General features: G+C 74.7%; 179 protein-coding genes, 2 tRNA genes, 2 pseudogenes and 1 riboswitch. Of the genes and pseudogenes, 124 read left to right on the top strand and 59 right to left on the bottom strand.

Translation table 11 applies throughout. From position 1 onward, the window contains the following. Positions 1 to 113 precede the first annotated feature (113 nt). Entirely contained in the window at positions 114 to 1,823 is a 1,710-nt protein-coding gene (locus tag AB2L28_RS19165; RefSeq protein ID WP_370720589.1) for an alpha/beta hydrolase, read from the bottom strand. Positions 1,824 to 1,970: 147 nt separating this feature from the next. Between AB2L28_RS19165 and AB2L28_RS19160 the strand changes: the two genes are divergently transcribed. Continuing rightward, complete coding sequence (locus AB2L28_RS19160) at positions 1,971 to 2,981, top strand: uroporphyrinogen decarboxylase/cobalamine-independent methonine synthase family protein (RefSeq protein WP_370720588.1); 1,011 nt, start codon at positions 1,971 to 1,973, stop codon at positions 2,979 to 2,981. Further along, positions 2,974 to 3,525 (top strand): GNAT family N-acetyltransferase, encoded by a 552-nt coding sequence (locus AB2L28_RS19155; protein ID WP_370720587.1) that lies wholly within the window; start codon positions 2,974 to 2,976, stop codon positions 3,523 to 3,525. Before AB2L28_RS19160 ends, AB2L28_RS19155 begins: the two co-directional genes overlap by 8 nt. A 12-nt stretch (positions 3,526 to 3,537) precedes the next feature. Here the strand turns inward: AB2L28_RS19155 and AB2L28_RS19150 are convergent, their stop codons facing one another. Continuing rightward, positions 3,538 to 4,764, bottom strand: a complete 1,227-nt coding sequence (locus AB2L28_RS19150; RefSeq protein WP_370720586.1) for an esterase-like activity of phytase family protein — start codon at positions 4,762 to 4,764, stop codon at positions 3,538 to 3,540. An 83-nt stretch (positions 4,765 to 4,847) separates the two neighbouring features. On the opposite strand from AB2L28_RS19150, the gene ligA reads away from it, so the two are divergent. Then, positions 4,848 to 6,986 (top strand): NAD-dependent DNA ligase LigA, encoded by a 2,139-nt coding sequence (ligA, locus tag AB2L28_RS19145; RefSeq protein ID WP_432526118.1) that lies wholly within the window; start codon positions 4,848 to 4,850, stop codon positions 6,984 to 6,986. Positions 6,987 to 6,992: 6 nt separating this feature from the next. On the opposite strand, the gene AB2L28_RS19140 is transcribed toward ligA, so the two are convergent. Next, complete coding sequence (locus AB2L28_RS19140; protein ID WP_370720584.1) at positions 6,993 to 7,502, bottom strand: hypothetical protein; 510 nt, start codon at positions 7,500 to 7,502, stop codon at positions 6,993 to 6,995. A gap of 132 nt (positions 7,503 to 7,634) precedes the next feature. On the opposite strand from AB2L28_RS19140, the gene gatC reads away from it, so the two are divergent. The 3 genes from gatC to gatB are packed head-to-tail and all read left to right on the top strand — an operon-like array spanning position 7,635 to position 10,989. Continuing rightward, entirely contained in the window at positions 7,635 to 7,934 is a 300-nt protein-coding gene (gene gatC / locus AB2L28_RS19135) for an Asp-tRNA(Asn)/Glu-tRNA(Gln) amidotransferase subunit GatC (protein ID WP_370720583.1), read from the top strand. Positions 7,935 to 7,936: 2 nt separating this feature from the next. Next, positions 7,937 to 9,475, top strand: a complete 1,539-nt coding sequence (gene gatA / locus AB2L28_RS19130) for an Asp-tRNA(Asn)/Glu-tRNA(Gln) amidotransferase subunit GatA (RefSeq protein WP_370720582.1) — start codon at positions 7,937 to 7,939, stop codon at positions 9,473 to 9,475. After that, the gene (gene gatB / locus AB2L28_RS19125) at positions 9,472 to 10,989 is read left to right on the top strand and encodes an Asp-tRNA(Asn)/Glu-tRNA(Gln) amidotransferase subunit GatB (protein WP_370720581.1); all 1,518 of its coding nucleotides are present in this window, start codon (positions 9,472 to 9,474) and stop codon (positions 10,987 to 10,989) included. The genes gatA and gatB overlap by 4 nt, the downstream gene beginning before the upstream one ends. Here gatB and bla read toward each other — a convergent pair. Next, the gene (gene bla, locus AB2L28_RS19120; RefSeq protein WP_370720580.1) at positions 10,982 to 11,887 is read right to left on the bottom strand and encodes a class A beta-lactamase; all 906 of its coding nucleotides are present in this window, start codon (positions 11,885 to 11,887) and stop codon (positions 10,982 to 10,984) included. The two genes, gatB and bla, sit on opposite strands and share 8 nt — an antisense overlap. 93 nt (positions 11,888 to 11,980) lie before the next feature. Here bla and AB2L28_RS19115 point away from each other — a divergent pair, with 93 nt between their 5' ends. Together AB2L28_RS19115 and AB2L28_RS19110 are read left to right on the top strand one after the other, a co-directional pair. Next, positions 11,981 to 12,847 (top strand): LysR family transcriptional regulator, encoded by an 867-nt coding sequence (locus tag AB2L28_RS19115; RefSeq protein ID WP_370720579.1) that lies wholly within the window; start codon positions 11,981 to 11,983, stop codon positions 12,845 to 12,847. Further along, positions 12,844 to 13,755 (top strand): serine hydrolase, encoded by a 912-nt coding sequence (locus AB2L28_RS19110; protein WP_370720578.1) that lies wholly within the window; start codon positions 12,844 to 12,846, stop codon positions 13,753 to 13,755. Before AB2L28_RS19115 ends, AB2L28_RS19110 begins: the two co-directional genes overlap by 4 nt. Here AB2L28_RS19110 and AB2L28_RS19105 read toward each other — a convergent pair. The 3 genes from AB2L28_RS19105 to AB2L28_RS19095 are packed head-to-tail and all read right to left on the bottom strand — an operon-like array spanning position 13,724 to position 16,141. Further along, entirely contained in the window at positions 13,724 to 14,326 is a 603-nt protein-coding gene (locus AB2L28_RS19105) for a DedA family protein (RefSeq protein ID WP_370720577.1), read from the bottom strand. The genes AB2L28_RS19110 and AB2L28_RS19105 overlap by 32 nt on opposite strands. Before the next feature lie 4 nt (positions 14,327 to 14,330). After that, positions 14,331 to 15,560, bottom strand: a complete 1,230-nt coding sequence (locus AB2L28_RS19100; protein ID WP_370720576.1) for an MFS transporter — start codon at positions 15,558 to 15,560, stop codon at positions 14,331 to 14,333. Then, positions 15,557 to 16,141, bottom strand: coding sequence for an ArsR/SmtB family transcription factor (locus AB2L28_RS19095; RefSeq protein WP_370720575.1), 585 nt, complete (start codon positions 16,139 to 16,141; stop codon positions 15,557 to 15,559). Before AB2L28_RS19095 ends, AB2L28_RS19100 begins: the two co-directional genes overlap by 4 nt. Positions 16,142 to 16,233: 92 nt before the next feature. Here AB2L28_RS19095 and pdxY point away from each other — a divergent pair, with 92 nt between their 5' ends. Next, positions 16,234 to 17,085: a pyridoxal kinase PdxY gene (gene pdxY / locus AB2L28_RS19090; RefSeq protein ID WP_370720574.1), complete on the top strand. Its 852-nt coding sequence runs from the start codon at positions 16,234 to 16,236 to the stop codon at positions 17,083 to 17,085. An 18-nt stretch (positions 17,086 to 17,103) separates the two neighbouring features. Here pdxY and AB2L28_RS19085 read toward each other — a convergent pair whose 3' ends face one another. Next, a complete protein-coding gene (locus AB2L28_RS19085) occupies positions 17,104 to 17,904 on the bottom strand; it encodes a sulfite exporter TauE/SafE family protein (RefSeq protein WP_370720573.1) in 801 nt (266 codons plus the stop codon). A 25-nt stretch (positions 17,905 to 17,929) separates the two neighbouring features. Further along, entirely contained in the window at positions 17,930 to 19,084 is a 1,155-nt protein-coding gene (locus AB2L28_RS19080) for a PQQ-dependent sugar dehydrogenase (RefSeq protein WP_370720572.1), read from the bottom strand. A 37-nt stretch (positions 19,085 to 19,121) separates the two neighbouring features. Between AB2L28_RS19080 and AB2L28_RS19075 the strand changes: the two genes are divergently transcribed. Next, a complete protein-coding gene (locus AB2L28_RS19075) occupies positions 19,122 to 20,042 on the top strand; it encodes a 2-hydroxyacid dehydrogenase (protein ID WP_370720571.1) in 921 nt (306 codons plus the stop codon). A gap of 50 nt (positions 20,043 to 20,092) precedes the next feature. Beyond that, positions 20,093 to 20,278 (top strand): hypothetical protein, encoded by a 186-nt coding sequence (locus AB2L28_RS19070; RefSeq protein WP_370720570.1) that lies wholly within the window; start codon positions 20,093 to 20,095, stop codon positions 20,276 to 20,278. 12 nt (positions 20,279 to 20,290) lie between these two features. Here the strand turns inward: AB2L28_RS19070 and AB2L28_RS19065 are convergent, their stop codons facing one another. Together AB2L28_RS19065 and AB2L28_RS19060 are read right to left on the bottom strand one after the other, a co-directional pair. After that, on the bottom strand, positions 20,291 to 21,220 hold the full coding sequence (locus tag AB2L28_RS19065) for a LacI family DNA-binding transcriptional regulator (RefSeq protein ID WP_370720569.1): 930 nt from the start codon (positions 21,218 to 21,220) through the stop codon (positions 20,291 to 20,293). Continuing rightward, entirely contained in the window at positions 21,217 to 23,199 is a 1,983-nt protein-coding gene (locus tag AB2L28_RS19060; protein WP_370720568.1) for an aldo/keto reductase, read from the bottom strand. The genes AB2L28_RS19065 and AB2L28_RS19060 overlap by 4 nt, the downstream gene beginning before the upstream one ends. 118 nt (positions 23,200 to 23,317) lie before the next feature. Between AB2L28_RS19060 and ilvD the strand changes: the two genes are divergently transcribed. From ilvD to ilvC, 4 genes are all read left to right on the top strand, one after another. Then, entirely contained in the window at positions 23,318 to 25,021 is a 1,704-nt protein-coding gene (gene ilvD / locus AB2L28_RS19055) for a dihydroxy-acid dehydratase (protein ID WP_370720567.1), read from the top strand. A 281-nt stretch (positions 25,022 to 25,302) separates the two neighbouring features. Continuing rightward, on the top strand, positions 25,303 to 27,138 hold the full coding sequence (locus AB2L28_RS19050; RefSeq protein WP_370720566.1) for an acetolactate synthase large subunit: 1,836 nt from the start codon (positions 25,303 to 25,305) through the stop codon (positions 27,136 to 27,138). Next, positions 27,138 to 27,650 carry an acetolactate synthase small subunit gene (gene ilvN / locus AB2L28_RS19045; RefSeq protein WP_370720565.1) on the top strand — a complete coding sequence of 171 codons (513 nt, stop codon included), beginning with the start codon at positions 27,138 to 27,140 and terminating at the stop codon, positions 27,648 to 27,650. The genes AB2L28_RS19050 and ilvN overlap by 1 nt, the downstream gene beginning before the upstream one ends. Positions 27,651 to 27,709: 59 nt before the next feature. Then, positions 27,710 to 28,738, top strand: a complete 1,029-nt coding sequence (ilvC, locus tag AB2L28_RS19040; protein ID WP_370720564.1) for a ketol-acid reductoisomerase — start codon at positions 27,710 to 27,712, stop codon at positions 28,736 to 28,738. A gap of 70 nt (positions 28,739 to 28,808) precedes the next feature. Here ilvC and AB2L28_RS19035 read toward each other — a convergent pair whose 3' ends face one another. Then, on the bottom strand, positions 28,809 to 29,414 hold the full coding sequence (locus tag AB2L28_RS19035; protein WP_370720563.1) for a flavodoxin family protein: 606 nt from the start codon (positions 29,412 to 29,414) through the stop codon (positions 28,809 to 28,811). 80 nt (positions 29,415 to 29,494) lie between these two features. Between AB2L28_RS19035 and AB2L28_RS19030 the strand changes: the two genes are divergently transcribed. Together AB2L28_RS19030 and AB2L28_RS19025 are read left to right on the top strand one after the other, a co-directional pair. After that, positions 29,495 to 29,914: a DUF3253 domain-containing protein gene (locus AB2L28_RS19030; protein ID WP_370720562.1), complete on the top strand. Its 420-nt coding sequence runs from the start codon at positions 29,495 to 29,497 to the stop codon at positions 29,912 to 29,914. Between the two features lie 35 nt (positions 29,915 to 29,949). Then, on the top strand, positions 29,950 to 30,072 hold the full coding sequence (locus tag AB2L28_RS19025) for a hypothetical protein (RefSeq protein ID WP_370720561.1): 123 nt from the start codon (positions 29,950 to 29,952) through the stop codon (positions 30,070 to 30,072). Between the two features lie 16 nt (positions 30,073 to 30,088). Here AB2L28_RS19025 and AB2L28_RS19020 read toward each other — a convergent pair whose 3' ends face one another. Further along, entirely contained in the window at positions 30,089 to 31,396 is a 1,308-nt protein-coding gene (locus AB2L28_RS19020) for an NtaA/DmoA family FMN-dependent monooxygenase (protein WP_370720560.1), read from the bottom strand. A 67-nt stretch (positions 31,397 to 31,463) separates the two neighbouring features. Next, a riboswitch (SAM riboswitch) is annotated at positions 31,464 to 31,570 on the top strand. A gap of 111 nt (positions 31,571 to 31,681) precedes the next feature. Between AB2L28_RS19020 and AB2L28_RS19015 the strand changes: the two genes are divergently transcribed. After that, a complete protein-coding gene (locus AB2L28_RS19015; protein WP_370720559.1) occupies positions 31,682 to 33,004 on the top strand; it encodes an O-acetylhomoserine aminocarboxypropyltransferase/cysteine synthase family protein in 1,323 nt (440 codons plus the stop codon). Further along, on the top strand, positions 33,004 to 34,314 hold the full coding sequence (locus tag AB2L28_RS19010; protein WP_370720558.1) for an LLM class flavin-dependent oxidoreductase: 1,311 nt from the start codon (positions 33,004 to 33,006) through the stop codon (positions 34,312 to 34,314). Before AB2L28_RS19015 ends, AB2L28_RS19010 begins: the two co-directional genes overlap by 1 nt. A gap of 4 nt (positions 34,315 to 34,318) precedes the next feature. Here AB2L28_RS19010 and AB2L28_RS19005 read toward each other — a convergent pair whose 3' ends face one another. The 7 genes from AB2L28_RS19005 to AB2L28_RS18975 all read right to left on the bottom strand — a co-directional run bounded on the left by AB2L28_RS19005 (position 34,319) and on the right by AB2L28_RS18975 (position 41,304). After that, positions 34,319 to 34,849, bottom strand: a complete 531-nt coding sequence (locus tag AB2L28_RS19005; protein ID WP_370720557.1) for an alpha/beta hydrolase — start codon at positions 34,847 to 34,849, stop codon at positions 34,319 to 34,321. Positions 34,850 to 34,855: 6 nt separating this feature from the next. Further along, a complete protein-coding gene (locus AB2L28_RS19000) occupies positions 34,856 to 35,161 on the bottom strand; it encodes an antibiotic biosynthesis monooxygenase family protein (RefSeq protein WP_370443094.1) in 306 nt (101 codons plus the stop codon). Positions 35,162 to 35,179: 18 nt separating this feature from the next. Continuing rightward, complete coding sequence (locus tag AB2L28_RS18995) at positions 35,180 to 37,708, bottom strand: ABC transporter permease (protein ID WP_370720556.1); 2,529 nt, start codon at positions 37,706 to 37,708, stop codon at positions 35,180 to 35,182. A gap of 3 nt (positions 37,709 to 37,711) precedes the next feature. Then, positions 37,712 to 38,485: an ABC transporter ATP-binding protein gene (locus tag AB2L28_RS18990; protein ID WP_370720555.1), complete on the bottom strand. Its 774-nt coding sequence runs from the start codon at positions 38,483 to 38,485 to the stop codon at positions 37,712 to 37,714. A 148-nt stretch (positions 38,486 to 38,633) separates the two neighbouring features. Continuing rightward, positions 38,634 to 39,296: a hypothetical protein gene (locus AB2L28_RS18985; RefSeq protein WP_370720554.1), complete on the bottom strand. Its 663-nt coding sequence runs from the start codon at positions 39,294 to 39,296 to the stop codon at positions 38,634 to 38,636. 90 nt (positions 39,297 to 39,386) lie between these two features. After that, positions 39,387 to 40,124 (bottom strand): response regulator transcription factor, encoded by a 738-nt coding sequence (locus AB2L28_RS18980; protein WP_370720553.1) that lies wholly within the window; start codon positions 40,122 to 40,124, stop codon positions 39,387 to 39,389. Next, positions 40,114 to 41,304 (bottom strand): sensor histidine kinase, encoded by a 1,191-nt coding sequence (locus AB2L28_RS18975; RefSeq protein WP_370720552.1) that lies wholly within the window; start codon positions 41,302 to 41,304, stop codon positions 40,114 to 40,116. Before AB2L28_RS18975 ends, AB2L28_RS18980 begins: the two co-directional genes overlap by 11 nt. Positions 41,305 to 41,413: 109 nt before the next feature. Here AB2L28_RS18975 and AB2L28_RS18970 point away from each other — a divergent pair, with 109 nt between their 5' ends. From AB2L28_RS18970 to AB2L28_RS18960, 3 genes are all read left to right on the top strand, one after another. After that, positions 41,414 to 42,463 carry a 3-isopropylmalate dehydrogenase gene (locus tag AB2L28_RS18970; protein ID WP_370720551.1) on the top strand — a complete coding sequence of 350 codons (1,050 nt, stop codon included), beginning with the start codon at positions 41,414 to 41,416 and terminating at the stop codon, positions 42,461 to 42,463. 64 nt (positions 42,464 to 42,527) lie between these two features. Further along, positions 42,528 to 43,643 (top strand): branched-chain amino acid aminotransferase, encoded by a 1,116-nt coding sequence (locus tag AB2L28_RS18965; RefSeq protein ID WP_370720550.1) that lies wholly within the window; start codon positions 42,528 to 42,530, stop codon positions 43,641 to 43,643. Positions 43,644 to 43,699: 56 nt separating this feature from the next. Then, positions 43,700 to 44,497 (top strand): fumarylacetoacetate hydrolase family protein, encoded by a 798-nt coding sequence (locus AB2L28_RS18960; RefSeq protein ID WP_370720549.1) that lies wholly within the window; start codon positions 43,700 to 43,702, stop codon positions 44,495 to 44,497. A 30-nt stretch (positions 44,498 to 44,527) separates the two neighbouring features. Here AB2L28_RS18960 and AB2L28_RS18955 read toward each other — a convergent pair whose 3' ends face one another. Beyond that, entirely contained in the window at positions 44,528 to 45,178 is a 651-nt protein-coding gene (locus tag AB2L28_RS18955) for a hypothetical protein (RefSeq protein WP_370720548.1), read from the bottom strand. Positions 45,179 to 45,360: 182 nt separating this feature from the next. Between AB2L28_RS18955 and gltX the strand changes: the two genes are divergently transcribed. The 3 genes from gltX (at position 45,361) to AB2L28_RS18940 (ending at position 47,163) form a co-directional block, all read left to right on the top strand. After that, entirely contained in the window at positions 45,361 to 46,875 is a 1,515-nt protein-coding gene (gltX, locus tag AB2L28_RS18950; RefSeq protein ID WP_370720547.1) for a glutamate--tRNA ligase, read from the top strand. Positions 46,876 to 46,999: 124 nt separating this feature from the next. Further along, a tRNA-Gln gene (locus tag AB2L28_RS18945) sits at positions 47,000 to 47,071 on the top strand. A gap of 19 nt (positions 47,072 to 47,090) precedes the next feature. After that, positions 47,091 to 47,163, top strand: a tRNA-Glu gene (locus AB2L28_RS18940). Positions 47,164 to 47,228: 65 nt separating this feature from the next. Here the strand turns inward: AB2L28_RS18940 and AB2L28_RS18935 are convergent. Then, positions 47,229 to 47,945: an IclR family transcriptional regulator gene (locus AB2L28_RS18935; RefSeq protein WP_370720546.1), complete on the bottom strand. Its 717-nt coding sequence runs from the start codon at positions 47,943 to 47,945 to the stop codon at positions 47,229 to 47,231. Between the two features lie 77 nt (positions 47,946 to 48,022). Here AB2L28_RS18935 and leuC point away from each other — a divergent pair, with 77 nt between their 5' ends. From leuC to AB2L28_RS18920, 3 genes are all read left to right on the top strand, one after another. Next, complete coding sequence (gene leuC, locus AB2L28_RS18930) at positions 48,023 to 49,468, top strand: 3-isopropylmalate dehydratase large subunit (RefSeq protein ID WP_370720545.1); 1,446 nt, start codon at positions 48,023 to 48,025, stop codon at positions 49,466 to 49,468. An 11-nt stretch (positions 49,469 to 49,479) separates the two neighbouring features. Continuing rightward, a complete protein-coding gene (gene leuD, locus AB2L28_RS18925) occupies positions 49,480 to 50,085 on the top strand; it encodes a 3-isopropylmalate dehydratase small subunit (protein ID WP_370720544.1) in 606 nt (201 codons plus the stop codon). A gap of 323 nt (positions 50,086 to 50,408) precedes the next feature. Continuing rightward, positions 50,409 to 50,951 (top strand): HU family DNA-binding protein, encoded by a 543-nt coding sequence (locus tag AB2L28_RS18920; RefSeq protein ID WP_370720543.1) that lies wholly within the window; start codon positions 50,409 to 50,411, stop codon positions 50,949 to 50,951. Between the two features lie 65 nt (positions 50,952 to 51,016). On the opposite strand, the gene AB2L28_RS18915 is transcribed toward AB2L28_RS18920, so the two are convergent. Further along, positions 51,017 to 52,567 (bottom strand): helix-turn-helix domain-containing protein, encoded by a 1,551-nt coding sequence (locus AB2L28_RS18915; protein WP_370720542.1) that lies wholly within the window; start codon positions 52,565 to 52,567, stop codon positions 51,017 to 51,019. Between the two features lie 104 nt (positions 52,568 to 52,671). Then, positions 52,672 to 53,874, bottom strand: a complete 1,203-nt coding sequence (locus AB2L28_RS18910; protein WP_370720541.1) for a trans-sulfuration enzyme family protein — start codon at positions 53,872 to 53,874, stop codon at positions 52,672 to 52,674. 38 nt (positions 53,875 to 53,912) lie between these two features. Here AB2L28_RS18910 and AB2L28_RS18905 point away from each other — a divergent pair, with 38 nt between their 5' ends. Further along, positions 53,913 to 55,049: a D-alanine--D-alanine ligase family protein gene (locus AB2L28_RS18905; protein ID WP_370720540.1), complete on the top strand. Its 1,137-nt coding sequence runs from the start codon at positions 53,913 to 53,915 to the stop codon at positions 55,047 to 55,049. A gap of 18 nt (positions 55,050 to 55,067) precedes the next feature. Here AB2L28_RS18905 and AB2L28_RS18900 read toward each other — a convergent pair whose 3' ends face one another. Beyond that, complete coding sequence (locus tag AB2L28_RS18900; RefSeq protein WP_370720539.1) at positions 55,068 to 55,583, bottom strand: DUF3515 family protein; 516 nt, start codon at positions 55,581 to 55,583, stop codon at positions 55,068 to 55,070. Between the two features lie 21 nt (positions 55,584 to 55,604). Between AB2L28_RS18900 and AB2L28_RS18895 the strand changes: the two genes are divergently transcribed. Then, on the top strand, positions 55,605 to 56,585 hold the full coding sequence (locus tag AB2L28_RS18895; protein ID WP_370720538.1) for a thiamine-phosphate kinase: 981 nt from the start codon (positions 55,605 to 55,607) through the stop codon (positions 56,583 to 56,585). A 77-nt stretch (positions 56,586 to 56,662) separates the two neighbouring features. On the opposite strand, the gene rpmB is transcribed toward AB2L28_RS18895, so the two are convergent. Beyond that, positions 56,663 to 56,848 carry a 50S ribosomal protein L28 gene (gene rpmB / locus AB2L28_RS18890; protein WP_370440170.1) on the bottom strand — a complete coding sequence of 62 codons (186 nt, stop codon included), beginning with the start codon at positions 56,846 to 56,848 and terminating at the stop codon, positions 56,663 to 56,665. Between the two features lie 179 nt (positions 56,849 to 57,027). On the opposite strand from rpmB, the gene AB2L28_RS18885 reads away from it, so the two are divergent. The 11 genes from AB2L28_RS18885 to AB2L28_RS18835 all read left to right on the top strand — a co-directional run bounded on the left by AB2L28_RS18885 (position 57,028) and on the right by AB2L28_RS18835 (position 67,799). Continuing rightward, positions 57,028 to 59,316 (top strand): ATP-dependent DNA helicase RecG, encoded by a 2,289-nt coding sequence (locus AB2L28_RS18885; RefSeq protein ID WP_370720537.1) that lies wholly within the window; start codon positions 57,028 to 57,030, stop codon positions 59,314 to 59,316. After that, positions 59,313 to 60,050 (top strand): ABC transporter ATP-binding protein, encoded by a 738-nt coding sequence (locus tag AB2L28_RS18880; RefSeq protein ID WP_370720536.1) that lies wholly within the window; start codon positions 59,313 to 59,315, stop codon positions 60,048 to 60,050. Before AB2L28_RS18885 ends, AB2L28_RS18880 begins: the two co-directional genes overlap by 4 nt. Then, complete coding sequence (locus AB2L28_RS18875) at positions 60,047 to 61,693, top strand: DUF6297 family protein (protein ID WP_370720535.1); 1,647 nt, start codon at positions 60,047 to 60,049, stop codon at positions 61,691 to 61,693. Before AB2L28_RS18880 ends, AB2L28_RS18875 begins: the two co-directional genes overlap by 4 nt. Beyond that, complete coding sequence (rsmD, locus tag AB2L28_RS18870; protein WP_370720534.1) at positions 61,690 to 62,268, top strand: 16S rRNA (guanine(966)-N(2))-methyltransferase RsmD; 579 nt, start codon at positions 61,690 to 61,692, stop codon at positions 62,266 to 62,268. Before AB2L28_RS18875 ends, rsmD begins: the two co-directional genes overlap by 4 nt. Further along, positions 62,265 to 62,789, top strand: coding sequence for a pantetheine-phosphate adenylyltransferase (gene coaD / locus AB2L28_RS18865; protein WP_370720533.1), 525 nt, complete (start codon positions 62,265 to 62,267; stop codon positions 62,787 to 62,789). The genes rsmD and coaD overlap by 4 nt, the downstream gene beginning before the upstream one ends. A 32-nt stretch (positions 62,790 to 62,821) precedes the next feature. Continuing rightward, a complete protein-coding gene (locus tag AB2L28_RS18860; protein WP_370720532.1) occupies positions 62,822 to 63,328 on the top strand; it encodes an ATP synthase subunit B family protein in 507 nt (168 codons plus the stop codon). Positions 63,329 to 63,464: 136 nt separating this feature from the next. Then, positions 63,465 to 64,058, top strand: coding sequence for a YceD family protein (locus tag AB2L28_RS18855; protein ID WP_370720531.1), 594 nt, complete (start codon positions 63,465 to 63,467; stop codon positions 64,056 to 64,058). Between the two features lie 2 nt (positions 64,059 to 64,060). Then, positions 64,061 to 64,264, top strand: a complete 204-nt coding sequence (gene rpmF, locus AB2L28_RS18850; protein WP_370720530.1) for a 50S ribosomal protein L32 — start codon at positions 64,061 to 64,063, stop codon at positions 64,262 to 64,264. Position 64,265: 1 nt separating this feature from the next. Continuing rightward, on the top strand, positions 64,266 to 65,015 hold the full coding sequence (rnc, locus tag AB2L28_RS18845; RefSeq protein WP_370720595.1) for a ribonuclease III: 750 nt from the start codon (positions 64,266 to 64,268) through the stop codon (positions 65,013 to 65,015). A 15-nt stretch (positions 65,016 to 65,030) separates the two neighbouring features. Next, positions 65,031 to 65,957, top strand: a complete 927-nt coding sequence (gene mutM / locus AB2L28_RS18840; protein WP_370720529.1) for a bifunctional DNA-formamidopyrimidine glycosylase/DNA-(apurinic or apyrimidinic site) lyase — start codon at positions 65,031 to 65,033, stop codon at positions 65,955 to 65,957. A gap of 270 nt (positions 65,958 to 66,227) precedes the next feature. After that, positions 66,228 to 67,799, top strand: coding sequence for an SLC13 family permease (locus AB2L28_RS18835; protein ID WP_370720528.1), 1,572 nt, complete (start codon positions 66,228 to 66,230; stop codon positions 67,797 to 67,799). 75 nt (positions 67,800 to 67,874) lie between these two features. On the opposite strand, the gene AB2L28_RS18830 is transcribed toward AB2L28_RS18835, so the two are convergent. The 3 genes from AB2L28_RS18830 to AB2L28_RS18820 are packed head-to-tail and all read right to left on the bottom strand — an operon-like array spanning position 67,875 to position 71,084. Next, on the bottom strand, positions 67,875 to 68,774 hold the full coding sequence (locus AB2L28_RS18830; RefSeq protein WP_370720527.1) for a carbohydrate ABC transporter permease: 900 nt from the start codon (positions 68,772 to 68,774) through the stop codon (positions 67,875 to 67,877). Positions 68,775 to 68,781: 7 nt separating this feature from the next. Continuing rightward, entirely contained in the window at positions 68,782 to 69,702 is a 921-nt protein-coding gene (locus AB2L28_RS18825) for a carbohydrate ABC transporter permease (protein ID WP_370720526.1), read from the bottom strand. Between the two features lie 20 nt (positions 69,703 to 69,722). Next, complete coding sequence (locus AB2L28_RS18820; RefSeq protein WP_370720525.1) at positions 69,723 to 71,084, bottom strand: extracellular solute-binding protein; 1,362 nt, start codon at positions 71,082 to 71,084, stop codon at positions 69,723 to 69,725. Between the two features lie 168 nt (positions 71,085 to 71,252). On the opposite strand from AB2L28_RS18820, the gene AB2L28_RS18815 reads away from it, so the two are divergent. Next, positions 71,253 to 72,524: an ROK family transcriptional regulator gene (locus tag AB2L28_RS18815; protein WP_370720524.1), complete on the top strand. Its 1,272-nt coding sequence runs from the start codon at positions 71,253 to 71,255 to the stop codon at positions 72,522 to 72,524. Between the two features lie 106 nt (positions 72,525 to 72,630). Beyond that, complete coding sequence (locus tag AB2L28_RS18810) at positions 72,631 to 74,097, top strand: NCS2 family permease (RefSeq protein WP_370720523.1); 1,467 nt, start codon at positions 72,631 to 72,633, stop codon at positions 74,095 to 74,097. A 21-nt stretch (positions 74,098 to 74,118) separates the two neighbouring features. Here AB2L28_RS18810 and AB2L28_RS18805 read toward each other — a convergent pair whose 3' ends face one another. Genes AB2L28_RS18805 through rhaI form a run of 4 tightly spaced genes read right to left on the bottom strand, consistent with a single transcriptional unit; the run spans position 74,119 to position 80,066 of the window. After that, a complete protein-coding gene (locus tag AB2L28_RS18805; protein ID WP_370720522.1) occupies positions 74,119 to 75,357 on the bottom strand; it encodes an alpha-hydroxy acid oxidase in 1,239 nt (412 codons plus the stop codon). Between the two features lie 7 nt (positions 75,358 to 75,364). Beyond that, a complete protein-coding gene (locus AB2L28_RS18800; protein ID WP_370720521.1) occupies positions 75,365 to 76,807 on the bottom strand; it encodes a rhamnulokinase in 1,443 nt (480 codons plus the stop codon). A gap of 8 nt (positions 76,808 to 76,815) precedes the next feature. After that, positions 76,816 to 78,873 (bottom strand): bifunctional aldolase/short-chain dehydrogenase, encoded by a 2,058-nt coding sequence (locus tag AB2L28_RS18795; protein WP_370720520.1) that lies wholly within the window; start codon positions 78,871 to 78,873, stop codon positions 76,816 to 76,818. Beyond that, complete coding sequence (gene rhaI, locus AB2L28_RS18790) at positions 78,870 to 80,066, bottom strand: L-rhamnose isomerase (RefSeq protein ID WP_370720519.1); 1,197 nt, start codon at positions 80,064 to 80,066, stop codon at positions 78,870 to 78,872. The genes AB2L28_RS18795 and rhaI overlap by 4 nt, the downstream gene beginning before the upstream one ends. A gap of 281 nt (positions 80,067 to 80,347) precedes the next feature. On the opposite strand from rhaI, the gene AB2L28_RS18785 reads away from it, so the two are divergent. The 6 genes from AB2L28_RS18785 to AB2L28_RS18760 all read left to right on the top strand — a co-directional run bounded on the left by AB2L28_RS18785 (position 80,348) and on the right by AB2L28_RS18760 (position 87,065). Further along, on the top strand, positions 80,348 to 81,685 hold the full coding sequence (locus AB2L28_RS18785; RefSeq protein ID WP_370720518.1) for an ABC transporter substrate-binding protein: 1,338 nt from the start codon (positions 80,348 to 80,350) through the stop codon (positions 81,683 to 81,685). Between the two features lie 127 nt (positions 81,686 to 81,812). Beyond that, a complete protein-coding gene (locus AB2L28_RS18780) occupies positions 81,813 to 82,694 on the top strand; it encodes a carbohydrate ABC transporter permease (RefSeq protein ID WP_370720517.1) in 882 nt (293 codons plus the stop codon). After that, complete coding sequence (locus AB2L28_RS18775) at positions 82,691 to 83,530, top strand: carbohydrate ABC transporter permease (RefSeq protein ID WP_370720516.1); 840 nt, start codon at positions 82,691 to 82,693, stop codon at positions 83,528 to 83,530. Before AB2L28_RS18780 ends, AB2L28_RS18775 begins: the two co-directional genes overlap by 4 nt. Before the next feature lie 47 nt (positions 83,531 to 83,577). Next, on the top strand, positions 83,578 to 85,833 hold the full coding sequence (locus AB2L28_RS18770) for a family 78 glycoside hydrolase catalytic domain (RefSeq protein ID WP_370720515.1): 2,256 nt from the start codon (positions 83,578 to 83,580) through the stop codon (positions 85,831 to 85,833). Positions 85,834 to 85,886: 53 nt separating this feature from the next. Next, positions 85,887 to 86,765, top strand: a complete 879-nt coding sequence (locus AB2L28_RS18765) for a M15 family metallopeptidase (RefSeq protein WP_370720514.1) — start codon at positions 85,887 to 85,889, stop codon at positions 86,763 to 86,765. A gap of 21 nt (positions 86,766 to 86,786) precedes the next feature. After that, positions 86,787 to 87,065 carry an acylphosphatase gene (locus AB2L28_RS18760; protein WP_370720513.1) on the top strand — a complete coding sequence of 93 codons (279 nt, stop codon included), beginning with the start codon at positions 86,787 to 86,789 and terminating at the stop codon, positions 87,063 to 87,065. Between the two features lie 8 nt (positions 87,066 to 87,073). Here AB2L28_RS18760 and AB2L28_RS18755 read toward each other — a convergent pair whose 3' ends face one another. After that, positions 87,074 to 88,414 (bottom strand): multidrug effflux MFS transporter, encoded by a 1,341-nt coding sequence (locus tag AB2L28_RS18755; protein WP_370720512.1) that lies wholly within the window; start codon positions 88,412 to 88,414, stop codon positions 87,074 to 87,076. 200 nt (positions 88,415 to 88,614) lie between these two features. On the opposite strand from AB2L28_RS18755, the gene smc reads away from it, so the two are divergent. From smc to AB2L28_RS18650, 21 genes are all read left to right on the top strand, one after another. Beyond that, entirely contained in the window at positions 88,615 to 92,232 is a 3,618-nt protein-coding gene (gene smc / locus AB2L28_RS18750) for a chromosome segregation protein SMC (protein WP_370720511.1), read from the top strand. A gap of 171 nt (positions 92,233 to 92,403) precedes the next feature. After that, a complete protein-coding gene (locus AB2L28_RS18745; RefSeq protein WP_370720510.1) occupies positions 92,404 to 92,667 on the top strand; it encodes a hypothetical protein in 264 nt (87 codons plus the stop codon). A gap of 52 nt (positions 92,668 to 92,719) precedes the next feature. Next, positions 92,720 to 93,904, top strand: a complete 1,185-nt coding sequence (ftsY, locus tag AB2L28_RS18740; protein ID WP_370720509.1) for a signal recognition particle-docking protein FtsY — start codon at positions 92,720 to 92,722, stop codon at positions 93,902 to 93,904. A 166-nt stretch (positions 93,905 to 94,070) separates the two neighbouring features. After that, on the top strand, positions 94,071 to 95,414 hold the full coding sequence (locus AB2L28_RS18735) for an ammonium transporter (protein WP_370720508.1): 1,344 nt from the start codon (positions 94,071 to 94,073) through the stop codon (positions 95,412 to 95,414). Continuing rightward, positions 95,411 to 95,749 carry a P-II family nitrogen regulator gene (locus AB2L28_RS18730; RefSeq protein ID WP_370720507.1) on the top strand — a complete coding sequence of 113 codons (339 nt, stop codon included), beginning with the start codon at positions 95,411 to 95,413 and terminating at the stop codon, positions 95,747 to 95,749. The genes AB2L28_RS18735 and AB2L28_RS18730 overlap by 4 nt, the downstream gene beginning before the upstream one ends. A 60-nt stretch (positions 95,750 to 95,809) precedes the next feature. Continuing rightward, positions 95,810 to 98,212, top strand: coding sequence for a [protein-PII] uridylyltransferase (locus AB2L28_RS18725; protein ID WP_370720594.1), 2,403 nt, complete (start codon positions 95,810 to 95,812; stop codon positions 98,210 to 98,212). 9 nt (positions 98,213 to 98,221) lie between these two features. Further along, positions 98,222 to 99,793 (top strand): signal recognition particle protein, encoded by a 1,572-nt coding sequence (gene ffh, locus AB2L28_RS18720; protein WP_370720506.1) that lies wholly within the window; start codon positions 98,222 to 98,224, stop codon positions 99,791 to 99,793. A gap of 7 nt (positions 99,794 to 99,800) precedes the next feature. Further along, positions 99,801 to 100,898 carry an amidohydrolase family protein gene (locus tag AB2L28_RS18715; RefSeq protein ID WP_370720505.1) on the top strand — a complete coding sequence of 366 codons (1,098 nt, stop codon included), beginning with the start codon at positions 99,801 to 99,803 and terminating at the stop codon, positions 100,896 to 100,898. Positions 100,899 to 101,025: 127 nt separating this feature from the next. Next, entirely contained in the window at positions 101,026 to 101,418 is a 393-nt protein-coding gene (gene rpsP / locus AB2L28_RS18710; RefSeq protein WP_370720504.1) for a 30S ribosomal protein S16, read from the top strand. A 4-nt stretch (positions 101,419 to 101,422) separates the two neighbouring features. Beyond that, positions 101,423 to 101,662, top strand: a complete 240-nt coding sequence (locus tag AB2L28_RS18705; RefSeq protein ID WP_370720503.1) for an RNA-binding protein — start codon at positions 101,423 to 101,425, stop codon at positions 101,660 to 101,662. 106 nt (positions 101,663 to 101,768) lie between these two features. After that, on the top strand, positions 101,769 to 102,290 hold the full coding sequence (gene rimM / locus AB2L28_RS18700) for a ribosome maturation factor RimM (RefSeq protein WP_370720502.1): 522 nt from the start codon (positions 101,769 to 101,771) through the stop codon (positions 102,288 to 102,290). Beyond that, positions 102,290 to 103,108 carry a tRNA (guanosine(37)-N1)-methyltransferase TrmD gene (gene trmD, locus AB2L28_RS18695; RefSeq protein WP_370720501.1) on the top strand — a complete coding sequence of 273 codons (819 nt, stop codon included), beginning with the start codon at positions 102,290 to 102,292 and terminating at the stop codon, positions 103,106 to 103,108. The genes rimM and trmD overlap by 1 nt, the downstream gene beginning before the upstream one ends. A 157-nt stretch (positions 103,109 to 103,265) precedes the next feature. Beyond that, positions 103,266 to 103,628, top strand: a complete 363-nt coding sequence (rplS, locus tag AB2L28_RS18690; protein ID WP_370720500.1) for a 50S ribosomal protein L19 — start codon at positions 103,266 to 103,268, stop codon at positions 103,626 to 103,628. Between the two features lie 136 nt (positions 103,629 to 103,764). Next, positions 103,765 to 104,454, top strand: coding sequence for a signal peptidase I (gene lepB / locus AB2L28_RS18685; RefSeq protein ID WP_370720499.1), 690 nt, complete (start codon positions 103,765 to 103,767; stop codon positions 104,452 to 104,454). Then, positions 104,451 to 105,191 carry a signal peptidase I gene (gene lepB, locus AB2L28_RS18680; RefSeq protein ID WP_370720498.1) on the top strand — a complete coding sequence of 247 codons (741 nt, stop codon included), beginning with the start codon at positions 104,451 to 104,453 and terminating at the stop codon, positions 105,189 to 105,191. The genes lepB (AB2L28_RS18685) and lepB (AB2L28_RS18680) overlap by 4 nt, the downstream gene beginning before the upstream one ends. Then, positions 105,188 to 105,994, top strand: a complete 807-nt coding sequence (rnhB, locus tag AB2L28_RS18675) for a ribonuclease HII (RefSeq protein WP_370720497.1) — start codon at positions 105,188 to 105,190, stop codon at positions 105,992 to 105,994. The genes lepB (AB2L28_RS18680) and rnhB overlap by 4 nt, the downstream gene beginning before the upstream one ends. Positions 105,995 to 106,001: 7 nt before the next feature. Next, a complete protein-coding gene (locus tag AB2L28_RS18670) occupies positions 106,002 to 106,328 on the top strand; it encodes a DUF2469 domain-containing protein (protein ID WP_370720496.1) in 327 nt (108 codons plus the stop codon). 260 nt (positions 106,329 to 106,588) lie between these two features. Continuing rightward, positions 106,589 to 106,957 (top strand): YraN family protein, encoded by a 369-nt coding sequence (locus AB2L28_RS18665; RefSeq protein ID WP_370720495.1) that lies wholly within the window; start codon positions 106,589 to 106,591, stop codon positions 106,955 to 106,957. Beyond that, positions 106,957 to 108,510: a YifB family Mg chelatase-like AAA ATPase gene (locus AB2L28_RS18660; RefSeq protein ID WP_370720494.1), complete on the top strand. Its 1,554-nt coding sequence runs from the start codon at positions 106,957 to 106,959 to the stop codon at positions 108,508 to 108,510. The genes AB2L28_RS18665 and AB2L28_RS18660 overlap by 1 nt, the downstream gene beginning before the upstream one ends. Next, the gene (gene dprA / locus AB2L28_RS18655; protein WP_370720493.1) at positions 108,507 to 109,676 is read left to right on the top strand and encodes a DNA-processing protein DprA; all 1,170 of its coding nucleotides are present in this window, start codon (positions 108,507 to 108,509) and stop codon (positions 109,674 to 109,676) included. The genes AB2L28_RS18660 and dprA overlap by 4 nt, the downstream gene beginning before the upstream one ends. Before the next feature lie 110 nt (positions 109,677 to 109,786). Then, positions 109,787 to 110,956 carry an RtcB family protein gene (locus AB2L28_RS18650; RefSeq protein WP_370720492.1) on the top strand — a complete coding sequence of 390 codons (1,170 nt, stop codon included), beginning with the start codon at positions 109,787 to 109,789 and terminating at the stop codon, positions 110,954 to 110,956. On the opposite strand, the gene AB2L28_RS18645 is transcribed toward AB2L28_RS18650, so the two are convergent. Continuing rightward, positions 110,943 to 111,296 carry a histone-like nucleoid-structuring protein Lsr2 gene (locus tag AB2L28_RS18645; protein ID WP_370720491.1) on the bottom strand — a complete coding sequence of 118 codons (354 nt, stop codon included), beginning with the start codon at positions 111,294 to 111,296 and terminating at the stop codon, positions 110,943 to 110,945. The genes AB2L28_RS18650 and AB2L28_RS18645 overlap by 14 nt on opposite strands. Before the next feature lie 90 nt (positions 111,297 to 111,386). Here AB2L28_RS18645 and AB2L28_RS18640 point away from each other — a divergent pair, with 90 nt between their 5' ends. Then, positions 111,387 to 112,358: a tyrosine-type recombinase/integrase gene (locus AB2L28_RS18640; RefSeq protein WP_370720490.1), complete on the top strand. Its 972-nt coding sequence runs from the start codon at positions 111,387 to 111,389 to the stop codon at positions 112,356 to 112,358. A gap of 21 nt (positions 112,359 to 112,379) precedes the next feature. Beyond that, positions 112,380 to 113,387 (top strand): RNA polymerase sigma factor WhiG, encoded by a 1,008-nt coding sequence (gene whiG, locus AB2L28_RS18635; RefSeq protein ID WP_370720489.1) that lies wholly within the window; start codon positions 112,380 to 112,382, stop codon positions 113,385 to 113,387. Positions 113,388 to 113,401: 14 nt separating this feature from the next. Here whiG and AB2L28_RS18630 read toward each other — a convergent pair whose 3' ends face one another. From AB2L28_RS18630 to AB2L28_RS18620, 3 genes are all read right to left on the bottom strand, one after another. After that, positions 113,402 to 113,950 (bottom strand): peptidoglycan DD-metalloendopeptidase family protein, encoded by a 549-nt coding sequence (locus AB2L28_RS18630; RefSeq protein ID WP_370720488.1) that lies wholly within the window; start codon positions 113,948 to 113,950, stop codon positions 113,402 to 113,404. 173 nt (positions 113,951 to 114,123) lie between these two features. Further along, on the bottom strand, positions 114,124 to 114,486 hold the full coding sequence (locus AB2L28_RS18625; protein WP_370720487.1) for a TraR/DksA family transcriptional regulator: 363 nt from the start codon (positions 114,484 to 114,486) through the stop codon (positions 114,124 to 114,126). Next, positions 114,483 to 115,709 (bottom strand): pyridoxal phosphate-dependent aminotransferase, encoded by a 1,227-nt coding sequence (locus tag AB2L28_RS18620; RefSeq protein WP_370720486.1) that lies wholly within the window; start codon positions 115,707 to 115,709, stop codon positions 114,483 to 114,485. Before AB2L28_RS18620 ends, AB2L28_RS18625 begins: the two co-directional genes overlap by 4 nt. Positions 115,710 to 115,944: 235 nt before the next feature. On the opposite strand from AB2L28_RS18620, the gene rpsB reads away from it, so the two are divergent. The 7 genes from rpsB to AB2L28_RS18585 all read left to right on the top strand — a co-directional run bounded on the left by rpsB (position 115,945) and on the right by AB2L28_RS18585 (position 122,058). Further along, complete coding sequence (gene rpsB / locus AB2L28_RS18615) at positions 115,945 to 116,850, top strand: 30S ribosomal protein S2 (protein ID WP_370720485.1); 906 nt, start codon at positions 115,945 to 115,947, stop codon at positions 116,848 to 116,850. Between the two features lie 113 nt (positions 116,851 to 116,963). Beyond that, positions 116,964 to 117,791 (top strand): translation elongation factor Ts, encoded by an 828-nt coding sequence (gene tsf, locus AB2L28_RS18610; protein WP_370720484.1) that lies wholly within the window; start codon positions 116,964 to 116,966, stop codon positions 117,789 to 117,791. 172 nt (positions 117,792 to 117,963) lie between these two features. After that, entirely contained in the window at positions 117,964 to 118,725 is a 762-nt protein-coding gene (gene pyrH / locus AB2L28_RS18605) for a UMP kinase (protein ID WP_370720483.1), read from the top strand. Between the two features lie 76 nt (positions 118,726 to 118,801). Further along, positions 118,802 to 119,359, top strand: a complete 558-nt coding sequence (gene frr / locus AB2L28_RS18600; protein ID WP_370720482.1) for a ribosome recycling factor — start codon at positions 118,802 to 118,804, stop codon at positions 119,357 to 119,359. Positions 119,360 to 119,367: 8 nt separating this feature from the next. Beyond that, on the top strand, positions 119,368 to 120,234 hold the full coding sequence (locus AB2L28_RS18595; protein WP_370720481.1) for a phosphatidate cytidylyltransferase: 867 nt from the start codon (positions 119,368 to 119,370) through the stop codon (positions 120,232 to 120,234). A 134-nt stretch (positions 120,235 to 120,368) separates the two neighbouring features. Continuing rightward, a complete protein-coding gene (gene rlmN, locus AB2L28_RS18590; RefSeq protein WP_370720593.1) occupies positions 120,369 to 121,472 on the top strand; it encodes a dual-specificity RNA methyltransferase RlmN in 1,104 nt (367 codons plus the stop codon). Between the two features lie 10 nt (positions 121,473 to 121,482). Beyond that, positions 121,483 to 122,058 carry a DivIVA domain-containing protein gene (locus AB2L28_RS18585; protein ID WP_370720480.1) on the top strand — a complete coding sequence of 192 codons (576 nt, stop codon included), beginning with the start codon at positions 121,483 to 121,485 and terminating at the stop codon, positions 122,056 to 122,058. A 7-nt stretch (positions 122,059 to 122,065) separates the two neighbouring features. On the opposite strand, the gene AB2L28_RS18580 is transcribed toward AB2L28_RS18585, so the two are convergent. Beyond that, on the bottom strand, positions 122,066 to 122,467 hold the full coding sequence (locus AB2L28_RS18580; RefSeq protein ID WP_370720479.1) for a pyridoxamine 5'-phosphate oxidase family protein: 402 nt from the start codon (positions 122,465 to 122,467) through the stop codon (positions 122,066 to 122,068). Positions 122,468 to 122,491: 24 nt separating this feature from the next. Then, positions 122,492 to 123,877 (bottom strand): PucR family transcriptional regulator ligand-binding domain-containing protein, encoded by a 1,386-nt coding sequence (locus AB2L28_RS18575; RefSeq protein WP_370720478.1) that lies wholly within the window; start codon positions 123,875 to 123,877, stop codon positions 122,492 to 122,494. 104 nt (positions 123,878 to 123,981) lie between these two features. Here AB2L28_RS18575 and gabT point away from each other — a divergent pair, with 104 nt between their 5' ends. Together gabT and AB2L28_RS18565 are read left to right on the top strand one after the other, a co-directional pair. Next, on the top strand, positions 123,982 to 125,364 hold the full coding sequence (gene gabT / locus AB2L28_RS18570) for a 4-aminobutyrate--2-oxoglutarate transaminase (protein ID WP_370720477.1): 1,383 nt from the start codon (positions 123,982 to 123,984) through the stop codon (positions 125,362 to 125,364). 36 nt (positions 125,365 to 125,400) lie between these two features. Further along, positions 125,401 to 126,885, top strand: coding sequence for an NAD-dependent succinate-semialdehyde dehydrogenase (locus tag AB2L28_RS18565; protein WP_370720476.1), 1,485 nt, complete (start codon positions 125,401 to 125,403; stop codon positions 126,883 to 126,885). Between the two features lie 63 nt (positions 126,886 to 126,948). Here AB2L28_RS18565 and AB2L28_RS18560 read toward each other — a convergent pair whose 3' ends face one another. Continuing rightward, positions 126,949 to 128,034 carry a trypsin-like serine peptidase gene (locus AB2L28_RS18560; RefSeq protein WP_370720475.1) on the bottom strand — a complete coding sequence of 362 codons (1,086 nt, stop codon included), beginning with the start codon at positions 128,032 to 128,034 and terminating at the stop codon, positions 126,949 to 126,951. A 120-nt stretch (positions 128,035 to 128,154) separates the two neighbouring features. Between AB2L28_RS18560 and dxr the strand changes: the two genes are divergently transcribed. From dxr to AB2L28_RS18535, 5 genes are all read left to right on the top strand, one after another. Further along, complete coding sequence (gene dxr / locus AB2L28_RS18555) at positions 128,155 to 129,411, top strand: 1-deoxy-D-xylulose-5-phosphate reductoisomerase (protein ID WP_370720474.1); 1,257 nt, start codon at positions 128,155 to 128,157, stop codon at positions 129,409 to 129,411. After that, positions 129,408 to 130,730, top strand: coding sequence for a M50 family metallopeptidase (locus AB2L28_RS18550; protein WP_370720473.1), 1,323 nt, complete (start codon positions 129,408 to 129,410; stop codon positions 130,728 to 130,730). Before dxr ends, AB2L28_RS18550 begins: the two co-directional genes overlap by 4 nt. 75 nt (positions 130,731 to 130,805) lie before the next feature. Then, positions 130,806 to 131,963, top strand: coding sequence for a flavodoxin-dependent (E)-4-hydroxy-3-methylbut-2-enyl-diphosphate synthase (gene ispG / locus AB2L28_RS18545; RefSeq protein WP_370720472.1), 1,158 nt, complete (start codon positions 130,806 to 130,808; stop codon positions 131,961 to 131,963). A gap of 58 nt (positions 131,964 to 132,021) precedes the next feature. Continuing rightward, a complete protein-coding gene (locus AB2L28_RS18540) occupies positions 132,022 to 132,909 on the top strand; it encodes a GNAT family N-acetyltransferase (RefSeq protein WP_370720471.1) in 888 nt (295 codons plus the stop codon). Positions 132,910 to 133,261: 352 nt separating this feature from the next. Further along, positions 133,262 to 135,022 (top strand): proline--tRNA ligase, encoded by a 1,761-nt coding sequence (locus AB2L28_RS18535; RefSeq protein ID WP_370720470.1) that lies wholly within the window; start codon positions 133,262 to 133,264, stop codon positions 135,020 to 135,022. On the opposite strand, the gene AB2L28_RS18530 is transcribed toward AB2L28_RS18535, so the two are convergent. Further along, a complete protein-coding gene (locus AB2L28_RS18530; protein WP_370720469.1) occupies positions 134,991 to 135,827 on the bottom strand; it encodes a TspO-related membrane protein in 837 nt (278 codons plus the stop codon). The genes AB2L28_RS18535 and AB2L28_RS18530 overlap by 32 nt on opposite strands. A gap of 193 nt (positions 135,828 to 136,020) precedes the next feature. Here AB2L28_RS18530 and AB2L28_RS18525 point away from each other — a divergent pair, with 193 nt between their 5' ends. Genes AB2L28_RS18525 through AB2L28_RS18500 form a run of 6 tightly spaced genes read left to right on the top strand, consistent with a single transcriptional unit; the run spans position 136,021 to position 143,924 of the window. Continuing rightward, positions 136,021 to 137,367 carry a purine-cytosine permease family protein gene (locus AB2L28_RS18525; RefSeq protein ID WP_370720468.1) on the top strand — a complete coding sequence of 449 codons (1,347 nt, stop codon included), beginning with the start codon at positions 136,021 to 136,023 and terminating at the stop codon, positions 137,365 to 137,367. 33 nt (positions 137,368 to 137,400) lie between these two features. Then, the gene (locus tag AB2L28_RS18520) at positions 137,401 to 138,978 is read left to right on the top strand and encodes a hydantoinase/oxoprolinase N-terminal domain-containing protein (RefSeq protein ID WP_370720467.1); all 1,578 of its coding nucleotides are present in this window, start codon (positions 137,401 to 137,403) and stop codon (positions 138,976 to 138,978) included. Continuing rightward, positions 138,971 to 140,101, top strand: coding sequence for an S-methyl thiohydantoin desulfurase family protein (locus AB2L28_RS18515; protein ID WP_370720466.1), 1,131 nt, complete (start codon positions 138,971 to 138,973; stop codon positions 140,099 to 140,101). The genes AB2L28_RS18520 and AB2L28_RS18515 overlap by 8 nt, the downstream gene beginning before the upstream one ends. Further along, positions 140,098 to 141,222, top strand: coding sequence for an S-methyl thiohydantoin desulfurase family protein (locus AB2L28_RS18510; protein ID WP_370720465.1), 1,125 nt, complete (start codon positions 140,098 to 140,100; stop codon positions 141,220 to 141,222). The genes AB2L28_RS18515 and AB2L28_RS18510 overlap by 4 nt, the downstream gene beginning before the upstream one ends. A 39-nt stretch (positions 141,223 to 141,261) precedes the next feature. Continuing rightward, on the top strand, positions 141,262 to 142,365 hold the full coding sequence (locus tag AB2L28_RS18505) for a DUF917 domain-containing protein (protein WP_370720464.1): 1,104 nt from the start codon (positions 141,262 to 141,264) through the stop codon (positions 142,363 to 142,365). Between the two features lie 8 nt (positions 142,366 to 142,373). Beyond that, the gene (locus tag AB2L28_RS18500; protein WP_370720463.1) at positions 142,374 to 143,924 is read left to right on the top strand and encodes a helix-turn-helix domain-containing protein; all 1,551 of its coding nucleotides are present in this window, start codon (positions 142,374 to 142,376) and stop codon (positions 143,922 to 143,924) included. A 3-nt stretch (positions 143,925 to 143,927) separates the two neighbouring features. Here AB2L28_RS18500 and AB2L28_RS18495 read toward each other — a convergent pair whose 3' ends face one another. After that, positions 143,928 to 144,824: an endonuclease/exonuclease/phosphatase family protein gene (locus AB2L28_RS18495; protein WP_370720462.1), complete on the bottom strand. Its 897-nt coding sequence runs from the start codon at positions 144,822 to 144,824 to the stop codon at positions 143,928 to 143,930. A gap of 38 nt (positions 144,825 to 144,862) precedes the next feature. Further along, positions 144,863 to 145,966, bottom strand: coding sequence for a DUF4439 domain-containing protein (locus AB2L28_RS18490; RefSeq protein WP_370720461.1), 1,104 nt, complete (start codon positions 145,964 to 145,966; stop codon positions 144,863 to 144,865). Between the two features lie 192 nt (positions 145,967 to 146,158). Here AB2L28_RS18490 and AB2L28_RS18485 point away from each other — a divergent pair, with 192 nt between their 5' ends. From AB2L28_RS18485 to truB, 9 genes and pseudogenes are all read left to right on the top strand, one after another. Beyond that, complete coding sequence (locus AB2L28_RS18485; protein ID WP_370720460.1) at positions 146,159 to 146,785, top strand: LSm family protein; 627 nt, start codon at positions 146,159 to 146,161, stop codon at positions 146,783 to 146,785. Beyond that, positions 146,782 to 147,783 carry a transcription termination factor NusA gene (gene nusA / locus AB2L28_RS18480; RefSeq protein ID WP_370720459.1) on the top strand — a complete coding sequence of 334 codons (1,002 nt, stop codon included), beginning with the start codon at positions 146,782 to 146,784 and terminating at the stop codon, positions 147,781 to 147,783. Before AB2L28_RS18485 ends, nusA begins: the two co-directional genes overlap by 4 nt. Before the next feature lie 86 nt (positions 147,784 to 147,869). Then, a complete protein-coding gene (locus AB2L28_RS18475) occupies positions 147,870 to 148,169 on the top strand; it encodes a YlxR family protein (protein ID WP_370720458.1) in 300 nt (99 codons plus the stop codon). Between the two features lie 91 nt (positions 148,170 to 148,260). Next, positions 148,261 to 148,356 (top strand): annotated as a pseudogene (locus tag AB2L28_RS18470) (translation initiation factor IF-2 N-terminal domain-containing protein); the annotation flags it as partial. Then, positions 148,339 to 151,338 (top strand): translation initiation factor IF-2, encoded by a 3,000-nt coding sequence (gene infB, locus AB2L28_RS18465; RefSeq protein WP_370720592.1) that lies wholly within the window; start codon positions 148,339 to 148,341, stop codon positions 151,336 to 151,338. The pseudogene AB2L28_RS18470 and the gene infB, both read left to right, overlap by 18 nt. A 34-nt stretch (positions 151,339 to 151,372) precedes the next feature. After that, positions 151,373 to 151,666 carry a DUF503 domain-containing protein gene (locus AB2L28_RS18460; RefSeq protein WP_370720457.1) on the top strand — a complete coding sequence of 98 codons (294 nt, stop codon included), beginning with the start codon at positions 151,373 to 151,375 and terminating at the stop codon, positions 151,664 to 151,666. A 44-nt stretch (positions 151,667 to 151,710) separates the two neighbouring features. Continuing rightward, complete coding sequence (gene rbfA / locus AB2L28_RS18455; protein ID WP_370720456.1) at positions 151,711 to 152,235, top strand: 30S ribosome-binding factor RbfA; 525 nt, start codon at positions 151,711 to 151,713, stop codon at positions 152,233 to 152,235. A gap of 23 nt (positions 152,236 to 152,258) precedes the next feature. Continuing rightward, on the top strand, positions 152,259 to 152,774 hold the full coding sequence (locus AB2L28_RS18450) for a DUF3592 domain-containing protein (RefSeq protein ID WP_370720455.1): 516 nt from the start codon (positions 152,259 to 152,261) through the stop codon (positions 152,772 to 152,774). A 94-nt stretch (positions 152,775 to 152,868) separates the two neighbouring features. Next, the gene (gene truB / locus AB2L28_RS18445) at positions 152,869 to 153,753 is read left to right on the top strand and encodes a tRNA pseudouridine(55) synthase TruB (RefSeq protein WP_370720454.1); all 885 of its coding nucleotides are present in this window, start codon (positions 152,869 to 152,871) and stop codon (positions 153,751 to 153,753) included. Between the two features lie 88 nt (positions 153,754 to 153,841). Here the strand turns inward: truB and AB2L28_RS18440 are convergent, their stop codons facing one another. From AB2L28_RS18440 to AB2L28_RS18430, 3 genes are all read right to left on the bottom strand, one after another. After that, positions 153,842 to 155,143 (bottom strand): dicarboxylate/amino acid:cation symporter, encoded by a 1,302-nt coding sequence (locus AB2L28_RS18440; RefSeq protein ID WP_370720453.1) that lies wholly within the window; start codon positions 155,141 to 155,143, stop codon positions 153,842 to 153,844. A 247-nt stretch (positions 155,144 to 155,390) separates the two neighbouring features. Then, on the bottom strand, positions 155,391 to 156,161 hold the full coding sequence (locus AB2L28_RS18435; protein ID WP_370720452.1) for an SDR family NAD(P)-dependent oxidoreductase: 771 nt from the start codon (positions 156,159 to 156,161) through the stop codon (positions 155,391 to 155,393). Between the two features lies 1 nt (position 156,162). Next, positions 156,163 to 157,212 carry an NAD(P)-dependent alcohol dehydrogenase gene (locus tag AB2L28_RS18430; RefSeq protein WP_370720451.1) on the bottom strand — a complete coding sequence of 350 codons (1,050 nt, stop codon included), beginning with the start codon at positions 157,210 to 157,212 and terminating at the stop codon, positions 156,163 to 156,165. A 90-nt stretch (positions 157,213 to 157,302) separates the two neighbouring features. Between AB2L28_RS18430 and AB2L28_RS18425 the strand changes: the two genes are divergently transcribed. The 3 genes from AB2L28_RS18425 to AB2L28_RS18415 all read left to right on the top strand — a co-directional run bounded on the left by AB2L28_RS18425 (position 157,303) and on the right by AB2L28_RS18415 (position 160,218). Next, the gene (locus tag AB2L28_RS18425) at positions 157,303 to 158,100 is read left to right on the top strand and encodes a phosphotransferase (protein ID WP_370720450.1); all 798 of its coding nucleotides are present in this window, start codon (positions 157,303 to 157,305) and stop codon (positions 158,098 to 158,100) included. Between the two features lie 64 nt (positions 158,101 to 158,164). Further along, positions 158,165 to 158,350 carry a hypothetical protein gene (locus AB2L28_RS18420; protein WP_370720449.1) on the top strand — a complete coding sequence of 62 codons (186 nt, stop codon included), beginning with the start codon at positions 158,165 to 158,167 and terminating at the stop codon, positions 158,348 to 158,350. Between the two features lie 8 nt (positions 158,351 to 158,358). Next, positions 158,359 to 160,218: a thioredoxin-like domain-containing protein gene (locus AB2L28_RS18415; protein ID WP_442490338.1), complete on the top strand. Its 1,860-nt coding sequence runs from the start codon at positions 158,359 to 158,361 to the stop codon at positions 160,216 to 160,218. Between the two features lie 12 nt (positions 160,219 to 160,230). On the opposite strand, the gene pgi is transcribed toward AB2L28_RS18415, so the two are convergent. Next, the gene (gene pgi / locus AB2L28_RS18410) at positions 160,231 to 161,949 is read right to left on the bottom strand and encodes a glucose-6-phosphate isomerase (protein ID WP_370720447.1); all 1,719 of its coding nucleotides are present in this window, start codon (positions 161,947 to 161,949) and stop codon (positions 160,231 to 160,233) included. A 133-nt stretch (positions 161,950 to 162,082) separates the two neighbouring features. Between pgi and AB2L28_RS18405 the strand changes: the two genes are divergently transcribed. The 6 genes from AB2L28_RS18405 to AB2L28_RS18380 all read left to right on the top strand — a co-directional run bounded on the left by AB2L28_RS18405 (position 162,083) and on the right by AB2L28_RS18380 (position 168,554). Beyond that, on the top strand, positions 162,083 to 163,048 hold the full coding sequence (locus AB2L28_RS18405; RefSeq protein WP_370720446.1) for a bifunctional riboflavin kinase/FAD synthetase: 966 nt from the start codon (positions 162,083 to 162,085) through the stop codon (positions 163,046 to 163,048). Between the two features lie 135 nt (positions 163,049 to 163,183). After that, positions 163,184 to 163,453, top strand: coding sequence for a 30S ribosomal protein S15 (gene rpsO / locus AB2L28_RS18400; protein ID WP_370440094.1), 270 nt, complete (start codon positions 163,184 to 163,186; stop codon positions 163,451 to 163,453). Between the two features lie 251 nt (positions 163,454 to 163,704). Then, positions 163,705 to 165,960 carry a polyribonucleotide nucleotidyltransferase gene (locus AB2L28_RS18395; RefSeq protein ID WP_370720445.1) on the top strand — a complete coding sequence of 752 codons (2,256 nt, stop codon included), beginning with the start codon at positions 163,705 to 163,707 and terminating at the stop codon, positions 165,958 to 165,960. Position 165,961: 1 nt separating this feature from the next. Further along, complete coding sequence (locus tag AB2L28_RS18390) at positions 165,962 to 167,335, top strand: M16 family metallopeptidase (protein ID WP_370720444.1); 1,374 nt, start codon at positions 165,962 to 165,964, stop codon at positions 167,333 to 167,335. After that, positions 167,332 to 168,087 (top strand): 4-hydroxy-tetrahydrodipicolinate reductase, encoded by a 756-nt coding sequence (dapB, locus tag AB2L28_RS18385; RefSeq protein WP_370720443.1) that lies wholly within the window; start codon positions 167,332 to 167,334, stop codon positions 168,085 to 168,087. Before AB2L28_RS18390 ends, dapB begins: the two co-directional genes overlap by 4 nt. Before the next feature lie 14 nt (positions 168,088 to 168,101). Next, complete coding sequence (locus tag AB2L28_RS18380) at positions 168,102 to 168,554, top strand: hypothetical protein (RefSeq protein WP_370720442.1); 453 nt, start codon at positions 168,102 to 168,104, stop codon at positions 168,552 to 168,554. A 311-nt stretch (positions 168,555 to 168,865) separates the two neighbouring features. Here the strand turns inward: AB2L28_RS18380 and AB2L28_RS18375 are convergent, their stop codons facing one another. The 3 genes from AB2L28_RS18375 to AB2L28_RS18365 form a co-directional block, all read right to left on the bottom strand. Next, entirely contained in the window at positions 168,866 to 171,220 is a 2,355-nt protein-coding gene (locus AB2L28_RS18375; RefSeq protein ID WP_370720441.1) for a glycoside hydrolase family 65 protein, read from the bottom strand. Then, a complete protein-coding gene (locus AB2L28_RS18370; protein ID WP_370720440.1) occupies positions 171,217 to 171,987 on the bottom strand; it encodes a beta-phosphoglucomutase family hydrolase in 771 nt (256 codons plus the stop codon). Before AB2L28_RS18370 ends, AB2L28_RS18375 begins: the two co-directional genes overlap by 4 nt. Positions 171,988 to 172,150: 163 nt before the next feature. Then, a complete protein-coding gene (locus AB2L28_RS18365; RefSeq protein WP_370720439.1) occupies positions 172,151 to 174,376 on the bottom strand; it encodes a putative bifunctional diguanylate cyclase/phosphodiesterase in 2,226 nt (741 codons plus the stop codon). Positions 174,377 to 174,610: 234 nt separating this feature from the next. Between AB2L28_RS18365 and AB2L28_RS18360 the strand changes: the two genes are divergently transcribed. After that, positions 174,611 to 175,519 (top strand): NADP-dependent oxidoreductase, encoded by a 909-nt coding sequence (locus tag AB2L28_RS18360; protein WP_370720438.1) that lies wholly within the window; start codon positions 174,611 to 174,613, stop codon positions 175,517 to 175,519. A gap of 70 nt (positions 175,520 to 175,589) precedes the next feature. Then, positions 175,590 to 176,288, top strand: coding sequence for an HAD-IA family hydrolase (locus tag AB2L28_RS18355; protein WP_370720437.1), 699 nt, complete (start codon positions 175,590 to 175,592; stop codon positions 176,286 to 176,288). Between the two features lie 308 nt (positions 176,289 to 176,596). On the opposite strand, the gene AB2L28_RS18350 is transcribed toward AB2L28_RS18355, so the two are convergent. Continuing rightward, the gene (locus AB2L28_RS18350) at positions 176,597 to 177,226 is read right to left on the bottom strand and encodes a YdhK family protein (protein WP_370720591.1); all 630 of its coding nucleotides are present in this window, start codon (positions 177,224 to 177,226) and stop codon (positions 176,597 to 176,599) included. A 626-nt stretch (positions 177,227 to 177,852) separates the two neighbouring features. On the opposite strand from AB2L28_RS18350, the gene dapA reads away from it, so the two are divergent. The 3 genes from dapA (at position 177,853) to AB2L28_RS18335 (ending at position 181,538) form a co-directional block, all read left to right on the top strand. After that, on the top strand, positions 177,853 to 178,770 hold the full coding sequence (gene dapA / locus AB2L28_RS18345) for a 4-hydroxy-tetrahydrodipicolinate synthase (RefSeq protein WP_370720436.1): 918 nt from the start codon (positions 177,853 to 177,855) through the stop codon (positions 178,768 to 178,770). 56 nt (positions 178,771 to 178,826) lie between these two features. Then, positions 178,827 to 180,512, top strand: coding sequence for a ribonuclease J (locus AB2L28_RS18340; protein WP_370720435.1), 1,686 nt, complete (start codon positions 178,827 to 178,829; stop codon positions 180,510 to 180,512). Between the two features lie 99 nt (positions 180,513 to 180,611). Then, positions 180,612 to 181,538, top strand: a complete 927-nt coding sequence (locus tag AB2L28_RS18335) for a hypothetical protein (protein WP_370720434.1) — start codon at positions 180,612 to 180,614, stop codon at positions 181,536 to 181,538. 10 nt (positions 181,539 to 181,548) lie between these two features. Here AB2L28_RS18335 and AB2L28_RS18330 read toward each other — a convergent pair whose 3' ends face one another. After that, positions 181,549 to 182,685, bottom strand: a complete 1,137-nt coding sequence (locus AB2L28_RS18330) for a heparan-alpha-glucosaminide N-acetyltransferase domain-containing protein (RefSeq protein WP_370720433.1) — start codon at positions 182,683 to 182,685, stop codon at positions 181,549 to 181,551. A gap of 393 nt (positions 182,686 to 183,078) precedes the next feature. On the opposite strand from AB2L28_RS18330, the gene AB2L28_RS18325 reads away from it, so the two are divergent. The 6 genes and pseudogenes from AB2L28_RS18325 to AB2L28_RS18300 all read left to right on the top strand — a co-directional run. Continuing rightward, positions 183,079 to 185,634 carry a DNA translocase FtsK gene (locus AB2L28_RS18325; protein WP_370720590.1) on the top strand — a complete coding sequence of 852 codons (2,556 nt, stop codon included), beginning with the start codon at positions 183,079 to 183,081 and terminating at the stop codon, positions 185,632 to 185,634. A gap of 115 nt (positions 185,635 to 185,749) precedes the next feature. Beyond that, complete coding sequence (locus AB2L28_RS18320; RefSeq protein WP_370720432.1) at positions 185,750 to 186,571, top strand: NYN domain-containing protein; 822 nt, start codon at positions 185,750 to 185,752, stop codon at positions 186,569 to 186,571. A 67-nt stretch (positions 186,572 to 186,638) separates the two neighbouring features. Further along, complete coding sequence (gene rimO / locus AB2L28_RS18315; RefSeq protein WP_370720431.1) at positions 186,639 to 188,105, top strand: 30S ribosomal protein S12 methylthiotransferase RimO; 1,467 nt, start codon at positions 186,639 to 186,641, stop codon at positions 188,103 to 188,105. Then, the gene (gene pgsA / locus AB2L28_RS18310) at positions 188,102 to 188,674 is read left to right on the top strand and encodes a CDP-diacylglycerol--glycerol-3-phosphate 3-phosphatidyltransferase (RefSeq protein ID WP_370720430.1); all 573 of its coding nucleotides are present in this window, start codon (positions 188,102 to 188,104) and stop codon (positions 188,672 to 188,674) included. Before rimO ends, pgsA begins: the two co-directional genes overlap by 4 nt. Further along, entirely contained in the window at positions 188,671 to 189,195 is a 525-nt protein-coding gene (locus tag AB2L28_RS18305; RefSeq protein WP_370720429.1) for a CinA family protein, read from the top strand. Before pgsA ends, AB2L28_RS18305 begins: the two co-directional genes overlap by 4 nt. A gap of 151 nt (positions 189,196 to 189,346) precedes the next feature. Further along, positions 189,347 to 189,593: pseudogene (locus tag AB2L28_RS18300) on the top strand (helix-turn-helix domain-containing protein); the annotation flags it as partial. 285 nt (positions 189,594 to 189,878) lie between these two features. On the opposite strand, the gene AB2L28_RS18295 reads toward AB2L28_RS18300, so the two are convergent. Together AB2L28_RS18295 and AB2L28_RS18290 are read right to left on the bottom strand one after the other, a co-directional pair. After that, positions 189,879 to 190,781, bottom strand: a complete 903-nt coding sequence (locus AB2L28_RS18295) for a DNA-formamidopyrimidine glycosylase family protein (protein ID WP_370720428.1) — start codon at positions 190,779 to 190,781, stop codon at positions 189,879 to 189,881. A gap of 3 nt (positions 190,782 to 190,784) precedes the next feature. Next, positions 190,785 to 195,503, bottom strand: a complete 4,719-nt coding sequence (locus AB2L28_RS18290) for an ATP-dependent helicase (RefSeq protein WP_370720427.1) — start codon at positions 195,501 to 195,503, stop codon at positions 190,785 to 190,787. Positions 195,504 to 195,580: 77 nt separating this feature from the next. On the opposite strand from AB2L28_RS18290, the gene AB2L28_RS18285 reads away from it, so the two are divergent. Next, positions 195,581 to 195,808 (top strand): DUF3046 domain-containing protein, encoded by a 228-nt coding sequence (locus AB2L28_RS18285; RefSeq protein WP_370720426.1) that lies wholly within the window; start codon positions 195,581 to 195,583, stop codon positions 195,806 to 195,808. A gap of 19 nt (positions 195,809 to 195,827) precedes the next feature. Here AB2L28_RS18285 and AB2L28_RS18280 read toward each other — a convergent pair whose 3' ends face one another. Continuing rightward, on the bottom strand, positions 195,828 to 196,343 hold the full coding sequence (locus AB2L28_RS18280) for a DinB family protein (protein ID WP_370720425.1): 516 nt from the start codon (positions 196,341 to 196,343) through the stop codon (positions 195,828 to 195,830). Next, on the bottom strand, positions 196,334 to 197,341 hold the full coding sequence (locus AB2L28_RS18275; RefSeq protein ID WP_370720424.1) for an SMP-30/gluconolactonase/LRE family protein: 1,008 nt from the start codon (positions 197,339 to 197,341) through the stop codon (positions 196,334 to 196,336). Before AB2L28_RS18275 ends, AB2L28_RS18280 begins: the two co-directional genes overlap by 10 nt. Positions 197,342 to 197,569: 228 nt before the next feature. On the opposite strand from AB2L28_RS18275, the gene AB2L28_RS18270 reads away from it, so the two are divergent. Continuing rightward, positions 197,570 to 198,256, top strand: coding sequence for a hypothetical protein (locus tag AB2L28_RS18270; protein WP_370720423.1), 687 nt, complete (start codon positions 197,570 to 197,572; stop codon positions 198,254 to 198,256). A gap of 122 nt (positions 198,257 to 198,378) precedes the next feature. Here AB2L28_RS18270 and AB2L28_RS18265 read toward each other — a convergent pair whose 3' ends face one another. Next, on the bottom strand, positions 198,379 to 198,876 hold the full coding sequence (locus AB2L28_RS18265) for a WapI family immunity protein (protein ID WP_370720422.1): 498 nt from the start codon (positions 198,874 to 198,876) through the stop codon (positions 198,379 to 198,381). 264 nt (positions 198,877 to 199,140) lie between these two features. Here AB2L28_RS18265 and AB2L28_RS18260 point away from each other — a divergent pair, with 264 nt between their 5' ends. Beyond that, entirely contained in the window at positions 199,141 to 199,818 is a 678-nt protein-coding gene (locus tag AB2L28_RS18260; protein WP_370720421.1) for a GAP family protein, read from the top strand. Between the two features lie 92 nt (positions 199,819 to 199,910). Here the strand turns inward: AB2L28_RS18260 and AB2L28_RS18255 are convergent, their stop codons facing one another. Continuing rightward, the gene (locus tag AB2L28_RS18255) at positions 199,911 to 200,318 is read right to left on the bottom strand and encodes a hypothetical protein (RefSeq protein WP_370720420.1); all 408 of its coding nucleotides are present in this window, start codon (positions 200,316 to 200,318) and stop codon (positions 199,911 to 199,913) included. Positions 200,319 to 200,495: the final 177 nt, after the last annotated feature.

Raw genomic sequence — 200,495 nt, 5'->3', positions numbered from 1 at the left:
GCTCCTCGTCGCCGACGTCGTCCCCCACGGCCAGGGCGGGTGGGCGGGCGGTGCTCACGGGGTCGACCTCACCGGGTCATCCTCACCCACTGCCGGACCCACGGCTCACGCCGTCACGACGCGGCTCCCGAGCGCGCCGCCCGCAGGACCTTCGCGACGACGCCCTCAGCCTGGGACCCGGCCACGGGCGGCAGGCCCACGCCCTCGCAGGTGACGTCCCCGTCGGGGACGGCGCCCTCGGTGAGGAACCGGTCCACCACGTCGTCCACGCACGGGTTGCCCGCCCCGTACAGGCCGTGGTCACCCTCGTCCTCGACCGTCACGAGCACGGAGGACCCGATCGCCCGGTGCGTCGCCAGCGCGCCCTCGTAGGCCGTGGCCGGGTCGCGGCGGGACTGGACGATGAGCAGCGGCGGCAGGTCGGCACCGTCCACGGTGGGCAGCACGAGGCCGTCGCGCTGCCAGTGGGCGCACACCTGCGAGGACTTCGCGTAGCCGACCAGCGGGTACCGCGAGCCCTGCTCGTTCCCGTAGGCGTTCCAGTACGCCTGGTCGGTGGTCCACGGGGAGTCGTTGCACGTGGTGGCGGCGAACGTCGCGGCCATCGACTCCACGGCCGGGGGCCGCCCGGCCGCGGGGGCGAGCTGGCGGACGAGGTCGGCCAGCCGACCGGACAGGGCGGCCGGCGCGTCGCCCGACCCGCCGGGGCCGCGGAACGCCTCGACGACCTGCAGACCGCTGAGGATCCACGCGAGCTGCGGGAACGAGGCCTTGCCGTACATGGCCTGCGTGGCCAGCGCGTCGAGCAGGTTGCCGTCCACGGTGAGCCCGGGGAGCTGCAGAGGTCGCGCGGCCAGACCGGCCCGGACCCGTTCGAACGTCGCCGCGACCTCCGGGCCCGTGGCGCCCAGCCCGAACGTCGCGTTCCCCGCCGCCGCCCACGGCGCGAAGTCGACGTCGAACCGGCGCTGGAAGGCCATGGGCTGGTAGGAGAAGACCTCCTGGTACCCCGCGGTCGCGTCGACGCTGGAGTCCAGCACGAAGCGGCCGACGCGGCCGGGCAGGTGGGTGGCGAACTGCGCGCCCAGCCAGGTGCCGCCGGAGTAGCCGACCCAGTCGATCGTCTCCCGGTCCAGGGCGTCGCGGACGAGGTCGATGTCGAAGACCGTCTGCTGGGTGTCCACGACGGGGGCGAGCGGGTCGTCCGCGCACGCCTCCGCGGCGCCCTGGACGATCTTCGCGGCGAGCGCGAGCGCCTCGGGGGACCGGTCGCGGGTGTCCGGCGGGGTCTGGCCCACGAAGGCCGACCCGCACGTCATCGCCGAGCTGGCCCCGGTGCCGCGCACGTCGAGCCCGATGACCTCGGTGCCGGCCAGGCCCGGCACGGCCGACCCCAGCGCCGCCAGCGACAGCCCGGCGCCGCCGGGACCGCCCGGGTTGGTGATGACCGTCCTGGCCGGCCGCGGGCCCTGCCGCGGCTCACGGCTGATGGTCACCTGCAACGGGTCCCCCGCCCCGGGGTCGTCCCAGTCCCGCGGGACGGCCACCTGCGCGCACTCCAGGCCGCTGGTCAGGCTGGCCAGCAGGCCCACCTGCTCGCGCGAGCAGGCGGCCCAGGCGAGCTGCTGGTCGCGGTAGCGCTCCGGGGTGCGGGCGAGGAAGTCGGCCTCCGCCGCGGCGACCGTCGCGGGCCGGGTGGTGCCGAGCGGTGCGGGCGCGGGGGCGGCGCCGGCGGGACCGGCGACGAGCAGCGGTCCGGCCAGGGCGAGCACCCCCGCGGTGGCGGTCCCGGCGCGGCGGACGGCTCGACGGCGGTGCTGCATGGCGGTGTGGCCTTCCCAGGAGTGAGCTGTGAGGTCCCCATCCACCCGCACCGGGACCCCCCGCGCCAACGGACGACGGTCGGGGTCCGGGTCCGACCTTCGGGGGATGCCGCGGGACGACCCGACCCGGCCGGGTAGCGTTCCGGCGTGCCAGGATCCGCCGCCGCCGTCGGCGCGCTGCCGGGGGAGGACCCCCGCGAAGCCGCCCGCACCGTCTTCGGGGAGCTCGGCGACCCGCCGCACGTCCCCCACCTCGCCCAACTGCCCGAGCGGGGCCCGGGCGCGGACCCGCTGGGCCGCACGGCGTCCCTCCTCGTGGACCTGCCCGTGGACCGCCAGCCCGCCGGCTGGCGCTTCGTCGACGCCCCCGGCCGGGACGCCGCCCGGGCCGACGCCTTCCTGCGCGCCGACCTCGACGAGCTCGCCGAGGCGGCCGACGGCTGGACGGGTCCGCTGGCGCTCGCGGTCGTCGGCCCGTGGTCGCTGCTCGCCGCGGTCGAGCTGAACCGCGGCGAGCGCAGCGTCTGCGACCCCGGCGCCCGCCGCGACGTCGTCGCCTCCCTGGCCGAGGGGTTGTCCCGGCACGTCGCCGACGTGCGTCGGCTTGTCCCGGGTGCGCAGGTGGTCGCCCACGTCGAGGAGCCGTCGCTGGCCGCGGTCCTGGCCGGGCGGCTGCCCACCCAGTCCGGCTACGGGACGCTGCGGGCCGTGGACCGCGCCGAGGTCCGCGACGGGTTGCGCGACGTCCTGACCGCCGTGCGCTCGGCGGGGGCCGACCCCGTCGTGCGGCTGGACCCGCGGGAGGCGCCCTGGTCGCTCGTGCGCGAGGCGGGGGCCGCCGGGGTGGCGCTGCCGGTGCGCGACCTCGGCCCCGCCGGGTGGGAGTCCGTCGCCGCGTGCGTGGAGGACGGGCTGCGCCTGTGGGCCGGCGCGCTGCCGGTACCCACCCGGACGGGGCTGCCCGTCCCCTCCGACGCCGCGGTCGTCGACGTGGTCCGCCAGCCCTGGCGGCGCGTCGGGCTGCCCGCCACCGCCCTGGCCGACGTCGTCCTCACCCCGGCCGCCGGGCTGGCCGACGCGCCCCCGGCGCTGGTGCGCGACCTGCTGACCCGGCTGCGTGCTGCGGCGGCCGCCCTCGAGGAGGCCTCCGGTGACTGACCTGGCGTTCCGCGAGGCGACCACCGACGACGTGGCGGCCGTGGTCGACCTCGTCGAGTCGGCCTACCGCGGCGAGAGCAGCCGCGCCGGCTGGACCACCGAGGCGGACCTGCTGCGGGGCAGGCGCACCGATGCGGCGGGCATCGCGGCCGTCGTCGCCGCCCCGGCCGCGGTGCTCCTGCTGGCCCACCGCGACGGCGTCCTCGTCGGCTGTTGCGAACTGCGCCGGACGGCGGACGGGACCGGTGCCCCGGCCTACTTCGGGACGTTCGCGGTGCGCCCGGACGCGCAGGGCGGTGGCATCGGGCGGGCACTGCTGACGCGGGCCGACGCCGAGGCCGTGACGCGCTGGGGGGCGAGCGCGCTGGAGATGACGGTCATCGCCCAGCGCGCCGACCTCATCGCCTGGTACGAACGGCTCGGGTTCCGCGGCACCGGTGAGCGCCGCCCGTTCCCCTACGGGGACGAGCGGTTCGGGATCCCGCAGCGGGACGACCTTGAGTTCGTCGTCCTGCGCCGCCCCACCGCGGGGACCGCCGGTTGACCGCTCGCCCGGTCAACGGGGTGACAGGTCCGCCTGCACCTCGATCGTGAGGAACTCGTCGTCCTCCGCGACGCCGGGGGTGCGGCCGGCCGAGAACGGGAAGTTGTTGTCGTTGCCGACGACGATGCGGTGCTCGCCGACGACGTCGACGCTCTCGATCGTGGTGAACGGGAACGTCACGAACCCCGAGTCCTCCGACAGTTCGCCTGCGACCCCGTCGGGGTCGGGGACGGCCATGAGGTTCACGAGCTGGGTCTTGCGCGGGTGACCGGTCGCGTCGGTGAGGCTGGTGTCGAGGAGGAAGACGGCCTTGAACACCGCGGTGGGGCCCTGGCCCCCGTCGCGTTCGAGGACGAGGAACCGGTGGTCGTCGAGCTGGGTCAGGTCGCCGATCGCGTTGCCGGGGGATTCGAGGCGGTAGGTGAACGCCTCGCCGCGGTAGCGGCCTTCGACGGTGTCGTACCGGAGCGCACGCAGGTCCTGGCGGTCGTCCCCGGCGACGGGCCCCTCGAGCAGCGGGAACAGGTAGCGGCCGTCAGTCGACTGCGCCATGCCCTCGAACCCCTTGCTGGACGCCAGGTTCGGCGTGGCCGTGCCCAGCTCGGGGTTGTCGGGGGACTGCACGCCGGGCAGCGGGACGGGAGCCTGGATCAACCGGCCCGCCGCGTCGGTGTGCAGCAGGTACGGGCCGAACTCCTCCCCGAACCAGAACGTCCCGTCCGGTGCCTGCCGGAAGCTCTCGGGGTCGAAGTCGGCGCCGGTGAGGCGCCGGTCGGCGCGCGTCAGCGGCCAGGGGACCTCGCCGAAGGGGTCGGACAGGGTGAACCCGCCGGGGGCGACCTGCAGCGTCCCGGTTCCCGGATCGACCAGCCGGTGGACGGCGAGGAGGAAGTCGGCGCTGTTCGCCTTCGTGCCGTAGCCGTTGTCCGACAGCACGAGGTAGGAGCCGTCGGGCTGGACGAGGTTGCCGGAGAAGCCCTGGACGGGCTGGGCGGGGAAGGGCACGGGGACGCCGTTCGCGCTCTCGATCCCGGCCCCGCTGGGCACGGGTTCGCCGAACGTCGCGGCGGGCAGGACCTGGCGGTCCACGAGACGGGTGCTCTGGGCGGGGAACGCGGGGTCGGGTGCGTGGCCGTCGGCGGCGGCTCCGGAGGAGGTGAGGGTGAGGACGGCCGCGGCGGCGAGGACGACGGGGACGGCGGGGACGACGAGGGCCCGGCGGGGGTGGGGGGTGGTCACACGGTGACCGTAGAGACCCTGAGCGTCGGCTGAGCGACGCCGCGGTGAACGCTCGTGGGCCTGTGTCGGACCCCCGCGGCAGGATGGGCACCGTGAGCGCAGAGAGCACGTCCCCGCCCGGCGGCACGCCCGGTGGCACCGTCCCGTCGTCGGCCCGGCACCGCTGGGAGGAGCTGGTGGCGCAGATCGAGGCCGCCCGCTTCGCGTACTACGTGCGGAACTCCTCCCCGCTCGGCGACGGGCAGTACGACGAGCTGGAGAGGGACCTGCGGTCGCTGGAGGAGGAGCACCCGCAGCTGCGGACGCCGGACTCTCCGACGCAGACGGTGGGCGGGACGTTCTCGACGGAGTTCACCGCCGTCGACCACCCCGAGCGGATGCTGAGCCTCGACAACGCCTTCACGCTCGACGAGTTGTCGGCCTGGGCCGGCCGCGTGGAGAAGGAGGTGGGGGAGGGCGCCCGGTACCTGTGCGAGCCGAAGATCGACGGTCTCGCCATCGACCTCGTGTACGAGCAGGGTCGCCTCGTGCGCGGGGTGACCCGCGGTGACGGGCGCACGGGCGAGGACGTGACGTTCAACGTGCGGACCATCGCGGACGTCCCGCACCGGCTCACGGGCGACGACGTGCCGGAGTTCCTCGAGGTCCGCGGTGAGGTGTTCTTCCTGCTGGAGGGTTTCGCCGGGATCAACGCCGGCCTGGTCGCCGCGGGGAAGCCGCCGTTCGCGAACCCCCGCAACGCGGCGGCGGGGTCGTTGCGGCAGAAGGACCCCCGCATCACGGCCACCCGTCCGCTGCGGATGCTCGTCCACGGCGTCGGTGCCCGCCGGGGGATGGAGAACGCCTCCCAGTTCGAGGCGTACGAGAAGCTCGCCGCGTGGGGCCTGCCGACGTCCCCGCGCGTGAAGGTCGTCGACACGCTGCCGGAGGTGGCCGAGTACATCTCGTACTACGGCGAGCACCGCCACGACGTCGAGCACGAGATCGACGGTGTCGTCGTCAAGGTCGACCAGGTCCCGCTGCAGCGCCGGCTGGGGTCGACGTCCCGCGCGCCGCGGTGGGCGATCGCGTTCAAGTACCCGCCGGAGGAGGTGACCACGACGCTGCTGGACGTGCAGGTGAACGTCGGCCGCACCGGCCGGGTCACGCCCTTCGCCGTGCTCGAACCCGTCAAGGTCGCGGGTTCGACCGTGAAGATGGCGACGCTGCACAACGCCGACGAGGTCAAGCGCAAGGGCGTGCTCATCGGTGACACCGTCGTGGTCCGCAAGGCCGGGGACGTCATCCCGGAGGTCCTGGGCCCGGTGGCCGAGTCGCGCACGGGCGGTGAGCGCGAGTTCGTCATGCCCACCGAGTGCCCCGAGTGCGGGACGACGCTGGCGCACCAGCGCGCCGACGACGTCGACATCCGCTGCCCGAACTCCCGGTCCTGCCCCGCGCAGCTGCGCGAGCGCGTCTTCCACGTCGCCGGCCGCGGCGCCTTCGACATCGAGGCCCTCGGTTACGAGGCGTCCACGGCGCTGCTGCAGGCCGGCGTCATCGAGGACGAGGGGGACCTGTTCACCCTCACCGAGGACGACCTGGCGCGGGTCCCGCTCTTCACGACGAAGGCCGGTGCCGTCTCGGCCAACGGTCGCCGGTTGCTGCAGAACCTGGCGGACCGGAAGTCGCAGCCGCTGTGGCGGGTCCTCGTCGGCCTGTCCATCCGGCACGTCGGCCCGACCGCGGCCCGCGCGCTGGCCGACCGGTTCGGGTCGATGGAGGCCATCGAGGCGGCGAGCGCCGAGGAGATCGCCTCCTCCGAGGGCGTCGGTCCGACGATCGCGGAGGCCGTCGTGGAGTGGCTGGCCGTCGACTGGCACCGCGAGGTGGTCCGCGAGTGGCGCGAGGCCGGCGTGCGGATGGCCGACGAGCGCGACGAGTCGACCCCCCGCACCCTGGAGGGGCTGACCGTCGTCGTCACCGGGTCGCTGACCGGGTACTCCCGCGACGAGGCGAAGGAGGCGATCCTCGCCCGCGGCGGGAAGGCGTCGGGCTCGGTGTCGAAGAAGACCGACTTCGTCGTCGTGGGGGAGGCCGCCGGGGCCAAGGCCGACAAGGCCGAGCAGCTGGGGCTGCGGATCCTCGACGAGGCGGGGTTCACGGCGCTGCTCGGGGGCGGCCCGGACGCGGTCGCGCCGCCCGCCGAGGGCGGGGACGAGGCGGACGGGGCGCAGGCCTGAGCTGCCCTACAGCGAGCCGCCCCGCGCATCACGACGTTCCCCGGGCAGGCGCGGGCTGCGCTTGCCGCGCTGGACGAGGTCGAGGAGTCCTGGCGTGAAGGGGACGCCGTGCTGGGCGGCCACGTCGGCCACGGCTCGCGCCGCGCGACGGGTCCCGCGGCGGCCGAAGAGGGCGAGCTGTGCGACCTGGGCCGGGGAGTTCGGGCCGGGCTCGTCGTAGGGGCCACCCCTGGTGCGCAGCACCGGACCACCGCCGAGCGCGGGCCACGACCCCGAGGACCAGGACACCTCCAGGACGTCGTCCCAGGCGAAGCGGTGCTCACCGTCGCGGTTCCGCACGACGAGCGCGTCCGGGGCCAGCACGACGACGTCGCCGCGGTGCCGCACTGCCGTCCACCCCACGGAGGAGACGGCGGCGACGCCCCAGAACAGCGCGTACGTGGCGAACGAGGTGTCCTCCCGGCGCCACCAGGCGAGAGCGCCGAGGACGGTGAGGACGACGACGGCCCGCAACACACCCCACCGCGTCCCACCCGCCCCCAGCGGCGCCACTGTGGCACGGGCCCGTCGCGGAGTGGGGCGGACGAGCCACGTCCGCGCGGGTGGGCCACACCGGGACCCCGGACCGGCGCAATAGACTCACCGATCGTGTCCGCCATCTCCCGAACCGAGGTCGAGCACCTCGCGCGCCTGGCGCGCATCGACATGTCCGACGAGGAGCTGGACCGCGTGGCGGGTCAGCTCGACGCGGTCCTCGATGCCGTCGCGGCCGTCGCGAAGGTCGCCACCGACGACGTGCCCGCCACCTCGCACCCCGTGCCCCTGACGAACGTGACCCGACCGGACGTCGTCCGCCCGGGCCTGAGCGCGCAGGAGGCGCTCGCGGGCGCCCCGGCGGCCGAGGACGGCCGGTTCCGCGTCCCGATGATCCTGGGGGAGGAGGCGTGAGCGTGAACGAGCTCGTCCAGTGGGACGCCACCCGCCTCGCCGAGGGCCTGCGCAGCGGGGTGGTCTCCGCCGAGGAGGTCACCCGCGCCCACCTCGACCGCATCGACGCCGTCGACGGCCCCACGTCCGGCGCGAACGAGTCCGGGGTGCACGCCTTCCTGCACGTCGACCACGAGGGCGCCCTCGCCCGGGCCCGGCAGATCGACGCCGACCGCGCCGCCGGGGCCGACCTCGGCCCGCTGGCGGGCATCCCCGTCGGCGTCAAGGACGTCCTGACGACGAAGGGCCTGCCGACCACGGCCGGTTCCCGGATGCTGCAGGGCTGGGTCCCGCCCTACGACGCCACCGTCGTGCGCGAGCTGCACGCCGCCGGTCTCGTCGTGCTCGGCAAGACCAACATGGACGAGTTCGCGATGGGCTCGACCACCGAGCACTCCGCCTACGGCGTCACCCGCAACCCGTGGGACGCGACCCGCATCCCGGGTGGTTCCGGCGGGGGGTCGGCGGCGGCGCTGGCGGCCTTCGAGGCGCCGCTGACCATCGGTTCGGACACGGGCGGGTCCATCCGCCAGCCCGCGGCCGTCACCGGCACCGTCGGCGTCAAGCCCACCTACGGCGCGGTCTCCCGCTACGGCCTCATCGCCCTGGCCAGCTCCCTGGACCAGGCCGGGCCCTGCGCCCGCACGGTGATGGACACGGCCCTGCTGCACGCGGTCATCGCCGGGCACGACCCGTACGACTCCACGTCGCTGCCCGACGCCGTCCCGGACGTCGTCGGTGCGGCCCGGCAGGGCGCGACGGGCGACCTCACCGGGGTGCGCGTCGGCGTCGTCACGGAGCTGTCGGGTGAGGGGTACGAACCCGGGGTCGTCGCCCGGTTCGAGGAGGCGCTCGCGGAGCTCCGCGCCGCCGGGGCCGAGGTCGTGGAGCTGAGCCTGCCGAACATCGTCCACGCGCTCGCCGCGTACTACCTCATCCTGCCGAGCGAGGCGTCGAGCAACCTCGCCAAGTTCGACGGGATGCGCTACGGCCTGCGGGTCGTGCCCGAGGGCGAGAACGTCACGGCCGAGACGGTCATGCGCGCCACCCGCGCCGCCGGGTTCGGCGACGAGGCCAAGCGGCGCATCGTCCTGGGCACCTACGCCCTGTCGGCGGGGTACTACGACGCCTACTACGGCAGCGCGCAGAAGGTCCGCACCCTGGTCCAGCGCGACTTCGCGGCGGCCTTCGCGGACGTGGACGTGCTGGTCTCCCCGACGGCGCCGACCGTGGCGTACCGGCTGGGGGAGAAGCTGGACGACCCGCTGGCCATGTACGCCGGCGACGTGGCGACGATCCCGGCGAACCTGGCGGGTATCCCGGGCATGTCGCTGCCGGCGGGCCTGTCCGACGGGCTCCCGGTGGGGTTGCAGGTCCTGGCCCCGCAGCGGGCCGACGACCGGTTGTACCGGGTCGGCGCGGCGCTGGAGGCGCGGCTGAACGACAAGTGGGGCGGGCCGTTGCTCGCGAAGGTCCCGACGTGGCAGGGGGTCTCGGCATGAGCGTCGAACTGGTCGACTACGACGAGGCGGTGGCGGAGTTCGACCCCGTCCTCGGCCTCGAGGTGCACGTCGAGCTGAACACGAAGACGAAGATGTTCTCCGGGGCGCCCACGGAGTTCGGCGCGGAGCCGAACACCCAGGTGGACCCGACGTCGCTGGGCCTGCCCGGCGCGATGCCGGTGCTGAACGCGAAGGCGCTGGAGTCGGCGATCCGCATCGGGCTGGCGCTGAACTGCTCCATCGCGGAGCACTGCCGGTTCGCCCGGAAGAACTACTTCTACCCGGACATGCCGAAGAACTTCCAGACGTCGCAGTACGACGAGCCCATCGCGTTCGACGGGTACCTCGACGTGGACGTCCCGGCGTCGGAGGACGGGTCGAAGCCGGCCTTCACGTACCGGGTGCTCATCGAACGCGCCCACATGGAGGAGGACACGGGCAAGTCCCTGCACGTCGGGGGGTCCACGGGTCGCATCCACGGGGCCGAGTTCTCCCTCGTCGACTACAACCGTGCGGGGATCCCGCTCATCGAGATCGTCACCCGGCCCCTGGTGGGCACCGGCGACCGTGCCCCGGACGTGGCGCGCGCCTACGTGGCGGCTCTGCGCGACCTGCTGCGGGCGCTCGACGTGTCGGACGTGAAGATGGAGCAGGGTTCGCTGCGCTGCGACGTCAACCTTTCGCTGCGGCCCTCGCCGGAGGCGGAGCTCGGCACCCGCTCGGAGACGAAGAACGTCAACTCGCTGCGCTCGGTCGAACGGGCCGTCCGGTACGAGGTGTCCCGGCACGCCGCCGTCCTGCGCTCGGGGGCGAAGGTCGTGCAGGAGACGCGGCACTGGCACGAGGACACCGGCCTGACGACGTCGGGCCGGGAGAAGTCCGACGCGGAGGACTACCGCTACTTCCCCGAACCCGACCTCGTGCCGATCGTCCCGGACCGGGCGTGGGTGGAGGAGCTGCGCGCCTCGCTGCCGGAGCCGCCCGCCCAGCGCCGCAAGCGGCTGCACGCCGAGTGGGGTTTCTCCGACCTGGAGTTCCGCGACCTCGTCAACGCCGGGGCGCTCGACGTCGTCGAGGCGACCGTGGCCGCGGGCGCCTCGCCCGCGGCGGCGCGCAAGTGGTGGTCCGGGGAGCTGGCCCGGCGCGCCAACGCCGACGGCGTGGAACTGGCGGACCTGCGCGTCACGCCGGCCGACGTGGCCGAGCTGGCCCAGCTCGTCGACGACGGCAAGCTCACCGACCGCCTGGCGCGGGAGGCCCTGGAGGGCGTCCTGGCCGGTGAGGGCACGGTGGCGCAGGTCGTCGAGGCCCGCGGCCTGATCGTCGTCCAGGACGACGGCGCGCTGAACGCCGCGGTCGAGAAGGTCATCGCCGCCAACCCCGACGTCGTGGAGAAGATCCGCGGCGGCAAGGCGCAGGCGGCCGGTGCCCTCATCGGCCAGGTCATGAAGGAGATGAAGGGCAAGGCGGACGCCGCGCGCATCCGCGAGCTCATCACCGAACGCGTCAGCTGAGCGCGTCGACGACGAGTCCGGTCGCCCGCGCCACGAGCGCGGGGTCGGACTCGTCGTCGAGGCCGGGCCGGTCGGAGAACACGACGACGACCCACGGGGCCCGGCCCCCGGAGGGCCAGACGACACCGACGTCGTTCTGGTTGCCGTACCGTCCCGCGTGGCCGGTCTTGTCGCCCACGACCCACCCGGCGGGGACCCCGGCGCGGATCTGCTCGTCCCCGGTGGTGTTCCCCCGCAGCCACCCGGTGAAGACGTCCCGGTCGCCCGGGTCCAGGGCCCCGCCCACGGCGTAGGCCCGCAGGCTGCCGGCGAACGCGCGCGGGGAACTGGTGTCGGCCACCTCTCCCGGCGCCCACCGGTTCAGCTCCGGCTCCTCCCGCTCGGACTCGGTGACGGTGTCCCCGAGCTCGCGCAGGTCCCCCTCGAAACCCGCCGGTCCGCCGAGCTGGTCGAGCAGGAGGTTCCCGGCGGTGTTGTCGCTCACGGTCACCGCGGCCTCGGCGACGTCGCCGAGCGTCATGGTCCCGCCGACGTGCTGCTCGGTGACGGGGGAGTAGGTGACGAGTTCGGTCACCGGGACCTGCGTGGTGAGGTCGGCACCGGAGTCCAGGACGGCCGCGGCCGCGAGCGCCTTGTAGGTGGAGGCGAACGCGAACCGTTCGTCGGCGCGGTGGGCCACGGTGCGCCCGCTGCCGGTGTCCACGGCGAAGACGCCCAGCCGGGCACCGAACTGCCGTTCGAGGGCGTCGAAGTCGGGGCTCGGGGCGGTGCTGGTCGCCGCCGCGGAGGAGGTGGTGGAGGTCGCCGGGGCGGGTGGCGCGGGTGCGGCGCACCCCGTCAGCAGGAGCGCGGCGGACACCGGGAGGGACAGGAGGGCGGCGGTCGACGCGGTTCTCACGGTCCCCACCTCAGCGCACCCCGGTCATGTCGTCCAAGCAGCCGTCCGTCCGATCCATGCCGGATGAGCATGGGTGCCGGGTACGGTCGTGCCGTGGACGTCGTCGCCGGGTGCCGCGCCTTCCTGGCCGTCGCGACGCGGGGCAGCTTCACGGCGGGTGCCGCGTCGGTCCGGATCCCGCAGTCGGTGGCCAGCCGTCGCGTGGCCGCCCTCGAGGCGCACCTCGGGGGCCGGCTGCTGGAGCGCTCGTCGCGGACGGTCGCGGTGACGAGCCTGGGCCGGGACCTCCTGCCCACGGCGCGTCGCCTCGTCGACCTGGCCGACACCCTCGTCGCGGACGCCGAGCGCGCGCGTCGCCGCCCCGTCCGGTGCGGGGTCCCGGACACGCTCGACCTGGCGGCGCTGGCGCGGTTCGCCGCCCGCACCGCTCACGTCGTGGACCCCGTGCCGTTGCCGCGGGCCCGCCGCGTCGAGGCGGTGCGCGACCGCGACCTGCCCGTGGCCCTCGTCCCGGTGCCGGCGGACGAGGCCGAGTGGACGACTCCCCTCGGCGTGGCGGCCCGGCCCGGGGTCGTGCGCGCCCACGCCGTCCGGTTGGCCACGCTCCGGCGTGGCCGGACCCGCGGGTCGGAGGCACCGCGCCGGTGCTGGCTGCTGCCCGAGGACGACGTCCCGCACGTGCGCGACGTGCTGGTGCGGGCCGCCGAAGCGGCCGGTCTGCAACCCGTTCAGGTGGGGGTGGCCCCGACCCCGGTCGCCGCTCTGGCCCGCGTGCTGGACGGTGACGACCTCGTCCTGGCCACCCGGGCGCAGGCCCGGGCGTGGGGGTTGGACTGGCGACCGCTGGCCGGCCCGGACCTCGTCCGCGGCCTCGCCGTGCTGGCCGGCCGGGACGAGGACGCCCGCCGCCTGCGCGCGCAGTTCGCGGGTGCGGTGGCCGACCTCTGCGAGGAGGCGTGAGGGCTCTCGACCAGGTGCGGCGCATCCTGGCCGACGCCGGCTTGCAGGCGGGGATCGTCGTGCGTGACCTCGACGACGGGGGCACCGCCGTCCTGGACCCCGCGCGGCAGTTCCCCTGCGCGTCGCTGGTCAAGGTTCCCCTCGCCCTCGCGACCCTCCTGCGCGTCCACCGCGGCGAGCTCGCGGCGGACCAGGTGGTCGTGGTGGAACCGCCCGCGGCGCGGTCCGACACCGGGCTCGGCAGGTTCCGCCACCCCGTGCGGATCGCGGTCGAGGACCTGCTCGAACTCGCCGTGACGGTCAGCGACAACGTCGCCGCCGACGCGTTGTTCGCCCTCACCCCGCCCGGGGCGGTGGACGCGGAACTGCGTGCCCTCGGCGTCCGGGGCGTGGCGGTGCGCCACCGCCTGGCCGACCTCGCCGACACCCCGGCGCTGCGCGTCGAGCGCCCCTACGGCCACCTCCTGGCGAGCCGGTCGGGAACCCCCGGCGACGGCCACGCCCTCGAGCAGTTCGACGTCGGCCGGGCCAACGCCGGCTCCGCCGAGGGTTTCGCCGACCTGCTCACCCACCTGTGGCGGCCCACCGCTGTGCCTGCGGCGGTCGCCGAGCGGGTGCGGGACCTGCTGGGTGGCAACGTCTTCGGTCAGCGGTTGGCCCCGGACCTGCGGACCGACGCCTCCCGCTGGTCGTCGAAGACGGGGACGCTCCTGACGTTGCGCCACGAGGCGGGGGTCCTCGAGCACGCCGACGGCACGACGATCGCGGTCGTGGTCCTCAGCGCCTCCACCGTGGCGGCCACCCACCAGCCCGAGGCGGAGGCCGCGCTCGGCCGGTGCGCCCGGGTCCTGCACGACGCGCTCCTCGACGAGGGGTTCAGCGCACCCGGCGGTGGACGACCCGGTTGAGCACGAGGTCGACGAGGAGACCCAGCACCAGGGCGATGACGATGCCCAGCGCGGCTCCGGCCAGCGGCGTCGACTCGATCCAGTGGCCCGCGAGGGAACCGATGGCCACCGAGTAGGCCGCCCACGTCAGCGCCGCGAGCGCGCTGAGCCCGACGAAGCGCGCGCGGGGGAACCGCACCGCCCCCGCGGTGAGGTTCACGGCGATGCGCCCGATCGGGACGTACCGGGCGGCGAGGATCGCGAAGGCCCCCCGCTTGTCGAGTTCCACGGCGGCCCGGGTGAAGGCCTTCTCCAGCCGCGGGTGACCGGCGATCCAGCGGCGCAGCGGGGAGTGCCGGCCCATCGTGTAGGTGAGGTTGTCGCCGAGGAACGCGCCGACGACGGCGCAGGCGAACAACGCCCACCGGTGCGGGTGCCCCGTGTCGGCCGCGATGGCCGACAGGCCGATGACGACCGACTCGCTCGGCAGCGGCGGGACGAAGGCGTCCAGGGCGGCGAGGGTGAGCACCGCGGCCAGCACCCACGGCGACCCCGCGTGCTCGGTGACGAGCGCGCCCAGGTGGTCGAACACCCGTTCACCCTGCCACGTCCACCTCCCGGTCCGCGTCCTGCCGGGCGGGACGGTCCATGTCCCCCCAGGACCGGCCCGCGAAGGGGGCGAGCGTGACCAGGAGGTACAGGACGCCCACGGTCCACAGCACCGGGACGACGCCGACCCGGTCCGCGCCCCAGCCGGCGAGCAGCGACCCCGCGGGCATCCCCGCCCACGCGCCCGCGGCGACGAGACCGGCGACGCGGGCGCGCATCCGCGGGGCCACCCGCTCCAGCTGCACGGCGCCGAGGACCGGGTTGATCGCCCCGGCGGCCAGGCCGCAGGCGAGGAAGACGACGACGGTGAGCTCGAGGGAGGGACCGGTGGCCAGCAGCAGGCAGCGCGGTGCACCGGCGAGCAGGAAGGAGAGCGCGAAGACGCGGCGACGGGACCAGCGCCGGGTGAGGCGGTGCGCCTGCAGGGCGCCGACCGCGGCGCCCGCGCCGAACACCGCGCTGACCCAGCCGAAGGCGGCCGGGTGGTGCCAGGTGTCGCGCGCCACGAGCGGCAGCAGGACGCTCAGGCCCGTGTCGAAGGCGTTGGTCGCCAGCACCAGGAGCACGACGGCGCGCAGGAGACCGTCCCGGCGGACGACGTCGAACCCCTCCCGCAGGCGGCGCAGGTAGGCCCCGGCGGGGCTCGGGGCGGTGGAGGTGTGGGGCACCGCGAGCAGGACGAGCGTCGCGCTCGCGGCGAAGGTCGCGGCGTCGAGCCAGAGCACGGGCAGCGCGCCGAGCCAGCCGACGAGGGCGGCCGTCGCGGCGACGCCCAGCAGCTGGGCCAGGCGCTCGGCCCCGTTGAGGGCCCCCGTCGCCTTCAGCAGCGGGACGCCGTCGGCCGCGCAGACCTCCGGCAGCATCGCGTGCCGCGCGGCCTGACCGGGGGCGTCGAGCAGGCCCGTCGCCACCAGCAGCAGGACGAGCCCCCAGAACGGCAGACCGACGGTGCCGGCCAGCAGCGGGACGGCGGCGATCGTCACGGCACCGACGACGTCGCCGGCGATGCTGGTGCGCCGGTAGCCGACGCGGTCGACGACCGTGCCGCCGAACACGCCGCCGACGACGACCGGCACGACCGCTGCGGCGGAGGCGATCCCGAGCTGCAGGCCGCTGCCGCCCGTGGCCAGGACGTGCAGCGGGACGGCCACCTGCGTCGCCGCGTTGCCCGCGGCGCTCGCGGTGTGGGCGACGACCAGCGCGCGCAGCGGTCTCACGGCCGGGGGAACAGGGCGTAGAGGGCGAGCACGGGGCGGGTCCCGGGCCGGTCGCGATCGGACCGCGCCAGCCACCGCGCCCACAGCTGCTCCACCTCCGCAGCCATCTCCGCGAGCTCGTCGGCGGTCAGGTCGAAGTACAGGTCACCGGAGGAGGCGGCCTCGGCCCACTCCGGCGGCAGGTCGTGCTCGGCGTCCAGGTACGCCTCGTGCGCGTCGGCCAGGCCCCGGACGAAGCTCTTGCGCAGGGCGGTCGAGGCCGCCGAGCGCTCGGGGTCGCTCGTGTCGAGGGGGGAGGGCGTGCGGGTGAGCGCGTGGACCGACCGCCACCACCGCTGCCGGCGGTCCGGCGCGTGCTCGGGGGCCTCGGCCGCCAGACCCACCTCCGCGAGCCGCGAGAGGTGGTAGCTGACCGACCCCGGGGCCTCGTCGACGGCCCGGCTGAGCGTCCCGACGCTGCACGGTCCGTGCACGCGCAGCTCGCCGAGGAGGCGCAGCCGCGTCGGGTGCGCGAGCACGCGCATCGTGGCCGGGTCGGTGAGCTCGACGGTCGGCAGGTCGGTGGGAGGGAAGTCGTCCACGACGTCGACGGTAGAACCACAAGAGGTCTTTCACAAGAGTTCTTGTGGAAGTCGGAGGGTGACCGGCGGCGGGGGCGCGTATCGTCCGGCGCGTGAAGGTGCTCTCCATCCAGTCCGCCGTCGCCCACGGCCACGTCGGCAACTCCGCCGCCGTCTTCCCGCTGCAGCGCATCGGGGTCGAGGTCGTCCCCGTCCACACCGTGAACTTCTCCAACCACACGGGGTACGGGGCCTGGCGGGGCCCGCTCATCGCCCCCTCGGACGTCGCCGACGTCCTCACCGGGGTCGAGGAGCGCGGCGTCTTCCCGCAGATCGACGTCGTGCTGTCCGGGTACCAGGGTGGCGTCGGGATCGGGGACGTCATCGTCGACGCCGTCCGCCGCGTGAAAGCGGCGAACCCCTCCGCCGTCTACGCCTGCGACCCGGTGATGGGCAACGCGAAGTCCGGCTGCTTCGTGGCGCCGGAGATCCCCGACCTGCTGCGCGACCGCGTCGTCCCCGTCGCCGACGTCATCACCCCGAACCAGTTCGAGCTCGGCTACCTCACCGGCACCGAACCCACCACGCTGGAGTCGACGCTCGCCTCGGTCGACGCCGCCCGCGCGATGGGCCCGTCCACCGTCCTGGTGACGAGCGTGGAACGACCCGACCGCGAGGAGGGCACCGTCGAGGTGCTCGTCGCCGACGACGCCGGCGCCTGGATCGTGCGCACGCCCATGCTGCCGTTCAAGGCGAACGGGTCCGGCGACGTGACCGCCGCCCTGTTCTCCGCCCACCACCGCAGCACCGGCGACGCGCGGGTCGCGCTGGAGCGCACGGTCTCCAGCGTGTTCGACCTCATCGAGGCGACCTACCGCTCCGGGGAGCGCGAACTGAAGCTCGTGGAGTCCCAGGAGGTCTACGCGAACCCGCGGATGCAGTTCACCGCCGAACGCGTGCGCTGAGCGAGCGGGGTTCGCGCCTCACCGCAGCAGGGGGGACAGGTTCTCCACCCACACGTCGTGGCCCACCTTCACGATGAGGGCGGCCACCACGACGAGGAACACGGTGCGGATGAACCGCGTCCCGCGCGCCACGGCCATGCGCGAACCCAGGTAGCTGCCGCTCATGTTCGACACCCCCAGGAGGACGCCCAGCCCCCACGCGACCGAGCCGTGCGGGACGAAGAACAGCAGGGCGCCCAGGTTCGTCGAGAAGTTCACGATCTTCGCCTTCGCGCTGGCCTGCAGGAAGTCGTACCCCAGCAGGCTCACCATGGCGATGACGAGGAACGTCCCGGTCCCCGGGCCCAGCACGCCGTCGTAGACCCCGATGGCGGCCCCCACCCCGATCGCCGCGCGGTAGTGGGCGTGCCCGGAGAACCGCAGCGACGTCGAACCCCCCAGGGCGGGCCGCAGGACGGTGATCGCCGCGACCGTGACGAGCGCGACCACGATGACGGGTTTGAACACCGCGACCGGCAGGGACGCCGCGATCGAGGCGCCGCCGAAACTCCCGACGAGCGCGACGGCCGCCATCGGCAGCGCCGTCCGCAGGTCCGGCCTGGCCCGGCGGTAGTACGTCAGGGCGCTCGTGCTGGTCCCGAAGATGGAACCCAGCTTGTTCGTGGCCAGGGCCTGCACCGGGGTCAGACCCGGGACGAGCAGGAGGGCGGGCAGTTGCAGCAACCCGCCCCCACCCACCACGGCGTCGATCCACCCCGCGGCGAACGCCGCGAGCAGGAGCAGCAGGAGGATCGGGACCGTCAGGTCGGCGGGGAACACGGCCCCATCCTGCCGCCCGGGGTCCCTACGACGACAACGGCACCGACACCAGCCGGTCGTCCCCGGGGCGGGGCTCCCCGCGGAACGTGTTCGACGTGAGGACCCACAGCGAACCGTCCGGCCCGACCTCCACGGCCCGCAACCGGCCCAGGGTCTCCTGCAGGTACGCGTCGGGCGTGCCGGTCGGGCCGTCGGGGTTCAGGGGGACCCGCCACAACCGCTGACCGCGCAGCGCGGCGACGTACACGGCGTCCGGGGTCACGACCAGACCGGAGGGCGAGGCCTCGTCGGTCCGCCACGTCTGCACCGGGGCGATGAACCTCCCGCCGCCGTCCCCGGGACCCTCGACCTCGGGCCAGCCGTAGTTCCCCCCGGGCCGGATGACGTTCAGCTCGTCCCACTCGTCCTGGCCGAACTCCGCCGCGATGAGGCGGCCGGTGGAGTCCCAGCCCAGCCCCTGCGGGTTGCGGTGCCCCAGGGACCACAGGGGCGACCCGGCCGTGGGGTTGTCCGCCGGCACCGACCCGTCGGGGTTCAGCCGCAGGACCTTCCCGCCGAGGGAGGCCGGGTCCTGCGCCGCGGGGCGGTTCTGCGCGTCCCCCGTGGCCACGTACAGCTTGCCGTCCGGGCCGAACGCGATCCGGCCGCCGTTGTGGGTGGAGTTCTTCGGGATGCCCGTCAGCACCGGCGTCGCCTCGACCAGGCGGTTCTGCGCCAGCGTGTACCGGACGACGCGGTTGTCCTCGCGCGCGGTCTGGTACAGGAACACGTGCTGGTCGGTCTCGAAGTCCGGCGACAGCGCGATGCCCAGCAGCCCGCCCTCACCACCGGGCACGACGTCCGGCACCCGGCCCTCGGGGCCCTCGGCCCCCAGGACGGTCGAGACGCCCGGACCGACCTGCACCACGCGCGCCTGGTCCCGCAGGGTGACCAGGGCCGTCCCGTCGGGCAGCACGGCCATGCCCCACGGCACGTCGAGGCCGGTGGTGACGTCCACCGGATCGCCGGGGAACCCGACGGCCGCGGCCACCGGGTCGGCCGGAGCCGGTGCCGACGACGTCGGGGAGGGAGCGACCGCCGTGGGGGTAGGGGTGCCGGACGGCTCCGCCGTGTCCGAGCAGCCGAGCAGGAGGGTCCCGACGAGGGCGGCCGGGACGAGGGCCGTGCGTCTGCGGGTCACCGGACCATCCTCACCCGGATGCCGCTAGCGTGCCCGCGTGAGCGAGCACGTCGTGGTGAGCGTCCCCTCCGAGTCGTGGGCCCGGGCCCTGGGCCCCCTCGACGGTGCCGAGGTCATCGTCTGGGACGGGACGGCACCCGCGCCCGACCCCGCGCCCGCGCTCGTCGTCCCGCCCTACGTCGCGACCCCGGACCTGTCGGCCCTGCCCGCCGGTGTTCGCGCCGTCCAGCTCCTGACCATCGGCCACGACGGGGTGCCCGAGCAGCTGCCGGCGGACGTGCTGCTGTGCAACGCCTCCGGGGTCCACGAGACCTCGACAGCCGAGCTCGCGGTGGGTCTGGCGATCACGTCGCTGCGCGGTCTGGACGACGACGTGCGGTCGATGGCGGCGGGGGAGTGGAAGCCGTCGCGCCGGACCTCCCTGGCCGACCGGCGCGTCCTCGTCGTCGGCTGGGGCGGGGTCGGCCGGGCCGTCGCCGCGCGGCTGGCGCCGTTCGAGTGCTCGGTCACCGCCGTCGGCACCCGAGCGCGCGTCCAGGACGGCGTCCAGGTCCACGCCGTCGAGGAGCTGCCCGACCTGCTGCCCGCGCACGACGTCGTCGTCCTCGCCTGCCCGCTCACCGACCGCACGCGGGGGCTGGTGGGCCCGGAGTTCCTCGCCGCGATGCCCCACGGCGGGCTGCTCGTCAACGTGGCCCGCGGCCCCGTCGTGGACACCGCCGCGCTCGTGGAGGCGCTGCGGGCCGGGCGGGTCAGCGCCGCGCTCGACGTCACCGACCCCGAACCGCTGCCGGCCGACCACGAGCTCTGGTCCCTGCCCGGGGTCCTCGTCACCCCGCACGTGGGCGGGAACTCCACGGCCTTCCGGCCGCGGATGGTCGCGCTGCTGCGCGAGCAGGTGGCGCGGCTGCACCGGGGGCAGGAGCTGCGCAACGTCGTGCCTCGACCCCTCCGGTAGCGGCTACCCTGGGAGGGTTTGCCCTCCCGCCCCGCGAGAACGGACGCCCCGTGGACGCCCCCCTGGACAAGCTCACCCTGCTGCAGGTCAGCCACCGCTACGACGTGGACGTGGCCACGCTGCACGCGCTCGTGGGTCGCGGCGCCCTGCCCGCCCCCACCTGGTCCGACGGGCGTCTCGGGTGGCACGAGGACGACGTGCGGACGCGGCTGCGGGCGCTCGCCCACCGCCGCTGACCCGGACCGGGGTCAGCTCGACTCGCGCGCGATGAACCGGTGGGGGACGACCCGCACCGGGTCGTCCGCCGATCCCTCCGACAGTTGCACGACGAGGTCGAGCGCGGCCCGCGCGACCTCGGCCAGGTCGATGGCCAGCGTCGACAGCCGCGGGGTGACGAACTCCCCGAGCGCCAGACCGTCGACCCCGACGACCCGCACGTCCTGCGGCACCCGGACGCCGTGCGCGTCGAGGTCCCGCAGGAGGCGGAAACCCCCGAGGTCGTTGAACGCGACGAGGGCGTCGGGCGCGCCGGGCGACAGGTCCGCCCACCCGGCGTCCCGGTCCACGACGACGGCGTCGACCCCCGCCGCGGCGAAGGCGTCGACGAACGCCGCACCGCGCGACGACCCGCCGGGCAGGTCCAGGACCAGCGGGCGCCGCGCACCGCGTCCCAGCAGGTGCCGCACGGCGTCGCCGGTGGCGGTGCGCCGCTCGAACTCGATGCGCCCGTGGCCGGGGTGGACCCGGGGCGGGTCGATCTCCACGACGGGCAGGTTGGGGGCGCCGGCCCCGGGGGGTTCCAGCGCGAGCCCGGTGAACCCGACGACGGCGTCCGCGGCGCCGACGAGGTCGGCCACCGACCCGGGTTCGGCCATGACGACGTTCCACCCGCGTACGGCGGCCAGCCGCAGGACGGTCGCGGCGAGGTCGGCGTAGTAGGGGTTCGTCAGGTCGCCGACGACGAGGCCGAGAGTGCGGGCCGAGGGTTTGACGAGGCCGCGCCCGAACCGCGACGGGTGGTAGTTCACCTCGCGCGCGGCGGCCAGGACGCGCTCACGCGTCGCGGGGCTGATCCCGGGCATGTCGTTGACCGCCCGGGTGACGGTCTGGCGGGAGACCCCGGCGGCGCGGGCGACGTCGACGATCGTCGCCCGCGCCGGTCCGGCGTTGCGGTTCACCCCTCGCGCAGGTCCAGCCAGGCCACCTGCTGCTCGTCGAGCTGCACGCCCAGGCCGGTCATCGACGAGCGCGCCTCGGCGATCGTGCGGGGGCCGAAGAGCGCGAACACCTGGAACGGCTGGGCCAGCACGAACGCCAGGGCGATGGCCGTGGCCGGGACGCCGAGTTCCCGGCCCAGCTTCTCGGCGCGGGCCTTGCGCTCGAAGTTCGCCTCCGAGTAGTAGCAGCGCACGAGTTCGGCGTCGCTGCGGTCCTCGGGGTTCGCGCGGGCGAAGAACCCGCGGGCCTGCGAGCTCCACGGCAGCAGGGCGATGTCGCGCTCGGACAGCCACTGCTTCGACGCCGGGTCGGTCACGTGGCGGCAGCCGGTCCACGGCACGTCGTACGCCTCGGCGAGGCCGAAGTGGTTGGACAGCACCGAGAACGGCCGCTTGCCGTGCTGGCGGGCGTACTCGTTGGCCTCGTCGACGCGCGCGGTCGACCAGTTCGAGCCGCCGTAGACCGTGATGCGACCGGCGGAGGCGTGCTCGTCGAGGACGTCGACGAACTCGCCGACGGGCACGTCCTCGTTGTCGCGGTGCATCATGTAGATGTCCGCGTGCTCGTGGCCCTGGCGCTCGAAGGACTCCAGGAGCTGGCGGGTCAGCGACTCGGGGTCGCAGTGGGGGGTGTGGCAGCCCTTGACGATGACGTTGAGGTCGCCGCGGTTGCCGCGGTTGGCCATCCACCGGCCGAGCAGCTTCTCGTACTTGCCCGAGCCGTACAGCCACGCCGTGTCGAACGTGTTCCCGCCGGCCTCGACGAACGCGTCGAAGATGGCCGAGGCGTGCGCGAGGTCGGGCTGGTTGTCGCAGCCCATGACCAGGCGGGAGACCTCGCGGTCCAGGCCCGGGATGCGGCCGTACTTCATGGCGGTGGGGACGCTGCGCCGCAGCGGCAGGCCCGAGACCGTGGGGATGTCCGCGGTGTCGGTCTCGAACGGGTAGCGCAGCCCGATCGCGGCGCGCCAGCGGTCCAGCACGGCGTTGACGGCGAGGGTGTCCTCGAGGGTGAACGCGGGGGTGCCGTCGCCGACGAGCGCCTTCGCCTCCAGGGCGTAGGCCTTGTTCTCGGGCAGGTCCGGGTCGAAGGCGAACTCCTCCGGTTCGGCGCCGGGCCGGGTCAGCACGACGCGCGTGTCGCCGAGGATCGTCCACGGGTCCGGCAGGTGGATCCGGCCGGCCGAGCCGTAGACGGTGATCGTCTGCGGGTCGGCCAGCGCGACGCCCGTGCGGACGGCGGCCGTGACACCGCCGGCGAACGTGAGGGACGCCGTCGCCCACTCGTCGACGCCGGTCTCGCCGACCGTGCCCTGCGCGGCGAACTCCTGCACCGCGGCGGGGCGGCCGAGCGCCGCGCTCGCGACGAGGTGCGCGGCGGAGACCGGGTAGCCGCCGACGTCGAGGATGCCGCCGCCGGCGAGGTCGGCGTCGTAGAGGCGCCCCTGCTTGGCCCCGGTCGCGAACGCGAAGCTGGCGTCGACGTGCTGCACGGTGCCGATGGCGCCGGAGCGCACGAGCTCGAGCAGCTTCTGCAGCTGGGGGTGGTGGGCGTACATGAACGCCTCCAGGACGCGGGCGCCGGAGGCGCGCGCCGCGTCGACGACGGCCATGACGCTGCCGGCGTTGGGGGCGAAGGGCTTCTCGCACAGCACGTGCTTGCCGGCCCGGACCGCGGCCAGGGTCAGCCGCGCGTGGGTGACGTGGACGGTGCTGACGTAGACGGCGTCGACGTCCTCGCGGGCCAGGACGGCGTCGTAGTCGCCGACGAAGGCGTCGGGGGCGAACTCCGCGGCGAAGGCGCGCGCGCGCTCCTGACCCCCCGGGGTGGGCGAGCCGCCGACCGCGACGAGCCGGGCGTCCGCGTGGGGCAGCTGGGAGGCGAACCGGTGGGCGATGCCACCGGGACCGAGCACGGCCCAGCGGGTGGGGGTCGACATCTGGCGCTCCTTCGAGCCGGGGAGGAAGCGTCGTGAACGTTCACGACGTGCGTGACGCTATCCCCGTCCCCGCGGTGCGGTCAACGCCCACCGCCCGTGCGGCGCCTACACTCCCGCCGTGAGCCCCGCTGATGAAGTCGACATCAAACCGCGCAGCCGGCAGGTCACCGACGGGCTGGAGGCGACCGCTTCGCGCGGCATGCTCCGCGCCGTCGGCATGGGGGACGAGGACTGGGACAAGCCCCAGATCGGCGTCGCCTCGAGCTGGAACGAGATCACGCCCTGCAACCTGTCCCTGGACCGCCTCGCCAAAGCGGTCAAGGACGGGGTGCACGCCGCCCGCGGGTACCCGCTGGAGTTCGGCACGATCTCCGTCTCCGACGGCATCTCCATGGGTCACCAGGGGATGCACTTCTCCCTCGTCTCGCGCGAGGTCATCGCCGACTCGGTCGAGACGGTCATGAGCGCCGAGCGCCTCGACGGGTCCGTCCTGCTGGCCGGGTGCGACAAGTCGCTGCCGGGCATGCTCATGGCCGCCGCGCGCCTGGACCTGGCGAGCGTCTTCCTCTACGCCGGGACGATCCTGCCCGGGCGCGCGAAGCTGTCCGACGGCAGCGAGCACGAGGTCACCCTCATCGACGCGTTCGAGGCCGTGGGGGCCTGCGCGCGCGGGCTCATGTCCCGCGAGGACGTCGGCGTCATCGAGCGCGCGATCTGCCCCGGCGAGGGCGCCTGCGGCGGCATGTACACCGCCAACACGATGGCCGCCGCGGCCGAGGCGCTCGGCATGTCGCTGCCCGGCAGCGCCGCCCCGCCGGCGACCGACCGCCGCCGCGACGGGTTCGCCCGCCGCTCGGGCGAGGCCGTCGTGAACCTGCTGAGCAAGGGCATCACGGCCCGGCAGATCCTCACCAAGGAGGCGTTCGAGAACGCCATCGCCGTCGTCATGGCCCTCGGCGGCTCGACCAACGCCGTCCTGCACCTGCTGGCCATCGCCTACGAGGCCGAGGTCGACCTCACGCTGGCCGACTTCGACCGCGTCGCGGGCAAGGTGCCGCACCTGGGCGACCTCAAGCCGTTCGGCCGGCACGTCATGGTCGACGTCGACCGCATCGGCGGGATCCCCGTCGTCATGCGCGCGCTGCTGGACGCCGGTCTGCTGCACGGGGACGCGCTGACGGTCACCGGGAAGACGATGGCCGAGAACCTCGCCGACATCGCGCCGCCGGACGTCGACGGCGTCGTGCTGCGGGCGCTGGACGACCCGATCCACCAGACCGGCGGCATCACCATCCTCACGGGCAACCTCGCCCCCGGCGGGGCCGTCGTGAAGAGCGCGGGGTTCGACTCCGACGTCTTCGAGGGCACCGCCCGCGTCTTCGAGCGCGAGCGCGCGGCCCTCGACGCCCTCGAGGACGGCACGATCTCGGCCGGCGACGTCGTGGTCATCCGCTACGAGGGCCCCAAGGGCGGGCCGGGCATGCGGGAGATGCTGGCGATCACCGGCGCGATCAAGGGCGCCGGGCTCGGCAAGGACGTCCTGCTGCTGACCGACGGCCGCTTCTCGGGCGGGACGACGGGGCTGTGCGTGGGGCACATCGCCCCCGAGGCCGTCGACGGCGGTCCGATCGCCCTGGTCCGCGACGGCGACCGCATCCGCCTGGACGTGGCCGGCAAGACGCTGGAGGTGCTCGTCGAGGACGAGGAGCTGGCGTCGCGCCGCGAGGGCTGGGCCCCGCTGCCCCCCGTCTTCACGCGCGGGGTCCTGGCCAAGTACGCCAAGCAGGTCCAGTCCGCCTCGGTCGGGGCGGTCTGCAGCTGATCCGCAGCCGACGCGTGCGAGGCCCGTTCTGAGACGGGTGTCCACGATGTGAGACGCGGCGCGCTGTCGGCTGACAGCGCGCCGCGGGACGGCTACCTTTCCACCCATGCGGTTCCTCGTAGCCATCGGACAGCGCGCCGGCTGAGTCAGTTCGGCCGAGCGCGCGACCCCTCACACGCCATCCCTGGCAGAGGGGTCTTTTTGCGTCCGGCGGACCGAACACGCCGGGCGTCCGGGAAGCACGACCACCGTGAACGGCACCGCCCGAGGAGGACACCGAGATGCCAGAGCAACTGCCCCTGGACCCCAAGCTCCCCGTCGCCCAGCTCACCGGCGCGCAGAGCCTCATCCGCTCCCTCGAGGCGGTAGGGGTCGAGGTCGTGTTCGGCTACCCCGGCGGCACGATCCTCCCGAGCTACGACCCGCTCATGGACTCCCCGCACGTCCAGCACATCCTCGTCCGCCACGAGCAGGGCGCCGGGCACGCGGCCGAGGGCTACGCGCAGGCGACCGGCAAGGTCGGCGTCTGCATGGCCACGTCCGGGCCGGGGGCCACCAACCTCGTGACGCCCATCGCCGACGCCTACATGGACTCGGTCCCGCTCGTCGCGATCACCGGTCAGGTCGGCACGAAGGCCATCGGCACCGACGCCTTCCAGGAGGCGGACATCACCGGGATCACCATCCCGATCACCAAGCACAACTACCTGGTGACCGACCCGGCCGACATCCCGCGCACCATCGCCGAGGCCTTCCACCTCGCCTCCACCGGCCGCCCCGGGCCCGTCCTCGTGGACATCCCCAAGTCGGTGCAGACCGCGACCACGTCCTACGCCTGGCCCGAGACGGTCGACATGCCCGGCTACCGGCCCGTGGTGCGCCCGCACAGCAAGCAGATCCGCGAGGCCGCGCGCCTCATCGCCGCCTCCGAGCGCCCCGTGCTCTACGTGGGCGGGGGCGTCGTCAAGGCCGAGGCGTCGGCCGAGCTGCGCGCCCTGGCCGACCTCACCGGCATCCCGGCCGTCACCACGCTGATGGCCCGCGGCGCCCTGCCCGACTCGCACCCGAACCACCTGGGCATGCCCGGCATGCACGGGACGGTCGCGGCCGTCACGGCCCTGCAGAAGGCCGACCTGCTCATCACGCTCGGGGCGCGGTTCGACGACCGCGTGACGGGGGAGCTGTCGAGCTTCGCCCCCGAGGCGAAGGTCGTCCACGCCGACATCGACCCGGCCGAGATCGGCAAGAACCGCGCGGTGGACGTCCCGATCGTGGGTGACGCCAAGCTCGTCATCGCCGAGCTGACCGCGGCCGTGGCCGCCGAGTTCGACAAGGGCCGGGCCGACCTGAGCGCGTGGCAGGACCTCACGCAGTCCTGGAAGGCGACCTTCCCGCTGGGCTACGCCGAGTCCGAGGACGGCACCCTCGCCCCCCAGCACGTCATCGAGCGCATCGGCGCGATCGCCGGCCCCGACGCCGTCTACGTGGCCGGCGTCGGGCAGCACCAGATGTGGTCGGCGCAGTTCGTCCGGTACGAGAACCCCCGCACGTGGATCAACTCCGGGGGCCTGGGGACCATGGGGTTCTCCGTGCCGGCCGCCATGGGTGCCAAGGTGGGCCGTCCGGACACCGTCGTGTGGGCCATCGACGGCGACGGCTGCTTCCAGATGACGAACCAGGAACTGGCGACGTGCACCCTCAACGGCATCCCGCTGAAGGTCGCGATCATCAACAACTCCTCCCTCGGCATGGTGCGGCAGTGGCAGACGCTCTTCTACTCCGAGCGCTACTCCAACACCGACCTGCACTCCGGTGACCACCACGGCACCCACGCCTCCCCGGTGCCGGACTTCGTCAAGCTCGCCGAGGCCTACGGCTGCGTCGGGTTGCGCTGCGACCGGCCCGAGGACGTCGACGCGACGATCGAGAAGGCCATGGCCATCGACGACGTCCCCGTCGTCATCGACTTCCGCGTCCACCGCGACGCCATGGTCTGGCCGATGGTCGAGGCCGGCGTGAGCAACGACGCCATCCAGTACGCCCGAGGGGTCTCGCCCCAGTGGGACCGCGAGGAGTCCGGCGACACCGTCTCCGGCCCCGAGAAGGTGATCTCCTGATGTCCCAGCACACCCTGTCCGTCCTGGTCGAGAACCGACCCGGTGTCCTGATGCGCGTCACGTCGCTGTTCGCGCGCAGGAACTTCAACATCCACTCCCTCACGGTCGGACCGACCGAGCGCGCCGAGATCTCCCGCATGACCATCGTCGTGGACGTGGAGCGGCAGCCGTTGGAGCAGGTGACGAAGCAGCTCAACAAGCTCGTCAACGTCCTGAAGATCGTCGAGCTCGAGGACGACGCCTCGGTCCAGCGCGAGCTGCTGCTCGTCAAGGTCCGGGCCGACGCCTCGGCGCGCGGGGAGGTGCTCGACACCGTGCAGCTCTTCCGCGCGCACGTCGTCGACGTCGCCCCCGACGCGGTGACGGTGGAGGCGACCGGGAGCCCGGACAAGCTGGCCGCGCTGCTGCGCGTGCTGGAACCGTTCGGCATCCGGGAACTGGTGCAGTCCGGTTCGGTGGCGCTCGCCCGTGGTGGGCGTGCGATCTCCGACCGCGCCCTGCGCTCCGCCTGACGCCTCCGGCACCGCGAGCACAACGCAACCGCACGAAGAAACCGAGGAGAGAACCCCACGTGGCCGAGATGTTCTACGACGACGACGCCGACCTGTCCAAGATCACCGGCAAGAAGGTGGCCGTCATCGGCTTCGGCAGCCAGGGCCACGCCCACGCGCTGTCCCTGCGCGACTCCGGTGTCGACGTCGTCGTCGGCCTCAAGGAGGGCTCCAAGAGCCGCGCGAAGGCGCAGGAGCAGGGCCTGGCCGTCGCCACCCCGTTCGAGGCCGCGCAGGCCGCCGACGTCATCATGGTCCTGGTGCCGGACCACCTGCAGCGCGGTCTGTACGCCGAGGCGATCGAGCCGAACCTCACCGCCGGCAAGGCGCTGTTCTTCAGCCACGGCTTCAACATCCGCTTCGGCTACATCAAGCCCCCGGCCGACGTCGACGTCGTCATGGTCGCCCCGAAGGGCCCGGGCCACCTCGTGCGCCGCGAGTACGTCGACGGCCGCGGCGTCCCCGTGATCGTCGCCGTCGAGCAGGACGCCTCCGGGAACGCCTGGGACCTGGCCCTGGCCTACGCCAAGGCGATCGGCGGCCTGCGCGCCGGCGGCATCAAGACGACCTTCACCGAAGAGACCGAGACCGACCTGTTCGGTGAGCAGGCCGTCCTGTGCGGTGGCGCCTCCGCGCTCGTCCAGACCGGTTTCGAGGTCCTCACCGAGGCCGGCTACCAGCCCGAGGTCGCCTACTTCGAGTGCCTGCACGAGCTGAAGCTCATCGTCGACCTCATGTACGAGGGCGGCATCGCCAAGCAGCGCTGGTCGGTCTCCGACACCGCCGAGTGGGGCGACTACGTCTCCGGCCCCCGTGTCATCGACGCGTCGGTGAAGGAGCGCATGAAGGACGTCCTGAAGGACATCCAGGACGGCACCTTCGCCAAGAACTTCATCGAGGACCAGGACGCCGGCGCCCCCAAGTTCAAGGAGCTGCGCGCGAAGTCCGAGCAGCACCCGATCGAGGCCACCGGCCGCGAGCTGCGCAAGCTCATGGCGTGGGTGAAGTCCGACGACAGCGACTACGTCGAGGGTTCCGCCGCGCGCTGACCCCCGGGACGGACGAACCCCCGCACCGCCAGGCGGTGCGGGGGTTCGTCCGTCCCGCGCGGTCCCGGGGTCAGCCCGCGAGCTTGCGGGTGATCCCGACGACGCGGTTGACGAGGTGGTCCAGGGCGGTGAACTCGGTGTCGCCGAGCGGGATGTCGTTGCCGCCGCCGGTGACGTGGCTGACGCCGTAGGGGTTGCCGTCGACGAACTTCGAGCCGTCGGTGTACCCGGGCGGCACGATGATCCCGCCGAAGTGGTAGATCGTGTTGTAGAGCGCCAGCAGCGTCGTCTCCTGGCCGCCGTGGGCGGTCTGGGACGCCGTGAACCCGGCGTAGACCTTGTCGGCGAGCTGGCCCTGGGCCCACTGCGGGCCGAGGGAGTCGATGAACGTCTTGAGCTGACCGGCGATGTTGCCGTACCGGGTGGGGGAGCCGAACAGGACGGCGTCGGCCCACACGACGTCGTCCGCCGTCACGGCCTGCGTGCCCTGAGCGGCCTCCGCCTCGACCTGCTGGGCGTCGGTGACCTCCTTCTCGCCGCCGGTGGTCTGGCGCTCGACCTGGCGCAGACGCACCTCGGCGCCGGCCTGCTCACCGGTGGCGGCCAGGCGCTCGGCCATCGAGCGCACCGTCCCGGTCGCGGAGTAGTACACGATCGCGAGCTTCACGTCGCTCACAGGGACCTCCCGTTTCGTTGAACGTGCAAAAGCATCCCCAACCTAACCCGGTCGCGTCGCGAGCGCACTGCGGGCGTGGCATGGTGACGACCGGCCGACGGGGAGGTGTCGTTCGAGTGAGCCGTCGCGGGGAACTGCCGACCAAGGACTGCGCCGTGTGCGGGCGCACCATCACGTGGCGCAAGAAGTGGGAGCGCGACTGGGACGGCGTGAAGCACTGCTCCGACGCCTGCCGCCGGAGGGCGAAGTCCTCCGGCGCCGTCGACGCCGCGCTCGAGGTGGCCCTGCGCCGCCTCCTGGCCGAACGCGGGAGGTCCGGGACGGTCGACCCCGAGGAGGCGGCCCGTGCGGTCGGCGGGGACGACTGGCGCGACCTGGGGGAGCCGGCGCGGTCCGCGGCGCGCCGGCTCGTGGCCGCCGGGGAGGCCGAGATCACCCAGGGCGGCCGCGTCGTCGACCCCTCCACCGCGAAGGGCCCGATCCGGGTGCGCCGGCGCTGAGGGGCGGGCGTGGCGTCGCCGGCACCCGCCCCACCGTGCGCGAGGACGTCGGCCGCGACGACGACGAGATCGAGGAGACCGTCACGCACGTCGCCGACCCGGACGACCTCGACCGGTTCGTCGAGGGGTGCCGGGGGTTCGCCGCGCTCGGCGCCTGAGGTTGGCGCCTGAGGTTCAGGACCAGCGGCTGCCAGGCACCGGCAGACCCAGGTTGCCCCGCAGCGTGGTCGCCGGGAGTTCGGGGGCGAGCACCCCGCGGCGCCGCAGGAGGGGCACGACCTGCTCGGCGAACTCCTCCACGCCCTGCGGGACGGAGGAGAACGCGAGGGTGAACCCGTCGGCCGCGCCCCGGGTGAACCGTTGCGTCATCCAGTCCGCAACCTCCTCGGGGGTCCCCGGCAGGAACCGGCGGCGCAGCATGGTCCGGTACAGCTCGCGCAACGTGAACCGGTCGCGGTCCAGCAGCTTGCGGATCCCCTCGAACACCGTCTGGACCTGGTTCGACCCGCCCGCGAAGTCGAAGCGGAACTCCTCGTCGAGAGGGCGGTCGGACAGGTCCACGCCGAGGTGGTGGGACAGCCAGTCCAGGCTGAGCCGGTCCGGGGTCAGGGCCTCGATCTCCTCGAGGCGTTCGTGCGCCTGCGCGGTGCTCGCGCCCAGGACGGGGGAGACGGCCGGCAGGACCAGCAGGTGCGAGCGGTCCCGCCCGGCCTGGACGGCCCGACGCTTGTAGTCCTCGTACAGCCGCTGCGCCCCGGGCAGGGGGGCCGACCCCGGCACGAACACCGCCTCGGCGTGCCGACCCGCCAGCCGGCGCCCGTCCTGCGAGGACCCGGCCTGGAACAGCACCGGTCGCCCCTGCGGTGGTCGCGGCAGGTTCAGCGGACCGCGGACGCGGAAGAACTCACCGGCGTGGTCCAGGACGTGCATCCCGGCGGGGTCGGCGTACCGGCCCGTCGCGACGTCCGGCGCCACCGCCCCGTCGTCCCAGCTGTCCCAGAGGCCGTGGACGACGTCGACGAACTCCGCGCCGCGCCGGTAGCGGGCCGCGTGGTCGAGGTTGCGGTCCAGGCCGAAGTTGCGGGCCTCCTCGTCGCTCGCGGACGTCACGAGGTTCCACCCGGCCCGTCCGGAGCTGAGGAAGTCGAGCGAACCGACCTGGCGGGCGGTGTGGAACGGCTCGTTGTACGTCGTCGACACCGTCGCCACCAGGCCGATGCGTTCGGTGCAGCGCGAGAGCGCACCCAGCAGGCCGAAGGGTTCGGGCCGCAGGTTCGCCACGTGCTCGACCCCGGAGGGGAACCGGTCCCACACGTAGAGCTCGTCCGCGTAGAACAGCGCGGCGAAACCGGCGGTCTCCGCCGTCCGCGCGAAGCGCTCGTAGTAGTCGACCGAGAGGTACTCGGCGGGACGTCCCCCGGGCAGGCGCCAGCTCGTGAGGTGCTCGCCGCCGGGGTAGAAGAGCATCGCGGTGAGGATCACGGGGCCGCACGCTACCCCGGCCGCGTGAAGCGCTTGACAGGTCAGGGTGCCGTGCCCTCCACTGGACGTGCCATCCAGAGCGGCCGAGAGACCTGGCTCGTCGACGCCGCAGCAACCGCCCCGCCGGGGTCGGTGCTCCCGCCAGGACCGATGGGAGAGGACCACCGATGGAGCACGCGCCGCTGACGCGACGTCTCGTGATCGACCTGCTGCGCAGCGCCGGGACGACCTGTCGGGCATAACCGCCCCGACACCTCACCCGTCCCGCCCCCGGAAGGCCCTGCGATGCCGCACGTCCCGAGCGCCCCCCTGTCCTTCGCCACCCGGCAGGTCCACGCCGGCAGCGAACCCGACCCCGTCACGGGCGCCCGCGTCACCCCCGTCCACCTCACAGCGGGGTTCGTCTTCGACGACTTCGAGCAGGCCCGGGCCCGCTTCGCCGGGGAGGACGACGGGTTCGTCTACACGCGGATGGGGAACCCGACGACGGCCGCCGTCGAGCGGCGGCTCGCCACCCTGGAGGGCGGGACCGACGCGCTGCTGCTCGGCACCGGGCAGGCCGCGCTCACGGTGGCCCTGCTCGGCATCCTCGGAGCCGGGGACCACCTGGTGGCCGCCGCGGACCTGTACGAGGGGTCCCGCGGGTTGTTCCTGGAGAACTTCGCGCGGCTGGGGATCTCCGTGGACTTCGCGGCCGGTCCCGAGGACTGGGAACGGCTGGTCCGCCCCACGACGCGCGCGTTCTTCGCCGAGTCGATCGCCAACCCCAAGAACGCGGTCCTCGACGTGCCCGCCGTCGCCGCCGTGGCCCACCGGCACGGCCTCCCCCTCGTCGTGGACAACACGTTCGCCACGCCGTACCTCCTGCGTCCGCTCGAGCACGGCGCCGACGTCGTCGTGCACTCCGCCAGCAAGTTCCTCGCCGGTCACGGCGCCGCGCTGGGCGGCGTCGTCGTCACGGGGCAGGGGTTCGACTGGTCGGGGTTCGAGCACCTCACCGCCCCCGCCGGCGTGCTCGCCGGCGTGAGCTGGGTCGACCGGTACGGTCCGCGGCGCGCCTACGTCGAGCACACCCGCGCCGTGGTGGCCTCCCGCCTGGGGCCGGCCATCTCGCCCTTCAACGCGTTCCTCGTGCAACAGGGCCTGGAGACGCTCTCGCTGCGGGTGGCCCGCCAGAGCGCGACGGCCGAGATCCTGGCCCGCTGGCTGCTGGAACGTCCCGAGGTCGTCTCCGTCGACCACGCCGCCCTGCCCGACCACCCCTCCCACGCCGTCGCGCAGCGCCTGCTGCCGCTCGGCACCGGGGCGGTCCTGTCCCTCACGCTCGCCGGCGGACGGGCTGCGGCGCAACGCTTCGTGGACGCCGTGCAGCTGTTCACGCGGATGACCCACGTCGGGGACGTGCGCTCGCTGGTCATCCACCCGGCCAGCACCACCCACGCCCACCGCACCGAGGCCGAACGGCTCGGGACGGGGATCTGGCCCGGTCTGCTGCGCCTGTCGATCGGCCTGGAGGAACCCGCCGACCTCGTCGCCGACCTCGAACGGGCCCTGGCCGCCACGCACGACCCCGCGCACGAGGGGTCCCTGGCGCAGGTGCGGTCCTGATGGGCCGGTTGCAGCACTTCGGGTACTTCTTCTCCCGCGGTTTCGGCCCGCAGGGCTGGGGCCGGGACTACCAGGCCTGGAACGACGACTGGACCCGGCCGGACCTGTACGCGCACGCGGTCCGAGACCTCGAACGGGCCGGGTTCGACCTCGTCGTGGTCGAGGACGCCGTCTCGCTGGGCAACCCCGCGACGCTGGACCTGCGGGTCCGCGCGGCCTACGGCGGGCCCAAGCACGACCCGCTGCTGCTCGCGCCCTACCTGTTCGCCGCGACGACCCACCTCGGGATCGTCCCCACGGTCAACGCGGGGATCACCCCGCCCTACCTCGCCGCCCGGCAGGCGGCGACGTTGCAGCACCTCTCGGGCGACCGGTTCGGGCTGAACCTCGTCACCGACGTGGGCAGCGCCCGCCACGTCGGGCGCGAACCCGTCGCCCACGACGTCGCGTACGACCGGGCGCAGGAGTGGATCGACGTCGTCCGCCGGTTGTGGCACAGCTGGGACGACGGCGCTCTCGTCGCCGATCCCGTCTCCGGCCGGTTCGCCGACGGCGCCCGCATCGACGCCTTCCAGCACCGCGGCGAGCACTTCGCGCTCGACGGCCCGCTCAACGCGCTGCCGTTCGCGGGCGGTGACCCGGTGCTCGTGTCCCCGGGGGGTTCCCCGCGCGGGGTGGCGTTCGCGGGGTCCCGCTCGGACGTCCAGCTCGCCCTGGCCCGCCTCGACGTCGCGGAGGTCCGCGCCCACCGCTCCCGGGTCCTCGCCGCCGCCGCGGCGGCCGGGCGCGGGGCCGACGACCTCCGGGTGCTGTTCGTGGTGAAACCCGAGCTGGTGAGCAGCCGGGAGGAGGCCGACCGGGTCGTCGCGGCGTCCCGCACCCCCTCCGAGGACGTCCTGCGCGAGGTGGCCCTGCACTGGTCCAGCGACCTCGAGACCGACCTCACGGTGCTCCCGCTGGACCGCCCGCTGGACCCGGCCGTGTTCGGCGACCACGTGTCCCGGGGGACCATCGCCGCACTGCGGGGTGGGACGCCCGACGCGCCGCTGCGCGAACTGCTGGCGCGCAAGGCCCGCAAGGGACGGCTCGCCGACCGCAGCGGTCTGGTCGGCACGGCCGAGGAGTTCGCCGACCTCGTCGAGGAGTTCGGCGAGGACGCCGACAACGACGGGTTCCTGCTGTCCGGTGACCTGCACCCCGTGACGCTGCACCGGTTCCTCGACGACCTCGTCCCGGTCCTGCGGCGGCGGGGCCTCCTGCGGAGCGGCTACGGCGGTGGAGGGTTGCGGGGCAACCTCTTCGAGTTCTGACGCCTCAGCCGGCGAGGAACCCCCGCACCCCGGTCCGCAGCCGCTGGAGCACCGCCGCCGTCCCGGCCGGGTCCCCCCGGTGCTCTAGCGAGTGGTCGGCCCCGTCGAACTCGAGGACCTCCCGGTCGCTCTCGTGCGCGAGGGTGCGGTTCCAGGACGGGTCGGCGGTGCCGCCCACGAGCAGGGTCCGCGGGTGGGACCGGGCCGCGGCCAGACCCACCTCGGGCCGGTCCAGCAGCGGCGTCAGCCAGATCCCGGCCAGACCCCGGTCGGCCACGACCGGCAACGCGAGGGTCGTGAGGGACTTCGCCACCACCAGGCGGGGGCGCAGGTCGTCGAGGAGGAGGCGGACCAGCGCGGGGACGTCCTCGGGGGGAGGCGGTCCCTCGGCCCAGGACAGCGACAGCACCCGGTGGTCGGCGGCGAGGAGCTCGTCGCGGACGGCCCGCAGGACGGGCTGGTCCACGTCGTAGCCGCGCCCCGGCAGCACCAGCGCAGGTGCCCCCGGAGCGCGTCCCTCCTCGAGGATGCGCACGGGTCCTCAGCTCGGGTCGGCGCCCAGCACGACCTCGAACTCCAGCAGCGAGGCGCCGGTGGCGACGGGCCGCTGCCGCTCACCCGCGTGGGCCTCCCGGGCGCCGCCGCCCGACCAGGCCTGGAACGCCTCCTCGGTCTCCCACTTCGTGTAGACGAAGTACCGGGTCTCCCCGGCCACGGGGCGCAGCAGCTCGAAGCCGAGGAACCCCGGTGTGCCCTCCACGGCCCCCATGCGGTGGGCGAACCGGCGTTCCAGCTCCGCCCCGGACCCCTCGGGAACCTCGATCGCGTTGATCTTCACGACAGCCATGGGGGCAGGATCCCAGGATCAGTCCGCGATCGCGGCCACCGGGGGTGTCCGCGCCGCCCGCCGGGCCGGCAGCACCGAGGCCAGGACCCCCGCGGCCGTCGCGACCACGACGATGCCGGCGACCTGCAGCCACGGGACGGTGAGCTGCACCGGGGTCTGGCGGACGAGGACCGACGCGGTGCCGGCCAGGCCGTACCCCGTCCCGAGGACGACGCCGAGGACGGCGGCGACCCCGGCCACGAGCAGCGCCTCCCAGGCCAGCAGCGCCCGCAGCTGGCGACGGGTCAGCCCGAGGGCCCGCAGCAGGCCGGACTCCTGCCGCCGCTCGAGCACCGACAGCGCGAGCGTGTTGCCGACCCCGATGAGGGCGATGAGGACCGCCACCGCGAGCAGCCCCGTGACGACGAGCAGCATCGTGGTGAGCACCTCGTCGAGGGAGTTGCGCACCGAGGCGATGCCGGCGACGTCGCTGCTCGGCAGGACCCGTGCCAGGGCCTCGGAGACGTCGTCGGTCGCCGCGGCCTGCTCGTCGGTGTCGCCGTCGAGGAGACGGACCCACGCGCCCGTCGGCGCGAGCGCCGGGTCGAGGCGGCGGGCGTCGGCGGTGGTCACGGTGGCGCCCGCCGAGGAGCGGACCGCGACCCGCACGCGGAACGGCACCCCGGGGCCGGTCGCCGACCCGGTGCTCTCCTCGACCCGGTGCAACGTCAGCGTGCTGCCGTCGGCCGTGCCCGTCTCCTGCGCCCACTGCCGGGAGACGACGAGCTCCCCGTCCCGCGGCAGCGGGGTGCGGCCCTGGGAGCGCACCACCCCGGCCGCCTCGGCGGGGTCGACCCCGGTCACCGACAGCCCCTGCGACCCGTCGGCCGTGGTGAGGGAGAGGGAGTCGACGAGGGTCATCGCCGCGACGTGGCCCGTGCCGCGGACGGCCGCGACCGCTGCGGCGTCCAGCGCCTGCGGGGAGGTGACGACCACGTCCGTCGGGTAGGAGGCGTCGATGCCGGCCGCGGCCGAGGATCGCGTCGAGGCCGTGCCGACGACCATCGCCGTCGTGAGCGTGACGCCGATGACGAGCGCCGTGGCCGTCGCCGCGGTCCGGCGCGGGTTGCGCACGGCGTTGCCGGCGGCCAGCCGGGCCGGGACCCCGCCGAGGCGCCGGAACGGGCGTCCGGCCAGGGCGACCGCGGCGGGGACCAGGCGCTGGGCGAGCAGCAGGAACCCCAGGAAGCTCACGGCCCCCGCCCCGACCGCGGGCAGCAGGTCACCCCGGCCGGCGAGCAGGACGAGCGCCGCGGTGGCGGGCACCGCGAGCACCAGACCCGCGACGAGGCGGAGCAGCCCGGCCCGCGAGCCGACCGGGGCCGCGGGGACCGGCCGCAGCGCGGCCAGCGGCGCCACCCGGGTCGCCGCGCGCGCAGGGGCGGCGGCCGCGACGACCGTCACCACCGTGCCCAGGACGAGCCCGGTGGCGACCGCCGTGGGCGGGACGACGACGTCGCCCAGCGGCAGGGGGGAGCCCGCCCGCCCGGCCAGCCCCGCCACGGCGGCGGCCAGGCCGCACCCGGCCAACACCCCGGCGGCCGAGGCCAGCAGCCCGACGGCGGCGGCTTCGAGGAGCACGCCGCGACCGACCTGGCCGCGGTCGGCGCCGACGCAGCGCAGGAGCGCCAGCTCCCGCGTCCGCTGGGCCAGCAGGACCGCGAAGGTGTTGGCGATGACGAGCCCGGCCACGAGCACGGCGACCGCGCCGAACACGAGCAGGACCGACGTCAGCGACGCCGCGTCCCCGGTGGAGGAGTCCGCGACCTCCTGCGCCGCCGCGGTTCCGGAGAGCACCGACACCGGCTCGCCGGACACCGCCGCGGTCACGGCGCCCAGCACGTCCTGGCCGGGGGAGGCCGCCACCCGCAGCTGGTCCACGCTCGTCCCGCCCCAGGCGGTGACCGTCGTGCCGGGGGCGAACAGCCGGGGGGACAGCCCGGCCCGCGGATCGCCGGCCAGGTCCACGGTCCCCACGACCGTGACCTCCCGGGTCACCGGGTCCGGGGCGGCACCGTCGGCGCTCGAGGCGGGGTAGGTCGTCACGGCGACGGTGGAGCCCACCGGGACGTCCAACCGGTCCGACACCGCGACCTCGTCGGCGCCGGTGGGCAGGCGGCCGGCGGAGACCCGCTCCCAGCGCAGGGCGCCGTCGGGGCTCACGGCGGACACGACGGCGGTCGTGGCGCCGGTCCGGCCGGGCAGCCGCACCGAGACGTGGGCGGAGCGGTCCGCGGCGACCGCCGCGACCCCGGGGAGGGCGGCGAGGCGGTCACGCAGCACCGGCAGCAGGTCCTCCCCGTCGGGTCCGGCGCCGGTCCCCTCGAGCTGCACCACGGCGGCGCTGGACGTGTACTGCGCACCGATCGACTGCAGCACACCGTTCCTCGCGGTCGCCTCGAGGGACAGGGTCGCCACGACGAAACCCACCGCGATGACGATCGCCAGGCAGGAGGCGGCGACGCGCGCGCCGTGGGCGCGCACCTGGGCCAGGGTCACCCGGAGCACGCTTCAGGCCCCCAGGTCGCGCAGCGCGTCGAGGACGTCGTTCGGCGTCGGGTTCGCCAGACCACCCGCGATCCGCCCGTCGGCCAGCAGCACGACGCGGTCGGCGTACCCGGCGGCGACGGGGTCGTGGGTGACCATGACGACCGTCTGCCCCACCTCCCGCACGCTGCCGCGCAGCAGGCTCAGGACCTCCGCACCCGTCCGGGAGTCCAGGTTCCCCGTGGGTTCGTCGGCGAACACGACGTCCGGGCGCGGCAGCAGGGCGCGGGCGACCGCGACGCGCTGCTGCTGACCCCCGGACAGCTCGTGCGGGCGGTGGTGCAGCCGCTCGCTCAGACCGAGCCGGCGCACCACGTCGTCGAACCACGCGGGGTCGGGGGAACGGCCGGCCAGCCGCAGCGGCAGCAGGACGTTCTCGGTGGCGTCCAGCACCGGGAGCAGGTTGAAGCTCTGGAACACGAAACCGACGCGCTCGCGGCGCAACCGCGTCAGGTCCCCGTCCCGCAGCGCGCCGAGTTCGGTGTCGCCGAGGAACACGCGGCCGGCGCTCGCGGTGTCCAGGCCGGCCAGGCAGTGCATGAGCGTGGACTTGCCCGACCCCGAGGGGCCCGTGATGGCGGTGAACTCACCGCGGGCGAACTCGACGTCCACCCCGGCGAGGGCGTGCACGACGGCGTCCCCCCGGCCGTACGTCTTGCGCAGCCCCTCGGCCCGCACGGCGGGGCGGGCCGCCTGCAGCACCGCCGGCGTCCCCGCCGGCTGGTCGATCCCGGACACGTCGTCCCCCTGTCTCGCAGGCGCTCGCACGGTCTGCGAACGCCCACGACGCTAGGGGACCGGAAGCGTCCGGTCGTCGTGTCCGGAAGTGATCCGGCGGCACCCGCCCGTCATCCCCCGGGTGGACACCTCGAGGTCACGGGGGAGCTCACAGCCGGACGCGGTGCGTCCCGGGCAGCCGGTACGTGCCGGCCGGGACGGACGTCCCCTCGGCGCCGGACCAGCCGACGGTCACGCCTCGGACGGAGGCGGACAGCAGGCGGGTCTCACGGTTCCCGCAGACGCCGATCCGGCTGGGCGTCGGCAGGGTGAAGGCGACGCTGACCCGCGCGCTGTCGGCGTCCAGCCGGGTGAAGCCCGAGACGTCGGCGGGACCGGCGAGGTGGGAGGGCTCGGTGACGACGGGCACGGAGGCCACGCGCGGCAGCAGCTTGCCGGCGCACTTCACGACGACGTCGACCTTCGTGCCGCCCGTCTCGACGAGCGAGGCGACCGGTTCCTCGCAGGAGTCGGAGTAGGTCGCCTCCCCCGGGTCGCACGAGGGGACGCCGCCGACGGCGGAGAAACCCGAGAGGGTGAGGCTGACGCTGCCGTACCCGCACAGCGCGGAGCTCCAGCCGCGGAAGCAGTCGTCGGTCATCGGCCGGGTCTGCGCCGGGGCGTGCAGCTCCAGGGTGGCGGCGCGGGCGAACAGGTGCGGGCCGCCCGTCGCGGCCGAGGCCGGGCTCGCGCCGAGCAGGCCGGCGGCGGTGAGCGCCAGCAGGGCCGGCACGGTGGGCAGGACGCGCGTCAGCGCACGGCGGTGGAACATCTGAGACCCCCCTCAGTGGTCGCGGCCCTCGCAACCGTCACTCATCGTGCCTCAGAGCTGACTCAGGGGTCATGCTTTTGCGGCAACACGTCACCGCGCGTCGCGCAGGACCTCACCCGGTTGGACCAACCCGGCGGAGAACGCCAGGACGACGGCCTGCACGCGGTCCCGCGAGCGCGTCTTGGCCAGCACGCGCCCGACGTGCGTCTTGACCGTCGCCTCCGAGACGACGAACCGCACCGCGATCTCGGAGTTCGTGAGCCCGTGCGCCATGCACTCCAGCACCTCCAGCTCGCGCGGGGTGAGGTCCGGCGGCAGCCCCGGGGCGGTGCTCGCGGACGTCGCCGCCCCCGCCCGCAGCAGCGGGCCGACGTGCTGCAGCAGCCGCCGCGTCGAACTCGCCGCGATCACCGCGTCACCGGAGTGGACGGTGCGTACCGCGGCGAGCAGTTCCTCCGGCGGGGCGTCCTTCAGGAGGAACCCGCTGGCTCCCGCCCCGATCGCCGAGACGACGTACTCGTCGAGGTCGAACGTGGTGAGCACCACGACCTTGGGCCCGTCCTCGCCGAGGCGGCCGGTGATCTGCCGGGTCGCCTCGATCCCGTCCAGCCCGGGCATGCGCACGTCCATGAGCACGACGTCGGCCGGGGTCGAGGTCACGACGCGCACGGCGTCGGCGCCGTCGGAGGCCTGCGCCACGACCGTCAGGTCCGGCTGGGAGTCGATGACCATGCGGAAACCCGCGCGCACGAGCTGCTGGTCGTCGACGAGGACGACCCGGACGGGGTTCCCGTCAGCGTTCCCGGCGGCGTTCACATCAGCGCTCACCCCGGGAACTGTAGGGAAGCGTCGCGCGCACGGAGAAACCCCCGCCGGGCCGCGGGCCGCTCACCACCGACCCGCCGTGCAGCCGCGCCCGCTCGGCCATGCCGACGAGCCCCTGACCGCCCGGGCTCGGCTGGACCATGGACCCCGCTCCGAGACCGTCGTCCTCGACGACCAGCCGCAGGGCGTCCGCCTCCCAGCGCACCTCGACGCGCGTGCGGGCCCGCGGCCCGGCGTGCTTGAGGACGTTCGTCAACGACTCCTGCACGATCCGGTACGCCGCCAGACCCATCGCCGGCGGCAGGTCGCGCACCTCGCCCCGCACCTCGGCGGTGACCTCCAGGCCGCTGGCCCGGACCTGGTCCACGAGGTCGCCGACCATCGTCGCGTCCGGCTGCGGGGCGCGCTCCTCGCCCGGGCCGGTGCGCAGCACCCCGAGCAGGTTCCGCATGTCCGCCAGCGCCTGCCGCCCCGTGCCGGAGATCGTCTCCAGCACCTGGGCGGCCACGGCCGGGTCGGCCCTCGCCGCGTACCGGCCCCCGTCGGCCTGGGCGACGATGACCGACAGGGAGTGGGCCACGACGTCGTGCATCTCCCGCGCGATGCGCTGGCGCTCCGCGGTCGTCGCCAGCCGGGACTCGTTCTCCCGCTCGTTCTCCAGCAGCCGCGCCCGTTCGACGAGGGCGAGCTCGTTCAGCCGCTGGGCGCGGCGCAGGCTGCCGAGGGCCCAGCTCGCCACGACGGAGAACGCGATGAGCGCCGCGAGGACGACGACCGCGCCGAACCCGGCGCCGGAGAAGAAGGCCACGGGGCACAGCAACGAACCCACCAGGCCGAGCAGCAGACCGCCGCGGGAGGCCCAGCGCCGGCCGTAGCCGGCGAGGGCGTAGACGGCCATGAGCACGCCGACGCTCCCCACGGAAGGGGTCAGCAGCGCCAGCTGCAGCAACCCGAAGAGGGCGACGAGCCCGCCGGACACCTCCGGGAACCGGCGGCGCACCGCCAGCGGCAGGGTCATCCCGGCCGCGACGACCACCCCGAGCGCGGACGGGTCCGTCACGGTCGCCAGGACGCTGAGACCGGCCAGGGCCAGGGCCAGGAAGGCGTCGAGGAGGACGGAGTTCACCCGCGTCCAGGCCACGACCGCGTCGAAGACGGTGCGTCCGGTGCTCTCGTCCTGCACCGCCTCAGCGTAGGGAGGGACCGCCGGGTGCTCGTCGTCCCCGGGGACGAGGCCGGGGGTCCGACCGTGGTGGGACGGTCGGACCGCAGGCTCCGATAACCTCCCGCGCATGGCGGACACCGTGCGACTGGCAGTCATCCCCGGCGACGGCATCGGCCAGGAGGTGACGGCCGAGGCGCTGAAGGTGCTCTCCGCCGTGCTCGAGGGGTCCGGCACGACCGTGGCGACGACCGAGTACGACCTCGGTGCGCGCCTGTACCACCGCACCGGCGAAACGCTGCCCGACAGCGTGCTCGAGGAGGTCCGCGGGCACGACGCGATCCTGCTCGGCGCCGTCGGCGACCCCGGCGTCCCCAGCGGCGTCCTCGAGCGGGGGCTGCTGCTCAAGCTCCGGTTCGCCCTCGACCACCACGTGAACCTGCGGCCCTCCAAGCTGTTCCCGGGGGTCGCGACGCCGCTCGCGGACCCGGGTGACATCGACTTCGTCGTCGTCCGCGAGGGCACCGAGGGGCCCTACGTCGGCAACGGCGGGGCCCTGCGCGTGGGCACCCCGCACGAGATCGCGACCGAGGTCAGCGTCAACACCGCGTTCGGCGTCGAGCGGGTCGTCCGGGACGCCTTCGCCCGCGCCGCCGCGCGGCCCCGGAAGAAGCTGACGCTGGTGCACAAGCACAACGTCCTGGTCCACGCCGGTCACCTCTGGCGGCGCACCGTCGAGGCCGTCGGCGCGCAGTTCCCCGACGTCGCCGTCGACTACCTGCACGTCGACGCCGCCACGATCTTCCTGGTCACCGATCCGGCGCGGTTCGACGTCGTCGTCACCGACAACCTCTTCGGCGACATCCTCACCGACCTCGCCGCGGCCGTGACCGGCGGCATCGGCCTGGCCGCCTCGGGCAACGTCAACCCCGACCGGACCACCCCCAGCATGTTCGAGCCCGTCCACGGCTCGGCCCCCGACATCGCCGGGAAGCAGCTCGCCGACCCCACCGCCGCCGTGCTGTCCGTCGCGCTGCTGCTCGAGCACCTCGGGCACACCGGCGCCGCGGCCCGCGTCGACGCCGCCGTGACCGCCGACCTCGCCCGCCGCGCCGCCGGAGAGGCCGGGCGGCGCACCACCGCCGAGGTCGGCGACGCCCTGGCCGCCGCCGTCTCCTGACCCGGGGCCCCGCCTGGCGGCGGGGTACCGTCGAAGCACCTGACCCGCACCCCGAGGAGCCCGCATGACCGCCACCCCGACGACCGGGCCGACCGCCGGGTTGACGTTCCCCGTGACGCCGTCGGCCGTGCCGGTCTCCGAGCGCAGCCGCGCCGAGATCCTCGCCAGCCCGGGGTTCGGGAAGTTCTTCACCGACCACATGGCGGTGGCGACCTGGACGCGCGAGGCCGGCTGGCACGACGCGGCCGTCGTCCCCTACGGGCCGCTGCAGCTCGACCCGGCCGCGGCCGTCCTGCACTACGCGCAGGAGGTCTTCGAGGGGCTCAAGGCGTACCGGCACGCCGACGGCAGCGTCTGGACGTTCCGCCCCGAGGCGAACGCGGCCCGCATGGCCCGCTCCGCGCGCCGCCTCGCGCTGCCCGAGGTGAGCGAGGCGACGTTCCTGGAGGCGATCACCCAGCTCGTGCGCGCCGACGAGGCCTGGGTGCCCACGGGTGGGGAGTCCTCCCTGTACCTGCGCCCGTTCATGGTCGCGACCGAGGCGTTCCTCGGCGTCCGCGCCGCGCACGAGGTGAAGTTCCTCGTCATCGCCTCACCGGCAGGTGCCTACTTCCCCGGTGGCGTCAAACCCGTCTCGATCTGGCTGTCGCAGGACTACACCCGCGCCGCCCTCGGCGGGACGGGCTCGGCCAAGTGCGGCGGGAACTACGCCGCCAGCCTCGCCGCCCAGGACGAGGCCACGGCCAACGGCTGCGACCAGGTCTGCTTCCTCGACGCGACCGACCACCGGTACGTGGAGGAACTCGGCGGCATGAACCTCTACTTCGTCCACGACGACGGTTCGATCGTCACCCCCGAACTCACCGGGACGATCCTGGAGGGCATCACCCGCGACTCGATCATCGACCTCGCCAAGGACCTCGGCCACGAGGTGACCGAGCGCCGGGTGAGCATCGACGAGTGGCGCGAGGGCGTCGCCTCCGGCCGCATCGCCGAGGTGTTCGCCTGCGGCACCGCCGCCGCCGTCACGCCCGTCGGCAAGCTCGTCTCGCCCGACGGCGAGCTGTCCCACGGCACCGGTGCGGCCGGCGAGGTGACGATGACGATCCGCAACGCGCTGCTGGACATCCAGTACGGCCGGGCCGAGGACACGCACGGCTGGTTGCACCGACTGGTCTGACCCCGCGCCCCACCCGGGTGGGGCGGGTGCCGCAGCCGGCTCACTAGGGTGGGGGGATGCGCATCGCCAGGTTCTCGTCGAGTGGTTCGGACCCGCGCTACGGGGTGGTCGAGGGTGCGCCCGGGGAGGAGGAGATCCTCGTCGTCTCCGGGGACCCCCTGTTCAGCCCGCTGAACCCGACGGGGGAGCGGGTCCCGCTCGTGGACGCGCGGTTGCTGGCGCCGGTCATCCCGCGCTCGAAGGTCCTGGGGATCGGGCGGAACTACGTCGCGCACGCCGAGGAACTCGGCAACGAGGTGCCGACCGAACCGCTGGTGTTCACGGTGCCGAACACCTCGGTGGCCGGTCCGGGGGACCCGCTGGTCGTCCCGGCGTGGGCGGGCGGGGAACTGCACTACGAGGGCGAACTGGCCGTCGTCGTCCGCAGGCTGTGCAAGGACGTCCCGAAGGAGCGGGTCGCCGAGGTCGTCTACGGGTACACCGTCGCCAACGACATCACGGCACGTTCCCTGCAGGGGCCGGACAAGCAGTGGTGGCGGGCGAAGGGGGCCGACGGGTTCACGCCGCTGGGGCCCTGGATCGAGACCGACCTGGACCCCTCGGACGTCCGCATCGAGACGCGGGTGGGCACGGGGGAGGACCTGGAGGTCGTCCAGGACGGCCGGACGTCGCTCATGGTCCACGACGTCGCCTCGATCATCGCCCACGTCTCCTCGGCGATGACGCTGCTGCCCGGTGACGTCATCCTCACCGGCACCCCCGCGGGGGTCGGCCCGGTGCGGGCCGGGCAGCGCGTCGAGGTCGAGGTCGAGGGGATCGGCGTCCTGTCGACGCCGTTCACCGCTCCCGGCTGAGCCGCCCCCGGGCCGAGCCGTCCCGCGCGATCACGGCGCGGCGGGCTGCGCGATCGCCACGGTGATCGTGTCGGTCGCGGTCTGCTTGGAGTAGTCGCTCGCCCCCGGCGCGCTCTGCTCGAGCACGTCGTAGCTGATGAGCATCTCGACGCTGCGGGTGCCGGCGGGGACGGCGGGCACCACGAAGGACGTGGAGTACGCGTACGGCGCCATCGCGAGGTACCCCGGGGTCTGCCGGGACGTGTCCTGGACGGTGGGGCCCGTCGTCACGGTGCCGTCGACGGCGACGAGGGAGCTCGTCACCGTGAAGTTGCTGACGTAGGCCCGCTGCTGCTTCCTCCCCGTCCCGAGGTTCGGGCCGGTGATGGTCGCGGCGAGCTGGACCGGCTTGGCCGCCTGGGCGGTCCAGCTCCCCATGTCCAGGGTGGACCAGTAGTCCACGGCCAGGGTCGTCCCGCCGGCCTGCAGCTCGTGGTGGGCCGACCCGAGGGCGAGGTCGTTCTGCACGGGCGTGACGGCGACGGGTGTCGCGGTGGCCGCGGGGGTGGCGGTCGCGGACGGCGTCGTCGTGGCGGCGGGCAACCCGGCGACGGCCTGCACGGAGCCGCAGGCGGTGAGGGCGGACAGCGGGAGCAGCAGTCCGGTGGCGGCGACGAGCGTCTTGAGCGAGCGCGGGGTCACGGTGGTCTCCTGGGGCGGCGGGAGCGGTTCGTCCCGACGACGCTGACACGTGTGACGCTGCGTGAACGAGTCCGCCACCCGTCCGGCGCACCGGTGACGGACAGCGACCACTCCGGTGGACGCACCGGCCCCCTGCGGGCTCACCCGAACAGGTGCCCGGAGCGCAATAGGCTGTTCCCGCCATGACTGAGACCACGCCTGCGCCCGCGACCGAAGCCGCCCCGACCACCGGGGTGCGCGTCCGCTTCTGCCCCTCGCCCACCGGCACCCCGCACGTCGGGCTGATCCGGACGGCGCTGTTCAACTGGGCCTACGCCCGGCACACGGGCGGGCAGCTGGTGTTCCGCATCGAGGACACCGACGCGGCGCGCGACTCCGAGGAGAGCTACGCGCAGATCCTCGAGGCGCTGAGCTGGCTGGGTCTGGACTGGGACGAGGGCATCGACGTCGGCGGCCCGCACGGGCCCTACCGCCAGTCGCAGCGGCGCGCGGTCTACGACGACGTCGTGCAGCGCCTCAAGGACGCCGGGCACCTGTACGAGTCGTTCTCCACGGCCGGCGAGATCGAGGCGCGGCACGAGGCGGCCGGCCGGCCGAAGGTGCTGGGGTACGACGGGTTCGACCGCGACCTGACGCCCGAGCAGGTCGCCGCGTTCCGCGACCAGGGCCGCGAGCCCACCCTGCGGCTGCGGCTGCCCGAGGGCCGGGACTGGTCCTTCGACGACCTCGTCCGCGGGCCCATCGAGTTCAAGGCCGGCTCCTTCCCCGACCCGGTGCTGGTGCGGGCCAACGGCGACCCGCTCTACACGCTCGTCAACCCCGTCGACGACGCGCTCATGGAGATCACCCACGTCCTGCGCGGGGAGGACCTGCTGTCCTCCACGCCCCGGCAGATCGCCCTGTACGAGGCGCTCGTCGACATCGGGGTGGCCAGGGCCGTCCCGCGCTTCGGGCACCTGCCCTACGTCACGGGGGAGGGCAGCAAGAAGCTCTCCAAGCGCGACCCGGAGTCCAACCTCTTCCACCACCGCGACCGCGGGTTCATCCGGGAGGGGCTGCTGAACTACCTGGCCCTGCTGGGGTGGGGGATCGCGGAGGACCGGGACCTGTTCAGCGTGGAGGAGATGGTGGCGGCCTTCGACGTCGCCGACGTCAACGCCTCGCCCGCGCGCTTCGACGTCACCAAGGCGGAGGCCGTCAACGCCGCGCACCTGCGCGTGCTGGCGCCGGAGGACTTCTGCGACCGCCTCGTGCCGTACCTGCAGGCCGCGGGCGTGCTGCCCGAGCACCTCACCGCGGACCAGGTCGCGCGCCTGGCCGCGGCCGCGCCCCTGGTGCAGGAGCGCATGACGCTGCTCGGCCAGGCGCCGGGGATGCTCGGCTTCCTGTTCGTCGCCGACGAGGACGTCGTCCTGGAGGAGGACGCCACGGGGGCGTTGCGCCCGGAGGCGGCCGAGGTCCTCGACGCCTCGCTGAGCGCGCTGGAGGCGCTGCCGGAGTGGACGACGCCGGCTCTGGAGGCGGCGCTGCGGGCGGCCGTCGTCGACGGGCTGGGGGTCAAGCCGAAGTTCGCCTTCGCCCCGCTGCGGACGGCCGTCACGGGACGGCGCGTCTCGCCGCCGCTGTTCGAGTCGATGGAGATCCTGGGTCGCGACGCGTCGCTGGCGAGGCTGCGCCGGCTGCGCGCCACGCTCTGACGAGCCGCCCCGACCGACGGTCCCCGGCGGCTCAGACCCGCCGCCGGGGGCCGATTTGGGAAGCAGCCTGGGCGCCCGGTACAGTTCTTCTCGTCCGGCCGGTTCCCGGTCGGGCAGAACACCATGGGGTATGGTGTAATTGGCAGCACGACTGATTCTGGTTCAGTTAGTCTAGGTTCGAGTCCTGGTACCCCAGCGCTTGTACTGCAAGCTAGGGCCCCGTTGTGTAGCGGCCTAGCACGCCGCCCTCTCACGGCGGTAGCGCGGGTTCGAATCCCGTCGGGGCTACGGAAGAGACCCCCAGTCACGGACTGGGGGTCTCTTCGCGTCTCCGGGCCCGGCCGCGGGGCCGGTCACGACGCCGGGGTCAGCGCCGCCGTGAACGCCGCCGCCGTGGCGAGCACCGCGTCGGCGTGCCGGCGCCCCGGGTGCCGCCCGAAGCGCTCGGCCGGGCCCGAGACCGACACCGCCGCCAGCACCCGCCCCGAGGGGCCGCGGACCGGCGCGCTGACCGAGGCCACACCGGTCTCGCGCTCCCCGCTGGAGTGCGCCCAGCCGCGCCGTCGCACCCCGGACAGGGCCGCGGCGTCGAAGCGGGAGCCGAGCAGCTCCACGGACAACCGCCCGGGGTCGTCCCAGGCGAGCAGGACCTGCGCGGCGGACCCGGCGTGCATCGTCATGGACGAACCGACGGGGACGGTGTCGCGCAGGCCGTGCAGGCGTTCGGCGGCGGCGATGCAGATGCGGTGCTCGCCGTGCCGGCGGTACAGCTGGGCGCTCTCGCCCGTGGAGTCGCGCAGCGAGGTCAGCAGGGGACCGGCGACCGCGACGAGGCGGTCCTCGCCCGCGGCGGCCGCGAGCTCGGCGTGCCGGGCCCCCAGGACGAAGCGGCCCTGCAGGTCCCGGCTGACGAGCCGGTGGTGCTCCAGGGCGACGGCGAGGCGGTGCGCGGTGGGCCGGGCCAGCCCCGTCGTGGTGACCAGCTGGGCGAGGCTGGCGGGACCGGCCTCGAGGGCGTCGAGCACCAGCACCGCCTTGTCCAGGACGCCGACTCCGCTACTCTTGTCCACGAAGCGATACTGGCGTCTCAACCTGTGAGACGCAAGGTGCAGGACGCACGACGTGGGACGCACGAGGGGAGCCGGTCATGGGCCGCACGCTGGCGCAGAAGGTCTGGGACGAGCACGTCGTCCGCAAGGGGCAGGACGGGGAACCGGACCTGCTCTTCATCGACCTCCACCTCGTGCACGAGGTGACGAGCCCCCAGGCGTTCGACGGGCTCCGGATGGCCGGGCGCCCGGTGCGCCGGCTCGACCTGACGATCGCCACCGAGGACCACAACACCCCCACCGCCGACATCCGGCGTCCGCTGTCGATGCTGGAGGACAAGACCTCCGCCAAGCAGCTGCAGACGCTGCGCGAGAACTGCGCCGAGTTCGGCGTGCGGCTGCACCCCCTCGGCGACGCCGAGCAGGGCATCGTCCACGTCGTCGGCCCGCAGCTCGGCCTGACCCAGCCCGGGATGACCGTCGTGTGCGGTGACTCCCACACCTCCACCCACGGCGCCTTCGGCTCGCTCGGCATGGGGATCGGCACGTCCGAGGTCGAGCACGTCCTGGCGACCCAGACCCTGCCGCTGAAGCCCTTCAAGACCATGGCCATCACGGTCGACGGGGAGCTCGCGCCCGGGACGACGGCCAAGGACATCATCCTGGCCGTCATCGCCGAGATCGGCACCGGCGGCGGGCAGGGCTACGTCCTGGAGTACCGCGGCGAGGCGATCCGGTCCCTGTCCATGGAGGGCCGGATGACCATCTGCAACATGTCGATCGAGGCCGGTGCGCGCGCGGGCATGGTCGCCCCCGACGACACGACGTTCGCGTACCTCCAGGGGCGTCCGCACGCCCCGCAGGGCGCGGACTGGGACGCCGCCGTCGAGCACTGGCGGACGCTGCGCACCGACGACGACGCCGAGTTCGACGCCGAGGTCGTCCTCGACGGCGCCTCCCTCGAACCCTTCGTGACGTGGGGCACGAACCCCGGCCAGGGCGTCCCGCTGTCCGGGTCGGTGCCGGTCCCCGACGAGATCGGCGACGACGGGGTGCGCCAGGGCGTCGAGCGGGCGCTGCAGTACATGGGGCTGACCGGCGGGGAGAAGATGCGCGACATCGCCGTCGACACGGTGTTCCTCGGGTCCTGCACCAACAGCCGCATCGAGGACCTGCGCGCCGCCGCGGACGTGCTGCGCGGGCGCACGAAGGCCGGAAACGTCCGCATGATGGTCGTCCCCGGCTCCGCGCGGGTGCGGTTGCAGGCCGAGGCCGAGGGCCTGGACGCCGTGTTCAAGGAGTTCGGCGCGGACTGGCGCTTCGCGGGCTGCAGCATGTGCCTGGGCATGAACCCCGACCAGCTCGCCCCCGGGGAGCGCTGTGCGTCCACCTCGAACCGCAACTTCGAGGGCCGGCAGGGCAAGGGCGGCCGCACCCACCTGGTCTCCCCGGTCGTCGCCGCGGCCACGGCCGTGCGCGGCACGCTGAGCTCGCCGGCCGACCTCGAACCCGCGTCCGAACCCGCGCCCGAACCCGTCGCCTGAGAGGGGCAGTCATGGAGAAGTTCACCGTCCACAGCGGCGTCGGGGTGCCGTTGCGCCGCACCGACGTCGACACCGACCAGATCATCCCGGCCGTCTACCTCAAGCGCGTCACCAAGACGGGGTTCGAGGACGCCCTCTTCGCCGGCTGGCGCTCCGACCCGCACTTCGTGCTGAACCAGGAGCCCTACCGTCCCGGCTCGGTCCTCGTGGCCGGGCAGGACTTCGGGACCGGCTCCAGTCGCGAGCACGCCGTCTGGGCGCTGCGGGACTACGGGTTCAAGGCCGTCCTGGCGCCGCGCTTCGGGGACATCTTCCGCGGCAACTCCGGCAAGCAGGGGTTGCTGGCGGCCGTGGTGTCCCAGAGCGACATCGACCTCATCTGGAAGGCGCTGGAGGCGCACCCGGGCACCGAGGTGACCGTCGACCTCCTCGAGCGCGTCGTGCGCGTCGACGACTTCACGGCCCCCTTCGAGGTCGACGACTACGTGCGCTGGCGGCTCGTGGAGGGGCTGGACGACATCAGCCTGACCCTGCGCCACGCCGACGCGATCGCCGACTTCGAAGCGCGTCGACCGGCCTTCAAGCCGACGACGACACCCCTGGCGCCCTCGGCCTGAGGTGCCCCGGACCGGCCCCGGACCCCGCTGCACCGCAACGGGACCGGGGTCGATCTGCGTCCGGACCCGTTGTGCGGCAGTCGTTCCGCCGGAGGTGCCCGGCAGGGGGACGTGAGCTCGGGCAAGTCCCTGCGCCGCAGCCGGACGCTCCGTCCCGGTGAGCAGGTGTGCTGCGGCGCAACGACTCGCCGCCGCACCGGTGGTGGACTCCGGTGATCGTCGGTCGTACCGTTCTGCCCGTCGGGCTCCTGCTCGGCCCTGCGCGACCCGTTGCGCGAGGAGAAGATCGGTTCGGACGACGCCCGGTACCCAGGAGGAGCCCCGTGAACAAGGCAGAGATGGTCGACGCCCTCGAGGACAAGCTCGGCGGCCGCAAGCAGGCCGTGACCGCCGTGGAGGCGATCGTCGAGCTCATCACGCTGACCGTCGCCAAGGGTGACAAGGTCGCCATCAGCGGCTTCGGCACCTTCGAGAAGCAGGCGCGCAACGCCCGCACGGGACGCAACCCGCGCACCGGCGAGGCCGTCAAGATCAAGAAGACGTCGGTGCCGCGGTTCCGCCCGGGCACCGCGTTCAAGGACGTCGTCTCGGACTCCAAGGCGTTGCGGGCCTTCCAGGCCGCGGCGAAGGAGCGGGCCGCCTCGACCGGGACCGCGGCGACGACCCCCGCCGGGGCGGCCAAGAAGACGGCCGCCGGGGCGGCGACGGCGAAGAAGGCGGCCCCGGCCACCCGCACGGCCACCCGCACGGCCACCCCGGCCGCGAAGAAGGCCGCCCCGGCCGCGCGCCCGAGCACCGCCGCGGCTCGCAAGACGGCCCCGGCCAAGACCGCGACGGCGACCCGGCGCCCGGCCAAGAAGGCCTGAACCCCGCCCGCACGACGAAGGCCCCCGCGCTCGGGTGAGCGCGGGGGCCTTCGTCGTGCGGGCGGTCAGTCGCGGAACGTCTCGATCTGCGCGCCCAGCGGGGTCAGGCGCTCGGCGAGCTGCTCGTAGCCGCGGGCGATGATGTCCACGTTGCGCAGCACCGAGGTGCCCTTGGCCGCCAGCATGGCCAGCAGCACGACCACGGCGGGGCGCAGGGCCGGCGGGCACAGCACCTCGGCGCCGGACCAGCGGGTGGGACCCTCGACGAGCACCCGGTGCGGGTCGAGGAGCTTGACGCGCGCGCCGAGGCGGTTCAGCTCGGTGAGGTAGATCGCGCGGTTGTCGTAGACCCAGTCGTGGACCGTGGTCGACCCCTCCGCGCTGGCCGCGATGACGGCGAAGAACGGCAGGTTGTCGATGTTCAGGCCCGGGAACGGCATCGGGTGGATCTTGTCGATCGGGGCCTTGAGCTCGGAGGGGTGCACCGTGATGTCGACCAGGCGCGTGCGGCCGTTGGCCGCGGGGTACTCCGGCGAGAGGTCGTAGCGCAGCCCCATCTCCTCCAGGATGGCCAGCTCGATCTCGAGGAACTCGATCGGCGCGCGCGTCACCGTCAGCTCCGAGTGCGTGATGATCGCCGCGGTGAGCAGGCTCATGGCCTCCACCGGGTCCTCCGACGGGGCGTACTCGACGTCGACGGAGATGTCCGGGACGCCGTGCACGACCAGGGTCGTCGTGCCGATGCCCTCGATGCGCACCCCGAGCAGCTCGAGGAAGAAGCACAGGTCCTGGACCATGTAGTTCGGGCTGGCGTTGCGGATGGTCGTCACGCCGTCCATGCGGGCCGCGGCCATGAGCGCGTTCTCGGTGACGGTGTCCCCGCGCTCGGTCAGCACGATGGGGCGCTGCGGCGTGACGGCCCGGTCCACCGCCGCGTGGTAGTTGCCGGTGGTGGCCGTGACCTGCAGGCCGAACGGACGCAGGGCGACCATGTGCGGTTCCACGGTCCGGGTGCCGAGGTCGCAGCCGCCGGCGTAGGGGAGGGCGAACTCGTCGTACCGGTGCAGCAGCGGGCCCAGCATCATGATGATGCTGCGGGTGCGGCGGGCCGTCTCGCCGTCCATGGCCGCCAGGTCCAGGTCGTTGGGCACGTCGAGGACGAGGTCGGACTCGTTGACCCACTCGTACCTCACGCCGATGCTGGCCAGGACGTCGAGGATGCGGTGGATCTCCAGGATGCGGGCGACCCCGCGCAGCGTCGTGCGGCCCTTGTTGAGCAGGGCGGCGCACAGCAGGGCGACGCCGGCGTTCTTGCTCGACTTCACCGCGATGCTGCCGGAGAGCTTGACGCCCCCGTGCACGCGCAGGTGCGTCGGGCCGGGACGGCCGATCGAGACGATGTCGTCCTGCAGGGCGTGCCCGACGCGCTGCAGCATGTCGATGGAGACGTTCTGCTGCCCCTGCTCCATGCGGTGCACGGCGCTCTGGGAGGTGCCCAGGCGGTCGGCCAGCTGGACCTGCGTCAGGCCCCGGTGCTTGCGCGCATCGCGGATGAGGGTGCCGATCTGCGACAGGTGGTCGCCGGTCGGCGTCAGCTGCTCGGTGGAGACTGCCATGACGCCCACGCTATCTCATGGATGAGATAAACTGTGTCAAGGGCTCGGCCGGGCGTGTCCCACCTCCTCCAAGGTGCCACACGCCCGGTCTGTTCCCCGGCAGCTCAGCCCGCGGGTGTCCCCGCGTGCGCCAGCGCGGCGTCCAGCGCCCGGGACAGGTCCCGCCACAGGTCCTCGACGTCCTCCACGCCCACGGACAACCGCAGCAGGTCCTCCGGCACGACGACGGGCTCGCCGGCGTGCCGGCGCCGGCGCTCCACGAGGGACTCCACCCCGCCGAGGCTCGTCGCCGGGACCCACAGCCGCACGGCGTCGACGACGGCGTCGGCTCCCGCGGCCCCGCCCACCACCTCGATCGAGACCAGCGCGCCGAACCCCGTCATCTGCGCCGCGGCCAGCGCGTGCCCGGGGTCGTCCGGCAGGGAGGGGTGGCGCACGCGCCGCACGGCCGGGTGGGCGCCGAGGCGGCGGGCCAGCTCGGCCGCGGAGGCCTGCGAGCGCTCCAGCCGCAGCGGGAGCGTCCGCAGGCCGCGCAGCGCCAGGAACGTCTCCAGCGGGCCGGGGATCGCCCCGTGCAGCGTGCGGTGGGCCTGCAGCGCCGCCAGCAGCGTCTCCTCGCGCGCCACCACCGCGCCGAGGACGACGTCGGAGTGACCGGAGAGGAACTTCGTCACCGAGTGCACGACCACGTCGGCGCCGAGCTCCAGCGGGCGCTGCAGCAGCGGCGTCGCGAAGGTGTTGTCCACCACGACGACCGCGCCGCGCTCGTGCCCGGCGGCGGCCAGCGCGGCGAGGTCGGCGACCTCCAGCAGCGGGTTCGTCGGGGACTCCAGCCACAGCACGACCGGGCCCCGCACGCCCGCCAGGGCCGTCCGCACGCCCTCGACGTCGGTGATGTCGGTCGGCAGCACGCTGATCCGGCCCTGGGCGGCGAGCAGCCCCGTGAGGGAGTGCGTGCCGTTGTAGGCGCCGCGGGGGACCAGGACGGTGCCGTCGGCCGGGACGAGGTGCAGCGCGGCCGCCACGGCCGCCATCCCCGAGGCGAACGCCAGCGCCCGCCCGCCCTCGAGCTCGCCCACCGCGCTCTCGAGCGCCTCCCACGTCGGGTTCGCGAAGCGGCCGTAGCCGAGGGCGGCGGTGCCGAGGGAACCACCGCCGACGAACGTCGCCGACAGGGACACGGGCGTGTTCAGCTCGCTGTCGAGGGCCTTGCGGGGGCGGCCCGCCACGACCGCGACGGTCGCGGGGGACAGCGGGGGGTCCCCCGCCACGGCGGGGGACACGGCGGGGTCTTCGTTCTGCGGCACGGGGGAACCCAACCACACCGCCGGTAGGGTCGGCGCCGATGAGCAGCCAGCCCACCCCCCGCCCCCGCGTCGCCGTCGTCTTCGGCGGTCGTTCCTCCGAGCACGCCATCAGCTGCGTGACCGCCGCGGGGGTGCTGACCGCCCTGGACCGCTCGGTGTGGGACGTCGTCCCGGTCGGGATCACCACCAGCGGCCGCTGGGTGCTCGTCGACGACGACCCCGCGCAGTTCGAGCTGACCGACGGCAAGCTGCCCGAGGTGCCCGCCGCCGGACCCGCCGTGGCGCTGTCCCAGGACGTGGAGTCCCGTGCGCTGCAGGCGTCCTCGGGTGAGGCACTGGGGGCGCCCGTCGACGTCGTGCTGCCGCTGCTGCACGGCCCGTTCGGCGAGGACGGCACGCTGCAGGGGCTGTTCGAGCTGTCCGACACGCGCTACGTGGGCTCGGGCGTCCTGGCCTCGGCGGCGGGCATGGACAAGCAGGTCATGAAGCTGCTGCTGGCCGGTCAGGGCCTGCCCGTGGGGCCGTGGACGTCCTTCCGCGCCCGGCGGTGGGCGGCCGAGCGCGACGCCGTCGTCGCCGAGGTCGAGGCGCTGGGCTACCCCGTCTTCGTCAAGCCCGCGCGCGCCGGCTCCAGCATCGGCATCACCCGCGTCACCGACCGCTCCGGGCTGGACGCGGCCGTGGCCGAGGCGGTGGCGCACGACCCCAAGGTCGTCGTCGAGGCCGCCCTGCGCGGCCGGGAGGTCGAGTGCGGCGTCCTGGAGGACCTCGCCGGGGGCGAACCGCTGACGAGCCTGCCCGGGGAGGTCCAGGTCGTCGACGGTCACGACTTCTACGACTTCGAGGCCAAGTACCTCGACTCCGGCAACGTCCGGCTGACCTGCCCCGCGGACCTGCCGCAGGACGTCACCGCGGCCGTGCGCCGCACGGCGGTGCGGGTCTTCGAGGCCATGGAGGCCGAGGGCCTGGCGCGCGTGGACCTGTTCGTCGACGTCGAGCGCTTCCAGGGGACCGGCGGCGCGGAGGGGATCGTCGTCAACGAGATCAACACCATGCCCGGGTTCACCCCCTTCTCGATGTACCCGCGGATGTGGGCGGCCACGGGGGTCGAGTACCCCCAGCTCGTCGACCACCTGCTCCGGCTGGCGCTGCAACGGCCCACCGGGCTGCGCTGAGGACGCTCGCCGACGGCGTCAGAGGCAGGTGCGGGTCTGCGGGATGCGCGCCACCGGCGCGGCGAGGTCGACGAGCTGGGACGTCGCCTGGTCCCGGGTCAGGCCCGGCCCGAACCGGACGGTCACCTCGACCGCGGGCGTGCGGCCGTAGGTGAGGAACCGCACCGCGCGGTCGTTGCTCGCGTCCTGCACCCAGTCCACGGTGGGCCCGCCGTCGGGCCCCACGGGGATGCACGCCTTCGTGGTGGGCCCGAGCACGAGACCGCCGCACCGCAGCACCACCCGGTCCTCCCCCCACACCGCGACGCCCTCGGCGCCCTGCGGGGTGCGGCCCCGCCCGTCGAGGGTCCCCGGCAGCGCGCGCAGCAGGGGGGCGCACGCCGGGTCCTGCGCCTGCGGGGCCGCCTGCACCCCGCGCGAACCGGTGAGGTAGACCCACGCCGCCACGGCCGCCACGGCGACGACGACGAGCCCGACCACCAGCCGCCCGGGCCGGGACGGGGGGGACGAGGCGGTGGAGCCGGTGCTGGACATCGCCCCGTAGTGTGCCCGCCCGTGGTGAGGGACGCGGGAGCGCACGTGCGGGTCGGGGACCTCGACGAGACGGCGTTGCTCGCGCGCGTGGTCCCGCTCATGCCGACGCGGGCCCTGCTCGGTCCCGGGGACGACGCGGCTCTCGTCGCGGCCCCGGACGGGCGCGTCGTGGCCACCACCGACGTCCTCGTCGAGCACCGCGACTTCCGCCGCGACTGGTCCAGCGGCGCCGACGTGGGCTGGAAGGCCGTGGCGCAGAACGTCGCCGACGTCGCCGCCATGGGCGGGCGCTGCACCGGCCTGCTCATCGGGCTGTCGGTGCCCACCGACCTGCCGGTGGCCTGGGTCGAGGACTTCGCCCGCGGGGTCGCGGCCGCGTGCGCGCACCTGGACGCCGTCGTCGTCGGGGGGGACCTGTCCGCGGCGAGCGAGGTCGTCGTGTCCGTCACGGCCCTCGGCGACCTCGGCGGCCGTGCCCCCGTCCTGCGCTCGGGGGCCCGGGCCGGGGACGTCGTCGCCGTCGCGGGCGTGCTCGGCCGGTCCGCGGCCGGTCTGCGGGTGCTGCAGCGCGGGGGGTCCCGCTCGTCCGCCGAGGAGGACCTCGTCGGCGCGCACCGGCGGCCGCGGCCACCGGTGGCGGCCGGGCCCGCCGCGGCGCTCGCGGGCGCCACGGCGCTCATGGACGTCAGCGACGGGTTGCTGCGGGACGCCGGTCGCATCGCGGCGGCCAGCGCGGTCACCGTCGAGCTGACGACGGCGGGGGCGCTGGGGGAGTGGGCCCGCGACCTGGAGCAGCGCCTGGGGCGCGAGCGGGGGCACGGGGTGGCGCTCGTCCTCACCGGGGGCGAGGACCACGCGCTGCTGGGGTGCTTCCCGCCGGACGCGGTGCTGCCGGTGCCGTTCGCGCCCGTGGGCGTGGTGGCCGCGACGAGCCCGCACGGCGTCCTCGTCGACGGGCGGACGTGGGCCGGGGCGACCGGCTGGGACCACTTCGCGCGGTAGGCGCGCCGGCCGTCAGGGCCGGGGACGACGGAGGGCCGGATCCCGCGGGATCCGGCCCTCCGTCGTCTGGAAGGGGGTCAGCGCGTGACCTTGCCCGCCTTCAGGCAGGAGGTGCACACGTTGAGGCGCTGGGGGGAACCGTTCACGGTGGCCTTGACCCGCTGGATGTTCGGGAGCCACATGCGGTTGGTCCGCCGGTGCGAGTGCGAGACGCTCTTGCCGAAGCCAGGGCCCTTGGCGCAGACGTCACAGGTGGCAGCCACGGGGAACTCCTGAAGTCGAACGAGAAGTGCGGCCCCCCGGCGGGAGGCGCAGGCGCCCGGCCGTCCGGACACCTCGAACACCATAGCCGAGGACCGCCGCCCGGGTGAAACCGACGCCGGCGCGGGCCGGGCGCGACCGGGGCGTCCAGGCGCGGGGGGAGCAGCGGTAACCTGCCCGCGTGCTCGACCTGGACGCCCCGCTGTCCAGCCTGCTGCCCCGCGCCGGCGACGGCAGCGGCAAGAACGCCGACCCCGCCAAGTGGCTGAGCCACCTCGGCCTGGAGACGGGCCGGGACCTGCTGTGGCACCTGCCGCGCAAGTACCTCGACCGCGGTGAGCTCACCGCCATCCGCGAGCTGACCGTCGGCGAGGACGTCACGATCGTCGCGCAGGTCCAGGACGTGGGGAAGCCGCAGCCGCTGCGCCAGAAGTCCGGCTGGCGGGTGGTGGTGACGCTCTCGGACGGCCGGGACCGCATCACCACGACGTTCTTCATGGCGACCCCGCACCAGTTCGGCCCCGTGCTCAGACCCTTCGTCGCCGGCGCCCTCGTCATGGCCTCGGGCCGGGCGGGGCAGTTCAACGGCACGTGGCAGCTGGACAAGCCCACGGTCGAGCCGGTCCCGCAGGGGGCGGACGCGGGGGCCATGGCCGAGGCGCCGCTCCCGCTGTACCCCGCCACCCGGGACTGCCCGAGCTACGTCGTGCGCGCCGGCGTCGAGACGCTCCTGGACGCGCTCGAGGCCGAGCCGGCGAGCGAGGGGCTCGGGGAGACCCTGCCGGCCGACGTGGTCGCGGGCGAGGGCCTGCTGCCCCCGCTGGCCGCGCTGCGGGCCGTGCACCGCCCCCGTGACCGCGCCCAGCTCGCGGCCGGCCAGGACCGGCTGCGGTTCGAGGAGGCGTTCGTCCTGCAGACGGCGCTGGCCCTGCGCCGCGCCTCGAGCGCCACCCAGGCCGCCGTGCCCCGCACCCCGTCGGCCGACGGCCTCGCCGCGGCCTTCGACGGACGGCTCCCCTTCCCCCTGACCGGGGCCCAGCGCCGCGTCGGCGACGAGATCGCCGCCGAGCTGGCCCGGCCCCACCCCATGCAGCGGCTGCTGCAGGGCGACGTCGGCTCGGGCAAGACGCTCGTCGCGCTGCGGGCCATGCTCGCCGTCGTCGACGGCGGGGGGCAGGCCGCGCTGCTGGCGCCCACCGAGGTCCTCGCCGCCCAGCACCTGCGCTCCATCACCGGCGCCCTCGGCGACCTCGCCGCGGGCGGGTTCCTCGGCGGGGACGCCCGCGGCACCCGCGTCGTGCTGCTCACGGGGTCGATGGGCGCCGCGGCCCGCCGGGAGTCGCTGCTGGCCGCCGCGAGCGGGGAGGCCGGGATCGTGGTGGGCACCCACGCCCTGCTGCAGGAGGGCGTGCAGTTCGCCGACCTCGGCCTCGTCGTCGTCGACGAGCAGCACCGCTTCGGGGTCGAGCAGCGGGACGTCCTGCGGCGCAAGGGGACCGAGACCGGGCGCGGGATCCCGCACCTGCTCGCCATGACGGCGACCCCCATCCCGCGCACCGTGGCCATGACCCTGTTCGGGGACCTGGAGACCTCCGTCCTCGACGAGCTGCCGCCGGGCCGGGCCGAGGTCCAGACCGTCGTCGTGCCGCAGGACAAGCCCGCCTGGATCGACCGGACGTGGCAGCGGATCGCCGAGGAGGCCGCCCTGGGCCGGCAGGCGTACGTGGTCTGCGCGCGCATCGAGGCCGACGACGACGACCTCGCCGACGGCGCCGAGGAGCCCGACGACGCGGAGGAGCCCCCGGCTCCCGCGCGCGGTGCGAAGGGCGCGGGCGGGGGGCGGCCGGCCCCGCGCCCGCCGGCCGCCGTCTCCCAGGTCCTCGACGTCGTCCGCACCCACCCCGCCACCGCCGCGCTGCGCACCGAGGTCCTCCACGGTCGGCTCCCGCCGGCCGAGAAGGAGGACGTCATGGGCCGCTTCGCCGCCGGGGAGGTCGACGTCGTCGTCGCCACCACCGTCGTCGAGGTCGGGGTCGACGTGCCCAACGCCAGCGTCATGGTCGTCGTCGACGCCGACCGCTTCGGCATCTCCCAGCTGCACCAGCTGCGCGGGCGCATCGGCCGCGGCGGCCTGCCCGGGACCTGCCTGCTGCTGTCCGGCACGAGCCCGGACTCCCGCGCCGGCCGGCGCCTGAAGGCCCTGGCCCGCACCCGCGACGGGTTCGAGCTCGCGCGCCTCGACCTCGCCGAGCGGCGCGAGGGCGACGTCCTCGGCGCGGCGCAGTCCGGGGAGCGGACCTCCCTGCAGCTGCTGGGCGTCCTGCAGCACGCCGACGTCATCGAACGGGCCCGCGCGCGGGCCCGCACCCTCGTCGAGGTCGACCCCGACCTCGCCCGGCACCCCGGGCTCGCGGCCGCCGTCGCCTCCCGCGTGACCGGCGACACCGCGGCCTTCCTGGGACGGGCATGAGCAACCGCGAGCGCACCAGGACCCGTGGCCGCGCCCGGGACGTCGTCCTCGGGGTGGAACGCCTCCTCGTCGGCTACGGCGAGCCCGTCTGCGCCCCCGTCACCGTCGACGTCGCGCGCGGGGAGGCGCTGTGCCTCGTCGGGGCCAACGGCGCGGGCAAGTCCACGGTCCTGCGGGCCCTCGCCGGGCTCCTCGAACCCCTCGGGGGGACCGTCCGCCTGCACGGCGAGCCGGTCGACGAGCGGTCGGTGCGGTTCCGCCGCGAGGTCGCCTGCGTCTTCGACGAGGACGCCTGGTTCGCCGAGCTGTCCGTCGCCGAGCACCTCGAGCTCGTCGCCCGCGGCCACGGCGTGCGCGACGTCGTCGCCGTCGTCGACGCCGAGCTGGAGGCGCAGCGGCTCACCGGTGCCGTCGACCAGCTGCCCACGTCCCTGTCCAGCGGGCAGAAGCGGCGCCTGCTCCTGGCCGCCGCCCTCGTCCGGCCCCGCTCGCTGCTGCTGCTCGACGAACCCGAGCAGCGCCTGGACCCCACGGGCCGCGAGGCCCTGGCCGACCGGCTGCTCGCCGAGCGCGACGCCGGCACGGCCCTCGTCCTGGCCACCCACGACGTCGTCCTGCTGCGCCGGCTCGCCACGCGCGCGGTGGTCGTCGACGACACCGGCGGGGACGGCGGGACGTGCCGGGTCGTCGACGCCGACGAGGCCGCCCGCATCGTCAGCGACCCCGTCCGGTGAGCGCACCCGTCACGGGGGCCGGGGACCTCGTCGGCCCGCTCGCCGACCAGCCGTACCCCACCCGGCGCGAGCTGGCCGAGGAGGCCGCGCCCGCGCGCGCCGCCCGCGGTCTGCGGGCCACGGTCGTCGACACCTACACGACGCTGCTGCAGGTCGCCATCGCCGCCCTCCTCCTGCTCGGGGGCAGCGGGTCGCTGCGGAACGCGCTGCGGGCCGGGCTGTCCGCCTCCGGCGGGGGACCGGGCTGGACCGCGCAGACGTCCGCCGTGCTGACCGCCGTCGGGCTCTCGACGAGCTTCGTGGCCTTCGGCCTGGCGGTCTGGTGCCGGCTCGGACCGGTCTCCCTCGGCACCGCGCCCACGACGTGGTGGACGCCGCTGCCCGTGGACCGCGGGGAGCTGCTGCGGCCCGTCGTGCGCAACCGGGCCCTCGGGTCGGCGCTCGCGGGCGGGGTGTTCACGGCCTGGGCGACGTCGGTCGCGTTCGGCGTGTCGGGCGGGCTCACGGGCGCCCTGGCGGCCGCCGGTCTCGGCGGCGGGTTCGCCGTCGGGGCCGGCCTGGCCGGGACGGGGTACCTCCTCCTCGTGCGGCCCGCCGTCCGGTCGGGGGTGCCGGCGCTGCTGCGCGCCGGGCGCGCCCTGGACGCCGCGGGCGTCGCCGTCGTCGTCCTGCTCGCCGCGAGCGCGGCCGCGGGGATCGCCGTCGACGCGGTCCAGCCCGGTGCCGTGCTCGTGCCGGCCGCCGTCGTGGTGGCCGGCGCGGTCCTCGTGGTCGTCCTCGCGGGCCGGCCCGCGCTGGCGCGGGTCGGCGACGTCCCGTCGCCGTCGCTGCGGCGCGGGGCCTCCCGGCTGGAGCGGCTGACCTCCTCGGTCCTGCAGCTCGACGTCCGCGAGATGGGGCGCGCCGTCTCGGCGGACTCCGGCGGGCGGGTCCGGCGCCGGCGGCGGTTCGGCCGCGTCGGCGGCCCGGTCCGCGCGGTCGTCGCGGCCGACGTCCTCCTCCTGCGCCGCCAGCCGCGCCGGCTCGTGACCGCCGGGGTCCTCGTCCTCGTGCCGTTCGTCCTGGCCGCGGGCACGTCGGCCCACCGCGCCGTCGCCGCGCTGCTGCTGTGGGTCGCCGGCTACGCGGCCGCCACGACGCTGTCCGAACCCGCCCGCGGCCTCGCGCTCGTCCCGGCCGCCGCCCGCGCCCTGCCGATCTCGGCCACCACGGTCGTCGCCGTCCGGTGGATCCCCGTTGCCGTCCTGTCCACGCTGTGGGGGGCGCTGGCCTACCCGCTCGCGGTCACGGCCTCCGGTCTGGTGCACGGGGAGTCGCTCGGCGCGGCCTGGTGGTCGTGGGCGCTGCTGGGGGCACTGGCCGGTCCCGGGTTCGCGGCGGCCGCGCTGCGGGGGGCGGTCCGGCCCGACCCCGACCTGTCGCGCCCCGCCGTCTCGACCGCGATGGGCGCCGTCCCGCCCGGAGCGGCGGCGGCGGTCACGACCGGACCCGACCTGGCCGTCCTCGTCAGCGTGCCGGTCCTGCTGGCGACCCTGGCGCGCGGCGCCTTCGACCGGCTGCTGCTCGGGCAGCTGCTCGCGTCCGCAGCGGCCGTCGGCATCGGGTGGGCCTACGCGGCGCACCGGGCGAGGAAGGTCTCGTGACGCGCGTCGTGGCGGGCACGGCCGGCGGCCGGCGGCTGAAGGTGCCACCGGGGGAGAGCACGCGCCCCACGAGCGAGCGCGTCCGCGAGGCGCTGTTCTCCGCGCTCGAGGCCGCCGGGGCGGTCGAGGGGGCGCGCGTGCTGGACCTGTTCGCCGGGTCCGGCGCCCTGGGCCTGGAGGCGGCCAGCCGCGGAGCCGCGCAGGTCGTCCTCGTCGAGGCGGCCCGGCCCGCGGCCGCCACCGCCCGGGCCAACGTCACCGCCCTGGGGTTGCCCGGGGTCCGGGTCGTCACCGACCGCGCCGAACGCTTCGCCGCCTCACCGGCCGCCGTCGTCGACGGGGGGTGGGACCTCGTCCTGCTCGACCCGCCCTACGCGGTGCCGACCGCGGACGTCACCGCGCTGCTGGGGGTGCTCGTCCCGCTGCTGGCCCCGGCCGCGACGCTCGTCGTCGAACGCTCCTCGCGCACGCCCGAGCCGGTGTGGCCGGACGGGGTGGACCGCGTGCGGGAGCGGCGGTACGGGGAGACGACGGTGTGGGTGGCCACGGTCCCGGTCGGTAGCGTGCGGGCGTGACCTCCGGCGTGCGGGCCTGCGTGTGCCCCGGCAGCTTCGACCCCCTGACCCTCGGCCACCTCGACGTGCTGCTGCGGGCGGCGGACCTCTTCGACGTCGTGCACGCCGGCGTCGCCGTCAACCCGGGCAAGCGCGGGACCTTCACCGGCCCCGAGCGGGCCGAGCTGGTCCGCCGGGCGCTGGCCGAGTCCGGGGACCCGCGCGCCGAGCGCGTCGTGGTGGCGGAGTTCGGGGACGGCCTGCTCGTCGAGCACTGCCGCCGACTCGGCGCGCCCGTGGTGGTCAAGGGCCTGCGCAGCGGCACGGACTACGCCTACGAGCTGCCGATGGCGCTGATGAACCGCCACCTCGCGGGCGTCGAGACCGTCTTCCTCGTCGGCGACCCCGCCTACGGCCACGTCTCCTCCTCCCTCGTCAAGGAGGTCGCCCGGTACGGCGGCGACGTCTCCGGCCTGGTGCCCCCGGCGGTGCGTGCCGCGTTGGCGACCCGGCTGGGGGAGAATGCCTCCGACCCGGCCTGAACGCCGGTCGACGCTCTAGGGAGGCAGTTGCTGTGGAGGTGCACGAGAAGCTCGGCGAGCTCGCCGCGCTCGTGTCGGGTGCGCGGGGTGTCCCGCTGTCGTCGTCGGTCGTGGTGGACCGCGAGCAGCTGCTCGCGCTGGTCGCCGACGTCCGGCGGCTGCTGCCCGCCGAGGTGCAGCAGGCCGGCGACGTGCTCGCCCAGCGCGACGAGGTCCTCGAGGCCGCCCGCCGGGACGCCGACGAGCTGGTGGCCGAGGCCCGCGCGCGGGCCGAGGAGCTCGTCGACGCCCAGGCCGTGACGAAGGCCTCCCGCGAACGCGCCGACCACATCGTGCAGACGGCCCGCGAGGAGGCCAAGCGACTGCGCGTGGACGCCGACGCGTGGGTCGACCGCAAGCTCGCCGACTTCGAGGACGAGCTGGACCGGCTCAAGCAGCAGGCGGCGCGCGGGCGCGACCGGCTCAAGGTGCGCGACGACGGCGACGGCGGCGCCGTCGCTGGTGCGGACGCGCAGCCCGCCGCCGACAGCGGGTCCTGACCCGCGCCGCGGCGTCGCGATTGGGTCGTGGCCGCGGCCTCGGTTACCCTGGGGGACGGCCTCGACGCGGGTGGTGCCCCCACCTGGCGGCGGGGCCGTGTGGTGTGTCGGAACGGTCGAGCGACGAGGTGTGGACGTGAGCAAGAGGCAGCTGCCGGAGGGTCACCTGGACCCGAACGCGCCCCTCGTGCTGTCCACGCACGACCTGGGCCGCCGGCCGGGGACGATGCGCACCCTGCAGCGCACCGTGCCCGCCCCCGCCGACCTCGGCATCGCCGTCATCGGCGTCCCCGAGGGCAGCGACCTCGAGCTCGACCTGCGGATGGAAGCCGTCATGGAGGGCGTGCTCGTCTCGGGCACCGTCCGGGGCACCGCCGTCGGCGAGTGCGTCCGGTGCCTCACCGAGGTGACCGAACCCGTCGAGGTCACCCTGCAGGAGCTGTTCGCCTACCCCGGCAAGACGCCGGTGGAGGTGGCCGACGACGAGGACGAGATCCGTGAGGTCGCCCCCGGCGAGCTCGTCGACCTCGAACCCGCCGTGCGGGACGCGGTCGTGCTGGAGCTGCCGTTCCAGCCCGAGTGCGACGGCCCCTGCCAGCAGGACTACGAGATCGGGGTGTCCGAGCCGGCCCCCGTCTCCGAAGAACCGGCGGACCCCCGGTGGGCCGCCTTGCAGTCCCTGCTCGCCAGCAGTGACGACCCCCCGTCCGGAACCAGAGAGAAGAGCTGATCGTGGCCGTCCCGAAGCGGAAGATGTCCCGCAGCAACACGCGCGCCCGCCGTTCGCAGTGGAAGGCGACGGAGGAGACGCTGGTCCGCAGCACCGTCCGTGGTCAGGTCGCGTACTCGCGCCCGCACACCGCCCGCGTGGTCACCGACTCCGCCGGCACCCCGCTGTACCTCGAGTACAAGGGCCGCAAGGTCAAGGACCTCTGAGCTGACCGCTCAGCAGGCCCCCGCCGTCACGCCGGGCGACGTCCGCGACGTCGCCCGGCTGACTGCCGCCCTGGGTGTGGAGGTGGACGCCGAGCTGCTGCTGCTCGCCATGACCCACCGCTCCTACGCCTACGAGCACGGCGGGTTGCCGACCAACGAACGCCTCGAGTTCCTCGGGGACGCCGTGCTCGGCCTGGTCGTCACGCACGAGCTGTACGCGCGGTTCGCGGACGTTTCCGAGGGCCGGCTCGCCAAGCTGCGGGCCGCTGTCGTGAACTCCCGCGCGCTCGCGGACATCGCCCGGGGTCTCGACCTCGGCGCGCACGTGCGCCTCGGCAAGGGCGAGCTCGGCACGGGTGGCCGGGACAAGAACTCGATCCTGGCCGACACCATGGAGGCCGTCATCGGCGCGACGTACCTGTCCGTCGGCATGGAGGGCGCGCGCGAGTTCGTGCTGCGCCTGACGTCCCCGCTCATGGACTCCTCCGAGCGCCTGGGGGCCGGGACCGACTGGAAGACGGCGCTGCAGGAGGTGACGGCCGCCGAGGGCCTCGGGGTCCCCTCCTACGCCATCACCGAGTCCGGGCCCGACCACGCCAAGAGCTTCACGGCCGACGCCGTCGTGGGGGGCACCGCCCTCGGCCACGGCGAGGGGCGCAGCAAGAAGGAGGCCGAGCAGAAGGCCGCCAGCGCCGCCGTCGAGGCCCTGCGCGCCGCCACCGCGGCCGCGGCCGTGCGTGCGTCCTCCTGAGCCGCCGGTCCTGACGTGCCCGAACTGCCCGAGGTCGAGGTCGTCCGCCGCGGCGTCGCCCGCTGGGTCGTGGGCCGCACGGTCCGCTCGGCGCGGTTCCTGCACCCCCGGGTGACGCGCCGGCACGTCGCGGGCCCGCAGGACGCGGTCGCGCGCACGGAGGGGCTCGTCGTCGCCGACGCCGTCCGGCGCGGGAAGTACCTGTGGCTGCCGCTGGCGAGCGCCGACGGCGACGCGGCCGACGCGATGGTCGTCCACCTCGGCATGAGCGGGCAGCTGCTCGTCGAGGCGGCCGACGCGCCGCCGGAGAAGCACCTGCGGGCCGTGTGGGAGTTCGACGACGAGCGCGACGACCTGCGCTTCGTCGACCAGCGCACGTTCGGCGGGGTCGCCGTCGTCCCCCTCGTCGGGGTCGCCGACGGCGGGCTCGGCGGCCTGGGGGAGTCCTCCGACGCCCCGTGGTCGCGGTGCGTGCCCGCTCCGGTGGCGCACATCGCGCGCGACCCGCTCGACCCCGCCTTCGACGACGCACTGTTCGCGAAGCGGCTGCGGCAGAGGACGACCGGGGTCAAGCGGGCGCTGCTGGACCAGACCCTGGTCTCCGGGGTCGGCAACATCTACGCCGACGAGGCGCTGTGGCGGGCCCGGCTGCACTACGCCCGGCCGACGCGGTCCGCGACGCGCGCCCAGGCGGACGCGCTGCTCACCGGGCTGCGGGAGGTCATGACGGCGGCCCTGGCCGCGGGGGGCACGAGCTTCGACTCCCTCTACGTCAACGTCAACGGGGCCTCGGGGTACTTCGACCGGTCCCTGGCCGTCTACGGGCAGGCGGGGCGGCCGTGCCCGCGGTGCGGGTCCCCCGTGCGCCGGGACGCCTTCATGAACCGGTCCTCGTTCTCCTGCCCCGGGTGCCAGCCGGTGCCCCGCGCCGCGCACTGGTGACGTTCCCCGGGCTCGCGCTCGCCGCGACGCCCGGGGGACCCGCCGCAGCCCGCCGAGGTGGCGGGCACCGCCCCCGCCGGCAGGTCGGTCGCTGTTCCGGGACCGGGTGCCCGTCGCCGGCGCACCTGGGTCCGGCCGCGGGTTTTGGTCGTTCCGTTCACGCAGGTCTCGTGCTCGCCGGTGCGGTGTGCCCATCCTGTGCTCTCACCGACGTCCCCGCCACGGACGCCGCGGTGGCCGCCCGGACCTCGACGAAGAGACAGGACGACCGTGAACCACGCAGAACGAACCCCGTCCGCGGTGCGGACGCGGCCCACGGCCGCCGACCCCGACGACCCGACGACCGCGGGCCCGGACCGCCGTCCGGGACGCGAGTGGATCGGCCTCGTGCTGGGGCCGACGGTCGGAGCCCTGCTGTACTTCCTCCTGCCGGCCTCCCCGGGGCTCACCCCCGAGGGGCGCACCACCGCAGCCCTCGTGGCGTCCATCGCCGTGTGGTGGATGACCGAGGCCCTGCCCCTGTCGGCGACGGCGCTGGTCCCGATCGTCGTCTTCCCGCTGGCCGGTGTCCTGGAGCTCGGCGACGTCACCGCCGCCTACGGCAACCCCACGATCTTCCTCTTCCTCGGGGGGTTCGCCATCGCGCTGGCGATGCAGAAGTGGAACCTGCACTCCCGCATCGCGCTCAGCACGGTCCGCGTCGTGGGGACGAACCCCGGCCGCCTCGTGCTCGGCGTCATGGTGGCCACGGCCTTCCTGTCGATGTGGGTCAGCAACACCGCCACCGCGCTCATGATGATCCCGATCGGCATCAGCGTCCTGGCCCTGGTCGACCGGCAGTCCGGCGGAACGCTGGCGCGCGGCGACGTCCAGCACTTCGGGGCCAGCCTCATGCTGGCCATCGCGTACGCGGCGACCATCGGCGGACTGGCCACGCTGGTCGGCAGCCCCCCCAACCTGGTGCTGGCCGGGCTGGCGCGCACCAGCCTCGGCGTCGACATCAGCTTCGCCGGGTGGATGGCCGTCGGGGTGCCCATCTCGATCGTCATGCTCGTGCTGGCCTGGCTGCTGCTGACGAAGGTCCAGTACCGGCCGCGCATCGGTGAGATCGCCGGCGGCAAGCAGGTCATCTCCGAGGAACTGGCCAAGCTCGGCAGGATCTCGGCCGGGGAGTGGACCGTCGCGATCGTCTTCGTGGTGACGGCCGGGCTGTGGGTGTCGCGGTCGTGGCTGGCCGACTGGACGGCGCTCACGGACGTCGCTCCCTTCGTCACCCTGCTCACCGACGGCGGGATCGCCGTCGCGGCCCTCGTCGCGCTCTTCCTCGTCCCCGTGAAAGGCAACGGCGGTCGGGGGGCGCTGGACTGGGGGACGCTGCAGAAGGGGGTTCCGTGGGGCGTGCTCATCCTCTTCGGTGGCGGGCTCGCCATCGCCGAGTCCGTGCAGAGCAGCGGGCTCGACACCTACATCGGTGAGTCGTTCAGCGGGTTGGGGACCCTGCCCACGATCCTGCTGGTGGCGGCCGTGGCCCTCATCATCCTCGCCCTGACCGAGCTCACGTCGAACACGGCCACCGCGGCGACCTTCCTGCCCGTCATCGCCGGGGTCGCGGGCGGCATCGGCGTCGACCCCCTACTGCTCCTCGTCCCGGCGGCGTTCGCCGCCACGTGCTCCTTCATGCTCCCCGTCGGAACGCCGCCGAACGCGATCGTCTTCGGCACGGGCAGGGTGACGATGGGGCAGATGGTGGCCAGCGGGGTGTGGCTGAACCTCCTGGCCGTCCTCGTCCTGACGCTGGCCGTCTACGCGCTGGGGCCCTGGGCGCTGGGCATCGGGTCGTGAACCCGGTGGCGTGGGGGTCGCCGGTGACCACCCCCGCGCCACCGCGTCCGACACCCCCCGCCGCGTAGCGTCCCCTCACCCCTTGAGCGCTCCGCCGAAGTTGAACGCCCCGCCGAGGCGGCGGGAGAGCAGGACGTACAGCAGGACGACGGGCAGGGTGTAGAGCACCGAGTACGCCGCGAGCTGGCCCCACTGCACCGAGCCGTACTGGCCGAAGAAGGTGAAGATGCTCACCGAGGCCGGCAGGCGGTCGGGGGACAGGAGCAGGACGAAGGGGACGAAGAAGTTCCCCCACATCCCGATGAACGTGAAGATCAGGACGACGGACAGCCCCGGCCACATGAGCGGCAGGACGATGTGGCGCAGCGTCTGCATCGAGCTGGCGCCGTCGGTCCAGGCCGCCTCCTCCAGCGTGATCGGCACCCCGTCCATGAAGTTCTTCGTGAGGAAGATGGAGAACGGCAGGGCCGTGGTCGCCATGAAGGCGATCGTGCCGCCGAGGGTGTCGATGAGGTTGAGCTGCACGAACAGGCCGTAGACCGGGACCATGATGGCCGTGATCGGCAGGCCCGTGCTGAAGAGGATCGTCAGCAGGAACGGCCGCTTGTAGCGGGTCTCGAACCGGGACAGCGGGTAGGCCGCGAGCGTCGCGACGACGATCGCGATGGCGGCGGACCCGACGCACAGGACGAGCCCGTTCCACATCGGCCGGTACGTCGTCTCCGGCGTCATGACGGCCCGGAAGTTGTCCAGGCCGAACGTCGAACCGCTGGGCAGTTCGAGCCTGAGACCCGCCTGGGAGTCGAACGCGGCGAACACGACCCACAGGAGCGGCACGAGGAACATCAGCCCGATGACGGACGTCACGCCGTTCGCCAGCAGCGAGACGATCCACGTGCGGGGGCCGCGGCCGCGCCCGGTGGTGGACGAGGTCGTGCCGGTCGCCACGACGGGGGCGTTGGTCTGGGTGGTCATCAGGGCCTCAGTCCTCGCGCAGCAGGCGCATGTAGAGGATGGAGAACACGGCGCCGACGGCCAGCAGGACCAGCGCGATGGCCGTCCCGTAGCCGATCTGGCTGAACGAGAACGCCTGTTCGTACATGTACAGCGGCAGCGTCTGGCTCTTGGTCCCCGGACCGCCCTTGGTCATGGTGTAGATGAGGCCGAAGACGGACAGGGTCTGCAACGTGATGAGCATGAGGTTCGTCGTGACGGTCCGCTTGATCATCGGCACCGTCACCCACCGCAGCCGGCGCCACCCCGTGGCCCCGTCCATCTCGGCGGCCTCCTCGATCTCGGCGGGGATCTCCGAGAGCGCGGCGTTGTAGACGAGCATCGAGAACGCCGTCCCGCGCCAGACGTTGGCGAGGGAGACCGCGATGATGGGCAGGGTGTAGAGCCAGTTCTGTCCCAGCCCGAACGTCCCGAGGAACTCGTTGAACGTCCCGTCCTGGGCCAGGAAGGCGTACCAGAGGTATCCGGCGACCACTTCGGGGATGACCCAGGCGCCGATCACGGTGATGCCGACCAGCGTCCGGACGACCTTCACCGACCGCTTCTGCAGCAGGGCCAGGGCCAGGCCCAGGAGGTTCTGCCCGACGACCGCGGACAGCAGGGTGAAGACGAGCGTGAGGACGACCGAGTTGGCGAACGCGTCGCTGGTGAACGCGGCCCGGAAGTTGTCCAGCCCGACGAACCGGGTGTTGCCCGATCCCGCACCCGTCAGCGCCGTGTTCGTGAACGCGGCGTAGACGCACCACAGGATCGGGCCCGCCAGGAACACCAGCAGCAGCACGATCGCCGGTGTGAGGGGCAGGGCCCGGGCGATGTCGACCTTGACCGGGTGCGTCCTGCGCCGGACCCCCGGTCCTGCCGGCGCCCCGGGTCGGGTGACCGTGGCCACTGCGGCCTCCTTCCTGCGACTCAGAGCGTCGCGGTCTTGTCCTCACCCACGATGCCCTTGACGGCCTCGTCGTAGGCCCTGGCCGCGTCCGCCGGGCTGGCCTGCCCGGTGACGACGGCCTCCATCGCCACCTGGATCTCGTTGGACACGCGCGGGTAGTCGGTGTTCTGCGGCCGGTACTGGGTGACCGGGACCAGGCTGGAGAAGAACTCCAGCGTGGGGTTGGACTGCGTGTACGTCGGATCGCCGGCGACGTCCTTGCGGACGGCGACGGCGGCGGAGTTGATGTTGTAGCGCAGGTTGTTCTCGAACGACGTCAGCGTCGAGATGACGTTCCAGGCGTCGTCGGCGTTGCCGGCGTTCTTCGTCATCGCCCAGGTCCACCCGCCGGACATGGAGATCTCCCCGTCCCCGGACCCGTCCTCGGTGGGCATGGGGGCCTGGGCCATGACCGCGTCCCACTCGGGCCAGGGGGCGCCACCGGTGTCCAGCCAGTTGCTGGACATCCAGGACCCGTCGAGGTCGATCGCAAGGGTTCCCCCGGGCAGGAACTCCTCACCCACCCGCGTGCTGATCTGGGCGTCCAGGGCGGCGGAGGGGTCGGGGGCGAGCTTCTCGTCGAAGATGGTCTTGATGAACTGCAGCGAGTCGACGAACTCCGGGCTGCCGACGTTCCACTTGTCCTCGCTCGCGTCGTACAGGGTCGAACCCGTTCCGTAGAACAGCATCTCGAACCCCTGCATGGAGGCGGCCTCCCCGGCCGCCTTGCCCGCGTAGACGTTGATCGGGGTGACGTTCGGCAGTTTGCCCTTGATCTCGCGGCAGGCGGCGAGGATGTCGTCCCACGAGGTGGGGGTCCAGTCCGGCGACAGGCCGGCCTGGCTCAGCAGGTCCTTGTTGAACCACAGGGCGCGGGTGTCGGTGCCGTCCGGCACGCCGTAGGTCTTGCCGTCGGAGGCCTTGGCGGCTCCCTTGGCGACGTCCTGGAACTGGTCCCACTGGTCCCACTGGCCCAGCCAGGAGTCCAGCGGCTGCAGGTACCCGGCGGTGATGTCGGAGTTGATGAGGAAGGTGTCCTCGTACACGACGTCCGGCGACGTGCGCGGGGACCGCATCATCAGCTGCAGCTTGGTGTAGTAGTCGTTCTCGGACGCGACGATCGGGACGAGCTCCATGGTCTTGCCGGAGTTCGCCTTCTCGTAGGCGGTCTTCACCGTGCCGAGGTAGTCCTTCATCACGGTGCCGGAGCCCCACTGCTGGTAGGCGACCTTGGTCGTCCCACCGGCGGAGCCCCCGCTGTCCGAGCTGCCACCGCAGGCGGTGGTTCCGAGCGCTGTGCCGGCACCCAGGCCGGCGATTGTCAGGAAGCTACGACGACGCACAACCCACTCCCTCGTGGCGATGTCCCATGTCCGGTGTTCCGTGTCCGGCGCGGCCTGGCGTCAGGCCGATCCGAGGAAAGTAAATCCACTGGATTGACCGTGTCAACGGATCCGGCGCATGATTCTGAGAACGATCCCACAGGGGTCGCCGAGCGCGAGGAGGCGCGGGTGCGACGAGGCGCGAACCTGCCGTGGGTGGGGGACTACAACCAAGCCGTGGTGCTCGAAGGCATCCGGCGCCACCCGGGCACGTCCCGGACCGAGCTCGCGGCGGCCAGCGGGCTGACGTTGCAGACGGTGTCGAACATCGTGCGCCGGTTGCTCGACCGCGAGCTCGTGCAGGAGGGCGGGGTGCCGGCCCGGCTCCGGGGTGCGGGCAAACCACGCACCGCGTTGTCCGTCCGCCCCGGGCAGGCCCTGGCGGTGGGGGTGCAGTTCGAGCGCGAGCACGTCGACGCCGTCCTGCTGGACCTCGCCGGTGACGTGCTCGACAGTTGTCGAGAACAACTGTCGGACGGTCCCGCGACCTCGCTGCACCCGTCCCCGGTCCACGCGACGCGCGCCGTCCGCTCGCTGGTGGACGGCAGCGGCAACGCGGCGGCCGTGCTCGGGGTGGGGGTGGCCGTCCCCGGGCCGCTGGACTTCACCGGTCCGGTCCGCAGCTCGGCGATCAACCTGCCCGGCTGGCGGGGGGTGGCGATCGCCGACCTGCTGGCCGCCTCGACGGGGCTGCCGGTCCTGGTGGAGAACGACGCCACCGCCGCCGTCGGTGACCTGTGGCGTTCCCCGCTCGTGGGCCGCAGCTTCCTGCACCTGCACGTCGGGGCCGGGATCGGCGGGGGCCTCGTCGTGCGCGACGAGGTCCTGCGCGGGGAGTCGGGGAACGCGGGGGAGGTCGGGCACCTCGTCGTCGACCCCGCCGGGCCCGTCTGCACGTGCGGGGCGGCCGGGTGCCTGGAGGCCGTGGCCGCCCCCACCGCCGTCGTCCGCCGGTACGTCGAGCGGGTCGGGGCGCCCAGGGCCCGGCGTGCGGGCCTGGTGCTGGCCGAGCACACCGTCCTCGACGACCACGACCGGCTGGAACTGCTGGCCCGGGAGGGTGACGCCGCGGCCGAGGCCGAGCTGGAGCGGGCCGCCGCGGCCCTCGCCCGCGCCGTGCTCGGGGTCGTCAACGTGGTGGACGTCAGCGAGGTCGTGCTCGGGGGCGGGGGGTTGCGGCGCACGGGCGAGCGGGTCCGCGAGGCCGTGCGCCGGGGGCTGGCCGTCGCGATGACGCGGGAGGTGCACCCTGTGCAGGTGCGCCTGGGGGAGGCCGGCGAACTGGCCGGTGCCCTGGGGGCGGCCAGCGCCGTGCTGCACGAGGCGCTGTCCTCGACCTGGGTGGGGGTCCACGGCCCGGCCCGCGAGGTCGTCATCTCCCCGGTGGCGCCGGTGCACTGAGGCCGGACCGCGGGCTCGACGGCGCGGGGACGGGTCCCGGATCTGGCAGGATGCGCGACGGCTCCGAGGACGTGGCCACCCGCACGCCCCCGACCCGAAGGTTCCGATGGCCGCCACCTCCGCCCCGTCCGCGCTCGACCGCTGGTTCGAGATCAGTGCCCGTGGCTCGACGGTGGGCCGTGAGGTCCGCGGCGGGTTGGCCACCTTCTTCACGATGGCCTACATCGTCGTGCTGAACCCGCTCATCATCGGGACGCAGCCGGACAGCACGGGGCGCTACCTCGGCGGCGGGACCGCGCCCGACCTCGCGGCCGTGGCCGCGGGCACCGCGCTGGTCGCCGGGGTCGTCACCCTGCTCATGGGGGCCGTGGCGAACTACCCGCTGGCGCTGGCGACCGGTCTCGGGCTCAACGCCTTCCTCGCCTTCGGCGTCGCCTCGCTGCCCGGCATGACGTGGCCCGACGCGATGGGCCTGGTCGTCATCGAGGGGCTGCTGATCCTCGTGCTGGTCCTCACCGGGCTGCGCGAGGCCGTCTTCCGGGCGGTCCCGCCCCCGCTGAAGACGGCGATCAGCGTGGGCATCGGCCTGTTCATCACGATCGTCGGGCTCGTCGACGCCGGCTTCGTCCGCGCGGGCAGCGGGACCCCCCTCGAACTCGGCATCGGCGGGTTCCTCGCCGGCTGGCCCACGCTCGTCTTCGTCGTCGGCCTCGTGCTCACGCTCGTCCTCATGGCGCGCGGGGTCCGCGGGGCCATCCTCGGCGGCATCGTCGTCGCCACCGTCCTGGCCGTCGCCGTCGAGGCCGTCGCCCACCTCGGCCCGCGCACCGGCGCCGACGGGTCCGTGGCCGACCCCCGGGCCTGGGGCCTGAACGTGCCGGCGCTGCCGGGCTCGTGGGTCGACGCCCCGGACTTCGCGACGCTGGGCCACTTCTCGCTGCTGGGTTCCTTCGAGCGCATCGGCTGGGTGACCGTCGTCCTGCTCGTCTTCACGCTGCTGCTCGCGGACTTCTTCGACACCATGGGGACCGTCGTGGCGATCGGGGCCGAGGGCGACCTGCTCGACGAGAACGGCAACCCGCCCCGGATGCGGCGCATCCTCGTCGTGGACTCCCTGGCCGCGGCCGCCGGTGGCGCGGGCGGGGTCTCGAGCAACACGAGCTTCATCGAGTCGGCCACGGGCGTGGGCGAGGGGGCGCGCACGGGTCTGGCCAGCGTCGTCACCGGTGTCGCGTTCCTGCTGACGACGTTCCTGGCCCCGGTCGTGTCGATCGTCCCCTACGAGGCCGCCACCCCCGCGCTGGTCGTCGTCGGCTTCCTCATGATGACCCAGGTCAAGGGCATCGACTGGGCCGACTTCGAGATCGCGGTCCCGGCGTTCCTGACGATCGTGCTCATGCCGTTCACGTACTCGATCAGCGCGGGCATCGGGGCCGGGTTCGTCGCCTTCGTCCTGCTGAAGGTGGCGCGCGGGCGGGCCCGGGCCGTGCACCCGGTGATGTGGGTCGTCGCGGCGCTGTTCGTCGTCTACTTCGCGATCGACCCGCTCAAGCAGGTCCTGGGCGTGGCCTGAGGCGCCCGGGACCTGCCCGGTTCACCCCCCGAGGGGGCGGGGGGCGAGCCGCTGGAGCTGGGTGACGTGCGCCGGGGTCAGCTCCTGCACGCTCGTCACCTGCAGCAGCCGCATGGTGCGGGCGACCTGGTCGGCCAGGATCGCGATGGCGCGGTCGACCCCGGCGCGGCCGCCGGCCATGAGGCCGTACAGGTAGGCGCGTCCGACGAGGGTGAACCGGGCGCCCATCGCGATGGAGGCGACGACGTCGGCCCCGTTCATGATCCCGGTGTCCACGGCGACCTCGGTGTCGCGACCGACCTCGCGGACGACCTGCGGCAGCAGGTGGAACGGGATGGGGGCGCGGTCCAGCTGCCGTCCGCCGTGGTTGGACAGGACGATCCCGTCGACGCCGAGGTCGGCCAGGCGCCGGGAGTCCTCGACGTTCTGGACGCCCTTGACGACGAGCTTGCCCGGCCACATGGCGCGGATCTCGGCGAGGTCGTCGTAGTCGATGGAGGGGTCCATCGCGTAGTCGAGCAGTTCGCCCACGGTGCCACCGGTCTCGGTGAGGGAGGCGAACTCCAGCTTGCGGGTGGTGAGGAAGTCGAACCACCAGCCGGGCCGGGTGGCGGTGTCCAGGACGGTGGAGACGGTCAGCTGCGGGGGGATGGAGAACCCGTTGCGCTTGTCCCGCAGGCGGGCGCCGGCCACGGGGGTGTCGACGGTGAACATGAGGGTGTCGAACCCGGCGGCCGCGGCGCGCTCGACGAGGCCGTAGGAGATCTCCCGCTTGCGCATGACGTAGAGCTGGAACCAGTTCCGGCCCGTCGGGTTGGCCGCCTGGACGCCCTCGATGGTCGTCGTGCCGAGCGTGGACAACGTGAAGGGGATGCCCGCGGCGCCGGCGGCGCCCGCACCGGCCTCCTCGCCCTCGGTCTGCATGAGCCGGGTGAAGCCGGTGGGCGCGATGCCGAACGGCAGCGCCGACGGGCCGCCCCAGATCGTCGTGGACGTGTCGACCTCCGACACGTCGTGCAGGATCGAGGGGTGGAACTCCACGTCGCGGAAGGCCTGCCGGGCCCGGGCCAGGGAGATCTCGCCCTCGGCCGAGCCGTCGGTGTAGTCGAAGGCGGCCCGCGGGGTGCGGCGCTTGGCGATGACGCGCAGGTCCTCGATGGTGAGGGCGGCCTCCAGGCGACGCTTGCGGCCGTCCAGCTGCGGCTTCTTGAACCCGACGAGGTCCAGGAGCTCGCGGGGGTTCGGGGTCTGGCGCTTCACGACACTCCTACGTGTGCTGCGGTTCGGGGCTGGTGCGCGGTGCGATCGTGACCAGGTCGGCAGTGTGCCGCACGAGGGCGCGCAGCGTCTCCAGCGACCCCGGCAGGTCGCCGGCCGCGCGTGCCTGGACGAGGACGTTGCCCAGGGCCGTGGCCTCCACGGGACCGGCGACCACGGGCAGGCCGCAGGCGTCGGCCGTGAGCCGGCACAGCAGGCCGTTGCGGGCCCCGCCGCCGACGAGGTGGACGACGCGCACGTCGCGCCCGGACAGCCGGACCGCGTCGGCCACCGAGCGGGCGAAGGCGGCGGCCAGGCTCTCCAGCACGCACCGCACGACCTCCGCGCGCTCGGCCGGGGGGCGGCGGCCGGACTCCTCCACGAGGGTGCGGACCCGGTCGGCCATCGGGCCCGGGGGCAGCAGCCGGGGGTCGTCGACGTCGACGAGCGGTCCACCGGCCGGGACCTCACCGGCCGCCGCGAGCAGGGCACCGAGGTCGACGGGGCCGTGCTGGCCGGGTTCGGCCTCCCACTCCGCGACGCACTGCTGCAGGACCCACAGGCCCATGACGTTGCGCAGGTACCGGATGCGGTCGTCCACGCCGCGCTCGTTGGTGAAGTTCGCGGCGAAGGAGTCCGCCGACAGGACCGGCTCCTCCAGCTCCACGCCGACCAGGCCCCACGTGCCGCACGCGACGTAGGCGAACGCCTCGTCCTGGGCCGGGACGGCGACCACGGCCGAGGCGGTGTCGTGCGACCCGACCGCCACGAGCCGCGTGCCCGCCCCGAGACCGGAGTCGTCCAGGACCTCGCGCCGCAGGCCACCCAGGACGGTGCCGGGGTCGTGCACGTCCGGCAGCAGCGCGGGACGGATCCCGGCGAGCTCGACGAGGTCGGGCGCCCAGCGGCCCGTGCGGACGTCGGCCATCCCGGTCGTCGAGGCGTTGGTCGCCTCGGCGCCCCGTACGTCGGCCAGCCAGTGGCCGAACAGGTCCGGCAGGAGCAGCAGCCGGTCGGTCAGCTCCAGCAGCCGCCCCTCGGCCACGAGCTGGTAGAGCGTCGTGAAGGGCAGGTGCTGCAGACCGTTGCGGCGGTACAGGTCCAGGGCCGGGACCCGGGCGTGGACCCGTTCGGCGACCCCGCCGGTGCGGCCGTCGCGGTAGTGCCGGGGCGTCCCCAGCAGCGTCCCGTCGGCCGCGAGCAGCCCGTAGTCGACGGCCCAGGTGTCGACCGCGACCGAGGTGGCCTGCGAGGTGCACCGCGCGACGGCCCGCAGCCCCGTGCGGACCTGCTGCCACAGCCCGACGGCGTCGGTGAACCACGACCCGGCCACCGGGACCGGTCCGTTGCCGAACCGGTGCACCTCCTCCAGCGCCAAGACCCCCGGGCCCGCGGTACCGACCATGACCCGGCCGCTGGAGGCTCCCAGGTCCACCGCGACGTGGACGGACATCGGGCCTCCTAGCGCAGGAACGCGGCGGGGACGCCGGCGTCGACGGGGACGTGGAGACCGGTGGTGTGCGACAGCTCCCCGGCGGTGAGCACGAAGACGGCGTTCGCGACGTGCTCGGGCAGGACCTCCCGCTTGAGCAGGGTGCGCTGGGCGTAGAACGCCCCGAGGTCCTGCTCGGCGATCCCGTACGTGGCGGCGCGCTGTGCGCCCCAGCCCCCGGCGAAGATCCCCGACCCGCGCACGACGCCGTCGGGGTTCACGCCGTTGACCTTGATCCCGTGCTCACCGAGCTCGGCGGCCAGCAACCGGACCTGGTGGGCCTGGTCGGCCTTGACCGCCGAGTAGGCGAGGTTGTTCGGCCCGGCGAACACGGAGTTCTTCGAGGCGACGTAGACGACGTCCCCGCCCAGGCCCTGGGCGATGAGGACGCGGGCGGCGGCCTGGGAGACGAGGAACGACCCCTTCGCCATGACGTCGTGCTGCAGGTCCCAGTCGCGTTCGGTCGTCTCCAGCAGCGGTTTGGAGATCGACAGGCCCGCGTTGTTCACCACCAGGTCCAGACCGCCGAAGGCCAGGACGGCCTCGTCGACGGCGGCGCGCACCGCGTCCGGGTTCGACACGTCGACCGCGACACCCACGGCGACGTCGGCCGGTCCCAGGTCCGCCGCGGCGGCCCGGGCCTTGTCCAGGTCGAGGTCGGCGACCACGACGCAGGCGCCCTCGGCGGCCAGGCGGGCGGCGATGGCCTTGCCGATGCCGGAGGCGGCGCCGGTCACCAGCGCGATCCGGGTGGCCAGCGGTCTGGGTGCCGGCATCCGCGCGAGCTTGGCCTCCTCCAGCGCCCAGTACTCGATGCGAAACTTCTCGGACTCCTCGATGGGTGCATAGCGCGAGACGCCCTCGGCGCCGCGCATGACGTTGATCGCGTTGAGGTAGAACTCCCCGGCCACGCGAGCGGTCTGCGCGTCGCGGCCGTAGGAGAACATGCCGACCCCGGGGACCAGCACGATCGCGGGGTCCGCGCCGCGCATCGCGGGGGAGTCCGCGTCCGCGTGGCGTTCGTAGTAGGCGCGGTAGTCGGCGCGGTAGGCCTCGTGCAGCTGCGTCAGGCGCGCCTGGACGTCCTCGAGGGGCGCGGTGGGCGGCAGGTCCAGGACCAGGGGCCTGACCTTGGTGCGCAGGAAGTGGTCCGGGCAGGAGGTGCCCTGGGCGGCCAGCCGGGGGTGCTCGGCGCGGGAGAGGAAGTCCAGCACCGCGTCGGTGTCGTCGAAGCGACCGACCTGCGGGGTGTCCCGGCTGGCGAGGCCGCGCAGCACGGGGGCCAGGGCGGCGGCGCGGGCGCGGCGTTCGGCCGGGGGCAGGGGCTCGAAGCCGGGCACGACCGGCCCGAAGGGTTCGGGCACCGAGTTCCGGGCGAGGAACCGTTCGGCGGTCTCGATGATCCACCGGGAGTTCTGCTCGCACTGCTCCGAGGTGTCACCCCAGGCGGTGATGCCGTGCCCGCCCAGCACCGCGCCGACGGCAGCCGGGTTGGCCTCCTTCACGGCCGCGATGTCGAGGCCGAGCTGGAACCCGGGCCGGCGCCAGGGGACCCACACGACCTCGTCGCCGAACACCTGCTCGGTGAGCTTCTCGCCGTCGGCGGCGCAGGCCAGGGCGATGCCGGCGTCGGGGTGCAGGTGGTCGACGTGCGCCGCGTCGACCAGGGCGTGCATGGCGGTGTCGATCGAGGGCGCCGCCCCGCCCCTGCCGTGCAGGCAGAAGTCGAACGCGGCGACCATCTCGTCCTCGCGCTCCACCCCCGGGTAGACGTGCTCCAGCGCCCGCACGCGGTCCAGGCGCAGGACGGCCAGGCCCCCCTCGGTGAGGGTGCCCAGGTCACCGCCGGACCCCTTGACCCACAGCAGGTCGACGTCCCGCCCGGTGACGGGGTCGGTCGCGGTGCCCTTGGCCGAGGTGTTGCCGCCGGCGTAGTTCGTGAACCGCGGGTCCGCGCCGAGGGCGTTGGAGCGGGCGATGAGGGCGGGGACCGTGCCGTCCGCGGCGCCGTGCGTGGTGCTGCTCACGCGCCCCACCCCGCCTGGGTCCCGCCGATGCGTTCGTCCGCGGTGCGCTGCAGGTAACCCGACGCCTTGAACGCGGCCATCGGGTCGGGGTCCAGGCCCTGGCTCTCGCGCAGTTCGGCCAGGAGCGGGCGGACGTCGGTGTGGTAGGCGTCCATGAGGACGTCGTTGGCGCCCAGGACGTCCCCGGCGCGCTGTGCGACCCGCAGCGCGTCGCGGTCCACCAGCAGCGCCTTGGCGGTGGCCTGCTGGACGTTGGTCACCGAGCGGATCTGCCCGGGGATCTTGTCCTCGACGTTGTGGCACTGGTCGAGCATGAAGTTCACCCCCGGACCGGCCGGGTCCCACCCGGGGTCGGACGGCGTGCCCGGTGCCAGGGCTCCCGCGCCGACGATCTCGTGCATGACCCGGAACAGCTGGAACGGGTCGGCCGCCCCGGCCATGAGGTCGTCGTCCGCGTAGAACCGGGAGTTGAAGTCGAAGGCCCCCAGTCGCCCGGCGCGCAGCAGCTGCACGACGATGAACTCGATGTTCGTACCCGGGGCGTGGTGACCGGTGTCCAGGACGACCTTGGCCCGGTCGCCCAGCGCGAGGCAGTGCAGCAGCGAGGTGCCCCAGTCCGGCACGTCGGTGGAGTAGAACGCCGGCTCGAAGAACTTGTACTCCAGCACCAGGCGCATGTCGTCGTCCAGCAGCCCGTAGACCTGCTGCAGGGACTCGGCGAGCCGGTCCTGCCGTTCGCGCAGGTCGTCCTGGCCGGGGTAGTTGGTGCCGTCGGGCAGCCAGAGCTTGAGCTCCTTGGAGCCGGTGGCGCGCATGACGTCGACGCACTCGGCGTGGTGGGCGACGGCCTTGGCGCGCACGCGGGGGTCGGGGTTGGTCAGGGAACCGAACTTGTAGTCGTCGTCCTGGAAGAGGTTGGCGTTGATCGTGCCGATGGTGACGCCGAGGTCGGCGGCGTGGGCGGCCAGCTTGCCGTAGTCCTCGACCAGGTCCCAGGGGATGTGCAGCGAGACGCGGGGGGCCGCCCCGGTGTACCGGTGCACCTGCGCGGCGTCGCTGACCTTCTCGAACGGGTCCCGGGGGGTCCCGGGGGTGCCGAACACCTTGAACCGGGTGCCGGAGTTGCCGAACGCCCACGAGGGCAGCTCGATGTTCTGCTCGCGCAGCGCTGTCAGCACTTGGTCGCTGGTCATGGGGGGCTCCACTCCGTCGGGGGGTGATCAGCGTAGCTCGGGATTGACACGTTTCACAAGGGGCCGCCTGTGACCTTCGTGGCCGGGTCCCGTGCCTCGGTACCCGGTGAGGAAATGGTAAGCGCCTTCCTGGAAAATCCCGTCTCCCTGGAGAAGTTTCGCGCGTCTGCGCTTGACGACCCCCGATGGCAGTCCGCACACTCGGGGGACCGCTTTGAATCGTGTCAGGCGGTGGAGCACCGGCACCGCCGTCGGCTCCTGGTCTCGAAGAGGAGACGTCCATGACGCACGAAGAATCCCGGGCTCGCCCCCTGCGCCGTGCCCTCACCCTGGCCGCCCTGCTGGCGCTGACGCCCCTGACCGCCTGCAGCGCGGGGAGCCTCGGGTCCTCCGGGGGCTCCTCCGACGGGGCGACCGAGATCACCTGGCTCACCGGCAGCGACGAGACGGCCCAGGCCAACGCCCGGGCCGTCGTCGACGCCTTCCAGGCCGCCCACCCCGACATCAAGGTGACCATCGAGGGCCGGCCCGCCGGGACGGAGGGGGACAACCTCATCAAGACCCGGCTGCAGACCGGTTCGATGAACGACGTCTTCGACTACAACTCGGGCTCGCTGTTCCAGCAGATCGCCCCGAACCGCAACCTCGTCCCGATCAGCGACGAGCCGTACGTGGACAGCCTCGACGACACGTTCAAGGAACAGGTCACCTCCGACGGTGCCGAGTACGGCGTGCCGTACGGCACCGCCTTCGGCGGTGGGGTGATGTACAACCGCGACGTCTACTCGCGACTGGGTCTGCAGGTCCCCACGACGTGGGCGCAGTTCGTCTCCAACGCCGAGGCCATCAAGGCCGCCGGCGTCGCCCCGGTCATCCAGACCTACGGCGAGACGTGGACCTCCCAGCTGTTCGTCCTGGGCGACTTCCACAACGTCGCGGCCGAGAAGCCGAACTGGGCCGCGGACTACACGGCGAACAAGGCCAAGTACGCGAACGACCCCGTCGCCATCCGCGGTTTCGAGCACTTGCAGGAAGTCCACGACAAGGGGCTCGAGAACGCCTCCTACGCCTCGGACGAGCTGGCGGACGGGATGCGGCAGCTGGCCGCGGGGGAGGGGGCGATGTACCCGATCCTGTCGAACCAGATCCTCACCCTCACCACCGCGGCCCCGGAAGCAGCCCAGAGCGTGGGCTTCTTCGCCCTGCCGGGAGACGACGCCGCCACCAACGGACTCACGGCCTGGTACCCGAACGCCGTGTACATCCCCAAGACGACCGAGGGCGACGAGCTCGAGGCGTCCAAGGAGCTGCTGTCCTTCATCGCCAGTCCCGACGGGTGCGACGCGCTCAGCCAGGCCTCCCCTCCCACCGGCCCCTACCTCGTCGACGGTTGTGAACTGCCCTCCGACGTCCCCCAGGTGACGAAGGACGTCCAGGCCTACTTCGACGACGAGAAGCAGTCGCCCGCCCTGGAGTTCCTCTCTCCCGTCAAGGGCCCGAACCTGGAGCAGCTGACCGTCGAGGTCGGCTCGGGCATCCGCTCCGCGGCCGACGCGGCCGCCGTCTACGACCAGGACGTGCAGAAGCAGGCCCAGCAACTGGGCCTGGACGGTTGGTGACCGTCCTGCCGGACCGCCCGACCCACCCGCCCCGGTGCCGGGAGCGGGCGGGGCGGGCCGAGTGAAGGAGGTCGACGTCGTGTCGACGGCAACCGGTCCTGCCCGCTCCCGCACGGGAGCACCGCCCGTGAGCGGCGCCGGTGGGGCCAGGAAGGTGCGCAGCCCGTACCCCACCTGGTTCTACCTGCCCGCCGCGGTCGTGTTCGTGGTGCTGTTCCTGATCCCCACGTTCGCGTCCTTCTACTTCAGCCTCACGCGCTGGACCATCTTCACGAGCGAGTACATCGGCCTCGAGAACTTCGTCCAGTTCTTCCGGGAACCGGCTCTGACCAAGGGGCTGGTGAACACCTTCATCTACGCCGTCGTGACCTCCGGGGCCAAGGTGGTGCTGGGCCTCGGGCTGGGGATCCTGCTGACGTCGCAGATCGTGGGCCGCGGGTACCTGCGCTCCGTGGTCTTCTTCCCCGTGCTCGTCAGCACCGTCGGGGTCGGCATCACGTTCACCGCCTTGATGAACCCCCAGCGCGGGGTCATCAACGCCACCCTGGCGGTCTTCGGCGTCGACGGTCCCGGGTGGCTCACCAACCCCTCGCTGGCGCTCTTCTCGGTGGCCCTGGTCGACATCTGGAAGGGGGTCGGGCTCGCGACCGTCATCTACATGGCGGGCATCGTCTCGATCCCCAAGGAGTACTACGAGGCCGCGCGGGTGGACGGCGCCGGCCCCTGGACGCTGTTCCGCAACATCATCCTGCCGCTGTCGTGGCCGGCCACCTCGACCGTCATCACCCTCTCGCTGATCGGCGGGCTGCGGTCGTTCGACCTCATCTGGGCCATGACGCGCGGTGGTCCCGGTTTCACCTCCGACGTCATCGCCTCGGTCATCTACAAGCAGTACCAGGCCGGTTTCTACGGGCTCTCAACCGCGGGCAACGTCATCCTGTTCCTGCTGGTCACGGCCATCGTCGTCCCCCTGACCCGCTGGCTCGCCCGCAAGGAGGTGCAGCTGTGAACCCGACCCGGGCCGCCCTCCTGCGGTGGGGAGTGGGTGGCGCGGCCATCCTGGCCAGCGTCGTCGTCTTCCTCGTGCCGTTCGCGTTCATCGTCCTGACCGCCGTCAAGGACGCCCAGCAGGCGTCGCTGTTCGACTTCTCGTGGCCGCAGAACTTCCAGCTCTGGGAGAACCTCGTCACGGTCCTGCAGACGCGCGACTACATCCTGGTCATCGCCTTCATCAACTCGACCGTCCTGACGGTCGCCAGCGTGACGATCATGGTGGTGCTCGGTGCGATGGTGGCCTTCGTGCTGCAGCGCAGGGTGAGCCGCTTCACGCCCGTCATCAACTTCCTGGTGCTGTCCGGACTGATCATCCCGCCCGCCGTCGTCCCGACCATCTGGGTGCTGCAGGGGCTGGGGCTGTTCGGGACGTTGCCGGGGCTGATCCTCATCGAGGTCGCCTTCGGGTTGTCGTTCACGATCCTGCTGTTCCGGGCGTTCATCTCGGGCATCCCCCGGGAACTGGACGAGGCCGCGGTCCTCGACGGCGCCGGCCCGCTGCGGTTGTTCTTCCGGGTGATCCTGCCGCTGTTGCGGCCCGTCACCGTGACCGTCATCGTGGTCCAGGCGGTGAACGTGTTCAACGACTTCACCAACCCGCTCTACTTCCTGCCCGGTGACGACAACGCCACCGTGCAGCTGACGCTGTTCAACTTCCAGAGCCAGGCGAGCACCAGCTACAACCTGCTCTTCATGGACATCCTGCTCATCACGATCCCGCCGCTGGTCATGTACCTGTTCTTCAACCGCCAGATCGTCGCCGGCATGACGTCCGGCGCCGTCAAGGGCTGACACCACCCGCCCGACCCCGAGCACCGACCCCCCGGAGGAACCCCCGCATGTCCCCACGCTGGCACGCAGCGATGATCACGGCCGACGAGGTGCGGCAGGCGCCCCTGCTGCGCAGGCGGTTCACGCTCGACGACGGCCACGGCGACGTGACCTCCGCCGTCCTGCACGTCACCGCGCTCGGGGTGGTCGAGCCCCACCTCGACGGCGAGCCCGTCTCCGAGGACGTCCTCACCCCCGGGTGGAGCAGCTACGAGTGGCGGCTGCGGTACGTCAGCCACGACCTCACCCCCCGGTTCGCGGGCGGGGCGGCCGAGCACGTCCTCGGGCTCGCTCTGGGCAACGGCTGGGCCGTCGGCCGGCTGGCCTGGAGCGGGAGCAGCGGCCTGTACTCCGACCGCATCGGCGCGTTCGCGCAGCTGGAGCTCCGCTTCGCCGACGGGCACGAGCAGGTCGTCGCCACCGGCCCGGACTGGCAGGCGCGCCCCTCGGCCGTGACCGCCGACGAGATCTACGACGGTCAGGACGTCGACCACCGCCGCCTGGAACCGCGCTGGGCGGCGCTCGACGGCCCCGCCGACGGCTGGAGCGGTGTCAGCGCGCTGGAGTTCGACACCGCGCGGCTCACCGAGCACGTCGGTCCCCCGGTCCGTCGCCAGGAGGTCGTGCGACCCGTCGCCGTGACGACGTCCCCGAGCGGGAAGACGCTGGTGGACTTCGGGCAGAACCTCGTCGGCTGGTTGCGGTTCACCGTCACCGGCCCGGAGGGTTCCACGATCACGCTGCGGCACGCCGAGGTGCTCGAGCACGGCGAGCTGGGCGTCCGTCCGCTGCGCACCGCCGCGGCGACCGACCGGCTCACGCTCTCCGGGGGGGCCGACACGTTCGAACCGACGTTCACGTTCCACGGCTTCCGCTACGCCGAGGTCACCGGCTGGCCCGGCGAGCTCACCGTCGAGGACCTCGAAGCCGTCGTCGTGCACTCCCAGCTGCGACGCACGGGGGAGTTCGAGTGCTCGAACGAGCTCGTCAACCAGCTGCACCGCAACGTCGTGTGGGGGCAGAGGGGGAACTTCCTGGACGTGCCCACCGACTGCCCGCAGCGCGACGAGCGCCTGGGCTGGACCGGTGACCTCGCCGTCTTCGGCCCGAGCGCGGCCTACCTGTTCGACGTCTCGGCGTTCCTGCGGGACTGGCTGCGCGACCTGGACGCCGAGCAGGCCGCCCACGACGGCATCACCCCCTACGTGGTGCCCGACGTCCTGAAGTTCTCCCCGCCGAAGGGCCTGCGCGGGGACCCCGACTCGACGTGCTTCTGGTCCGACGTCGCGGTGTGGCTGCCCTGGACGCTGTGGCAGGCGTACGGCGACCGGGAGGCCCTCGCCGAGGCGTACCCGGCCGCGGTCGCGCACGTCCGGCACGTGGAGGGTCTGCTCTCCCCGACGGACCTGTGGGACGAGGGGTTCCAGTTCGCCGACTGGCTCGACCCCGACGCGCCGCCGGACGACCCCGCGGCCGCGAAGGCCGACAAGGGCGTGGTGGCGACGGCCGCCATCTTCCGCTCGGCCCGGACGGCGGCCGACACGGCTCGCGTCCTGGGGCACGAGCAGGACGCGGCCGAGTTCGACGCCCTCGCGGACCGGCTGCGCGCGGCGTTCGGGCGGCACTACGTCTCCGAGGACGGGACCGTGCGCTCGGACTGCGCGACCGTCTACGCGCTGGCCATCGAGTTCGGCCTGCTGGACGGGGACCTCGCGGCGAAGGCGGGTGACCGGCTCGCCGAGGTCGTCGCCGAGGCGGGGTACCGGGTCTCGACGGGTTTCGCCGGTACGCCCTACGTCACCGACGCCCTCACCTCGACGGGCCACCTGCAGGAGGCCTACCGGCTGCTGCTGGAGGAGAGCTGCCCGTCGTGGCTGTACCCCGTGACGATGGGGGCCACCACGATCTGGGAGCGGTGGGACTCGATGCTGCCCGACGGGACGATCAACCCCGGGCAGATGACGAGCTTCAACCACTACGCCCTGGGAGCCGTCGCGGACTGGATGCACCGCGTCGTGGCGGGCCTCTCGCCCCTGGAGCCGGGGTACGCGCGCTCCCTCGTGGCGCCGCAGCCCGGCGGCGGGATCACCTGGGCCCGGGGGGCCCTGGAGACGCCCCACGGCCGGCTCGCCGTCAGCTGGCGGCAGGACGGCGACGCCCTCAGCGTCGACGTGACCGTCCCCGCGGGCACGTCCGCCCTCCTGCGGCTGCCCGACGGCAGTGAACGCGAACTCACCGCCGGCGAGCACAGCGTCACCGGCTGAGTCCCCCCGGCGCGGCGCGTGACCTGCGCGCGCCGCGCTGGGAGGATCGCCGCATGACCCGCCCGGGCACCCGGCCGCCGCGCTCGCCGTTCGCCCCCGAGGTGCTGCCCGACGGGCGGCGGCGGTTCAGCCACGAGGCCGTCGTGGCCCGCCGCCTGCTCCTCGCGGGTCTGCTCGCCGCCGGTGTCGGCGGTGGGGCCCTCGCGGCGCGGCTGACCGGTGAGGACCCCGGTGCCGTCCCGGCCGGGGGCGCTCCGGCGGCGGCGGGAGCCGCCGGGGAGGTCGCCGGGGAGGTCGCGCCCGCCGCCCCGCAGGCGGTCGTCGCGTCACCGGCCACCCCGGCGCAGGTCCAGGGGCCTTCGCGCACCGAGGCCGCCAGCCCGTGGGTCGTGGTCAACAAGCAGCACCCGCTGGACCCGCGCGACTACGCCCCGGCGCTGGCCGTCGTGGCGGGCAAGGAGGTGGCCGCCGTCATCGCCCCGGACCTGCGGGCGCTGCTGGAGGACGCGCGCCGCGACGGGGTCGGCCTCAGCGTCACGAGCGGCTACCGCTCCTTCCAGCGGCAGACGGCGGTGCACGACGACGCCGTCGTGCGCGACGGGCTGGAGACCGCCGAGAGCGTCTCGGCCCGCCCCGGCTACAGCGAGCACCAGACGGGGCTGGCGGTGGACTTCGGCGGCCGGACGGCGCCGGGGTGCCTGCTGGAGGACTGCTTCGGGCAGACCCCGGAGTCGGACTGGTTGCGCGCCCACGCCGGTCGCCACGGGTTCCTCCTGCGCTACCCCGAGGGGGCGACGGCGGTGACGGGCTACGACGCCGAACCCTGGCACTGGCGCTGGGTGGGCACCGACCTGGTGCAGCGGTTGACCGAGGCGCGGGTGGCGACCCTGGAGGAGTTCTTCGGGATCAGCGGCGGCCCGGTGTACGCCTGACCGTCCCCTAGGGTGCCGTGCGTGGAACGCCTCACCGTCCTCGTCACCGGCCACGTCCAGGGCGTCGGCTTCCGCTGGTGGACCCAGCGCCAGGCCGAGGAGCTCGGCGTGACCGGGACCGCAGAGAACACCCCCGACGGCCGGGTGGAGGTCGTCGTCGAGGGCGAGCGCGACGCGCTGCGGCAGCTGCTGTCGCGTCTGCGCGCCGACCCCACCCAGCACGGGCGCCCCGGGCGGGTCGCCCGGGTCACCGACCACTGGGGACCCGCCGAGGGCCTCTCGGGGTTCCGGACGCGGTAGGGCCGGGGTCAGGCCCCGGTGCGCGCGCGGCGCGCCGGCCGCGCGACGAGGAACAGCATCACCGCGGCCAGGCCGGTGCACGTCAGCATCGTCGTCACCATCGGCACCGCGGAGTGCTCACCGGCGAGGCCGACGAGCGGGGAGACCAGGGCGCCGACCGTGAACTGCAGCGCCCCCTGCAGGGCGGACCCGGTGCCCGAGGCGAAGCGCACCTGCTCGATCGCGAGCGCCGTCGCGTTCCCGAAGACGAGACCGACGCTGAACACGGTGAACCACAGCAGGACGAGCACGGCGGGGGTCCAGGCGTCGAGGGCGAGGACCGTCAGGAACAGCCCGGCGGCGCAGGTGAGCTGCAGGAGCACCCCGGTCGTCAGGACCTGGGAGGGGTCGAACCGGCGCAGGGCCCGCGTGGAGACGGCGCCCCCGGCGGCGATCCCCAGGGCGTTGGTGGCGAAGACGAGGGAGAACGTCCCGGTCGAGAGGCCCACGACGTTCTGCAGCACGAACGGCGAGGCCGACACGTAGGAGAAGACGGTCCCGAACACCAGGACGAGGGTGCCGACGTAGCCGACGTAGCCGCGGCGCGACAGGACCGCGCGCGCCGTGCGGGCCACCTCGCGCGCCCCGCCGGCGTGGCGGCGTTCGGCGGGCAGCGTCTCGGGCACGACGAACCAGGCCGCGACGACCATGACGAGCGCGGCGACCGCGGTGAGGGCGAAGATCCCGCGCCAGCCGCCGTGCCCGGCGACGAGGCCCCCGAGCAGCGGCGCCACGACGGGGGCCACCCCGCCGATGACGCCGAGCGTGGAGAAGGCCCGGGCCGCGGCCCGGCCGGTGGCGAGGTCGGCGACGACGGCGCGGCCGATGACGACCCCGGCGGCCCCGGCGACGCCCTGCACGAGGCGGGCGACGACGAGGACGCCGATCGAGGGCGTCAGGGCGCACACGACGCCGGCGAGGAAGGTCACGAGGGTGCCGGTCAGCAGCAGGCGACGGCGGCCGAGGCGGTCGGACAGGGGACCCAGGACGAGCTGGCCGGCGGCCATCCCGAGCATGAACGTCGTCAGCGTCAGCTGGACGCGGGCCGCGCTGGTCGACAGGTCCGTGGCCAGGTCCGGGAAGGTCGGCAGGTACGCGTCGACGGCGAGGGGGCCGATCGCGCACAGGAGGGCCAGCGTCACCAGCAGGCGCAGGGGCACCTCGTCGACGGGGCGGCCCGCGGGGCCGCCGGCGGGCAGGGGGCCCGGGGCGGTGCGGGGGCCGGGCAGGGCGCGGAACGGGGAGCGGCGGGGGCGGGCGGGGTGCTCGGGGCGCGTGGGGCGGGTACGACCGGCGGGGCGGGTCGGCACAGGGGTCCTTCCGGATCTCGGTCTCGTCTTCCACCGTTGTACAACCTCGGGCGGTCACGGATCGAGCGCATCGCGTGTCGTCTCAGCGGTCATTCCGCCTCGTGATGACCGGGCGGCGGGTCGACGGTCCCGCACGACGCGGTCACCGGCCCGGCTCGCCTCGGCCGGTCCGGGCCCGCGCCTCGTTAGGCTCTGACCCCGTGCACCTGAAGACCCTCACCCTCAAGGGGTTCAAGTCGTTCGCCTCCGCGACGACGCTGCGGCTGCAGCCGGGGATCACGTGCGTGGTCGGCCCCAACGGCTCGGGCAAGTCGAACGTCCTGGACGCCCTCACCTGGGTCATGGGGGAGAGCAGCGCCAAGAGCCTGCGCGGCGGGAAGATGGAGGACGTCATCTTCGCCGGCACCACCGGCCCCGAGGGGCGCTCGGCCCTCGGGCGCGCCGAGGTGAGCCTGACGATCGACAACTCCGACGGGGCCCTGCCCATCGAGTTCGCCGAGGTGACGATCACCCGGACGATGTTCCGCACGGGCGGGTCGGAGTACGCGATCAACGGCCAGACGTGCCGCCTGCTCGACGTCCAGGAGCTGCTGTCCGACTCCGGCATCGGCCGGGAGATGCACGTGATCGTCGGTCAGGGCCAGATCGACGCGGTCCTGCACGCCTCCCCGGAGGAGCGCCGCGCGTTCATCGAGGAGGCCGCCGGGGTCCTGAAGCACCGGCGCCGCAAGGAGAAGGCGCTGCGCAAGCTCGACGCGATGGAGGCCAACCTCACGCGCGTGGCCGACCTGGTCACCGAAATCCGCCGCCAGCTCAAACCCCTGGGCCGCCAGGCCGAGGCCGCCCGCCGCGCCCAGGTCGTCCAGGCCGACCTGCGCGACGCGCGGTTGCGCCTGCTCGCCGACGACCTCGTCCAGGCCGGCAGCTCCCTGCAGCGCGACGAGGCCGACGAGGCCGCGCTGAAGGCCCGCCAGGCCCAGGTGGAGGCCGACCTGTCCGAGGCCTCGGCCCGGTTGCAGGCCGCCGAGCGCGCCGCGGCCGCCGCGGCGCCCGACCTGGCCCGTGCCGTCGAGACGCACCACCGCCTCGAGGCCCTCGCCGAGCGGCTGCGCGGGGTGCAGGCCCTGGCCGCCGAGCGTTCCCGGCTGCTGGCGGGCGAACCGGAGGAGCAGACCGGTCGTCGCGATCCCGAGGAGCTGACGGCCCACGCCGACCGCGTCCGCGCCGAGGAGGCCGACCTCGCCGGGCAGGTGACCGCCCGCCGCGCCGCCCTGGACGAGGTCCTCGCGGCCCGCGCCGAGGCGGACCGGGCCGCCCGCGCCGAGGACCAGCGGGTCGCCGCCGCCCTGCGCGTCGCCGCCGACCGCCGCGAGGGGCTGGCCCGCCTCGGCGGCCAGGTCGCCGCGCGCACCAGCCGCGTCGAGGCCGCCGAGGCCGAGCGCGAGCGCCTGTCGACCTCCCTGGCCGACGCCGAGCGGCGCCGGGAGGAGGCGCAGGCCGCGTTCACCGCCCTGGAGGCCCAGGTCGCCGGCGTCGAGGAGGGCGAGGAGGACCTCGACACCGAGCACGAGGCCGCCGCCGACGCGCTGCAGGCCGCCGAGACCGCGCACGAGCAGGCGCGCGCCGAGGTGCAGGCCGCCGAGCGCGAGCGCGCGACGTGGACCGCCCGCAGGGAGGCCCTCGAGATCGGGCTGGCCCGCAAGGACGGCGCCGGGGCGCTGCTGGCCGCCGGCGCGGCCGTCTCCGGGGTGCTGGGGTCGGTCGCGGCGCTGCTGAGCGTGGAGCCCGGCTGGGAGCAGGCGATCGCCGCCGCGCTCGGGTCCACCGCCGACGCCGTCGCCGTGGCGAGCCCCGCCGACGCGGTCCGCGCCATCGACCACCTCAAGGGCGAGGACGCCGGCCGGGCCGGGATGCTCGTCGCCTCCCCCGGCTCGGCGGACGCCGGGCCCGTCGCACCGGCCGGTGCCCGGGCCGCCCTGTCGCTGGTCACCGCGCCCGCCGAGCTGCGACCGGCCCTCGCCGGGCTCCTGGGGCGCGTGGTCGTCGTCGACGACCTCCCGGCCGCGCAGCGCGTCGCGCAGTCCCGGCCGGACCTGGTGGCCGTCACGCGGGACGGGGACGTCGTCGGCGCCCACGTCGCCGCGGGCGGGTCGTCGTCCGCGCCGAGCCTGCTGCAGGTGCAGGCCGCCGTCGACGAGGCCACCGACGCCCTCTCGGCCGCCGAGCAGCGTGCGCAGCGGGCCCAGGCCGACCTGGGGGCCGCGCAGACGGCGCGGGCCGCGGCGGCCGGGCGCGTCGAGGCGGCCCTGGACCGCCTGCACGACTCCGACGCCCGGATGAACGCCGTCGCCGAGCAGCTCGGGCAGCTCGGGTCCGCCGTCCGCGCGGCGCAGGCCGAGGCCGACCGGCTGCGTGCCACCCGCGAGCAGGTCGGCGCGCGGGTGGAGACCGACCGCGTCGAGCTCGTCGAGCTCACCGAGCGGTTCGAGGCGGCGAGCCGTTCGCAGGACGAGGACGAGGGGGACGTCTCCACCGACGAGCGGGACCGCCTGGCCGAGGTCGCCCGCGGCTTCGGCGGCACCGAGACCGAGGCCCGGCTCGCGCTGCGCACCACCGAGGAGCGGGCCCGCGCCCTGGCCGGGCGCGCCGACGCCCTGCAGCGGCAGGCCGCCGAGGAGCTCGCGGCCCGTGAACGCGCCGCCGCGCGCCGGGCCCGGCGCGCGGAGCAGTCGCGCGTCGCGGCGACCGTGCGGGAGGGGGCCGGGAAGGCGCTCGCGGCGTGGGAGTCCTCGCACGTCCAGGCCACCCGGTTGCGGGAGGCCGCCGAGGCGGCCCGCGCGACGTTCGAGGAGCAGGTGGGCGCGGCCCGCCGCGCGGTGGAGTCGCTCACGACCGAGCAGCAGCGCCTGGGGGACACCCGGCACGCCGACGAGGTCGCCCGCGCCCAGCAGCGCTGGAAGATCGACCAGCTGCGCCAGCGGGCGCTGGAGGAGCTGGGCACCGACCCCGACGTGCTGACCGAGGAGTTCGGCCCGCACCAGCTCGTCCCGCCCTCGCCCCCCGCCCCCGGGGACCCCGAGCCGGAGATGCCGCCCGAGCCGCGGCCGTACGTGCGCTCCGAGCAGGACAAGCGGCGCCGCTCGGCCGAGCGCGCGCTCGCGCAGCTGGGGCAGGTCAACCCGCTCGCGCTGGAGGAGTACGCGGCGATGGAGGAGCGCCACCAGTTCCTCGTCACCCAGTCCGAGGACCTGAAGAAGTCCCGCAAGGACCTGCTCGACATCGTCAAGGAGGTCGACGAGCGGGTCGAGCGCGTGTTCTCCGAGGCGTTCGCCGAGGTGGCGCAGCAGTACGAGGAGGTGTTCCCCCGGCTGTTCCCCGGCGGCGAGGGCCGGCTCGTCCTGACCGACCCCTCCGACATGCTGGCCACCGGCATCGAGGTGGAGGCCCGGCCGGCGGGCAAGAAGGTCAAGCGGCTGTCGCTGCTGTCCGGCGGGGAGCGTTCGCTGGCCGCGGTGGCGATGCTGGTCTCGATCTTCCGCGCCCGCCCCAGCCCGTTCTACGTCCTGGACGAGGTGGAGGCCGCTCTGGACGACGCGAACCTGTCGCGGCTGATCACCCTGTTCGAGGAGCTGCGCGCCACGAGCCAGCTCATCGTCATCACCCACCAGAAGCGCACCATGCAGATCGCCGACGCCCTGTACGGCGTGACCATGCGCGGGGACGGGATCAGCACCGTCGTCAGCCAGCGGCTGCGCGACGGCGAGCCGGCCGGGCCGCGGGCGGCGGCCCCCGGGGACGCCGAGCCCCTGGCCGTGTGACGCGCGTCGCGCCGGTGACGCTGCGATGAGCATCCGGTCACAGGGTGGTGACGGCCGTGCGCGCCGCGTGGTGAGCGCGGGGCGGGCGGGGCACAGTGGACTCGTGATGACCTTCCTCCGGGGGCCGGTCACGGACCTGGCCCCGGTGCCGACGTGGTGGGTGGTGCTGCGGTGATGGTGGCGACCCTGCTGGTGACCTTCGCCCTGACGGTCGGGCTGGCCGTCGTCGTCCTGCTGAGCGTGGCGGCGCCGAGCCTGCGCCGGCGGGGGAGCCGGACGATGGCGCGGATCGACGCGGGGGCCGAACGGCTCCTGCCCGTCCTGCGCCACCACCGGGACCGCCTCGCCGCCGAGGTGCGCGCGCGAGCGAGCGAGCGCCTGGAGGCCCCGCGCCGCGGTACCCGCGAGGAGCACCGGGCGGCCCGCGCCCGCTGAGGCGGTCCGGGCGGTCGAGCGGACGACGCCCCGTCTGGGAAGATCTGGGCTCGTGGAGACAGCCGAGATCGTCGTGGGGCTCATCGCCGTCATCGCCCTGGCGGGCGTGGGCGCGCTGGTGGGCCTGGTCCGCCCGCGCCGCCGGCGCCGGTCCGCCCCGCCCCGCCCCGGGCAGCAGGCGGGGCTGCGGGACCGGCGCGAGGGCGAGGAGCCGCTGCCCGGGGTGGGCGACGACGCCGAGGTCCCCCGCGACAGCGCCACCCGCACGGTCGAGGACGTCGACCTGCCCGAGGGGCCGGTCCTCGAACGGCCCGCCCCCGCCGGCGGGCGCCTGGTCCGGCTGCGCGAGCGGCTCGCCCGCTCCAACTCCGCCCTCGGCCAGGGGCTGCTGGCCCTGCTGTCCCGCGACACCCTCGACGAGGCGACGTGGGAGGAGGTCGAGGACACCCTCCTGCTCGCCGACCTCGGCGTCGACCCCACCACCCGCATCGTCGAGGCGCTGCGCGAGCGCGTGAAGGTCCTCGGCACCCGCGACCCCGCCCACCTGCGCGAGCTGCTGCGCGAGGAGCTGCTCACCGCGGTCGGCCCGGCCACGGACCGCTCGCTCGCGACGCAGCGCCGGGGCGAGCGCCCCGCCGTCGTCATGGTCGTGGGCGTCAACGGCACCGGGAAGACGACGACCGTCGGCAAGCTCGCGCGCCTGCTCGTCGCGCAGGACAAGGACGTCGTCCTCGGGGCGGCCGACACGTTCCGCGCCGCCGCCGCCGAGCAGCTGGCCACCTGGGGCGACCGCGTCGGCGTGCCCACCGTCCGCAGCGACCGCGACGGCGCCGACCCCGCGGCCGTCGCCTTCGACGCGGTCAGGCAGGGCACCGAGGCCGAGGTCGACGTCGTGCTCATCGACACCGCCGGCCGCCTGCAGAACAAGGTCGGCCTCATGGACGAGCTCGGCAAGGTCAAGCGCGTCGTGGAGCGGCACGGCCCCGTCGACGAGGTCCTGCTCGTCCTGGACGCCACCACCGGGCAGAACGGGCTGCGCCAGGCCGCCGTGTTCTCCGAGGCCGTCGACGTGACCGGCATCGTGCTCACCAAGCTCGACGGGACGGCCAAGGGCGGCATCGTCGTGGCCGTGCAGCAGTCCCTCGGCGTCCCGGTCAAGCTCGTGGGCCTGGGGGAGGGCGCCGACGACCTGGCGCCCTTCGAGCCGGAGGCGTTCGTCGACGCGCTGCTGAGCTGACCGGTGCTCGTCCCGCCGCGTTACGTGAAGTTCACACGGGCCGCGGTGCCGTCACACGGGTGAAACACGACGAGCGAGGAGCTGTAACGGGAGCGGGCCACGGTGGTCCCGATCCCGACCCCCTCCATCGCCGGCCCCGCCGGCCTCGCGGAAGGCCCCGTTGCCCATGGACTCGGCCCTGAACTCAGGTGACACCGCCTGGATCCTGACCAGCGCGGCGCTCGTGCTGCTCATGACCCCCGGCCTCGCGCTCTTCTACGGCGGCATGGTCCGCGCCAAGAGCGTGCTCAACATGATGATGATGAGCTTCGGCGCCCTGGCTCTCATCGGCGTCCTCTGGGTGCTGTACGGCTACTCGATCGCCTTCGGGAACGACGTCGGCGGTGGCCTGCTCGGCAACCCGTTCGAGTACTTCGGCCTGTCGGGGATGCTCGGCGAGGACACCTCGGCGCCCTACCCGGTCATGGCCTTCGTCGCCTTCCAGGGCGTGTTCGCCATCATCACCGTCGCCCTCATCTCGGGGGCGATCGCCGACCGCGCCAAGTTCGGCGCCTGGCTGGTCTTCGCCGGGGTCTGGGCCACCCTCGTCTACTTCCCGGTCGCGCACTGGGTGTTCGCCTTCGACGGCGACGACGTGGTCGGCGGCTGGATCGCCAACAACCTGCTGGCCCTCGACTTCGCCGGTGGCACCGCGGTCCACATCAACGCCGGCGCCGCCGGCCTCGCCCTGGCGCTCGTCCTGGGCAAGCGCAAGGGCTTCGGCCGCGACCCGATGCGCCCGCACAACCTCCCCCTGGTCATGCTCGGCGCGGGCCTGCTCTGGTTCGGGTGGTTCGGGTTCAACGCCGGGTCCGCCCTGTCGGCGGGCAACACCGCGGCCGTCGCCTTCGTCAACACGATCGTCGCGACCTCGGCCGCGATCCTGGGCTGGCTGCTGACCGAGAAGGTCCGCGACGGGCACGCCACGTCCCTGGGCGGCGCCTCGGGCGCGGTGGCCGGCCTGGTCGCCATCACCCCCGCCTGCAACGCCGTCAGCCCGGTGATGGCCATCGTCCTCGGCGCCGTCGCCGGCGTCCTGTGCGCCCTGGCCGTGGGCCTGAAGTACAAGCTCGGCTACGACGACTCCCTCGACGTCGTCGGCGTCCACCTCGTCGGTGGTCTGTGGGGCACCATCGCCATCGGCTTCCTCGGCTCGGCCACCACCCCCGCCGGTGTCGACGGCCTGTTCTTCGGCGGCGGCGTCGACCAGTTGTGGCGCCAGGTCGTCGGGGCGGTCGCGGTCCTGGGCTACTCCTTCGTCCTGACCTGGGTCATCGGCACCGTCATCCAGAAGACGATGGGCTTCCGCCTCGACCAGGACGACGAGGTCGCCGGCATCGACCAGGCCGAGCACGCCGAGTCCGGCTACGACTGGGGCACCCTGACCTCCGGCGGCGGCCGGGTCGCCGGGTCCCCGGCCCGGCCCACCGACGCCCGTCACTCGTCCGGAAGCTCGGAGGTCTCCGCATGAAGCTCATCACCGCGATCATCAAGCCGCACAAGCTGGACGACGTGAAGTCGGCGCTGGAGGCCTACGGCATCCAGGGCCTGACGATCTCGGAGTCCTCCGGCTACGGCCGCCAGCGCGGGCACACCGAGGTCTACCGGGGGGCGGAGTACACCGTCGACCTCGTGCCCAAGGTGCGCGTGGAGGTCCTCGTCGACGACGTGGACGCCCACGACGTCGTCGAGGTCGTCGTCAAGAGCGCCCAGACCGGGCGCATCGGGGACGGCAAGGTCTGGACGCAGCCGGTCGACGACGTCGTCCGGGTCCGGACCGGCGAGCACGGCCCCGACGCGCTCTGACCCACCCGCACCCACCCCTCCTGGAGGTCATCCCGTGCACGCCCCCGCAGCGGGTCCGCGCTGAGCGCGGACCTGCGCACCGAGCGACTCGCGCTGGCGGTGCGGGCCGGCAGGCCCGGCCCGCACCGCCGCGCCGAGCTGGTCCAGCTCGTGGAGTCCCGGTTGCGCGACGTGTGGGACCAGGCCGTCGAACCGCTCGGCGGCCCGGCCGGTCCCCTCGCCGGGGGCGCGGGGGAGGGCTCGGGCGTGGCGCTGGCCTGCGTCGGGTCGCTGGCCCGCCGCGACGCCGGTCCCGCCAGCGACGTGGACCTCGTCCTGCTGCACGACGGCCGGTCCCTGGACCGCGACGACGTCGCGGCCCTGGCCGACCGGATCTGGTACCCCCTGTGGGACAACGGCCTGCGCCTGGACCACTCGGTCCGCACCGCCAAGGAGTGCCGCGAGGTGGCCGCCGTCGACCTCGCCGCCGCGACCGGTCTGCTCGACCTGCGCGTCGTCGCCGGTGACGGCGGCCTGGTCGCCCGCACCCGCGGGCACCTGCTCGACGACTGGCGCGCGGGGGCCCGGCGCCGGCTGCCGCAGGTGCTGGACTCCCTCGCCGAACGCGCCGCCCGCTTCGGGGAGGTCGCCTACCTGCTCGAACCGGACCTCAAGGAGGCCCGCGGCGGCCTGCGCGACGCCATCACCCTGCGCGCGCTGGCCGCCAGCTGGCTCACCGACCGCCCGCACGGTGCCGTCGACGAGGCCCACACCCTCCTGCTCGACGTCCGCGACGGCCTGCAGGCCTCCTCCGGACGGCCCGGTGACCGCCTCGTGCTCGCCGAGCAGGACGCCACCGCCGTCGTGTGCGGGTTCGCCGACGCCGACCTGCTGCTCGCCGCCATCGCCCAGGCCGCCCGCACGATCTCCGCGGCCGTCGACCTCACCGCCCGCCGGGCGCGCCAGTCCGTCCCGACGCGCCGCTTCCGCGCCCAGGGCAAGCGTCCCCGGCTGCGCTCCCTGGGCCACGGCCTCGTCGAGCACGACGGCGAGGTCGTCCTGGGCGCCGGGGTCAGCCCGGCCGAGGACCCCGTCCTGCCGCTGCGCGCGGCCGCCACCGCCGTCCGCTCGGGGCTGCCGCTGTCCCCGGTGACGCTGGAGCACCTCGTCACGACGTGCCCGCCCCTGCCCGACCCCTGGCCCGTGGCCGCCCGCGAGGCGCTGCTGGAACTGCTCGCCGCCGGTCCCGCGCAGGTGCCGGTGTGGGAGTCCCTCGACATGGTCGGGCTCGTCGAGCGGTGGGTGCCGGAGTGGGCGGGGATCCGCAACCGCCCGCAGCGCAACGCGGTGCACCGCTGGACCGTGGACCGCCACCTCATCGAGACCGCGGTGGCCGCCGGGCCCTTCCTGCGCGAGGTCGAACGCCCCGACGTGCTGCTGCTGGCCGCCCTCACCCACGACCTCGGCAAGCTGCCCGGTGCGCAGGACCACTCCCGCACCGGGGCGCCCCTGGCCCGCGCGGTCGCCGCCCGCGCCGGGTTCGCCCCCGCCGACGTCGAGGTCGTCGGCCGCCTGGTGGCCGAGCACCTGACCCTCGTCGACCTCGCGACCCGCCGCGACCCCGACGACCCGCAGACCGTCGCGGCCCTGGTCGAGGCGGTCGACGGCCGCCTGGAGACCCTGCACCTGCTGCGCGCCCTCACCGAGGCCGACGCCCGGGCCGCCGGCCCGGCCGCGTGGTCGCCGTGGCGGGCCCGGCTCGTCGACGGGCTCGTCGCGCGCGCGCGCAAGTCCCTGGCGGGGGAGGAGGCGCCCGGCCCGGCACCCTTCGACACCGCCGAGCAGGCCCTCGCCGCCGCCACGGCCGCCGACGGCCGGACCCGCCTCGACGTGCGCGAGGTCGACGGCTTCTTCGTCGTCACCGTCGTCGCCCCCGACCGCACCGGGGTCTTCGCCGACCTCGCGGGCCTGCTGGCCGGGCACCGCTTCCTCGTCCGCTCCGCCCTCGTGCGCACGCTCGACGGCGTGGCCGTGGACTCCTGGTGGGTGGAGTCGCCGGCGGGGGAGGCGCCCTCGGCCGAGCTGCTGCGCCAGAGCCTGGAGCGCATCGTCGGCGGTGACGTGGCGCTGCTGGAACGGCTCGCGGCCCGCGACGCCCAGACCCCCCGGCCCGCCGGCGGCCCGCGCGCGCTCGTGGCCCACCCCCGGGTCGTCATCCTGCCCGGGGCCAGCGACCGCGCCACCGTGCTGGAGGTGCGCTGCGCCGACCGCCCCGGTCTGCTGCACGCCCTCGGCCGGGCCCTGGCCGTGGAGGGCATCGACATCCGCTCCGCGCACGTGGCGACGTACGCGGCGCAGGCCGTCGACGTCCTCTACCTCGCCGAACCCACGGGGGAGCGGCTGTCCCCGCCGCGGGTGGCCATGGCCATCCAGGCCCTGTCGGACGCGGCGGAGGTGCCGGGGCCGGCGCGACCCGCCGGTTAAGGTGGGGGCGTGTTCGCCACGCTCTCCGACCGCCTCACCGCCACGTTCAAGTCGCTGCGCGGCAAGGGGCGGCTGACCGAAGCCGACGTCGACGCGACCGTGCGGGAGATCCGCCGCGCGCTGCTCGACGCCGACGTCGCCCTGCCCGTCGTGCGGGACTTCACCACCCGCATCCGCGAGCGCGCGACCGGCGCGGAGGTCGTGGGCCACCTCAACCCGGCCCAGCAGGTCGTCAAGATCGTCAACGAGGAGCTCGTGGGCATCCTCGGCGGCGAGACCCGCCGGCTGCGGTTCGCCAAGAACCCGCCCACGGTGATCATGCTCGCCGGGTTGCAGGGCGCGGGGAAGACGACGCTGGCCGGCAAGCTCGGCCGCTGGCTGAAGGGCAACGGCAACCGCCCGCTGCTCGTGGCCTGCGACCTGCAGCGCCCCAACGCGGTCAACCAGCTGCAGATCACCGGCGAGCGCGCCGGGGTCGACGTGTTCGCCCCCGAACCGGGCAACGGCGTGGGCGACCCGGTCTCGGTGGCCCAGCGCGGCATCGAGCACGCCCAGCGCCACCACTACGACGTCGTCGTCGTCGACACCGCCGGCCGCACCGGCGTGGACGCCGAGATGATGCAGCAGGCGATCGACATCCGCGCCGCCGTGCGGCCCGACGAGGTCCTGTTCGTCCTGGACGCCATGATCGGCCAGGACGCCGTCGCCACCGCCGAGGCGTTCCGCGACGGCGTCGGCTTCGACGGCGTCGTCCTCACCAAGCTCGACGGCGACGCCCGCGGCGGTGCGGCCCTGTCGGTGCGCCACGTCACCGGCCAGCCCGTCATGTTCGCCTCCACCGGCGAGAAGCTCGACGACTTCGAGCTGTTCCACCCCGACCGCATGGCCTCGCGCATCCTCGACATGGGCGACGTCATGTCCCTCATCGAGCAGGCCGAGAAGGCCTTCGACGCCGACCAGGCCCAGGCCATGGCCGCGAAGTTCGCGGCCGACGAGGACTTCACCCTCGACGACTTCCTGCAGCAGCTGCAGGCGATCCGGAACATGGGGTCGTTGAAGAAGATGCTCGGGATGCTGCCGGGCATGGCCCAGATGCGCCAGCAGCTCGACGCCTTCGACGAGCGCGAGTTCGACCGCATCGAGGCGATGGTCCGCTCGATGACCCCGCTGGAGCGCCGCCAGCCGCGGATCATGAACGGTTCGCGCCGGGCCCGCGTGGCCGCCGGCTGCGGGCAGAGCGTCTCGGCCGTCAACGACATGCTCGAGCGCTTCGGGCAGGCGCAGAAGATGATGCGATCCCTGAAGAACGGTCTCGGCGGCGGTGGGCTGCCCGGCATCCCCGGGATGCCCGGCGGCCCGGGCGCGGGGGCCTCGAAGAAGCAGAAGGCCCGCATCGCGGCGTCCAAGGGCAAGAAGGGCAAGAGCGGCAACCCCGCCAAGCGCGCCGCCGAGCAGAAGGCGGCCGCCGACCGCGCCGCGGCGCAGCCCGGCTCGGCCTTCGGCCTGCCCGACGCGTCCAAGGGGTTCGACCCGGCCGACCTGAACCTGCCGAAGGGGTTCGACAAGTACCTCGGGCAGTGAGCCAGCGGTGAGCGAGGCGCTGCACCTCACCGGTCCGGTCCTCCTCGGCCCCGAGGAGGTCGCCGGGCAGGCCTGGGTCCTCGACGGCCGGTTGACCTTCCAGCGCCCGCCGGGCGCGAGCACCACGCGCCTGGACGGGTGGGTGCTGCCCGGTCTCGTCGACGCGCACTGCCACGTCGGCATCGGACCGCACGGGCGGGTCGAGGACGAGGTGTCCCGGACCCAGGCGCTCGCCGACCGCGACGCCGGTGCCCTCCTGCTGCGGGACGCGGGGTCGGCTTCGCAGACCCGCTGGATGGACGAGGTGGAGGACCTGCCGCGCATCGTCCGCGCCGGCCGGCACCTGGCCCGCACCCGCCGCTACCTGCGGGGCCTGGCGCACGAGATCGAACCCCAGGACCTCGTCGAGCACGTCCGGGTCGAGGCCCGCCGCGGTGACGGCTGGGTCAAGCTCGTGGGGGACTGGATCGACCGCGCCACCGGCGACCTCGCCCCGTGCTGGCCCGCCGACGTGCTCGCCGCCGGGGTCGCCGCCGCGCACGAGCTGGGGGCGCGCGTCACCGTCCACCAGTTCGGCGAGGACGGTGTCGAGGACCTGCTGGCGGCCGGCGTCGACGGCATCGAGCACGGCACGGGCCTGGGGCCGGAACTGCTGCCCCGGCTGGCGGCCGCCGGGGTCGCGGTCGTCCCGACGCTGGTGAACATCGCGACCTTCCCGGGCATCGCCGACCGGGGGGAGCCGAAGTTCCCCGCGTACGCCGCGCACATGAGGGCCCTGCACGCGCGCCGGTACGACACCGTCGCCGCCCTGCACGCCGCCGGCGTCCCCGTCTTCGCCGGCACCGACGCCGGCAGCGTCCTGCCGCACGGCCTCGTCGTCGACGAGCTGCACGAGCTGACCGCCGCCGGGCTGTCCCGGACCGCCGCCCTGGACGCCGGAGCGTGGGCCGCCCGTCGCTGGCTCGGCCACCCCGGCCTGGTCGAGGGGGCGAGCGCGGACCTGCTCGTCGTCGACGGCGACCCGCGGGCCGACCTGGCGGTCCTGCGGGACCCGCGGGTCGTCCTGCGCGGTCGTGTCGTGGCCGGTGCGCGACCTCTGGCATGATGGTCGGGCACTCGATCGCCCAGGGACCCTCTCACCCGGGGCGAGCGCGTCCCTGAACCGCCCGTCCCGGCGTCCCCACACCGGGGCGGTCCGTTCGACACTCCAGAACCGGGAGACACCCCACACCGTGGCTGTCAAGATTCGCCTCAAGCGCATGGGCCAGATCCGCGCGCCGTTCTACCGCATCGTCATCGCCGACTCGCGCAGCAAGCGCGACGGTCGCGCGATCGAAGAGGTCGGCCTGTACAACCCGATGACGGACCCCTCGACGATCGAGGTCAAGTCCGAGCGCGTCCAGTACTGGCTCGGCGTCGGCGCGCAGCCGACCGAGCAGGTCGCGGCGCTGCTCAAGGTCACGGGTGACTGGCAGAAGTTCAAGGGCCTGCCCGGTGCCGAGGGCCGCTACCGCACCCCCAGCGCCAACACCAAGCCCCCGCGCATCCCCGCCGGTGGTGCGGCCAAGCAGGCCCCCGCGCCCGCCGAGGCCCCCGCCGCCGACGCGCCGGCCGAAGAGTCCTGACCCGGTGCTCGCGGACGCCCTCGAGCACCTGGTGCGCGGCATCGTCGGCAACCCCGACGACGTGCAGGTGACGTCGAAGACGTTGCGGCGCGGTGCCGTGCTCGAAGTTCGCGTGCACCCGGACGACCTGGGCCGGGTCATCGGCCGCGCCGGTCGCACGGCCAAGGCCCTGCGCACCGTCGTCGGGGCGCTCGCCGGCGGCAAGCAGGTGCGCGTCGACCTCGTCGACGTGGACCGGCGCTGACGCCGTCGAGACCGGCACGGCCACCCAGCACCACCCCCGGACGCCGGGGTCGCGCACGCGGCCCCGGCGTCCTGCCGTTCCACCCCACCCACCCGGAGGACATCTCGTGGAGTACGTCGTCGCCCGCGTCGGGCGCCCGCACGGGGTGCGGGGCGAGGTCACCGTCGAGGTGCGCACCGACGACCCCGACGAGCGCTTCGTGCCCGGGGCCGTGCTGCGCACCGACCCGGCGGCCGGGCCGCTCACCGTCGCCGCGGCCCGCTGGCACAACGGCACCCTCCTGCTGACCTTCCGCGAGGTCGCCGACCGCACCGCCGTGGAGGCCCTGCGCGACACCCTCCTGCTCGTCGACGTCGACGACGAGGCCGAGGAGACCGACGACGCCTGGTACCCGCACCAGCTGCGGGGGATGGCCGCCGTGACGGTCACCGGCACCCCGCTCGGCACCGTCGCGGACCTGCTGACCGGCTCGGCCCAGGACGTCCTCGTCGTCACCGGCACCGACGGCCGCGAGGTGCTCGTGCCCTTCGTCCGCGCCATCGTCCCCACCGTCGACGTGCGCCGGCGCAAGGTCGTCCTCGCCCCGCCGGGCGGGCTGTTCGCCGAGCTGGCGGGGGAGGAGGGCTAGTGCGCCTCGACGTCGTCACCATCTTCCCCGACTACCTCGCGCCGCTGCAGCTCTCGCTCATCGGCAGGGCGCAGGCCCAGGGGCTGCTCGACGTGCGGGTCCACGACCTGCGCGAGCACACCCACGACCGCCACCGCACGGTCGACGACACCCCCTACGGCGGGGGCGCGGGGTTGGTCATGAAACCCGGACCGTGGGGCGAGGCCCTCGACGCCGTCCTGGCCGACCCGCCGCCCGGCGCCGGCCAGGACGGGCCCGTCCTCCTCGTCCCCTCCCCGGTGGGGGAGGTCTTCGGCCAGCGGGCGGCGGTCGACCTCGCCGCCGAACCGTGGCTCGTCTTCGCCTGCGGCCGCTACGAGGGCATCGACGCGCGGGTGGTGGAGCACTACCGCGGGCGCGTCCGCGTGCGAGAGGTGTCGCTGGGGGACTACGTGCTCAACGGCGGTGAGGTCGCCGTTCTGGCGATCACCGAGGCCGTCGTCCGCCTCGTGCCCGGGGTCGTCGGCAACGCGGCCTCCCTGACCGAGGAGAGCCACGCCCCCGAGCACGACGGGCTGCTGGAGCACCCCGCCTACACCAAGCCCGCCTCCTGGCGCGGCCTGGACGTCCCGACCGTGCTCGCCGGCGGCGACCACGGCGCCGTGGGCCGCTGGCGGCGCGACGAGGCGCTGCGCCGCACCGCTTCCCGCCGCCCCGACGTGGTGGCCCGGCTGGACCCGGCGCGGTGCGACGCGCGCGACCTCGCCGTCCTCGCCGACCTCGGCTGGGCCCCCGGGGATCACGGGTTCGGCCCCACGAGCGCCGCTGTGGCAGACTGATCCGCTGACACCAACGAGCCGTGACGGCCGGTGACCGCTGCCTCCGGGCCGCGGAGGGTGCGCCTGCCACAGGGGGCGAGCCCCACCGGACGCCCGTCGCGGGACCAACGCCTGTGCCGATGACCTGTGGCGTCGACAGGGGAAGTGAGCTTCAGCCATGAACGTGCTCGACAGCATCGACGCAGCCCAGCTGCGCAGCGACGTCCCGGAGTTCCGGGCCGGTGACACCCTCAAGGTCCACGTCAAGGTCATCGAGGGCAGCCGCTCGCGCGTGCAGGTCTTCCAGGGCGTCGTCATCCGCCGCACCGGCGGCGGCATCCGCGAGGCCTTCACCGTCCGCAAGGTCAGCTTCGGCGTCGGCGTGGAGCGCACCTTCCCGCTGCACACCCCGGTCATCGAGAAGATCGAGGTCGTGACCCGCGGTGACGTGAAGCGCGCCAAGCTGTACTACCTGCGCGACCTGCGCGGCAAGGCCGCCAAGATCAAGGAGCGTCGCGACTCCGGCAGCCCCCGCGGCTGAGTCCAGCACCTCCACCCACGAGCCGGGTCCCGCACGGGGCCCGGCTCGTGTCGTTCCGGCCGGGTTCCCAGGCGGCCCGTCTAGACTCCACGGGCCGCGCCCTCGCGGCGCGCAGTCCCCGTGAGGCAGGAGCCCCGTGACGACCACCCAGCCGCGGCCGTCGGTCCCGCCCGGTGACCCCTCGGGCACGGCGGTCGACCGCGGCCCCTCGCACGGGGGACGCGCCGTGCTGGTGCTCGCCATCGCCCTCCTGATCGTCCTGGTCGTCCGCTCCTTCGTCGTGCAGACCTTCTCCATCCCCTCGGACTCGATGCAGCCGACGCTGCAGCCGGGGGAGCGCGTGGCCGTCTGGCGCGTCGACGCCTCCGACGTCCGGCGCGGCGACGTCGTCGTCTTCGACGGCACCGGCACCTTCGCCGACGCCCCACCGGACCCGCAGGGCCTGGCCGCGGTCGGCGCCGGGGTCGCCGGGCTGCTGGGCTTCCGGCCCGGGGAGTCCGACTTCGTCAAGCGCGTCGTCGGCCTGCCCGGTGAGCGCATCACCTGCTGCGACGCCCAGGGCCGCCTCCTCGTCGACGGTGAGCCCCTGGACGAGCCGTACGTGCAGCCCGGCGACGCGCCGAGCGAGCTCCGGTTCGACATCGCCGTGCCGCAGGGGCGAGTGTGGGTGATGGGGGACCACCGCAGCGACTCGGTCGACTCGCGCTCCCACCTCGGCTCGCCGGGCGGGGGCACGATCGCCCTCGGCGACGTCGTCGGCCGGGTCGTCGCCACCACCTGGCCGCTGGACGCGGTCGGCACCGTCGGACGGGGGAGCGGTTCGTGAGCGCCGGGGACACCGAGCAGGACACGTCCGCGCAGGAGCCCGCGCCCCGGCGCCGGTCCGCCGGCACGGGCGTGGTGGGCGCGATCCGCGAGACCGTGCTCGTCGTCGTGGTCGCGCTCGTCGTCTCGCTGGTCGTCAAGACGTTCCTCCTGCAGGCGTTCTTCATCCCCTCCCAGTCCATGGAGCGCACGCTCGACATCGGCGACCGCGTCGTCGTCAGCAAGCTGACGCCGGGCCCGTTCGAGCTGCACCGCGGTGACGTCGTCGTCTTCTCCGACCCCGGTGGCTGGCTCGAGCCGACCACGCCGACGCAGCGCGGCCCGGTGGGCACCGTCGTCGCCGAGGCGCTGACCTTCGTCGGGTTGCTGCCGGAGGACTCCGACGACCACCTCATCAAGCGCGTCGTCGGACTGCCCGGCGACCACGTCGTGTGCGCCCCCGACGGCACGGTCACCGTCAACGACGTCGCCGTGGACGAGCCCTACGTCTCCTCCACCTCACCGAGTGAGCAGCAGTGCGACGTCACCGTCCCCGCCGGTGAGCTGTGGGTCATGGGCGACAACCGGGCCGAGTCCGCCGACTCCCGCTACAACCAGGACAAGCCGTACGACGGGTTCGTGCCGATCGACCTCGTCGTCGGCCGCGCGTACGTGATCGTGTGGCCCCTGGCGCACTGGTCCTGGCTCGGCACCCCCGACGACTTCGCCTCCGTCCCCGGCCCGGCGGGGGTGGGGTGAGCCCCGCCACCCGCGCCCCGGCGGCTCCCTCCCTGCGCCTGGAGCGGCAGCTCCTGCGTTCGGGCCACGCCCTGGTCGCCGGGGTGGACGAGGTGGGCCGCGGGGCGCTCGCCGGTCCCGTGAGCGTGGGGGTCCTCGTCGTGGACGGCAGCACCCGCACCGCGCCCACCGGGCTGCGGGACTCCAAGCTGCTGACACCCGCCGCCCGGGACGCCCTGGCGCCCGCGGTGCGCCGCTGGGCGCTCGCCTGGGCCGTCGGGCACACCGAGCCGGCCGAGATCGACGCGATCGGCATCACCGCCGCGCTGCGCCTGGCCGGGCGGCGGGCCCTGGCCCAGCTGCCGGTCCGGCCCGACGTCGTCATCCTCGACGGCGGCCACGACTACCTCAGCGACCCGCGGGAACCGTCGCTGCTGGACGGGCTGGACGGGCAGGGGCCCGCCGCGCCGTGGGACGGGCCGGCCGTGACGACCCGCGTCAAGGCGGACGTGTCCTGCGCCGCCGTGGCCGGGGCGAGCGTGCTGGCCAAGACGACCCGCGACGCGGTGATGGCGCAGCGGCACACCGCCTTCCCGCACTACGGGTGGGCGGGGAACAAGGGGTACGGCGCCCCGGAGCACCTGCGGGCCCTCGCCGAGCGCGGCAGCTGCGAGCAGCACCGCCGCAGCTGGCGGCTGCCCGGCGCGGCCGCGCCCGGACCCCGTCTCGTCGAGGCGCCCGCGCAGGACCTGGACCCGGTCTCGCCGGGGGACGGGGTGCTCTCGGACCTCACCTCCCGCACCTCGGGTGCCCGGGAGGCATGATGGTCCCGTGAGCGCCGAGGACCTGGAGAACTACGAGACCGAGATGGAGCTGCAGCTCTACCGCGAGTACCGGGACGTCGTCTCGCTCTTCTCGTACGTGGTGGAGACCGAACGGCGCTTCTACCTCGCCAACTCGGTGGACCTGCAGGTCCGCACGGCCGACGGTGAGACGTACTTCGAGGTGGCCCTGCACGACGCCTGGGTCTGGGACGTCTACCGCCCGGCCCGGTTCGTGCGGGACGTGCGGGTGGTGACGTTCAAGGACGTCAACGTCGAGGAGCTGCAGAAGCGCGACATCGAGGTCCCCGACGGGCCGGACCTGCGCGAACGCTGACCCCGGGTCGGCCGTCCGGGTGACGACCGGCGTCGGCGGTAACGCCTCGGCACGCTGGGTCGATGCACCCGTGGGACGCGCCCCACTGCCGGGGGGTCGCTGGGGCGCGTCCCCACCGCCGACGGCGTTCCGGTCCGCCGCCCCGGCCCGTGGACGACGACGTCCCGTGCCGGACCGGTCCCCACAGCCCCTCCCTCGTCCACAGCGGGTCCCGACCCGCCCGCCACGCCCTCCCCACCGCCGCAGGCTGTGCCGCGGAGGTGGTGCACGTGCGCGCGAAGGACGCCGTGGGGCGGTACGGGGAACGGGTGGCGGCCCGGTGGCTGGTCGAGGCGGGCATGACCGTGCTCGAGACGAACTGGCGCTGCCGGCACGGGGAGATCGACGTCCTGGCCCGGGACGGTGACGAACTGGTCGTGTGCGAGGTCAAGACCCGCCGCAGCACCAGCGCCGGCACGCCCGCGGAGGCGGTGACGCCGCAGAAGCTGACCCGGCTGCAGGAGCTGGCCCAGGAGTGGCTGAAGGCCCACCCGGCGGTGGCGCCCGCCGGCATCCGCTTCGACGTCGTGGCGGTGACCCCCGCCGAGCGGGGACCGGCCCGGGTCGAGCACCTGCGGGGGGTGCTCTGATGGCGCTCGCCCGCTCCCTGGCCGTCGGGCTCGTCGGCCTGGACGGCCACCTCGTCGAGGTCGAGGCCGACATCTCCCCCGGCATCCCCGCCTTCGTGCTCGTCGGGCTGCCCGACGCGTCCCTGCACGAGGCCAAGGACCGCGTCCGGGCCGCGACGGCCAACTCCGGCTTCCCGCTGCCGGCGCAGCGGATCACGGTGAACCTCTCACCGGCCACGCTGCCGAAGACCGGGTCGGCGTTTGACCTCGCCGTGGCGGTGGCCACGCTCACGGCCGCCGGTGTCCTGCCGCCGGAGGCCTCCGCCGAGACGGTCCACCTCGGTGAGCTGGGCCTGGACGGCAGCGTGCGCGCCGTCGACGGGGTGCTGCCCGCCGTGCTGGCCGCGGCCCGCGCCGGTGTCCGGCGCGTCGTGGTCCCGGAGGCGACGGCCGAGGAGGCCGCCCTCGTCCCGGGGGTCGTCGTCCGCGGGGTGCGCTGGCTGGCCGAGCTCGTCGCGGACTACCGCGGCGACCCGCCCGTGGACCTGCCCGAACCGCCCCGCGCCTTCGTCCCGCCCGAGCGGGCGCTCGCGGGCCGCCCGCTGGACCTGGCCGACGTCGTGGGCCAGAGCGAGGCGCGCTTCGCCCTGGAGGTGGCCGCCGCGGGGGGCCACCACCTGCTGATGAACGGGCCCCCCGGGGCGGGCAAGACGATGCTCGCGGCCCGCCTGCCCGGTCTCCTGCCCGACCTGGAGGAGGAGGCCGCCCTGGAGGTCACGGCGGTCCACTCGGTGGCCGGGACCCTGCGCGGGCGCCCGGGCACGGCCCTCGTCACGCGCCCGCCCTACGAGGACCCCCACCACACGGCCTCGGTCGCCTCCGTCGTGGGCGGTGGCAGCGGGGTGCCGCGGCCGGGGGCGGTCTCCCGCGCCCACCGCGGCGTGCTGTTCCTCGACGAGGCCTCCGAGTTCGAGGCCCGGGTCCTCGACGCCCTGCGCCAGCCGCTGGAGCACGGCGAGCTCGTCCTGCACCGCGCCCGCGGCGCGGCGCGGTACCCGGCGCGGTTCCAGCTCGTGCTCGCGGCCAACCCGTGCCCCTGCGGCCGGGCCGTGGGCAAGGGGCTGGACTGCACGTGCTCGCCGCAGGCGCGGCGCCGCTACGCCGCGAAGCTGTCCGGGCCGCTGCTGGACCGCGTCGACGTCCAGCTGCAGGTGCAGGCCGTGACGCGCGCCGAGGTGGCCGAGGCCGTCGCGGGGGAGGGCACGGCCGTCGTGGCGGCCCGGGTCGCCACGGCCCGGGCGGTGCAGACCGAGCGGCTGGGCCGGCACGGGGCGCGGACGAACGGGGAGCTCAAGGGCCCGCTCCTGCGCGGCCCGCTGCGCCTCGCGGCCGGCGTCACGCGCGACCTCGACCGGGCCCTGGAGCGGGGCGTGCTGACCCTGCGCGGCGTGGACCGGGTGCTGCGGCTGGCGTGGACGGTGGCGGACCTGCGGGGGGCAGTGGCCCCGGACCGCGACGACGTGGGCCGGGCCCTCGCGCTGCGCGGAGCCCTCAGCACGGCGGTGGCCGCGTGAGCCGCCCCGTCGGCGGTCACGGCACCCGGGTGCCGCCCGCCCTGCGGGACGCGCTGGACGACGACCGGCTGGCGCGGGCGGCGTGGAGCCGCCTCGCCGAGCCGGGGGACGCCGCCGCCGCCCGGCTGGTCGCCGAGGTCGGGGCGCCGCTGGCGCTGGAGGCCGTCGTCACCGGCCGCGGCCCGGAGCGGTGGCGGACACGGCTGGACGACGTCGACCCGGCGGGCGACGTCGCCGCGGTCCGCGCCGCGGGTGGGCGCCTCCTGGTGCCCGGCGACGAGGAGTGGCCCGTCGGGCTGAGCGACCTCGACCTCGACGCGACGGGGGAGCGGCCGCTGGGGGCGCCCTTCTGCCTGTGGGTGCGCGGGCCCGCCCGGCTGGCCGACGTCGCCGCCCGCAGCGCCGCCCTCGTCGGCTCCCGGGCCGCCACGGCGTACGGCCAGCACGTCGCGGCCGACCTCGCCGTGGGTCTCGCCGACCGGGGCTTCGCCGTCGTCAGCGGCGGCGCGTTCGGCATCGACGCCGCGGCCCACCGGGCCGCGGTCGCCGTGGAGGGGACGAGCGTGGCCGTCCTGGCCTGCGGGGTCGACCGCTCCTACCCGCCCGGGAACGCCGCGCTGCTGGCCCGGCTGGCGCGGACGGGAGCGCTCGTCTCGGAGGTGCCCCCGGGCAGCACCCCCACGCGGTGGCGCTTCCTGGAGCGCAACCGGCTCATCGCGGCCCTGACCCGCGGCACGGTCGTGGTCGAGGCGGCGTGGCGGTCCGGGGCCCTGTCGACGGCCGACCGGGCCGAGCGCCTGCACCGGCCCGTCGGTGCCGTGCCCGGGCCGGTGACCTCACCGGCCTCGGCCGGCTGCCACCGCCTGCTGCGCGACCGGGGCGCGGTCTGCGTCACGAGCGCCGAGGAGGCGGCCGAACTGCTCGGCGACCTCGGGGCCGAGACGGTCTCGACGCCGCCGGTCGAGCGGCGGCCCTTCGACGGGCTGGACCGCGAGGAGCTGCGGGTGGCCGAGTGCCTGCCCCGGCGGGTCGGCACCGACCTCGACTCCCTCGCCCGGGGCTCCGGGCTCGACGTCGGCGCCGTGCAGGCCCTGCTCGGCCGCCTGGAACTGTCGGGCCACGCGGTGCGCGCCGACGGCGGCTGGCGCCGGGCCGCGGGGGTGTGAGCGGAAAACCAGTGGGGACCGGAACGCCGCACGCGTATCGTCGTCCCTCGTCCCTCGTGCCTGGCGCGGAAACCGTTGCCGCGCAGGCTGTGAGCAGAGAGGGAGAGATCGTGGAGCGTCTGGGGAAGAAGCTGGTGAACTGGGCGTCCGTGCTGGAGGAGGGGACGCGCCGGCAGGCCCAGGTGGCGGCCACCATGCCCTTCATCCACCCGCACATCGCCCTCATGCCCGACGCCCACCTCGGCAAGGGGGCGACCGTCGGGTCCGTCATCCCGACCGACGGGGCGATCATCCCGGCCGCGGTCGGGGTGGACATCGGGTGCGGCATGATCGCGGTCCGCACGCAGTTCACGGCCACCGACCTCGCCGGTCGCGACCTGTCGGTCCTGCGGACCTCGATCGAGGCCGCCGTGCCGCTGTCGGCGGGGGCGGCCAACCGCGAGGTGTCGGCCACGGCCGCCCCCCGGGTCGCCGAGCTCGAGGCGCTCGAGCCGGCCCGGGCCGCGTTCCGCGACCAGCTCGTCCCGCGCTGGCGGCTGGCCCTCGGGACCCTGGGGTCGGGCAACCACTTCATCGAGGTCTCCCTCGACGAGCTGGACCGGGTCTGGCTGTTCCTGCACTCGGGCTCGCGCGGTCCGGGCAACAAGCTCGCCACCCACCACATCGGGGTCGCGCAGCGCCTGTGCCGGCAGTGGTTCGTGCCGTTGCCGGACCGGGACCTCGCCTACCTCGTCGAGGGCACGGCCGAGTTCGACGAGTACCTCTGCGACCTGCAGTGGGCCCAGCACTTCGCGCTGCTGAACCGGGAGGAGATGGTGGACCGGGTCGCCGCCCGGCTCGCCGACTTCCTCGGGACGGCGGTCCAGGAGGCGGAGCGGATCAACTGCCACCACAACTACACCGCGCGCGAGCGGCACTTCGGCCGCGAGGTCTGGCTGTCCCGCAAGGGCGCCATCGCGGCCGACGCCGGACGTCCCGGGCTCGTCCCGGGGTCCATGGGCACCGCCAGCTACGTCGTGGCCGGCAAGGGCGACGTCATGTCGCTGAACTCCTCCCCGCACGGGGCGGGGCGCCAGCACAGCCGGTCGGCGGCCCGCCGGGCGTTCACCCACGAGCAGCTGCGGGAGGCCATGAAGGGCATCGAGTACCGGGACACCGACGCGTTCCTGGACGAGATCCCGGCCGCCTACAAGGACATCGACCGGGTCATGGCCGACGCGGCCGACCTGGTCGAGGTCCGGCACGTCCTGCGCCAGGTGGTGAACGTCAAGGGTGACTGACGGGTGGTCCCGGGGCCGGCCCCCGGGACCACCCGTCGACGGGCACGTCGTCCTCCCGGGCCCAGGCGTGCACGGCGCCGCCGTCGGCCCCGCTGCCGGCCCCGGTGCCGGCGTCCGTCGTGCCGGGGACTCGCGCGCCGGTGGTCCGGGTCGATCGGCGCCGGGACGTCAGCGCACGACCGTGCTCGAGGTACGGGCTCACGGCGCGCCGCAGGGCGGCCGCGTTCGTCGTCGACAGGTCGATCTCGTAGGAGACGCCGTCGAGGCCGAAGGCGACGGTCTCGACGGCCTGGCCGCCGTCCACGTCGTCGGTGAGCACCGTGTGCGAGCGCTGAGCCACGGCGCGATCCTGCCACGGCCGGCACCGGGCTCCGGGGCGGTGCTCGCGCGGCGGCTTGCACCGCCGTCGGTGACGCGTGACGGTGCTGCGGTGGGAGCTGAGACGACCGGGGCGTCGCACGAGCGGACCGAGCGCCGGGGTGAGGACCTCCAGCAGCTGCTGACGGCGTTCGCCACCCACCTGCGGGCCGAGCGCAACCGCTCCGAGCACACCGTCCGGGCCTACTGCGCCGACGTCCGCGACCTGCTGCGCACGGTCCTGCCGGGCGCCGAGGACGGGGTGCTCGACCTCGGGCTGCTCGGCCTGCCGGACCTGCGGGCGTGGCAGACGGGCGCTGCCGCGGGCCACCAGCGGTCCACGCTGGCCCGGCGGGCGGCCGCGGCGCGCACCTTCACGGCGTGGGCCCACCGCACGGGCCGGCTGGCGGCGCAGGACCCGGGACTGCGGTTGCAGGCCCCCAGGCGCTCACGGGACCTGCCCCGGGTCCTGGCCCAGAGCCAGGTCCAGGCCGCGCTGGAGCCGGCGGTCGCGGCCCGGGCGGACGCCCGCGCCGATCCGCAGGACCTGCGGGACGGCGCGCTGCTGGAGCTGCTCTACGCCACGGGCTGCCGCGTCGCGGAGGTCGTCGGCCTGGACGTCGGCGACCTCGACTTCGGGCACCGCCAGGTCCGGGTCCTGGGCAAGGGGAACCGCGAGCGCGTCGTGCCCTTCGGCGACCCCGCGGCCCGGGCGCTCCAGGCGTGGCTGCAGCGGGGACGGCCGGCGCTGGTCGGACCGGCGTCCGCCGAGGCGGTGTTCCTGGGGGTGCGGGGCGGCCGGATCGACCAGCGTCAGGTGCGCACCGTCGTCAACCGCGCGGTCGCCGCGGTCCCCGGTGCGCCGCACACGTCCCCGCACGGTCTGCGGCACGCGGCGGCGACCCACATGCTGGACGGTCGAGCTGACCTTCGTAGCGTACAGGAGTTGCTTGGTCACGCTACGCTGTCAACGACGCAGATCTACACACACGTCTCCGTGGAACGGTTGCGGAGTTCTCACCGTCAGGCCCACCCCCGGGCCTGACGGTCCGGGGGGAGGACCACGGTGGAACCAGGAGCGGCGCAGGAGCGGGCCACCACCGCGCGGACGGAGCCGGACTCCGGTCTGCGAGTGGTCGACGACGGGATGGAGCGCGGCATCGACGCCACCGGCACGGACCAGACGACCCCCTCGGCAGCGGTGGACACCGCCGGGACCGCCGAGGAGGTCCAGCCCGCGGGACGACCGCAGGCCAACGCACGCTTCACCAGCCGCAAGGGCAAGGGTCCGCTCACCCCCGAGCAGGAGGCGGCCGAGGCGGCCCTGCGCGCGATGTGGGAGGACTTCAAGGCCACCGCGGACCCCTACGTCCGCGAGAAGCTGATCATGCACTACTCCCCGCTGGTCAAGTACGTCGCCGGGCGCGTCGGCGTCGGGCTGCCGCCGAACATCGAGCAGGCCGACCTCGTCTCCTACGGCATCTTCGGCCTCATCGACGCCATCGAGAAGTTCGACATCGAGCGCGCCATCAAGTTCGAGACGTACGCGATCTCGCGCATCCGCGGCGCCATCATCGACGAGCTGCGCGCCATCGACTGGATCCCCCGCTCGGTCCGCAGCAAGGCCCGCGAGGTCGAACGGACCTACGCCACGCTCGAGGGCGAGCTGCACCGCACCCCGACCGAGGCCGAGGTCGCCGAGCGCATGGGCATCGCGCTGTCGGACCTGCACCACATCTTCAGCCAGGTCTCCTACGTCAACGTGGTCGCCCTCGACGAGCTGCTCAGCGTGTCGGGGGAGAAGGGCGACAAGCTCTCCCTCGTCGACACCCTCGAGGACACCAAGGCCGAGGACCCCGTCGCGGCGTTCGAGAGCGAGGAGACGAAGTTCCTGCTCTCGCGCGCCATCAACCAGCTGCCCGAGCGCGAGAAGATCGTCGTCACCCTCTACTACTACGAGGGCCTCACCCTGGCCGAGATCGGGCGCGTCCTCGGCGTCACCGAGTCGCGGATCTGCCAGATGCACACCAAGGCCGTCCTGCAGCTGCGCGGCAAGCTGTCCGACGCCAGCTGACCTCGCGACCGGGCTCACGGCCGTCCCAGCGGCAGCAGGACCGGGGGAGCGCCCCGCAGCCGGGCCAGCGGGTCCAGGTAGGTCTCGTCCCGACGCAGCCCCAGGTGCAGGCAGGACGCGGGGCAGTGCCGCGGCTGCGCGGCGAGGCTGCCGAGCACCGCTCCCGCCACCACCGTCTGCCCGGAGCGCACCGAGGCGTCGAGCGGTTCGTACGTCGTGCGCAGGCCGTCGACATGCGCCACGACGACCACGCCGCGACCGGCGACCGGCCCCGCGAAGGTGACCTCCCCCGCGGCGACCGCCACCACCGGCGCCCCCGGGGCGGCCGCCAGGTCCACCCCCCGGTGACCCGCGGCGTAGCGGCCCACGTCGTCGAAGGTGCGGACGACCCGGGGCGGGTCCACCGGCCACGTCCACGTCCGCGCGGTGGTCCCCCGTCCGGGGGCCGGCGCCGGCGCGTGCGGCGGTGCGTCCACCGGTGGGGGAACGGCCACGACGAGGGCGGCGGCCAGCCCCGCGACCGCGACGGACCCCAGAGCGGCGGTGACCCCTGTACCCAGCACGTCGCCAGCCTGCCCCGGCCCCGCGGTGGGGTCCGGTCCGTCGGGTGGCCGGTGTGGACGGCCGGGCCGCTCGGCCGCGTGTGGAGCCGGGGACGACCCGCGATGCCCGCCGTCCCCAGGCCGTGCACCGGACGGGGCGCCGGAGGGGGCGCGGGAGCGGGCGCGGGCGGGCGCTACCGCCGCGGTCGCCCGGCGCACCCCACGCACGTCGTGGTCCACGGCCTCGCGGCCAGGCGGCCGGGGGCGATCGGGCGCCCGCACCGCTCGCACAGCCCGAACCCCGGTTCCCCGAGGCGGTCCAGGGCGAGGTCCAGGGCGCTCAACCGCTCCCGCACCTGCTCCAGCACCGCGGCGACCTGGGCGCGTTCGAAGGCCGTCGTCGACCCCTCGGGGTCGTGCTCGTCGTCAGCGGTGCCCTCGGCGGCCGCCTCCAGGGCGCTCGCGAGCTCGCGCTCCAGCGCCGCGGCCCGGTCCAGGGCCTCGGTCCGCTCCACCTCCAGGGCGGTGCGCAGGTCGGCCGGTCCCGGCGGCCTCACCGGCGCAGGGCCTGCAACCGGTCGCAGGCCTCGAGCAGCACGGCGTCGGACTTGCAGAACGTGAACCGCACCAGGGCGGCGCTCGCCCCGGCGGCCGCTCCACCGGGTTCGCAGAACGCGCTCACCGGGACGCCGACGACCCCGGCCAGCTCCGGCAGCCGGCGGCACAGCTCCGTCCCGTCGTCGAACCCGAGCGGCGCCGGGTCGGCGACGACGAAGTACGTCCCGGCCGGGGTCCGCACCCCGAACCCGGCCGAGCGCAGGCCCTCGCTCAGCAGGTCCCGGCGACGCTGCAGGTCGCCGGCCTGCTCGGTGAAGAACGCCCCGGGCAGGTCCAGGGCCTTGGCGACGGCGGGCTGGAAGGGGGCGCCGTTGACGTAGGTGAGGAACTGCTTGACCGCCCGCACGGCCGCCACGAGCGGGGCGGGGCCGCTCACCCAGCCGACCTTCCAGCCGGTGACGGAGAACGTCTTGCCCGCCGAGGAGACCGTCAGCGTCCGCTCGGCCATGCCCGGCAGGGTGGCGATCGGACGGTGCCGGTGCCCGGTGAACACGAGGTGCTCGTAGACCTCGTCGGTGACGACGACGGCGTCGTGGCGGGCGGCGAGGCGGGCGACGAGGGTGAGCTCGTCGTCGGACAGCACCGTGCCCGTCGGGTTGTGCGGGGTGTTGAGCAGGACCAGCCGCGTCCGGTCGCTGAAGGCGGCCTCGAGGGCCGCGCGGTCGAGGGCGAAGCCGTCGGCGGTCGGCAGCAGCGGCACCGAGCGCTGCACCGCGCCGGCGAGGGCGATGAGCGCGGGGTAGGCGTCGTAGGCCGGTTCGAGCACGACGACCTCGTCGCCCGCCTCGCACAGCCCGAGCAGCGCCGCGGCGGTGGCCTCGCTGGCCCCGGCCGTGACGAGCACCTCGGTGTCCGGGTCGGGTCGCAGCCCGTACCAGCGCTCCTGGTGCCGGCTCACGGCCTCGCGCAGCTCCGGCACCCCCAGCCCGGGCGGGTACTGGTTGGCCCCCGAGCGCAGCGCCGCCACGGCGTCCTCGAGCAGCGAGCCCGGGCCGTCGGTGTCGGGGAAGCCCTGCCCGAGGTTGACGGCCCCGGTGCGCTGGGCCAGGGCCGACATCTCCGCGAAGACCGTGGGCCCGAACCGCCGCATGCGCCGCACGCCGGCCGGTCCGGGGGGTGCGGCGACGGGGGTGGACGCGCCGCGGTCGAGACCAGTGCTCACGCGTCGTAGACTACGAGGGCGTTCCGTGCGTCCCGTCCGCGCTACTGCGGACCGGTGACGTCCAGGGCGACATCGCGTTCCCGCTCTCCGCGCCGTGCGGAGGGGAGCACCCTCTCGGTCCACCGGGTCGTCCCGGTGGTCGGGTGCGCACGGGAGCCAGGCGCGGCAGGCCGACCGGCCCGCTGCGGGACAACCGATCGGCCCCACCAGGGGGCCGGCACGAGGAGGACCACCCATGGCCGTCGTGACGATGCGCCAGCTGCTCGAGTCCGGTGTGCACTTCGGGCACCAGACGCGCCGCTGGAACCCGAAGATGAAGCGCTTCCTGTTCACGGAGCGCAACGGCATCTACATCATCGACCTGCAGCAGTCGCTGTCCTTCATCGACCGCGCGTACGACTTCGTCAAGGAGACCGTCGCCCACGGCGGCAGCATCCTGTTCATCGGGACGAAGAAGCAGGCCCAGGAGTCCATCGCCGAGCAGGCCGCGCGCGTGGGCATGCCCTACGTGAACCAGCGCTGGCTCGGCGGGATGCTCACGAACTTCTCGACCGTCTCCAAGCGGATCGCCCGGATGCGCGAGCTCGAGGAGGTCGACTTCGACGACGTCGCCGCCTCCGGGCTGACGAAGAAGGAGCTGCTCGTCCTGCGTCGGGAGTACGACAAGCTGACGAAGACGCTCGGCGGCATCCGCGACATGACCAAGGTGCCCTCCGCGGTGTGGATCGTCGACACCAACAAGGAGCACCTCGCGGTCGACGAGGCCAAGAAGCTCAACATCCCGGTCGTGGCGATCCTGGACTCCAACTGCGACCCGGACGACGTCGACTACCGGATCCCCGGCAACGACGACGCCATCCGGTCCGTCACGCTGCTGACGCGGGTCATCGCCGACGCGGTCGCCGACGGCCTGCAGGTGCGTCACGGCGGCAAGTCCGAGACCGGTGCCGAGCCGCTGGCCGCGTGGGAGCAGGACCTGCTGGCCGGCAACGAGGGTGAGCAGACCGGCGGGTCGGAGTCGACCGCGACCGCCGAGGGCTCCACCGCCCCCGAGGTCGCCGAGGCCGCTGCGGCCGAGGGTCAGCCGGCCGAGGTCGCGGCCAGCGAGGGCGAGCCGGCCGAGGCCGCCGCGCAGGCCTGACCTCCGCCAGGTACGACACAGGACGCCTGTGGTGACGCCCCGGGCCCCCGGCCCGGGGCGTCGCCGCGTCCACCCCCCGACCAGAAGTTCACGGAACGACGAGAGGACAGACCGTGGCCGCGTACACCGCCGCTGACGTCAAGGCCCTGCGCGAGAAGACCGGCGCCGGCATGCTCGACTGCAAGAACGCGCTCGTGGAGACCGACGGCGACGTCGAGAAGGCCATCGAGCTGCTGCGCATCAAGGGCCAGAAGGGCGTCGCCAAGCGCGCCGACCGCGACGCGTCCAACGGCCTCGTGGCCGTGCACGTCGACGGTGGCCTCGGCGTCATGGTGCAGGTCAACTGCGAGACCGACTTCGTCGCCAAGTCCGAGGGCTTCGTGACCCTGGCCAACCAGGTCCTCGCCCAGGCCGTGGCCGTCGGCGCGACCGACTCCGCCGCGCTGCTGGCCTCCGACATGGACGGCAGGACCGTCCAGGTCGTCCTCGACGAGGCGAACGCGACGATGGGCGAGAAGATCCTCGTCCCCAACGTCGCGCGCATCGAGGGGACCCACGTCTCGGCCTACCTGCACCGCACCGCGACGGACCTGCCGCCGACCATCGGCGTCCTCGTCGCCCTCGACAAGGACGACGACGCCCTGGGCAAGGACGTCGCGATGCACACCGCCGCGATGAGCCCGACCTTCCTCACCCGCGACGAGGTCCCGGCCGAGAAGGTCGAGTCCGAGCGCCGCATCGCCGAGGAGACCGCGCGCGAGGAGAAGAAGCCCGAGGCCGCCCTGCCCAAGATCGTCGAGGGTCGCGTCAACAGCTTCTTCAAGGACAACGTGCTGCTCGAGCAGCCGTTCGCCAAGGACCAGAAGGTGACCATCTCCAAGCTGCTGGCCGACGCCGGCGCCCAGGTGACCGCCTTCGCCCGCTTCCGCGCGGGCGTCTGAGGCAGACCGCTCACGGGGTGGGGGGACCACGGGTCCCCCCACCCCGTCCGCACGTCCGGACCAGTCGCGGTTCACCGAGGGTGACCTCCAGCACCCGACTGGGGCAGACTGCCCGTGACCCCAGCCCAGACCCCAGCCCCGTCCCCAGCGCAACCACCCGAGGAGCCACCGCGTGAGCGAGCCGAGCCTGACCGTCGACCTCGAGGCCGGGACGGTGCACCCCCGCCCCGCCTACCAGCGGGTGCTGCTCAAGCTCTCCGGCGAGTTCTTCGGCAACGGCCGGGTCGGGGTCGACCCCGACGTCATCGCCCAGGTGGCCCGCGAGATCGCCGGTCCCGTCAAGCAGGGCGTCCAGGTCGCCATCGTCGTCGGGGGCGGCAACTTCTTCCGCGGCGCGGAGCTGTCCCAGCGGGGCATGGAACGCAGCCGCGCCGACTACATGGGCATGCTCGGCACCGTCATGAACGCCCTGGCGCTGCAGGACTTCCTGGAGCAGCAGGACGTCGCCACGCGCGTCCAGACGGCCATCACGATGGGCCAGGTCGCCGAGCCCTACATCCCGCGCCGCGCCATCCGGCACATGGAGAAGGGCCGCGTCGTCATCTTCGGCGCCGGCGCCGGCATGCCGTACTTCTCCACCGACACGGTCGCCGCGCAGCGGGCCCTGGAGGTCCGCGCCGACGCCGTGCTCATGGCCAAGAACGGTGTCGACGGCGTCTACACGGGCGACCCGCGCACCGACCCGACGGCCACCAAGATCGAGTCGATCAGCTACGCCGAGGCCCTGCGCAAGAACCTGCGCGTCGTCGACACCACGGCCTTCAGCCTGTGCATGGACAACCGCCTGCCGATGATCGTCTTCGGCATGGAGGGCCAGGGAGTGGCCCGCGCCCTGCGGGGTGAGAGGATCGGCACGCAGGTGATCGCAGACTGAGGCCCCCGGGCCCGTCCGCGGGCTGCGGCACTGCGGGGGCGCTGGACGCGCCGGGACGAAGGACGAAGGGACCACCGTGATCGACGACACCCTCCTCGAGGCCGAGGAGAAGATGGAAAAGGCGGTCGAGGTCGCCAAGGAGGACTTCGGGGCCATCCGCACCGGACGGGCCAACGCCGCGATGTTCCACAAGGTGGTGGTGGACTACTACGGCGCCCCGACCCCGCTGCAGCAGCTGGCGAGCTTCCAGATCCCCGAGGCGCGCTCGGTGCTCATCACGCCCTTCGACCGCGGCGCGATGAGCGAGATCGAGAAGGCGCTGCGCAACTCCGACCTCGGCGTGAACCCCGGCAACGACGGCAACGTCATCCGGATCGTGCTGCCGCAGCTGACCGAGGAGCGGCGCAGGGACTACATCAAGCTCGCCCGCTCCAAGGCCGAGGACGCCCGCGTCTCGCTGCGCAACGTCCGTCGCCGCGCCAAGGAGGAGCTGGACCGCATCGTCAAGGACGGCGAGGCCGGTGAGGACGAGGTCGGGCGGGCCGAGAAGGAGCTGGAGTCGGTGACGAAGAAGCACGTCGAGGCCGTCGACGAGCTGCTGAAGAACAAGGAAACCGAGCTGCTGGCCGTCTGAGCGTGCCGGTGACCAGCGAGACGACCTCCACCGCCCGTCCACCGCGGCGGGCGGGGCGCAACCTCCCGGCCGCCATCGGCATGGGGGTGGCGATGGGCGGGGTGCTGATCGCCAGCCTCTTCGTCCGCCGGGAGGCCTTCGGCGTCCTGGCCTGCGCCGCCGTCCTCTACGGGACGATCGAGATGGTCCGCGCCTTCCGGGCGCGGCACCTGCGGATCCCCGTCCTGCCGCCCGTGGTGGGCACCCTGGCGATGGTGCCCGGCGCCTACCTCGGCGGCGGCGAGACGCTCTTCGCGGCGTACGCGCTCACCGTCGCCGCGGTGGTCGTCTACCGCCTCGTCGACGACGGCGGCGACCACGGCTCACCCGTGCGGGTGCCGGCCGTGCGCGACGTCTCGGGCGGGATCTTCGTCGTCACCTACGGCCCGCTGCTGGCCGGGTTCGCGATGCTCATGCTCGCCGCGAGCGAGGGGGCCTGGCGCGTCCTCGTCTTCGTGCTCCTCGTCGTCGCCAGCGACGTGGGCGGGTACGCGGCGGGCGTCTTCTTCGGCCGGCACCCCATGGCGCCCTCGGTCAGCCCGAAGAAGTCGTGGGAGGGCTCGGCCGGGTCGCTCCTCGTCGGCATGGTCGCCGGGGCCGTCGCGCTGCCGCTGGCGCTGGGGGCCTCGTGGTGGCAGGGCGTCCTGCTGGGTGCCGTCACGGTCGTCGTGGCCATCGGCGGGGACCTGTCGGAGTCGATGCTCAAGCGCGACCTCGGCATCAAGGACATGGGGACGCTGCTGCCCGGTCACGGCGGCGTCATGGACCGGCTGGACTCGCTGCTGCCCGCCGCCCCCGTCGTGCACCTGCTGCTGGTCTGGTTCCTCGGCCCCTGAGCCGCCGTACCATGGGAGCGATGTCCACTCCCGCCCCCCTGTCCCCGGACCCCGCGACGACCCCGGCGGGAGGACCCGCCCGGCCCCCGCGCGAACCGCTCCCGCTGGCCCCGGCCGCCCCGGGCGAGCTCGTCATGAGGGCACCCCGCCGCGGCAAGCCGCCGCGCCACTTCGTCGACCTCGAACCGGCCGAGCGCGGTCCGGCGATGGTCGAGCTGGGGGAGAAGGCGTTCCGCGGCAAGCAGCTCGCCACGCAGTGGTTCGAGCGGCTCGAGGACGACCCGGCGCGGATGACCGACCTGCCGGCCGCCAGTCGCTCGCGCATCGCCGACGCGCTCCTGCCGCGGCTCCTGACGCCGATCCGCACGCTGACGGCCGACCGGGGGACCACCGTCAAGACGCTCTACCGCCTGCACGACGGCGCGCTCGTCGAGTCGGTCCTCATGCGCTACCAGAACCGCGACACCCTGTGCATCTCCAGCCAGGCCGGGTGCGGGATGAACTGCCCGTTCTGCGCCACCGGCCAGGCGGGGCTGACCCGCAACCTGTCGACGGCGGAGATCGTCGAGCAGGTCACGGCCGCCTCCCGCGCCCTGGCCCGCGGTGAGGTCCCCGGCGGCGAGGGCCGCGTGGGCAACGTCGTCTTCATGGGCATGGGGGAGGCGCTGGCCAACTACAAGTCCGCCGTCGCGGCCGTGCGCCGGCTCACCCAGCCCGCCCCCGACGGCCTCGGCATCTCCGCGCGCGGCCTCACGATGTCGACCGTGGGTCTGGTCCCGGCCATCGACAAGTTCGCCGCCGAGGGGATCGCCGCGACCCTGGCCCTGAGCCTGCACGCCCCCGACGACGAGCTGCGCGACGACCTCGTCCCGATCAACCGGCGGTGGAACGTCGCCCAGGCCCTGGACGCGGCCCGCCGCTACTTCGAGGCCACCGGCCGGCGCGTGAGCATCGAGTACGCGCTCATCCGCGACGTCAACGACCAGGCCTGGCGGGCCGACCGCCTCGGCAAGCTGCTCAACGCCCGCGGCCGCGGCTGGGTGCACGTCAACCCGATCCCGCTGAACCCGACCCCGGGCTCGAAGTGGACCGCGAGCGAGCCGGCCGTGGAGAAGGCGTTCGTCGCGGCGCTGGAGGCCCGCGGCATCCCCACCACCGTCCGCGACACCCGCGGCAGCGAGATCGACGGCGCCTGCGGTCAGCTCGCGGCCATCGGGCCCGAGCAGCCGACCGCGTGAGCACCGAGGCGTGAGCAGCGACACGGTGCCCCTCACCGAGCTCGTCCGGGAACGACCGGCCCGGGCGGGTGCGCTGCGCCGCGGCTACAAGGTGGCCGACGTCGACCTGTTCCTCGCCCACCTCGCCACCGCCCTCCCGGCGGGCCGGGTGGCCTCGGCGCAGGTGCGGGCGGTCGGGTTCGGCTCCCAGCTCGGCGGGTACGACGTCACCGACACCGACGACCTGCTCGCCGACGTCGAGGACGCCCTCGCGCGGCGGGAGCGCTCGCACGCGCTGGCCCAGGCCGACCAGCGGGCCTGGACCGACCGGCGCGCCGCCCTCGGCCAGGCCGTCACCGGCCGCCTGAAGGAGCGGCGCGGTGAGCGGTTCCCCCGCGGCCGCGGGGTGCGCCGCGGCTACCACCCCCGCGACGTGGACGACCTGTGCGCGCTGCTGGTCCGCCACTTCCGCGGTGAGCTCACCCTCACCGCCGACGACGTGCGGGACGCGCTGTTCCGGCCCCGGCGCGGGGGCCGCGGCTACCGCGAGGCGCCCGTGGACGCCTTCCTCGACCGGGTCGTCGAGCTCATGGTCGGCTACCGCTGACCCGCGCTCAGTCCCACGGCGGGACCGACCCCAGCACCCGCTCGACGGTGAACACCACGACGACCCGGGCGGGGTTCTCCCGCGGCGGGCGGTAGCGGCGGGCGTAGCGCTCCTCGGCCTCGCGCACCGACGCCGGGTCCGCCAGCACCCGTCCCGGACCCTCCAGCGACAACCAGCGCCGACCGTCGACCTGGGAGACGACGCAGCGCGACCCCCGGGCCGCGTGGACGGCCTTGCGCGAGGAGCCCGACGTGATGACCCGCACCTCGCCCGAGGCGGGGTCGAACGTGAACCCGACCGGGACGACGTGCGGGGAACCGTCGGCCCGCAGCGTCGTGAGCGTCGCCAGGTGGCGCTCGGCGAGGAACTCCAGGGCGGCGGCGGGCAGGTCGGCGGGGTCCAGGGCCACGGCGGGAGTCTGGCAGGGGACCGCTCACCCCGCGTGCGCGCGGGTCGCCGTCAGCGCGAGCCACACCTCCGCCCGGTCCGTCGGGTCCTCCAGCGAGACCCCCAGCAGCCGCTGCGCGCGCGCGATCCGCCGGCGCACCGTGTTGCGGTGCACCCCGAGCGCGTCGGCGGTCGGCTGCCGGGCGCCGTGGTGGGCCAGGAAGACCTCCACGGTCCGGCGCAGCGCCGCGTCGTCCAGGCCCGCGAGGCGCGCCGCGGCCCACGCGTCCAGCCCGGCCGGGTCCAGGCTCTCCGGCAGCGTGGAGCCGTCGGCGTGGACCACGGGACGCTGCGGGGTCGTCCGGGACCACGCGGCGTCGGCTGCCCGGGCACCGGCGCGCGCCAGCGGGACCGGCCGGGCGACCCCGGCCCGGCCCGCGTACCCGCGCAGCGCGGCGGCCACCGCGGCGGGGGAACCCAGCGCGTGGTGCTCCCCGCGCGCCAGGTCCGGGACCGCGGGCCCGCTCCAGCGCACGACGACGACCGGGTCGGGCAGCTCCAACCCGACGGCGCCGGCCAGCCGTCGGGCGAGGTCGCCGCGGCCCGACAGGACGAGGTCGACGGCGCAGGCCGTGACCTCGCCGGTGACGCGGTCGGCCTCGTGCGCCGGCCCCGGCGCCGTGCGGGCCGTCAGGAGGTCCAGCAGCGCCGCCGCCGTCCCCACGGTGCCCTGGACGGCGCGCGGGACGTCGGGCCCGCCCGCGACGAGCAGCCACCGCGCCCGCCCGCTGGCCCGCAGGGTGAGCGTGCCGGCCGCCGTGACCTCCGTCCACGCCGCGCGCGCCCCCTGGTCACGGACCCGCGCCAGCCCCTCCAGCGCCGCCGCGGGCGGGGCCTGCGCGCTCGTCGCGGTCAGGACCGTGCCCGCCGCGTCGAGCAGCCACGCCGCCCCGTGCACCGCCCGCGCCGTGCGCCGCAGCACCGCGCGCGCCCCGTCCGGGCCCGCCGCGGCCGCCGCGAGGTCCCGCCCGGTGCGCGCGGCCGTCGCCTCCGCCTCGTTCTCACCGCGCCGCAGCAGGTCCGCCAGGCGCCGCGAGACCGCGATGAAGGGGGTGGGGACGGGGACCTCGACCAGGGCGAGCCCGGCGGTCGAGGCCGCCGTGACGAGAGCGCGCGGCACGCTCCGGTGCGACAGGCCGACGCCGAACCCGACCCCCGCGGCGCCGGCGGCGACCAGCCGCCCCACCCAGGCCGCCCAGCCGTCCCGGGGCACGCGCAACCCGGTGGTCAGCAGCAGCTCCCCGCCCTCCAGGAACGGGGTCGGGTCGTCCAGCTCGCTCGTGGCGACCCAGCGCACCGGGACGCTCGGGTCGCCGCCGACGAGGCGCAGGTCCAAGGAGGCCGTCGAGAGGAGGTCCGCGAGCAGCACCACGCCCCCAGGGTGCCGCACCGGGTGTCGGATCCGCACCGCTGCGGGGCGTCAGGAGGTGCGAACCGGGCACTGACGGCGGGCGGCCGGGCGCCTACCGTCGTGCCATGACGACGCTCACCCCGGGGCACGGCCCGCAGCGGACGACCGGCTCGACCCCCACGCACGGTGGCCCCGCGCTGCCGCAGGAGATCCGCCTCGTCACCGAGGTCCCCGGCCCGCGCTCGCGGGAGCTGGCCGCCCGCCGCACCGCGGCCGTCTCGGCGGCCGTCGGCTCCTCGATGCCGTTCTTCGCCCACGCCGCCGGCGGTGGGGTCGTCGTCGACGTCGACGGGAACTCCTACGCCGACCTCGGCTCGGGCATCGCCGTGACCACGGTGGGCAACTCCGCCCCGGCCGTCGTGCAGGCCGTCACCGAGCAGGCCGCCCGCTTCACCCACACCTGCTTCATGATCACCCCGTACGACTCCTACGTGGAGCTCGCCGAGCGCCTCGCCGAGCTGACCCCCGGCGACTTCGCCAAGAAGAGCGCCTTCTTCACCTCCGGGGCCGAGGCCGTCGAGAACGCCGTGAAGATCGCCCGCGCCCACACCGGCCGTCAGGCCGTCGTCGTCTTCGACCACGCCTACCACGGCCGCACCAACCTCACGATGGCCATGACGGCCAAGAACATGCCCTACAAGAACGGGTTCGGGCCGTTCGCGCCCGAGGTCTACCGCGCACCGCTGAGCTACCCGTTCCGCGACGGCCTCGACGGCCCGACCGCCGCCGCGCGGGCCATCGCCGTCATGGACAAGCAGGTCGGCGCCGCCAACCTCGCCGCGATCGTCGTCGAGCCCGTCCAGGGCGAGGGCGGGTTCATCGTGCCGGCGCCGGGGTTCCTGCCGGCCATCGCGGCCTGGGCCCGCGAGAACGGCGTCGTGTTCGTCGCCGACGAGGTGCAGACCGGACTCGCCCGCACCGGCGCCTGGTTCGCCAGCGCGCTCGAGGGCGTCGAACCCGACCTCGTCACCATCGCCAAGGGCGTCGCCGGCGGCCTGCCCCTGTCGGCCGTCACGGGCCGCGCCGAGGTCCTCGACGCCCCCGTCACCGGCGGTCTCGGCGGCACCTACGGCGGTAACCCGCTGGCCACGGCCGCGGCGCTCGCCGTCCTGCGGACCGTCGAGGAGGACGGCCTCCTCGCGCGCGCCCGGCAGATCGAGGAACTGCTGTTCCGCCGGCTGCGCGCCCTCGCCGACCGCGACCCGCGCGTGGGCGACGTCCGCGGCCGCGGCGCCATGGTCGCCGTCGAGCTCGTGGCGCCCGGCACCACCGAACCCGACGCCGCCCTGGCCAAGAAGGTCGCGACCGAGGCCGCCCGCCGCGGCGTCGTCGTCCTGACCTGCGGCACCGACGGCAACGTCCTGCGGTTCCTGCCGCCGCTGAGCATCGACGACGCCCTGCTGGAGCAGGCGTTCGACGTGCTGGACGGCGTCTTCGCCTCCGCCTGAACCACCCCGGACGGACCCCACGAGAGGATCGCCACCATGACGAGCACCACCACGACCAGCACCGGCTCCAGGGAGCGCGAACTCCTCGCGGAGGTCCCCACCGACCTGTTCATCGGCGGCACCTGGCGCCAGGCCGCCGGCGGCGCGCGCATCCCCGTCGAGGACCCGGCCACCGGCCGCACCCTCGTCGAGATCGCCGACGCGACGGTGCAGGACGGCGCCGCCGCCCTGGACGCCGCCGTGGCCGCGCAGGCGGGGTGGGCCCGCACGCCCACCCGTGAACGCGCGGAGGTCCTGCGCCGCGCGTTCGACCTCGTCGCCGCCCGCGCCGACGACTTCGCCCTCCTCATGACCCTGGAGATGGGCAAACCGCTGGCCGAGGCGCGCGGCGAGGTGGCGTACGGCAACGAGTTCTTCCGCTGGTTCTCCGAGGAGGCCCCGCGGATCGCCGGCCGGTACGCGCAGAACCCCGTCGGCGGTTCCCGGCTGCTGACGATGAAGCAGCCCGTCGGCCCCGTGCTGGCGATCCTGCCGTGGAACTTCCCGCTCGCCATGGGCACCCGGAAGATCGCCCCGGCGCTCGCCGCGGGGTGCACCATCGTCGTGAAACCGGCCACCCAGACCCCGCTCACGACGCTGCTGCTGGCGCAGGTCCTCGCCGAGGCGGGGGTTCCCGACGGCGTCGTCAACGTCGTCACGACGTCCGCCACGGGCGAGGTCACGGCCCCGCTCATCGCCGACCCGCGGCTGCGCAAGCTGACGTTCACCGGCTCCACCCCCGTGGGGAAGAAGCTCGTGGAGCAGTCCGCCGAACGGCTGCTGCGCGTCTCGATGGAGCTCGGCGGGAACGCCCCGTTCCTCGTCTTCGACGACGCCGACCTGGACGCGGCGGTCGACGGCGCGATGGCCGCCAAGATGCGCAACCAGGGCGAGGCGTGCACGGCGGCCAACCGGTTCTACGTCCAGCGCGGGGTGGCCGAGGAGTTCTCCCGCCGCCTGGCCGAGCGGATGGGCTCCCTCGTCGTGGGTCGCGGGACCGAGGACGGCGCGCAGGTCGGGCCGCTCATCGACGCCCGGGCCCGCGAGGACGTCGCGGCCCGCGTCACCGAGGCCGTCGAGGCCGGCGCCCGCGTGCTCACCGGCGGCGGACCCGTCGGCGACGCCGGCTACTTCTACGCCCCGACCGTCGTCGTCGACGTCCCCGCCGGCGCGCGGCTGCTCACCGAGGAGACGTTCGGGCCCGTCGCGCCCGTCGTCGTCTTCGACACCGAGCAGGAGGGCCTGGCCCTGGCCAACGACACCGAGTACGGCCTCGTCGCCTACGCGTTCACCCGGGGCCTGGACCGCGGGATGCGCGTCGCCGAGGCGCTGGAGTCGGGCATGGTCGGCCTCAACGCCGGGGTCGTCTCCAACGCCGCCGCCCCCTTCGGCGGGGTGAAGGCGAGCGGGTTCGGCCGCGAGGGCGGCCTGGAGGGCATCGAGGAGTACCTCGAGACGAAGTACGTGAACTTCCCGCTCTGACCCGACGCGCGAGGAGGGCCCCCGCCGACGCGGTGGGGGCCCTCCTCGCGCGCGGGCGGCGGGTCAGGCGCCGGCCGCCTGGGCGTACACGTCACGGACGACGCCGCCGAACCGCGGCCCGTACAGGACCGAGGTGTTGTCGTCGTAGCTGAAGCTGACGACGGACGTCACCGTGCCGGTGCCCGTGGCCGGGTCGACGTCGTGCAGCCAGGGGCCACCGCTGGACCCGCCGCCGAGGTCGCACAGGACCGCCACGTCGCTCGTGGCGCCCGGGCCGTTGTCGGTGAACTGGGCGCCGGTGCAGTACTGCAGCGTGAACCCGTCGGCGGTCCGGCTGCGGCCGGGGTAGCCGAGCACGGTCGTGCGCGCCAGCGGGGCGTCGAACGCGATCGCGTTGGCGCCCACCACGTCCTTCAGCGACTTCCCGTCCCGGGGTGCGACCACGGCGAACCCCACGTCGAAGCTCAGCGCCGCCGAGGACTGCTGGTCACCCGTGCGCCACTGCGGCGTCGTGAACGTCCGGCCCACCGCGAACCGGCCCTGCGGCTCGCTCGTGCCCGTCAGGCCCGGGACGAAGACGAGGTTCTGGGAGTCCAGCCCGTTCTCGGTCACGCAGTGGCCCGCGGTGACGATGACGTCGCCGCGGGGGGAGTCGACGCTGCTCGCGGTGCACTCGTACTTGCCCGCCCCCTGGGTGAAGTACAGGCGGCCCACGGTCGGCACCGCGTCCCCGGTCCAGGCCCGGGCGGTGCTCACGGCACCGCCCGTGACGACCCCGGAGGTCGCGCGCCGCGCCCGCGGCAGCCCGGGGGCGTCCCCCGTGCCCGACGTCGTCGACCGGGGCTGCGCGCCGGCCCCCGGGGAGGGGGCCGGGGGGACCCCGATCGCCGCGGCCGCGCCGGGGGCACCGGCGCCGCGGCCGGTGACCACGCGGTCCACGGGCGTGGCCTCCGCCAGCCGCTCCGCGGTCCAGAAGTCCAGGGCGGCCCGCTGGTCGGACGCGTCGAGGGTCGTGAGCAGGGACACCCCTGCCCCGCCCGGCCCGGGGGCGGCGGCCGCCGTCGTCGCGGCGTACGTCGCCGCGCCGCTGAGCGTGACGACGGCGGCCGAGGACGCGGCGATGAGCCTCCGCGTGAGGTGCGTGCGCATGACGGGGTCCCTCCCGAGTGGTCGTGCTACCGGGGTCATCCTTGCCGATCCCGTGCAGATCTGCTGCAACCGTCCCGTCACGGCACGTGGCGGGCCGCGGGTGCAGGCCATGATGGGGTCGTGAGCCCCCACCGTCCTCCCCGTCACGCCGCCGACCCGACCGAGCGCACCGGCGGGGGTGTCCGCGAGGTGGTCCTGCTCGGGAGCACGGGCTCGATCGGCACCCAGGCGCTGGACGTCGTGCGCGCGGCGGACCGGGCCGGCGGGACCGGCCCCACCTTCCGCGTCGTGGCCCTGGCCGCCGGTGGCGCCGACGTCGGCGCCCTGGCGCGGCAGGCCCTCGACCACGCCGTCGCGCTCGTCGGCGTCGCCCGCGAGGAGGCCCGCGGCCCGCTCGAGGAGGCGCTGCGCGCGCAGGCGGGCGGGCGGGCGCTGCCCCGGGTCGTCGCCGGGCCCGAGGCCGCCACGGAGGTCGCGGCGCACCCCTGCGACGTCGTCCTCAACGGCATGACGGGTTCGGTGGGGCTGCGGCCGACGCTGGCCGCCCTCGCCACGGGCCGCACCCTGGCCCTGGCCAACAAGGAGTCCCTCGTCGCCGGTGGCCCCCTGGTGACGCGCGCGGCGGCCCCCGGCCAGGTCGTCCCCGTCGACTCCGAGCACTCCGCCCTGGCGCAGTGCCTCCGCGGGGGCGCCGCCGACGAGGTCGCCCGGCTCGTCCTGACCGCCAGCGGGGGGCCGTTCCGCGGTCGCACGCGCGCCGAGCTCGCCGACGTCACCCCCGAGCAGGCCCTGGCCCACCCGACCTGGTCGATGGGACCGGTCGTGACGACGAACTCCGCCACGCTCGTCAACAAGGGGCTGGAGGTCATCGAGGCCTCCCTGCTGTTCGGCCTCGGCTACGACCGCATCGACGTCGTCGTCCACCCGCAGTCGGTCGTGCACTCGATGGTCGAGTTCACCGACGGGTCCACGCTGGCCCAGTGCTCGCCGCCGGACATGCGCCTGCCTATCGCGCTCGGGCTGTCCTGGCCCGACCGCGTGGCCGGGGCCGCGGCGGCCGTCGACTGGACCCGGGCGGCGAGCTGGACCTTCGAAGCCGTCGACGCCCGCGCCTTCCCCGCCCTGGACCTGGCCCGCGAGGCGGGCCGGCGCGGCTCGACGGTCCCGGCCGTGTTCAACGCGGCGAACGAGGAGTGCGTCGCCGCCTTCCACGCCGGGGCGCTGCCGTTCCTCGGCATCGTCGACACGCTCGCCCGCGTCGTCGCCGAGCACGACCCGGCCGGTGAGCCGCGTGACGTCGAGGACGTCCTGGCCGCCGAGGACTGGGCCCGCACCCGGGCCCGCGAGCTCACGGGCACGACCGGGGCGGTCCGGTGAGCGAGGTCCTGCTCTGGGTCGCCGGCGTCCTCGTGGCGGTCGTCGGGGTGGCCCTGTCCATCGCCCTGCACGAGGTCGGGCACCTGCTGCCCGCCAAGACCTTCGGCATCAAGGTCACGCAGTACATGGTCGGCTTCGGCCCGACCCTGTTCTCCCGCCGGCGCGGGGAGACCGAGTACGGCGTCAAGGCCATCCCCCTGGGGGGCTACATCCGGATGATCGGGATGTTCCCGCCCGGACCGGACGGCCGGCTCAGGGCGTCGTCCACCGGGCGGTGGGCGCTCATGGCCGAGGAGGCCCGGCAGGCCAGCTTCGTCGAGGTCGGGCCGGGGGAGGAGCACCGCACCTTCTGCCGCAAACCCGTCTGGCAGCGCGTCGTCGTGATGTTCGGCGGCCCGTTCGTCAACCTCGTCCTCGCGCTCGTGCTGACGGCGATCGCCGCCAGCGCGATCGGTCAGCCCGGTCCCGTCCCGCGGCTGTCGGCCGTCTCGCAGTGCGTCCTGCCCGCCGGCAGCACGGCCACGACGTGCGCGCCGGGCGACCCGGTCGCACCGGGCGCGGCCGCCGGGCTGCGGCCGGGGGACGAGGTCGTGGAGTTCGACGGCCGGCCGGTCCAGGGCTGGAACCAGCTCACGGCGGCCATCCGCGACCACGGCGGGCAGCCCGTCGACCTCGTCGTCGTGCGCGACGGGCAGCGGGTGCCGCTCACGGTCACCCCCGTCTCGACCCGCCGCGAGGCCGTCGACGACGCCGGCCGCCCCACGGGAGGCACCGAGGAGGTCGGCTTCCTCGGGGTCTCCCCGTCCACCGCGGTCGTGCGCATCGGCCTCGAGGAGGTCCCCGGCGTCGTCGGTCAGCAGATCGAGAGCGTCGCGGGCATCGTCGTCCGGTTGCCGCAGCGGCTCTACGACGTGGCCCAGGCGGCGTTCGGCACCGCTCCCCGCGACCCGAACGGGCCGATCGGCGTCGTGGGCATCGGGCGGCTGGCGGGGGAGATCAACGCGCTGCCCGCGGTCATCCCCGGCGACGAGCTCGCCGAGCGCACCTCCCGCCTCGTCTCGCTGCTGGCCGGCCTCAACGTCGCCCTGTTCGTCTTCAACCTCATCCCGCTGCTCCCGTTCGACGGGGGCCACATCGCCGGGGCGCTGTGGGAGGTCGTCAAGAAGGGGGTCTACCGGCTGCGGCGGCGCCCCGACCCCGGGCCGGTGGACGTGGCCAAGGCCATGCCCGTCGCCTACGGGGTCTCGATCCTGCTCGTGGGGATGAGCGTGCTGCTGCTGTACGCCGACATCGTGCGGCCGGTGACGCTGAACCAGTGAGGGTCCGGTGAGGCTCCACGGGTGGCGGACGGGCTGGCTTCGTCCGTGTCGGAGCCGGGGTTGATACTGCTGTGCGTGAGCGTCAGCCTCGGTCTCCCCGCCCTCCCCCCGCCCGTCCTGGCCCCCCGGCGCAAGACCCGGCAGATCCAGGTCGGCAAGGTGGGCGTCGGCAGCGACTCGCCGGTGTCGGTGCAGTCGATGACCACCACGCCGACGACGAACATCAACGCCACCCTGCAGCAGATCGCCGAGCTGACCGCCTCCGGCTGCGACATCGTCCGCGTGGCCTGCCCGACGAACGACGACGCCGAGGCGCTGCCGATCATCGCGAAGAAGTCGCAGATCCCGGTCATCGCCGACATCCACTTCCAGCCGAAGTACGTCTTCGCGGCCATCGAGGCCGGGTGCGGCGCGGTGCGCGTGAACCCCGGCAACATCCGCAAGTTCGACGACCAGGTCAAGGACATCGCCCAGGCGGCCAAGGACGCGGGCGTCTCGATCCGCATCGGCGTCAACGCCGGCTCCCTCGACCCGCGCCTGCTGGAGAAGCACGGCAAGGCCACGCCGGAGGCGCTCGTGGAGTCCGCGGTCTGGGAGGCCTCGCTGTTCGAGGAGCACGACTTCCACGACTTCAAGATCTCGGTCAAGCACAACGACCCCGTGGTCATGGTCCGCGCCTACGAGCTGCTGGCCGAGCGCGGCGACTGGCCGCTGCACCTCGGCGTCACCGAGGCCGGTCCGGCGTTCCAGGGGACGATCAAGTCGGCGACCGCGTTCGGGGCGCTGCTGAGCAGGGGCATCGGGGACACCATCCGCGTGTCCCTGTCCGCGCCGCCGGCCGAGGAGGTCAAGGTCGGCATCCAGATCCTGCAGTCGCTGAACCTGCGCCCGCGCAAGCTCGAGATCGTGTCCTGCCCGTCCTGCGGACGGGCCCAGGTCGACGTCTACTCCCTGGCCGACGCCGTCACCGAGGGCCTGGAGGGGCTGACCGTCCCGCTGCGCGTGGCCGTCATGGGCTGCGTCGTCAACGGCCCGGGGGAGGCCCGTGAGGCCGACCTCGGCGTGGCCAGCGGCAACGGCAAGGGCCAGATCTTCGTCAAGGGCGAGGTCATCAAGACCGTGCCCGAGCACGCGATCGTCGAGACGCTCATCGAGGAGGCCAACCGCCTCGCCGCCGAGATGGGCGAGCCCGTCGACGGCTCCACGACAGCCCCGACCGTCACGGTCGGCTGAACGGACCTGACGGGGTGTCCACCTCGACCGGGCGCCCGGCAGCGGGCAGGATGCGGGAGTGGTGCTGACGAACTCGGCCGCGCGCGGCTCGGCCGCCTCCGGGACCCTGCGGGTGCTGGGCGGTGCCGACGCGCCCGCCCTGCTGCGGTTGTGCGAGCGCGACCCCGTCGCGAACCTCTTCGTCTCCGCCCGCCTCCTCGGTCTGCTCGCCCGGCCCGGCACCGACCTCGGCGGTCAGGTGTGGGGCTGGTTCGAGGACGGCGTCCTCGTCTCGGCGTGCTGGGCCGGGGCGAACCTCGTCCCCGTCGAGGCGACGCCCGCGGCCCTGGACGCCTTCGCCGCCACGGCCCGCGCCGAGGGGCGCCGCTGCTCCTCCCTCGTCGGCCCGGCCGAGCAGGTGCTCGCGCTGTGGCGCCGGCTCGAGCCGTACTGGCGCGGCGCGCGCGACGTGCGGGCCCACCAGCCGCTCATGGTGTGCGACACCGCGCCGTCCGTGCGCCCGGACCCGTCGGTGCGACGTGCGACGCTGCGCGAGCTCGACCTCGTCGTCCCCGCCTGCGTCGCGATGTTCACCGAGGAGATCGGCTACGCGCCCGCCCCGCCCGACGGCGGTGGCGCATACCGCGCGCGCATCGCCGAGCTCGTCTCCACGGGGCGCTCGTTCGTGCGCATCGACGCCGGGCGGTCCGGTCCCGAGGTCGTCTTCAAGGCCGAGCTCGGCGCCGTCTCCCCGAAGGTCGTGCAGGTGCAGGGCGTGTGGGTGCCGCCGCACCGCCGCGGCGAGGGGCTGTCCGAACCGGCGATGGCCGCCGTCGTCGAGGCCGCCCGCGCCGACGGGGTGCAGCAGGTCTCCCTGTACGTCAACGACTACAACGCCCGCGCCCTCGCCGCCTACCGCCGCGTCGGGTTCCGCGAGGTCGGGTCGTTCGCGACCGTCCTGTTCTGAGGAACGCGGTCCTCACGAGCCTCCAGCGGGTCCGGTGACGCCGTGGATCGCCCGGTTGCGCCGCCGGTGCGGCGCAAGTGTGGACCCGACGCCCATCGCTGGAACCGTCGGTGTGCTCGATCCGTCCGTCCAGGGCCGGCAGAACCGCCGCCTGGACCCGGCGACCCGCCTCTCCCGTCCCGCCCGTGACCTGCTCGAGGACGACGGGGCGAGCGTGGTCCGGAGGACCGTGGAGGAGCAGGCAGTCCAGATCGGCGGGACCTGCAGGGACCTCGGCGCCTGCCGTCGCGGTGGAGGGGCGGGCCGGGAAGTGCGGCGAGGGCGGCCGGGTCGCGCCGGTAGCCTGTCGGGCGTGCTGATGCGGATGTCGACGCTGTTCCTGCGGACCCTGCGGGAGGACCCGGTCGAGGCCGAGGTCGCCAGCCACAAGCTCCTCGTGCGGGCCGGGTACGTCCGCCGCGCCGCCCCCGGGATCTACACCTGGCTGCCGCTGGGGCTGAAGGTGCTGCGCAAGGTCGAGGGGATCGTCCGCGAGGAGATGGACGCGGCCGGTGCGCAGGAGGTCCACTTCCCGGCGCTGCTGCCCCGCGAGCCGTACGAGGCGACGAACCGCTGGAGCGACTACGGCGACGGCATATTCAAGCTCACGGACCGCAAGGGCGCCGACTACCTCCTCGCCCCCACGCACGAGGAGATGTTCACGCTGCTGGTCAAGGACCTGTACTCCTCGTACAAGGACCTGCCGCTGTCGATCTACCAGATCCAGACGAAGTACCGCGACGAGGCGCGTCCGCGGGCGGGCATCCTGCGCGGGCGCGAGTTCACGATGAAGGACTCCTACAGCTTCGACGTCGACGACGCGGGCCTGGAGAAGTCCTACGACCTGCACCGCGAGGCGTACGTCAAGATCTTCCGCCGTCTCGGCCTGGACTTCGTCGTCGTCTCGGCGGTGTCGGGGGCCATGGGCGGCTCGCGCAGCGAGGAGTTCCTGCACCCCACCGCGATCGGGGAGGACACCTTCGTCCGCTCGCCCGGCGGGTACGCCGCGAACGTGGAGGCCGTCACGACGCTCGCGCCCGCGGCCGTCCCGTTCGACGGGCTGCCCGCCGCTCACGTGGAGGACACCCCCGACACCCCGACCATCGAGACGCTCGTCGCGGTCAGCAACGAGAAGCACCCCCGCGCCGACCGGCCCTGGACGGCCGCGGACACGCTGAAGAACGTCATCGTCGTCCTCAAGCACCCCGACGGGACGCGCGAGCCGCTCGCCGTCGGCGTGCCCGGCGACCGCGAGGTCGACCTCAAGCGCCTCGAGGCCGCGGTCTCGCCCGCCGAGGTCCAGCCGTTCGAGGCCGCGGAGTTCGCCGGGCACCCCTCGCTCGTCAAGGGCTACATCGGGCCCGGTGTGCTGGGCTCGGAGAACGCCTCGGGCATCCGCTACCTCGTCGACCCGCGCGTCGCGGGCGGCACGGCGTGGGTCACCGGCGCCGACGCCCCCGGCCAGCACGTCTACGACCTCGTCGCCGGCCGCGACTTCACCCCCGACGGCCTCGTCGAGGCCGCCGAGGTCAAGGCCGGTGACGAGGCCCCCGACGGGTCCGGTCCGCTGGAGCTGGCGCGCGGCATCGAGATCGCGCACATCTTCGCCCTCGGCCGCCGCTTCGCGCAGGCCCTGGACCTCAAGGTGCTCGACGAGTTCGGCAAGCAGGTCGTGGTGACGATGGGTTCCTACGGCATCGGCGTCACGCGCGCCATGGCGTGCGTCGCCGAGGGCAACCACGACGACAAGGGCCTCGTCTGGCCCCGCGCGCTCGCCCCCGCCGACGTGCACGTCGTCGCCACGGGCAAGGACGCGGCGGTCTTCGAGACGGCCGAGCGGATCGCGTCCGAGCTCGACGCGCAGGGGATCGAGGTCCTCTACGACGACCGCCCCAAGGTCTCGCCCGGGGTGAAGTTCAAGGACGCCGAGCTCATCGGGGTGCCGACGATCCTCGTCGTCGGCAAGGGCCTGGCCGAGGGCACGGTCGAGCTGAAGGACCGCCGCAGCGGCGAGTCCGAGCAGGTGCCCGTCGCCGACGCGGTCAGCCGCGTCGCCGCCGTCGTCCGCGGCTGAGCAGGCGCGCCGCCACGGTGGTCCCCGCGACCACCGCGGCGGCCACCCCCGCGCTCACGGCGACGGTCGTCGAGGTGTTCTGCTCGGCCCCGCCGCGAGCCGCGGCCACCCAGCCCAGGCCCCAGGCCAGGCCCGCACCGAAGGCGAGGCGGCCGCGGCTGCGGACGGCGGTGAACACCCCGACCCCGGCGGCGACCCCGAGGACGGCGACGGCCCAGCCGGTCTCCCCGCCGGTCAGACCGCTGCTGCGCAGGGCGGCGGCCGCGTTGGCGACCGTCGCGATCGACACCCACCCCAGGTACAGGCCGATCGTCCCGTCGACGAGGACGCCCTCGACGCGGGTGCGGGGCCGGTCGGCCAGCAGCGCACCGAACGTCTTGACGAGCACGAGCAGCAGCACCGCGATGACGACGACGGACGACCACACCGACCCCAGCTGCACGGTGCCGATCCAGACGGCGTTGAGGACCAGCGACGCCGCCGTCCACCAACCCGTGGCCCGCTGGCGCGGGTCCTCGCGCCGGGCCGGCAAGGCCTGCCAGACCGCCAGCCCGGCCAGGCCCGTGTAGACGACCGACCAGATCGCGAACGCCGGACCGGCGGGGGCCACGAACGTGGCGTCCGCGCTCAGCGCGCCCCCGGCGGCCGAGGCGACGGGGGTGCCGCCGAAGGCGCCGGAACCGGCGGCCGCTCCGACGATGCCGAGGACGGCGCTGGCCACGACGACACCCTGGCGGACGGTGTCGGACGGGCCGTGGCCGGTGCGGGTGCCGTCGAGCCGGTCGAGGGGCGCGTCGCTGCTCACGCCCCATGCTCTCGCCCCCGCCCGCGCGCTGCACGTGGGCGCCGTCCGCCGACCTCGCCACGCCCGCCGCGTGACCGTGCGACCCGCACAGCGGAGGGTCGACCCCCGGGCGATCCGCCCCGTGACCGTCCACGGCACCACCCCTAGCGTCCTCACGAACCCCTCCACGACCCTCCGGACCCCGGGAGCCCCCGTGTCAGGTGCAGCAGGACACACCGCCGACGACCACGCGCTCGGTCGCGTCCCCCAGAGCGCGCGCTACAGCTGGTGGTCCGTCGCGGTCCAACGGTTCGGCCAGGTCTCGGCCCTCAGCCAGTTCCTCCTCGGCGCCACGCTCGGGTTCGGGATGAGCTTCTGGACGGCGTTCTGGGCGTTCACGTTCGGGGCCGTCATCCTCGAGGTCGTCGCGATCTTCGTCGGCATCATCGGCTCCCGCGAGGGCATGTCCACCTCGATGGTCGCGCGCTGGCTCGGGTTCGGCCGCGGCGGGTCGGCGCTCATCGGCCTCGCGATCGGCATCAGCCTCATCGGCTGGTTCGGCATCCAGTCCGCGGTCTCGGCGCAGGGTCTGGCCAGCACCCTCGGCGGCCTGCCCGTCTGGGGCTGGTCCATCCTCTTCGGCCTCGTCGTGACGGCGATCTGCATCTTCGGGTTCGGGTCCATGGCCTGGACGGCGTACGTCACCGTGCCGGCGTTCCTCGTCCTCGTCGGCTGGGCGATCGTCAGCGAGCTGGCCACGAACGACGTCGGTGCGCTCATGTCCACCCCGCCGCCGGGCGAACCCATCAGCCTGGCCACCGGGACGACCCTCGTCGCCGGCGGGTTCATCGTCGGGGCCGTCATCACCCCGGACATGACCCGGTTCAACAAGTCCAGCGCCGACGTCGTCAAGCAGACCGTCGTGGGCTTCACGCTGGGCGAGTACGTCATCGGGATGTCCGGTGTCCTGCTCGCGCACGCCATCGGCTCCCCGGACATCACCACCATCCTGACCTCCTCCGTCGGTTGGGTGGCGGTCCTCGTCGTCCTCCTGGGCACCGTGAAGATCAACGACTGGAACCTCTACTCCTCCGGCCTCGGGGTCGTGAACTTCATCGGCACCGTCACCGGTCGCCGCGTCAACCGGGCCGTCACGACCGCCGTCATCGGCGTCGTCGGGAGCCTGCTCGCCGCGGCCGGGATCCTCGGCCAGCTCACCGGGTTCCTCATCGTCCTCGGTGTCGTCTTCCCGCCCATCGCGGGGATCATGGTCGCGGAGTACTTCGTCGTGAAGAAGTGGCGCGGGGTCCTGGAGAGCTCGCGCGCCGACGGTGACGCCGTCCCCGAGACCTCCCCGACGTGGGTGCCCGCGACGATCGTCGTGTGGGCCGTGGCGTCGCTGTTCGGGTACTTCGTCCACGTCGGGCTGGGGTCGGTGAACTCCCTCGTCATCTCCTTCGTCCTGTACGTCGTCGCCGGCCGCACGGGCCTGCTGCGCGAGGTGGGGACGAGCCGCACCACCGACGGCGAGGTCGCCGAACCCGCCACCGCGACCGCCTGACCGGACACCCCGCAGCACCCGAGAGGAACCCCCATGCGCATCGGCATCGACGTCGGCGGCACCAACACGGACGCGGTCCTGCTCGACGACGACGGCTCGGTCCTGGCCGCCGTCAAGTGCTCCACGAGCGCCGACGTCTCCGGCGGGATCGTCGCGGCCCTGTCCGGCCTGCAGCACCGGCGGGCGTTCGACCCGGCCGGGGTGCGGGCGGTGATGATCGGCACGACGCACTTCGTCAACGCCCTCGTCGAGGCCCGGCGGCTGGCCCCGACCGCCGCTCTGCGGCTGGGGTTGCCGGCCACGGCCTCCCTGCCACCGATGGTCGACTGGCCCGAGCGGCTCGTGCAGGCCGTCTCCGGCCGCGCCTACCTGGCCCACGGCGGGCACGAGTTCGACGGCCGGACGATCTCCGAGCTCGACGAGGACGAGCTGCGCCGGCACGCCGCCGACATGGCGGCCCACGGTGTCCGCTCCGTCGCCATCACGTCGGTGTTCTCGCCCGTGAACACCGAGTTCGAGCTGCGCGCCGCGCAGGTCCTGGCCGCCGAACTGCCCCACGTCGCGATCTCGCTGTCGCACGAGATCGGCCGCATCGGCCTGCTGGAGCGGGAGAACGCCACCGTCGTCAACGCCGCCCTGCGGGAACTGGCCGGGGGCATCGTCGACGGGTTGCGCACCTCCGTCGCCGGCGCCGGGATCGACGCCCCGATCTACCTCAGCTCCAACGACGGCACCCTGCTGGACGTCGAGCACGCCCGCCGCTACCCGGTCTCGACGTTCGCCTCCGGCCCCACGAACTCCATGCGCGGGGCGGCCGTCCTGTCCGGCGTCCACACCTGCGCGGTCGTCGACGTCGGCGGCACCACCTCCGACGTCGGCGTCCTGCAGCGGGGTTTCCCGCGCGAGGCGACGACCGAGGTCAGCGTCGCGGGCATCCGCACGAACTTCCGGATGCCGGACGTGCTGTCCATCGGCATCGGGGGCGGGTCCCTCGTCCGCGGGCAGGGCGCCGAGGTACGAGTCGGCCCGGAGTCGGTGGGTTTCCGCCTCGTCGACGAAGCACTCGTCTTCGGCGGGTCGACGCTGACGGCGACGGACATCGCCGTGGCGTCCGGCCGGGCCGACATCGGCGACGCGTCCCGGGTCGCCGACCTCGACCCCGCGCTCGTGCGCACGGCGCTGGAGCGGATCGCGTCCGACGTGGCCGACGCGGTCGACCGCATGCGCACCTCGGCGCAGCCGCTGCCCGTCGTGGCCGTCGGCGGAGGTTCCGTGCTGCTGCCCGACCACCTCACCGGAGCCGGGGAGGTCCTGCGCCCGGAGAACTTCGCCGTCGCCAACGCCATCGGCGCAGCCATCGCGCAGGTGGGCGGCGAGGTGGACCGGGTGTTCTCCATCGAACCGGGCAAGCGGACCGAGGTGCTCGACACCGCCCGCGCCGAGGCGGCCGAACGCGCCGTCGCCGCCGGGGCCGACCCCCGCACGGTCGAGGTGCTCGAGGTCGACGAGGTGCCGCTGCCGTACCTGCCCGGTGGCGCGACGCGCATCCGCGTCAAGGCCGTCGGGGACCTGCAGCTCGCACCCGCCCGCCGGGAGGCCGTGCATGCCTGACACGCGCGGTGGCACGAGGACCGGAACCCGGGTCGAGCTGGACGACCTCGCCGACATCGGCCGGGGCGCAGCGGTCCTGGGCACCGGGGGCGGCGGTGACCCCCACATCGGCGGGCTGCTCGCCGGGGCCGCGGTGCGCGCCCACGGACCCGTCGACCTGACGCCCCTGGCGGACCTGCCCGACGACGCCGTCGTCCTGCCGGTGGCGATGATGGGCGCGCCGACGGTCATGGTCGAGAAGCTGCCGTCGACCGACCAGGTGGGCCGCGCCATCCGCGTCCTCACCGACCACCTGGGGCTTGAGGTCACGCACCTGGCCTGCATCGAGGCCGGTGGTGTGAACTCCCTCATCCCGTTCGTGGGGGCCGCCGAACTCGGTCTGCCGCTGCTGGACGCCGACGGCATGGGGCGGGCCTTCCCGGAGCTGCAGATGGTCCTGCCCACCGTGTACGGGATCCGCGGGACGCCCATGTCGATCGTCGACGAGAAGGGGAACTCCGGTGTCCTGGACACCGTCGACAACCGCTGGGCCGAGCGGTTCGCCCGGTCGGTGACGATCGACATGGGCTGCTCGGCGATGATCAGCGACTACTGGATGACCGGGGCCCAGGCGCGGCAGGCGCTCGTGCCGGGAACCCTGTCGCTGGCTGCGCGGATCGGGCGGACCCTCACCGCGGCCCGGACCAGCGGTGACCCCGCCGGGGCCGTCGCCGACCTCCTCGGCGGCACGGTCCTGTTCACCGGCAAGATCACCGACGTCGCCCGCCGGACGACGACGGGTTTCGCCCGGGGCGAGGCGCGGCTGGACGGCACGGGGCCCGACGCGGGGTCCGAACTCCTGCTGGAGTTCCAGAACGAGTTCCTCGTCGCCGTCCGCGACGGCCGCACGGTGTCCACCGTCCCGGACCTCATCTGCGCCCTGGACACCCAGACGGGAGAGGCCGTGCGCACCGAGGGGATGCGGTACGGCCACCGCGTCACCGTCCTCGCCGCTCCGTGCGACGAGCGCTGGCACAGCCCCGCGGGCCTGGCCCTGGCCGGGCCGCGGGTCTTCGGGTACGAGAGCGACCCGGTCCGCGCGACCCCCGGGCCACTGCCCACCCCGACGGAGGCGAACCGGTGAGCTGGATCCTCGACGAGACCGTGCTGCCCGACCTCGCCCGCGGCGCTGCGCTCCTGGGTACCGGCGGCGGCGGCGACCCCTACATCGGGCGGTTGCTCGTCCAGCAGGCGATCCGCGAGAACGGGCCCGTCACCGTGCTGGACCCGCAGGACGAGGCGGAACTGCCCGACGCGGCGTTCGTCGTCCCGACGGCCATGATGGGCGCGCCGACGGTGATGGTGGAGAAGATCCCCCGCGGCAGCGAGGCCGTCGTCGCGCTGCGCACCCTCGAGGCCCACCTCGGCCGTCGCGCCGAGGCGACCATGCCCATCGAGTGCGGCGGGATCAACTCCATGATGCCGCTGCTCGTCGGCGCGCGGACGGGGTTGCCCGTCGTGGACGCGGACGGGATGGGCCGGGCGTTCCCCGAGCTGCAGATGGAGACGTTCAGCGTCTACGGCGTGCCCGGCTCGCCCATGGTGGTCGCCAGCGACCGCGAGGAGACGGTGCTCGTCGACACCGGCGCCGACGACGTCCGGATGGAACGCTGCTCGCGCGCCATCGCGATCCAGTTCGGTGGCGCGGCCCTCATCGCCGAGTACCCCATGACCGGTGCGGACGTCCGGCGCACCGCGATCCCGCACACCATGTCCATGTCGCTGGGGGCGGGCCGGGCGATCCGGGAGGCCCGGGAGAGCCACAGCGACCCCGTCGACGCGCTCGTGGCGTTCTTCGCCACGACCGGCTACGAGAACGTCCGCACGCTGTTCACCGGCAAGGTCGGCGACGTCGAACGCCGCACGACCGGTGGTTTCGCCCGCGGGCACGCCGACCTGCGCGGCCACGACGGCTCCCAGCTGCGGCTGTCGTTCCAGAACGAGCACCTCGTCGCCGTCCTCGACGGCGAGGTCGTCTGCGTGGTGCCCGACCTCATCTGCGTCCTGGACGAGCAGACGGGGGAACCCATCACGACCGAGGGGCTGCGCTGGGGCCAGCGCGTCGTCGTCGTGGCGATCTCGACGCCACCGATCATGCGCACGCCGCAGGCCCTGGCCGTGTTCGGGCCCCGCGCGTTCGGCCTGGACCTCGACTTCACGCCCGTCGAGGAGCTCGTGCCGGTGCCCGCCCCCGCGCTGACCTGACCCGGCCGACCCGGGCACGGGTGCGGCAGGATCGCCGCCGTGGAGCTCACCGCCGCCGACGTCCCGGCCCTCGTCCGCGGGGCCGAGGTGCTGGGCTCCGGCGGGGGCGGGGACGCCCGGGCCGGCGGCGTCCTCGTCTCCCGGCTGCTGCGGGGCGGGTCGGTGGACCTGCTCGACCCGGACGCCGCGGACGCCGCGGACGCCGCGGACCCGGACCTGCTCGTCTCGGCCGTCGGCATGGTCGGCGCGACGGTCGTCTTCACCGAGCAGCTGCCCGGCGGCGGGGAGTTCACCCGCGCCCTCGACGCCGTCCAGCGCTGGACCGGGCGGTGGGCCGGGGCGGTGGCGAGCATCGAGGCGGCCGGGCTCAACGCCGCGACCGCCCTCGTCACGGCGCTGTCCGCGCCGGCGAGGCCGCTGCCCGTCGTCGACCTCGACCTCTGCGGCCGTGCCCTGCCCCGGCTGGACCAGTTCTCCCTGGCCGTCGCCGGGTCCGACATCACGCCGCTGGCCCTGGCCCTGCCGGGTGGTCAGGTCGTCGTCGTCGACGGCGGCGACGCGGTGACGACCGAGCGCAGCGTGCGCAGCGTGCTGGCCGGCGGCGGAGGCTGGGCCGCGATCGCGGTGGGGCCCCGACCCCTGCGCGCGCTGCGCCGCCACGCGCTGGCGGGCACGACGCGACGGCTGCTCGACGTCGGCCGCCGCCTCCTCGCGCTGCCCGACGCGCCCGGCCCGGCCGCCGTGGCCGCGGCCGCCGGCGGTACGGTGCTGGCCTCCGGCCGCGTCCTGGAGGTCGTGCGCCACCGCGGCGCCGGGCAGGGCGGGTTCGGTCGCGGCAGCCTCGTCGTGCGCGACCGCGCCACGAGCGCGCTGCTGCGCCTGGAGATGGAGAACGAGTACCTGCTCGCCCTCGTCGACGGCGAGGTCGTCGCCACCACACCCGACGTGCTCGCCGTCCTGGACCGGCGCGCGGCGCGACCGGTGTCCTGCGACCGCGTCCGTCGCGGGGACGACGTGGTCGTGCTCCGCCTGGACGCCCCGGCGTTCTGGCGCGACCCGGCCCGCCTCGGCGCCGTGGGGCCGCGCGCCTTCGGGTACGACGTGGACCCCGTCCTCGTCCCCGCGTCGGGGGTCCGGGCGTGAACGTCCCGGTGAGCACGAGGGGGCTGCCCGCGCTGCTGCACCTGCCCGGCTGGCGCGACGCGGTCCGGCACGTCGCCGGCCCGGTGGACGGTCCACCGCCCACCGGCGTGCTCCTCGCCGACGGGGGCGGTGCGACCGCCGTCCCCGCCGTCGCACCCGGCACGCTGCTCTGCCTCGCGGGGGCGGTCGGGGCCGGGACGGCCGACGCGTGGCGGCTGGAGGTGCAGCTGCGCCGGGCGGCCGACGCCGGGGTCGTCGCCGTGCTGCTCCCGTCGGCGGCCGAACCCACGGGAGGGACCCGGTTGCTGTGCTCCCGGCTGGGCCTCGCGCTGCTCCTGGCCGACGAGCCGGTGCTGCAGCGGGCGCTGGAGGCGGCGGTCGCGCTCGCCGCGCCCGACGTCGACCGGGCGCGGGCCGTGCGCGAGGTCTCGGCCTCGCTGCCGGGCGCGGTCGGCTCCGCGCGGGAGGGCGCGGCGCTGGTGCGCCTGCTCGAACGCGTCCTGGGCCTGCCCGTCGCGCTGCTGGACGGCCACGGCGCCGTCCTGCACACCGGTCCCGCACCCGTCGCGACGGCCGGGCTGCGCACCGGCGAACCCGTGCCGCAGCGCGTCCCGCTGCCCGGGCCGGACGGCGGCACGGTCCTCGCGCACCCGGTCCTGCTGCCGGGGGTGCGGGCGGCGCAGCGCTGGCTCACGGCGGCCGCGCCCCGGTGGGCCGACCCCGAGACGGTCGCCGACTGCCTCGCCGTCGCGGCCGCGGGGCTGGCCGGGCGCCTCGGGGTGGACCGCCTGGGTCTCGAACGGGACGCCCGGGCCCGGGCCGCGCTCCTGATCGACGTCCTCGCCGGTGGCGACGGTCCGGACGCTGAGCTGCGCCGGCGCGCGGCCGCCGCCGGCTGGGCGCTCGACGGGTGGCACGTGGGCGTCCGCCTGGGCACCCCCGCCGCGACGGACACCGCCGGCTCGCGCGACGAGGTGGCCGCCGTCTTCGCCCGGGGCGGGCTCGCCCCGGTGGTCGTCGAGCACGGCGACGGGTGGAGCGCCTGGGTCACCCTGCCGCGGCCGCCGGCGGCCGAGACGGTCCGCGAGCTGTCCGAGGACCTGCGACGGGTGCACCGGGAGCTGCGCCGGCACCTGCGCTGCTGGACGGGGGTCGGCCGTCCGCGCGTCGGGCCCGGCGGCATCGCCCGCTCGCTGGCCGAGGCGACGGACGCGGCGGGGCTGGCCGCGGGTCGCACGGAGCAGGGCTGCTTCCTGCACGTCGACCAGCTCGGCGTCGCCCAGACGCTGCTCGCCTGGACCCGCACGGGCACGTTCCCGCCGGCCGCGCGCAGCCTGCTCGAACCGCTCGGTCCGCCCGGGTCGGACCTCGTGACGACCCTGGCGGCCTACCTGGACCAGGAGAGCTCGCTGGTGCGGACGGCCGCGGTCCTCGGCGTGCACCGCAACACGGTCGCCGCCCGCGTCGCGCGAGTGCAGCAGCTGCTCGAGGTCGACCTCACCGACCGGGACCAGCGGCTCGCGCTGCACCTGGCCTGCCGCGCCGTGGTCGGCGCCTGAAGGTCAGGGTTCGAGGTCGACGAGGACGGCCGCGTGGTCGCTGGCCCACACCCCGTCGACGGGGTCGACGGCGACCCGCCGCACGTCGCGCACCGACCCCTCGCCCGTGAAGGGCGCCAGGCCGACGAGGACGTGGTCGATCCGGGCGTCGGGCTGGTGGATGCGCGCGACGAACGGGTTGCGCCGGTCCCACGTGAACCCGGGGTCGGCCGGGTCCGCGAAGCGCCAGGAGTCGACGAGGACGAACCCCGGCACGGGCCCCGCCGTCTGGTACCCGTGGCACAGCCGCAGCTCGTCGGACTCGGCGACGGCGTTGAAGTCGCCCGTCAGCACCGGCGGGTAGTGCGCCCCCCTGACCCGCGTCCGCGCCACGAACGGCACGAGCTCGCGCACCTGGGCCACCCGGACCGCGGACTCGGCCGGGGAGGAGTTGAGGTGGGTCGTCGTGAACGGCAGCGGCCGGCGCGGGGCGTCGACGAGCACCTGCAGCGCCGTGCGGCCCTCGTCCTCGTGCCCGCCCGCGGGCAGGGCCAGGACGTCGGTGCTCAGGAACGGCCAGCGGCTGAGGACGGCGTTGCCGAACTGCAGGGACTCGGCCGAGGGGTCCCCGTGCTGGCGCAGCCGGCGCCGCCAGCGGTCGGGGGCGGGGGAGGGCGACCAGGCGGCGTGCATCCCGAGCCGCTCGGCGAGCCACTCGGCGAGGTTCTCCCCGTCGTCGGCCCAGACCTCCTGCAGCCCCACGACGTCGGGCTGCTCCTCCTGCAGGACCGCGAGGATCGCCTCCCGGCGGGCGCGCCAGTCCCCGAACCGCCACCACACGTTCCACGTCATGACCCGCAGCGGCGCGCCGGTCGCGCGCGGGCGCCGGACGGCCGGTGGGGGCGGGGGTGGGCTGCTCATCTCGGGCGCAGTCTCCCAGCCGGCCCGCGGACCCCCGCTCAGGGGGTCGGTGCACCGGCGCCGGTGGTGGCGGGGGTGGCGCCCGGGACGGGGCGTCCGTCCTCGCCCAGCCACGGCAGGCCGGGGAACGCCACGACCGTCGAGCCCCAGCGGCGCGCCGCGCGTGCCGCCGCGAGGACCCCGGCCGCGGCGGCGGCCCGCCCGGTGCCGGCGCTCGCGACGACGTCCACGCGCAGGGCGGTGACGCGCTCCTCGACCGAGGCCGCCAGCGCGGTGGCGGCCTCGGGGGTGGGGGCCGCGACGTCGTAACCGGCCGCCGCCTCGACCGGGGTGGCTCCCAGCGCCGTGAGCTCGTCGACGAGGTCGTCGCGGGCGACGCGGTGGGCGACCAGGTCGGCCAGCGCCTCCTCGCGCCGCGGGGTGCTCAGCCGCCCGGCGACGAGGGCGTAGGCGTGGACGGCGGCGTGCTCACCGGCGAGGGCGGCCTGCAGCGCCCGGACGCGGGTGGAGGTCGGCGCGCTCGTGGGGGACCCGCCGGGGGTCGGGGCCGTCGTGGCGGTGCCCGTCGACGGCGTCGGGGGGACCGGTCCGACGTCCTCACCCGTCACGGTCGCCTCGGCCTCGCGCACGACGGCCCCCGTCGCGACGGCGACCGCGTCGGCCAGCACGGCCCGCGAGGCGGCGACCGCGACGAGCAACCGCGCCATCGACGCGCCGGGTCCGCGGCCCTGCGCGGGCGCCAGCCCGGCGACCGCCGCGGCCGACGCCCGCCCCAACCGGTCGGTGACGACCTGCGCGTCGGTCGGGGTCGCGGTCGCGGGCCCGGTGCTCGCCGGCGACGACGGGTCGGAGCCGCCGAGGGCGAGCAGGTGCGCGCGGCACACCTGCGCGGCCTCGCCGGCGACGGCCTGCAGCGGGGCGGGCCCGCCGGCGGCGGCCTCGAGCACGGCGAGGAGGGCGAGCGCGTCGGCGGCCGCGCCCTCGCGGGCCACGTCGTCCGGCCCGCGCTCGGCCGTCGGCGTCGGTTCGTCCCCCACGACCCAGCGCACCCCGCACCCGGCCAGCGCCGGGCCCAGACCCGCCAGCGCCAGGGACCCGAGCAGCGCCCGGCGCGAGGGGTGCCCGGTGGTGGTCGGGACCACGGGGGGTGGGGCGGGTGGCACGGTCGTCGATCGTGCCAGGTGGGGGATCGTCCCCGGCGGGCGCACCCCCGGTCCACCGGGCGGTCCCGGGGCGGCCGGAGGGGTGCCCTCCAGCGTCTAAGCTGTCCCGTCGTGCCCGCGCCGGGACCCGGTGCGGCCGTCAGGACAACTCGAGAGCAGGGAGGGGCGGTCGTGTCGACGTTGGAGGAGGCCGTCCGGAGGGCGCTGGCCCCCGTCTTCGCCCCCGGCTCCGAGGTGGGCGACTCCCTCGTCCTCGACGACGTCGACGTCAGCAGCGCCGGGCGCCGCCACGTGGTGCGGGTCGTCGTCGACGGCGCCGGTGACGAACCCGCCGACGTCGACCTCGACGCCGTTGCGGTGGCCTCCACGGCCGTCTCGCAGGCCCTCGACGACGCCGACGTCCTGGGGCAGGCGCCCTACACGCTCGAGGTGACCTCGCCGGGGGTCGAGCGCCCCCTGACGACCCGGCGGCACTGGGCGCGGGCCCGCGGTCGCCTCGTGCGGGCCGTCCTGGCCGACTCCTCCTCGGTGCTGCTGCGCGTCGTGTCCGTCGACGACGAGGGCGTGCACGGGACGGGTGAGCCGCAGGCGGTCAAGGGTCGCCCGCCGCGGGCCAGGGACGTCGGGGCGCCCCACGACCTCGCCTGGGCGGACCTGGTCCGCGGCGAGGTGCAGGTGGAGTTCCGCCGCGCGGACGACCTGGACGACGGGCTGGACGACGGGCCGGACGACGGGTTGGACGACGGGCTGGACGACGACGCCGACCACGCTGACGACGAGACCGAGGACGAGCAGTGAACATCGACATGGCCGCCCTGCGGATGCTGGAGCGGGACCGCGAGATCCCCTTCGAGACGCTCGTGCGGGCGATCGAGCAGGCGCTGCTCGTGGCCTACCACCGCACCGAGCACGCCGACCACAAGGCGCACCCCGACGCCCGGGTCGAGCTGGACCGCGGCACCGGTGAGGTGCGGGTGCTGGCCAAGGAGCGCGACGACGAGGGCGCCGTCGTCGGCGAGTTCGACGACACGCCGAGCGGCTTCGGCCGGATCGCGGCGACCACGGCCCGCCAGGTCATCCTGCAGCGCCTGCGCGACGCCGAGGACGACGCGGTGCTCGGCGAGTTCGCCGGCACCGAGGGCGAGATCGTCTCCGGCGTCGTCCAGCAGGGCCGGGACCCGCGCGTGGTCCAGGTCGACCTCGGCACCCTCGAGGGCGTGCTGCCCCCGGCCGAGCAGGTGCCGGGGGAGAAGTACGAGCACGGCTCGCGGCTGCGCTGCTTCGTCGTGAGCGTCAAGAAGGGCCCCAAGGGCCCGCAGGTCGTCCTCAGCCGTTCCCACCCGCAGCTCGTGCGCAAGCTCTTCGCGCTCGAGGTCCCCGAGATCGCCGACGGCACCGTGCAGATCACCGCGCTCTCGCGCGAGGCCGGTCACCGCTCGAAGATGGCGGTGCGCGCCACGCGGCCGGGGGTCAACGCCAAGGGCGCCTGCATCGGTCCGGTGGGTCAGCGCGTGCGCGCGGTGATGTCGGAGCTGCGCGGGGAGAAGATCGACATCGTCGACTTCGACGAGGAACCCGCCCGCTTCGTGGCCAACGCGCTGTCGCCGGCGCGGGTGACGTCGGTGGAGGTCGTGGACCTCGCCGCGCGCTCGGCCCGGGTCGTGGTGCCGGATTACCAGCTGTCCCTGGCCATCGGCAAGGAGGGGCAGAACGCCCGCCTCGCCGCCAAGCTGACGGGCTGGCGCATCGACATCCGCCCCGACACCCGGGCCGGTGAGCAGGCGGGCGAGGCCTGAGCGGGAAGGGCTAGACTCTCCCCATCGTTACACTGCCTGCGACCGGTCACACCGACCGGCGGTCCGAGCACGCCCTGCGCCCTCCGGTGCGCACGTGCGTCGGGTGCCGCCGCCGGGACGGCCGGTCGTCGCTGCTGAGAGTCGTCGTCGCACCGGACGAGGCGGGAGTCCTCCTCGTCGACGTGCGTCGCCGGCTCCCCGGCAGGGGCGCGTGGTTGCACGAGAGCACCACGTGCCTGGAGCTGGCGGACAAGCGCCGGGCCTGGTCCCGGGCGTTGCGCCGGACGGCTCCCCTCGACACCTCGGGAGTACGGTCCTACCTGGACTCGTGCCCGCACGAGGCCGTCGTGTCCACCACCACCGATGAGAGCGGGTCGAACAGCTGATGAGCACCCGATGAGTCTCCAGCGATGAATCCCCCCGACTGATGACGGTCCGCGCCCGGTAGAGACGAGCCCGGACCGAGACAGGAGAGATGTGGCGAAGGTCCGGGTCTACGAGCTCGCCAAGGAGTTCGGAGTCGAGAGCAAGGTCGTGCTGGCCACGCTCAAGGAGATGGGTGAGTTCGTGCGTTCCGCGAGCTCGACCGTCGAACCGCCGGTCATCCGGCGGCTGAAGGACAAGTTCCCCACCGAGGGCGGCGCCGGCGCCGCCCGGCCGGGTCCGGCGGTGAAGCCGGGTCCGCGCGTCCCGAGCGGTGCCCGTCCGGGCCCCGCGCCGTCGGCCCGCCCGTCGGCGCCCCCGGCTCCGGCGCCCGCGCGCCCGGCGCCCTCCGCCGGTGCACCCGCCCCGTCGGCGCCCGCGCCGGCTGCGGCACCCGCCCCGTCGGCTCCGGCCGCCCCCGCACCCGCGGCGGCCTCCGGTCCGGCGTTCCAGGCCCCGCCGAGCGCCCCGGCCGAGCGTCCCGCCCCCCAGCGGCCGGCGACGCCCGGACAGCGCCCGACCCCGGGTGCCCGTCCGTCCACCCCGCCGTCCTCCGGCGGTCCCGGCCAGGGCCCCCGTCCGGGGGCCCGTCCCGGCCCCGGTGGTCCCGGCGCCCGTCCGGGTGCCCCCGGCCAGGGTGGCCCCGGCGGTCCCGGTGCGCGGGGTCCGCGTCCGGACCGCGGTGAGCGTCCCGAGCGTGCCGAGCGCCCCGGTGGCGACCGTCCGCGCGGCGACCGCCCGCAGGGCGACCGTCCCCAGGGCGAGCGCCAGGGTCGTCCCGGTGCCGGTGCTCCCGGTGGTGCGCCCCGTCCCGGTGGCGGTTCGCCGCGTCCGGGCAACAACCCCTTCGCGACCAGCCAGGGCATGCCGCGCCCGCAGGGTGGCCCGCGTCCGGGCAACAACCCCTTCGCGGCCAACCAGGGCATGCCGCGCCCGCAGGGCGGTCCCCGCCCGGGTCCGGCCGGTCCGGGTGGTCCTCGCCCCGGTGGCCCGCGTCCGAACCCCGGCATGATGCCCGCGCGCCCGACGGTCGGCCGTCCCGGTGCCGGTGCCGGTCGTCCCGGTGCGCCGGGCCGTGGTGGCCCCGGTGGTGGCCGCGGTGGCGGCGGCGGGTACGCCGGTCGTCCCGGTGGTCCCGGTGGCGGCGGCTTCGCCGGTCGTCCCGGTGGTGGTGGTCGTCCGGGCAACCGCGGCGGCACCCAGGGCGCGTTCGGCCGCGCCGGCGGCAAGCCGGCCAAGGGCCGCAAGTCCAAGCGCGCCAAGCGCCAGGAGTTCGAGGCGATGGCGGCGCCGTCGGTCGGCGGCGTCTCCGTCCGGCGCGGTGACGGCTCGACCGTCGTCCGCATCCGGCGCGGCGCCTCGGTCAGCGACTTCGCCGACCGCATCGACGCCGACCCCGCGGCGCTGGTGACGATCCTCTTCCACCTGGGCGAGATGGTCACCGCCACCGCGTCCCTGGACGAGGACACCTTCCAGGTGCTCGGCCAGGAGCTCGGTTACGTCATCGAGGTCGTCTCGCCCGAGGACGAGGAGCGCGAGCTGCTCGCGGGCTTCTCCATCGACCTCGACGCCGAGCTCGAGGCCGAGGGCGACGAGGAGCTGCAGGCGCGTCCCCCGGTCGTCACCGTCATGGGTCACGTCGACCACGGGAAGACGAAGCTGCTCGACGCGATCCGCTCCTCCGACGTCGTGGCGAAGGAGGCCGGTGGCATCACCCAGCACATCGGTGCCTACCAGGTCGCCAAGTCGCACGAGGGCATCGAGCGTCCCATCACGTTCATCGACACCCCGGGTCACGAGGCCTTCACGGCCATGCGTGCCCGTGGGGCGAAGGTGACGGACATCGCCATCCTCGTGGTGGCGGCCGACGACGGCGTGATGCCGCAGACCGTCGAGGCGCTCAACCACGCCCAGGCGGCGGACGTCCCGATCGTCGTGGCGGTCAACAAGGTCGACAAGGAGGGCGCGAACCCGGACAAGGTCCGGCAGCAGCTCACCGAGTACAACCTCGTGGCCGAGGAGTACGGCGGCGACACGATGTTCGTCAACGTGTCCGCGAAGCAGGGCATGGGCCTGGACGACCTCCTCGAGGCCGTCCTGCTCACCGCCGACGCCTCGCTGGACCTGCGCGCGAACCCGGACAAGGACGCGCGCGGTGTCGCGATCGAGGGCAACCTCGACAAGGGCCGCGGTCCCGTCGCCACCGTCCTGGTCCAGTCCGGGACGCTGCGCGTCGGTGACGCGATCGTCGCCGGCACCGGTTACGGGCGCGTCCGCGCGATGATCGACGAGAACGGCGACTCCATCGATGTCGCAACCCCGTCGCGTCCGGTCCAGGTCCTCGGGCTGACGTCGGTGCCGGGGGCCGGGGACACCTTCCTCGCCGCGCCCGACGACCGGACCGCCCGGCAGATCGCGGAGAAGCGCGACGCCGCCGAGCGGAGCGCATCGCTGGCGAAGGCGCGCAAGAAGATCTCGCTGGAGGACTTCACCAAGGCGCTGGAGCAGGGCAAGGTCGAGACCCTCAACCTCATCCTCAAGGGTGACGGGGCGGGGTCGGTCGAGGCCCTCGAGGACGCGCTCTACAAGATCGACGTCGGCGACGAGGTCGAGCTGCGCGTGATCGACCGCGGTGTCGGTGCGGTGACGAAGAACAACGTCAACCTCGCCGTCGCCTCGAACGCGATCATCATCGGGTTCAACGTGCGCCCGGAGCAGCAGACCAAGGAGTTCGCCGACCGCGAGGGCGTCGACATCCGGTTCTACTCGGTCATCTACCAGGCGATCGAGGACGTCGAGGCCTCCCTCAAGGGGATGCTCAAGCCGGAGTACGAGGAGGTCCAGCTCGGCACGGCGGAGATCCGCGAGGTCTTCCGCTCGTCGAAGTTCGGCAACATCGCCGGCTGCCTCGTCCGGTCGGGACTCATCCGTCGCAACACCAAGGCGCGCGTGCTGCGCCGCGGTGTCGTGCACGGGGACAACCTCGCCATCGAGTCGCTGCGACGGTTCAAGGACGACGCCACCGAGGTCCGCGAGGGCTACGAGTGCGGTATCGGCCTCGGATCGTTCAACGACCTTCAGGTCGACGACGTCATCGAGACGTTCGAGATGCAGGAGAAGGCGCGGAACTGACCCGCGCACGACCCGGCGGTCACCCCCTCACCCCATGTTCACAGCAACGCTCACCGTCGACCTGCTCCTCGGCGACGTCCACTCCCTCAAGGGCAAGCGCAGCCTCGTGCGGCCCCTGGTCGCCGAGCTGCGCCGCACCTTCGAGGTCGCCGCGGCCGAGACCGGCCACCTCGACCTGCACCGGCGGGCCGAGGTCGCGGTCGCCGTGGTGGCCGCCGACGCCGCGCGCTGCACCGACGTGCTCGACCGGTGCGAACGCCTCGTCGCGGCGCACCCGGAGTTCCAGATCCTCTCCGCCCGGCGCCAGTCCCTGTCCTCCAAGGACTGAGGACCGGTGCCGGACGCTCGATCCCGACCCTGCAGGAGTTCCCCGTGGCGGATCCCACTCGTGCCCGCAAGCTCGCCGACCGCATCAAGGTCGTCGTCGCCGACGCGCTGGAGAAGCGCGTCAAGGACCCCCGCCTGGGGTTCGTGACGATCACCGACGCCCGGGTGACGAACGACCTGCAGCACGCGACGCTCTACTACACCGTGTTCGGCTCCGAGGAGGAGAAGGCCGGGACGAAGGCGGCGCTGGAATCGGCCAAGGGCGTGCTGCGCTCGGAGGTCGGCAAGCGCACCGGCATCCGGCTCACCCCGACGCTGACCTTCACCGCCGACGAGGTGCCCGAGACGGCCCAGCAGATCACCGACCTGCTGTCCAAGGCCGCCGAGCAGGACGCCCGCGTCGCCGCCCTCGCGGCCGGGGCGGAGCCCGCCGGCGAGGCCGACCCGTACCGCAAGCCCGCCGAGCACGACGACGCCTGGGACGACGACCTGGGCGAGCGGGACGACGACCTGGACGAGGTGGAGGACGGCGACGGGGACGACGCCTCGGCGAACGTCGCCCGCGGCTGACCTCCCGGTGGCACTGTGGAGGGGTGGATCCGCAGTTCCCCCTCCCTGACCCGGGTGGGGGCGCCGGCGACGGCGTCCCCACGTTCTTCCTCGTCCTCTTCGCGCTGCTGCTGCTCCTCGGCGTGGCCGTCGCCCTCGGCGGGGTCCGGGCCGCGGTGCGCGCCCGCCGCCGGTCCCGGGACGCGGTGCGCCTGGGCACCGAGGGCGTCACCACGACCGGGACGGTGGTGGACAACCGGATCACCAGCCACCACGAGCACCGCATGACGTTCTCGCCCGTGGTGCGCTTCGAGGCCGCCGGCCGCGAGGTGACCGTCGTGGGCGAGCAGGTCTGGAACAAGTCCTTCGTGCCCGGTCGACCGGCGCAGGTCGTCTACGACCCCGCCGACCCCGACCGGGCGCACGTGCTCGCCGAGGGCGGCTCGGTCCTCGGGCGCGGGGCGGGCGGGATCGTCGTGGCCGCCGTCGGAGCGGCCTTCCTGGTGCTCGTCGTCGTGCTGTTCGGCTTCGCGCAGTCGGTGTTCGAGCCGTTCCCCTGACCGGACCGCCCGCCGGGACAGGGCATGCTGCTCCCGTGCCGAACCGTCCCCACCGCCCCCGCCCCGTGCCGACCCCCACCGCGCAGGTGCTCCCGTGAGCGGCGTGGGGGACGGCATCCTCGTCGTCGACAAACCGGCGGGCTGGACCAGCCACGACGTCGTGGGCCGGTGCCGCCGGCTGCTCTCGACGCGCCGCGTCGGGCACGCCGGGACGCTGGACCCCGCCGCGACGGGCGTCCTCGTCCTCGGCGCGAACCGGGGCACGAAGTTCCTCACCCACCTCGTCGCCCACGACAAGGCCTACACGGCCACGATCCGGCTCGGCGTCGCGACCGTCACCGACGACGCCGAGGGCGAACCCCTGGGGGACGCGGTGGACGCGACGGACGTCGCCGACGACGCCCTCGCCGCGGCCGTCGAGGCCCTCACGGGGCCGATCCAGCAGGTCCCGAGCTCGGTCAGCGCCATCAAGGTCGACGGCCGGCGCAGCTACGCCCGGGTCCGGGGCGGGCAGGACGTCGACCTGGCGCCCCGGCCGGTGACGGTCTCCCGCTTCGAGGTGCTGGACCGCCGGTTCGACCAGGGGTTCCTGGACCTCGACGTCGTCGTCGAGGTCTCCAGCGGCACCTACGTCCGCGCCCTGGCCCGCGACCTCGGCCGCGCCCTCGGCGTCGGCGGTCACCTGACGGCGTTGCGCCGCACCCGCTCGGGGCCGTTCACGCTGGCGGAGGCCCGCACGCTGGAGCAGGTGGAGGCCCAGCCCCGGGTGGAACCGCTCGCCGCGGTCGCCCGGCGCCTGTTCCCGGTGCGCGAGGTCGACGAGCGGGAGGCGGGGAGCCTGGCGCACGGGGGGTTCCTGCCCGCCTCGGGCCAGGAGGGTCCGGTCGGGGCCTTCGCCCCCGACGGGACGCTCGTCGCGCTCGTCGGCGACACCCCGCGCGGGGCGAAGCCGTTGCTCGTCCTGGCCGCCGCCGGGTAGCGCGAGGGCCCGGCCCCGGGACGGTGCGTCCCCGGGTCGGGCCCTCGGCGCAGCGGGTGCCGGACGCCCCAGGCGTCGGGCGGGGGCGTCAGGCGGGCACGGTCTCGCGCACGCCGTGCCGGTCGCGGAAGCGGGCCAGGTCCAGCATGCCCTCCCGCTTGGCCACGATCGTCGGGACGAGCGCCTGCCCGGTGACGTTCACCGCGGTGCGGCCCATGTCCAGGATCGGGTCGATGGCCAGCAGCAGCCCCACCCCGGCCAGCGGCAGACCCAGCGTCGACAGCGTCAGCGTGAGCATGACGGTCGCCCCCGTCAGGCCGGCCGTAGCGGCCGACCCCACGACGGACACGAACGCGATGAGCACGTAGTCGGTGATCGACAGGTCGATCCCGAAGAAGCCGGCGACGAAGATCGCGGCCAGGGCCGGGTAGATCGCGGCGCAGCCGTCCATCTTCGTCGTGGCGCCCAGCGGCACCGCGAAGGAGGCGTAGGACCGCGGGACACCCAGGCCCTCGGTGACGCGCTGCGTCACCGGCAGGGTGCCGATCGAGGAGCGGGAGACGAACCCGAGCTGGGTCGCCGGCCACACCCCGGCGGCGAAGCTGCGCACGCGCAGGCCGTGGGCCTTCAGCAGCACCGGGTACACGACGAACAGCACGAGTGCCAGGCCGACGTAGATGTCGATCACGAAGACGGCCAGCGGGCTGAGCGCGTCCCACCCGTAGGTGGCCACGGCCCGGCCGAGCAGACCGACGGTGCCGATCGGGGCGAGCCGGATGACCCACCACAGCACGGTCTGGACGATGGCCAGGGCCGAGCGGGCGAAGGTCAGCACGGGTTCGGCCTTCTCCCCGACCTTCAGGACGGCGATGCCGAGCACCACGGCGACGACGAGGAGCTGCAGGACGTTGAAGTTCAGCGAGATGCCGCTGGAGCCGTTGGAGGCCTGCAGACCGAGGATGTTGGTCGGGACGATGCCTTGCAGGAAGTCCAGCCAGGACCCCGTCGAGGACGGGTCCTCCACCGCGCCGGCCGACACCGAGGACCGGACGCCGGGGTCGGTGAGCACGCCGATGCCCATCCCGATGCCGACGGCGACGAGCGCGGTGATCGCGAACCACAGCAGCGTCTGCCAGGCCAGCCGTGCGGCGTTCGTCACCTCGCGCAGGTTGGCGATCGAGGTGAGCACGGCGAGCACGACCAACGGCGGCACGAGGGTCCGCAGCATGGTGACGAAGATCGACCCGACGGTGGTCAGGGTGGTGGTGAGCCAGTTGGGGTCCTCGTCGGTGCCGCCCATCGAGCGGGCGAGCGCGCCGAGCGCGATGCCGAGGACGAGACCGATGAGGACCTGCACGCCGAAGGGCGTGCGGCGCAGGCGGGTGAGCACAGGGAACTCCAGGGACGACGGGGTGGCGGGAAGGGTCGTGCCCCGCCGCTACCTGGCGCTCTGCGCCCGTCCGAGGTCGATGTGGAGCCGCTCGGTGAAGTCCGCTGCCATGTCCATGCCGGGGGTGTGAACCACACCCCCTCCTCCCTTGTTCCCACCCCCTCGCTCCGCGCGGGTTGCGCCTCGTTGCCTCCCCGGGGCCGATGATCGGCCCCGGGGAGGCAACGAGGCGGAACCCGCGGAGGCGTCAGAAGAGCGTGTACCCACCGTCGGTGACGACCACCGACCCCGTCGAGAAGCTCGACGCCTCCGAGGCGAGGTAGACGACGGTGGCGGCGATCTCCTCGGGGCTGGCGTAGCGCTGCATGGGCGCGTCCTCGATCCACATGCGCCGGAACTCGGGCCGGTCGACGGGTGCCATCTCCGTCTTGACGTACCCCGGGGCGACGGCGTTGACGCGGATGCCCAGCGGGGCCCACTCGGCGGCCAGGGACTTCGTCAGCTGGTGCACCGCGGCCTTGGAGGCGTTGTAGACCGGCTGCAGCTGCGGGCGGTTGACGATCGAGGCGCTGATGGAGCCGATGTTGACGATGCTCCCGCCGCCGTGCCCGGCCATCCAGCGCGCAGCGACGGTGCTGGGCAGCCACACGCCCTTGAGGTTGGTGGTGATGACGTCGTCGTACTCCTCGTCGGTCACCTCCAGGGCGGGGCGGTGCACGCAGGTGCCGGCGTTGTTGACCAGGACGTCCAGGGCGCCCAGTTCCTGCGTCGTGCGGGCCACGGCGGCCTCGACCTCGGCGCGGGAGGTGACGTCCAGCCGCAGGCCGAGGGTGCGCCGGCCGGTGCTGTCGGCGATCTCGGCGGCCGCGGCCACCGAGGCCTCCTCGTTCCGGGCGGCGACGACGACGTCGGCGCCCGCCTCGGCGACGGCCTGGGCGAAGGCCCGGCCCAGCCCGCGGTAGCCACCGGTGACCAGGGCGACCTTGCCGGTCAGCGAGAACGTGTCCAGGACGGCCATGTCAGTTCACCTCGGGTGCGTTGACGACGACGACGGCTTTCATGCTCAGCGGGTCCGAGTCGGCGTTCAGCGCCTCCTCGACCTGCTCCAGCGGGTAGCGGGCGGTCACCATGTCGTCCAGGTGCACCGCACCGGAGGTGACCAGCTCGATGCCGCGGGGCCAGGTGTCGATGTAGCGGAACACCCCGGTGACGTTGATCTCGCGGGTGGCGATGAGCTGCACCGGCAGCGGCATCTCCTCCGCGCCGAGCCCGACGAGGACGACGGTCCCGCCCCCGCGGGTGGCGGCGATGCCGGACAGGACCGCCGGGGTCGCCCCGGAGCAGTCGATGAACGCGTCGGCGCGCAGGGCGGCGATCTCCTCGGCGTCGGTGACCGGGTGCAGCGCCCGGGTCGCGCCGAAGGAGGTGATGCGCTCGCGGCGGGAGTCGACGAAGTCGGTGACCACGACGTCGGTGGCTCCCCGGGCGCGCACGGCCTGGGCGCACATCGCCCCGATGGGCCCGGCGCCGGCGATGAGCACCCGGTCCCCGGGACCGATGCCGGCCTTGTGGGCGGCCCACAACCCGACGCTGAGGGGTTCGAGCAGCGCGGCGGACTCGTCGGACAGGCTGTCCGGCACCGTGTACGCCTGGTCGGCGGGCGCCGTCACGTAGTCGCAGAACGTCCCGTCGAAGGGGGGTGTGGCGTAGAACTCCATGAACGGGCACAGGTTGGACCGGCCGGACTTGCACTGCCGGCAGCGCCGGCACGGGACCTGGGGGTCGATGGCGACGCGGTCCCCGACGCGGGACTCGGGGACCCCGCGGCCGACGGCGACGACGGTGCCGGAGACCTCGTGCCCGAGGACGATCGGGGCGGTGACGACCATGTCGCCGATGCGCCCGTGCTGGTAGTAGTGCACGTCGGAGCCGCACACCCCGACCGAGCCGACGCGGACGAGGACCTCGCCGTCGGCGGCGGTGGGCACGGGCCGTTCCTGCATCTCGATCACGCCCTGGCGCAGCAGGACGCTGGCCCGCATCGTCGTGGGGACGGTGGTCGCGGTCATGGCTCTTCTCCTCGTCGAGGCCTGCGGAACGGTGGTGCGGCGCTGCAGGGAGCTTGCCAGCCCCGGGTGCGGCCCTGGTGTGCTGGGGTCGTGGAACCCGACGAGCACCTGCTGACCGGGGGCGGGCGCAGCGTCGTCACCCGCCGCGGCGACGTCGTCCTGCGCCCGGCCGCGCCGTGGTCCTCCCCGGTGCTGGCGCTGCTGCGGCACCTGCAGGACAAGGGGTTCCAGGCGGCGCCCCGACCCGTGGGGTCGGGGTTCGCCCCGGACGGGCGGGAGGCCGTGACGTTCGTGCCGGGGGACGTCCTCGCCCCCGCGCCGTGGGCGGACGACGCCGTCGGGGACGTGGGGTCCGTGCTGCGGGACCTGCACCGGGCGGTCGCGGACTTCGACCCGCCGGCCGGCGCGTCCTGGCAGCCGTGGTTCGTGCGCGACCTCGGCCGTGGCCCGCGGATCGTGGGCCACGGCGACACCGGCCCCTGGAACTGGGTGTCCCGCGCCGGCCGGCCCGTCGCCCTCGTGGACTGGGAGGCGGCCGGTCCGGTGGACCCCCTCGTCGAGCTCGCCCAGGCGGGCTGGCTGAACGCCCAGCTGGTCGGGGACGTCGTCGCCGAGCTGCAGGGTCTGGGGACCGCGGCGCAGCGGGCGCGACAGCTGCGCCTGCTCCTGGACGGGTACGAGCTGCCCCTGGCCCGCCGCGAGGAGCTCGTCGACCTCCTCGTCGAGGTGGCCGTGGCGGACGCGGCCGCCCAGGCCGAGCAGGCCCGGGTGCGGCCGGGCAGCACCGACCACGCACCGCTGTGGGCGATGGCCTGGCGCACCGACAGCGCGCGCTGGGTCCTGCGGCACCGGACCCTGCTGCTGCGGGAGGCGCTGCGGGCCGGGTGAGGTCCCGGGTCGCCCGGCGGCGACCGGGCGGGGAGGATCGGTCCCGAACGGAGGTGCGGTGGACGTGGGTGCAGATCCCGACCAGGACGTGACGACGCCCGACCCGAGGGCGCGCTGGCGCACGCTGCCGCCGCGGGTGCGCCCCGAGGACACCGTCGCCGAGCTCGACGTCGGCCCCGTCCCCGAACCGGGGCCGTCACAGGACCCGAACCGGGCGGCCGCGCTGCGCTTCCCCTTCCCGGGCGTCTGAGCGAGGTGGTGCACGGCCCCCGCGTCAGGGCGCCCCGCCCCACCGGGCGCCGCTGGCTGAACTCCCCGGAGCTGTCCTGGCCGGACCTGCGCGGTTCCGTGGTGCTGCTCGACTTCTGGACGAGCTCGTGCGTGAACTGCCTGCACGTCCTGGAGGAGCTGCGGCCCCTGCAGGACCGCTTCGCGGGCGTCCTGGTCACCGTCGGCGTGCACTCCCCGAAGTTCCCGCACGAGGCAGCTCCGGGGGCCCTCGAGGCCGCCGTGGCCCGGCTCGGGGTGGACCACCCCGTCCTCGACGACGCGGACCTCACGACGTGGCGGGCGTACGCGGTGCGGGCGTGGCCGACGCTGGTCCTCGTCGACCCGCAGGGGTACGTCGTGGCGTCGGTCTCGGGGGAGGGGCACGCCGCGGAGCTGGAAGCGCTCGTGGCGCAGCTCGTCGAGGAGCACCGTCAGCGGGGGACGCTGCGTCCCGGCGGGCCCACCGCACCCCCCGCGCCGCTGGAGCGGTCGGCGCTGCGGTTCCCGGCCCGGGCCCTGCGGCTGCCGGGCGGAACCGTCCTGGTCGCCGACGCCGGGCACGACCAGCTCGTGGAACTCGACGCGGACCTGTCCACCGAGGTCCGGCGCGTGGGCACGGGGGAGCGCGGGCTCACCGACGGGCCCGCGGCGCGCTTCGCCGGGCCGCAGGGGCTGGCCCTGCTGCCGGCCGGCCTCGCCCGCGAGGTCGGGTACGACGTCGTCGTCGCCGACACCGGCAACCACGCGCTGCGCGGGGTCCGCCTCGCCGACGGCGACGTCCGCACCGTGGCCGGGACGGGCCGGCCCCTGCGCCGGCGCGAGGGCGGCGGCCCCGCGCTCGCGCAGGACCTCTCCAGCCCGTGGGACGCGGCCTGGTTCGACGGTCAGCTCGTCGTCGCGATGGCCGGGGTCCACCAGCTGTGGGCGTTCGACCCCGAGCGCGGGACCGTCCGGGTGATCGCCGGGACGAGTGCCGAGGGCCTGCGCGACGGGCCCGCCGAGGCGGCGTGGTGCGCGCAACCCTCGGCGCTCGCGGCCGGGCCGGCCGGGGACGTCCTGTGGTTCCTCGACGCCGAGACGTCCGCCCTGCGCAGCCTGCGCCGCGCCGGGTCCGGGGACGGACCCGACCGCACGGTCCCCGTCGTCACCGACCACCGGTTCGCCAACGCCGACCCCGTGGCCCGCCCGGGGTACGAGGTCCGCACGCACGTGGGGACGGGGTTGTTCGACTTCGGGTTCCGCGACGGCCCGGCCGGGCAGGCGCTGCTGCAGCACCCGCTGGGGGTCGCGGTGGCCCCGGACGGCGCGGTGCTGGTGGCCGACACCTTCAACGGGGCGCTGCGGTGCTACGACCCCGCGGCCGGGGCGGTGACGACGGTGCTGACCGACCTCGCCGAACCCGCCGACGTCCTCGTGGGGGACGGGACGCTGGTGACCGTCGAGAGCGCGGTGCACCGCCTCGTCCGGGACGTCGCGCCCGCCCGCGAGCGCTCGTCCTCGGCCCCCGCGGCCGACCTGCGCCCCGGTGCGGTCTCGCTGGCGGTGGCGTTCAGCCCGGCCCCGGGCCGGCGCCTGGACGACCGGGCCGGCGGCGGCACCCACCTCGACGTGACGTCCACGCCGCCGGAGCTGCTGACCGCGGGGTCCGGTGCGGGACACGACCTCCGGCGCACGCTCGAGCTGCAGGCGGGGGCCGGGGTCCTGCACGTGGTCGCCCGCGCAGCCTCCTGCGACGCCACGTCGGGCCCCGGCGCGGCCTGCCACCTGCACCGCGCCGCCTGGGACGTCCCCGTGCGGGTCGTCCCGGGCGGCGCGGACCGGCTGTCCCTGGAGCTGCCGGGCGCGTGAGCCCGGCCCGGGTCAGTTCGCCCGGTGCTCCAGGTAGTACCGGATGAGCGACCCCGTCGAGGGGTCCTGCGCGTCCAGCGCCGCGGTGTCCCCGGTCAGCGCCGGGGCGATCTCCAGCGCGAGCTTCTTGCCGAGCTCGACGCCCCACTGGTCGAAGCTGTCGATGCCCCACACGGCACCCTCGACGAACGTGACGTGCTCGTACAGCGCGATGAGCTGCCCGAGCACCGACGGGGTGAGGGACGGCGCCATGATCGACGTCGTCGGCCGGTTCCCGGAGAACACCCGCGCCGGGACGACGTCCTCGGCCGTGCCCTCGGCGCGGACCTCCTCGGCCGACTTGCCGAACGCGAGCGCCTTGGTCTGGGCGAAGAAGTTCGCCATGAACAGCGCGTGCACGTCGGCCCCGTCGGCGGCCTCGTCCACCAGGGGGTGGGCGGGCGTGGCGAAGGCGATGAAGTCGGCCGGGATGACCCGGGTGCCCTGGTGGATGAGCTGGTAGAACGCGTGCTGGCCGTTGGTGCCGGGTTCGCCCCAGAACACCTCACCGGTGTCCGTCGTGACGGGTTCGCCGTCGTAGCGCACCGACTTGCCGTTCGACTCCATCGTCAGCTGCTGCAGGTAGGCCGCGAACCGGTGCAGGTACTGCGAGTACGGCAGCACCGCGTGGGTGTGGGCGCCGAGGAAGTTCACGTACCAGACGTTGAGCAGGCCCATGAGCAGCGGCACGTTCCGCGCCGGCTCGGTCGTGCGGAAGTGCTCGTCGACGGCGTGGAACCCGGCCAGGAACTCGCGGAAGGCCTCCGGCCCGACCGCGACGGCCAGGGAGGTGCCGATGGCGGAGTCGACGGAGTACCGGCCGCCCACCCAGTCCCAGAACCCGAACGCGTTGGCCGGGTCGATGCCGAAGTCCGCGACCTTCTGCAGCGCGGTGGAGACGGCGACGAAGTGCTGGGCGACGGCGTCCCGGCGGGCCTCGTCGGAGTCCTGCAGGGCCCCGGCGGCGGACAGCTCGCGCCACAGCCAGGCGCGGGCCAGGCGGGCGTTGGTGAGCGTCTCCAACGTGCCGAACGTCTTGGACGCCACGATGAACAGCGTCGTCTCGGGGTCGAGGTCCTTCGTCGTCTCGGCCACGTCGGTGGGGTCGATGTTGGAGACGAACCGGCACTCCAGCCCGGCCTGCACGTACGGCTTGAGCGCCTCGTAGGCCATGACCGGCCCGAGGTCGGAGCCGCCGATGCCGATGTTGACGACGTGCGTGATCCGCTTGCCGGTCACGCCCGTCCACCGCCCGCTGCGCACGGCGTCGGCGAACTCGAACACCTTCCCCAGCTCGGCCTGCACGTCGGCGTCGACGTCCTGGCCGTCGACGACGAGGGCGGGGGAGGCGCCCGGCGGGCGGCGCAGCGCGGTGTGCAGGACGGCGCGGTCCTCGGTGACGTTGATGTGCTCACCCGCGAACATCGCGTCGCGCCGGGCCAGCACGCCGGTCTGCTCGGCGAGCTGCAGCAGCGCCTCGACGGTCTCGTCGGTGACGAGGTTCTTCGACAGGTCCACGAAGAGGTCGCCCACCTCCAGGCTCAGCCGCCGCGCCCGCTGCGGGTCGGCGGCGAACCAGCCCGCCAGGTCCGGCGTCGTCGCCTCGCGGTGGGCCTCCAGGGCGGACCAGGCCGCCGTGGTGGTCGGGTCGACGGGTCCGCTCACCCGGTCGTCGTTCATGTCCTCGCTCATCTGGTCCTCCTGTGCTGCGGCCCGCGGGCGGGCTCGGCGGGTGTGCCGTGTCGGTCCACGACGGTGGGTCCCGGGAAGGACGCTAGCCAGCCCGCGTTCGGGGTGCGCGACCGGCTGCTGGCACAGTGTCCGCGTGCAGCGGTGGGAAGACCTGTCAGACGTCGAACCGGCGTTCGGCCGTTCCGTGGTCACCATCGGCAACTTCGACGGGGTCCACCGCGGTCACGCCGCCGTCCTGGGCCGGGTCGTCGACCTCGCCCGCGCTCGCGGGCTGGGCTCGGTCGCCGTGACCTTCGACCCGCACCCCCTGCAGGTCCTCGACCCCGACCGCGCCCCCGGGCTGCTGACGGGGCTGGACCACCGCCTCGACCTGCTGGAGCGCACGGGCCTGGACGCGGTCCTCGTCATGCGGTTCACGCGGGAGCTGGCCGCCTGGAGCCCGGAGCGCTTCGTCGAGGACGTCTTCGTCGGCGCGCTGCGCGCCCAGGTCGTGGTCGTGGGCCACGACGTGCGGTTCGGCCGCGCGAACTCCGGGGACCTGGCCGCGATGCGGGAGCTGGGGCGCCGGCACGGCTTCGAGGTGGTCGTCCTCGACGACCTGGGGGACCCGGGGACGGGGGAGCACCGGGTGAGCTCGACGGCCGTCCGGCAGGCCCTGGCCGCCGGGGAGGCCGAGCGCGCCGCGCAGATGCTGGGCCACCCGCACCGCATCACCTCCACCGTCGTGCACGGCGACCACCGCGGCCGCGAGCTGGGGTACCCGACGGCCAACCTCGACACCGACGCCGCCGTGGGGCTCGTGCCGGCCGACGGCGTCTACGCGGGCTGGCTGACCCGGCCCTCGGGCGCGCGGCTGGCCGCGGCCGTCTCCATCGGGACGAACCCGACGTTCGACGGCGTCCGCCGCCAGGTCGAGGCGTACTGCCTGCCTGGCCAGCCCGGAGCCGGCCCGGACGACGTCCTGGACCTGTACGGCGAGCGCGTCGACCTCGACGTCGTGGCCCACCTGCGGCCGACGCTGCGCTTCGAGGGCGTCGGACCGCTCGTGGAGCAGATGGAGCGCGACGTCGCCCGCTGCCGCGCCCTGCTGCTGGGCTGAGGCACCCGCCCGGGGGCGGTCGGGGTGCGCGCGCGCCGCTGGTAACGTGGTGACCGCCGTTCGATCGGCCGCGGACCCAGAGCGCCCGGGTGGATCAGCCCCGAGGCACCGCGCAACGAGTGCAAGGAGAGACGAGTGCCCCTCGACGCCGCCACGAAGCAGAAGATCATGGCCGAGTACGCCACCAGCGAGGGCGACACCGGCTCGCCCGAGGTCCAGGTCGCGATGCTGACCCAGCGCATCCGCGACCTCACGGAGCACCTCAAGACGCACCAGCACGACCACCACAGCCGCCGCGGGCTGCTGCTGCTGGTCGGTCAGCGTCGCAACCTGCTGAAGTACATGGCCAAGAAGGACATCAACCGCTACCGCTCGATCATCGAGCGACTGGGTATCCGTCGCTGACCCACCGGTCAGGGACCTGACGCGACAGGGGTGGTCCCACGACTCGGGACCACCCCTGTTGCGCACCCGAGCCGCACCCGCGGCAGACTCGCAGGTGCACGACCCGCGAGCAGCACACCCAGCGGTACCGCGCAGCGCCGCACCGGTCCTCGGTAGTGGCCTCCGGACGTCCCAGGCGACCTGGGGTCTCCGTGGGTCTCGATCGAAGGCCGGAGCGCGCGGGTGCCGCGCCAACCCGGAGGAGGAACCCCTTGGAGGGTCCTGAGATCACCGCCGCCGAAGCCGTCCTCGACAACGGCTCGTTCGGCACCCGCACCGTCCGCTTCGAGACCGGCCGCCTCGCCAAGCAGGCCGCCGGTTCCGCGAGCGTCTACCTCGACGGCGAGACGTTCCTGCTGAGCGCCACGACCGCCGGGAAGTCCCCGAAGGACCAGTTCGACTTCTTCCCCCTGACGATCGACGTCGAGGAGCGCAGCTACGCCGCGGGCAAGATCCCCGGCTCGTTCTTCCGCCGCGAGGGCCGCCCCTCGACCGAGGCGATCCTCGCCTGCCGGCTCATCGACCGCCCGCTGCGCCCGAGCTTCGTCAAGGGCCTGCGCAACGAGGTCCAGGTCGTCGTGTCCGTCATGGCGATCCACCCCGACGACGCCTACGACGTCGTGGCCATCAACGCCGCCTCGATGTCGACCCAGCTGTCCGGCCTGCCGTTCTCCGGCCCGGTCGGCGGTGTCCGCGTCGCCCTCATCGACGGCCAGTGGGTCGCGTTCCCGCGCTACTCCGAGATCGAGCGCGCCGTCTTCGACATGGTCGTCGCCGGCCGCGTCGTCACCGCGCCCGACGGGTCCGAGGACGTCGCGATCATGATGGTCGAGGCCGAGGCCACCGAGGGTTCCTGGAACCTCGTCAAGGACCAGGGCGCGACCGCCCCCACCGAGGAGGTCGTGGCCCAGGGCCTGGAGGCCGCCAAGCCGCACATCGCCAAGCTCGTCAAGGCGCAGGCCGAGGTCGCCGCCCAGGCCGCCAAGCCGACCGCCGAGTTCCCGCTGTTCCCGGACTACGCCGACGACACCTACCAGGCCGTCTTCGACGCGTCCGCGACCGAGCTGGCCGCGGCGCTGGCCATCGCCGGCAAGCAGGAGCGCGAGACCCGGGTCGACGAGATCAAGGACCGCGTCAAGGGCGAGCTCGCGGAGGCCTTCGCCGGCCGCGAGAAGGAGGTCTCGGCCGCGTACCGCTCGGTGCAGAAGGCCCTGATCCGCCAGCGCATCCTCAAGGACAAGGTCCGCATCGACGGCCGCGGGCTCGCCGACATCCGGACGCTGTCCGCCGAGGTCGAGGTCCTGCCCCGCGTGCACGGCTCGGCGCTGTTCGAGCGCGGCGAGACCCAGATCCTGGGGGTCACCACGCTGAACATGCTCCGCATGGAGCAGCAGCTCGACACGCTGTCCCCGGTGACGCGCAAGCGCTACATGCACAACTACAACTTCCCGCCGTACTCGACCGGTGAGACCGGTCGCGTCGGCTCGCCCAAGCGTCGCGAGATCGGGCACGGCGCCCTCGCCGAGCGCGCCCTCGTCCCCGTCCTGCCGGCCCGCGAGGAGTTCCCCTACGCGATCCGCCAGGTCTCCGAAGCGCTGGGCTCCAACGGCTCCACCTCGATGGGTTCGGTCTGCGCCTCGACGCTGTCGCTGCTCAACGCGGGCGTCCCGCTGCGCGCCCCCGTCGCCGGCATCGCCATGGGCCTGGTCTCCGACACCGTCGACGGCCAGACCGAGTACGCGGCGCTGACCGACATCCTGGGCGCCGAGGACGCGTTCGGGGACATGGACTTCAAGGTGGCCGGCACCAGGGAGTTCGTCACCGCGATCCAGCTCGACACCAAGCTCGACGGGATCCCGGCCTCGGTCCTGGCCGGTGCGCTGACCCAGGCCCGCGACGCGCGCCTGTACATCCTGGACGTCATGGCCGAGGCCATCGACACCCCGGACGAGATGTCGCCGACCGCGCCGCGCATCATCACCGTCAAGGTCCCCGTGGACAAGATCGGCGAGGTCATCGGGCCCAAGGGCAAGATGATCAACCAGATCCAGGAGGACACCGGCGCCGACATCTCCATCGAGGACGACGGCACGGTGTTCATCGGGGCCGTCGACGGCCCCTCGGCGGAGGCGGCCCGCGCCGCGGTCAACGCCATCGCCAACCCGACGATGCCCGAGGTCGGCGAGCGCTACCTCGGCACCGTCGTCAAGACGACGACCTTCGGCGCGTTCGTCTCGCTCATGCCCGGCAAGGACGGCCTGCTGCACATCTCCCAGCTGCGCAAGCTCGCCGGCGGCAAGCGCGTGGACAACGTCGAGGACGTCGTCTCGGTGGGCCAGAAGGTCCAGGTCGAGATCGCCGAGATCGACCCGCGCGGCAAGCTGTCGCTCGTGCCGGTGGTGGCCGAGGAGGCCGGCGCGGACGCTCCCGCCGACGGCGCTGCCGCGGCCGAGACGGCCGACGCCTGAGGTGACGTCGAACCCGACCGGGAACCCCGTCGAGCTGCCCACCGCGGCGGCCGGCGGGGTTCCCGCTACCACCGTCCTGTCGGACGCCGACGGGGCCCTCGTCCAGCGCACGGTCCTGCCGTGCGGTGCGCGCGTGCTCACCGAGGCGATGCCGGGCCAGCGCTCGGCGAGCATCGGCTGCTGGGTCGGCGTCGGCTCGCGCGACGAGACGAAGGGCCACTTCGGCTCCACGCACTTCCTCGAGCACCTGCTGTTCAAGGGCACCGAGCGGCGCGACGCGATGGACATCGCCTCGGCCTTCGACGCCGTCGGCGGCGAGGCCAACGCCGCCACCGGCAAGGAGCACACGACCTACTACGCGCGGGTGCTCGACTCCGACCTGCCGATGGCGATCGACGTCGTGACCGACATGGTCACCTCCGCGGTCCTCGACGACGACGACTTCACCAGCGAGCGCGAGGTCATCCTCGAGGAGCTGGCGATGAACGACGACGACCCGGGTGACGTCGCGCACGAGCGCTTCGCCGAGCTCGTCCTCGGCGAGCACCCGCTGGCCCGGCCCATCGGGGGCACCCCCGAGACCATCCGCGCCGTCGGCCGCGACGACGTGTGGGCGCACTACCGCGAGCACTACCAGCCGTCCACGCTCGTGTTCACCGCGGCCGGTGGGCTCGAGCACGACGAGGTCGTCGCCACGGTGCAGCGCGAGCTGGACCGCGCCGCCGGCGACCTCGGCCGGGCCGCCCCCCGCGCGCGCCGCGTCAGCGGTGAGGTGGCCGGCGGTCTAGACCGCGGCCGCGCCCTCGTCGTGGACCGCCAGAGCGAGCAGGCGCACGTCCTGCTCGGCATGACCGGCATCACCGCGACCGACCCGCGCCGGTTCACGCTGTCGGTGCTCAACGCCGTCCTCGGCGGCGGGATGAGCTCGCGGCTGTTCCAGGAGGTCCGCGAGAAGCGGGGCCTGGCGTACTCGGTGTACTCGTTCAACGCCAACTACGCCGACTCCGGCTACGTGGGCCTGTACGCCGGGTGCTCACCGGCCAAGGCGGCGCAGGTCAGCGACCTCATGCTCGCCGAGCTGGTCGCGCTGGGCGAGAAGCCGCTGGAGGCCGAGGAGCTGGCGCGCGGGATCGGCCAGCTCACCGGCGGTCTCGTGCTGGGGCTGGAGGACTCCGGTTCGCGCATGAACCGGCTCGGCAAGTCCGAACTGACCCACGGGCAGTTCCTCGACGTCGACACCGTCCTGGCGCGGATCCGGTCGGTGACGGCCGAGGAGGTCCAGGCGATGGCGGCCGACCTGCTGGCGCGGCCGCGGTCGGTGACGGTCGTGGGGCCCTTCGGCGACGACACGGGCTTCACCGGGGTCGTCCAGTGACCAGCTCCGCCGGCCCGGTCCGGGTCTCGGTGGCGGGGGCGCGCGGGCGGATGGGGTCGCTCGCCGTCGCCGCCGTCGAGGCCGCGCCCGACCTCGAGCTCGTCGCGGCCCTCGGTCGCGGTGACGACCCGGCCGCGGCCGAGGGCAGCGACGTGTTCGTCGACCTCACCGTGCCCGACCAGGTCATGGGCAACGTCGAACGGGCGCTGGGACGGGGGATGCACGTCGTCACCGGCACCACGGGGTTCACGCCCGAGCGCGTCGAGCAGGTGACCGCCTGGGCGCGGGCCGCCGACCGCAACGTCCTCATCGCCACGAACTTCGGCATCGGCGCGGTCCTGGTCATGCAGCTGGCGGCCAAGGCCGCCCGTTTCTTCGAGTCCGTCGAGGTCGTCGAGCTGCACCACCCGGACAAGGTGGACGCCCCCAGCGGCTCGGCGATCCGCACGGCCAGGCTCATCGCGGCCGCGCGCGCCGACGCCGGGCTGGGCGACGTGCCGGACGCGACGACCACGGAGCTGCCCGGGGCCCGGGGAGCCGTCGTCGACGGCATCCACGTGCACGCCGTCCGGATGCGCGGGATGACCGCCCACCAGGAGGTCGTGCTCGGCGGCCCGGGGGAGACCCTCACCCTGCGCGACGACACCTACGACCGGGCCGCGTACATGCCCGGTCTGCTCGTGGGCGTGCGCCAGGTCTCGTCCCGTCCGGGCGTGACGGTCGGCCTCGAGCACTACCTCGACCTGGACTGACGGGGGCGAGGGCAGTGGCGGGCGTGCGCGCCAAGGTCGTCATCGCGGTCAGCGTCGCGGCGCTGCTGTTCTACTTCGTCTTCCTCGGCCGCCTGGGCTACGAGCTGATCCGCACCGGGGAGTGGGCGGGCGTCCTCCTGGGCATCGCCCTGTTCCTGCTGCCGCTCGTGGGGCTGTGGGCCGTCGTGCGCGAGCTCCTCTTCGGGCTGGCGACCGAGCGCCTGGGCCGCGAGCTCGCGCAGCGGGGTGAACTGCCCGTCGACGACCTCGAGCGCACCGCGGCCGGTCGCATCGACCGCGCCGCGGGCTCCCGCGCCTGGGAGGAGGCCCGGACCGAGGTCGAGGCGTCACCGCAGGACGCCGGCGCCTGGTACCGCCTCGCGATGGCCTACGACGCCGCCGGGGACCGCCGCCGCGGGCGCGCCGCGGCCCGCCACGCCGTGAGGCTGCACCGCTCGCCGTCCTGACGCGTGCCCTCACCGGTCACGAGGCTCGGATCGTGCCCCTCTCCGTGGACCGCCCCGGGACCTGGACCGGCGAGAACGTCTTCCGCCTGCGGGCCGGCGACGCGCCGCGCTCGGCCCCGGCCACGGCCGTCGTGCAGGTCAGCGGGGCCATGACGACGGTCGCCTCCACGTGGGAGCACCCCGACGACGGCGCCCAGGCCGGGCTCCTCGCCCTCGGACCCGCCGACGACACGGCACCCGCTCCCCGACGGCGCTCCCGGGGGCGGGGAGTCGGTGCAGGGAGTCAGGCCGGGCGAGTCGGGCCGGGGGAGTCAGGCGTGGTGCTCGCGGTGGTGCGGGGCGCGGCCGGGCGGTTGCTGAGGTCGGGGCAGCAGGGGCACGAGGGGCGTGACCGGCCGTGTCACGGCCTCACCGGAGCGCACGGTCAGCTCCTCGTCCCCGTGGCGCAGGTCGATGCTCGACCCGTGGTCGCGCACGGTGTACGTCACCGCGTCGGGGTGGACGTCGACGCACAGCTTGGCCTGCCGCCAGCGGATCGTGAACCGCAGCCGGGACACCCCCGAGGGCAGGTGCGGGTCGAACCGCAGGGCGCCGCCGGTGTCGCGCATCCCGCCGAAGCCGTGGACCAGCGCGAGCCAGGTCCCGGCCAGCGAGGCCACGTGCAGGCCGTCGCCGGTGTTGTGGTGCAGGTTGCGCAGGTCGACGGTCGCCGCCTCGTACAGGTAGTCGTGGGCCAGTTCGAGGTGACCCACCTCGGCCGCCGTGATCGCCTGCACCGCAGCCGACAGCGAGGAGTCCCGCACGGTCCGGCGTTCGTAGTAGTCGACCGCGCGGGCCTTGTCCTGGGCCGTGAACGCGTCGGGGAACCAGAACAGCGCCATCTGCAGGTCGGCCTGCTTGACGACCTGCCGGCGGTAGAGGTCGAAGTAGGGCGAGTGCAGCAGCAGCGGGTACTCCCGGTGGCCCTCGAAGTCCCACTCCGGCCGCTGGGTGAAGCCCGCGCACTGCTGGTGCACGCGCAGGTCCTCATCGTAGGGGACGGTGACGGCCGCGGCCGCGTCCCGCCAGGTGGCCTGCTCCTCCAGGTCCACGCCGAGGGACCGGGCCAGGTCGGGGTGGCGACCGCACGCCTCCGCCGCCGCCCGCAGGTTCTGCGCCGCGGCCAGGTTGGTGAAGAGGTTGTCGACCACGACGGCCGTGTACTCGTCCGGCCCCGTCACCCCGGCCACGTGCCAGCCGCCGCGCGCGTCGTGGTGCCCCAGCGACATCCACAGCCGGGCCGTCTCGACGAGCACGAGCAGGCCGCCGTCGGTCTCGAGGTCCTCGCTGCCCGTGACGATGCGGTACCGCTCGACGGCGGCGGAGATGTCCGCGTTGACGTGGAACGCCGCCGTCCCGGCCGGCCAGTACCCGCTGGACTCCTGCCCGCGGATCGTCCGCCACGGGAACGCGGCGCCGCCCAGGCCGAGCTCGGCGGCCCGCTGCCGCGCCGGCTCGATCGTGCGGGCCCGCCAGCGCAGCGCGTCCGCGGCCGCCTGCGGGGAGGTGTACGTCAGCACCGGCAGGACGTACGCCTCGGTGTCCCAGAACGTGTGCCCGTCGTACCCCGGACCCGTCAGGCCCTTGGCGGCGATGCCGCGCTGCTCGGCCCGGGCCCCGGCCTGCAGGACGTGGAACAGCGCGAACCGCACGGCCTGCTGGACCTCGGCGTCGCCCTCGACCTCGACGTCGGCGGCGTCCCAGAACTCCTCCAGGTAGGCGCGCTGCTCCTCCAGCATGCCCGCGAACCCGGTGAACCGGGCGCCGGAGAGGGCTCCGGCCACCTGGTCGCGCAGCGCGGGCGTGGACCGCAGCGCCGACCAGCCGTAGGCGAGGAACTTCGTCAGCCGCAGCTCCTGCCCCGGCTCCAGCATGGACACCACGGTCGTGCGGGCCCAGTCCTGCGCGCGGTGCGTCTCGACGTGCGCCCGGCCCGGCGCGTCCACGTGGTTCTCCATGCCGGCGGCCATCTGCAGGCCGCTGGCCCGGGTGCGGTGCACCAGGGTGGCCCCGGCCGGACCGCAGTCGCTCTCGACGGCCTGCAGGGGCGAGCGCAGGACGGCGGACACCCGCGGGTCCCCGGACTGCTCGGGCATCGCCGCGTTCGCCACCAGCTCCGACTGCAGCGTGACCCGGATCGGCTGGTCGACGGCCTCGACGACGTACTCGACGGCGGCGCAGGCGCGCTGGACGAACGAGACCAGGCGGGTCGAGCGGACCCGGATCCGCTGCCCCGCCGGGGACGTCCAGTCCACGGTCCGCGCGAGCGTCCCGGCCCGCAGGTCCAGCACGCGCTCGTGCGCGAGCAGCGTCCCGTACCGCACGTCGAACGGTTCGTCGTCGACGAACAACCGCACGAGCTTGCCGTCGGTGACGTTGACGACGGTCTGCCCGACCTCGGGGTAGCCGTAACCGGCCTCGGCGTGGGGCAGCGGCCGCTCCTCGTGGAAGGAGTTGAGGTAGGTCCCGGGCAGGCCGTGGGGTTCACCCTCGTCGAGGTTGCCGCGGAACCCGATGTGGCCGTTGGACAGGGCGAACACCGACTCGGAGGACCCGAGCAGGTCCAGCACCAGCTGCGTCTCGCGGACCTGCCAGGGCTCGACGGGGAAGGTCTCCTGGGAGATCACGAGGAGGTCCCCAGCAGGTCGGCGAGGTCGGTGACGACGAGCGTCGCGCCGTGCTCACGCAACGCGTCCGCGTGCCCGGGCCGCCCGGGGTGCCGGTCCACGCCGACGACGGCGCCGAACCCGCCGGCGCGGCCCGCGGCCACCCCGGATAGCGCGTCCTCGAACACGGCCGCCCGGCCCGGGTCGACACCGAGGGCGCGAGCGCCGGCGAGGTAGCTGTCGGGCGCGGGTTTGCCGGCGATGTGCTGCTCGCGCAACGTCACCCCGTCGACGCGCTCCTCGACGAGCCCGGCCAGCCCGGTGACCTCGAGCACCTGCCGGGTGTTCGCGCTGGAGGACACGACGGCCCGGCGCAGCCCCGCCTCGCGCGCGGCTCGCAGGTACCGCCGCGACCCCTCGTAGACGTCCACCCCGTCGGTCTCGATGCGCCGCAGCAGGTCCTCGTTCTTGCGGTTGCCCAGCCCGGCGACGGTGGTGTCCTCGTAGGGCTGGTCCGCGGGGTCGTCCGCCGAGCCCTCCGGCAGCACGACGCCACGGGAGGCGAGGAAGTCGCGCACGCCGTCGGCGCGGGGTTTGCCGTCGACGTGCCTCGCGTAGTCGTCGTCGGGGTCGAAGGCGCGGAACTCCTCCCCGGTGTGCTCGGCGTGCGCGCGCAGGAACGCGTCGAAGGTCGCCGTCCAGGCCCGGTCGTGGACCGCGGCGGTGTCGGTGAGGACCCCGTCGAGGTCGAACAGCAGCGCGGTCACGTGGTCAGGCAGTCCCAGCACGGTGCGAACCCTAGGAGGACACCGGGCGCGGCGCAGGTCGGTCGCGGTCCCTCGTGCCGCGGTGCGCCCCCGCCCCTGCCGTCGACGACGCACGACGGGTGCGCACCCGTGGCGGACCCGGGGACGCCCCCCGCCTCGCCCGGCGCCCCGGCGGGGTCCCCGCTCAGCCCTGCGCCGCCGACGGGGCGCGGTGGTGCGCGACGAGCCAGGGACCGAGGTCGCCGACCGGCATGGGGCGGGCGTGCACGAACCCCTGGACGTCGTCGCAGCCCAGGAGGCGCAACGCGTCCACCGTCGGCAGGTCCTCGGCGCCCTCGGCCACGACCCGCAGCCCGAGCTCGTGCGCCAGGCCGACGGTGGCGGCCACGATGGCGCGCACCCCGCCGTCGGTCAGCAGCCGCTGCGTGAAGGACCGGTCCACCTTCAGCTCGGTGGCGGGCAGGTCGCTGAGGTGGGCCAGCGAGGAGTACCCCGTCCCGTAGTCGTCGATGCTCAACCCGAACCCGAGGCGGCGCAGGGCGTGGCACAGGTCGAGCCCGGCGTCGGCCTCCTGCACGAGCGCGGTCTCGGTGACCTCCAGGACGACGGCCGCCGCGTCCAGGCCGCCGGCCAGGACGTCCTGCAGCAGGGGCAGCAGCGCCGGGTCGGACAGGTGGTCACCGGACAGGTTCACCGACACCGACAGCTCCGGCCACCCGCCCGCGCGCCACCGGCCGGCGTCGCGCGCGGCCGTCCGCAGGACGTGCACGGTGAGCGGACCGGTGAGGCCCTCGTCCTCCACCACGTCCAGGAAGGCCGCGGGGGGCAGCAACCCGAGCACGGGGTGCCGCCAGCGCACGAGCGCCTCCACCCCGCGCACGCGGCCGTCGGCGAGCGCGACCTGGGGCTGGTAGAAGACCTCGAGCTGGTCGACCGTGCCGTCGGCCGAGCCCTCGCGCCACAGCGCGTGCAGGTCGTCCGCCAGGCCCGCCCGCCGGCGGGCGGCCGCGTCGAGGACGGCGTCGTAGAGCCGGACGCCGGAGCGGGCCGCCTTGGCCTGGTACATGGCGGTGTCGGCGCGCCGGAAGAGCTCCGCACCGTCCCCCGCCGCCCCGCCGGTCGCCCCGTCGGTCGCCACGCCGATGCTCACGCCGGTCCGCCGCTCGTCCGCCCCCGCCGCGGCCAGCAGCTCGCCGGCCAGGGCCAGGGCGGTCCCCTCGTCGGGGTCGGGCACGAGGACGGCGAACTCGTCCCCGCCGAGGCGGCACAGGAGCGCACCGTCCGGGACGGTCCCGGTCAGCCGCTGCGCCACCGAGGCCAGCAGCCGGTCCCCGGTGTGGTGGCCGTAGCGGTCGTTGACCTCCTTGAAGCGGTCGACGTCGAGCACCAGCAGCGCCCGCCCCGGGGACGGTGCGGCGAGGGCGCGGTCGAAGGCGCGCCGGTTGGCCAGCCCCGTCAGCTCGTCGGTGAGGGCCTCCTGCTGCCGGACGGCGAGGGAGGACAGGTCGCCGATGAGGTGCACGACGCGGAAGCTGACGCCGACGACGGCGGCCGCGGCCCAGAGCACGGCGGGCGTCGTCGCCTGCGGCGGCAGGCGGGTGGCCCCGGCGAGCACCGCGACCCCGGCGGCCAGCACGACGAAGGCGCCCACCGTCAGCGACTGCGTCGTGGCGGGTTGGGGCCGGGTCGGGCGCACGGGCAGCTGCGAGGAGATCCCGACGCTGAGCACCAGGGCCGCGGCCCCGGGCACCGCCCACCCGGGCCGGCCGGTCCCCTCCAGCACCAGCCCGGCCAGCGCCGCGCCCGTCCCGGCGCTGAGGACCCAGGGCCGCAGGTCGGTCAGCAGCGCCGCCATGACCGCCACCGTCAGCGTCGTGCCGAGCACGACGAACAGGGCGGCGGCGCCGACGAGCACCGGCTGCACCCCGACCACCGCCGGCAGCGGCCGGCCCGTGGCCGCCAGGACCAGGTCGGCCACGGCGACGACGGCGAAGATGGCGCTGATCCCGTTGAGCCAGTCGCCCGGGTCGGCCGTGCGGGTGCTCGTCCGGTTCCACACGATGAGGCCGCGGTACAACAGGGCGCAGCCCGCGAGACCGGCCCCGGTCAGGGCGAGCGGGACGCCGGCCGCGAGGTCGAGCGCGGACCCGGCGGTCGCGACGAGCACCGCGGTGCGGAACCACCGCCACACGTCCCGTTCGGCCTCCACCCGGCGCACGCGCTCGTGCAGCAGCGCCAGGACCAGGGCGCCGGCCCCGGTGCGCAGCACGGCCACCGCCTGGCCCGGGCACAGCAGGGCCGCGGCGAGGGCCAGGAGCACGACCGCGACGAGCGGCACCACCGCGCGGGTGCAGGACCCCGACGTGCCGGGTGCGGCGCTCGCGCGGGGTCGGACGGTGCGACGGGTCATGGGGGTGCAGCGCTCCCGGTCGAGGGGGCACCCGGCCGGCTGCAGGTGACGACTGGGGATCGGCACCACGGGGGCCCGGGTGCAGCTCGCGGCTGCGGAACCGCCCGTCCGGCGCAGTCGCGGGCACCGGGCCCGCGCCGAGCCCGCACCGGGGCCCGCGCGAGGACCCGCGGGTCACCCGCCCAGCACAGCACGGGCTTGCCCCGTCCCGGCCGCGCAGGACACGCTGCCCGCGTGAGCAGAGTCGTCCGCTTCGAGCGGTGGGGCGGTCCCGACGTCCTGCGCGTCGTCGAGGTCCCCGCCCGCAGGCCCGACCCCACCGAGGTCCGCGTCACCGTCCGCGCCTCGGGCGTGACGGCGGGGGAGTCCGCCGCGCGCGAGGGCGCCCTGGCCGAGCTGTACCCGCGCGCCTTCCCGGCCGCCACCGGCTCGGAGTTCGCCGGGGTCGTCACCGACGTCGGGTCCCGCGCCCGCCGCTTCGCGGTCGGCGACGAGGTGCTCGGCTGGAGCCCGGAGCAGGGCGGGCACGCCGACGCCGTCGTCGTCCCGGAGAGCTCCCTCGTGCGCAAACCCGCCTCCGTCTCCTGGGAGGTCGCCGGTGCCCTCTACGTGGCCGGCGTGACGGCCTGGACGTGCGTGGAGTCCACCGGGGTCGGCGACGGCGACGTCGTGCTCGTCGTGGGGGCGGCCTCCGACGTCGGCACCCTCGTCGTCCAGCTCGCCCGGCTGTGCGGGGCCGAGGTCGTCGGCGTCGCCGAGCCGGTGCACCACGACTGGCTGCACGCGCACGGCGCGGACGCCGTCACCCCCGCCGACGCCGGTGCGCTGGCCCGCGTCGTGCACGAGCGCGCCGGACGCGTCGACGTCGTGGTGGACACCACCGGCGCCGACGTCGAGCACCTCGCCGAGGCCCTCGAGGTCCCCGCCTCCCGATGCGTGGCCACGCTGCCGCTGGAGGCCGACCTGGAGTTCGGGCCGGTCGCCCCCCGGCGCGCCGAGGTGCTGGCCGAGCTCGTCGACCTCCTCGCCGAGGACCGGCTGCACGTGCCCATCGCGGGCGCGTTCGCCCTCGACGACGTCGTCGAGGCGTTCGCGACGGCCGAACGCCCGCACCGGCAGGGGCGCATCGTCCTGCTGCCCTGAGCGGGGCCGGTCCGCACGGTCCCCACCCCGGCACCGGCCGGGCCCCGGCACGGCGTCGTAGGGTGCGGCGGTGGAACCCCTCCCCGCGACCCTCCCCGCCGACGGCGCCGCCCCCGAGCGCGTCCTGGACCGCACCTTCGCCGCGGTGCTGTTCGACATGGACGGCACGCTGGTCGACTCCACGGCCGCCATCGAGCGGTCCTGGACGACGTGGGCGATCGAGCACGGCGTGAGCGGCGAGGCGCTGCTGCGCGCGCACGGGCACGGCCGCCCCGCACCCGAGATCGTGGCCGACCTCGTCGGCCCGGAGGGTTACGCGGTGGCCGCGGCGCGCATCACCGAGCTGGAGGTCACCGACGTCGCCGGCGTCGTGCAGCTGCCGGGGGTCGCGGAGCTGCTGGCCGGGTTGACCCCGCGGCGCTGGGCCGTCGTCACCTCCTGCTCGGCGCCGCTGGCCGACGCCCGCCGGCGCGCGGCGGGGTTGCCCGATCCCGACGTGCTCGTCACCTTCGACGACGTGGCCCGGGGCAAACCCGCCCCGGACTGCTTCCTCCTGGGGGCGCAGCGCCTGGGGGTCGACCCCGCCGACTGCCTCGTGGTGGAGGACGCCCCCGCCGGGCTGGCCGCGGCGCGGGCCGCCGGGTGCGCGACGCTGGCCGTGCGCACGACCCACCCCGACGGTCCCCTGGACGCCGACCTCGTCGTGCCGCTGCTGTCGCAGGTGCGCCTGGACGACGGCCCCGACGGGGTGCGGGTCCGGCTCGTCTGACGGGTCCGCGGCTGGGTGGCGAGAGCCCCGGGACAGGGTGAGCCGGGTGCAGCGGTTCGCGCTGCGGCTCGGCGCTGACCGCCTCCCTCCGTCAGCTCGTCCTCGGGGACCGTGGTCGCGGTGGACGGGTGCACTCCTGCACCCGCCGGGGCGCGGTGCACCGCTCTGACGGAACCCGCTCCTGCTGACGCGGACCGGTGCTTCGAGAGCACGTCGGCGAGTGCGTGGGTCGAGGTGCTCGGGGCGTCCGGCCGCCGGTGCTGCCGGGGTGACGAACTGGGCGTGCGGTCCTCCTGCGCGGAGGCAGGTCAGGCAGCGGGCTCCATCTCGCTCTCCACGACCCACTTGTGGTTGACCATCGCCATGCCGTCGGCTTCGAAGTCGACCATGTAGGTCGTCTCGTCGGTGGAGCTGTCGATCGTCGCCGTGGCCCCCTGCATGCCGCTCATGTGGGTGGCGTCCAAGACCACCTCGGCTCCAGCGGGGAGCCGGTCGGGACCGGCGTCGCGCAGCTCCTCCTGGACCACCCACTTGTGGTCTTCGACCGGTGACCCTCCGGTGGTCGGCGTGTAGCTCACGGAGTAGGCGGTGGTGTCGAAGGCCCCCACCACGGTGCCGGTGACCCCGTCCATCCCCGGCATGTGGTCAGCGCGCAGCAGGACCTCGGTTCCCACCGGGTAGGTCGCAGCGGCCGCCTCGGTGATGCCCGCGGGAGGTGGACCACCGTCGGGGGCGTGGTCGTGGTGCTCGTGCCCCCCGTGGTCTCCGTGCCCCCCGTGGTGCTCGTGTCCCTCGTGCTCTTCGGAGTCGGCGCTGGTCCCGTTCGTGGAGGTCGTCGGGGCGGCGGCCGGTTCGGCGTCGCCGGTGGCGCACCCGGCCAGCAACACCCCCACGCTGAGCAATCCGGCAGCTGTCTTCGCCAACGGGCGGTCGTGCATCGTCATCTCATCCCTCACGAGGTGTGCGGACTCGCGCTCGGCCGTCGGTGCCGCGCGGACGGGGGATCCTATCGAGAACAGGTCTCAGGAGTCAGGGGGTCTCGACGGCCATCACGACCGCGACGTCGCGGGCCGCTCGGGACCGCGCACCACGCGGGACGACCGGAAGGTCGCCGGAACGGCGCGCGCGAACGTGCCGCACTGCGGAAGTGGTGCGTTGCAACCCGTTCGCCGCTCGTGAGCGGGTCGGAACGTACCACTCCGGCGTGTGCGCGCCGCGGACGTCGGCGTGAGCGGGCGGGCGGTCAGGACGCGAGCGGCGCGGATCGTCCACGACGGTTCCTCGGCGCCGGACCCGCCCTGCCGCACCGTCACGCGCCCGTCCACCCCCGGCCCCCGGAGGAGCGCGCCACGGTGGCGGTGGGGGCGCGGAGGTCGCCTGCGCCCCGGCCTGTAACGCGGGCGGGCCCGGCGTCGATGAGCCCCCCAGGGACCCGGTCGCTGCCCGGACCCCCGAGCGGGCAGCGACCGGGTCCCCCCACGTCCGGGGCGCCCGCCCCCGAGGGGGCGCGCGGCCGACGCGTGCGGTGGGCCGCGGGTGAGCCCCGTCGCGGTAACCTCGGCCCATGCCGACCGCCACCGCAGCACCGCCTCCCCGTCCGTTCGGGACGGTGCTGAGCGCGATGGTCACCCCCTTCCGGCCCGACGGGTCCCTCGACCTCGCCGCGGCGGGCGCGCTCGCCGAGCACCTCGTCGCCACCGGCCACGACGGGCTGGTCGTGAGCGGGACGACGGGGGAGTCGCCGACCACCTCCGACGAGGAGAAGGACGCGCTGCTGCGCACCGTCCTGGACGCCGTGGGGGAGCGGGTCGTCGTCGTCGCCGGCGTCGGCACCAACGACACCCGGCACACGGTCGACCTGGCCCGCGCCGCCGAGAAGGCCGGCGCCCACGGCCTGCTCGTCGTCACGCCGTACTACAACAAGCCCCCGCAGGCCGCTCTCCTCGCGCACTTCGAGACGGTCGCCGACGCGACGGGGCTGCCCGTCATGCTCTACGACATCCCCGCCCGCGCGGGGGTGCCGATCGAGACCGAGACCCTCCTGCGGGCCGCCGAGCACGACCGGGTCGTGGCGGTCAAGGACGCCAAGAGCGACCTGCACGCCACCGCGCAGGTCCTGGCCCGCACCGACCTGGCGTACTACTCCGGCGAGGACGCCCTCAACCTGCCGCTGCTGGCCCTCGGCGGGTCCGGCGTCGTCTCCGTCGTGAGCCACGTCGCCGGCCGCGAGCACGCCCGCATGATCGCCGCGGTCGACGCCGGTGACCTCGTGACGGCGCGCGCCGTCAACACCCAGCTGCTGCCCGCCGTCCGCGGGATCATGACGCGCACCCAGGGTGCCGTCGCCGTCAAGGCCGCCCTCGAGGCGACCGGCGTCCTGGCCGGCCGCACCGTGCGTCAGCCCCTGCTGGCCGCGACCGCGGCGGAGGTCGACGCGATCCGCGCCGACCTGGTGCTGGCCGGTCTGGCCCCGGACGCCTGAAGGACCCCGCCCCACCCGTTCGACCGTCGCGGCCCCCGGGCCGCAGGAGGAGCCGCATGAGCCACCCCCACCCCGAACTGACGTCCCCGCCGCCGCTGCCGAAGGGCGCCCTGCGCGTCTACGGCCTCGGCGGCCTGGGCGAGGTCGGGCGCAACATGACCGTCCTGGAGCACGAGGGCAAGCTGCTCGTCGTCGACTGCGGCGTGCTGTTCCCCGAGGACCACCAGCCCGGTGTCGACCTCATCCTCCCCGACTTCGGCCCGATCGCCGACCGGCTCGACGACATCGTCGCGCTGGTCCTGACGCACGGGCACGAGGACCACATCGGGGCCGTCCCCTACCTGCTGAAGCTGCGCCCGGACATCCCCCTGCTCGGTTCCCAGCTGACGCTGGCGCTCATCGAGGCCAAGCTCAAGGAACACCGCATCAAGCCGTACACCCTCGGGGTGCGCGAGGGGCAGAAGGAGCAGCTCGGCCCCTTCGAGTGCGAGTTCATCGCGGTGAACCACTCCATCCCGGACGCCCTGGCCGTCGCGGTCCGCACGAGCGCGGGCCTGGTCCTGCACACGGGCGACTTCAAGATGGACCAGCTCCCGCTGGACAACCGCATCACCGACCTCAACGCCTTCGCCCGCCTCGGCGACGAGGGCGTGGACCTGTTCTGCGTCGACTCCACCAACGCCGAGGTCCCCGGGTTCACCGCGCCCGAGCGGGACATCGGCCCGGTCCTGGAGCAGCTGTTCGGCCGCGCCGAGAAGCGCATCATCGTCGCCTCCTTCGCCTCCCACGTGCACCGCGTGCAGCAGGTGCTCAACGCCGCGGACGCGCACGGGCGCAAGGTGGCCCTCGTCGGTCGTTCGATGGTCCGCAACATGGGCATCGCGGCCGACCTGGGGTACCTGACGGTGCCGAAGAACCTGCTCATCGACCTCAAGCAGGTCGACGACCTGCCCGAGGACCGCGTCGTGCTCATGTGCACCGGTTCGCAGGGCGAACCCATGGCGGCCCTGTCGCGCATGGCCAACCGCGACCACCGCATCGCGATCGACGCCGGCGACACGGTGATCCTCGCCAGTTCCCTCATCCCGGGGAACGAGAACTCGGTGTACCGCGTCGTCAACGGGCTGGCCCGGCTGGGCGCGACGGTCGTGCACCAGCAGAGCGCGAAGATCCACGTCTCCGGCCACGCCAGCGCCGGGGAGCTGCTCTACTGCTACAACGTGCTCAAACCCCGCAACGTCATGCCCGTGCACGGGGAGATCCGGCACCTGCTGGCCAACGCCGAGCTCGCCGTCAAGACGGGTGTCCCGCGCGAGCGCGTCGTCATCGCCGAGGACGGCGTCGTCGTCGACCTGGTCGACGGCCGGGCGAGCATCGTGGGGGCCGTCCCGGTCGGGTACGTCTACGTCGACGGGTCCAGCGTCGGGGAGATCACCGAGGCCGACCTCAAGGACCGGCGCATCCTCGGCGAGGAGGGGTTCATCTCCATCTTCGTCGCGGTGGACTCGGTGACCGGCAAGGTCGTCTCCGGGCCGGAGTTCAACGCCCGCGGGTTCATCGGCGACGGTGACGACCGGTTCAACGCCGTCCGCAAGCGCGTGGAGAACGCGCTCAACGAGGCGTCCACCGGCCCGGTCGACACCTACCAGCTGCAGCAGATCGTCCGGCGCACCGTGGGGACCTGGGTGTCCCAGACGCACCGCCGCCGGCCGATGATCGTCCCGGTCGTCGTCACCGCCTGACCGGGCGGCGGGGGCGGGCCCGGGTCGCGGGTGGCCCGGCACCTCCCTCGCCGTGTCCGCAGGACTACGGACTGCGACCGGGGGTGCTAGGTTCACGCCGTGCAGACGCCTCCCCGGACCCGGTCGGAGGTCGCCTACTCCCCGCGGCACTCCACCGGCGGTTTCCTCGGCAGCCGGCCCGCGCGGGTCGTCGCCGCCGGGGTGACCCTCTCCTTCGGCGTCCTCGGCGGTGTCCTGCTCGTGGACCGCGCCGACGTGCCGGCCGGGTCCGCCCCACCGGTCGTGGGGACCCCCACCCCGTTCGCGGCGGCCGCACCGTCCTCGTCGTCCCCGGCCGCCCGGGTGCCCGCGTCCACCGCGCCGGGGACGGCCTCGCCCTCCTCCCCGCCGGGAGCGGGCACGGACGTTCCTGCCGCGTCGACGTCCTCGTCCTCGTCGGGGTCGGGGTCGGGGTCGGGGTCGTGGTCCGCGCCGGCCGGCCCCGTCGTCGAGGGGTCGACGCCGGCCGGTGCGGGTCACCCGGGGGTGACGCGGTCCCCGGCCGCGCCCGCTCCCACCGGGACGACCGCGCCGAGGACCGTCCCGACGCCACCGGAGGGCCCGGCACCGACCGGGCCGGCCCCGACCGAGCCCACACCGACGGACCCCGCCCCGACCGGGCCCGCTCCGACCGGGCCCGCTCCGACCGGGCCCGCTCCGGCAGACCCCGCGCCCGCAGACCCCGCGCCCACCGCTGCCGGGGCGGGCGCCCCCGACCTGCTGTCGGCCTCCGTCGAGCTCCCCGTGCCCCTGCCGGAGCACCTGAGCCCCCCCACCGGGTCGGTGACGGTGCAGGTGCCGCTGCCCCACCCCGTCACGGTCACCGGCGAGGTGAGCACGCCCACCCCGGGGCAGGTGCGCGTGCAGGTGCGCGTGCAGACCCCGGCCGAACCCGGCCGACCGTCCACCCCGCAGCAGTCCGTCGCCCCGGTCCTGGACCGGGCCGTGCGCCAGCCCACCCCGTCCGAGGGGCCCGACGGGTCCTGAGCCGGGCCGGTCAGCGGCGCCGCAGGGGAGAACCGGCCGCCGACGCCACCTGACCCACCACGACCTCCAGCGGCCCGCGACCCGCGACGAGGCGCCAGGCGGTCGCCCCGACCAGCGCGACGACCACGTGCAGACCCCACAGGCGCAGGGACTGCTCGTCCGTGCCGGCCAGGGCCAGCACGTGCCCGGTGTAGACCGTCAGCGGCATGGCGCCCACGGCGGCCACCGGGACGAGGAAGCGCGTCACCGCCGCGGGCAGCAGGCACGCCGCACCGATGACCACGAGCGCCGTGCCGGCCGTGTGCAGGAGGTCGAACGGCGTCCCCGAGTGCGGTGCGACCACCGCGAGCCACCACGGCGAGTCCGTGGGGACGGTGCCGTAGAAGTCGGTGCCGTCCGGTCCGGCCGACGGCCCGGCCACGACCCGCAGGGCGGCGAGCCCCCCACCGGGTCCCAGCAGCACCCCGCTGGCCAGCCACGCGGCCGCGGCCAGCACCGCGCCCACCCCGAGGACGCGCAGCGCACCGGCGCTCGCGCGCAGGTCCACCCGTGAGACCGCCAGCCCGAGCACGAGGTACCCGGCCCAGCCGACGACCGGGTAGTAGCCGGTGAGGGCCAGCGTCTCCAGCAGGTCGCCCGGGCGGGTCAGCCAGCCCAGCGTCGGCTGCTCGTACTGCGACGGCAGGCCCGCCGCGCGGCGCACCGCGAAGGACAGCAGCGGAGCCAGGGCCAGCCAGGCCACGCCCAGGACCGCCAGGCGGCGCGCCGGCCACCACAGGAACGGCAGCACGACGGCGAAGGCGACGCCGTAGTACGGCAGGATCACCGCGACCCGGCCGCCGGCGTCCACGAGCAGCAGGCCCAGGAGGGCCACGAGCAGGCCCCGGACGAGGACGGAGGTGCGGGCGGCGGCGCGGTCGTGCCCGTCGCGGCGCGTCGCCAGCCCCAGGGAGAGCCCGGCCAGGACGGCGAACAGGCCCGAGGCGCGGCCGTGGGCGAGGGAGTACAGGGCGCCGGCGGCCCCGGGCGCCTCCTGCCCGGGCAGGACGTGCACGGCCATCATCCCCGCGACCGCGACGGCCCGGGCCAGGTCGACCCCGACCAGGCGGCCGGGGGCGGTGGTGGTGGCGGTGGTGGGCGGGGGCACGGGGCCAGTCTGCCGGTGCGGTCCCGGGGGCCGGTCGCGGCGTGTCGGCGGCGGTCCCGCCGCCGCGCGGGAGAGGCTGGGACCCGGCTGGGCGCTCGCCCGGGCGGAGCAGTCGTGCCCGGGTACGGTGACCGCATGGCCACCCGGGGCGCGACCGCGCGAACGACCAAGCGCACCAGCAGCAGGGGAGGGGCCTCGACCGTGGCGACCGGATCGCGAGGTGGCACGAAGTCCGGCACGAAGCCGGCGGCGGGGGGCAAGGCCCCCGCGCGCTCGAGCGGCGGCCGGGGCGCGCGTCCCGCGGCCGGCCGCTCGGGGAGCAGGCCCGCCGCCAAGCGCGCCCCCGTGCGCACGGAGCCGTCCTGGCCGGTGCGCGCGGTCACGGCCGTGTGGATGGGTTTCGCGCACCTCGTCGGCGGGGCCGCCCGGCGCGTCGGGACCGGCGCCCGCGACCTCGACCCCGAGCTGCGCCGCGACGGCGCCGGCTTCGCCCTGCTGGCCCTGGCGATCGTCGTCGCCGCCCGCGAGTGGTGGGGCCTGCCCGGCCGCGCCGGCGCCTTCGTCCACACCGTCGTCGCCGGGACGTTCGGCGAGGTCGCCCTCGTGCTGCCCGTCGTGCTCGTGGGCCTGTCGGTGCACCTGCTGCGCCACCCCGACCACACCCAGACCACCACGCGCGCCGTCGTGGGCTCGATCGCCCTGACGCTGGCCACGGCCGGCCTCGTGCACCTGGCCACCGGCGCCCCGTCCCCGACCGGGCCCGAGGGCGCCGGTGCGGTCACCGACTCCGGCGGGATGCTCGGCTTCCTCGTGGCCGGTCCCCTGACGACGGCCCTGACGGCGTGGGTCGTCGTGCCGATCCTCGTGCTGCTCGGCTTCTTCGGCGTGCTCGTCCTCACCGCCACGCCGGTGCACGCCATCCCGTCCCGCGCGCGCGAGGCCTACGAGCGGCTGACCCACCACCCGCACCGGCCCGCGCCCGAGGAACGCCCCTCCCGGGGGGACCTGCCCGCCAGCGCCCTGGCCCGCCAGCGCGCGGCCCGCGCGCTGGAGGCCGGGCCGGGGCAGGACGACGCCCCGCCGCGCCGGCGCGGGCGCAAGGCCCAGGAGGCGCGCGAGGCGGAGGAGGCCGCCGCCCGCGTCGGGGACGAGGCCTTCGAGCAGGCCGCCATCACCGACGCCGCCGTCGAGGGGACCGGACGCCGGCCCCGCCCCGGCGAGCGCCGCGCCGTGCCCTCCGACGTCCCGTCCGTGCGCGAGGCGCTGGCCGCCGACGGCGGCCCCGCCGCGCCCGTCGTCGACGGGGCCTCCGTGCCCGCCAGCAAGCCCGCGGACCTCGCCCCGCCGGAGGCCACCCCGCTGCCGCCGCGCATCGAGCAGCTCACCCTCGCCCCGGACGTGACGTACACGCTGCCCGAGGCGGCGGCCCTGACGCCGGGGACCCCGCCGAAGGAGCGCAGCGCCGCCAACGACCGCGTCGTCGAGGCGTTGTCGGGGGTGCTGGACCAGTTCGACATCGACGCGCGCGTCACCGGCTTCTCCCGCGGCCCGACGGTCACGCGCTACGAGGTCGAGCTCGGTCCCGGGACGAAGGTCGAGCGCGTCACCCAGCTGTCCAAGAACATCGCCTACGCGGTGGCCAGCGCCGACGTGCGCATCCTGTCCCCGATCCCCGGCAAGTCCGCGATCGGCATCGAGATCCCCAACAGCGACCGCGAGACGGTCTCCCTCGGCGACGTCCTGCGCTCGCACGCGGCGACCTCGACCGAGCACCCGATGGTCATGGGGGTCGGCAAGGACGTCGAGGGCGGGTTCGTCGTGGCCAACCTGGCGAAGATGCCGCACCTGCTCGTCGCCGGGGCCACCGGCGCCGGGAAGTCGAGCTTCGTGAACTCGATGATCACCTCGATCCTCATGCGGTCCACGCCGGACGAGGTGCGCATGGTCCTGGTCGACCCCAAGCGCGTCGAGCTGACGATCTACGAGGGCATCCCGCACCTCATCACGCCGATCATCACGAACCCGAAGAAGGCCGCCGAGGCCCTGGAGTGGGTCGTGCGCGAGATGGACGTCCGCTACGACGACCTCGCCGCGTTCGGATTCAAGCACGTCGACGACTTCAACAAGGCGGTGAAGGCGGGCAAGGTCACGCCGCCGGAGGGCTCGCAGCGGGTGCTGCACCCCTACCCGTACCTGCTCGTGATCGTCGACGAGCTGGCCGACCTCATGATGGTCGCCCCCCGCGACGTCGAGGCGTCCATCCAGCGCATCACGCAGCTGGCGCGCGCCGCCGGGATCCACCTGGTCCTGGCGACCCAGCGCCCCTCGGTCGACGTCGTCACCGGGCTCATCAAGGCCAACGTCCCCTCCCGGCTGGCCTTCGCGACGAGCTCGCTCGCCGACTCCCGCGTGGTCCTGGACCAGCCCGGTGCCGAGAAGCTCGTCGGCCAGGGCGACGCGCTGTTCCTGCCGATGGGCGCCTCCAAGCCCATGCGCGTGCAGGGGGCCTGGGTCACCGAGAGCGAGATCGAGGCCGTCGTCTCGCACGTCAAGGCGCAGCTGCGCCCCGTGTACCGCGAGGACGTCGTCGCGCCGACGCAGAAGAAGCAGATCGACGAGGAGATCGGCGACGACCTCGACGTGCTGCTGCAGGCCGCCGAGCTCGTCGTCACGACGCAGTTCGGTTCCACGTCGATGCTGCAGCGCAAGCTGCGGGTCGGGTTCGCCAAGGCGGGCCGGCTCATGGACCTGCTGGAGTCGCGCGGCGTCGTGGGCCCGAGCGAGGGGTCCAAGGCCCGCGACGTGCTCGTGCGCCCCGACGACCTGCCCGCCACCCTCGCCCTCATGCGCGGTGAGGAACCGCCGAGCGCGCAGGAGCCCGCGGGCGAGCCCGAGGTCGTCGACGGGGACGGGTCCGAGGACGCCTGGGAGCTGCTCGACCGCCGCTGACCCCCGCTCGGCCTCGGCGCGGGTGGCGTCGACGAGGCCGAGCCGGGGGCGACGACACGTCACGGAGAGCGAGCAAGGCGTCGCCTGTCGGTGACTCTCCGTGTAACTTTGAACCATGGACGCGCCCCGACCCACCGAGCCCGTCCGGCTGCCCGGCGATCGCCGCGACGGCGAGCGCCGAGACCTCGACCTCCTCGTCTGGGACGCACCGAACATCGACATGACGCTGTCCTCGATCCTCGGGTCGCGGCCGGCGTCCTCGGACCGCCCGCGCTTCGACGCCATCGCCCGCTGGTTCCTCGCCGAGGCCGCCGACCACGAGGTCGAGGGCTGCGTGTTCACCAACGTCCACCCGACGAGCGCGGTGTCGCTGCGGGGCTGGATCGAAGCGCTGCGCAACTTCGGGTACGCCGTGTTCGCCCGGCCCAAGGTGCACCCCGAGGACGACGTCGACGACGCGATGCTGCAGCACATCGCCTCCCGCCGGGCCAGCCACCGGCTGCGCCGCGTGGTCGTGGCCAGCGGGGACGGGCGCAACTTCCTGGCCCCCCTGGAGGAGCTGCACCGCGCGGGGGTGCGCGTGGTGGTGCTGTCGTTCGCGGAGGTCGCCGGCTACGCGCAGGAGTCCCCGCTCATCGAGTTCGTCGACCTCGAGGACGTGCCGGGCTCGTTCCAGGTCTCCCTGGGCCGCACCCGGCTGACGGCCCTGCCGCCGGACGGGGGCTGGTTCCGGCCCACCCGGCCCATGCGCGCGCTCCTGGAGGAGGGGGCGTCCCTGGACCACCCGCACGCTCCCGAACCCGCCCGCGACGCCGACCCGTCGCGCGTCGGTCCCCCCGCCCCGCACGCGCCGGACGCGCCCGCGCCCGGGGCCCCCGACGTGGGGGAGGTGGCGCGGGCCCAGCCCCCGCACGCCCCGCGGCCCCGCACCGCCTGAGCGGGCCTGAGCGCGCCTGACCCCGCGGTCGGGCGGGACCGGGTCCGGGGCCACGTACCCTGGATCGGTGCCCGCCACCCCCACCCGTTCCGTCGCCCTGGTGACCCTCGGCTGCGCCCGCAACGACGTCGACTCCGAGGAGCTCGCCGGGCGCCTCGCCGACGCCGGCTGGACCCTGGTCGAGGACGCGGACGGCGCCGACGTGGCGGTCGTCAACACCTGCGGGTTCGTCGAGCAGGCCAAGAAGGACTCCATCGACACGGTCCTGGCCGCGGCCGACCTCAAGGAGGCGGGGCGGACGAAGGCCGTCGTCGCGGTCGGGTGCATGGCCGAGCGCTACGGCAAGGACCTCGCCGAGTCCCTGCCCGAGGCCGACGCCGTCCTCGGGTTCGACTCCTACGGGGACCTGTCGAGCCACCTCGAGGCGATCCTGCACGGCGAGGCGCGCGAGTCCCACGTCCCGCGCGACCGCCGCACGCTGCTGCCGCTGGCCCCGGCCGACCGGCAGGCCGCCCGTGCCGCCACCACCGTCGCCGAACCCGACCTGCCGGAGGGCCTGGCCCCCGCGAGCGGTCCGCGGGTCGTGCGCCGACGGCTCGGCTCGGGCCCGTGGGCGCCGGTCAAGATCGCGGCGGGCTGCGACCGCCGCTGCTCGTTCTGCGCCATCCCCGCCTTCCGCGGGTCCTTCGTCTCCCGGCCCGCGGGCGAGGTCCTCGCCGAGACGCGGTGGCTGGCCGGGCAGGGCGTCAAGGAGGTCTTCCTCGTCAGCGAGAACACCACCTCCTACGGCAAGGACCTCGGGGACCTGCGGGCGCTGGAGGCCCTGTTGCCGCAGGTCGCCGCCGTGGAGGGCATCGAGCGGGTCCGCGTCTCCTACCTGCAGCCGGCCGAGGTCCGTCCCGGTCTGCTGGACGCCCTGACCGCCACGCCCGGGGTCGTGCCGTACTTCGACCTGTCGTTCCAGCACTCCGCGCCGAACGTGCTGCGCCGCATGCGCCGCTTCGGCAGCACCGACGCCTTCCTGGCCCTGCTGGAGCAGGTGCGCGAACGGTTCCCGACCGCGGGCGTGCGGTCCAACGTCATCGTCGGCTTCCCCGGGGAGACCGAGGACGACGTCGAGGAGCTGTGCTCCTTCCTCGAACGCGCCCGGCTCGACGTCGTCGGGGTCTTCGGCTACTCCGACGAGGACGGCACGGAGGCTGCGACCCTCGAGGGGAAGCTGCCCGAGGACGTCGTCGCCGCCCGCGCCGACCGCGTCAGCCGCCTCGTCGAGGAGCTGGTCGCCCAGCGCGCCGAGGAACGGCTCGGGGAGGTCGTCGAGGTGCTCGTGGAGTCCGTCGTGGACGAGGACGGCGACCCGCACGTCGTCGGCCGCGCCGCCCACCAGGGACCGGACGTCGACGGCGAGACCGAGCTGGACCTGCCGCCGGGCGTGACGGTCGCCGTCGGCGACGTCGTGCGCGCCCGGGTCACGGGGGTCGCCGGGGCCGACCTCCTCGCGGAGCCGCTGGTGGGGACTACGGTCGGGGCATGAGCACCAAGGCGGGTCTGCACTGGAACACGCACCGGGTGCACCTGCCGAACGCGCTGACGGTGCTGCGGATCGTCTTCGTGCCGGTGTTCGTCTGGTTCCTGGCCGCCGACGGCGGCACGAACTGGCGCTGGCGGCTCGCCGCGACGGTCGTCTTCGTCGCCGCCAGCATCACCGACCGCTACGACGGGCACCTGGCCCGCCGCTGGGAGGTCGTCTCCGACTTCGGCAAGATCGCCGACCCCATCGCGGACAAGGCGCTCATCGGCGCCGGCCTGCTCGTCCTGTCCCTGCAGGGACGGCTGTGGTGGTGGATGACCGTGGTCATCCTCGCCCGCGAGCTGCTCGTCACCCTGCTGCGCTTCATCGTCATCCGCCGCGGGGTCATCCCCGCCGCCAAGGGCGGCAAGATCAAGACGGTCGTGCAGACGGTCGCCGTGGGGCTGTTCGTCCTGCCGCTGCCCGCCGCGCTGGACCCGCTGTGCCTGGCCGTCATGGCGGTCGCGGTCGTCCTGACGGTCTGGAGCGCCTGGGCGTACTTCGTCGCCGGGGCCAGGCTCCTGCGCCCGTGACGGCCGGCCCCGCCGCCGACGCGCACGCGGTGGTCGCGGCGCTGACCGCCGCCGGTCGTACCGTCGCCACGGCCGAGTCGCTGACCGGCGGCCTGCTGTGCGCGACCCTCGTCGACGTCCCGGGCGCCTCGGCCGTCGTCCGCGGCGGCGTCGTGGCCTACGCCACCGCGCTGAAGGTGAGCGTCCTCGGGGTCGACGCCGCGGCCCTCGCGCGCACCGGTCCCGTCGACGGCGCCGTCGCCGAGCAGATGGCCCGCGGTGCCCGCCGAGTGCTGGGTGCCGACGTCGGCCTGGCCACGACGGGCGTCGCCGGACCGGGCCCGGCCGACGGCTTCCCCGCGGGGACGGTCTTCGTCGGGCTGGCGGCCGACGAGCTGCCCGGTGGGGCCCGGCACGTGCGGCTCGACGTGCCGGGCGAGCGGCCCGCGGTCCGCCGGGAGACGGTGCGCGCGGTCCTGGCCGAGCTCGCGGCCCTGCTCGCCGCCCCCGCGGAGGAACACGACGACCCCGCGGGGAGTTGAGCCAGACGTGCGCAACTCCGTTCCCACCACCACCTCCGCGCCCCGTCCGGGGTACGGTGGTGGTTCCACCACAGGCAGCCACCGAGCAGGTCCGGACGGACGACCGGCGTTGCGCGGACTGCCACCTCGACTCCCTGAGGGAGGCCGTCGCATGGTCGTGCTCCGCCGGACGATCGGTGACGTGCTGCGTGACGAACGGCGCGGGCAGCAGCGCACCCTGCGCGAGGTCTCCTCGACGGCCCGGGTGTCCCTGGGGTACCTCAGCGAGGTCGAACGCGGCCAGAAGGAGGCCTCCAGCGAACTGCTGGCCTCCATCTGCACCGCCCTGGACGTGCCCCTGTCCGAGGTCCTGGGCGAGGTGACGCGGCGCATCGCCGACGAGGAGGGCCCGGGCGCACGTCGTCGCTACGCCGCCGAGGGGATCGTCCCGACCCCCGCGGCACCCCGCCCCATCAGCCCCGAGGTGGCCGACCGGGCCGAGGCGGCCGACGCCCCCGGCAGCGCCCTCGACACCGATCTGGACTCGATCGTCGAGCAGGCCGTCGACTCGGTCGTCGACCACGCCATCGACTCCGCCCTCGGGGAGGTGCCGAGCCGGGAGTTCTCCGTCGAGCTCGAGGGCCTGCCGGCCGAGCTGGAGCTCATCGTGCGCCGACGCCTCATCCCGGCGGCCTGAGCCCGGGTCACTTCCGCGTGCGGTAGGTGCGCGCGGCCTGCGGCCGGCTGGAGCTGCCCAGCGGGCGCTGCGGCCGGCCGTCGTCCGTCGGGGCGGGGCCGCGCTGGCAGCCGGGGCAGTAGAACGCCGTCCGGTCCTGCGGCGGGTCCCCGATCACCGCCACCCGCACGGTGGCGCCGCACCGTAGGCACGGCAGCCCCGAGCGGGCGTGGGCGTAGTTCTGCCGGCCCCGGCGCAGGTCGCCCGTGGTCACCTGGTCGGCGCGGTCCTTGTTGAGGTCCAGCAGCCGGTGCACCAGCGCCACGAAGGCCGCCGGGTCCTCCAGGTCCCGCACCGGCGACCAGGGCGTGAGCCGGGCCAGGAAGCACGCCTCGGCCAGGTAGAACGTGCCCACCCCGGCCAGGACGCGTTGGTCCAGCAGCGCCGCCCCCAGCTCGCGGTCGGGGTCGGCGAGGAGCCGGCGACCGGCCTCGCCCGGGTCCCAGCCCGGACCCAGCAGGTCCGGGCCGAGGTGGCCGACGAGCTCGTCCTCGCGGTCGGTGGTCACCAGGTCGAGCATCCCCAGCTTGTGGCCCACGGCCGTCCACACGTCGGTGCCGAGCACGGCGCGGACACCGGAGGCCGAGCGGCGCCCGCGGGGGTCACCGGTCCGCTCGACGTACCAGGACCCCTCCATCCGCAGGTGGCTGTGCAGCGTGAGGGCCGGGTCCTGGGTCCCGTCGAGCGCCGGGCCGGCCGCGATGCGCGTCAGGAGGTGCTTGCCGGCGCTGACGACCTCGACGACCTTGCGGCCGGTGAGGTCGACCGTGGCCAGGCTCGGCCAGCGCAGGTCGCTCGCGGTGAGCTCTCGGCCGGCCAGGGCCCGGTGCAGGCGCCGCGCGGTGCGCCAGACGACGTCTCCCTCGGGCACCCCTCAGCTCCGGATCCGCAGCCCGCGGGGCGTCGCGTGGAACCCGGCGGCCTCCAGGGCCCGGCCCAGCGGGGAGTCGGCGGCCAGGACGCCGCTGCCGTCGGCCTTCTCCACGGTCAGCTTGCCCAGCACCCCGTCGCGCACGGCCAGGGCCAGGGCGTCGGCCGCCGGTTGCAGCACGTCCTCCTGCGCCGTCCAGGACAGCACCGACCGGCCCCCGCGCTCGACGTACAGGGCGAGCTCGCCGTCGACGAGGACGACGAGGGCACCCGCCTTGCGGCCCGGCCGGTGCCCGCTCGCCCCGGCGCTGCCCTCGGGCCGTTCGGGCCACGCCAGGGCGGCGCCGTAGGGGTTCGCCGGGTCGGTCGCGGCCAGGACGAGGGCACCGGGCCCGGTGTCCGACGCACCGCGCCGCTGCGACGGGCTCGCCCCGCCCACCGGTTTCGCCGTGTCCCGCAGCCGGTCCACCGCGCCCGTCGTGGCGAACTGGGACGCGCCGAGGCCCTCGACGAAGTACCCGCGGCGGGCCCGGCCGGCGTCCTCGAACGCCGACAGCACCTTGTAGACCGCCGCGAACCCGCCGGGGACGCGCTCGCTGCCGACGGCGCCGCGGGTCAGGACGCCGTGCCGGTCCAGCAGCACCTCGGCGCTGGCGTGCGCGCGCACCGTCGCGTCGGTCTCGACCTCGGGCAGCGCCGACCAGCGTCCCGCCGCCGACGGCGGTCCGCCGCGGGAGGGCAGTTCCAGGCGCCGGGTGCCGCGGGGGGCGCGACCGGGCCGGGCGTAGCGCGTCCGGGGCGCCGACGCGCGCGGCTTGTGGGCCCCGCGGCCGCTCAGGCGGTTGCGCAACGGCGCCAGGGTGTCGTTGGTCAGCCGGCCCGCCCACACCAGGTCCCACAGCACCGCGGTGAGCCCGGGGTCGTCGCTCGAGCCGACCGCCTCGGACAGGGCCCGGAAGAAGTACGCGCCCCCACCACCGAGCGCGTCCAGGACGGCCCGGTGCAGCTCGGTGTCCACCTCGACGTCGGCCTCGGCCGGGTCCGGCAGGGTCAGCGGGGCGAGGTCGGCCGGGTGCAGCGAGACCCACCCGTCGTCACCGGGCAGGCTGCCGTGACCGGACCACACGACCTCCCCGGCCGCGGTCAGCTCGTCGAGCATCGACGGCACGTAGCCTTCGACGCGGGAGGCCAGGACGAGCGGTTCCAGGGCGCTGGCCGGCACGACCGCACCGGCCAGCTGCTCCACGACCCGCAGCACCCCGTCGACGCCGCGCATCCGCTGGCGCAGTCCGGTGCTCACGCCCTGCCAGGCGGGCAGGAAGCGGGCCAGGTCCCGGGGCGGGACGGGTTCGACGTCGGCGCGCAGCGCGGCCAGCGAGCGGCGGCGCAGGATGCGCAGGACGTCGGCGTCGCAGAACTCCAGCCCCGTCCCGCCCGGGCGCAGCTCGCCCTCGACGAGGCGCCCGGAGGCCTGCAACCGGCGCAGGGCGTCGTGCGCCACCGCCCGGCCCACGCCGAAGCGGGCCGCGGCGTCGGCCGCCGTGAACGGGGCGCGGGTGCGGGCGTACCGCCCGAACAGCTCGCCCAGCGGGTCGGCCACCGGTTCGGTGAACGCCTCGGGGATGCCGACGGGCAGCGGGGTGCCCAGGCCGTCGCGCAGGCGCCCGGCGTCTTCGATGACGGCCCAGTGCTCCTGGCCGGCGATCCGGACCCGGATGAGCCGGCGCGCGTCCTCCAGCCCCGCCAGCCAGCGCGTCGCGTCGCCCTCGCTGCGGGCGGCGACCTCGGCGGTCGTCAGCGGGCCGAGCACGCGCAGCAGGTCCGCGACGTCCTCGGCGTCGGTGGACCGGCGCTCGGGGACGAGCCGCTGCAGCTCGTCCTCGGTGCGCTGCACGGCCTCGGGGTCGAGCAGGTCGCGCAGCGCGGCCCCCTCCCCGCGGCCGAGCAGTTCGGCCAGCAGGCTCGGGTCCAGGGCCAGCGCCGCGGCCCGCCGCTCCGCGAGCGGGGAGTCGCCCTCGTAGAGGAACTGCGCGACGTAGCCGAACATCAGGCCGCGGGCGAAGGGGGAGGGTTGGGGCGACTCGACCTCGACGATGCGGACCTTGCGGGCGGCCAGGTCGGTCATGAGCTGTTCGAGCCCGGTCACGTCGAAGACGTCGGACAAGCACTCGCGCACCGTCTCCAGCACGATCGGGAAGCTCGCGAACCGGCTCGCGACCTGCAGGAGCGAGGCCGCGCGCTGACGCTGCTGCCACAGCGGCTGGCGCCGGCCCGGCTGCCGGCGGGGCAGCAGCAGGGCCCGGGAGGCGCACTCGCGGAACCGGGACGCGAACAGCGCCGAACCGCCGATCTCGGCCGTCACGAGCTCGGCCACCTCGTTCGCCTCCAGGGCCACGAGGTCGGCCACGTCGGGGGCCTGCCCCTCGGGCAGGTCCAGGTCCGGTAGCCGCAGGACGATCCCGTCGTCGGCGGGCATGGCCTGCACGTCGACGCCGAACCGTTCGCGCATCCGGGCGCCGAGGGCCAGCGCCCAGGGGGAGTGGACCTGCCCGCCGAAGGGGGAGTGCAGGCAGATGCGCCAGTCCCCGAGCTCGTCGCGGAAGCGCTCGACGACGATCGTGCGGTCGTCCGGGACGTGCCGCGTCGCCTCCTGCTGCTCGGTGAGGTAGGCGAGCAGGTTCCCCGTGGCCCAGTCGTCCAGGCCCGCGGCCAGCACCCGCTCGCGCGCGGCGTCCCCGCCGAAACCCCCGTCGAGGGAGCCGAGTTCGCGGACGAACTCCCCGAGCGCGCGGCCGAGCTCGGCGGGCCGGCCCAGGGCCTCCCCGTGCCAGAACGGCAACCGCCCCGGCTGCCCCGGGGCCGGCGTCACGAGGACGCGGTCGTGGGTGATGTCCTCCACCCGCCACGCCGAGGACCCCAGCGTGATGACGTCCCCCACGCGGGACTCGTAGACCATCTCCTCGTCGAGCTCCCCGACGCGCCGCCCCGGCCCCTCGCCGGAGGCCAGGAACACCCCGAACAACCCGCGGTCGGGGATCGTCCCGCCGCTGGTCACCGCGAGCCGTTGCGCCCCGGGGCGCCCGGTGAGGGTGTCGGTGACGCGGTCCCACACCAGCCGCGGGCGCAGCTCGGCGAACTCCTCGCTCGGGTACCGCCCGGACAGCATGTCCAGGACCGCGTCGAGCACCGCGCGCGACAACGTCGCGAACGGGGCGGCGCGCTGGGCCAGGGCCAGCAGGTCCGGCACCGTCCACTCGTCCATCGCCACCATCGCCACGACCTGCTGGGCCAGCACGTCGAGGGGGTTCGCCGGGACGCGCAGCTCCTCGATCCGGCCGTCGCGCATGCGCTCGACGACCACCGCCGTCTGCAGCAGGTCGCCGCGGAACTTAGGGAACAGCACCCCGCGGGAGACCGCGCCGACCTGGTGGCCGGCGCGGCCGACGCGCTGCAGCCCGCTGGCCACGCTGGGCGGGGACTCGACCTGCACGACGAGGTCGACCGCGCCCATGTCGATGCCCAGCTCCAGGCTCGACGTCGCGACGACGGCGGGCAGCCGGCCGGCCTTGAGGTCCTCCTCGATGAGGGAGCGCTGCTCCTTCGAGACCGACCCGTGGTGGGCGCGGGCCAGGACGGGGGGCCGGTTCTGCGCGTGCCCGGCGGCACCCATCACCTCGGCCGGGGGAGCCGCGGGGGTGTCCCCGTCCTCCCCCTCCGGGTTCAGCCGCTCGTCCCAGACCTCGTTCAGGCGGGCGGTGAGCCGTTCGGACAACCGGCGGGAGTTGGAGAACACCAGCGTCGAGCGGTGGTCGGCCACGAGGTCGACGATGCGTTCCTCCACGTGCGGCCAGATGCTCGCCCGGCGCGGGTCCCCCGCCGCCTGGCCCGTGAGGTCGTCCGGGTCCTCCGCGCCGCGGCCGGAGGCGTCCAGGTCGCTCATGTCCTCGACGGGCACGACGACCCGCAGGTCGAACTCCTTCGTCGACGGCGGCTGCACCACGGTGACGGGCCGGCCGCCGGAGACCCACTCGGCGACCGTCTGCACCGGGCGCACCGTCGCCGACAACCCGACGCGCTGGGTGGGTTCCCCGCCGGCGGCGGCGACGAGCGCGTCGAGGCGTTCCAGCGACACCGCCAGGTGCGCCCCGCGCTTGGACCCCGCCATGGCGTGGACCTCGTCGAGCACGACCGTGCGCACCCCGCGCAGCTGCTCGCGCGCCTTCGACGTCAGCAGCAGGAACAGCGACTCCGGTGTCGTGATGAGCACGTCCGGCGGGGTGCGGGTGAACCCGCGGCGCTCCTCGGTCGAGGTGTCCCCCGAGCGCACGCCCACGCGCACGTCGGGGACGGGCAGGCCCAGGCGCTGCGCCGCCTGCCGGATGCCCGTCAGCGGGGAGCGCAGGTTGCGCTCCACGTCGACGGCGAGGGCCTTGAGGGGGGAGACGTACAGCACGCGGCAGCGGTGGTCCTTGTCCTCCGGGACCGGTTCGGCGGCCAACCCGTCGAGGGCCCACAGGAACGCCGACAGCGTCTTGCCCGACCCCGTCGGGGCCACGACGAGCGCGTGCTGGCCGCGGCTGACGGCGTCCCACGCACCGAGCTGGGCCGGGGTCGGGGCCTCGAACGCCCCCGTGAACCACGCCCGGGTGGCCTCGGAGAACCGCCCCAGCACCTCCGGCGCGGACAGGTCGGCGGCCGCTGCGGCGGGACGGGGCGTGCTCACCTCGTCATGACACCACCCGCCTCCGACACGTGCGCCTCGTGACGGCGGCCCGTGGGCCCCGTGGCACCCTGGCGCCCATGCGCGTCAGCGAGTTCTGGACCCTGGTCACCGACGAGTTCGGGGACGCCTACGGGCGCTCGCTGGCCGCCGACCAGCACCTGCTGGCCCTCGAGGACCGGACGGCGCGCGAGGCCCTGGACGCCGGCGTGGACCCGAAGGCGATCTGGCTGGCCCTGTGCGACGCCATGGACGTGCCGGACGCGCGCCGGCTGGGGAAGGACCCGCGCCCGCCCCGGCGCCGCTGACGGTCCCGCGCGACCGGGTTCACTCCCCGGTCGCGCCGTCGACCCGCTCGCGCAGCAGGTCGGCGTGCCCGTTGTGCCGGGCGTACTCCTCCACGAGGTGCACCAGCACCCAGCGCACGCTCGTCGTCCCCTGGCGCGGGTGCTCGAAGACGTCGTCGAGGTCGTGCGCCGCCAGGACCCGCTGTCCCTCCTCCTGCTCCCGGGTCAGCCGGGCCAGCGCCTCCTGGGGGTCGGCGTCGTCGACGTCGTCGAAGTCGCCGTCGGGGTTCTCGGGCGAGTACGTGACCGGCGGGGCGTCCTGGCCGTCGACGCGGGCCCGCCACCAGCTGCGCTCGACGTCGGCGAGGTGGCGCACGAGGCCCAGCAGGGACATCGAGGACGGCTCGACCGCGCGGCGCCGCAGCTGCTCGGCGTCCAGCCCCGCGACCTTCCACGCGAACGTGGCCCGGTGGAAGTCCAGGAAACCCGCCAGGGTCTCCCGCTCGCCGGCCCGCTGAGGCGGCTCGGGGCGCGCCGGCCCCGGGGTCAGAGCCACGTCAGGTCCGCGCCCACGGCGGTCGTGCGCAGCCGGTGCAGGCTCGTGGACGCGGCCACGAACAGGTCGGTGCCGTCCGCGCCGCCGAAGCAGACGTTCGCCACGACCTCGCCCACCACGACCTCGAGCAGCCGGGTGCCGTCGGGGGCGAACACGGTGACGGCGTCGCCGTTGCTCGTCCAGACGTTGCCGGCGGTGTCGACGCGGAACCCGTCGGCCAGGCCGCGGTCGACCTCGACGAACACCCGGCCGTTCTTCACGACCGGCCCGGACGGGACGGCGTCGGCGCCGCGGCCGCCGCGCACACCGGTCAGGACGTCGTAGACGCGGATGAGCCGGTGGCTGCCGTTGCCGGGGGTGGGTGCCGCGGAGGTGTCCGCCACGTAGAGCAGGGACTCGTCGGGGGAGAAGGCGAGCCCGTTGGGCTCCTCGACGTCGGTGACGACGACGCGCAGCTCCTCCGTCGCCGGGTCGAAGCGGAAGACGAAGTTGTCCCCGTACTCGCGGAACCCCTCGTGCCCCTCCACCTCGACGGTGATGCCGTACGGCGGGTCGGTGAACCAGATCGCCCCGTCGCGCGCGACGACGACGTCGTTGGGGGAGTTGAACCGCTCGTCCCCGAACCGGTCGACGAGGACGTGCGTGGTGCCGTCGGCCTCCGTGCGCTCGATCGCGCGCCGCCCGTGCGAGCACGCGACGACGCGACCCTCGCGGTCGAGCGTGCGCCCGTTGGTGAACTCCACCCCGTCGCGGTGGACGGTGAGCCCGCCGCCGCCCTCGGCCTCGGTGCCGCTGGACTCGTCCCAGCGCAGGACCCGGTTCCCCGGGATGTCGCTGACGACGCACGCGCGCTCGGCCGGCAACCACAGGGGGCCCTCGGCCCACGTGCTGCCGGACCCGAGGCGTTCGAGGACCGTGCCGGGCGGGAGGAGGGACGCTCCGCGCGGGTCCAGGACCTGCGGGGCGGGGGAGGGGCTGGGGGAGGACGGCTGCGTCACGCGCCGAGCCTAGCCGCGGGCCGACACGCCTCACGGTGATGCACCAGGACATCGGTGACACTTCACGTGTCAGGACTTCGGTGACAGTCGCAGGGCTGAGCAGGTGCCGGTCTCCCACGACTGCGCGCACACCGCGGGATGACCGTGACGTCGCGCTCAGCGGCACGAGCAAGGACCAGCGCAGCTGCTAGGACGGAGGTCACCGCCGCGACGAGGGGAGGTGAGGACATGCCCGAGAAGGCGCAGCAGCTGTCCATGGAGGTGGTCGAGGCCCTGCGGCTGCTGAAGCGCGGGCAGGAGCTCACGTCCGCGCTGCGGCCTTCGTCTCGAGCACCCGGTTCTCTGCACTGGTCCTGGGCCCCCGTGCGCGCGGAGCGCCTGCGCCGGCTGAGCGGCTTCGCCCCGTTGCGTCTTCCTGCCCGATCCACCACCGGCCAGCGCGAGGTCCTCGCGGTGCCAGGACGAGAAGGCGAGCCGAGGCTCGTCGTCGACCAGGACGGGCAGGCGGTGACCTCGCTGTTCGCGGTCTTCTACCTGCCGCAGCACCTGCACTGGCGACAGGCACGGACGTCGTCGGTGCTGCGAGCTGACGTCACGGCGATCTACGTCCAGGAGGCCGATGACCGGCCCTGGCCGCTGTCGATGATCCATCGCCGGCACAACCTGGACGCCGACGGCTTGCCCGTCCCGGTCAAGGCTGGAGGTGACTGCGTCGTGGTCGAGGTCGGTGGGACTGCGGTCGGTGTCCAGGCTGACCTCAGTGGAGCGGTCAGCGTCGGGTGGTCGGTCTCCCCGACGGGCCAGGACGGCCGTCGGTGGAACGTCACGCTGCTGACTCGACGGTCAGCGGTCGATGCGGTGCAGCTGGTGCAGGACGCAGGGCTGTTGAGCTCAGCGAGCTCCCCAGTGGACTGAGACGCGCACACCGCGGGATGACCGTGCGCCGCGCGCACCGCGGGATGAGCGCGAGCAGCGGGACGAGCACGATGGAACAGCTGAAGCCGAGACCATCGCCCCACGGCGGTGGTTCCCTGTCGTCAACGAGCTGGGAACAGCGCGATGTCGCTACTCCACTGCTCAGCTGCCATGAGCAGCTGAGCCCGGTCGACCCGCAACGGGATGCTGTACTCGTAGATGCGGGGACTGAGTCCTCCTGTCCATCCGGGTCTGCTGGCCTCAGCTTCCAGGGACAGGTGCACGCGCAGCACCGTGTGCTCACCTTCGACCGCGGCGATGCTGAAGGCCAGGTTGGGCTCGGTGAAGATCAGCGTGTGCGTCATGAGGTCAGAGGCGGGGGTGTCCGTCGGCTCGAGGCGTCCTTCGGCCGCGGCGTGCAGCCAGTCGAGCAGCTCTCGCGCGTCCCACGTAGTCAGGTCCGGCTCGTCGAACGCCCATGACTCCCCGGCGGCGGTGCGCACCCTGCCGTGCACGACGAGCCAGTTGGCGTCCGGTTCGCCGGCAGTGGTGAGGTCCGGGTACTCGTAGCCGCTGACGCGGAGCTCGAAGGCGGCGCCGTCGGTGGAGGTGAGCTGCACCTGGGGAGTGTCCCGCGTCTACTGGCGGGGATGCTCAACGCGGTGCTTGGTCCTGCTCTGAGCACGGTCTTCGAGACCGCTCGGTCTTCGACACGACCGCGAGGTCGGCGTCAGTTCGAGACCGCGCACAACGCGGGATGAGCGGGCGTTCTTGGCGGCGGTGCTGTTGTGACCTAGCCGCGCTGACTACCGTGATCCGGACTTGTCCGGCCCGGTGACGGCTGGGCGGTGGGCGTGGGAATGCTGACGCGGTGAGGGGGTTGGATGGCCGCCTGGGTGGCCTTGGTGCTCGGCTTGGCGCTCATCGACAGCATCAACCCCTCAGCCATCGCGGTGACGTTGTACCTGCTGCTTTCACGCACCGATCCAGGCTCACGGGTCCTGGCCTACGTCGCGGGCATCTTCAGCACCTACCTGCTCACCGGCTGTCTGCTGCTGCTGGGGCTGCAAGCGGTCACCGTCCAGTTGCGTGACGCTTGGTACAGCGACGCGGCCTACGTCGTGGAAGGCCTGCTCGGTGCAGCGTTGCTCGTCTACAGCTTTTTCGCCCCCGCCCAGCGCCCACGCTCACCGGTACCCACGGCGCGTGGTCACGCGGGGCTGTTCCTGCTCGGGGCGGGCATCTCGGTCGTGGAGTTCTCCACTGCACTGCCTTACCTGGGCGTCATCGGCCTGATCACCCGGGCCGGGTTGGACGTCCAGCAGTGGCTTCCCCTGATGTTCATCTACAACGTGGTCATGGTCTTGCCGCCGGTGGCGCTGTTGCTGGCCTACCGCCTGGCCGGGGCGCGGGTGCGGCAGCGGATGCAGCGGTGGGACGCGCGGTTGCGCGCCGGTGCCCGCGGCACGTGGTTGTGGATCGTGGGCATCGTGGGGTTTCTCTTGCTGGCCGACGCGATCACCCACTTCGTCCTTCCCGGACGGGCGGGCTCAAGTGGCTGACGGGCCCGAGGCGGCACGCTCGTGACCGTGCTCGCTCTTCGGCAAGACCATGAAGTCCCGACCACGCGGGCTGCGGGATGACCGCGAAGTCGTCACGGCTCCGAGCTCCCGTCGTCCGCGTCCTGCGCTGCTGACGTCCGCTTAGAGGGGATCGCCTGCCCGCTGAGCGGTGCGTGAGCAGTCCAGCGGTGCGTAGGGGCTGGTCGCTGCTCGCCCTCGATTGCGGCGAGGAGGTTGAGCAAGGCGGAACGGTCGCGCGCCAGGTCCGCCAGGTCCCCGCCGGCCTCGACGTGCGTGTGCAGGACTTTCCCGGCCACCGTGTGGGCCTGAGGGCCGAGGAGGCGGCTGATGTGGTCGTGGATGAAGTGCAGGACCTCATCGGGTACGCCGCCTCGAGCGTAGGAGTCCTCCAGGAGCAGCCACGCGCGGAGAGCGTCGAGGGTCTCGACCAGATGCCTGCCCTCTGCAGCGGCGTTCTCCAGCTCGTCGTCACCATCCATCCCATGATCCTGACAGCGACACCGCGCACCAGGACTCGTCCGCTTCTCGTCTACTTGTTCACTTCCCTCACGGCAACAGCCCGGCCAGGCTGTGTCGAGGTGCCCGACGCGTCGTTCCCATTTCGTCTGCCCACCGGCTTCACGGGTGTGGCTCTCTCATGGTCTGCGTGGCGTCGG

The organism is Kineococcus mangrovi, assembly GCF_041320705.1.
GTDB lineage: Bacteria > Actinomycetota > Actinomycetes > Actinomycetales > Kineococcaceae > Kineococcus > Kineococcus mangrovi.
This window is presented reverse-complemented; position numbering and strand designations above follow the sequence as displayed.

What these genes read in the sequence shown, in the direction of transcription:
- AB2L28_RS19165 (WP_370720589.1), bottom strand. Translation starts at nt 1,823, where the DNA reads ATGCAGCACCGCCGTCGAGCCGTCCGCCGCGCCGGGACCGCCACCGCG.
- ligA (WP_432526118.1), top strand. Translation starts at nt 4,848, where the DNA reads ATGGGCACCGTGAGCGCAGAGAGCACGTCCCCGCCCGGCGGCACGCCC.
- gatB (WP_370720581.1), top strand. Translation starts at nt 9,472, where the DNA reads ATGAGCGTCGAACTGGTCGACTACGACGAGGCGGTGGCGGAGTTCGAC.
- AB2L28_RS19060 (WP_370720568.1), bottom strand. Translation starts at nt 23,199, where the DNA reads ATGTCGACCCCCACCCGCTGGGCCGTGCTCGGTCCCGGTGGCATCGCC.
- AB2L28_RS19050 (WP_370720566.1), top strand. Translation starts at nt 25,303, where the DNA reads ATGCCAGAGCAACTGCCCCTGGACCCCAAGCTCCCCGTCGCCCAGCTC.
- ilvN (WP_370720565.1), top strand. Translation starts at nt 27,138, where the DNA reads ATGTCCCAGCACACCCTGTCCGTCCTGGTCGAGAACCGACCCGGTGTC.
- AB2L28_RS19030 (WP_370720562.1), top strand. Translation starts at nt 29,495, where the DNA reads ATGGTGACGACCGGCCGACGGGGAGGTGTCGTTCGAGTGAGCCGTCGC.
- AB2L28_RS19015 (WP_370720559.1), top strand. Translation starts at nt 31,682, where the DNA reads ATGCCGCACGTCCCGAGCGCCCCCCTGTCCTTCGCCACCCGGCAGGTC.
- AB2L28_RS19010 (WP_370720558.1), top strand. Translation starts at nt 33,004, where the DNA reads ATGGGCCGGTTGCAGCACTTCGGGTACTTCTTCTCCCGCGGTTTCGGC.
- AB2L28_RS19000 (WP_370443094.1), bottom strand. Translation starts at nt 35,161, where the DNA reads ATGGCTGTCGTGAAGATCAACGCGATCGAGGTTCCCGAGGGGTCCGGG.
- AB2L28_RS18985 (WP_370720554.1), bottom strand. Translation starts at nt 39,296, where the DNA reads ATGTTCCACCGCCGTGCGCTGACGCGCGTCCTGCCCACCGTGCCGGCC.
- AB2L28_RS18970 (WP_370720551.1), top strand. Translation starts at nt 41,414, where the DNA reads ATGGCGGACACCGTGCGACTGGCAGTCATCCCCGGCGACGGCATCGGC.
- AB2L28_RS18965 (WP_370720550.1), top strand. Translation starts at nt 42,528, where the DNA reads ATGACCGCCACCCCGACGACCGGGCCGACCGCCGGGTTGACGTTCCCC.
- AB2L28_RS18960 (WP_370720549.1), top strand. Translation starts at nt 43,700, where the DNA reads ATGCGCATCGCCAGGTTCTCGTCGAGTGGTTCGGACCCGCGCTACGGG.
- gltX (WP_370720547.1), top strand. Translation starts at nt 45,361, where the DNA reads ATGACTGAGACCACGCCTGCGCCCGCGACCGAAGCCGCCCCGACCACC.
- leuC (WP_370720545.1), top strand. Translation starts at nt 48,023, where the DNA reads ATGGGCCGCACGCTGGCGCAGAAGGTCTGGGACGAGCACGTCGTCCGC.
- leuD (WP_370720544.1), top strand. Translation starts at nt 49,480, where the DNA reads ATGGAGAAGTTCACCGTCCACAGCGGCGTCGGGGTGCCGTTGCGCCGC.
- AB2L28_RS18915 (WP_370720542.1), bottom strand. Translation starts at nt 52,567, where the DNA reads ATGGCAGTCTCCACCGAGCAGCTGACGCCGACCGGCGACCACCTGTCG.
- AB2L28_RS18905 (WP_370720540.1), top strand. Translation starts at nt 53,913, where the DNA reads ATGAGCAGCCAGCCCACCCCCCGCCCCCGCGTCGCCGTCGTCTTCGGC.
- AB2L28_RS18900 (WP_370720539.1), bottom strand. Translation starts at nt 55,583, where the DNA reads ATGTCCAGCACCGGCTCCACCGCCTCGTCCCCCCCGTCCCGGCCCGGG.
- AB2L28_RS18880 (WP_370720536.1), top strand. Translation starts at nt 59,313, where the DNA reads ATGAGCAACCGCGAGCGCACCAGGACCCGTGGCCGCGCCCGGGACGTC.
- AB2L28_RS18830 (WP_370720527.1), bottom strand. Translation starts at nt 68,774, where the DNA reads ATGACCACCCAGACCAACGCCCCCGTCGTGGCGACCGGCACGACCTCG.
- AB2L28_RS18810 (WP_370720523.1), top strand. Translation starts at nt 72,631, where the DNA reads ATGGCCGCCACCTCCGCCCCGTCCGCGCTCGACCGCTGGTTCGAGATC.
- AB2L28_RS18800 (WP_370720521.1), bottom strand. Translation starts at nt 76,807, where the DNA reads ATGTCCGTCCACGTCGCGGTGGACCTGGGAGCCTCCAGCGGCCGGGTC.
- rhaI (WP_370720519.1), bottom strand. Translation starts at nt 80,066, where the DNA reads ATGACCAGCGACCAAGTGCTGACAGCGCTGCGCGAGCAGAACATCGAG.
- AB2L28_RS18785 (WP_370720518.1), top strand. Translation starts at nt 80,348, where the DNA reads ATGACGCACGAAGAATCCCGGGCTCGCCCCCTGCGCCGTGCCCTCACC.
- AB2L28_RS18770 (WP_370720515.1), top strand. Translation starts at nt 83,578, where the DNA reads ATGTCCCCACGCTGGCACGCAGCGATGATCACGGCCGACGAGGTGCGG.
- AB2L28_RS18765 (WP_370720514.1), top strand. Translation starts at nt 85,887, where the DNA reads ATGACCCGCCCGGGCACCCGGCCGCCGCGCTCGCCGTTCGCCCCCGAG.
- AB2L28_RS18735 (WP_370720508.1), top strand. Translation starts at nt 94,071, where the DNA reads ATGGACTCGGCCCTGAACTCAGGTGACACCGCCTGGATCCTGACCAGC.
- AB2L28_RS18730 (WP_370720507.1), top strand. Translation starts at nt 95,411, where the DNA reads ATGAAGCTCATCACCGCGATCATCAAGCCGCACAAGCTGGACGACGTG.
- rplS (WP_370720500.1), top strand. Translation starts at nt 103,266, where the DNA reads ATGAACGTGCTCGACAGCATCGACGCAGCCCAGCTGCGCAGCGACGTC.
- AB2L28_RS18660 (WP_370720494.1), top strand. Translation starts at nt 106,957, where the DNA reads ATGGCGCTCGCCCGCTCCCTGGCCGTCGGGCTCGTCGGCCTGGACGGC.
- rpsB (WP_370720485.1), top strand. Translation starts at nt 115,945, where the DNA reads ATGGCCGTCGTGACGATGCGCCAGCTGCTCGAGTCCGGTGTGCACTTC.
- rlmN (WP_370720593.1), top strand. Translation starts at nt 120,369, where the DNA reads ATGAGGGCACCCCGCCGCGGCAAGCCGCCGCGCCACTTCGTCGACCTC.
- gabT (WP_370720477.1), top strand. Translation starts at nt 123,982, where the DNA reads ATGACGACGCTCACCCCGGGGCACGGCCCGCAGCGGACGACCGGCTCG.
- AB2L28_RS18565 (WP_370720476.1), top strand. Translation starts at nt 125,401, where the DNA reads ATGACGAGCACCACCACGACCAGCACCGGCTCCAGGGAGCGCGAACTC.
- AB2L28_RS18560 (WP_370720475.1), bottom strand. Translation starts at nt 128,034, where the DNA reads ATGCGCACGCACCTCACGCGGAGGCTCATCGCCGCGTCCTCGGCCGCC.
- AB2L28_RS18520 (WP_370720467.1), top strand. Translation starts at nt 137,401, where the DNA reads ATGCGCATCGGCATCGACGTCGGCGGCACCAACACGGACGCGGTCCTG.
- AB2L28_RS18515 (WP_370720466.1), top strand. Translation starts at nt 138,971, where the DNA reads ATGCCTGACACGCGCGGTGGCACGAGGACCGGAACCCGGGTCGAGCTG.
- AB2L28_RS18495 (WP_370720462.1), bottom strand. Translation starts at nt 144,824, where the DNA reads ATGAGCAGCCCACCCCCGCCCCCACCGGCCGTCCGGCGCCCGCGCGCG.
- infB (WP_370720592.1), top strand. Translation starts at nt 148,339, where the DNA reads ATGGGTGAGTTCGTGCGTTCCGCGAGCTCGACCGTCGAACCGCCGGTC.
- AB2L28_RS18460 (WP_370720457.1), top strand. Translation starts at nt 151,373, where the DNA reads ATGTTCACAGCAACGCTCACCGTCGACCTGCTCCTCGGCGACGTCCAC.
- AB2L28_RS18435 (WP_370720452.1), bottom strand. Translation starts at nt 156,161, where the DNA reads ATGGCCGTCCTGGACACGTTCTCGCTGACCGGCAAGGTCGCCCTGGTC.
- AB2L28_RS18430 (WP_370720451.1), bottom strand. Translation starts at nt 157,212, where the DNA reads ATGACCGCGACCACCGTCCCCACGACGATGCGGGCCAGCGTCCTGCTG.
- pgi (WP_370720447.1), bottom strand. Translation starts at nt 161,949, where the DNA reads ATGAGCGAGGACATGAACGACGACCGGGTGAGCGGACCCGTCGACCCG.
- AB2L28_RS18365 (WP_370720439.1), bottom strand. Translation starts at nt 174,376, where the DNA reads ATGACCCGTCGCACCGTCCGACCCCGCGCGAGCGCCGCACCCGGCACG.
- AB2L28_RS18350 (WP_370720591.1), bottom strand. Translation starts at nt 177,226, where the DNA reads ATGCACGACCGCCCGTTGGCGAAGACAGCTGCCGGATTGCTCAGCGTG.
- dapA (WP_370720436.1), top strand. Translation starts at nt 177,853, where the DNA reads ATGCCGACCGCCACCGCAGCACCGCCTCCCCGTCCGTTCGGGACGGTG.
- AB2L28_RS18340 (WP_370720435.1), top strand. Translation starts at nt 178,827, where the DNA reads ATGAGCCACCCCCACCCCGAACTGACGTCCCCGCCGCCGCTGCCGAAG.
- AB2L28_RS18325 (WP_370720590.1), top strand. Translation starts at nt 183,079, where the DNA reads ATGGGTTTCGCGCACCTCGTCGGCGGGGCCGCCCGGCGCGTCGGGACC.
- AB2L28_RS18320 (WP_370720432.1), top strand. Translation starts at nt 185,750, where the DNA reads ATGGACGCGCCCCGACCCACCGAGCCCGTCCGGCTGCCCGGCGATCGC.
- pgsA (WP_370720430.1), top strand. Translation starts at nt 188,102, where the DNA reads ATGAGCACCAAGGCGGGTCTGCACTGGAACACGCACCGGGTGCACCTG.
- AB2L28_RS18285 (WP_370720426.1), top strand. Translation starts at nt 195,581, where the DNA reads ATGCGCGTCAGCGAGTTCTGGACCCTGGTCACCGACGAGTTCGGGGAC.
- AB2L28_RS18270 (WP_370720423.1), top strand. Translation starts at nt 197,570, where the DNA reads ATGCCCGAGAAGGCGCAGCAGCTGTCCATGGAGGTGGTCGAGGCCCTG.
- AB2L28_RS18260 (WP_370720421.1), top strand. Translation starts at nt 199,141, where the DNA reads ATGGCCGCCTGGGTGGCCTTGGTGCTCGGCTTGGCGCTCATCGACAGC.
- AB2L28_RS18255 (WP_370720420.1), bottom strand. Translation starts at nt 200,318, where the DNA reads ATGGATGGTGACGACGAGCTGGAGAACGCCGCTGCAGAGGGCAGGCAT.